The organism is Curtobacterium sp. PhB142, assembly GCF_004341255.1.
Taxonomy (GTDB): domain Bacteria; phylum Actinomycetota; class Actinomycetes; order Actinomycetales; family Microbacteriaceae; genus Curtobacterium.
The window spans coordinates 113,412-344,097 of sequence record NZ_SLUT01000002.1 but is presented as its reverse complement, the minus strand read 5'-3'; the positions used below and the strand labels follow the sequence as shown (position 1 = coordinate 344,097).

Sequence of the window (230,686 nt, the reverse complement as noted above, 5' to 3'; positions counted from 1 at the left end):
ACATCGACGTCGCGTCGATCAACACCGGCCAGGAGCAGCGCGACCAGCACCTGAAGACGAGCGACTTCTTCCTCACCGAGGAGCACCCGCAGCTCACCTTCCGCTCGACGAGCATCGAGGCCAAGGGCGACGACCTGCACATCGCTGGCGACCTGACCCTGCGCGGCGTCACCAAGCCCGTCGTCCTCAAGGCCGAGCTCGGTGGCTTCACGACCGACGGCTACGGCCAGGTCAAGTTCGGCGCCGAGGCGACCACGAAGATCGACCGCACCGAGTTCGGCGTGAACTGGAACGCAGCGCTCGAGGCCGGTGGCTTCACCCTCGGCAACGACGTGACGATCAACCTCGACGTCCAGTTCGTGCTCCAGGCGGCCTGAGTCCCTTCGGACTCGCTGCCTGACTGAAGGCACCGAACAGCACCACCCGAACCCGAGACACGCGCCCCGGCTCCCCACGGAGCCGGGGCGTTCGTCGTCCCCGCGGTGCTTCGGGGGTGCGTCCGTGCCCGCCGCCCGCCGCCCGCCGCCCGCCGCTGCGACCCGAGCGGGTGCTCCATCGCGAGCGCAACCGGGCGAACGGGCGAGATACCGGCCTCATCTCGAATTCGACCCCGGCATTTCGCCCGCTCGCCCAGGGACCACGCGCTGGCACGCTCCTCCGGTGTCAGCGAGTGCAGTGCGCACCGACCCCGCACGGGCGTGAACGGGCGGAAACGTCCGGTGGCTACGCGCACGACCGCGGCATTTCGCCCGCTCGGCCGGGCTCCTCGGCGTAGCGTTGGGCAGCGGACAGGGGCACGCCCGCACGCGCGGGAATCCGCACACCGGCCCCCGAGTTACAACGACACACGCACGACATGCACCACACGCACGACACGCACCACCCGCACCACGCACCACCCGCACGAAGCACCGCACGCCAGCCCGACGAACAGGAGCACCACCATGGCCACCGACTGGATCGCGATGCAGGCCCTCGCGGCAGCCGAGTTCGGCCGCCGCGTCGCCGCCGTGACGGACTGGGACGCCGCCACCCCCGACTCCGAGTGGACCACCCGCGACCTCGTGACCCACGTGGTCGACGAGCAGCGCTGGATCCCGAAGCTCCTCACCGGGTGTGACTACGCCCAGGCCGAGGCCGACCTCGAGTTCATCGGCGACGACCTCGTGTCCGAGTGGCAGCGCTTCGCGACCGCGGCGACCGATGCCTGGCGGAACGCCCCGCAGGACACCCCCGTCCACCTCAGCACCGACGTCGTGCCAGCTGGCCAGTACCTCACCGAGCAGACCAGCGACATCACCATCCACACGTGGGACCTGGCGCGGGCGACCGGCACGGACGAGTCCCTGCCGGACGAGCTCGTGCAGGCGGTGTGGGAGTACTTCGAACCGCAGATCGAGGACCTCGCGGCCACCGGCTTGTACGCCGCCCCGGTCGACGTCGACCAGGACGCCCCACTCCAGGTCCGCCTGCTCGCCGTCACAGGCCGCGATGCCAAGGTGAGCGCATGACCAACGCAGCACCGAGCAACGCCGCACCAGGCAACGCAGCGACGAGCACCGCAGTACCAGGCAACGCAGCACCGAGCACCGCAGCGACGACCGACACCACCCGCCTCGGCGCCTCCGGCCTCGAGATCAGCACCGTGATCCTCGGCATGATGTCCTACGGCGCCCCCGACCGCGGCTCGCACGCGTGGAGCGTCGGCATCGACGAGGCCCGCCCCTTCGTCCGTCGCGCGTTCGACGCCGGCATCACCACCTTCGACACGGCGAACGCGTACTCCGACGGCTCCAGCGAGGAGATCACCGGCACGCTCCTCAAGGAACTCGCTCCGCGTGAGGACGTCCAGGTCCTCACCAAGGTGTTCAACCGGATGCGCCCCGGTCGGAACGGCGCAGGGCTCTCCCGCGCCGCGATCATGCACGAGATCGACGCCTCGCTGACCCGTCTCGGCACCGACTACGTCGACCTGTACCAAATCCACCGCTTCGACCCGGTGACCCCGATCGAGGAGACGATGGAGGCACTGCACGACGTCGTCAAGGCCGGCAAGGCCCGCTACCTCGGCGCGAGCAGCATGTGGACGTGGCAGTTCGCGCAGATGCAGCACGTCGCCGACCTGCACGGTTGGACCCGCTTCGTCAGCATGCAGGACCAGTACAACCTGCTCGAACGCGAGGAAGAACGCGAGATGCACCCCTTCGCGCACGCGACGGGCGTCGGCGTGATCCCGTGGAGCCCCCTCGCCCGCGGCAAGGTCACCCGGCCGTGGGACGCCGACGGCTCCGGGTCGCGCGCGAGCACCGACGAGTTCGGCAAGACGCTCTACCGCCAAGACGAGGACGCGAACCGCGCGATCGTGGGCGCCGTCGAGTCCATCGCGACTGAACGCGGCGTGAGCATGGCGCAGATCGCCCTCGCCTGGGTTGCGGGCAAGCCCGCGGTGAGCGCGCCGATCGTCGGTGCGACGAAGGAGCACCACATCGACGACGCGGTCGCGGCCGCCGCGATCACGCTGACCGACGACGAGGTGACGCGACTCGAGTCCGCGTACACGCCCCGGGTGCCGTCCGGTTTCTGACGCCCCCACCAGGCGGACGGGAGGCCCGTGGCCAGCTGGTCACGGGCCTCCCGTCCGCTTGTGGTCGCGTCTCATGCACGTGACACGCCGTCGGGTCAGGCGACGGCGCCGCGCTCGCGTTCGAGGCGCGCGATGCGCACGAGCGCAGCGCGCTCGGTGCCCGTCTGGTTGCCGAGCACCCCGCCGATCCCGTCGAGCACGAGTCCGGTCGCCCGGCCGACGGGCAGTTCGACGGGGCCGATCGCGGGCGCCCGCAGGCCGAGCATCGAGCGGTGGCGGGGGTCGAGCGTCGAGACGGCCCCCTGGAACAGCGCCTGGTAGCCGGGCCGCAGCATCAGCGCGAGCGGCGGGTTCTTGATGAACTTGACGACGTCGCGGGTGCGGGCCGTGACCGCGAGTTCGCCGCGGTCGAGGTACCCGTCCATCTGGGCGCGGAGCTCGGCCTCGGACTCCGGGGCGTCCTCGACGCGCATGAGCCGGCCGGCGGTCGCCCACTCGCGGACGTAGGCGTCGGCGCCGCCGGGGATCGGGCCGCCCCAGCGCTGCGCGGCCCGGAGGAACGCGTCGGTGAAGGCGAGGTGCACCCAGCGGGCCAGGTCGGGGTCGTTCGCCGCGTAGTCGCGTGCGATGCCGTGGCCGTCGACGTACTGGCCGCGAACCCGCTCGTGCAGGCGCAGCACCCACTCGCTCGCACCACGGGCGGTCGCGGTGTCGCCGTGCGAGACCGTGTAGATCCACCGGATGGTGCCGGCGAGTCGGCCGAACGGGTCCTCGCGGTAGCGGGAGTGGTCGGCGACGCCGGCGAGGGCTCCCGGGTGCAGCGCCTGGACGAGGAGTGCGCGGACGCCGGCGACGATCGTCTGCTTGCCGCCGTGCACCGCCCACGTCGCGGAACCGGGGCCGAAGAAGCCAGCGTCGGTGCCGTCCTCGAGTTCGTCGATCCACTCCGGCTTGCTCGTCGCCCCACCGGTGAACGTGTCGTTGAGGCGGGAGCGGAAGGCATCGGAGACGGAGGGCATGGCGTCATCGTCCGTCCGTCCCCTGGGAGCGCGCTCGGCTTCGTGCACCCCGGTGGCGCCCGATGCCGCCCGGTGCTTCCCAGCGGGCGCCGGGGTGGCCCGCTAGGTTGAGACGCGTGAGCATCGACACGCCTCGTCCCTGGCTTGCCTCGTACGCCCCGGGGGTCCCGCACGACATCGAGGAACAGCACGGTTCCCTGATCGACCTGGTCGAGGAATCGGCGCGACGGTTCCCGGGCAGGGTCGCGCTCGAGTTCTTCACGCGGACGACCAGCTACGCCGACCTGCAGGAGCAGATCCTCCGCGCGGCGAACGGCCTCCGCAAGCTCGGCGTCGGTGCCGGCGACCGGGTCGCGATCGTGCTGCCGAACTGCCCGCAGCACATCGTGGCGTTCTACGCGGTCCTGCGCCTCGGCGCGATCGTGGTCGAGCACAACCCGCTGTACACGCCGCGCGAGCTCCGCCACCAGTTCGAGGACCACGGCGCCAAGGTCGCGATCGCCTGGGACAAGTCCGTCGCGACGCTGCAGGACTTCCCTGCCGACGTGAAGCTCGACGCGATCGTGTCGGTCGACCTGACCCGAGCGATGCCCCGCAGCACCCGGCTCGCCCTGGCCCTGCCGGTGGCGAAGGCCCGCGAGTCCCGCGCGAAGCTCACCACCTCGGTGCGCGGCACGACGAAGTGGGACGACCTGGTCGGCACCCGCAAGCTGTCGAAGCGCCACCCGCGGCCGTCGACGGACGACATCGCCCTGATCCAGTACACCTCGGGCACCACCGGCACGCCGAAGGGCGCGGTCCTCACGCACCGGAACCTGCTGGCCAACGCCGCGCAGGCCCGCGCCTGGGTGCCGCAGATCCGTCGGGGCGACAACGTCGTGTACGCGGTGCTGCCGATGTTCCACGCCTACGGCCTCACGCTGTGCCTGACCTTCGCGATGAGCATGGCCTCGCGGCTCGTGCTGTTCCCGACGTTCGACCCGGCCCTCGTGCTCACCGCGATCAAGAAGCACCCGCCGACGTTCCTGCCGGCCGTCCCGCCGATCTACGCCCGACTGCAGCACGCCGCCGACTCGGCGAAGGTCTCGCTCGAGGGCATCGAGATCGGCATCTCGGGCGCCATGCCGCTGTCGCAGGACATCGTCGAACCGTGGGAAGCCCGGACCGGCGGGTACCTGGTCGAGGGCTACGGGCTGTCCGAGTGCTCCCCCGTGCTGATGGCGAACCCGGTGTCCCCGGAGCGTCGCCTCGGCTCCATCGGTCTGCCGTTGTCCTCCACCGAGGCCCGCGTGGTCGACCCCGACGACAGCACGAAGGTGCTCGGCGTCGACGAGCCCGGTGAACTGCAGGTCCGCGGGCCGCAGGTGTTCCGCGGCTACTGGGGCAAGGCCGAGGCCACGGACGAGGTCTTCACCCCCGACGGCTGGTTCCGCACCGGCGACATCGTGGCAATCGGCGCCGACGGCTACGTCCGGATCGTCGACCGTCTGAAGGAGCTCATCATCACGGGCGGCTTCAACGTGTCGCCGTCCGAGGTCGAGGACGCCCTGCTCAAGCACCCGAGCGTCAAGGAGGTCGCGGTCGTCGGCATCACGCAGGGCGGCAACGAGCAGGTCGTCGCCGCCGTCGTGCCGAAGGACCCGTCCTCGTTCGACGCCGCGGCGCTGCGGGCGTGGGCGCGCGACCAGCTGGCGGCGTACAAGGTGCCGCGTCGGGTCGTCGTGGTCGAGGACCTGCCGCGCTCGATGATCGGCAAGGTGCTGCGGCGGAAGGTGCGGGACCAGATCCTCGCCGACGACTGACGACTGACGACTGACGACTGACGGCTGGCGACTGACGTCGTCAGTGCCCGACGCGCGTCAGCGCAGGCGTCGCCCCGGCACCGCGAGCACGGCGAGCCCGGCCACCACGAGCGCGATGCCGACCCACCCTGTCGCGCCGAGGTGCTCCCCGACGACGAGCACGGCGAGCACCGCTGCGACCACGGGCTCGAGCAACGACACCAGGGTCGCGACCGAGGCACCGACGGACCGCAACCCCACGGCGTACAGCGAGTGCCCGAGCACCGTCGGCACCAGGGCCAGGTACAGGAACACCGGCCAGTTGTCGCCCTCGCCGACGTACGGTGCGCCGCCGAGGGCCACCAGCACGACGAGCGGCACGGCAGCGATGCCGAACACGGCGCCGACGAGCCCGCGGCCGTTCGGCAGCCCCGCCGCGACGGCTTCGACCCCGGGCCCGCCGGGTACCGACACCGCCCCGGCCGCCGCGTGCAGTCCCCTCGCCACCGCCCACGAGTACAGCGCGTACGTGAGTCCGGCGAGCAGTGCACTGGCGATCCCGAGCGCGAGCGCACCACCGCCGCCGTCGCGCTCCGACCGCGCCAGGGTCACGACGACCATGCCGGCCACGCTCACCAGCGTGGCGACGATCCACCTGCCGGTGACGGGCCTCCTGTCCGACACCCACTCGACGAGCCCGGCGAACACGGGTGACGACCCGATCGCGATGGTGGTGCCGAGGGCGACGCCCGCGTCGGCGAGGGCTGCGTAGAAGGCGACCGCGTAGACGACGAGCGCCCCTGCGCCGAGGAGCGCCCACCCCCGTGTGCGGCGTTCGGCGACGGCGCGGAGCGTGCCGCGTCCGGCGACGGCGGCGAGCACGAGTCCACCGATCCCGAAGGTGACGGCGCCGAAGACGAAGGCGGGGACGCCCGGGGCGAAGTGCGTCGCGGTGCCGGTGGTCCCCCAGACCGCGGCGGCGACGACCACCGCGGCGAGCCCGCCGGCGGGCGTCGGGACCCGGCGCGCGCTGGCGGGACCCGTCACGAGACGTGGATGGACGGGCGGCGGTGGACGTCGGGTTCGGCTTCGCGCAGGACCTCGCGCGTGACGGGTGCGACGTCGCCGGCCCCGGTGAACACGAACCGCAGGGCGTTCCGGATCGGGCTGCCCTCGTTCCACTCGAAGTAGATGCTCGGGACGACCCCGGCGGTGTCCCGGATCGCGAGCAGGGTCGAGGCGATGGTGTTCGGCACGTTGCCGGACCGGACCCGGAGCACACGGTGTCCGTGCACGACGTGCCCCTCGACCAGCAGATCCTCTTCGAAGTCGGACGAGTCGGCGGGCAGCACCTCGAGGAACATCGTCGGGACGCGCGCCGGGATGCCGGAGTCGCGCCGTTCCTCGCGCCCCTTCGCCCGGTACGCCTCGGCGGTGCCCGCACCCGGCTCGTTCGCGATGATGCAGACCGCGCTGAACTGGTCGGCGTCGGCCTCGACGAACTGCCGCGCCGTGGCGTCCAGCTCGATCGACGACGCGCGGAGCTCGAACGACCGGCGCACTCGCGAGACGAGCGACACCACGACGATGGCGATGATGAAGATCGCCGCGATCCGGACGCCGTCGGGCCGCTCGATGACGTTCGCGACCGTCGTGTAGACGAACACGACCGAGATGACGCCGAACGCGATGGTGCGCTTCTTCTGCTGCCGGCGACGAGCCGACAGGGTGACCGCGACCGCGGCGCTCGTGATCAGGACGAGCACGCCGGTGGCGTAGGCCCCGCCCTGGGCGTCGACGTTCGCGCGGAACACGATCGTGATCAGGAAGGCGATGAGCGTGAAGATGATGACGAGCGGCCGGGTCGCCCGTGCCCACTGCGGCGCCATGCCGTAACGGGGCAGGAACCGCGGCACCAGGTTGAGCAGGCCGGCCATCGCGCTCGCGCCGGCGAACCACAGGATCGCGACGGTCGAGAAGTCGTAGATCGATCCGAACACCCCACCGAGGTACTGGTGCGCCAGGAAGGCCAGGGCCCGCCCGTTCGCACCGCCGCCCGGCTGGAACTCGTGCTGCGGGATGAGGAACGTCGTCGCGATCGACGAGGTGATCAGGAACGAGCTCATGATCACGGCCGCGACGGTCAGGAGCCGCTTCGTGCCGCGGATCCGACCCTCGGGCCGGGCACTCGTGTCGTCCGACGCGTCACCGCGCACCTGCGGCATCACCGCGACGCCGGTCTCGAACCCGGACAGGCCGAGCGCGAGCTTCGGGAACACGACGAGCGCGATGCCGACCATGACGAGGGGGTTGCTGTGCTGCGCGGTGAGCCCCGACCACCAGTCGCTGGCGACCATCGGGTGCTCGAAGACGTGCCAGAGCGCGACCACCACGACGACGGCGTTCAGCGCGAGGAACACCGCGACGAGTCCGACCGCGATGCCGATCGCCTCCTTGAAGCCGCGGAGGAACACCACGCCGAGCAACAGCAGCAGCGCGAGGGTGAGCGGGACGGGGATCTCGGTGAACCAGTGCGGCGTGTACGGGTTCTCGGCGATGTGCGCCGTGGCGTCCGCTGCCGACAGCGTCATCGTGATCATGAAGTCGGTGACGGCGAACCCGAGCAGGACGAGCACCAGGAGCTTGCCGGCCCACCACGGCAGGAGCTTCTCGAGCATCATGATCGACCCGGCACCGCGGAAGCTGTCGCTCGCGACCCGGCGGTACACCGGCAGCGCCCCGAACAGGGTGACGAGCACGAGCACGATCGTGGCGATCGGCGACAGCAGACCGGCGGCGAGCGCCGCGATCGCCGGCTGGTACCCGAGGGTCGAGAAGTAGTCGACGCCGGTCAGGCACATGACCCGCCACCACGGGTGGGTCTTCTCGACCTCGACCTGGTGCGGACCCTGGTGGGATGCCCCTTGGTGGGCGCCCTGCAGCATCCAGCGACGCAGTCGGGCGCTGCGGTCGAGGGGTGGCTCCGTGGCGTCGCGCTGGGCGGCCCGCTCGGCGTCTGTCGCGGTCACGTGGACGATGCTAAGCCGTCCGGGTGACGCACGCGCGCACCCGGACGGCCCCTGTGGACGACTGCTACTTCGCGCTGATGCGGGTGTACTTGTTCACGGCCCACGGCACGAACACGACGAGCATCACGGCGATCCCGATCAGCACCGTCACGATCGGGTGCTGCATCGTCCAGATGTCCGGCACCGGCGCCGACCCGACGTTGCCGAACAGCTCACGCGCCGCCTGCACGAGCGACGACACCGGGTTCCACTCCGCGAACACCCGCAGCACCAGGGGCAGCGTGTCGCTCGGCACGAAGGCGTTCGAGATGAAGGTCAGCGGGAACAGGATCATGAACGAGGCGTTGTTGATGACCTCCGGCGTCTTGACGCTCATCCCGAGCAGCGCCATCACCCAGCTGAACGCGTAGCTGAACAGCAGCAGCAAGGCGATGCCGGCCAGGAACTCGAGCGGCGACGAGTTCACCCGCCACCCGACGGCCAGCCCGGTGAGCATCATGATCGCCATCGAGATCGAGTTGAGCACGAGGTCGGAGTTGGTCCGGCCGACGAGCACCGCGGACGCCGACATCGGCAGCGTGCGGAACCGGTCGATCAGGCCTTCCTTCAGGTCCTGCGCCATTGCCGAGCCCGAGAACGTGGCCCCGAAGACGACGGTCTGCGCGAAGATCCCCGCCATCAGGAACTGCGTGTAGTCGGTGCCCTCGACCGCGATCGCGCCGCCGTAGACCTGGCTGAAGAGCAGGACGAACATGATGGGCTGCAGCACCGCGAACACGAGCATGTCCGGCGACCGCTTGATCTTGATGAGGTTCCGCTTGGTGACGGTCCAGCCGTCCTCGAACCAGATGGCGACCGGCGAGGTGACGACGACGGGCAGTTGCCGACCCGGCGCGATGGTGGTGGCGGTCATCGGGCCGCCTCCTTCTGCTTGGTGGCGGCGGCTTCGTCGGCCTCGTCCTCCGTCGCGGCGTGGCCGGTGAGCCGCAGGAACACGTCGTCGAGGGTCGGTCGGCGCATGCCCGCGTCGTGCAGCTCGATGCCGGCGTCGCCGAGGTCGGCGAGCACCCGTTGCAGCGCGGTGGGGCCGGCCTCGACCGCGATGGCGTGGGTGCGGCCGTCACCAGAGGCCTCGACGTCGCCGACGCCGTAGCGCCGCAGGACGGTCGTCACGGCGTCACCGTCGGTCTCGTCCACCAGGGTCACGACGACCCGGTGGCCGCCGACCTGCGCCTTGAGGTGGTCAGCGGTGCCCTCGGCGATGACCCGGCCGTCGTCGATGACCGCGATGTCGTCGGCGAGCCGGTCGGCTTCTTCGAGGTACTGCGTGGTGAGCAGGACCGTGGCGCCCTGGGCCACCAGGTCCTCGATGATGCCCCAGAGCGCCAGCCGGCTGCGCGGGTCGAGGCCCGTGGTCGGCTCGTCGAGGAACAGCACGCGCGGGTTCATCACGAGGGCCCCGGCGAGGTCGATCCGTCGCCGCATGCCACCGGAGAAGCCCTTCACCGGGCGGTCCCCGGCCTCGGCCAGGTCGAACACGTCGATGAGCTCACGGGCACGCTCCCGCGACGTCTTCCGGCCCAGGTGGTAGAGCCGCCCGATCATCTCGAGGTTCTCGAAGCCGGTCAGGTTCTCGTCGACCGCGGCGTACTGCCCGGACACCCCGATGGACCGCCGGGTGGCCTGCGGATCGGCGATCACGTCGATGCCGTCGATCGTGGCCGTCCCGGAGTCCGGGGTGATGAGGGTGGTCAGCACCTTCACGGTCGTGGTCTTGCCCGCGCCGTTCGGCCCGAGCAGCGCCTTCACGGTGCCCTGGGGCACGGACAGGTCGAGTCCGGCCAGTGCGTGCACCGGTCCGGACTTCGACCGGTAGGTCTTGGTCAGCCCGGAGGCTTCGATGATGGCCATGTCGCTCCTTCGTCGGACACGGTGGGTACCGGGGTCCGGTGGGGCGACGGCCGTCACTCAGATGCCGAAGTCACCACCGAAGTCACTGGAGCCACCGCCGAAGTCGGATCCGCTGTCGCCCCAGCCCGCACTCTCGAACCCGCCGCCGTCGGACGCGCCACCATCGGACGCACCGCCGTCACCGGAGTCGGCTCCAGTGTCCTCCGAACCACCGTCACCCGCAGCGTCAGTACCGCCATCGAACGATCCGGGGTCCGGCAGGAAGGCGCTCATGATCGCCGACCCGATGACGTAGCCGGCCACGGTGCCGAGGATCGAGGCACCGATCATGCTGCCGAACGACGGTCCGCCGCGCTGCCCACCGAAGCGGCCACCACCACCGACGCCACCGAGCGAGCGCTCCATGAAGCCCGGCTGGCGGATCTCGGACCGCGTCGCCGACTGCGCGAGCGAGCGGGGGTCGTCGCCGCGAGGGGCCTCACCGGGAGGCGCCGTGCGGGTGAACTCGTCGTAGACCATGCGGCGCTGTTCGTCGGTCAGCTTCGCGAACGCCTCGGCGTGGACCTCTTCGATGCGCTCGGGCGGCGCCGTGCGGAGCAGGTAGCGGTACCGCTCCACCGCGCGCTCGTCGTCGGTCGTCGCGCTCTGCCGCTGCGCGGGTGCACCGCCCCACTGCGGCACGCCGTACTGGCCGCCCTGCTGCTGCCCGGCCGGCACCCCCGTCGGCGCGGGCTGGTGGTACGACTGCTGGCCGTACCGGTAGCCCTGCTGCTGCGGTTGCTGCGGCTGCCCCCACTGGTTCTGCTGCGCGTCGTCCTGCCGCGCGTCACCGGTGCGGTCGCGGTCCGGACGTCCGAGCAGGCGGTCGAGGAATCCCATGGTCGATGCTCCTTCGGGTGCACGGGTGATCCGGTCGGACCGCCCGTGGCCTGCCACCCTATGGAGCACGGTCGGCCGCTGACTGAGCGCCCGCTCAGAGTCAGCCGTGCGCCGCCGCGCCCGCGGGCGCACCGTGCGCACCTGCACGACCCGTGCCGGGTTGGCAGCACCGTGCGCGCCTACAGCACCGCACCCAGCGGCCGACCCCGCACCAGAACGCGGACCCCGCACCGTGCGCACCACCCACCCGACGGGAGGCCCGTACCCGACCCGACCCGCGCCTCCAGTCCGCACCGTGCGCACCTGCACGACCCGTGCCGGGTTGGCAGCACCGTGCGCGCCTACAGCACCGCACCCAGCGGCCAACCCCGCACCAGAACGCGGACCCCGCACCGTGCGCCGGCCACCCCTGCCGCGCGCACGCGCCGGCTCAGCCCGCCGCCGCGCCCACGGCGAGCGCGGCCGTCCACACCCCGTGCAGCTCGTCGGCGGCCCCGGGGTGCGCCACCAGGAACGGCTCGCCCACGGGCGGGAAGCCCTCGACCGGGCCGGAGCGGGTCAGCACGATCCCGCCGGCCTCGTGCACGAGCAGCACGGCGGCCCCGTGGTCGACCGGGTTGAACGCCGACACGCACCCGCCGATCCCCCGGCCGGCCGCCACCTGCGCGATGGTCAGCGTGCCGGAGCCCTGCACCCGCAGCGTGCACGACCGGTCGGCCAGGGCGTCGAGGAACGCACCGAACCCGGGCCACGGCCGGTGCCCGTCGAGCTCGGTGCCGACGACCGCACCGGCGAGCGGCCGCGGGGTGTCGTCCAGCTGGAGCGGACGGTCGCGCAGGGTGGCACCGCGTCCGCGCCGCGCCTCGAGGACCTCGCCCCGCCACGGGTCGGCCACGACGCCGACGAGCGGCCGGCCACCGCGGGTCAGGCAGAGCGACATCGACGTCCAGGGCACGCCGTTCGCCAGGTTCGTGGTGCCGTCGACGGGGTCCAGGTACCAGCGGTGCCGGTCGCCGGGTGCGTCGCCGTACTCCTCGCCGGTGAAGCCGTGCGTCGGGAACGCCATCCGGACGCGGGACCGGACGTGCTGTTCGACCAGTCGGTCCACGTCGGTGACGAGGTCCGCCGGGTTCGCCTTGGTCCGCACCTCGCTGACGGGGTGCTCGCGGGTGAAGGCGATGACCTCGTGCGCGATGCGGTGTGCCAGGGCCTGGGCGCGCGAGGCGACCTCGGTCTCGGTCGGCTCGCGGTCCCGTTCCGGCCAGCCGTCCCGCTCCGCCGACGACAGCGCGGCGCCGATCGCACCGACGTCGTTCGTGGTGATCGAGTCGACGCCGAGCCGTGCCGCCCAGAGCGCCGGTTCGGCCTCGTCGACGGTCCAGACGGCGACCCGCAGCCCCAGGGCGTGCGCAGCCTCGATCGTGCGCGGGGTGAGGAACGCGATGTCGAGGTTCAGGGTGGACGGGGTCAACGCCTCGAGGTCTGCCGGAGCGGGCGGGTCGAGCGACTCCCACGCGAGCCAGACGTCGGCGTCGGGCAGCACCGAGCGGACCGCGGCCATCGCCGCCGGCGCTCCGCACCACGCCACGGTGGTGGACGCGGTGGACCCCGCGACGGTGCGGGCAGCGACGAGTCCGTCGGCCGCGTCCGTCAGGTCGATCAGCAGCACCGAGTGGCAGCCGTCGAGCCGTTCGAGTGCGGCGTCGAGCCGCGGGATCCGGTCGAGGCCGTTGCCGAGCCGGGCGACGTCGCACCAGGCGACGTCGGACACTCGTCGGGCGTCGCCCCACATCCGGCCGAGGGTCTCGTCGTGCAGCAGGACGGCGACGTCGTCGGCCGTGCGACGGACGTCGACCTCGATGACCTCGGCGCCGAGCGCCTCGGCGACCGCGATGGCGGGCAGGGTGTTCTCGCGCCGGACGCGCGGCGCACCGCGGTGGGCGACGAGCCGTGGCGGACGCACGCCGTGCCTCCCGGTCGGGCTGGTGGCGACCACCTGGTCGGCGGGCGCCGACACCGGGGCGCTCACCGGGAGCCCCCGAGCAGGGCGCCGTCGCGGTACACGAGCACCTCGCCGAGGCGAACGCCGGTCTCGGTGCCGACCGTCGGGGGTGCTCCGGTGACGAACGCGCGGAGCTCGGCGCCGTCGGCGGCCAGCACGACCTCGGCGAAGTGCCCGCGCATCAGCACGCGGGCGACGGTCGCACGGATCGGCGAGTCGTCGGTGAGCACCACCTGCTCGGGTCGGATCAGGACCGTGTCCGCCACGGTCGGGCTGACCGACGTGCCGGCCAGGAACCGGCCGGCGACGGGGCTCGTCGACCCGATGAACGACGCGACGAACCCGGTGGCGGGGCGGGCGTACAGCTCGGTGGGCGTCGCGATCTGCTCGATGCGGCCGTCGTGCATGACCGCGATCCGGTCCGAGATGCTGAGCGCCTCGTCCTGGTCGTGCGTCACGATGACGGTCGTGATGCCGAGACGCTGCTGGATGCGCCGGATCTCGTCGCGGACGCTCACCCGGAGCTTCGCGTCGAGGTTCGACAGCGGCTCGTCGAGGAGCAGCACGTCGGGCTCCTGCACGATCGCCCGCGCCAGGGCGACCCGCTGCTGCTCACCGCCCGAGATCGCGGTCGGTTTCGACCCGGCGTGGTGGCTCAGACCGACGAGGTCGAGCGCCTCCCGCACCCGCTCCGCCACCCGCTGCTTCGGCACGCGTCTGGTCCGCAGCGGGAACGCCACGTTCTGCGTCACCGTCATGTGCGGCCACAGTGCGTAGTTCTGGAACACCATCGCGCTCGGACGACGCTCCGGACCGATCGACGTGACGTCGCGGTCCCCCATCGTCACGACGCCGCCGTCGGCGGGCAGGAACCCCGCCACCATCCGGAGCGTCGTCGTCTTGCCGCACCCGGACGGGCCGAGCAGCGAGACGAGCTCGCCCTTCGCGACGTCGAGGTCGATGCCCGCGACCACGTCGCGTCCGCCGAGCGTCTTGCGCAGTCCGCGGATGGTGAGTCCGCCGGTGCGGGACCGGTCGGTCGTGCTGCCGTCGGCCTGGAGGCCCGGTGCGCGTTCCGCGACGAGCGTTGCGTCCGTCATCTGGTCGCCTTTCGTGCTGGTGGTGGTCATCGGTGTCGGTCCGGGTGTCAGCTCGGTCGGTTGCGGCCGCGTCATCGGATCTGGAAGCCGTCCGCCAGGCGGCCGCCCATGATGTGCTTCCGGGCGAGGAGCAGCAGGACCACGGACGGGATGCTCAACGCGATCGCGAACACCGCGGAGACCTGGCGTGGGGAGTTCAGGACGAGCGAGTACATCGCCGTCGGCATCGTCATGTAGGTCGGCGCGCCGACCAAGTACGTGCCCTGCGCCTCGTCGAACGACGCGAGGAACGACATCACCATCGCGACGAGGATCCCCGGCCACGCGATCGGGAACGTCACCCGCCAGAAGGTCCGCCAGCGGCTCGCTCCGGCGTCGCGTGCTGCCTCCTCGAGGGACCGCGGCACGGCCGAGAACGCGGCGGCGGGCAGCCACGTCATGAACACCACGCACCCGAGGACGTGCACGATGAGGATGCCCGTGACCGTGTTCATGAGGTTCAGCGCGGTGAACATGGCCGACATCGTGACGAAGAGGCCCATCTTCGGGAACGCGTTCGTGGCGAACAGCCCGACCAGGACGAGCCGTCGCCCGGGGAACTCGATGCGGCTGATCGCCCACGCGGCCGGCAGGCAGACCACCGCGGCGATGAGGACCGTCAGCGGGGCGAGGACGAGCGAGTTCTGGACGGCGACCGCAAGGCTCCGGTCCTCGAACACGGTGCCCCACCACTGCAGCGTCCAGCCGTCGGGCAACAGGTTCGGGTACGTCCACGTCGTGGCGAAGGCACGAGCCGCCAGCCAGAGGAGCGGACCGAGCACGAAGACGGCCAGCACGACGGCGGTCGCCCAGACCAGGGTGTTCCCGGTGAGTCGCTTGATCACGGCTGCTCCTGCTTCTGCTGCTGCTTCCGCAGCTCGCCGGCGTTCGCCCGGACCGTCGAGCGCAGGTAGAACACGCTCGCGGCCGCGGCGAAGGCGAACACGATGAACGCCATCGCCGTCGACTGCTGCGGGCGGTTGTAGGCCTGGAAGTACTTCGAGATGTCGACACCGAGCATCGTCGGGGCGTTCGGACCGGTGAAGTACGGCACCGTGAACGACCCGAGGACCCCGATGACGGTGAACGTCGTCGCGATGACGAGCGGGGTCGCCGCCATCGGCAGGAGCACCTGCCAGACCACCCGCCAGGTGCTCGCGCCGGCGTCCTTCGCAGCTTCGACCAGGGCGTCCGGGGTGCCCTGCAGCGCGCCGGCGATCATCAGCACCGCGAACGGCAGGCTCGTCCAGACGCTGCCGAACACCACGGCAACGAGGGTGTACCCCCACACCGGGACGTCGAGGCCGAACTGGGCACCGAGGCTGCGGAGGAAGCCCTGCGCATCGGTGAACGTCAGGACCGACCAACTCGCGATGACCACCGGCACGAAGAGCGGGACCACGGCCAGGACGCTGAGGCTCTTGCCGAGGAAACCACCGCGGAGCCGGAGGATCACCGCCACCGCCACGGCGAGCGCCACGGTCAGGCCGGTCGACAACGCGGTGACCCCGAGCGTCGCGACGAGGTCGCGCAGGAACGTGGCGTTGCCGAGCAGGGTGCCGTACACCGCGAACGAGAAGCCGCGCACGGTGTCGCCGCCGATGTCTGCGAGTGCCTGGTTCAGGCCGCCGGTGAACCCGAGGCTGAACAGGGCGGCGTTCACGACGGGCACGCCGACGAACAGGACCACGACGAGGACGGGCGCCGCGACGAGGGCGAGGCCCTGCCACCGCCGACGGCGGTCGAGCCGCTCCTGGACGGACAGCCGACCTGCGGTGTCCGCCGTGCCGTGGGCGGGCGACGGGACGGGCGGGAGGCCCGTGGCGGAGTCGCCACGGGCCTCCCGGTCGGTCGCCGGGCCGTCCTGGACGGTCTGGGTCACTGCGGGACCTTCGCGTCCCACGCCGCGTTCATGTCGGCGGCGAAGTCGCTCTGGAACCCGAGGCGGAGCTGCGAGGGGTTCGCGTCGGCGAACTGCTCCGCGACCGACGCCGGCAGGCTGTCGAGCGGGATGACCGGGTAGCCGGAGACGGCGCTCGCGACGAGCTGCTGCCCCTTGGAGCTCAGCACGAAGTCGGCGAGCTGCTCGGCGGCGGCCTTCTTGGCCTTCGGCTCGGTCTTCGGGATGCCGAGGAAGCTCGCGCTGCCGGTGAACGACGGGTCGGTGATCTGGATCGCCTTGACGGTCTTCGGGATCACGCCGGTCTTCTGCGAGGTGATGAACTGGTCGCTCCACACCGGCGCCATCGCGATCTGGCCGCTGCCGAGCAGCTGCACGACCTGGTCGTTGCCGTTCGGGTAGACCCCCTTCTGGTACGTCGAGGGGCCGAGGTCCTTGAGCGCTGCGAAACCCTTGTCCCACTTCGACTCGAGCGACTTGTCGTACGTCGTCTGCATCGTCGCCTGCTCATCCGCGGTCAGGTACTTCGCGAGCACCGTGGCCACGAACGAGCCGCCGGAGCCGCCGGACGACGGGGAGTTGTACGCGAACTGACCGGGGTTGGCCGTGATCCAGGCGAGGAGGTCGTCGAGGCTCTCCGGCGGGTCCGTCACCTTGCTCGAGTCGTAGGCGAGCAGGACGCTCGAGGCGCGGTACGGGATCGCGCTGTCGCCGCCCTGCTGCTTCGTGGCCTCGGGCACGTCCTTCAGGTTCGGGATCGTGCTGTCGCTGACCGTGCTGAGCAGTCCGGCCTTGCCCGCGGTGCTGACGAAGCCGGCGTCGACCAGGTCGTACGCGACGGACTTGCCGGCCTTGACCGCGGTGGCCAGGTTCGCCTGGGTCTGCGCGTCGTGCTCGCCGTGCAGGTCGATGCTCGTGCTGACGTGGATCTTCGGGTTCGCCTTCTCGAAGGCGGGGATGAGCGACTTGTCCCAGAGGTCCTGGACGTTCGTGTCGCCGCTGATGAACACGGTGAGGTTCGTGGTGCCGCCGCTCGTGTCCGCGGCGTTCGAGGCGTTGGCGCTCTGGACGCAGCCGGACAGTGCGACGGTCGCGGCCGCCGCGATGGCGAGGCCGGCGAGGACTCGGGTCTTCACGTGGGTTCTCCCTGTTCCGTGGGGTGGGGGTCGTGCGGGGTGGGGGTAGTGCTGGCCGCGTGGGAACGTTCCCGCGCCGAGGTCGAGTGTGGCGCTGCCGGGTGAACGCCGGGTGCCGCGGGCGTCGCCGCCGGGTGAACTCCGGGGGCGGGGTGCGGGGTCGGGGCTCGGGGCTCGGGGCTCGGGGCTCGGGCTCGGCCGTGTCGGCGGCGACGGCGTCACGCCCGCACCGTGCCGACTTCGCCAACTGGTGCGAGGTTGCCCGCTCCGTGCCCGCCTACAAGTTCGCACCAAGCGGGCAACGCACCCCCGACCGACGAAAGGCGCACGGTGCGAAGTCGGTCGGACCCACCGATGACCTCGCACCGAGCTGACTTCCTGCCGCCGACCGCGCGACTTCGCACCGTGCGCCGCCTGCAGGGCCGGAACAAAGTCGCACGGTGCGCGGTCGAGCGGTCTCAGCGCGACATCCGCACGCCAGCCTGACGGAGCTTCGCCCGCAGGGTCCACTCGTTCCGCAGGTCGGACCAGGTCAGCCGGAGCACGATCCGGACCTCGGGGAACGCGCGGAGACGGTCCTCTCGGATCTTCTCGTCGAGTAGTGCTTCCTCAGGGGTACGCCCGCGCAGGTACTCACGGCGCTGGTACTTGACGGCACCGTCGAACTCCACCACCACCCCGGACTCCGGGAACCAGAAGTCCACGACGATGTCCGGCTCGCCCGCCGTCCGGAACCGGTGTTGGAGGACGGGGGTCGGCGTACCGAACTGGTCGAACCGGGCGCGTGCGTAGGACTCCCCGGGTGAGTCCGACGCGGCGTCGGCGAAGTCGACGGCCCGCAGTGCTCGCCGCCGGCCCTTCTGTCCCCGCCGCTCCACGGCCGACCGGACCAGGTCTCGCTCCACCGCACGGCGGAGGAGCGAGTCAAGGGCGACGATCGCATCGGTGAAGGGCAGCGTGAGCGCCAGATCCGTCGCCAGCCGCTCCAGCCCGCACAGCACCAGCCCATCCGGTGTCGTCACTGCTCGTCGGTTCCGCTCGGGTCGAGGTCCGCGTGCACGATGAAGGTCGCGTTGGTGGTCCGCCGGTCGCCGCCGCTCGAGGTCACGTGGATCCGCGTCGGTGGCGGGGTCAGGAGCGGCACGCCGAAGACCACCGCCGCGGACACGTGGGACACCAGGTCTCCTGGCCGAATGCGGTCGGCGAACGAGCGCACGCGGACGTGGTGCTGCTCGGTGGTCCGGAGTGCTGCCCATCCAGCGGCCTCCGCGTACAGACCGCGTGCGACCCGGATGAGCTCTCCTGCCGCCGCCCGTCGTCTGATGACGTCGGACTCGTCAGGCCGCTGCGCTGATGTTCGGTAGGTGAGGACTTCGGGGACTGGTGCGAGCTTGAGGTTCATCGACATGCCCCGATGGTCGGGAACCCGGTGGACGAACGCAGCGCCGGACACGAGCCCTGTGGACGGATCATCGCCCGCAGGCCGTGTGGAGGAATGAGTCCCACCACCGGAGGCTGCGAGACTGTCCGGGTGAACACACGCACCTGGGGTTGGCTCGCAGCCGTCATCGACGTCGTCCTCATCGTCGTCTTCGCGCTCATCGGCCGTTCCTCCCACGGCGAGGGCAACACCGCACTGGGGATCTGGACCACCGTCTACCCGTTCATGGCGGGCTGGGCGATCGGGTACGTGACGAGTGGAGCCTGGGCCCGCCCGCTGCGCTTCTGGCCGACCGGCGTCGTCGTCTGGATCCTCACGGTGTTCGTCGGCATGGCGATCCGCGTCGCCACGGGTCAGGGCGACGTCGACGGCAACCCGCTGCCGATCTCCTTCGTCATCGTCGCCACCGTCGTGCTCGGGGTGTTCCTGCTCGGTTGGCGCGCGATCGCCCGCGGGGTGCTGCGCTTCACCGCGTCGCGGTCCCGGCAGGACGCCGCCGCGACCGAGGCGTGAACGGCAGCCGCGTGAACGGTGGCCGCGGGTCCCAGCCGACCATCCTCGACGTCGCCGCACGAGCAGGCGTCTCGAAGTCGGCGGTGAGCCGTGTCCTGTCCGGCACCGGACGGTTCTCCGACGAGACCCGTGAGCGGGTCGAGCGCGCCGCAGCCGAGCTCGGGTACGTCGCCAACGCCATGGCACGCGGGCTCGTCAGCGGTCGGACGCACACCATCGGGATGCTCGTCCGCGATGCGTCGTCGATGGTCTACACCGCACTGCACGCCGTGATGGAGCGCCGCGCGTCCGAGCTGGGCTACCGCGTCGTCACCACCACAGGTGTCGGCCGTGTCGAGGACGAGAAGTCCGCACTCGCCGCACTCGTGTCGATGCGGGTGGACGGCCTCGTGGTCTGCAGCGGCTTGATGCCGTCGGCCGACATCGCCGAGTTCGCCCCGCGGATCGCCACCGTGGTCGCCGGTCGGCCCGAACTCCACCCGGCACTGTCCAGCGTGTACTGCGACGAGGTGGACGGTGGCGCGACCATCGCCGACACCGTCGCCGACGCCGGCCACAGCACGGTCGCCGTACTCACCGTCCCACTCGACAACGCGATCACGCAGCACGCCCGCTCGACGGCGATGGTCGAACGGCTCCGAGCGCGTGGTGTCCGGGTCATCGACATCGACGCCAGCTTCGTGCGGCCGCCCGACGACCTCGCCGCTGACCTGGTCGACGCGATGCACGAGTCGGACGTGACCGCGGTGATGTGCCCGACGGACCGGCTCATGCTCGACGTGTGCGAGGCGCTCGCCCGCCGCGGTGTCTGGGTCCCGCACGATCTGTCGGTCACCGGGTTCGACGGCGTGTACCCCCTCGCGAGCGACTGGATCGGGTTCACGACACTCGAGCAGCCGATCGAACGCATCGGCCGCGAGGCGATCGACCTCGTCATCGGCCGGATCGACGACCCGACGCGTGCCGTCGAGCACCGCTCGCTCCGGGGCACGGTCGTGCCCGGTCGCACGCTGCTCCCCCGCTGACCTCGCCGACCTCGCCGACCTCGCCGACCTCGCACCGTGCGAGGAGCATGCGCGAACGGTGCGAGGTTCCGTACTCGGTGCACCATGCTGCGCCTCGCACGGACGCCGGAACCTCGCACCAGACGCACGACGCACAGCCCTCAGAACAGCCCGCTGCGCGGCCCCTCGTCCGGGCCGTCGAACCCGCGGAACATGTCGGACACGAGCGCCTCGATCTGCGGTTCGACCAGGCGCTCCACCGCCTCGGCGATGCGCGGCCGATGGTCGATGAGCGCCAGGCACACCGCCGTCCCGGTCGAGCGAGCGCACTCGTCGGACAGCTCGATCTCGTGCCGGAGCGCCGCCTTCGCCTCGTCGGACAGCGGCTCGCGTGGTGCCTGCTCCCCCGCGCCCGTCCCCGCCAGCTCCCCGAGCGTGAAGAGGAACGGCGAACCCGGCGAGGGCTCGGGATCGACGTCGAGGCCCTGGAACTCGGGCGACAGCCCCTCGGCCGGCTGGTACCCGGCGTGCCGCTTCCGCGCCGCGGCCCGCTCGAGCTCCCGCTGCAGCAGCGGCAGGTTCTTGGCGGTGTAGTCGTCGACGGCGTCTTCGACGATGGTCGAGATCCGGCCGATGAGCGCGTGCTGGACGGCGTGCGGGACGTCCTGCCCGAAGCCGGCGGCACTCGCGATCGGGGACCCGGTGCACTTCCGGCAGATGCGGGTGCGCGGGCGGGCGGTGCCGATCTGCCAGCGCGGCAGCCAGCGCAGCCAGACGTCGACAGCGCTGCGTACGCGTCCGTCGATGCCGTCCATGCCCCAACGATACGGAGCGGAGGCGCGGATCACCCGCTCATTCCGCGCGCCTGCCCAGAACGGCCGGGTTCTCAGGCCTTCGGTTCCGTCACGAAGTCGATGAGCTCCTCGACACGGCCGAGCAGCTGCGGCTCGAGGTCGGCGAAGGTGCGCACCTGTCCGAGGATCCGCTGCCACGCCCGGGCGATGTCGGCCTGCTCGGCGTTCGGCCACCCGAGCGCCTGGCAGATGCCCTTCTTCCACTCGATCGACCGCGGGATCGTCGGCCAGGCCTGCAGTCCGACGCGGGCGGGCTTCACGGACTGCCAGACGTCGACGAACGGGTGGCCGACGACGAGCACGTGCGCGCCCCACTTGCCGCGCATCACTGCCTCGGCGAACCGGGACTCCTTCGACCCGGGCACCAGGTGGTCGACGAGCACGCCGACGCGACGGTCTCGCGAGGGCTGGAACTCATCGAGCACAGAAGCCAGGTTGTCGACGCCGGAGAGCTCCTCGACGACGACACCCTCGACGCGCAGGTCGGTTCCCCAGACCTTCTCGACGAGCTCGGCGTCGTGCTTGCCCTCGACCATGATGCGCGAGGGCAGGGCCACCCGGGCACGCTGCGACTCCACCGCGAAGGATCCGGACGCGGTGCGGAGGCGACCACCATCGGACGCCTGCCGCACGGCGGGCGCGGCCCCGGGCCTCCAGTCCGAGTGAACGGAACCCAGCGAACCCGGCGAGCCGGCAGCGGCCGCGGCAGACCGGCCGACCGGCGCCTGCGGGCGGCCCAGCGTGACGAGCTCGCCCTCGAGCAGGAACTGCCCGGTGAAGGGGAAGGAACGGGTGCGGCCCTTCCAGTCCTCGAGCGCGATGTTGCCCGCCTCGAGTCCGACGACGGCACCAGCCCACCCGGAGTCCGGGTCTTCGAGCACCATGTCGCGTTCGAGCGGCACCTGCCGCACCTTCTTCACCCCGCGGGAGCGCCAGTCTCCCGAGAGCACGTCCCCGCCGTACCGGTCGTCGTCCACCCGCACGAGGGTACTGTCGACGTCGGCCCGGACGACGTCGACCGCGCCGACACCCACCATCTCGACGGAAGGCCTCCCGTGCGCGCAGCGATCATCCACGCCCCCAACGACATCCGCGTCGAGGAGCGCGACCGCCCCTCGGTCCTCACCCCGAAGGACGTCGTCGTCAAGGTCGTGGCCGCGTGCGTGTGCGGCTCGGACCTGTGGCCGTACCGCGGCGTCACGAAGACGAAGGAGCCCCGGCCGATCGGGCACGAACTCGTCGGCGAGGTCGTCGCCGTCGGCGACGCGGTCACCGACCTGCACGAGGGCGACTTCGTGATCTCCCCCTTCACCATGAACGACGGCACCTGCCAGGCCTGCCGCCACGGGATGACCAGCGGCTGCGACCACCTGTCCGGCTTCGGCGGGAAGGACGCGTACGGCGACCCGGTCGGCGGCGCGCAGGCCGAGTACGTCCGCATCCCGGATGCGTCCGCGACGCTGGTCGCGGTGCCCGGCCCCGTCGACCCGGCGCTCGTGCCGTCGCTGTTGACCCTGTCCGACGTCTTCTCCACCGGGCACCACGCCGCGGTGTCGGCGGCGGTCGGTCCGGGCAAGACCGTCGTGGTGGTCGGCGACGGCGCGGTCGGCCTGTCCGCCGTGCTCGCGTCGAAGCGACTCGGCGCCGAGCGCATCATCGCCATGAGCCGGCACGCCGATCGCCAGGCGCTGGCACGCGAGTTCGGCGCGACGGACATCGTGTCCGAGCGCGGCGAGGAGGGCGTCGCGGCGATCCGCGAGCTGCTCGGCGGCGACCTGGCCGACTGCGCGGTGGAGGCCGTGGGCACCGAGGAGAGCATGGACCAGGCGCTGCACTCGGTGCGCGCGGGCGGCAACCTCGGCTTCGTCGGGGTCCCGCACGGCGTGCCGACGATCGGGACGCGCTACCTCTTCGACACGAACATCGCCGTCGCGGGCGGGATGGCGCCGGCACGGAAGTACATCCCGGAGCTGCTGCCCGACGTGCTGTCCGGAGCGATCGACCCCGGGCGCGTGTTCGACCTGGAGCTGCCGCTCGACGAGGCCGCCGAGGCCTACCGGGCGATGGACGAGCGCCGGGCGATCAAGGTGCTGCTGCGGCCGTAGGCGCCGGTCGCTCGCCCGCGCCCGGTCGGCGTCCGGCGCGCCTGGGTCGGGGCGGCACGTTTCGCGCAGCAGAACGCGTGTTTCGAATCGGTAAACAAACCTTTCAGTAAAGAAGGTTGTCCGTTACAGTCCTCGACATGACCACACGAGGACGCACCCCCGGCCAGCCCGGTCTGCTGCGCGTCCTGAACGACCGGGCGGCCCTCGAGCTGCTGCTCGACGACGGTCCGCTCACCCGCAACGAGATCGCGCAGCGGACAGGGCTCAGCAAGCCCACCGCCGCCGAGATCATCCGCCGGCTCGAGTCGGCTGCGCTCATCCGCCAGGCCGGCACGGACACGCAGGCCGGGCGCCGCGGGCCGAGCGCCGTCGTGTACGAAGCGATCACCGACCGCGACCTCGGCGTCGCGGTGGACGTCCAGCTCGTCGACGTCCGGTCGACCGTGGTGGACGCCGCCGGTCGCACGTTCCCGGTCGCCACGCACCGGATGTCCGAGGCCGAGGTGCGCTCCCCCGGCGCCGACATCGTCGCCGCAGCGATCTCCCGCGCAGCCGCCGCGGCCGGTGTCGACCCCGAGCTCGTCACCGCCGTCGCGGTGGGTGTGCAGGCGAGTGTCGACCACGCCACCGACACCCTCATCTTCACCGACGGACTGCCCGGCTGGCCTCGTGAGCAGGTCAGCGCGACCCTCTCCGCCGAGCTCGGGGTCCACGTCGTCGTCGAGAACGACGCCAACCTCGCCGCCATCGCCGAACGCAACATGGGCGCCGGTCGGGCTCCCGGGTCCTTCGCGCTCTTCTGGATGGCCGAGGGCCTCGGCATGGCCCTCGACCTGCACGGTCACCTGCACACCGGCGCCTCCGGTGCCGCGGGGGAGATCGGCTACCTCAGCGTGCCCGCCGACGCACGCTCCATCGACCCGACGGCCACGATCGTCGCGGACCTCATCTCCGAGTCCGCGATCATCGCCCTGGCCGCCGAGCACGGGATCACGGCACCGGACGGCACCGCAGCCGACTGGCGCCAGGTGCTCCCGCAACTGCCCGGCCTGCCCGAGCAGCACCCCTTCACCGTCGCCCTCGGCGAGCGCGTCGGGCACAACGTGCTCCCCGCCCTCGCCGTGGCCGATCCCGAGACGGTCGTCCTGCACGGCCCGACCGGGATCGCCGGTGGCCCCGCCCTGGCCGCCGCCGTGACCGCCTGGCTCCGGACCCGCTCGCGCTGGTCCACCGCCGTGGTCGCGCCCGGCGTCCCCGACACCCCTGTCCTGCACGGTGCGCGGCACGTCCTCATCGACGTCGTCCGCACCGCGCTCGCGGACCGGCTCGAGCGCATCAGTGACGATGCCCCGACGCCGGACCCCGTCGAGCGCCCCTGAACGTTCCACCCGCACCACTCGAGGCACCATCACCCAGCCCTGTCACAGGGCTCTTCGTCGCGCCCGGAAACGGGCGGCGCCCGGAAACGGGCGGCGCCCGGAAACGGGCGGCGCCCGGAAACGGACGGCGACGGAGCGAGACCAGAGAGCGAGTACCGCCTTGTCCCTCCCCGAACCGAACGTCCCGCGCCGCCGGGTGTTCCGCCGCATCGCCACCGCCACGGCCCTCGCCGCGGCCGGCGCACTCGTCGTCGCCGGCTGCAGCTCCGGCAGCAGCGCCGACTCGATCGAGAAGAGCGCCCCGAAGGAACTCAAGGGCACCGTGTCCCTGTGGCACTTCTTCACCGGCCGTGAAGCCGGCGTCGTGAAGACCGCCGTCGAGGGCTTCGAGAAGGCCAACCCCGACGTCACCGTCGACATCCACGCCGGCCAGGACGACGAGAAGCTGCAGAAGGCGATCTCGTCCGGCCAGAACATCGACGTGGGTCTGTCGTACTCGACCGCCATCGTCGGCAGCTTCTGCTCCTCGGGTGCCTTCCGCGACCTGTCGCCGTACATCAAGCGCGACAAGGTCGACCTGTCCGACATCCCGAAGGCGGTGCAGTCCTACACGCAGTACAAGGGCACGCGCTGCACCCTGCCGGCCCTCGCCGACGTCAGCGCCCTGATGTACAACAAGCCGCTGCTCGAGAAGGCGGGCATCACGACTCCGCCGAAGACACTGGACGAACTCAAGACCGACGCACTGAAGCTGACGACGTACAACGCCGACGGCTCCATCAAGCAGCTCGGCTTCAACCCGCTCATCGACTTCTACGAGAACTCCCCCGAGCACTGGGCGCCGATGGTCGACGGCTCGTGGCTCGACAAGGACGGCAACAGCGTGATCGGCACGTCCGACGCGTGGAAGAAGCTCATCACCTGGCAGAAGGGCTTCGTCGACGAGATCGGCTACGACAAGCTCAAGGCCTTCACGTCCGGCCTCGGGCAGGAGTTCGCGGCCGACAACGCGTTCCAGACCGGGCAGGTCGCGATGCAGATCGACGGCGAGTACCGCACGGCGTTCCTCAAGGACCAGAAGCCGGACCTCGACTACGGCACGTCCCCGACCCCGGTGATGGACGGCCTCGGCAACTACGGCTCGACGTACATCGCGGGCAACGTCGCGGGCATCGCGAAGGGGTCCAAGAACCCCGAGCTGTCGTGGGCGCTCCTGAAGTACCTGTCCACCAACACCGACGCGCAGGTCACGATGGGCAACGGTCTGAAGAACATCCCGACGCTCACCTCGGCGCTGGAGTCCCCCGACCTCGAGGTCGACGAGAACTACAAGACCTTCGTCGACGTCGCGGGCAACAAGGACACGATGACCTCGCCGGGCACCGCGGACGGTGCCGCCTACATCGGCACCTTCACGAAGTTCTGGCAGGCCTACCAGCAGAACGGCGGCGACCTCGACGCGAAGCTGAAGAAGCTGGACTCCGACATCGACAACGCGAACCAGCTGGCTGGTCCGTGATGAGCCTCACCACCAAGACGACCGGCCGGGAGGCGCGGCTCGCCCGCGCAGCCCGGCCCACGGGCCCGACGGGGTCCGGTCCGGTGCCCCCGACGGCTCCGCGACGTCGGCCCCGTTCCGCAGAGTCCCGGCGCCGCCTCGTCGCCCTGACGATGCTCGCGCCGGCCCTTGCGGGCCTGGTGATCTTCTTCGCCTACCCGCTCGTCGCGTCGATCTTCTACTCGTTCACGCGCTACAACCAGCTGCAGGAGCCCGAGTTCGTCGGGCTGCTGAACTACAAGTTCCTGTTCACCCAGGACCCGCAGATCGGGCCCGCGGTCGTGAACACGCTGTGGTTCGTCGTCATCCTGGTGCCGGTCCGGATCGTGTGCGGGCTCCTGGTGGCCGGGCTGCTCAGCCGGGCCAAGACGGCCACCGGGTTCTGGCGGACGCTGTTCTACCTGCCCGCCCTGGTCCCGCCGGTCGCGAGCGTCGTGGCGTTCGTGTTCCTCTTCAACCCGGGCACCGGGCCGGTGAACCAGATCCTCCGGGTCTTCGGCATCGACGGCCCGCTGTGGTTCAACGACCCGGCGTGGTCGAAGCCCTCGCTGGTGATCCTGGGCGTCTGGGTGATGGGCGACATCATGATCATCTTCCTGGCCTCACTGCTCGACGTGCCGCGCGACCTGTACGAAGCCGCGTCGCTCGACGGTGCGAACGGCGTCCAGCAGGTCCGGCACATCACCCTGCCGACGATCGCTCCGGTGATCGGGTTCGCCGCCGTGACGGGGGTGATCGCCGCGCTGCAGTACTTCACCGAGGCGGCCGTCGCCTCGGGCGTCGCGAGCGGCAAGGCGACGATCGGTGGCGGGACCGCCGCCCAGCTCGGCTATCCGGGCACCTCGCTGCTCACGTACACCGAGCTGCTCTACCAGCACGGGTTCGCGAACTTCCAGTTCGGCTACGCGTCCGCCATGGCCGTGGTCCTGTTCGTGATCACCGCCGTGGTGCTCGTCTTCACGATGCGTCGGATCAGTGTGTTCCGGCCGGAGGAGTCCTGATGACCGCTGTGTCCCAGTCCCCGCTCGCCCGGGCGCCCCGGGGTTCCGCTCCCCGCGCCGGCAGGCCGCGCGGTCGCACGCTCGTGTGGATCGCCGAGCACGCCGCCTTGGTGGCCCTCGGCGTCCTGACCATCGCCCCGATCGTGTTCGTGGTCCTGACCTCGCTGATGTCGAGCAACCAGGCCCTCACGGCGTCGATCGTGCCCCGGCCGTTCGACTTCTCGAACTACGCGCGGGTGTTCACCGAGCTGCCGCTCACGCAGTGGTTCGGCAACTCGTCGATGTACGCCGTCCTCGCCACCGCGTTCATGCTCATCAGCTCGGTGCCGGCGGCCTACGCGCTCGCCCAGATCAAGTTCAGGGGCGCGAACCTGATCTTCACGGTGATCATCGTCGCGATGCTCCTGCCGCCGCAGGTCACCGCGGTGCCGGTCTACGTGATGTGGTCGCACCTGCACCTGACCGGCACCCTGTGGCCGCTCATCCTGCCGAACCTGCTCGGCGACGCGTTCAGCATCTTCCTGCTCCGCCAGTTCTTCATGACCATCCCCAAGGAGTACGGCGACGCCGCCCGCATGGACGGCTGCAGCGAGTGGGGCGTGCTCTGGCGCGTGGTCGTCCCGATGGCCCGCCCGGGCATCGCGTCGGCGGCGATCTTCATGTTCTTCCACTCGTGGAACGACTACTACGGCCCGCTCCTGTACGCGTCCGAGAACCAGGCCGCCTGGCCGGTGGCGTACGGGCTCGCCACGTTCCGCGGGCAGCACGGCACCGACTGGTCGATGACGATGGCGATGACCGTCGTCGTCATGGTCCCCGTCGTCATCATCTTCTTCTTCGCACAGAAGGCATTCGTCGAGGGCATCGCGCTCACCGGCGTGAAGGGATAGCAGCTCCAGTGAAACTCACAGTCGTCGGTGGCGGATCCACCTACACCCCCGAACTCGTGGACGGCTTCGCCCGACTCCGCGACCAGCTCCCCATCGACGAGCTCTGGCTCGTCGACCCCGACCCGGTGCGCCGCGAACTCGTCGGCGGTGTCGCCAAGCGGATGTTCGCGCACGCCGGACACCCCGGCACGATCCACGTCACCGACGACGTGGTTGCCGGGGTCACCGACGCCGATGCCGTCATGTTCCAGCTCCGCATCGGCGGGCAGGCCGCACGGCAGCAGGACGAGACGTGGCCGCACGAAGCGTGCTGCATCGGGCAGGAGACCACCGGTCCGGGCGGCTTCGCGAAGGCGCTCCGCACCGTGCCTGTCGTCCTGGAGTACGCCGAACTCGTCCGGAAGCACGCCAAGCCGGACGCCTGGATCGTCGACTTCACCAACCCCGTCGGCATCGTCACCCGCGCCCTGCTCGAGGCCGGACACCGCGCCGTCGGACTGTGCAACGTCGCGATCGGGTTCCAGCGCCGCTTCGCGAAGGAGTTCGGCGTCGCCCCCGACCACGTCCGGCTCGACCACGTCGGCCTGAACCACCTGACGTGGGAGCGCGGCGTGCACGTCACGGGCGCGGACGGCGTCGAGCGCGACGTCATGGCGGACCTGCTCGCCGAGTCGGACGGAGCCCTCGGCCGGACGGCGGAGAGCGTGCACATGCACCCGGACCTCCTCCGCCTGCAGCACGCGATCCCCTCGTACTACCTGCGGTACTTCTACTCGCACGACATCGTGCTGCAGGAGCAGCTGCACGAACCGACCCGTGCCGAGGCCGTCATGGAGACCGAGCGGGCCCTGCTCGCGAAGTACGCCGACGAGTCCGTCGTGACGAAGCCCGCCGAACTCGAGCAGCGCGGCGGCGCCTACTACTCCGAGGCGGCGATCGACGTGCTGTCCTCGATCCTCGGCGACCGCGGCGACGTGCAGGTCCTGAACGTGCGGAACGACGGCACCTTCCCGTTCCTGCCGGACGACCACGTCATCGAGGTGCCGTCGCGCGTCACCCGCCAGGCGATCACGCCGTTGCCGGTCTCCCCGCTCGACCCGGACATGGTCGGTCTCGTGTCACACGTCGCCGGGTACGAGCGGCTCGCGCTCGACGCCGCGGTGCACGGTGGCCGCGACCGGGTGCTCCGTGCGATGTGGGCGCACCCGCTCGTGGGGCAGGTGGACAAGGCGGAGCAGCTCACCGACCTGCTCCTGGCCGCGAACGCGGAACACATCCCGTGGGCGCGATCGGAGCAGGTGACGTGGGCGGGCTGAGCCGGACCGGCGAGGCGGGCCCGGCCCGAGCCTCCCGTCCGCCCGCGCCGGTCCCACCGGACGCGACCGACGTCGTGCTCGCCGTCGACGGCGGCGGCAGCAAGACCGACGTCGTCGCGATCGCACTCGACGGGACCATCGTCGGGCACGCGCGCGGTCCGGGGTCGAACCCGCAGACGCGTGGCTGGGACCTCGCCGGCCCGATCCTCGACGACGTCCGCGCGCGGGTCGTCAGCGAGCTGGGCGACCGGCGCATCCGGACGACGCACGTGTACCTGGCCGGGCTCGACCTGCACGACGAGCTCGTCGCCGCGACCGCGGCCCTCGCGCACTGGGCCGAGGACGGCGGTGAACCACACGTCCTGGACAACGACCTGTTCGCGCTGCTGCGGGCCGGCACCCTGTCCCCCGACGCCGCGGCCGTGGTGTGCGGCACCGGGATCAACGCCCTCGCGGTGCGGGCCGACGGCACGACCGCACGGTTCCCGGCCATCGGGGACGTCTCCGGCGACTGGGGTGGCGGCGCGTGGCTCGGCAACCGGGCGCTCTGGCACGCGGCGCGGGCCGACGACGGGCGCGGCCCGGCGACGGCGCTGGTCGGCGCGGTGCCGGCGGCGGTGGGCCTGCGCAGCGTCCGCGAGGTCACCGAGGCCATCCACTTCGGCCGCTTGGACCAGCGCGTGTTCAACCGGCTCTGCCCGGTGCTGTTCGACGTGGCCGGAGCCGGCGACGCGGTGGCCCGGGGCGTCGTGGAGCGGCAGGCGGAGGAGATCGTCCTGCTCGCCGCGGTCGCACTCGAGCGCTTGGGCCTCGGTGGTTCGGCGGCCGAGCCGGTGCCCGTCGTGCTCGGCGGCGGGGTGCTCGCTGCTCGGCACCCGTTGCTCGTCGACGGTGTCGTCGACGGGCTCGCTGCCCGGGTCCCCGGAGCGGTGCCGACCTGGGTGACCGATCCCCCGGTGCTCGGCGCGGGGCTGGCGGCGCTGGAGTCGGTCGGTGCCGACGACGCGGCGCTCGAGCGGTACCGCGAGGCCGTGCGCTCCCGTGCCTTCGCGAGCACGACCGCGCTGATCCGCTGACGCGCGCGCGGGCGCGGGCGCGGCGGGCGCGCGGCGCGCCCGCCCGCCCGCCGCGAGATTTCGCGCTCAGCGACAGCTCACGGCCGCCCGGTCCCGTGAACTGTCGCACAGCCCGAAACGTGACCACGACCGGACCGGAGGCGCGGCGCCAGCCCGCGCCGCGCCTCCAGTCCGACCGGCCGCGGCCTACGCCCGCGCCAGCATCCCGAGCGTGTCGACCACGCGGTTCGAGAAGCCCCACTCGTTGTCGTACCAGGCGACGACCTTCACGTGCCGGCCCTCGTCGACGCGGGTGAGCAGCGAGTCGAAGATGCTCGACTCCGGCCGCCCGGTGATGTCCGTCGACACGAGCGGGTCCACCGTGAACGCCAGGACCCCGGCGAGCGGACCGGCAGCCGCGGCGCGGTAGGCCTCGTTCACCTCGTCCACGGTCACGTCCCGCGACACGACGGTGTTCAGCTCGACGATCGACCCGACGGGCACCGGCACGCGGATGGCGTCACCGGACAGCTTGCCCTCCAGGCGGGGCAGCACCAGCCCGATGGCCTTGGCCGCCCCGGTCGTCGTCGGCACGATGTTCACGCCGGCAGCGCGGGCCCGACGCAGATCACGGTGCGGCCCGTCCTGCAGGTTCTGCTCCTGCGTGTACGCGTGCACGGTGGTCATGAACCCGTGCTCGATGCCTGCCAGGTCGTCGAGCACCGACGCCAGGGGTGCGAGCGCGTTGGTCGTGCACGACGCGTTCGAGATCACCGTGTGCACGGCCGGGTCGAACGTGTCCGAGTTCACGCCGTACGCGATGGTGGCATCCGCTCCGGTGGCCGGCGCACTGATGAGGACCCGTCGGGCGCCGGCGGTCAGGTGCCCGGCTGCCGCGTCGCGTGCGGTGAAGCGTCCGGTGGACTCGAGGACGACCTCGACGCCGAGTTCGGCCCAGGGCAGGTCCGCCGGCGACGTCGATGCGAGCACGCGGACGCGGCGGCCGTCGATGACGAGCGTGTCGCCGTCGACCTCGACGGTGCCGTCGAACGGCCCGAGGGCGGAGTCGTAGCGGAACAGGTGCGCGAGTGTGTCGGGGGCGGTCAGGTCGTTCACGGCGACGACCTCGAGGTCGTCACCGCCCCGTGCGAGCAGGGCGCGGAGCGTGTTGCGGCCGATGCGGCCGAAGCCGTTGATGGCGATGCGGGTCATGTGGGGTTCCTTTCGTTCCGTGGTCCATGCTCACGGGCCTGGAGGCACGGCTCCAGTGGCAGGGAAGCCAGCGTCCGAGAGGATGTCGCCACCACCGCCGCGTCGGCGCGGTCAGTCCTGGAACGTCCGGCGGTACTCGGTGGGCGAGGTCCCGAGGATCCGCCGGAAGTGCGTCCGCAGGTTCGCGTCGGAACCGAGGCCCGCGCGCTCGGCCACCTGGTCGACGCCGAGGTCGGACTGCTCCAGGAGCTCCCGCGCGAGGTCGACGCGCGCCCGCAGCACCCACTGCATCGGCGTGTACCCGGTGTCCTCCACGAACCGGCGTGAGAACGTCCGGGTCGACACCGTGGCGTTCCGCGCGAGCGCTTCGAGCGTGAGCGGCTCGGCGAGGTGCCGGAGCGCCCACTCCCGGGTGTCGGCGAACACGTCGCCGAGCGGTTCGGGAACGCTCCGCGGTACGTACTGCGCCTGGCCGCCGCTGCGGTACGGGGCACTGACGAGCCGTCGGGCGACGTGGTTCGACAGTGCCACGCCGTGGTCCTGTCGGACGATGTGCAGGCACAGGTCGATCCCGCTCGCGGCGCCGGCGCTGGTCAGCACCGAGCCCGCGTCGACGAACAGCACGTCCTCGTCGACGTCCACCTCGGGGTACCGCTCACGGAGCACCCGCGTGTAGTGCCAGTGCGTCGTCGCCCGGCGGCCGTCGAGCAGCCCGGCTGCCGCGAGCGCGAACGCCCCGGTGGAGATCGCCGCGATGCGGACGCCGCGCTCGTGGGCCCGCGCGAGTGCCGTGACGACGTCGGCCGGCGGCGCCGAGTCGGACGGGCGGCGGTAGCCGGGCACGAAGACGGTCTCCGCCCAGTCCAGCGCCTCCAGCCCGTGGTCGACCGCGTTGGCCAACCCGTCGCCGCCGGTGATCCGACCGGCCCGGGGGCCGCACACCCGCACCTCGTAGGGCATGCTCGGCCGGTTCGAGAACACCTGCGCGGGGATCCCGACGTCGAGCGGTTTCGCGCCGTCGAGCACCAGGACCGCGACGCGGTGCAGTGGGGTCCGGGCCATACCGGCGACGCTAGCCGAACACGTCACCCTCGCGTTCTCCACAGATCTGTCAGCCCCCTCCCCTAGGATCAGCACACCACGTACGCTCCGTACGTGCCGTACTCACCGGAGGCCCTCGTGCCCATCGCAGCCGACTACCCCACGTACTCGCGCGCCCGCGAGCACTTCAAGGACATGCTCGACGCCACCGCGACCGGCCGCACCGTGACGGTCGCCCGCGACGGCGCCGTCTCCGCGATGCTGCCCGTCGACCGGCTTCGCGACTACTTCTTCCGGACCGTCTCCCCGCGGGTCAGTGTCTTCCGCGAGGCCGGCGCGGTCGTCGCCCTCATGGAGGGGCGCCCGTTCGTCGCCCAGGGAACGGACGTCGACGACGCACTCGACGACCTCGCCCTGTCGCTGCGGGAGTACGCGGTCGACTGGGAAGACCGTCTCCAGCACGCCCCGAACCACCACGACGCGTGGGCGCTCGTCCAGCTGGTCAAGCTGTCCACGGACGCCGAACTGCGCGACTGGTTGGAGCGCGGCGGTGAGTAGCCCGAGGCACCCTGCTCCGAACCGCGAGCACCACGACACGTTCTGCACGACCGAGCGCTGGACACTGGTGCGCGGCGCCACCGGTCAGCCCGTCCGGCACCATCGCACCTACGAGCTCGTGCTCTGGGACGCACGCGTCCTGCGCACCCGGATCTCGAAGCCCGTCGACCGGTCGACCTACGGTGCGCGCATGTGGGCGCACGTCCTGCGCCACCAGCTGCAGGTCGATGCACCGGCCTTCTGGCGCTGCGTCGACGACGGCACGCTGCCGGACCGGGGCAGCCCCGTGCACCCGGCGCCCGCGAACGCCCTCCCGCTGTACCTGGTGCGGGCACTCCACGACCTCGGTGTGCCCGAGTCGGAGATCCTCGACCTCGGACCCGCCGGCGCTGCCGGACTCCACGCCGAGCTCCTGCGCCGGGCGGCCGAGCCGTCCTGATCGTCAGGCGTCGCGGACGGCCAGCACCCGGTGCGGCGATGCCCGTTCCGCTCGCCACCCGGTCGGCAGCGTGTCCCGCAGTTCCGCCAGGGTGAAGGACCGACGGATCGACCGCAGGCCGTCGACCCGGACGAAGGTCCCCGCGGACACCAGCGGCGACGCCAGCGCGTACGCCCGGTAGGCCTCGCGCGACCGACGGATGTCCGAGTGCACGCTGCGACCCGACGCGAGCGCCTCCGAGTCCGCCAGGAACCCGTTCCGCTCGTCGTCGCCCAGGTGGTGCAGGACGTGGTTCGACACCACGACGTCGAACCGCTCGCCCGCCGTGACCAGGTCACCGCTCGACTGCTGCCGGAAGGTGACACCCCGCGGTGCCCGTCGGTTCGCCGCGTCGATCGCCCGCGGGTCCGGGTCGACCCCGACGACCTCGACGTCGAACCCGTCGCTCGCCGCCCACCGAACGACGGCCCGGGCCAGGTCGCCCCCGCCGCACCCGAGGTCGAGGACCCGAGCGCGGCCGTTCACCGGCAGGGCCGGTACGACGTGGGTCCGCCACGCCGAACGCCAGCCGCTCACCAGGGCGTTGACGAGCGCGAAGCGCCGGAAGGTCCGCGCGAGCGCGCGCGGGTCGCAGTCCGGGTCGTCCATGAGTTCGGTCAGGTCGACCGCGCGCGTGCGCAGGTCGAGGACCGGGAGGCCCGTGGAACCGCCGTCGGGACGGCTCACGTGCGCACCATGGTCAGTCGCGCACTCTCGACCGTGAGACCGGGGCCGAAGGCGAGCGCCACGACGGCGGCTCCTTCCGGGATCCCGGCGTCGAGGGCCTCGCGGAGCACGAACAGCACGGTCGCGCTCGACATGTTCCCGTGGTCGCGCAGCACCGTCCGGCTCGCCGCGATCGCCGTGTCCGGCAGGTCGAGCGCCTGCTGCGTGCGGTCGAGGATCGCACGTCCACCGGGGTGCACGGCCCACACCGGCACGTCGGCGGCCGGTCCGTCGAGCAGCGACGCGACGGCCTCGGCGACGCTGCTGCCGACGAGCTTGGGGACCGTGGTGCTCAGGACCATCTCGTAGCCCTCGTCGCCGATGTTCCAGGCCATCTCGCCGGCGCTCTCGGGCACGACGGCGGTGGCGAACGCGTCGAAGCGCAGGCCGGGGCCGTCGGCGGTGACCACGACGGCGGCGGCACCGTCCCCGAAGACGCTGTTCGCGACGATCTGGTCCGGGTCGTCGCTCGCGCGGACGTGCAGGGTGCAGAGCTCGGCGCAGACGACCAACACGACGGCGTCCGGGTCGGCCTCGGCGAACGCGGCCGCGATCCGGAGCGCCGGGAACGCCGCGCAGCACCCCATGAAGCCGATGTGGTGGCGGAAGACGTCACGGCGCAGGCGGAGCTCGGTCACGATGTCCAGGTCCGGGCCGGGCTGCGTGAACCCGGTGCACGACACCGTGACGACGTGCGTGACCGAGGCCGCGTCGACGTCTGCGCGGGCCAACGCGTCACGAGCAGCTTCGACGAAGAGCGGCGGCGCGAGCTCGCGGTAGCGGTCGTTGCGGGTGCCCGTGGAGGGCGAGTGCAGCGCGCCGTCCGTGTCGCGGAACGCGCCCGATGGACGGCTCCGGTCGAGTTCGGCCAGCACGGTGTGCCGGTGCTCGACCGCCGAGGCGTCGAAGGCTGCGGGGACGAGCCGCCGGCCGAGACGACCGAGCTCGGGCTGCGCAGCGAAGAGGTCTCGCACGGCAGCCTGCTCGAGCGTCGTCTCCGGGACGGCGGTTCCGATGGCGCGGATCGTTGCGGACACGACTCATCCTGTCACCGGGTCGCTGACGCGTCCCCAGATTCGACGATCTCGAACGCGACCACGGACGGACGGGAGGCGCGGTGCCAGCTGGCACCGCGCCTCCCGTCCGTCGCCGGAACCCGTCTACGCCTGCTGCGCGCGCTCCAGCACCAGCTCACGGACGCGGGCGGCGTCCGCCTGGCCCTTCATGGCCTTCATGACGGCACCGATGATGGCGCCGGCGGCCTGGACCTTGCCGTCCTTGATCTTCGCGAGCACGTCCGGCTGGCCGGCGAGTGCCTCGTCGACCGCGGCGGTGAGCGCCGAGTCGTCGGACACGACCTTGAGCCCGCGGGCCTCGACGACCTGGGCCGGCGAGCCCTCGCCGGCGATGACGCCCTCGAGCACCTGGCGTGCCAGGCGGTCGGTCAGGTCGCCGGACTCGACGAGCGCGATGACCTCGGCGACGTGCTGCGGCGACACGAGGTCGCCGGGCTCGGCGTCCTGCGCGTTCGCGACACGGCTGATCTCGCCGGTCCACCACTTGCGGGCCGCCTGCGGCGCGGCTCCGGCGGCGACGGTGCCCTCGACCTGGTCGAGCAACCCACCGTTCACGACGTCCTGGAACTCCAGGTCGGCGAAGCCCCAGTCGCCCTTCAGGCGACGGCGGCGAGCCACCGGGGCCTCGGGCAGGGACGCACGGAGCTCCTCGACGACCGCGGGGTCCGGCACGACCGGCAGCAGGTCGGGCTCGGGGAAGTAGCGGTAGTCGTCGGCATCCGACTTCGGACGGCCGGCCGAGGTGCGGCCGGTGTCCTCGTGCCAGTGACGGGTCTCCTGCGTGATCGAGCCGCCGTCGGCCAGGATCGCGGCCTGGCGCTGGATCTCGTAGCGGATCGCACGCTCGACGGCACGGAACGAGTTGACGTTCTTCGTCTCGGTGCGGGTGCCGAGCTTCTCCTGGCCGCGGGGGCGCAGCGAGATGTTGGCGTCGCAGCGCAGGTTGCCGCGCTCCATGCGGGCCTCGGAGACACCGAGTGCGCGCACGAGGTCGCGGATGACCTGCACGTACGCGGCACCGAGCTCGGGGGCACGGTGCTCGGCACCGAAGATCGGCTTCGTGACGATCTCGACGAGCGGCACACCGGCGCGGTTGTAGTCGACGAGCGAGTACTCGGCACCCTGGATGCGGCCGGTGGCACCACCGACGTGCGTCAGCTTGCCGGCGTCCTCTTCCATGTGGGCGCGTTCGATCGGGATGTTGAAGATCGTGCCGTCGGCCAGTTCGACCTCGACCTCGCCCTCGAACGCGATCGGCTCGTCGAACTGCGAGACCTGGTAGTTCTTCGGGTTGTCCGGGTAGAAGTAGTTCTTCCGGGCGAACCGCGACGACTCGGCGATCGAGCAGCCGAGCGCGAGCCCGAGCTGGATCGAGTACCGGACGGCCTGCGCGTTGACGACGGGCAGCGACCCGGGCAGCCCGAGGTCGACCGGCGTCACGTTCGTGTTCGGCTCGCCACCGAAGAAGTTCGGCGCGTCCGAGAACATCTTGGTCTTCGTCGCGAGCTCGACGTGCACCTCGAAGCCGAGCACCGGCTCGTAGCGCTCCAGTGCCTCGTCGAAGTCCATGAGCGCGTCCTTCTGCGCCATCAGATCACACCTTCCTGCGCAGCCGACTGCTGACTCTGGTCGAGGTCCGGGATCCGGTCGATGAGCGGGGCTCCCCACTGCTGTTCGAGCAGACGCTCGAGTGCCGCACCGTAGCGGTACAGGCGGGCGTCCTCGCGCTGCGGGGCCATCAGCTGGACGCCGACGGGCAGGCCGTCCTCGGGTGCGAGGCCGTTCGGGATGCTCATCCCGGGCACGCCCGCCAGGTTCGCCGGGATCGTGGTGAGGTCGTTGAGGTACATCGCGAGCGGGTCGTCGATGCGCTCACCGATCGGGAACGCGGTCGTCGGGGCCGACGGGCTGATGAGCAGGTCGACCTGGTCGAACGCGGCCTGGAAGTCGCGCTGCACGAGCGTGCGGACCTTCTGCGCCGAGCCGTAGTAGGCGTCGTAGTACCCGGCGCTCAGGGCGTAGGTGCCGAGGATGATGCGACGCTTCACCTCGGGACCGAACCCGGCTTCGCGCGTGGCGGCCATGACGTCCTCGACCGTCGCACCGTTGTCCGGCGTGACGCGCAGGCCGAAGCGCACGGAGTCGAACTTCGCCAGGTTCGACGAGGCCTCGGCCGGCAGGATCAGGTAGTAGGCGCTGATCGCGTAGGCGAACGACGGGGCGTCGATCTCGACGACGACCGCACCGGCCGACTCGAGCAGCGCGACGGTCTCCTGGAAGCGCTGCGTGACGCCGGCCTGGAAGCCGTCGCCACCGGCGAGCTCCTTCACCACGCCGACGCGCAGGCCGCGCAGCGTGTCCGCCTGCAGTCCTTCGCGGGCGGCGGCGGCCATCGAGGGCCAGGCGTCGGGGATCGAGGTGGAGTCGCGCGGGTCGTGCCCGCCGATGACGTCGTGCAGGAGCGCGGCGTCGAGGACGGTGCGGGCGACCGGGCCGATCTGGTCGAGGCTGGACGCCAGGGCGATCGCGCCGTAGCGGCTGACCCCGCCGTAGGTCGGCTTCACACCGACGGTGCCGGTGACGGCGCCGGGCTGACGGATCGAGCCACCGGTGTCGGAGCCGAGGGCGATGGGTGCCTCGTGCGCGGCGACGGCAGCGGCCGAGCCACCGCCGGACCCGCCGGGGATGCGGTCGAGGTCCCACGGGTTGTGGGTCGGTCCGTACGCCGAGAACTCGGTGGTCGAGCCCATCGCGAACTCGTCCATGTTGGTCTTGCCGAGCGGCACGAGGCCGGCGGCGCGGAGCTTCGCGACCGGGGTGGCGTCGTACGGCGGCATCCACCCTTCGAGGATCTTCGAGCCCGAGGTGGTCGGCATGTCCTGCGTGCACAGGACGTCCTTGATCGCGATCGGGACACCGGCGAGGGGCCCGAGGTCGTCGCCGGCCGAGCGACGCGAGTCGATCGACTTCGCGACGGCGATGGCGTTCTGGTTGACGTGCAGGAAGGCGTGTACGTCGCCGTCGACGGCGGCGATGCGGTCGAGGTGGGCCTGCGTGGCCTCGACGCTCGAGACGTCGCGCGCCACCAGGGCGTCGGCGAGCGCCGCGGCGCTCATGCGCGTGATGTCGGTCACTGTTCTTCTCCCAGGATGGCGGTCACTCGGAACCGTTCGCCGTCGGAGTCCGGCGCTCCGGAGAGCGCCTGCTCCTGCGTCAGCGTCTGGCCGACGACGTCGGGTCGGGTGACGTTGCCGAGCGGCACGGGGTGGCTCGTCAGCGGGACGTCGTCGGTCGCGACCTCGGCGACCTTGGCGACGCTCTCGACGATGTGCGACAGCTCCCCGGTCAGCTTCTCGATCTCGTCGGGCGTGAGTGCGATACGTGCGAGGTTCGCCAGGTGCGCGACCTGCTCGCTCGTGATGTCAGGCATGGTGCTCCGTCGATCGGTTCGTGGACGTCCGACAGTCTATTGGCTGCGGTCGATCACGCAGGCGCGGCTGTGGACGGCTGCCTGGAGGCCCGTCACCGGTCCGGCGGACCGGTGACGGGCCTCCAGGCGGCGTGGACCCGAGCCGTCACTTCCCGTTCTGGTCACCCGCTGCCGGAGCCGCCGTGGCGGCGGGCGCAGCCGGTTCCGCCGGCGCCGCCGGAGCAGCCGGTGCAGCGGGTGCAGCGGGTGCAGCGGTCTGCGTCGGCGTGGTCGGCGTCGACTGGTCGGCCTGCGACGCACCGGATCCCGACGACGCCGAGGACTGCGACTGCGACGACTGCGACGAGTGGCTCGCCTGCCCGATCATCGCCTGGCTCGGCGTGGGCAGGGCGTCCCCGCCGACCGTCTGGTCCAGGTACGCCATCATCGACTTCCCGACCCCGAACTTCGCGCTGTACCCGGTGGTGCCCTGCAGGAACGGCCAGTTCGCCAGGCTCACGCTCCCCTGCACGTTCCCGATCCAGGTGGCGTTCGTGTACTTCGTCGACGACGCGACGAGCCAGTTCTGCACGTCGCCGTCGGTGGTGCCCGTCTTCGCGAACTTCGGCACGCTGTCGCCGGGGTTCGCGCTGGCGGCGGTGCCGGAGCCGGACAGCACGCCCTGCAGCGCGTAGTCGACGGTGCCGGCGACGTCCGCCGACACGCCCTGCGTGCAGGACGACGGCGTCGGGGTGATCTTCGTGCCGTCCGCCTCGGTGACCGAGTCGATCGCGGTCGGCGTGCAGACGACGCCGCCGTTCGCGAAGCCGGCGTAGGCCTCGGCCAGGTCGATCGGCGACAGCTCGTTGACGCCGAGGATCGACGAGGGGGTCTGCCCGAGGGCGCCACCGTCGGCGCGGTGGATCCCCATCGACTGTGCGAGCTGCGCGATCTTGCAGAGGTCGAGCTGCTTGCCCATCGCGCCGAAGGCGGTGTTGATCGACTCGACGGTGGCGGCCTGCACGGTCATCGACGCCGGCACGGACTCTGCGTTCGCGACCGGCCACGTCCCGCCGCTGACGTTCTGGCAGGAGTTCGTGAACTCCGAGTTCTGGAACGTGTGCTCGGTGGTCGACACCGACTCGGAGAGCGTGTGGCCGGTCGCGAGCCACTCGGCCAAGGTGAACACCTTGTAGGTGGAGCCGGTCTGGAACCCGCCGGAGTTGCCGTAGCCGGAGTCCGCGCTGTAGTCCACCGCGGTCGACCCCGCTGCGGCGTTGTCGCCCTGCGTGTACGACGTGTTCTGCACCATCGACATGATGCGTCCGGTGCCGGGCTCGACGGTGACGTTGGAGCCACCGACGTCGACGCCGGCCATCGTGGCCGGCACGTAGGTCGACAGTGCGGTCTGCGCCTGGCCCTGCAGGTCGAGGTCGAGCGAGGTGTGGATCTGCATGCCCTTGGTGTCGAGCGTCGCGATGCGCGCCGCGGCGGTCTTGCCGAACGCCGGGTCCTGCAGCACCTGGTCGCGGACGTAGTCGCAGAAGTAGCCGGCGTCGTAGTTCGTCGCCGCGGTCGAGCAGCCGTTCGCGGTCTCGGTGATCTTCGGCGTGACCGGGGTCGCGATGGCCTTCGTCATCTCGGCCTTCGTGATCGACCCGTGCGCCTGCATGCGGCGGAGCACGTAGTCGCGTCGCTCCTTGGTGAGCGCGTAGCCGTTCGCCTGCCCGTTCGCCTTGTCACCGGGCACGTCGATGCGCAGGTTCGAGGGGTTGTTGAGGATCGCCACGAGCGTGGCCGACTGCACCAGCGACAGGTCCTTCGCGTGCACGCCGAAGTAGTACTCGGCACCGGCCTCGGCGCCGTACACCCGACCGCCGAGCCCGACGATGTTCAGGTACCCGGTCAGGATGTCGTCCTTCGAGTACTTCTTGTTCACCGCGATCGCGTACCGCATCTCCTGCAGCTTCCGCTGCGGGGTGACGCCGGCTGCGTCCTCGTAGCAGGCCTCCACCTTCTTCGCCGTGGCGGCCTGGTCCTTGCCGGTGAGCTCCTCGCACTGCTGCACGAGGACGTTCTTGACGTACTGCTGCGTGATGCTCGATCCGCCCTGGACGTCGCCGCCGACGACGGTCGCGGCGACTCCGCGCAGCGTGCCGAGGACGTCGATGCCGCCCTCGTCGTAGTAGCGGGGGTCCTCGGTGTCGATGGCGGCCTGCTTGAGCGTGTCCGCCATCTGGTCGGCTGTGACGTTCGTCCGGTTCTCGGCGTAGAACGACGCGATCTTGACCTGCTTGCCGCCCTTCGTCGCGTACACCGACGACACCTGCTGCGGCGTCTGCACGTCGAGGTAGCTCGGCAGGTCCTCGAAGAACGCGACCGCACCCGAGGTGCTCTCGCCCGCGACGGCGACCGCGGGCGTCACCGCGACGGCGACGAGCATGCCGGCGAGCACGGACATCACCACGAACATCAGGAGAGCACCAGGCCATCGCACCACACGCATGCCCCGAACCGTAGGGAGGCGGGCTGTACTGGTTCTGCCGTGGAACCGACTGAGGCTGCGCCGTCGCTCAGGTTGCCGCTCAGGCACCACCTGTCGCGGGTCGCGATCCGCGCGGGGTCGCGGATCCGGCCGGGAGGCCCGATGCGGCCCCGGCACGTCGGCCGCCGGTCACGATCCGGTCACGCCCAGGACCCCACCCTGTCAGTCGCGCGGCTGCAGGTCCTGCGGACGGACCAGGTACATGTCGACCGACGCACCGACGACGCCGTCGTCACCGGTGCTGCCGCGTCGGACCTGCTCGCGGACGAGGTCACCGCGGCCGATCCCGATCAGGGCGACGTCGTGCAGCGATGCGGTCCCCGGCTTGAGGTAGTCGTTGTGCCCGACCGGACGGCGGAACAGGTCGCCGGCGGCCAGCGCGTCGGCACCGCCGGCCAGGTTCATCACGGTGGCGCCGAACGACGAACCACCCGGGTCCGTGCCGTAGTACCCGGACCCCGCGATCGGGTCGCTGTGCGCGACACCGACGAACACCTCGTCCGAGGCGACGTCCAGGTCCGCCGCCGACCGGACGTCACTGCCCGGTGACCCGAGCACGGTGAGGGTGTCGGCGCTCATCCGTCCGGAGGCGAGCGCCATGAGCGCCGTCGTCGACCCGTACGAGTGCGCCACGATGTTCAGCCGGGGCTGGTCGCCGTCGCGGATCTGCCGCAGGCCGTCGACGGTGCGCTCGAGTCGCTGCGCCCCGGAGTCGGCGAGGCTGAGCGACATGATGTTCGACAGGTCGGGCGTGCGGTAGCCCATCCACGCCACGACGGCGACGCCCGTCCCGTCGCCGGAGCCACCGGCCGCCAGCGGCGCGAGGGTCGCTTGTTCGCTCGCCAGGTCGTTGGCGGTGTTCGTGAAGTCGGCCATCTGCCCGGTCACGGTGAAGAACATCCCGGGGACGATGACGGTCACGTCCGCCGCGGTGTCGAGGTCTCCGATGCTGATCGCCGCTCGGCCCGCCGCTCGGGTGTCGAGCGTGATGAGGAACCGCTGCGGGTCACCGGGTTCGCGCCGCAGCGAGTCCCGCACCTGTCCGAGCATCGCGGCGTGCGCGGCTCCGGTGTCGGGGTCGGCGAGTCCGGTGGTCAGGGTCGACCGGTTCGCGCGGTCGCGGACGGCGTACGGCACGCCCTCGAGGTTGCCGATGATCGACGGCGCGTGGACCAGGAGCGTGCCCTGTTCGTCGGCGCCGAGTCCCGCCCACCACTGCGCGACGACGGCCGCTGCGGGCGGGTCGTCCTGCGCGGTCGCCACGACACGGCGGTCGTCGGCGGCGCGGCGCAGGTCACCGGCGTCGAGGACCCCGAGGTCGTCGAGGAACGCCCGACCGTGCGCGTCGGCGACGGTGTCGACGTCGATCTGTCCCCCGGTCATGACCGGCTGGGGCACCGCGTGGCGCTCGGAGACGAGCGCGACCGTCACGGTGGCCGTGGCGGCATGGGTCGGAGGCGCGACGGGGGCCTCGATCACTCCGAGCGAGTGCATCGAGGCGGTGAGCAGAGCCGCGGCGATGAGCAGCAATCGGGTCTCCCCCTGGAAGGCCGTCCCGTCGCCTCCCTGCAGACGACGGGTGATGCTCTGTCGAGTGTAAGGAGAATGCCCGAGGATCGGTCATGCGCGATGCAACTTGTCCCCCGAACTGGGTGCGTCGCACGGCGCGCCGCAGTGTGCGCCCACGTCGACGGCGTGCTCGTCGCCCCGGCTCAGCCCTCGGGCGCGGGCACCTCCGGCTCGGGGAGCGCGCTCGGCCCCTCGGTCACGAGCAGGTGGAACTGCTCGGCATCGATGATCCGGAGCCCCAGCTGCTCGGCCTTCGTGAGCTTCGACCCGGCCCCGGGACCCGCGGCCACGAAGTCGGTCTTCTTGCTGACGCTCGACGCCGCCTTGCCGCCGGCGGTGATGATCGCCTCGAGCGCGCCCTCGCGCGTGTACCCCTCGAGGGACCCGGTCGCCACGACCGCGACACCGCTCAGGACACCGCCCTCGATCGCCGCGCCCCCGGGGCCGGGGTGGTCCGGCGTGGTGAACTGCACGCCCGCCGTCGTCCAGCGGTCGATGATCTCAAGGTGCCAGTCGACCTCGAACCACGCGAGCAGGGCGTCGGCGATGATCCCGCCGACCCCGTCGACCGCCGCGAGTTCCTCGCGCGAGGCGCTGCGGATCCGGTCGAGCGACCCGAAGTGGTTCGCGAGCGCCCGCGCCGCGACTGGTCCGACGTGGCGGATGCTCAGCCCCACCATGATGCGCCAGAGCGGTTTCGTCTTCGCCGCGTCGATGTTCGCGAGCATCTCGAACGCGTTCTTCGACGGGAAGCGGCTCGGCTCGCCGGTGTAGTCCGCACCGCGTGCTTCGGGGTCGAACGGCGGGTCGGTCTTCTTGCGCGCGCGGCTGAACGGGGTCACGCGCTTCGGGGCACCGGCGTCGTCGACCTTCTCCATGCCGGTCTCGGCGTCGCGGACGATCACCTCGATCGGGACGATGTCATGCATCGTCAGGTCGAACAACCCGGCCTCGGTCACGAGCGGCGGGGTCTCCGGGTGCAGCGGCTGCGTGAGCGCTGCGGCTGCGACCTCGCCGAGGCCCTCGATGTCGAGGGAACCGCGCGATGCGATGTGCTCGACACGACCGCGGACCTGCGCGGGGCAGCTCTTCGCGTTCGGGCAGCGGAGGTCGATGTCGCCTTCCTTCGCGGGGGCGAGCTCGGTGCCGCACTCCGGGCAGTGCGTCGGCATCACGAACTCGCGCTCCGTGCCGTCGCGCAGGTCGACGACCGGTCCCAGGACCTCGGGGATGACGTCGCCGGCCTTCCGCAGCACCACGGTGTCGCCGATCAGGACGCCCTTCGCCTTGACCACCTGCTGGTTGTGCAGGGTGGCCTGGCGGACGACCGACCCGGCGACCTCGGCCGGGGCCATCACCGCGAACGGGGTCGCACGCCCGGTCCGCCCGACGCTGACCACGATGTCGACGAGCTTTGTGTGGACTTCTTCCGGCGGGTACTTGTACGCGATCGCCCACCGGGGTGCACGAGACGTCGAGCCGAGTTCCTCGTGCAGGGCGAGGTCGTCGACCTTGATGACGACGCCGTCGATCTGGTGCTCGACCGAGGCACGGCGGTCGCCCGTGGAGCGGACGAAGGCGTTCACCTCGTCGATGGTGTCGAAGACCCGGTAGTGGCTGCTCGTCGGCATGCCCCAGGTCTCGAGCAGCTCGTAGACCTCGGACTGCGAGCGGACGTCGGTCTCCTGTTCGAGCTCGCGCACGGGCCACGCGCCGATGCCGTGCACGAGCATCCGCAAGCGCCGGAGCCGGTCGACCATGAGTGCGCGCTTCGCCTCGGACTTGCCCTCTTCCTTCTGGCGGAGGGACCCGGCGGCGGCGTTGCGCGGGTTGGCGAAGACGCGCTCCCCCGCCTCGCGCTGGTTCGCGTTGAGCTCGTCGAACTCGGCGACCGGGAAGAAGATCTCGCCGCGGACCTCGACCAGCGGCGGGTGGCCCGTCCCCGACAGCCGGTCCGGGATCGTGCCCATCGTCCGGACGTTGCCGGTGACGTCCTCGCCCACGACACCGTCACCACGAGTCGCCGCCGACACCAACCGGCCGTGCTCGTAGCGCAGGTTGATCGCGAGGCCGTCGATCTTCAGCTCGGTCAGGAACCGGACACGCTCGGCACCGGCGTCGCGCTGCACCTTGACGGCCCACTCGGTGAGCTCGTCCGGGCTGAACACGTTGTCGAGCGAGAGCATCCGCTCGGCGTGCTCGACCGGCGCGAACTGCGTGGTCTGCGCCTGCCCGCCGACGGTCTGGGTCGGGCTGTCCTCGGTCAGGAGCTCCGGGAACCGCTGCTCGATCGCGGCGAGCCGTCGGACCAGCACGTCGTAGTCGGCATCGGCTTCCGGTGATCCGTTGTCGCCCTGGTAGTACGCCTGTCGCAGCTCGTTGATGCGGGCCCGCAGCCGGTCGACCTCGCGCCCGGCCTGGGCGGCGTCGAGCCCGTCGGGGTCGATGGTCTCGAACGTGGCGTCGGTCTCGCTCATGCCATCAGTTCTACCGTGTGCCACCGACGGCGCGTGCAGCGGACCCACCGCCCGGGAGCGGCGGTCTCAGGCGTCGACGGGGACGGCGCTGACGGTGCTGTCGATCGTGCACTGTCCGAGCACCCGGGTGCCGACGTAGACCACGGCCGTCTGCCCGGGGGCGACCCCGTGCAGCGGCTCGTCGACGTCGATCACGAGCACGTCGTCCTGCACCCGCGCGGTCGCCGGCACCGGATCGGCGTGCGCCCGGATCTGCACGTCGCACGCGAACGGCGTCTGCGGGTCGGCCGGTGCGGTGCCGGCCCACGTGAAGCGGGAGCCCGACATCGACGTCACGGCCAGGGCCTCCTTCGGACCGACCACGACGGTGTTGTCCTTCGGGCGGATCTCGAGCACGAACCGGGGCTTGCCGTCGGCGGCGGGGCGCCCGAGCGACAGTCCGCGGCGCTGCCCGACCGTGTAGCCGTGCGCGCCGTCGTGCGAACCGACGACGGTGCCGTCGCGCTCGACGACGTCACCGGTCTCGCTGCCGACACGGTCGGCGAGCCAGCCGCGGGTGTCGCCGTCGGGGATGAAGCAGATGTCGTAGGAGTCGGGCTTCTGCGCGACCGTCAGCCCACGCTCGGCGGCCTCGGCACGGACCGCGTCCTTCGACGGGGTCGCCCCGAGCGGGAACATCGCGTGCTGCAGCTGCTCGGCGGTCAGGACCCCGAGCACGTAGGACTGGTCCTTCGCCCACGCGGCCGACCGGTGGAGTTCGCGGGAGCCGTCCGGGCCGGTGACGATCGAGGCGTAGTGCCCGGTCGCGACGGCGTCGAAGCCCAGGGCCAGCGCCTTCTCGAGCAGCGCCGCGAACTTGATCCGCTCGTTGCACCGCATGCAGGGGTTCGGGGTGCGGCCGGCCTGGTACTCGGCGACGAAGTCGTCGACGACGTCCTCCTTGAACCGGGCCGAGAAGTCCCACACGTAGTAGGGGATGCCGAGGGCGGACGCGGCGCGCTGGGCGTCCATCGAGTCCTCGATCGTGCAGCACCCGCGACTGCCGGTGCGGAGCGTGCCCGGCATCCGGCTCAACGCCAGGTGCACGCCGACCACGTCGTGCCCGGCGTCGACCGCCCGGGCAGCAGCCACCGCCGAGTCGACCCCACCGCTCATCGCCGCCAGAACACGCATGCCTCCAGGGTAACCCGCCGACGAACCCGTACCGCTGGCGTACCGTTGGTCGAGCGATGGCCACGACGGGGAACGACTCATTCGACTTCCGGTCCGTCCTGTTGTCCGGGTTCCTGCCCGCGGCACTGTTCGCCATCGGCGAGGGCGCGATCATCCCGATCATCCCGATCGCCGCGGACTCCCTCGGCGCGACCCTGGCGTTCGCGGGCTTCGTCGCGTCGCTCATCCTGGTCGGCGAACTCATCGGCGACGTGCCGTCGGGCATCGTCGTCGCGCGGATCGGCGAGCGGAACGCGATGATCGGCGCCGCCCTGGTGTCGGTCGGCGGCCTGGTCGTCTGCACGACCGCGGCGAACGCGTGGGTGCTCGCGCTCGGGGTGTTCCTGGTCGGCGTCTCGACCGCGGTGTTCGCCCTGGCACGGCACGCCTACATGACCACCGCGATCCCCGTCCGCATCCGTGCCCGGGCACTGTCGAGCCTGGGCGGGGTCTTCCGCTTCGGGTACTTCGTCGGGCCGTTCCTCGCCGCCGGCGTGATCCACCTGACCGGCACCACCGCGAGCGCCTTCTGGATCCACGTCGTGTGCTGCCTGGCGGCGGCGACCGTGCTCCTGGTGCTGCGCGACCCGGCGACGGGCGCACGCGGTCTGCGGTTGCCGCCACGGGCCTCCCGGTCGGGGTCGGACGCGACCGGCGTGACGGAGCCGTCCACCGACACCGGAGCGGTCTTCGTCGGCAAGGAGGCGCACGGCCTCTTCCGGACCCTGCGCACGAACCGGGCCGTGCTGCTGCGGCTCGGCAGCGGCGCCGCGCTCATCGGCGCGATGCGCGCCGGACGCCAGGTGATCCTGCCGCTGTGGGCGGTCAGTGTCGGGCTGAACGACTCGACGGCCGCGTTGATCATCGGCATCGCCGGTGCCGTCGACTTCGCGCTGTTCTACACGAGCGGCCAGATCATGGACCGCTGGGGGCGGTTGGCGAGCGCACTCCCCTGCATGCTCGGGCTGAGCATCAGCTACTTCCTGCTCGCCTGGAGCGGGCACCTCGACGCGCGGGTCGGCTGGTTCGTGGGGATCGCGATGGGGATGTCGCTCGCCAACGGCGTCGGCTCCGGCATCCTCATGACGCTCGGCGCCGACCTCGCCCCGCGCGACGACCCGGCGCCGTTCCTCGGGGCCTGGCGGTTCACCGGCGACTTCGGGTCGGCAGCGGCACCGCTCGTGATCTCCGGGGTGACGGCCGTCGCGACGATCGCGGTGGCCAGCGGCGTGATGGGCGTGCTCGGCCTGATCGGTGCCGGAGTGCTGCTGCGGTACGTGCCGCGGTACCTGCCGCGCCAGCTCCGCTGACGCGCGCGGGGCGTTGCGTGCTGCGTGCTGCGCGGGCGGCGCACGGCGCGCTGCGCGCTGCGTGCTGCGCGGCCGGCGCACGGTGCGCGTCCCGCCGATCCGTGCGAGGTTCCCCGCTCCGTGCGCACCTGCTGCGGCGCACGAAGCGGCCAAACCCGCACCAGGTGACGGCCGGCGCACCGTGCGCACGTGCGCGCCACCACCGCCCGGGAGGCCCGGCGCACCCCCGCCACGAACACCGCACCGTGTCGACACGGTCACCCACAACGCCGCTGGCCGCTCCGTGCGCACCTGCTGCGGCGCACGAAGCGGCCAAGCCCGCACCAAGTGGCGTCCGGCGCACCGTGCGCACGTGCGCGCCACCAACGCCCGGGAGGCCCGGCGCACCCCCGCCACGAACACCGCACCGTGTCGACACGGTCACCCTCAACGCCGCTGGCCGCTCCGCGCGCACCTGCTGCGCGCACGAAGCGGCCAAACCCGCACCAGGTGACGTCCGGCGCACCGTGCGCACGCACCGACGTCCGCCGACCAGAGACCGCTCGGTAGACTGCCGCTGCTCGCGGGAGTGGTGGAATCGGTAGACACGCAGGATTTAGGTTCCTGTGCCCCAGGCGTGAGGGTTCGAGTCCCTCCTTCCGCACCGACCGTTGCGTGCTCGCGCATCTCATACCACCGAGGGACGTTCCGGTCACGCGCGGACGGTACCCTCGTCGTGCGGGTGCCCCTCCCGTCACCGCATCTGCACGACCGGAAGAGACATGCACTCCGTCGCACTCGCCCTGATCCCATGGCTGGATCCGCAGTACATCCTCGACCACTTCGGGGCGGTCGCCGTGCTCGTCGTCTGTGCGATCGTCTTCGCCGAGACCGGTCTGCTGATCGGCTTCATCTTCCCGGGCGACAGCCTGCTCGTCATCACCGGCCTGTTCGCGTTCGACCGCGGCGGCGAGATCGGCGGCATCCCGATCTGGGTCGCTGCCCTGATGATCGGCGCTGCGGCGTTCCTCGGTGGGGAGCTCGGCTACTACATCGGCAAGAAGGCCGGCCCGCCGATCTTCGAGCGCAAGGAGAGCGGTCTGTTCTCCAAGGCGAACGTCGAGCGGACCAACGCGTTCTTCCACCGGTTCGGCCCGCTCGCGGTGATCCTGGCGCGCTTCGTGCCGGTCGTCCGCACCTTCGCGCCGATCGCCGCCGGCGTCGGCCGCATGGACTACAAGAAGTACTCGCTCTACAACGCGATCGGCGCCGTCGTCTGGGGTGTCGGCGTGACGTTCCTCGGGTACTTCATCGGGCACATCCCCTTCGTCGCCCACATCGTGCGCGAGTACATCGACATCATCCTGCTCGCCGCCGTCCTGGTCACGGTCGTGCCGATGGCGCTGACGTACATCCGGAACGCCCGCAAGGCGAAGAAGCGCGAGCACCAGGCCGAGTCGACGGCCGTCGACCCGCAGCTGTAGCGGTACGCCGGACCGGACGACGACAGGCCCCCACCGTTCGGTGTGGGCCTGTCGTCGTCGCAGGTGGGCAGTTCAGAGCCCGAAGTGCTCCCGCACGACCGGCGCGATGCCCCGGAACGCCTTGCTGCGGTGCGACAGCGCGTTCTTCTCCTCGCGGGTGAGCTCGGCCGACGAGCGGTCGGCGTCGTCCGGCCGGAACACCGGGTCGTAGCCGTGTCCGCCGTCGCCGACCGGCGCGGTCAGCACCTCGCCGTTCCACACCGCCTCGACCACGTGCTCGAACCCGTCGGGCGTGACGAACGCGGCCGCACACACGAAGGCGGCGGTCCGCTCCACGACGCCGTCGAGGTTCTGCAGCAGCAGCGCGATGTTGTCGGCGTCCGACCGGGTGCCCGCGTACCGCGCCGAGTGGATGCCCGGGGCACCGTCGAGCGCGTCGACCGCGATGCCGGAGTCGTCGGCGAGCGCCGGCAGCCCGGTGTGGGCGACCGCGGCGCGGGCCTTGATCAGGGCGTTCGCGGCGTAGGTGTCGCCGTCCTCGACCGGCTCGGGGCCGTCGTAGCCGACCAGCTCGACGCCCTCGCCCAGCGCCGACCCGAGGATCTCGCGCAGTTCCACGACCTTGCCCTGGTTGTGGGTGGCCAGGACGACGGTGCCGGTCACGCCAGCCCCAGCACGGACTTCTGGATCGCCGCGAGCGACTGGTTGCCGGCCAGGCCCAGGTCGAGCAGGACGTTCAGCTCGTCGCGGTCGAAGGGCGCGTGCTCGGCGGTCCCCTGCACCTCGATGAACTTGCCCGACCCGGTCGTGACGATGTTCATGTCGGTGTCGGCGGCGGAGTCCTCGGTGTACGCCAGGTCGAGCATCGGCTCGCCCGTGACGATGCCGACCGAGATCGCCTGCACGCTGTCGGTGAGCGGGGTGGCCTTCTTGCCGATGAAGCCCTTGCCGCGGCCCCACTCGATCGCGTCGACCATCGCCACGTAGGCGCCGGTGATCGACGCCGTGCGGGTGCCGCCGTCGGCCTGCAGCACGTCGCAGTCGATGACCAGGGTGTTCTCGCCGAGGGCCTTCGTGTCGACCACGGCGCGGAGCGAACGCCCGATCAGCCGGGAGATCTCGTGGGTGCGGCCGCCGACCTTGCCCTTGATCGACTCGCGCTGCATGCGCTCGTTCGTCGACCGCGGCAGCATCGAGTACTCGGCGGTGACCCAGCCGGCGCCCTTGCCGGCGAGCCAACGGGGCACGCCGTTCGTGAACGAGGCGGTGCAGAGCACCTTGGTGTTGCCGAACGAGATGAGCGCGCTGCCCTCGGCCTGCGTGCTCCACCCCCGCTCGATGGTGACGGGACGGTGTTCCTCGGCCTGGCGGCCGTCGATGCGGGTGGTCATGGTGTCCTTTCGGTCCGGCCTGGAGGCGCGGTGCGGGTCATCGGGGCGGGCGGCGGCTGGCGGCTGGTCGCCGCTCAGGCCCGCCCACGGGGCAGCGTGATGGCGCCGGTCTCGAGGTGGCCGACGCGGACGATCTCGGGGCCGAGGAACCGGCGGGCGAGCCGCAGGAACCCGTCCTCGTCGTCGCCGGTCGACTCGAACGAGTACGTCGGGGCGGTGGTGGAGGTGCGTTCGAGGCCGTGCTCGACGAGCCGGCGGTACACGTCGCTCGCGGTCTCCTCGGCACTCGACACCAGGGTGACGTCCGGGCCCATCACGTACTGGATGGCGGCGGACATCAGCGGGTAGTGGGTGCAGCCGAGCACGAGGGTGTCGACGTCGGCGGCGCGGATCGGGTCGAGGTAGCCGGCGGCGACCTCGCGCAGCTCCGGTGACGAGGTGTCCCCCGCCTCGACGAACTCGACGAACCGCGGGCACGCCGCCAGGGTCAGGCTGACGTCGGAGGCCACCGCGAAGGCGTCCTCGTAGGCGCGCGAGGTGATGGTGCCGACCGTGCCGATGACGCCGATGCGCCCGGTCCGGGTCTGCTTCACGGCGGCGCGGGCGGCGGGCTGGATGACCTCGACCACCGGGATGCCGTACGCCTGCTCGTAGCGTTCGCGGGCGTCGCGGAGCACGGCCGACGACGCGGTGTTGCAGGCGATGACGAGGGCCTTGACGCCGAGTTCGACCAGGTCGTCCATGACCTCGAGCGCGTAGCGGCGGACGTCGGCGATGGGCTTCGGGCCGTACGGCGAGTGCACGGTGTCCCCGACGTACCGGATGCTCTCGCGCGGCAGTTGGTCGATGATCGCGCGGGCCACCGTGAGCCCGCCGACCCCGCTGTCGAAGACTCCGATCGGTGCATCCGTCACGGTGACCAGCGTACCGACGCGCGCTGCGGACGTCGGGACCGACCGCCTGCGCGCCGCGGGCCGCACGCCCGAGGCGATCCGGGCCTCCCGGAGGTCACGACACTAGTGTCGACACCGTGACCAGCGCGCTCCTGACGGACCAGTACGAACTCACCATGGTCGACGCGGCCCTGAAGGACGGCACCGCCCACCGGCGCTGCGTCTTCGAGGTGTTCGCCCGGCGACTCCCCGACGGTCGTCGCTACGGCGTCGCGGCCGGCCTCGGCCGGTTCCTGACCGCCCTCGGCGACTTCCGCTTCGGCGACGACGAGATCGGGTTCCTGCGCGACCGCGGGGTCATCGACGAGGGCACCGCAGCCTTCCTCGCCGACTACCGGTTCACCGGGGACGTCCGGGCGTACCGCGAGGGCGAGGTGTACTTCCCCAACTCCCCGATCCTGCAGGTCGAGGGCACGTTCGCCGAGGCCGTCGTGCTCGAGACGCTCGCCCTGTCGGTCTTCAATGCCGACTCCGCCATCGCCTCGGCCGCCGCGCGCATGGTCTCCGCCGCCGACGGGCGTCCGCTCGCCGAGATGGGCTCCCGCCGCACCGGCGAGTGGAACGCCGTCGCCGCAGCACGGGCCGCGTACATCGCCGGGTTCGGCGCGACGAGCAACCTCGAGGCCGGCCGCACCTGGGGCATCCCGACGATGGGCACCGCGGCGCACGCCTTCACCCTGCTGCACGACTCCGAGGAAGCGGCATTCCGGTCGCAGCTCGACGCCCTCGGCAACGGCACGACGCTGCTCGTCGACACCTACGACATCGAGCAGGCCGTCGAGACCGCCGTCCGGCTGACCGACGGCAAGCTCGGCGGTGTCCGCATCGACAGCGGCGACCTGCCCTCGGTCGTCGCGGCCGTCCGGGCGCAGCTCGACCGGCTCGGCGCGACCGACACGAAGATCACGGTCACGAACGACCTGGACGAGTACACGATCGCGGCCCTCCGTGCGGCCCCGGTCGACTCGTACGGCGTCGGCACCTCGGTGGTCTCCGGCTCGGGGCACCCGGCCGCCGGCATGGTCTTCAAGCTCGTGGCGCACCAGTCCGCCGACGGCGACGACTGGGTCGCCGTGGCGAAGAAGTCAGCGGACAAGGCCTCGATCGGCGGGCGCAAGGAAGCCGGCCGACGCCTGCGCAACGGTGTCGCCACGGCCGAGGTCGTGCTCACCGCCGGACAGGTCGGCCCCGACGAGCGCCCGCTGCTCGTGCCCGTGGTCACCGGCGGCGTGGTCGATCCGGCGTTCCTCGGAGCACAGGGCGTCGAGGCCGCGCGGGCGCACCACAAGCGGGCGAAGGCCGAGCTGCCGGCGGACGCCGCGCGCATCGGTCGCGGCGACCCCGCGATCCCCACCCTGGTGATCTGAGCGCGCCGCTGCGCGCCGCTTGGTGAGCAGAAATGGTCGGGTCCCCGAAGGCGACCCGACCATTTCTGCTCACGATGCGCAGGCTGCGTCTACTCGGACTTCATCTTCTCGTAGATGGCCTTGCAGTCCGGGCACACCGGGAACTTCTCCGGGTCGCGGCCCGGGATCCACTTCTTGCCGCACAGCGCCTTGACCGGCTTGCCGGACAGGGCGGACTGCAGGATCTTGTCCTTCTTGACGTAGTGCGAGAACCGCTCGTGGTCGCCGGGTTCGATCGCTTCGTCTTCGAGGAGCTTCTCGAGCTCCCGGTCCATCACGTCGAGGCCGCCGCCTGGTTCCGTCATGCTCATGGGTCCAGGGTACGACGGTCTGCGCACGTTGGTCTGCGCACCTTGCGCTCGTTCCGGAACGCTAGTTGCGCTGCGCCGCTGCCAGCAGGTCCGGGCCGCGCCGGTCGAACAGCCGCCCGCCCGCGAAGATCCCGATGACGAGCACGACCACGCCGATCCCGATGCCCACCGCGAGCGTCAGCATCGACCACGGCTCAGCGCCTCGGACGAAGGCCAGCACCGCGAGCCACGCCGCCGGGACGGTGCAGACCACGATGCCGATCACCATCATCGACTGCGCGACCGTCGCCGTCACACCCGCGGCCTGCGGCTGCTGGAACGGGTGGTCCCCCGGCCGCACGGTCGGGTAGGGCAGCAGCACGGACACGACGCTCGACAGCCCGAGTCCGGACAGCAGGGCGCTGGCGCTCACGCCGATCAGCAGCGGGAACACCGTCCAGTCGTCGAACAACCAGGCGGACACCGCCGAGCCGGCCACGATCGCCGGCGCACCGACGACGAGCACCGGGACGACACGGCCGAGACGGTCGCTCCACCCGGGAGCCCCGGAGGCGACGTGCAGCCACACCGCGGTGTTGTCGTACGAGACGTCGTTGTGCGGCAGGAACCCGGCGATCAGCGCCATGAGCGGCAACGGCACGAGCGCGGTCCAGTGCCACGGCACCCCGGCGACCCCGAGCGGGATGACGACGAGCGGGACGAACAGGATGATCAGGTACGAGGTGCGGTACCGCGGGTCGCGCACCCAGTAGGTCAGGGCGCGGGCGGCGACGGCGGCGACCGGTGTCGAGCCGAGCCGGTCGAACCAGCCGAGCCCCTGGTAGCGCCGGGTCCGGGTGCGACCGTCGACGGTGTCGAGCGCCCGACCGACGAGCGCCCACCACGCCCAGGTGAGCAGGGCGACGACGGCGATCGCGACGAGCAGCTTGAGGAACCCGGTGCCGACGTGGCCGCTGGCGACCTCGGCGGGCACGGCCCAGGCGGCACCCCACGGTGTCCACCCCGCGACGTCCGCGACGCGTTGCATCTCGGCGCCCTCGGGGTCGAGCCAGTCGACGCGCAGCAGCAGCGAGACCGTCGGGATCGCGAGCACGATGATCACGAGCGCGACGAGCCACCCGGCGTCGCGGGACCGGTGCGGACCGATCAGCCGCGAGCCGACGGTGCAGCACACGCGGACCAGGAGCGCGCAGGTGGCGATCGCGAGCAAGCCGCCGATGACCGCGAGCACACCGGTGCCGGCGTCACGCGCCCAGGCGATCGACTGGGCGGCGGCCACGACGACGACCCCGATCACCGGGACGCCGATCAGCCCGGCGACGACGAGGCCGATCGCGAGCCCGCGACGGCCGATGCCGAACACCGCGAAGCGCCGCGGGTCGAGCTGGTCGCTCCGTCCGACGACGAGCGGGACGACGGTGAACGCGAACGCGATGAGCGTGCCGACCGGCACGGTGACCGCGCGGGCCGTGTCGGGGTCGGCGGACCGCAGCGCGACCGTCTGCGTCGCGACGAACACGGCGGCGAGGAGCCCGACGAGGCTGCCGAGCACGACGAGCACGGACCGGCGGGCGCTGCCGCGGACCTCGCCCGCGAGCAGGTCGGCCCTCAGCCGGAGAAGCTGTGCAACCATTCCATGCTCTCTGCCACGACGCGGCCGCCCGCGAGTTCGACGAACTTGTCCTCGAGGCTCTTGCGACCGCGCACCTGGGCCATGGTCCCCGAGGCGAGGACCCTGCCGCCGACGATGATGGCGACGGAGTCGCAGGTGCGCTGCACGAGCTCCATGGAGTGGCTGGAGAGCACGACGGTGCCGCCACCGCGCGTGTAGCGGCGCAGGATGTCGGTGATGGTCGCAGCGCTCACGGGGTCGACCGACTCGAACGGTTCGTCGAGCACGAGGACCCGCGGCGAGTGGATGAGCGTGGCGGCCAGGGCGATCTTCTTCGCCATGCCCACCGAGTAGTCGGCGACCTGGCGACCGAGCGCCTCGCCGAGCCCGAACGCCTCGGCCAGGTCGGTGCTGCGCTCACGAGCCGTGGCACCGTCGAGACCGCGCAGGGTGGCCGAGTAGTAGAGCAGCTGCGCACCGGTGAGGCGGTCGAACAGCCGCAGGCGGTCCGGCAGCACGCCGAGGCTGCGCTTGGCGGCCGTGGGGTCGGCCCAGACGTCGTGGTCCAGGACCGTCACGGACCCGGCGTCGGGACGCAGCAGACCGGTGATCATCGACAGGGTGGTCGTCTTGCCGGCGCCGTTCGGGCCGACCACGCCGAAGATCGAGCCCTGGCGGATCTCGAGGTCGACCTCGTCGACGGCGAGGGTCTGCCCGTACCGCTTGACGAGGCCGTCGGCGCCGAGCACGACGGGCTGCAGCTTCTGCGGGGCCTTGGGCGCGGTGGCCCGGGGAGCACGCTTCTTCGCGGCGGGGCTCGTCGCGGCGTCCGCCTCCGGTGCGTCCGTCTCCGGTGCGCCCTGCGCTGCGTGCACGGTCGCGTCCGTCGCGGACGTCGCGTCGCTCGACGCGGGGCCGGGAGGCACGGTGCCGGTCGTGCCGGCGCCCTTCGCCGGTCGCTTGGTGCGTTGCTTCGTGGTGCGCGCCTTGGCGGGTCGGGCGCCGGTGGTCGTCGTCGGGGCCGCTGCCGCGGCACGGGCCGCGGGACCGGGCGCTGCGGTGCCGGGCACTGCGTCCGACTGCGGCTCGGTGACCGGATCGGTGTCGGCGGCCGTGGTGTCGGCAGCCGTGGTCTCGTCGGTCATCTCGTCATCAACGGAGGCGTCGCGCGCATCCGGTTCCCCCATGTCGTCGTCGTCGGCGTCGTCCCCCGCCGCGGCGTCCACCCGGTCGGCGGCACGCTCGTCGGCGTCCTGCTCGTCGGTGTCACTCGCTTCGGTCATCCAAGCAGCGTCGGTCGTGGCGTACACGTCCTCGTTCTCTGCTCTGGCGGCCATCGCCCAACCGTACCAACGCTCTCCGGACAGCGGGGAACCGCCCGCTCCAGTGTCACGAAATGAGTACGAAGCGCGGCGGACCTACCCCTTGAGCGGGTGTTTCCGTATCATTCACCAGGGCACGAAGAAGTGTTCACCACTTGGAAACCTGCTCCGGCGGGCTCTCCGACACCGTGCAGCGGCCGCCCTCGTGGCCCGCGGCGTCCGGTTCTCGGCGAACTCGGACGTTCCGCGAGCAGACTCGACGAGGCCCGCCCGTGCCCCAGGGCGCGCGGGCGGACACCAGAAGGGACCAGCATGACCACGCAGATCGTGATCCTCGCAGCGGGGATGGGCAGCCGGCTCGGCCGCAGCCTGCCGAAGCCGCTCACGGAGCTCAGTGACGGCCGCACCATCATGCAGCAGCAGTTCGACAACATCCGCGCCGCGTTCGGTTCGAGCGCCCGCGTGACGATCGTCGTCGGCTACAAGTCGGAGCACATCGTCGAGGCCTTCCCCGACGCGTCCTTCGTCTACAACGAGTCCTACGACTCCACCAACACCTCGAAGAGCCTGCTGCGCGCCCTCAAGGCGACCGGCAAGAGCGGTGTCCTCTGGATGAACGGCGACGTGGTCTTCGACCCGATGGCGCTCGTCCGTGCGGCCGACATGATCGACGAGGACCACTCGTTCGTCAGCGTCAACACCGACAAGGTCTCCGACGAAGAGGTCAAGTACACCGTCGACGCCGAGGGCTTCATCCACAAGCTCTCGAAGCAGGTCGTCGGCGGGCTCGGCGAAGCCGTCGGCATCAACTACGTGTCGGCGAACGACAAGCAGGCCCTCATCCGCCAGCTCGGTCGCGTCGACGACCAGGAGTACTTCGAGGGCGGCATCGAGGCTGCCATCGCCGAGGACGGGCTACGCTGGTCCCCGATCGACATCTCCGACCTGTACGCGGTCGAGATCGACTTCGCCGAGGACCTCGAGCGCGCGAACAACCTGTTCGCCTGAACCTCCGTCAGGACCCCTTCGGCGGTTCCGCCCGAAGGGAAACCGTGACCACAGCGAGCGCGCCGACCGTGCCCGCGGCTGCCGCACCAGCGGCGACCCGGAGCGCCGGTCGGCGCTATCGTCATGCCCTCTGGCTGCTGACCGTCCGCGACCTCCGGGTCCGGTACTCGACGTCGGCGCTCGGGTACGTCTGGTCGATCCTCGACCCGCTCGTGATGTCGGCGATCTACTGGTTCGTCTTCACCCAGGTGTTCCACCGCGGCTCGGTCGGTGAAGACCCGTACATCGTCTTCCTGCTCTCCGCGCTGCTGCCGTGGATGTGGTTCACCGGGGGCGTCTCGGACTCCACGCGGGCGTTCATCAAGGAGTCGAAGCTCATCCGCTCGACGACGATCCCCCGCACCATCTGGGTCGCGCGGATCGACGCGTCGAAGGGCATCGAGTTCCTGCTGAGCCTGCCGGTGCTGGCGGCGTTCGCGATCGCGACGGGTGCGCACCTGCACTGGCAGGTCGTCTTCTTCCCGCTGGCGATCGTGCTGCAGTGCGCGCTGGTGTACGGCCTCGGCCTGATCGTCGCGCCGCTCGTCGTCTTCTTCCGCGACCTCGAGCGGGCGACCAAGCTCGTCCTGCGCTTCCTGTTCTACGCATCGCCGATCATCTACGGCACGCACGCGCTGCCCGACGCCCTGCGCCCCATCGCCGCGGTCAACCCGCTCACCGGCATCTTCGGGATGTACCGCGCCGCGTTCTTCCCGAGCCAGCTCGACTGGCTCGAGGTCGGGGCGTCGGTGGTCATCACGGGCATCGTCCTGGTCATCGGCTTCGCGGTGTTCCGACGCAGCGAGCACCGCGTGCTGAAGGAGCTGTGATGACCGCCACCGACCAGACCCGACGCACCGAGACCGTCGCGCCGGTGATCTCCGTGCGCGACGCCGGCATCTGCTTCAAGCGCAACCGACGGGCGAGCCGCAACTTCAAGGACCTCTTCGCCGGACGCGGCCGCCGCAAGCGTGCCGACGAGTTCTGGGCGCTCCGCAACGTGTCGTTCGACGTCCGTCCGGGCGAGGCGATCGGCGTCGTCGGTCGGAACGGTCAGGGCAAGTCCACGCTCCTGAAGCTCGTGGCGCAGGTGATGCTGCCGGACGAGGGCCGGATCGACGTCGGGGCCGGCGTCGCGCCGCTCATCGAGATCACCGGTGGGTTCGTCGGCGACCTGTCCGTCCGCGACAACGTCTACCTGACCGCCGGCCTGCACGGCATGTCGCGCGCCGAGATCCGTGCCGCCTTCGACGAGATCATCGACTTCGCCGAGATCGCGGACTTCGTCGACACCCCGTACAAGCACCTGTCGAGCGGCATGAAGGTGCGCATCGCGTTCGCGGTGATCTCGCGGCTCGACGAGCCCGTCATCCTGGTGGACGAGGTCCTCGCCGTCGGCGACAAGGCCTTCCGCGAGAAGTGCTACAGGCGGATCGAGGAGCTCCTCGCCGGCGGTCGGACGCTCTTCTTCGTGTCCCACAGCGACAAGGACCTGCGCCGGTTCTGCGACCGCGGTCTGTACCTCGACAAGGGCCGACTGCAGCTCGACGGCACCATCGAGGAAGCGCTGGCGCAGTACTCCGCCGACTACGGCGTCTGACCGGTCGGGTACTCCCCCTCCACAACCAGGGCACCACGGTGCCCCCTCCACAGCGACGGGTTCCCGGGTGCTGCGCCGGGGCCCCACCGTCGGACCCTCCCCCTAACGTTCCCCCCATGCACCACCCAGCACCCGCGTACGCCGTCCCGTTCACCATCGACCGCTCGCAGGCCCCGCGCCGGTACGACCTCGTCAACACCGGGGACGAACCGGTCGACGGCCTGACCCTCACCCACCTCGGCAACGGCTACAGCCCGCCGCTGGCGGTGCACCGGCTCGAACCGGGTCGACGTCTGTCCGTCGCCGTGTTCGGCGCGGATCCGCAGGACACCGGCGTCGTGATCGTCCGCTGGCGCCGTCCGGACCGCTCCGAGTACGTGTGGCGGATGTCACTGGTCGGTCAGGGGCTGCACCCGTGACCGTGTCCGGACGGGGCTCAGCGTTCGCCGCGCTCGGCAGCGACGGTGCGCCAGCGCTCCAGCAGCCACTCGACGGCGGCGTGGAACCGGGCCGTTGCGGCACCGGGCGTGGTGTCGCCGAAGTAGCGCGCCACCCACTGCTGCAGCTTGGCGAGCTCGGCGGCGTCCCCCACTGCGGCGTCGATCCGCGCGAGCACCGACGGCGCGTCGGCCGCGGTCAGCCAGTTGGCGTCGCTCAGGTAGCCGCGTTCGTCCACATCGGCCTCCGGCGACTCCGGGCGGGTCACGATCAGGGGCTTCCCGACCGCCAGGCGGTCGTAGATCATCGCGCTGATGTCGGTGATCGCCACGTCGGCGTCGGCCAGCTGCCAGCCGAGCTCGCCGCCCTCGTCGTGGACGTGGTGCGCGGTGGGGTCGGCCGCGTTCGCCGCCGTGATCGCCGCGACGATCCGCTCGTGTGCCGTTCGGTACGCCGGGTCGAGCACACCGCTCCGCGGGTGCGGGCGGTACACCAGGCGGTGGCGGGGCGACGCGAGCACCTGCTCGGCGATGGTGGTGCCGTGGGACGCGATCGAGCCGTACGCTGCGGCGCCGCGGTCGCCCTCCCACGTCGGTGCGTACAGCACGACGGTCCGGTCGTCGGCGGGGTACGGTGCAGCGCCGGCGAAGTGGTCGGCCTGCGGGCGGCCGATCGCGATGGTCCTGGCGTCGAGGTCGTAGTCCCACAGCGCCTCGGCGAGCCGGCCACGCGCGGCGTCCCCGGCGATCAACGCGTAGTCGTACGCCTTGAACTGGTTCGTCGTCATGTACATCTTGTCGCTCTCGCCGTGGTTGACGAAGACGTGCCACATGCGCCCGTACCGCATCATCTGGAAGTTGCGGGCGTTCTGGTTGACGTACAGCACTACCTTCGGCGCCTGGGTCTCGACGAACTGCTCCAGGTCGACGACCTGACGGGCGTACACGGCGGGGACCGGCGACTCGTCGATGAGCGTGGTCATCGTGCCCGGACTGCGCGCGATGATCGCGACCGGGTGCGTCTTCGCCAGTTCGGCCAGCGGCGCGTACCACTGGCGCACCTGGTACATGTTCACGGGGCCGTCGGCGAAGTAGACCGCGATCTCGATCGTGCCGGGCGCCGGCGCCGCGACCGACGGCAGGCGACGGGCGAGCTCCCGGCGGCTCCGGCGCGAGGCGAGCAGGCGCTGGGCCAGGCGCACGGCGGTCCGCACGTCACTGGTGATCGGCATGGACTGTCTCCCGTTCTGCGGTGGCGGTGGGGTTCGGGGTGGTCAGACGACGGGCGGGCGCCCGGCGAGCGTCATCCGGGCGACGGTCAGCCAGCTCATCGGTCGGGTCGGCCCGCAGTCGGTGGTCCGTCCTTCGCGGATGCCGGCGAACCACGTCGTCAGGCGTCGCGGGTGTCGCCACCAGCGTGCGACCTGGATCGCGGCCCACGAGCCGACGTAGAGCGGCCGGAGCGGTGCCGGCAGGTTTCGTCGGGCCAGCCAGACGCGGTTGCGGGCGTTCAGGCGGTAGTACTCCGTGTGCCGGGCCGGGTCGATGGCCGGGTGGTGTGCGACCAGGTCGCCGGCGTACCAGGCACGTCGACCGGCGTCCCACACGCGCCACGCGAGTTCGATGCCCTCGTGCGCGTAGAAGTACTCCGCTCCCCAGCCCCCGACGACCCGGTACACGTCCATCGGCAGCACGACGGCACCCTCCCACACCGAGAACACCGGCGACGAGTGGTCCGGCTCGCCCTTGCGGATGCGTGGGACCCAGCGCCGCGGGTTGGCGGCGCCGGTCGGGTCGACCACGCGGGGCTGGAGCAGTCCGAGCGAGGGGTCGCGTTCGAAGCGGCCGACGGCGTCCTGCAGGAACGTCACCGAGGGGATCGAGGCGTCGTCGTCCAGGAAGAACACGTAGTCCCCCTCGACGACCTCGGCACCGGCGTTGCGGCCGGCCGGGATCCCTAGGTTCTCCGGCAGCGCGAGCGTCCGCACCCCGTCCGGCAGGCCGGTCGGCTCCCAGCCGTTGCCGACGCAGACCACGTCGAGTTCGACGCCCTGCTGTGCGAGCACGCTGTCGAGCCCGCGGCGCAGGTCGTCGGGCCGCGTGCCCTGGGACAGGCTCACGACGGCGACGCGGGGTCGCTGCGGGTGCGCGACCGCGTGGCGACGAACGGTGCTCGGGGTCACCGCGTCATCGGCCGCCGCGTCGTCGGTGACCGCGTCGTCGGGCACCGCGTCGTCGGTCACGCCTTGACCCGCTTGGACGCGATGATCGCCAGGAAGTGTCCGACGGTCGCCAGCACGGCCAGCGGCAGCAGCGCCCCGACCAGGATCCGGCTGGCGAGCGTGTCGCCGATCGCCAGTCCGATGAGCGCGAACAGGAACGCGAGCATGCTCAGCTCGACCGAGTGGTACAGGCGGTGGAACGGCAGGAAGCGGGCCAGGCGGCGGAGCGAGGCGAGCTTCCGGCCGGACGGCGCGGTCGAGGCGTCGCGTCGGTCGACGAGCTTGTCGAGCCCCGCGTTCGCCCGGGCGACGTGCACCATGTCGTTGAGGGCCTTGTTCAGCACGATGACCAGACCGAGCGCGCAGCCGATCGTGGTCCACATCCAGTCGGCGCCGTGGATCGGCCAGGTGGCGGCTCGGATGCCCAGCGCGACCGGGATCAGTCCCTCGGTCGTGTAGTGCCCGACCTTGTCCAGGAACACCCCGGCGGGCGAGCGGGTGCCACGCCACCGTGCGACCTCGCCGTCGCAGCAGTCCACGAGCATCTGCAGCTGTCCGAGCACCAGGGCGAGCGCTGCGCCCCAGATGCCGGGGATGAGCAGGGCCGCGGCGATGCTCCACCCGACCAGGATCATCAGGCCGGTCACCTGGTTGGCGCTGACGCGGGTCTTCAGCAGCACCCAGGTCAGGTACGGCGAGACGTCGCGCAGGTACAGCGACGCCGTCCAGTGCTCGGCGTTGGCGCGGGCGCGGACCTCGTCCGGCTGGGCGACGGCCCGCAGCTCGGCGATCGACGTCGGGCGTGCTGATCCGCGGCCGTGGGTGGCGGGGTCGGTCATGGGGTCACCGTCCGGTGTGGGTGGTCAGCTCGGAGGTACGGGTGAGGAACCCGATGATGAAACCGAGCCCCCATCCCACGTGGATGCAGGGCAGCACCACGAGCAACCAAAGGAAGGTCGCCACCCCGGACCGGCGCGCGACGGCGACCGACCCGAGGACGACGAAGAGCAGGTACACGGCGGGCACGGCGAACCCGAGGAGCGCCCAGGCGACCGGGCTGCCGAGGGCCGCGCCGACGACACCGACGACGCCGGCGAGGATCCCGACGGCCATGGCGGCGACCATCGCGGGCGGCACGAAGTACCGCAGGCCGTTGTTCGCGGGGAACCGACGGGCGAGCTCGCCCCGCCACAACCCGGTGGCGACGAACTGCCGCACCAGGCGCTTCAGGCTCGGCCGCGGGCGGTACGTGACGACCAGCTCGGGCGTGAACCACACCGTGCCGCCGGTCTGGCGCAGGCGTCGGTTGAGTTCCCAGTCCTGGCCGCGCTTGATGCCCTCGTCGAACAGGCCGACCTCGAACAGGCGGTCGCGGCGGAAGACGCCGAGGTACGCGGTCTCGGCGGGGCCGGCGGTCCCGCCGACGTGGTGCGGGGTGCCGCCGAGGCCGACGCGGCTGCCGTACGCCAACGCGACGGCCCGCTCGAACGGGCTGCGGCCCTCGGCGCGCATGATGCCGCCGACGTTGTCCGCTCCGGACTCGAGCAGGGTGCGGACGGCGATGCGCGTGTAGTCCGGTGGCAGCACCGAGTGCGCGTCGACGCGGACCACCACGGGGTGCACCGACGCCGTGATCGCGACGTTCAGGCCGGCCGGCGTGGACCCGACCGGGTTGTCGATCGCCCGGATGCGCGGGTCGGCCGCGCTCATCTCGGCCACGAGTTCGTTCGTGCCGTCGATCGAGGGGCCGAGCGCGAGGATGACCTCGAACACGCCGGTGTAGTCCTGGTCGAGCAGGCTGGCGACCGCAGCGCGGACCTCGGTGACCTCGTTGAGCACGGGCATCACGTACGAGACGCCCGGCAGGGGCTGTCCGTCTGTCTGCATGCGTACCTCGGGGTGCTGGCTGGGTGCACGGGACGCACCGGGGCGGTGCCGCCCCGCAGAGCGACCATGAGCCTATCAAGACCCGAACCCGGAACCTGCGGGGCGCCCGCGACGCGACCCGCAGACGGACGGGAGGCCCGGCGCACGTCGTGCACCGGGCCTCCCGTCCTGTCCGTGGTGGCGTCAGCCCTTGCTGTCGTACGTGCCCAGGGTCACGTCCGCCTCGCGGGACTGCCCGTTCCGGAGGTAGCTGATCGTCGTCGACGCGCCGCCCGCGAAGTAGCGGACCTGCGCCGTCAGGTCGGTGGCGTCCGAGACGGTCGCCGAACCGATCTTCGTGACGACGTCACCCTTCTGCAGACCGGCCTTCGCCGCCGCACCGCCGGACGAGACCGACTTGATGAGCGCACCCATCTGGGTCGCGCTCGCGTTCTCCGAGGCGTCGCCGACCGTGGCACCGAGCAGGCCGTGCGTGGCCGAGCCCTTGTCCTTGATCTCGTTCGCGACGCGCTTCACCAGGTTCGACGGGATCGAGAAGCCCACGCCGATGCTGCCGGCCGCCGAGTCCGACGACGACGAGCTGCCGGCCGAGGCGATGGCCACGTTGATGCCGATCAGCTTGCCCTTCGCGTCGAGCAGGGCACCACCGGAGTTGCCCGGGTTGATCGACGCGTCGGTCTGGATGACGGGCAACGAGACCGTGGTGTTCGCGGACGAGCTGCTGCCGTTGTCGCCGTTGCCCCAGAAGTCGAACGGGCCGCTGCCGCCGTTGCCGCCCTCGTTCGAGTCGCCGCCCTCGCTGGGAGCGCTCGACGTGACCTGGATGCTGCGGTTCAGGGTCGAGACGATGCCGTCCGTGACCGTGTTCGACAGGCCCAGGGGCGCACCGATCGCGACCGCGGTGTCACCGACGTTGAGCTTCGTGGAATCGGCGAACTCCATCGGCTTGAGGTCGGTCGCGTCGATCTTGATGACCGCGAGGTCGACCGTCGGGTCGGTGCCGATGAGCTTGCCCTCGTAGATCTTGCCGTTCGAGGTCGTCACGGTGATCGAACCGTTCGAGCTGTCACCGTCGAGCGTCACCACGTGGGTGTTCGTGACGATGTAGCCGTCCTTGCTCATCACGACGCCCGAACCGGTGCCGGCCTCGTTGCTGGACGACACGTTGATCGTCACGACCGACGGCGTCGCCTGAGCAGCGACCGCGGTGACGACGGTCGCGGAGTCGTAGTCGTTGACCGTGAGGTTGCCGCCCTGCGACGAACCGGAGGACGACGTGACGGTGCCGCCCTGCGACGACCCGGCGAGCCACCCGGCGCCGCCGCCGACCAGACCCGCGACGACCAGTCCGGCGATGATCGGCAGGACGAGCTTGCTGCGGCCCGAGCGGGTGGTGGTCGTGGTGGCCGCTGCACCCGCGGTTCCGTCAGCGAAGTAGTGGCCGTTGCGCTGGTTCGCGCCGTCCACGTCGCCGAAGGCGCTCGTGGCGGACTGCGGTGCCTGCGCCGACGCCGTCGCGTACTCCGACGAGGACGCGGGGGCAGCGGCGGAGGCCGGCTGGGCGTACTCGCCGTACCGCGGCTGGCCCGCGGTCGCCTGCTGGCCGTACGGCGGCTGCTGGGCCTGGCCGTACTGGCCCTGCTGGCCGTACTGCGACTGCTGACCGTACTGGGACTGCTGGTTCGGCTGGTTTTGACCGTACTGGGACTGCTGGCTCTGGCCGTACTGGGACTGCTGGCCCTGGCCGTACTGCGACTGCTGGCCGTACGGGCTCTGCTGGGCCTGCCCGTACTGCGGCTGCTGGTTCTGCCCGTACTGGCTCTGCTGGGCCTGCCCGTACTGGCTCGTCTGGTCTGCGGCGGGCTGCTGGCCGTACTGGGACGCCTGCCCGTACGGGGAGGTCTGCTGGCCGTACCCGGCCGGCTGCTGGCCGGCATCGCGCTGCTGGTCGCCCGAGAGCGTCGGGTACGGGGCCGTGTAGCGGTCCGTGGGGTGGTCGGTCGCCGACGGGATCACGTCGGTGTGGTCGGCGCTCGTGGCGTCGTCGGACGGAGCCGCGTGCTGCGCGGCGTCGTCGGACCGCTCGGCGTTCTCGGGCTGCTCGGCGTCGTTGAACTGCTCGGAGTCGTTCGGCATCGACGTGTTCCCCTTCGTGGCCGCTGCGGCGGCGTCCTCACTGGCGGCAGGCGATGCCGCATCGTCCGGACGGCGGTCGTCGCCCTGCCCGTTGGGCGTGGTGTCGGTCATGCTGGACGTGCTCCTTTCAAGCTCGTGCAGTCTGTCGCAACCACCTGAGCGGTGCTTCTGGCGACGCTGGAAGCATCCTCTGCCGATCTTATGCGTGGGCTGTGGGTCCGTCCCCGGATCGCCGTCGGACGGCCAGCTAGGTTGGGGTCCGTTCAGCGCGACACGTCGTCGCCGTCACCGGAGGGAACCACATGCGGCAGGCAGGACCCTGGTTGCGAGCAGCCGAGGGAGCGATGCTCCTGGGACCCGACGGCGTCCCCGCGCCCACCGTCTTCGCCGAGATGAGCGCCCTCGCCGCGAGCACCGGCGCGATCAACCTCGGGCAGGGCTTCCCCGACCAGGACGGCCCCGCCGAGGTGCTCGAAGCCGCGGTCCGCGCCGTCCGGGACGGCGTCAACCAGTACCCGCCCGGACGCGGGACGGTCGACCTCCGCACCGCCGTGGCCGAACACCAGCAGCGGTGGTACGGCCTCGAGGTCGATCCTGACCGGCAGGTCCTGGTCACCGCCGGCGCCACCGAAGCCCTCGCCGCGACGCTCCTCGCCCTGGTCGAACCGGGCGACGAGGTCATCACGTTCGAACCGTTCTACGACGCCTACGGTGCGCTCGTCCGGCTCGCGGGCGGCACCCACGTCACCGTGCCCCTCACCGCTCCGGACTTCCTGCCGGACGAGGACACGCTGCGCGCCGCGTTCACCGACCGCACCCGCGTCGTGCTCGTCAACACGCCGCACAACCCGACCGGCCGGGTCCTGCCCGACGAGGTCCTGCGCACGATCGTGGAACTCGCGACGCGGTACGACGCCCTCATCGTCACCGACGAGGTCTACGAGCACCTGACGTTCACCGTCCCGCACACGCCGATCGCGACACTGCCCGGAGCCGCCGAGCGGACGGTCTCGATCTCGAGCGCCGGCAAGACCTTCAGCACCACCGGTTGGAAGATCGGTTGGCTCACCGCTCCCCCGACGCTCGTCGACGCGATCACGACGGTGAAGCAGTACCTGACCTTCGTCAACGGCGCACCGTTCCAGCCGGCCGTCGCCGTCGGACTGCGGTTGCCCGACGCCGTCTTCACCGGGATCGCCGCCGAACTCGCCGCCAAGCACGAACTGCTCGCCTCGGGGCTCCGGTCAGCGGGCTTCGACGTCATGCGGCCGGACGGCGGGTACTTCGTGATCGCCGACACCGCGCCGCTCGGGTACGACGACGCACGGGCCTTCTGCCTCGAGCTGCCCGCCCTGGCCGGGGTCGTCGGCGTGCCGGTGTCGGCCTTCGTCCGGCCGGAGCACGCCGCGGGCTACCGGTCCCTCGTGCGCTTCGCGTTCTGCAAGCGGCGTTCCGTCCTCGAGGACGCCGCCGGCCGCCTGGCACGCCTCCACGCACCCTCCTGAGCCCGATCCCGCCACCGGCGCAGTCGCGACCACGGTTCGGACGGGACCTGCCGGTCAGGGGCGAGCCGCGCCTCCTGGCTGGGCGCGCAGCGCGACGTCGTACCGGCGGAGTGCCAGCGACGGGTTGACCTGCCGGACCGCCTCGGTCACAGCGGTGTCGACGGTCGCGACGAGCGTGCCGGGCGTGAAGCCGGCCGACGCCACGGCGACACCGGAGGGGTCGAGCACCACCGAGGCGCCGATGCCGATCGGCGGCGTCTGGCCGACACCGACGACCCAGACGGTGTTCTCGATCGCCCGCGCGGTGAGCAGGGTCCGCCAGTGGTGCTCCTTGCCGGGGCCGCGCACCCACTCGGCCGGCAGCACGACGACGTCGGCCGCACCGTGCTCGGGCGCTGCCAGCCGCCGGGTGACCTCGGGGAAGCGCAGGTCGTAACAGGTCTCGAGCCCGATCCGGAGCCCCTCGAGCTCGAAGACCGGCAGCTGCTCCGGGTCGCCGGACTCGATGCGGTCGGACTCCCGCGACCCGAAGGCGTCGTAGAGGTGCACCTTCCGGTACGTCGCGGCGAGCTCGCCGGTGGGGAGCACCGCCACCAGGGTGTTGCGGAAGCGCGTGGGTTCGTCCGCGGTCGCTGCGTCGGTCGTCGCGGCTTCCGTCGTCTCGGCGTCGGTCCTCTCGGCGTCGGTCGTCTCGGCGATCCCGACGATCAGTGCGACACCGGTGTCGCGGGCGATGTCGCGCAGCCCTGACACGAAGGGGCCGTCGAGCGGCTGCGCTGCGGCGACGAACCGGTCGTCGATGTCAGCGGTGAAGTACGACGAGTACTCCGGCGTGACGAGCAGGGCCGCTCCCCGCGCCCCTGCGTCGGCTGCCGCGGTCCGGACGGTCTCGAGGTTGGCCACCGGGTCGTCCACGGGAGCGAACTGCGCGGCGGCGATCGTGAGGGTGCCCATCCGCCGAGCGTACCGGCGCACTGCGGAGCGTTCCGGCTTGGAGGAGCCCGGGAACGAGGAAAGCCCCGGTCCTTTCGGACCGGGGCTTTCGTGTGACGCTTGGTTGCGGGGGCAGGATTTGAACCTACGACCTCTGGGTTATGAGCCCAGCGAGCTACCGAACTGCTCCACCCCGCGGCACATTGAATAGCCTACACACGGTCGTGGCGGGGCACAAATCGTGTGCCCCGCCACGGCGTGTCAGCTGCCGTCTTCGGCTGCGGTCGCGGCCTCGATCGCCTCTTGCAGGCGCTTGTCGGCCTCGGCTGCAGCGACCAGGTCGTTGTCGGCGTAGGCCTGCTGACGGTCCTGCAGGGCGTCGTTCGCGTCGGACAGCGCCTGCTGCAGTGCGTCGTTGTCCGTGGTGCCCGAGCCGGTCGAGCCGCCGGTCGACCCGGAGCCCGAGTCGGAACCGGAGTCGGACGAGCCCGACCCGGACGAGCCGGAGTCGCTCCCCGAACCACTGGCATCGGAGTCTCCGGCAGCAGCACCCGAGTCACCGCCGAACAGCGAGTTGAGTGCCTCGTCGAGGGTGTCCTCGAACGCGATCTTGTCGCCGAACGCGACGAGCACCTTCTGCAGCAGCGGGTACGAACCGCTCGACGTGGACTGCACGTACACGGGCTGCACGTACAGGAAGCCGCCGCCGACCGGCAGGGTGAGCAGGTTGCCCTGCTTCACCGTCGAGTTGCCGCGCTTCAGGATGTTCAGCTCCTGCGACACCGTGGTGTCCGAGTTGAACAGGTTCTGCACCTGTGCCGGGCCCGGGATGTTGTCGGTCTTCGGCATCGTCAACAACGTGAGCTTGCCGTAGCCCGACGCCTTCTTGCCCTTGCCTGCACCTCCCGCGTCGGAGTCGGCGGCCAGGTAGCCGGTCAGCACGTTGCGGTTGTTCGCGCCGGCGGACTGCTGGGGGATGTAGGTCGTGTACAGGTTGTACGCGGTCTCCTGCCCCGGCACCTTCATCGTCAGGTAGTACGGATCCTGCAGGTTCGCCTTGCTCGCGGTCGTCGTCGTCTGCGCGCCCAGGGCGTTGGTGGTCGTCGACGTGTCGGCGGCGCTCGCATCCGTGTCGGTCGACCCCGTGGTGGTGGGCTCCTGTGGTGTGTTCCACGCGTCGTCACCCGAGTAGAACGAGTTCGCGTTCGTGACGTGGTAGGTGCCGAGGATCGACCGTTGCACCTTGAACAGGTCCGTCGGGTACCGGACGTGGTCCAGCAGCTCGGCGCTCATGCTCGACACCGACTTGACCGACGTCGGGAAGATCTTCTCCCACGTCTTCAGCACCGGGTCCTTGGTGTCCCACGCGTAGAGGGTCACCTTGCCCGTGTAGGCGTCGACCGTGGCCTTCACCGAGTTGCGGATGTAGTTGACCTGGTCGGTGCGGTACGCCGAGGACTCTGAACCGGCGATGCTGTCCGACAGGCTCTGGCTCTGCGAGTACGGGTAGGCGTCGCTCGTCGTGTAGCCGTCGACGACCCACTGGATGCGGTGGTCGACGATCGCCGGGTAGGCGTCGCTGTCGACCGTCAGGTACGGCGCGACCTTCTGGACACGCGTGATCGGGTCGCGGTCGTAGAGGATCTGCGAGTCCTTGTTGACCGCGTCCGACAGCAGGACCTGCTCCGACTGGAACTTCGCCGCGTAGACGAGTCGGTTGAAGAAGTTGCCCACACTCGGTCCGCCGTCGCCGGAGTACGTCGTGGTGGCGTTGCCGCCGTTGTCGTCGTCGGATCCGGACGGGTAGTCGAGCTCGACGTCCTTCGAACCCTTCGGCGCCCCCACGATCGAGTACGCCGGCGAGGTCTCGCCGAAGTACACGCGCTGCTGGAAGTCACCCAGCGCACCGTTCGAGGGGATGCCCGACTCGAGGAACACCGGCTTGCCGTCGCTCGCGCGCTGGTTGCCGAAGGCCGCGGTCACGCCGTAGCCGTGGGTGTACACGAACGCCCGGTTGTACTGGGTGTTCGCGGCCGAGCTCAGGCCGTCGAGGTCGATGTCGCGCACCGCGATGACGGTGTCCTCGGTCTCGCCCTTGACGTCGTACCGGTCGACGTCGAGCTCGTCCGGGAACTGGTAGTACTGCCGGTACTGCTGCAGCTGGCTGAAGGTGTCGGAGACGATCTTCGGGTCGATGAGGCGGATGTTCGCCGTCGTCTGGGCGTCCTGCGCGAGGGCGCCGGAGCTGGCCTCGGTGGTGGCGTCGTAGTTCTGTTCCTTGACGTCGGAGACACCGTAGGCGTCACGCGTTGCCTTGATGTTCCGCTCGATGTACGCGGACTCGTAGGTACGCTCCGAGGGCTTGACCTGCAGGCGCTGGACGATCCAGGGGTAGATGCCCCCGATGACGATCGCGGCGACGAGCAGCAGGCCGGTGCCGACGATCGAGATGCGCCAGCGGCCGATGACCGCGGTGACGATGAACAAGATCGCGACGATCGCCGCGATGCCCGCCATGATCTCGCGACCCGGGATGACCGCGTTGACCTCGGTGTACTGGGCACCGGTGATGAGCGAGTTCGACTTGGTGAGCGCCGCGTACTGGTCGAGCCACAGGCTGACGGCCTGCAGCGCGATGTAGAGCGCAGCGGTGACGGCGAGCTGGATGCGCGCGGCACGGGAGATCCGGACTTCACGTCCCCCGAAGCGCAGCGCGCCGTACAGGTAGCAGGCGGCGAGGGCGGCGAGCCCCGCGATCAGCACCACGGCCGACGAGTACGCCACGATCGAGCGCCAGAACGGCAGCTCGAAGACGTAGAAGCCGATGTCCAGGCCGAACTGCGGGTCCGTCTTGCCGAACGGGGTCCGGTTGAAGTACTCGAGCACCATGCTCCAGCGCCCCGAGGTCGACAGCCCGGCGAAGATGCCGAGCACCACCGGGATGCCGATCATGACGGCGCGGCGCAGCGGTTCGATGACCTGCTGGTACCGGTCCAGCTGCGAGTTGAGCTTCGCGTAGACCGGGCGGTACCGGAAGGCCAGTCCGATGCTCAGGAAGACCGGGATCGCCATTCCCAGGAAGCCCGCGAGGAACATCAGGGTCCCTGCGATCCACCGCGTCGTGAGGACCTGCTGGAACCCGAGCTGCGCGAACCACGCGTAGTCGGTGTACAGGCTGGCGAAGATGAAGAAGCCGATCACCAGTGCGGCCAGCACGATGATCGTGACCACGATCGGGACCCGCGGCGAACGCCGCCCCGAGGTGGACGAGGTTGTCGTCACTTGATGTGCTCCAGACGTGTCGGACCGGCGGGCCCGGCTCGCGGCGGGCCGTCAGTGCACTGATCCTATTGGACCGAGCGGACAGTGAAACTGTGCGAGGACTCAGGAACCCGGTCAGGAACCGCAGCGGGCGAGCTTCGCGGTGCTCTTCCCGTCGGCGATGGTCTGCAGGTCGGTGACGGCCTGGTCGAGCGTCGACACCTTGTAGACGTCGAGCCCGTCCGGCACGTGCCCGACGACCTCGCCGCAGTTGTCGGCCGGGGCGAGGAACACCGTCGCCCCCGCTTCCCGCGCTCCGTAGAGCTTCTGCCGGATGCCGCCGATGGCTCCGACCTCGCCGTCGGCGGTGATCGTGCCCGTCCCCGCGACGTGCTTGCCGCCGTTGAGCTTGCCGGGCGTGATCTCGTCGATGATCCCGAGCGCGAACATCATGCCGGCCGAGGGGCCACCGACGTCCTGCAGCTTGATCGAGACGTCGAACGGGAAGTCGTACTTCTCCGTGACGCCGACGCCCAGGAGCGCGGTGCCCTGCTCGTCGCGCGGGGTCACCCGGACGTCCTTCGTCGCACCGTCGCGCTCGATGGTGACGGTGGCCGGGGTCGACGTGCCGTGCTTCGCGACGAGCTCGCGCAGCGAGGTGGCGTCGGCGTTCGTCGTGAGCGGGGTGCCGTCGAAGGCCGTGATGACGTCGCCCTTCTCGATCGGACCGTCGGCAGCCGAGCCGGGCTGCACGGTTCCGACCTCGAGTTCGGTCGGCAGGTCGTTCCCCTGCTGGATCAGTGCTGCGGCCACCGCGGACTGCTGCGACGCCTGCATGTCGGCGGAGTCCTGCTGGTTCACCTGCTCGGTCGTGGTGCCGGTCGGGTAGATCGCCTCGACCGGGATCACGGCCTCGGACTTCGTGAAGATCGCCCGGACGACGCTGGTCCACGACGGACGGTTCGTCGCGTCGCCCTGGATGCCGACCGTCAGCATGTCGAGCGCACCGGCGGTGGGGTAGGTCTCGTGCCCGGAGACCTGGATCAGCTTGACGTCCTTCGCGTCCTTGCCCGTCCCCTGCTTCTGGGTCCCGATGGTGTTGTAGACCGGTCCGGGGACCTCGATCAGGTACGGGCTCGGCAGCACGCTCGCCAGGATCCCCAGCACGACGGCACCGATCACGAACGCCCACCCGACGGTCCTGGCACGCGAACGACGACGGGGCGCGGGGGTGAAGAGGGTCACGCGGGGTCCTTCCAGGGGCGGTCGCCGGGCCTGACGGCGGGGCGGTCGTCCGCGCCGTGCGGCGGGACTGTTCGCCCTCGGCGCAGCGGTTCGGGCGTTCCCACGGGGGCATCCCAGGTGCGGCCCCGTGAGCAGCGATTAGCGTAGTCGGCATGCCTGATGAACCACAGCCGGGGCCGGACGACGACTTCCAGGAGATGCTGCGCAAGCTGCTCTCGGGCGAGGGCCAGATCGACCCGTCGCAGCTCGCCGGTGCAGCCGGCCTGCCGAACGACCCGGCCTTCGTCGCGAACCTGATGAGCCAGCTGCAGCGTGCCGCGCAGTCCGGCGGCGACGGCATCGACTTCTCCGCGACCGCCGAGCGCGCCACCGCGATCGCCCGCGAGGGCGGCCACGCCGTCGACCCGGTGGCCTCGCAGGCGGCCGACCAGGCGTTCCAGGTCGCCGCCCTCTGGTTGGACGAGGTCACGACCGTGGCCGAGCTCACCGCGACCCCGAGCCTGTACACGCGGGAGCAGTGGGCGAAGGCGACGGTTCCGGTGTGGACCCAGATCGCCGAGCCCGTCGCGTTCAGCATCGCCGATGCGCTGACCGAGGCCATCGACCAGCGTGCTCCCGAAGAACTCAAGGCGATGCTCGGTGACGTCTCGAAGGCGATGCGCGGCGTCGGCGGTGCCCTCTTCGCCATCCAGCTCGGCCAGGTCGTCGGCCAGCTGTCGAAGGAGGTCGTGTCCGGCGGCGACGTGGGTGTCCCGCTGCTGGACGAGCAGGTGGCCGCACTCCTGCCGCAGAACGTGGCCGAGTTCGCCGAGGGCCTCGACGTCTCCGAGGACGAGGTCCGCATCTACCTGGCGGTCCGCGAACTCGCCCACGCACGGCTCTTCCGCTCGGCGCGGTGGCTGCGACTGCACATCATCTCGTCGATCACGGACTACGCACGGGGCATCCACATCCCCTTCGACCGCGTCGAGGAGCTCGCCGCGGACATCGACCCGACCAACCAGGAGCAGCTGCGGGACGCGCTCGCCTCCGGTGCGCTCATCCCGCCGCGCACGCCCGAGCAGGATGCTGCGCTGGCACGACTCGAGACCATGCTCGCGCTCGTCGAGGGCTGGGTCGACACGGTGACCGCCGCCGCCACCGTCCGGCTGCCGAAGAGCGGTGCCATCGCCGAGATGGTCCGTCGTCGCCGTGCAGCCGGAGGACCCGCCGAGTCCGCGTTCGCGACGCTCGTCGGCCTCGAACTGCGACCCCGCCGTCTGCGCGAGGCCGCCGCGATGTGGCAGCGGGTGACGGACGAGCTCGGTGCCGAGCAGCGTGACGCACTCTGGTCGCACTTCGACCTGGTCCCCACGTCCGACGACGTCGACGCACCGGACGCCCTGGTCGCCCGTCTGCGGAACCCCGCGCAGACCGAGGAGGACGACGCGTTCGACAAGGCGCTCGAGGACCTGCTCAACGACGCCACCGGCGCCCGTCCGCACGAGGACGAGTCCGGCCGGATCGACGACGGCGCCCCGGGCACCGACGGAACGGGCACCGGCAAGACGGCCACCGACGGAACGGGCACCGACGAGACAGGCACCGACGAGGACCACCCCGGCGACCAGCCCCGCTGAGTCCGGCACCGCCGAGTTCTCCACAGATCCACCACCCGGCCCCACGCGTGCCCCCGACTCGGGCACCGTGGGGTCATGGGCATCCGCATCGATCCGACTCTCGAGTTCGTCTGGCGCGACCCGACGACGGTGCAGCTCGGGGTCGATCCGCCTCGTGCCGTCGTCGACGTCCCGACCACGGGCGAGGAACGGTTCCTCAGTGCCCTGCGGCGTGAGACGGGGCGCGAAGCGCTGAGCGGCCTCGCCGTCACCTCGGGCTGCCCACCGGACGTCGCCGCGCGCGTGCTCGGTGCGGCGTCCCCCGCGGTGATCGACGTCCTGCCCGAACCGCTCGAACGGGTCGAGGTGCACGGGGCCGGCGGGTTGGCGGACACGATCGCGGCGCACCTGTCCGGCGAGGGCGTGACCGTCGCGCGGACCTCGTCCCCGCGGGGCGGCCCCGTCGAGCTGCCGGAGCACGAACCCCGGCTCGCCGTGGTGGTCGCCGACCACGTCGTCGACCCGGCGCTCCGCGCCGCCTGGACCCGCAGGGGCGTGCCGCACCTGGCGGTCGTGGTGGGCGACGGCCGCATCCGGCTCGGGCCGTTCGTGGTCCCGGGGGGCGGCCCGTGCCTCCAGTGCGCGGAGTTCGCACGCGTGGACGACGACCCGGCGTGGCCCGCGATCGCGTCGCAGCTGTGGGGACGACCACCGGCGCCGCTGTCACCGTGGCGGTCCGCCGCGGTGGCCGCGGCCACCACCCGGCTGCTCGTGCAGCGCCTGCCGCTCCGGTCGCAACGTGCCGACCCGGACCAGGTGGTGTTCGACCGCGACGACCTGGCCGTCAGCCGGTGGTCGGTGCCGCCCCATCCGCGGTGCGCGTGCCGAGCACTGCCAGGAACCGACTCGGAGCGCGGGCTCCCCCACGCGTGGAACCCTGTCTCGACCACGTGATCGTCACGGTCCGCCGGGCGCGGGTCAGGCCGACGTAGAACAGGCGACGTTCCTCGTCCACCTCGGTGTCGGTGGTGGCGTGTGAGATCGGCAGGAGTCCCTCGGCGGCACCGGCGATGACCACGTTCGGCCACTCGAGCCCCTTGGACGAGTGCAGGGTCGCCAGGGTCACGGCGTCGACCTCGGGCTCGTGGTGGGTCGCGGCACGGTCCACCAGGTCCTGGGTGAACTGCTGCATGGTCGTGCCGGCGGGGGCGTCCTCGGCCAGGCCCATGATCGCCTGCAGGGCTTCCCACTGCTCGCGGACGGCGCCGGTGCCCTCGGGGGCGGTCGACGTCCACCCACTGACCTGCAGCACGAGGCGGACACGGCGGGTCAGTTCGTCGTCGGTCTGCCGGATCGCCTCGCCGCGCATGTGGTGCACCGCGAGCTTGACCTCGGGCCGGTTGAAGAAGCGCGTGCCGCCCTGCACCCGGTAGGGGATGCCGTTGCGGCCGAGCGCGGACTCGAGGGCCGCGGACTGAGCGCCGACGCGGAACAGCACTGCGCAGTCGCCGTACGACGCTCCGCCAGCCACGAGTTCCGCAATCCGTCGGGCGATGGTCTGCGCCTCGTCGCCGTCGTGCACGCACGGCACCACGACGGGGTCGGGCCCGGGCTCGTCCGTCTGGGCGACCAGGTCGAGCGCGCCCGGTTGCCCGCGCATCAGGGCGTTGGCGGCGTGCACGACTTCACGGGTGGAGCGGTAGTTCCGCTCGAGTCGGACGACCGAGCCGCGGGGGAACTCCGAGCCGAAGCCGAGCAGGTAGTCGCTCGACGCACCGGCGAACGAGTAGATCGTCTGGCTGGCGTCGCCGACGACGCACAGGTCGTCGCGGCCGCCGAGCCAGGCCCGCAGCAGATCGTGCTGCACGGGCGAGACGTCCTGGTACTCGTCGACGACGAAGAACCGGTACTGCTGCCGCACGTAGGACGCCACGCGCGGCTCCGACTCGACCATGCCGAGCGTGGCGAGCAGGACGTCCTCGAAGTCGAGCTGTCGGCGGTCGTCCTTCAGGCGCTCGTAGGCCTTCATCAGGTCGATCACCCGGCGGGGCGAGGTGTCGCGCGGCATCACGCGTTCGGCGGCGGCGGCCTCGTACTCCTCGAGCGAGAGCATCTGCACCTTGCGCCACTCGACCTCGGCGGCCAGGTCGCGCAGCACCGGGGTGTCGACCGACATCCCGACGGTGTCCGCGGCGTGCGCGATCATCCGGCCCTTGGACTCGACGATCTTCGGCGCGTGCCCGCCGACGGTGTCCGGCCAGAAGTAGCTGAGCTGCGCCATCGCCGCAGCGTGGAAGGTCCGCGCCTGCACCGTGCCGGCGCCGAGCGAGCGGAGTCGCGACCGCAGCTCCCCGGCGGCGCGGGTGGTGAACGTCAGCGCGAGGACGTGGTTCGGTGCGTAGGTGCCGGTCGCGACGCCGTAGGCGATGCGGTGGGTGATCGCACGGGTCTTGCCGGTGCCGGCGCCCGCCAGGACCGCGACGGGGCCGAGCAGGGTCCGGGCGACGGTGCGCTGCTCGGTGTCGAGAGCGGCGAGGAGTTCATCGGGCGACGGCGGACGGACCTCGGCCGAACCGGCCGAACCGGCCGAACCGCCCGAACCGGCCGAACCGGCCGACCCGCCTGCACCGCCCGGACCAGCGCCAGCCGGCACCGGCCTACCACCAGCACTGCTCACGGCAGGTCCAGCGGCCCGCCGTACCACTCCTCGATGATGGCGCGGGCGATCGAGGTCCGACCGGGCAGCAGCAGGGTGTCCCCCGCGCGCTCCCGGATGTCCTCGCGCGAGAACCAGCGCACGTCGAGGATCTCGACGCCGTCGGGCCGGGCAGTGGACGGGTCGCCGTCCACTGCGCGGGCACGGAAGCCGACCATCAGCGACGCGGGGAACGGCCACGGCTGCGAGCCGAGGTACTCGGGCTCCTCGACGTGCACGCCGGACTCCTCGAAGACCTCGCGGCGGACGGCGTCCTCGAGCGACTCCCCCGGTTCGACGAACCCGGCGAGCAGCGAGTAGCGGTCGGCGTCCCACGCGGCGTTCGAGCCGAGCAGGATGCGGTCGTCGGCGTCGACGACACCGACGATGATCGCGGCGTCGGTACGCGGGAAGTGCTCGTGTCCTTCAGGGTCGCGGCGCACCCACCCGCCGGTGACGACGTCGGTCGCGGACCCGGTGCGGGGCGAGAAGCCGTGGACGGCGTGCCAGTTCGCCATCGCCACGGCCTCGACCGCCAGGCCCTGGTCGCGCGGGGACAGCTCGGTGCCGAACATGCGCAGGCTCTCCCACGCGTCGTCGGACGGTTCGATGGCCGACGCGGTGGCGTCGTCGACGAGGGCCGCGACGAAGCGGGTGCCGGCGGGGGCGTCGGCAGCGTCGGACACGGCGCGGCCGAGGTACAGCGTCACGGTGCCGTCCGGCACGTCGGCCGCGGTCACGAACCGCAGGGTTCCGTCGGCGTTCCGGAGCATCTCCGAGCCGTGCACCGGCAGGTACCTGGTCGCGGAGTCGTCGCGCAGGACCCGGTCGAGGTCCGGCGTCGTGCGGAACTCGGCGTCGCGGTCGAGTTCGTTGCGGGACAGCGGGAGCCGGGAGGCGAACTCGACGGTCACGGCAGAGGGCTCCTCGGTTCAGGTGCAGGCGAGGCCTGCGGGCGGGGCGTGCGGCAAGGCGTACTGGGAAGGCTTCGGGAACAGCGTGGCGTGCACCGGTGCAGGCGTCACGCACCTACCCTGAGGGGCATGGCGGGATCCCAGTTCACTCTAGCCGCGTTGGCGACGACGGCCGTGCCCGGTCTCGTCGTCACGGGCACGCGCACGCTCGGCTCGGCCGCGGCCGGCGACTACGAGTCGGCTCTCCTCCGCGACGCCGACGGCGCCCTGACGGTCATCCGACGTCCCCGGAACCAGCGGGCGGAAGCACGGCAGTCGGCCGACCTCGTCGCGATCCGTGCGCTGAGCGCCGGGATCCGCACGCGCCTCCCGTTCGGTGTGGCCGAGTACCGCGGTCAGGCGCCGATCGGATCGACCCGCGCCATCGTCACCACCCGGCTGCCGGGCGCGCACCCGACGCTCGCGTCGTTCGCCGAGCGCCCCGAGCTCGCCACGAGCGTCGGCCGCGCCCTCGCCGCGATCCACCAGCTGCCGACGAGCTTCGTCTCGGACGCCGGCCTGCCGTCGCTCACCCCGTTCGAGGTGCTGCGCTCCGCCGTGTCCGTGATGGACCGCGCCGTCGCCACCAAGCTCGTGCCCGCCGCCCTGGTCGAACGGTGGGAGGGTGCCGCGCGCGACCAGCAGCTGTGGCAGTTCACGCCCACCGTCGTGCACGGATCGATCGGCACCGGCGTGCTGCTCGTCGACGGCGACGCCGTCAGCGGGATCCTCGACTGGGGCGAGCTCCGACTCGGCGACCCGGCGAAGGACCTCGCCTGGGTGCTCGCCGGCCGACGCGACGCCTTCGACACCGTCCTGAGCGCCTACGAGGCGAACGGCGGCGGACGCGACCGTCAGCTCGCGCAGCGCGCCCGGGTGCACCACGAACTCGAGACGGCGCACTGGCTGCTGCACGGCGTCCAGGCGAAGAGCACCGAGGTCGTCGACGACGCGGTCGCGATGATGCACCGGCTGGTCGACGCGGTGCACGCGCCGAGCGCGGAGCCGCTGCAGTCGGTGTCCCCCGAGACGATGGAGATCGGCGAGGTCGAGCAGTTGCTGTCGTCGACCGAACGCCGACACGGCTGACCTCCGCTCCGACGTTCCGGCTCGTGCGCCGCGCTCACCGCTGCCGAGCGGTCACACAACGTCGTCCGCCCCGCGTTCGAGCGACCGTCCACGACCAGTCCGCATCCGCCGACGGGCTGTCGTGACCAGTGGCGGTCGCGCTGGGCGTTGGGCGCGACTGCCGGGAGGCCCGGTGCCGGTCCGCGAGACCGGCACCGGGCCTCCCGGGTGGCGGGCTGGGCGCGGCGCGCTCCCCGCCCGCGTCCGGCACCGAGCGGTCACGACTCCCCGCCCTCCGAGCACCGACCGGCCACGAACCGTCGGCCGTCGAGCCTCGCACTGACGGCCTGTGACCGGTCGCCGTGCACGCCGCGGGATGTCGCGACCCCTCGTCGGTCAGCCGATCGCGGCCGTCCAGGCGCGCTCGAGTCCGGCACGGTCCAGCAGCTCGGTCGGACGCACCTCGAGGTCGTCCGCGACGAAGTAGAACACGGCGTCGACCTGGTCGAGCGGTCGACCGGTGAACTCGGCGTAGGCCACCCGGTACAGGGCGAGCTGCAGCGTCCGTCGGGCCAGGTCGTCGGCACCGGACGGCGCCTTGCCCGTCTTCCAGTCGACGACCTCGGCACGCCCGTCGATCTCGTAGACGGCGTCGAGCTTGCAGACGACGCTGTGCCCGAGGAACGGGATGTGGATCTCGCGCTCGACCTCGACCGGCGTGCGGCCGGCCCACCGTGAGCGGGCGAAGGTGGCCTGGAAGTCGGCCAGCCGTCGGGCGTCGTCGTCCGTGACCACGGCGTCCGGCGAGGCGTCGACCAGGTCGTCGGCGTCGAGGTCGAGCTCGTCGCCCCACACGTCGAGGGTCTCGAGCGAACCGCCCGTGCGGGCACGCTGCTCCACCCACTGGTGGAAGAGCGTGCCGAGCCGGGTCGCTCGGTACGGGCGCTCCGGCATCGGCCGCCGCAGGCGTTCGGCCACCTTGTCCGGCTCGGTGAGGTAGTCCTTGAAGCCGGAGGCCGGCACGCGGTGCGGGACCACGACCGCGTGCTTCGCGTTCCGGGTCGCGCGTCGTTCGGCGAGGAGCAGGTCGATGTCGGCCGCGTACCGGCCGGAGGCACCGGGGTTGGCGTTCCGGACCCGCTCGGCCGCCGCCAGCACCCGGGGCGCCCGCTGCCCGAACGGCACGTGCGGCCAGAGCTGCTGGGCGCCGTCCTCGCCGAGGGGGTTCTCGTCGTGCACGGTGGTCTCCGGGATCGCGGTGCCGTCGACGACCCCGGCCTCGACCAGGTCGTGCAGGTACCGGCTCGGCTCGGTGGGGCGCACGCCGCCGGCCCAGAACGAACCGGACACGAGCAGGTCGTGGCGGGCACGGGTCAGCGCGACGTACGTGAGTCGGCGTTCCTCGTCCTCGTTGCGGGCCTTCACCTGCTCCTTGAAGGCGTCGATCGCGGTCGTGACGTCCTTCTGGGTCTCCTGCCCGCGCCACGCCAGGCTCGGCAGCTCGGCGCCGTCCCCCCGGAACTCGTACGGCAACCGGCCGAAGCCGAGCCACCCGGACGAGCCCTCCTGCGGCCGCGCGGGCAGGCCGCCCTCGACCATGCGCGGCACCGCGACGGCGTCCCACTCGAGGCCCTTCGACCCGTGGATCGTCAGGATCTGGACCGTGCCGGCTTCGGGTTCCTCGGAGCGCGGGCCCATGTCGTCACGGCGGGCGGCGGCGTCGATCCACCCCAGGAAGGAGCCGAGGTCGGCACGGTCGTCGGTGGACACGAACCCGGCGAGCTCGTCGATGAAGGCGTCGAGGTACGCCCCGCTGCCCTGCTCGTGCGCCGCGACCTCGATGTCGAGCCGCATCTCCTGCACCACGAGCGTCACGAAGTCGACCAGGTCGCTGCCGGCCCGCGACCGCAGCATCGCGAGCTGCGTGCCGAGCGCCCGCATCCGGCTGCGGCCGGCGGGCGTGATGCCCTCGAGCGCGCCGTGCTCGTCCGGTGCGGTCGCCACGAAGTCCAGGGCGTCGACGATCGAACCGTGCTCCCCCGCAGCCACCGAGGCGCGGAACGCCGCCGTCAGCTCGTCGTCGAGCCGCTGCTGCGTGTGGTCGCGCTGGAACAGCCACCGCGCGAGGTGGTGCAGGGCGACGACGTCCGCCGCGCCCACCCGCCACCGGGCACCCGCGAGCAACCGGATGAGGTCGTTGCCGGCAGCCGGGTCGTGCAGCACCCGCAGGCACGCGACCAGGTCCACGATCTCGGGGCGCTGCAGCAGGCCGCCGGTACCGAGCACGTGGAAGGGCACCGCGCGCGCTCCGAGCGCCGCGGTGAACGACGCCAGGTCCTTGCGGGCACGGAGCAGCAGGGCCATCGACCCGGTCGGGTTCCGCTTCCGGTGGCCCTGGAACCACGCGGCGACCTCGTCGGCTTCTTCCGGCAGGGTCTCCGGGAACACCGCCCGCACCGTCCCGGCGTCCGCACCGGGTCGCGGTGACAGGCGCTCGACGTCGACCTCGGACGCCTCGGACAGCGGCGCCACGATCGCGTTCGCCCCCGCGAGGACGTCGACCGGGTTCCGCCAGCTCGTCGACAGCGCGAACGTCACGGGCCGGACCGCGTCCGGCTCGGTGCCGCCGAAGTCGTGCGGGAAGCGTGCGAGGTTCGCGGCGCTCGCACCGCGGAACCCGTAGATCGACTGGTGCGGGTCACCCACGGCCATCACCGAGTGCCCGCGGAACAGCCGGGCGAGGAACCGGGTCTGCACCACCGAGGTGTCCTGGTACTCGTCGAGCAGCACGACGCCGAACCGCTGCCGCAGGTCCGTGACCACCCGCGGCGCGGACTCGGCCGCGGCGAGCGCCAGGGCGATCTGGTCGGAGAACTCGACGAAGCCGTGGTCGACCTTCTGCCGTCGGAACTCCGCGACCAGGTCGGCGAGGGGCTCCAGCGCACCGATCGCCGCGACGGCGTCGGTGATCGCCTTGTACGGCTTGCCACGGTTGCCGGGCAGTTCGAGCAGGTCGGAGAACTCGACGGCGAACCGGCGGAGGTCCTCGGGTTCGACGAGGTGCTCGGACGTGGCCCCGGCGAGCGCCACGACGGCCGCCGTGAGGGTGTCGACGTCGCGGTCGAGTCCGGCCAGTCGGTCGTCACGCGCGGCCACCACGACGCGGCGGGCCAGCTGCCAGGCGGACGGTTCGGTCAGGACCTGGGACTCGCCGTCGCGGCCGACGAGCAGGGCGTTCTCGCGGAAGACGGCGTTCGCGAACGCGTTGTAGGTCGACACCGTGGGCGCCTCGAAGGCGTCGCCCGGGGTGATCAGGCCGACGTCCTCGAGCGCACGGATGCGGTCGTTGATGCGCACCGAGAGCTCGCCGGCGGCTTTGCGGGTGAAGGTCAGACCGAGGACCTCGTCGGGGCGGACCATGCCGTTCGCGAGCAGCCAGACCACCCGCGACGCCATCGTCTCGGTCTTGCCGCTGCCGGCTCCGGCGACGACCAGGGCGGGGGTGAGGGGGGACTCGATGACGGCGCGCTGCTGTGCGGTCGGGCGCGGGCGGCCGAGGGCGTCGGCGATGGCGTCGGCGCCGTGCTGGACCACAGGCGCAACGAGGACGTCCGTCGTGCCCGTCGAGCCCGTCGCGTCGGTCGTGTCGGTCGTGTCGGTCGTGTCGGTCACCAGGTCACCTCCGAGACCACGTGGATGCGGCACTCGACGCCGGTCCGGGCCTTCTCGCAGTGGTCGTCCACGTTCGCCAGGAAGGTCCGTCCGGCCATGCCGCGCGCGACCCCGTGCAGGCGCTCCCGGTAGGCGTCGCGCGCCTCGGCGTCGAACGCGTGCTGGGTGCGCTCCGAGTAGGCCTGCCCGCCGCGGGGGTTCTGCACGAACACGAGTCGGGCGTCCGTCATGGGCGAGCCGGCCGGAACGCCCTCGACCGCGCCGTCCTCGATCGCCAGCTGGTACGCGCCGAGCTGCGGGTGCTCCGGCATGTCGTTCTTCTCGCTCGGCATCGACCGTCCGGTCTTCAGGTCCACGACGCTGACGCGGCCCTCGGGGTCGACCTCGATGCGGTCGATGCTGCCGCGCATCCGGGCGGGGCCGGTGACCAGGGCGAACGAGGTCTCGGCGCCGAGCAACCGGCGGCCAGCGCCCGCGAAGGTCCGCAGGTAGTCGCTGAGCCCCTCGATCATGCGGCGGGTGCGCGCGCGTTCCCGATCGGCCACCCACGGCGACTCGAAGGTCAGTTCGTCCCACCGGGCCTCGACCCGCTCCCACAGCGACTCGACGTCGATCTCGGTCGCGTGCTCCATCGCCTCGTGGACGATCGTGCCGATCCCCATCGCCGGACTCGGCGCACCGCCGCCGAAGGTCTGCACGAACCAGTGCACCGGGCACTCCTCGAACGTGCCGATGCGCGACGGTGAGACGGACACGGTCGGTGCGACGGGCTCGCCGCCCTCGACGTCGGGCACCGGCTCGGCCTCGAGGTCGACCAGCGGCTCGTCGGTGGTGGGCTCGGCGAGGCCGTACCAGTCGTCCGGTGCAGCCCCGGGGACCTCGGCCTCGGCCAACCGGGCCAGCGCCGAGGCGGCCTCGTGGTCGCCCGACAGGACGACCCGACGTCGCAGGGACCCAGCCAGTCCGCGCAGGGACAGCGGGTGCACGGTCGGCTGCCGGTCCGGCGGCACCGGCACCAGGCGGACGAACGGCGACGGGGACTCGTCGTCGTTGGCGACGGTGCCGATCACGACCTGCGTGGTCGCGCGGGAGACGGCGCGGGCGAACAAGCGGAGTTCATCGGCGACCACCGCGGCGCGGTCGTCGATCGGCGAACGCTCGGCCCCCGACGCCGCACGGACCAGCCCGTCCGGGTCGAGCAGACTGCCGCGCACCCGGGTGTTCGGCCACACGCCGTCCTGCAGTCCGAGCACCACGACGACGTCGCACTCGAGTCCGATCGTCGCCGAGGGGGTGAGCACCCGGACCCGGCCGGCGGTGCGGTCGGGGCCGATGGAGTCCTCGGGCAGGTCGGCGCCGAGCAGGTCGTCGACGAACACCCGGGCCGGGGCGTCCGGGGTGCGTTCGACGAACCGCTTGGCGGCGGTGAACAGGCCGACGACGGCGTCGAGGTGCCGGTCCGCTTCGCCGGCTCCGACCCCGCCGGCTGCGGACTGCCCGCCCCACGACTTCGCGAGGCCGCTGCGCTCCCACAGGCCCCAGAGGATCTCCTCGATGCTCGACCCGGCCTCGGCGTCGGCGTGTGCCTGCACCAGGCTGCGCGCGAGTCGTGTCGCCCGTCTGGCGAAGCCGGCGTCGACCGTGGCCAGACGCTCCGGGGCACCGAGCGCGTCGATCAGGAGTTCATCGGCCGTGCGGGTGCCGTCGCCGGCGAGCTCTTCGCGCCGCAGGGCGAGCCGCAGCCGGCGCATCGCCAGGGTGTCGAGTCCGCCGAGCGGCCCGGTGGCGAACGCGGTGGCCAGGGCGGCGTCGAGGGGCAGGACCCCGAGGGCGACCGCCGCGGCGTCGAGCAGTGCCCGCGCCGCCGAGTCGTCACGGGGGCGGACGGGCGCGGCACCGGCGGTCGCGGGGACCTCGGCCACCGAGAGCGCACGCACGAGCTCGGGGATCGCGGCGCCGCTGCGGGTGACGACGGCCATCCGGTGCCACGGCACGCCGTCGAGCAGACGGTGCTCGCGGAGCCGTCGGGCGACGGCGACGAGCAGCGCCGACCGGCTCGCCGCCTCGAGGTGCACGACGGCGTCGGCTCGGGCGTCCTCGTCACTCGCCGTCGCCGCGCGCTGCCGACCGGCCGCTGCCGTGCCGATGCGCCCCGTGATCCCGGAGACCAACGACCGGATCGGCGCGGGGTACCGATGCACGGTGCCGAGGAAGAGTTCGTCGACCCGGTCCACGCCGAGCCGCACGGCCAGGCGCCCGAGCACGTCCGGTTCGGCCCCGCGGAACGCCGAGGCGGCGATGTCCGGGTCGCCGAACGCGACGACCTGCACGTCGGACCGGGCGAGCGCACCGAGCAGTGCCACCTCGCCCTCGACGAGTTCCTGGGTGTCGTCGACCACGATGAGTCCGAGGGCGGCGATGCTCGCCGGGAGTTCCCCGCGCAGCACAGCCGCGGTGGCGAACGCGACGAGCTCACCGGAGTCGAGGCTGGTCGCACGGAACGCGGTGACCGAGGCCCGGTACTCGTCGACGAAGTCACCGACGGCCCGCCACTCGGGTCGACCGCCCTCGTCGCCGAGCTCGCGCATGTCCTCGGGCTCGACGCCCGCCGCGACCGCACGCATCATGACGTCGCGCAGCGCGGTCCGGAACCCGGCGCGCTCCCGCACCACCGCGGTGATGGGTTCGGGCCAGTCCGGACCGGTGCCGTCGAGCTCGTGACCGGCGAGCAGGTCGGCGATGATGCGGTCCTGCTCGCCACCGGTCAGCAGCGTGGGCGCTTCCTGCCCCTGGACCGCGGCGGCGTGCGCGACGATCTGGAAGGCCAAGGAGTTCACGGTCCGGGCGAGGGCTCCGGGCACCACGCGGTCGACGGCGGCGGCGAGGCGGTCACGCAGGGCGGTGGCCGCGGTCCGCGACGAGGTCAGCGCGAGCACGGTGGCGTGCCCGTCGGGGCTGATCGCGTCCGGTCGGCGCAACCGGTCGGCGACGAGCCGGGCGAGCGTGGTCGTCTTGCCGGTACCGGGAGCGCCGATGACCGCTGCGTGTCGGCCGTCGGGCAGCGCGAGCACGGCGGTCTGGGACGGGTCGTCGACCAGGGCGCGTGCGACGCCGACGTCTGCGGGGGCTGGCGTCAGCGTGGTCTGCGGCACGCTCGTACGGTACCCACGACCGCCGACACCACCCGGCCCGACGCGGGCGCGGCGCGCACCCGAGCTGCCGAGTGCGCCCGCGGCGAACGTCCGATGTCCTCCGGGACCGCTCGGATACGCTGTGCTCGTGGACATCAAGATCGGCATCATCAACAGCCCGCGCGAGATCGCGTTCGAGACCGCCCAGACCGCCGACGAGATCGAGAAGGCCGTGTCTGAGGCCCTCGCGTCGAAGGCGACGCACCTGTCGCTCCAGGACGAGAAGGGCCGTCGCTTCATCGTTCCGGTCGCCGCCCTGGCGTACGTCGAGGTCGGCGCGGAAGAGGCACGCCGCATCGGCTTCGTCGCCTGACGACGTGGAACTGCTCTTCGCCGTCCTCGGCGGCCTGATCATCGGCGGGATCGCGCACGTGGTCCTGCCGTGGCGCGCCAGTCGTGGCGTCCTGATCGGGCCCGCCGTGGGCGGCATCGCCGCTGCCGTGCTGTGGGAGGCGCTGACCTGGGCCGGATGGCGGTACGACGCCACCTGGATCTGGGTCGTGGCCCTGGTCGGTGCGGGCGTCGTCGCCCTCGTCGTCGAGTGGCTGCTCGGGACGCGCCGCGACAAGAGCGACGTCGAGTACTACGAACGGCTCAAGGCCCGCGGGGCCTAGGCCGTCAGGCCGAGGGCGTCCATCCGTCGGGTGTGCGCGGCGATCAGTTCGGTCCAGACCGGCTCGAGCCGCTCCTGGTCCTCGCGAGCGTGCGACGCCAGCGCCGACCGCGCCACGAGCAGGGTGTCGCCGACCAGACGCCGGCCCCACATCGCCAAGCGCGAACCGACCTCGGGGTCGTCCTCGATGCGGGCGGTCAGTTCCTCGACGACCGCGGGTTCCTCACGCGCGTCGAACACGGAGCGCAACCGCTGCCGCACGTCGTTCGGCAGCGACCGAAGCAGGTTGCCGAACAGGTCGTTCAGGATGCCGGCCGTGACGTAGCCGGTCAGCATCGACTCGTACCAGTCGGCGCCGCTCGTGCGCTCGAGGAACCGGTCGATCGCCTCGCGGTGCGGCGCCATCAGTTCCGCCGGGTCCGAACCGTTCCGTTCGATCTCGGCGACGATCGTGCGGTGCCGGTCGAGCGCCGTCGTCGCGAGCACACCGGTCACCAGGCGACCGGACAGCGTCGGCGCCGAGGCACCGGCACGACCCATCGTCTCGTAGACGGAGAGCTGCAGGTACGCGGCCTGGCCCAGGTAGACGTCGAGCTCGGGGGTGACGTCGTCGAGCGCCAGACGCTTGACCTGGCTTGCGTTGCGCGGGTTCCGCGACGCGAGCCACGCTGCTGCGAGCTGCGCCGCGCGCTTCCGGTTCCACCACGACACCACCCGGAGAGCATAGCGGGAACCGCCTCGCGCCCCGCTCCACCCGCCCATCGGTAGACTGGCCCGGACTTCCACCAGAACTAAGGTGATTCTTTGACTTTCGCAGACCTCTCCATCGAGCAGGACATCGTCGACGCGCTCGCGGGCAAGGGCATCCTCGAGCCCTTCCCGATCCAGCAGCAGACGATCCCGCTCGCCCTCACCGGCCAGGACATCATCGGCCAGGCCAAGACCGGTACCGGCAAGACCTTCGGGTTCGGCCTCCCCCTCATCCAGCGCCTCGGCGCCGACCCGGCGCCCGGCGTCAAGGCCCTCGTCGTCGTCCCGACCCGCGAACTCGCGGTCCAGGTGACCGAGGACCTCGAGGTCGCCACCTCGAACCGCCCGACCACCGTCGCGGCGATCTACGGCGGCAAGGCGTACGAGGGCCAGATCGAGCAGCTCAAGGCCGGCGCCCAGATCGTCGTCGGCACGCCCGGGCGCCTCATCGACCTGCAGCGCCAGCGACTCCTCGACCTGTCCCACGTGCAGGAAGTCGTCCTCGACGAGGCCGACCGCATGCTCGACCTGGGCTTCCTGTCGGACATCGAGCGCATCTTCCAGGCCATCCCCGAGGTGCGGCACACGATGCTGTTCTCGGCCACGATGCCCGCGCCGATCGTCGCCCTCGCCCGCCGGTTCATGAGCCGTCCGGTGCACATCCGGGCGACCGACCCGGACGAGGGCCTCATGCAGGCCAACATCAAGCACCTCATCTACCGCGCGCACTCCCTGGACAAGGACGAGGTCATCGCCCGCATCCTCCAGGCCGAGGGCCGCGGCAAGACCGTGATCTTCACCCGCACCAAGCGTGCGGCGGCGAAGCTCGTCGAGGAGCTCAAGGACCGCGGGTTCAACGCCGCAGCGGTGCACGGTGACCTCAACCAGGAGCAGCGCGAGCGCGCGATGGCCGCCTTCAAGGCCGGCAAGCGTGATGTGCTCATCGCCACCGACGTCGCCGCCCGCGGCATCGACGTGGACGACGTCACGCACGTCATCAACCACACGATCCCGGACGACCCGGACACCTACCTGCACCGCGCCGGTCGTACCGGCCGTGCCGGCAAGACCGGCATCGCGGTCACGTTCGTCGACTGGGACGACCTGCACAAGTGGACGCTGATCGACAAGGCCCTCGAGTTCGGCATCCCCGAGCCCGTCGAGACCTACTCGTCGTCGCCGCACCTGTTCGAGGAACTCGACATCCCGAAGGGTACGAAGGGCCGTCTGCCCGGTGCCTCGTCGCACGCCGCGTCGGCCGGTGCCCCCGCCGAGAAGCGCAGCAGCGACCGTCCGGCCTCCGGTCCGCGTGACGCGTCGCGTTCGCGGTCGCGCAGCCGCACCCGGTCAGGAGGCTCGGAGCAGCCCGCCTCGCAGGCTCCCGCCACCGAGTCCGCGGCTCCGACCTCCGCGCCCACCGACGACACGTCGGCCACCGAGGGCGGGACCACCGACGGCGCCGCGAAGCGTCGGCGCCGTCGTCGCCGTCGCGGAGCTGGCACCGGCGATGCCTCGGCGACCGCCTCGGCACCGCAGGGTTCGTCGGACGGCGAGTAGCGCCTCCAGACCGAAGGGTCCGTCGCTGACGCGACGGGCCCTTCGTCGTCTCCACCCGCCGACTGCCCCCGCGAAAGCGACAGATTGCCGCGAACTGTCGGCGGGAATCTGTCGCTTTCGCGGAGGGGTCAGGCCGCGCCGAGCGAGAACTGTCGCTTCGGTGGGGACGAGCCTCGGGTCAGGACAGGCGCGAGCCGGGGCCGACCACGGGCGCGCTCCCGGTGGCCTCGGACAGGATGGCGTCGAACGCGACCCGCGCCGTCCGGTGCTCGCCGAGCCGGTTCGGCTTGCCCGTGCCGTGGTAGTCGCTCGAACCGGTGACGAACAGGCCGTAGCGCGACGCCCAGTCGAGCAGGGTGCGCTTGCCGTGCGCCAGGTTCTCGCGGTGGTCGACCTCGAGCCCGCCGAGCCCAGCGTCGACGAGGTCGCGGAGCATCGGCTCGTCGATGACGATCCCCCGCGACGAGGCTGCCGGGTGCGCGATGACCGGCACACCGCCCGCCCGTCGGATGAGTTCGACGCCGCGCAGGGGCGACGGAGCCTCGTGCGGTTCGTAGTAGCCGGACGCCGGGTGCAGGATGCCGCGGAACGCCGCGCTCCGGTCGGACTCGAGGCCCCGCGCGACGAGCGCATCGGCGATGTGCGGGCGACCGATGGTGGCCCCGGGACTCGCCTGCGCCAGGACGTCGGCCCAGGTGATCGGGTGGTCCTCGCCGATGCGGTCGACCATGCGGTGCGCGCGGGAGAGGCGGCCGGAGCGGATGCGGTCCGTCTCCTCGACCAGGCCCGGGTCGTGTGGATCGACCAGGTAGCCGAGGACGTGCACGCTGCGGAAGCCGATGCGGGTGCTGAGCTCGAGACCCGGCAGGAGCGTCAGCGGCAGCTCGCGTGCGGACACGGAGGCGTCGGCCCAGCCGGCGGTCGTGTCGTGGTCGGTCAGCGCGACGGCGTCCAGGCCGGCGGCTGCGGCCGCTCGGACGAGCTCCGCGGGTCGCTCGGTGCCGTCGGAGACACTCGAGTGCGCGTGCAGGTCGATGAACGGGTCGGGCACGTCGACAATGCTATCCACAGGTGAGGGGCCGCACAGGACGCCGGTGCAGCGCGGTGCGATGATGGGGGCATGGCCGACACGACTCCCCGCGCGACGAGCAACCGATCCACGACCCCCGGGTCCTCGACCTTCAAGGACTTCATCGGGTCGCAGTGGGCCGACCGCGAGCAGACGATCCCCGAGCCCCGCGAGCAGGCCGCCTTCGCTGCCGAGCGTCGGGCCCGCATCTCCGAGCTGCACCCGGGCCGCACGATCGTCGTCCCCGCCGGACAGGCCAAGGTCCGCTCGAACGACTGCGACTACCCCTTCCGCCCGCACTCCACGTTCGCGCACCTGACCGGGTGGGGCACCGACACCGTCGTCGGCTCCGTCCTCGTGATGACGCCGAACGGCTCCGGGCACGACGCCACGCTCTACTTCCGTGCCACGGCCGGTCGTGAGTCAGAAGAGTTCTACGCGAACCCCGAGATCGGCGAGTTCTGGGTCGGCCCGCGTCCCTCGCTCGACGCCGTCGCCGCCGACCTCAGGCTGGCTACGGCCGACCTCGGTGCCTTCTCGGACGTCGCCGACGGGCTCGACGCCTCGGCGCTGCTCGTGCGCGAGGCCGACGACGACCTGACCCGCACCCTCGACGCACGACTCGGCAGCGCCGTCGGCGGCGCGCCGGAGACCGACGACGCACCGGCGACCGACGACGTCCTCGCCCGCGACCTGTCCGAGCAGCGCCTGGTGAAGGACGCGTACGAGGTGGGCGAGCTCCGCAAGGCCGTCGACGCGACGAAGCACGGCTTCGACGACGTGATCGCCGACTTCGACGCCGTCCTGGCACACCAGCGGGGCGAGCGCATCGTCGAGGGCACCTTCAACCGCCGGGCTCGTGCAGACGGCAACACGGTCGGCTACGACACGATCGCCGCCTCGGGCCACCACGCCTGCATCCTGCACTGGACCCGGAACGACGGCGCCGTGCAGCCGGGTGACCTGATCCTCATCGACGCCGGGGTCGAGGTCGACTCGTTCTACACGGCCGACATCACCCGCACGCTGCCGGTCAGCGGCACGTTCTCCCCCGTGCAGCGCATGGTCTACGACGCCGTGCTCGAGGCAGCAGACGCCGCGTTCGCCATCGTCAAGCCGGGCATCACGTTCCGCCAGGTGCACGCCACCGCGATGGAGGTCATCGCCCGCAAGACCGCCGAGTGGGGCTTCCTGCCCGTCTCGGCGGAAGAGTCGCTCGAGCCGGACAACCAGTTCCACCGCCGCTACATGGTGCACGGCACGAGCCACCACCTCGGCCTCGACGTGCACGACTGCGCGAAGGCCCGTCGCGAGATGTACATCGACGGCGTCGTGCAGCCCGGCATGGTGTTCACGATCGAGCCCGGTCTGTACTTCCAGCAGGACGACCTGACCGTGCCCGAGGAGTTCCGCGGCATCGGCGTCCGGATCGAGGACGACATCCTGGTCACCGAGGACGGGGCCGAGAACCTGTCGATCGGCATCCCCCGGACCCCCTCGGAAGTGGAGGGGTGGATCGCCCGCTCCGGCCGCTAGCCTGAGCGGGTGACGACGCCCGACGCCTCCTCCGACACCCGCACGCCGCAGTTCTCGATCGAGGTCGAGCACTTCGACTCCCCCGACGCGCAGCGACTCCGAGCCGCGCAGCGCCTGGAGATCGACCGTGCCTACGGCGGCGACACCGAACCCGGCGAGAAGCCGACGGCGGACTCCATCGCGGTGTTCTTCCTGGCGCGCGACGAGGCCGGCACTCCGCTGGCGTGCGGCGGACTGCGGGTCGTCGACGACGGCATCACCGAGATCAAGCGCATGTACGTCCGGCCGGAGTCCCGCGGTTCGGGTGTGGCGGCCGCGCTGCTGCGTCGGCTCGAAGAGGCCGCGCTCGACCTCGGGTCACCGGCGCTCGTGCTCGAGACGGGGAACGAGCAGAAGCGCGCCGTCGGGTTCTACGAGCGCGAGGGCTTCACGCGGATCGCCAACTTCGGCCCGTACGTCGGCGCCCCGCTGTCGATCTGCTACTCGAAGGTGCTGTAACCCGAACACACCGGCCCCGAGCAGCAGGCGTCAGGGGCGCTCGTCGCCCTTCGGGGACGACGGCGACGACGGGGTCGACGAAGACGACGGTGCCGGCGGAGTCGCGCCGGGCACCCGCTCGCCGTACTGCGGCGGGTCCTGCGGACGACGCTCGGGGATCGCCGGCCCACCCGAGGTGGGTCGGTCGGCGGGGGCGGCAGCGGACGGGTCGGCGTTCTCGCCGTACCGGGGCCCGTCGTTCGTGCCGTACCGCGGCGCGCTCGACGCACCCGACGCCGTGGGCGCATCCGTCTGACCGTCGGGAGCCGACGTGCCGGGCTGCTGCGGGCCTCCTGGCTGCTGGTGGGGTGTGGCGTGTCCGCCGTACGGCGACTGCTGCTGCGGCGGGGCGGGACGCCACGGCTGCTGTCCCTGCACCGGTGCGCCGGGAGCGCCCTGCTGGGGCTGCTCGTTCCAGTGCGTGGACGGCGTCGCACCGTGCTCACCCAGAATCCGCTGCGCCTGACCGGTCAGCTGCGGGTTGACGACGATCTGGTAGTTCGTGGCGAGCACCTGGTGGACGCTCGTGAAGTCGCGCTGTCGCTTGGTGATCGCGAACGAGACGATGCCGTAGAGCATGCCGAACGCGGCGCCGATGATCGCGGCGGCGAGGATCAGGCCACCGGAGCTCGGCGAGAAAAGGGTGAGCACGATGCCGAAGAAGATGCCGAGCCAGAGACCGGACAGGGCTCCGGCGATCGCCGCACGGCCGTAGGTCATCTTGCCGGTGACGCGCTCGACGGTCTTCAGGTCGTTGCCCACGATCGAGAGCTGGTTGACCGGGAAGTCGGCGTCGGCGAGCTTCGCCACGACGCGCTGCGCATCGGGGTAGCTGTCGTACGTGCCGAGGACGTCGCCCTTGGGCAGCGTCGGGAAGGCCTGGGCGGTCCTGCCGGCGAAGGGACTCTGATTGCTCACACAGCCATCATTCACCGCGCACCTTGCAATCGCACGTGCACCACCGGGGAAGCGCCAGCACGCAACCGACTACGCTGGGTCGGGTGAGCGCCACGAAGGTCTTCGTCGCCCGCCTCGCCGGGTGCTCCGTCTTCGACCCCGCGGGCGACCGCGTGGGCAAGGTCCGGGACGTCCTGGTGGTCTACCGCCGGGCCGATCCCCCGCACGTCGTGGGGTTGATCGTCGAGGTGCCGGGCAAGCGCCGCATCTTCGTCAGCGTCGGCCGCATCACCTCGATCGGTGCCGGCCAGGTCATCACCACCGGGCTCGTCAACATGCGCCGCTTCGAGCAGCGCGGCGGCGAGGTCCGGGTGATCGCCGAGATGCTCGGTCGCAAGGTGCTCATCAAGAACCAGCGCATCCGCGCCACCATCGAGGACGTCGCGATCGAGGACCGCGGGCAGGGCGACTGGGAGGTCGCGCAGCTCTTCCTCCGCAAGCCGAAGACCACGCCGTCGCCATTCGGCAAGGGCCCGACGACGTTCGCGACGTGGAACGAGGTCACCGAGGACGAGCTCCCCGGTGAGGCCCAGTCCGCCGAGCACGTCATCGCGGCCTACTCCGACCTGGTGCCCGCCGACCTGGCGAGCACGCTGCTCGACCTGCCGGAGGAACGCCGGTTCGAGGTCGCCGAAGAGCTCCCAGACGACCGGCTCGCCGACGTGCTCGAGGAGATGCCCGACCAGGAGCGCGTCGAGATCCTGTCGCGGCTCGAGGACTCCCGTGCGGCCGACGTCCTCGACCAGATGCAGCCGGACGACGCGGCCGACGTCCTCGCGCAGTTCTCCGACGAACGGAGCGAGGCACTCCTGCAGCTCATGGAGCCGGAGGAGGCGCAGGACGTCCGCATGCTCCTGGAGTACGAGCCGGACACCGCCGGTGGTCTGATGACCACCGAGCCCGTCATCGTCTCCGCCGACGCGACCGTCGCCGAGGGGCTCGCACTCGTCCGCCGACACGACCTCGCCCCGGTGCTCGGTGCCGCGGTGTGCGTCACGCTGCCGCCGTACGAGCCGCCGACCGGTCGGTTCCTCGGGCTGGTGCACTTCCAGCGCATGCTCCGCTACCCGCCGAACGAACGGCTCGGCACGCTCATCGACCAGCAGACCGAGCCGGTCCGGGTCGACGCGAGTGCCGCCGAGGTCACCCGCGTGATGGCGACCTACAACCTGCTGTCCGTCCCCGTGGTCGACGACGCCCACCGCCTCGTCGGGGTGGTGACGATCGACGATGTCCTCGACCACGTCCTGCCGGACGACTGGCGAAGTCAGGGCGAGGGGGAACCCTCACCGCTTCCACGCCAACGCCCGCGCAAGACACCCGTGACGACGGGAAGGAGGACCACCCGTGGCCCGAACGGATGAGAACCGTCGTGATCGCGAGCGCTCCGACGTCCGCCTCGACTCCCCCAAGGGCATGCGCACGCGCGTGCTCCCGACCCGCCGTCGTGGCGGACGCGGTGACACGTTCGGTCGCGCGACCGAGGGCATCGCACGGGGCATGGGCACGCCGTGGTTCCTCATCGGCCTCACCCTGTTCTGTGTGGTCTGGATGGGTTACAACACCCTCGCGCCGAAGCCGTGGCAGTTCGACTCCGCCGCGATCGGCTTCACCGCGCTGACCCTGGTGCTGTCGCTGCAGGCCTCGTACGCCGCCCCGCTCATCCTGCTCGCGCAGAACCGGCAGGACGACCGCGACCGCGTGCAGTTCGAGCAGGACCGGCAGCGTGCGGAGCGGAACCTGGCGGACACCGAGTACCTGGCGCGCGAGGTCGTCGCGCTCCGGCTGGCGATGCGCGACATGGCGTCGAAGGACTTCATCCGTGCCGAGCTCCGCTCGCTGCTCGAGGAACTCGACCGGCGCGACGCCGACGACGCCGGCTACGCGAACGAGCCCGGCAGCTCCACCCGTGGCTGACGCGGCTCCCGCCGACGAGCAGCTGGGCACGGCGGTCCTCGCTGCGCTCGGCCGCGTGATCGACCCCGAGATCCGTCGGCCCGTCACGGAGCTCGACATGATCCGTGGTGTCGACGTGCAGCCAGGAGGCGCGGTGCGCGTCGACCTGCAGCTCACGATCGTGGGGTGCCCCGCCGCCGACACCATCGAGCGCGACGTGCGCGTCGCCGCCGGTTCCGTGGACGGGGTGTCCTCGGTCGACGTCGACGTGTCGGTGATGGCCCCCGCGACGCGTGCCGCGCTGACCGAACGGCTGCGGGCCGGCCGGCCGAACGGCATCCAGTTCACCGCGGACTCGCTCACCCGGGTGATCGCCGTCACGAGCGGCAAGGGCGGCGTCGGCAAGTCGACGGTCACCGCCAACCTCGCCGTCGCGCTCGCCCGCCGGGGCCTGCGCGTCGGGATCGTCGACGTCGACGTGCACGGCTTCAGCATCCCCGGGCTGATGGGTCTGACCGACGAGCACGGCGTCGCCCCGCGGCCGACCCGGGTGGACAGCATGATCCTGCCGCCCGTCGCCCATGACGTGAAGGTCGTGTCGATCGGGATGTTCGTCGACGACGCCTCCACCGCGGTGTCCTGGCGTGGCCCGATGCTGCACCGCACCGTGAACCAGTTCCTGACCGACGTGTTCTTCGGCGACCTGGACGTGCTCCTGCTCGACCTGCCGCCCGGTACCGGCGACGTCGCGATCTCGGTCGGCCAGCTCCTCCCCCACGCCGAGGTCCTCGTCGTCACCACACCCCAGGCCGCCGCGGCCGACGTCGCCGAGCGCAGCGGGATCGTCGCACGGCAGACGGGCCAGCGGGTGATCGGGGTCATCGAGAACATGGCCGGGCTCGTGCAGCCCGACGGCTCGGTCCTGCACCTGTTCGGCAAGGGCGGTGGCGCCGAGACCGCCGCACGGCTGTCCCGCGGGCAGGACGCCCCCGTGCCGGTGCTCGGCAGCGTGCCGCTGTCCGTGCCGCTCCGCGAGGGCGGGGACACCGGCCTGCCGGTGGTCCTCGGCGCGCCGGAGGACCCCGCAGCCGTCGCCCTCGCCGCGATCGCCGACGGCATCACGACGATGGGGCGCGGACTGGCCGGACGGAAGCTGGGCCTGTCGCTGTCCTAGGCTCGTCAGCATGAGCATGGATCACGTCAGCGTCGACTGGGACCGCGCCCGCGACACGAACCGGGCGAACTGGGACGACCGGGTGCCGATCCACGAGGGCGCCTACGCCGTCGACGAGCTGTCCGACCCGGCGCACCGCTCGGACGTCGTGCGCGACGACCTGCCGGCCCTGACGCCGTGGCTGCCGAACGGCTCGCTCGCCGGCCTCGACGTCTGCCACCTGCAGTGCCACATCGGCACCGACACCGTTTCGCTCGCCCGCGAGGGAGCCCGGCTCACCGGCGTCGACTTCTCCCCCGCGGCGCTCGCCTCCGCCGCCGGCCTCGCGACGCGGCTCGGCCTCGACGTCACCTGGGTGGAGACCGACGTACTCGACGCCTGCGCTGCCGTCTCCGGCGACTTCGACGTCGTTTACACGAGCATCGGCACGATCTGCTGGCTCCCCGACCTGGACCGCTGGGCAGCGCAGGTCGCCGGCTTGCTGCGCCCGGGCGGGGTGTTCTTCATCCGCGACGGCCACCCCGCGCTCTACGCCCTCGACGAGACCGCCGACGAACTCGTCACCCGGTACCGGTACTTCCCGGACGGCACCGCGCAGCAGTGGGACGACGCCGGCACCTACGCCGGCGACGGCACCGTGGCGAACACCCGCACGTTCGAGTGGCCGCACCCGCTGTCCGAGATCGTGAACGCCCTGCTCGGCGCCGGACTCCGACTCCGCCGCCTGGACGAGGGGCGCACACTGCCCTGGCGCTTCAGTCCTCGCATGGAGGACACCGGCGACGGCTCGTGGGCGTGGCCCGACGCTGACCGCGACCGGGTTCCCCTGACGTACACGATCGTCGCCACCCGCGACTGACGACGGGCGCCTGCCATCCGCTCGGCGCGCGCCTGTACGTTCGTTCATGGACAGGTCGTTCCACCCCGGAGCATTATGCAAGGGCATTGCACAATGCCCTTGCGGAATGTGACCGCCTGGGCTCCACCCGCCGGACGACGACGTCCGGCCGAGGACAGGAGAACCGTGTGAACCAGAACACCCGAGTACGGATCGGCCTCGTGGCCACCGTCGCCGCAGTGATCGCCGGCGGATCACTCGCCGCAGCACCGGCCATCGCCGCGACACCGTCGTGCGCGACCGCGTGGACCACCGGCACCGCGTACTCCGGCGGTGCCACCGTCAGCGAGAACGGATCGAACTACACCGCGAACTGGTGGACGCAGGGCGACGACCCCGCGACACACGCCGGGGCAACGGGCAGCGGCCAGCCATGGACGTCGACCGGCGCCTGCTCCGGCACGGGCGGCGGGACCACTCCTCCCGGTGGGGGGACGACGACCCCGGGCACGGGCGGGAGCGGCGGCACGGCCAGCGGACTGGTGTTCAGCCCGTACAAGGACATCACCGTGAACCTCGACTGGAACACGAACGTCATGAACACCGCGGTCACCGGGACGCGGATCCCGGTGGTCGGCTCGAGCAACAGCCTGGTGTCGACCCGGGAGCCCGGCCTCAAGGCGATCACCCTCGCCTTCGCGACCGGCACGTGCGGCAGCGAGAACTGGGGCGGCGTCGCGGCGGATGCCTTCGCGAACGCCAACATCCCGAAGCTCGACGCCGCCGGGGTGAACTACATCGTGAGCACCGGTGGAGCCGCCGGTTCGTTCAAGTGCTCGGGCGCCGCACTGCAGTCGTTCATCGCCCGGTACGCGACCCCGCACATGATCGGCGTCGATTTCGACATCGAGAGCGGTCAGTCCGCCGCCGACGTGCAGAACCTGGTGAGCGCCGCGGCCCTCGCCCAGGCGAAGTACCCGGGCATGCGGTTCTCGTTCACGCTCGCGACCCTGGCCGCCAGCGACGGCTCGTACGGCGGGCTGAACAGCACCGGCGACGCCACCGTGAAGGCGATCAAGGCGTCGACCCTGACGAACTACACGATCAACCTCATGACGATGGACTTCGGCCGCGCGACCACCGCGAACTGCGTGCTCTCCGGCTCCACCTGCCAGATGGGCAAGTCCTCGATCCAGGCCGTCACGAACCTGCAGCACACGTACGGCATCGCGTCGTCGAAGATCGAGGTCACCCCGATGATCGGCGTCAACGACACCACCGACGAGGTCTTCACCCTCGCCGACGTCGACACCCTGTCCGCCTACGCGAAGGCGAACGGCCTCGCTGGGATCCACTACTGGTCGCTCGACCGGGACACGCCCTGCGCCTCGACGACGGCGTCGTCCACCTGCAGCTCCGTCCCGAGCGCAGCGGCACTCGCCTGGACAGATCGTTTCCTCGCCGACCTGAAGTAGTCGACCTGAAGTAGTCGTCACCACACCGAACACGGGAGGCCCGGTGCCAGCTGGCACCGGGCCTCCCGTCCGTCAGGTGGTCACGTGACGGGCGTCAGGTCGCTTCCGCGTCGAACGGTGGCGCTTCTCTCGCGGCCAGCGGCACGACGGGAGCCGTCGCGCGCACCTTGGAGGCGGTCACCTGCGCGGTCTGGACCGCGGCGGCGCTGCTGGCGCCGCCGGAGTCGAGGAGCGCATCGCGGATGATCCGGCGGGGGTCGTACTGTCGCGGGTCGAGCTTCTGCCACTCGATGTCGTCGAACTCGGGGCCCATCTCGTCGCGCATCCGCTCCTTCGCGGTGTCGGCGAACCGGCGGACGGCCTTCACGAACTCGGCCAACTTCTGGGCGTACATCGGCAGGCGCTGCGGCCCGAGCAAGAGCACGGCAATGATCCCGATGATCAGGATCTTGTCGAGCGGGATGTTCACGTGAGCGAGCCTAACCCGTTCGGCTCCGATGCACCCCTAGAGTTGTCAACCGAACGGAGTGTGCGTGTCAGAGAAAGAGTCGAACTGGAAGTTCGCCGAGGACATCGTCTCGGAGTCCGAGGCGATCGCCCGCGCTCGTGAGCACTCCCTGGAGCTCGGTGTCGAGGCGATCTCGCCCGCGATCGGCGCGCAGATCGGCGTCATCGCCGCAGCCTCCCGAGCCACGAGCATCATCGAGATCGGGACGGGCCTGGGAGTCTCCGGGCTGTACCTGCTCGGCGGCGCGCCGGACGCGACCCTGACCACGATCGACGTCGAGGTCGACCACCAGCAGTTCGCCCGCGACGCCTACATCAGCGCCGGAACCGCCCCCGCCCGGATCCGGCTCATCCCGGGCCGCGCGAACCAGGTGCTCCCCCGGATGAACGAGGCGTCGTACGACGTCGTCCTGGTCGATGCCGACCCCGAGCACGTCATCGAGTACGTCGAGCACGGGCTGCGGCTCGCACGCCTCGGCGGGACCGTCCTGGTGCCACACGCACTGTGGCGCGGACGCGTCGCCGACCCGGTCAAGCGCGACCGAGCGACGACCGACTTCCGGCTGCTGCTCACCGAGGTGTCGACGTCGGGGGCGGTGCGCAGTGCGCTCTCGCCGGCTGGTGACGGGCTGCTGCAGCTGACGAAGGTCACCGCGTAGCGCACGCTGCGTCACCCTCGCCGTCGGTCACTCGAGGTGCCGGAGGTACCGCTCGGGTGACTCGAGGAACGAGCGCTGGTTGCGCACCAGGTCGAGGTCCTCCCACTCGGTGCGCCGGAACCCCCACTCGCCGACCTCGTGGATCGTCGCGCCGGGGAACGCCGCCAGGACCGGTGAGTGCGTCGAGAGCACGACCTGCCCGACCCCGCTGTCGACGATCGACCGCAGCAGCGCGATGAGCGTCAGACACCCGGAGAAGGACAGCGCCGACTCCGGTTCGTCGAGGATCCAGAGCCCCGGCCACTGCGCGCGGTCGATGACGAAGTCGAGGAACGACTCACCGTGGCTGCGCTCGTGGAACACCGGCTCGGGGCGGGAGTGGTTGGGGTGGTCCTCGAGGTAGCTGAAGAAGCCGTGCATGGTCTCTGCGCGCAGGAAGAACCCGCCGCGGGGCGCACCGAAGTCACGGCGGAGGACGATGTGCTGCCACAGCGACGACTCGGACGGACGCGTCGAGTGGTTCGCCAGGGTGGAGCCGCCCTCGGGTGACATGCCGAACCGGAGCGCGATCGCCTCGATCAGGGTGGACTTGCCGACACCGTTGTCGCCGACGAACACCGTCACCGGGTCGAGGTCGAGTCCCTCGTCGAGCAGCTGCCGCACCGGGGGCAGCGTCGCCGGCCAGACGTCTCGCGGCATCGGGTCCGGGTCGCGGTACTCCTCGACGCGGCGGATCGGCATGTGGGTCCTCGGCACGAGGCCATCCTGCCGGACGCGACCGACAGCGCGACGGGCGCGCACGCCGACGGCGCGGCGCCCCGGACGCAGACGACGGGCCCGGCGCGTACACGCTCCGGACCCGTCGTTCTGGTGCTTTCGACTACGAGGCCGAGACGACCTCAGCGAGTGCGTCATGGAGTTCCTTGGCCTCGGCATCGTTGACCGAGACGACCAGGCGGCCTCCTCCTTCGAGCGGAACCCGCACGATGATGAGTCGACCCTCCTTAACAGCCTCCATCGGCCCGTCACCGGTCCTCGGCTTCATGGCTGCCATCAGATGTCCCCTTTCGTGCAGTACATGCCCGCTCATTATCTCGTATTGATGGGGCAACTGCGAAACCGCCCAGGTTGGGGGTGTCGGATCGGCGGTTCTTCGCGGGTTCCGTTCGTAACCTTGGCGGATGCCGAACATCCGCTCCATGCGCCGTCAGTCCCCCAACGGACGTCCCGAGCGGGCCGGGCGGACCGGACCGGCCGAGCGGACCGGTCCGGCCAGACGATCCGCGCGGTCCGACGACGCAGTGCCCGCCGGCCTGCGGATCGGCGCGGCGTTCACCTGGCGCATCCTCGTCGTGGGTGCCGGCCTCGCCGTCCTGGTGGCGCTGGTCGTGCTGCTGCAGGACATCGTGGTGCCGTTCCTCATCGCGCTGTTGGTCTGCGCGCTCCTCATGCCGATGTCGTCGTTCCTGCAGCGGCACCGGTGGCCGAAGTGGACGGCGGTGCTGTCGAGCCTGGTGGCCCTGGTGCTGGCGCTCGGCGGGCTGGCGCTGCTCGTCACCGAGCAGGTGCGGTCCGACCTGCCGTCGCTCGAACGCCGGCTCCACCACAGCGTGCAGTCCCTGCGGACCCTGCTCGACAGCGAGCCGTTCGGGATCACAGCGAAGGACGTCGACTCGTGGGTGTCGAACGGCTTCGACTACCTGCAGGCGCACGCCTCGACGATCCTGTCCGGGTTCCAGGCCGCCGGCACCGGCGCCGTGCACGTGCTCGAGGGGCTGTTCATCATCGTGTTCACGACGCTGTTCGTGCTCATCGACGGCCCGCGCATCTGGGGGTGGGTCGTCCGGCTCTTCCCGCGCCGGGCACGTGCTCGCATCGACGTCGCGGGGCACGCCGGGTGGAAGACCCTGACGAGCTTCATCCGCGTCCAGCTCGTGGTCGCCGTCACCGACGCCCTCGGCGTGACCATCGGCGCGCTCGCCCTGCAGATCCCGCTGGCGATCCCGATCGGCGTCATCGTGTTCTTCGGCGCGTTCGTCCCCGTCGTCGGGGCGATCGTCGCCGGTGCGGTCGCGGTGCTCATCGCACTCGTGTTCAACGGCTGGGTGCCGGCGCTCGTGATGCTCGGCATCGTGGTGGTCGTGCAGCAGCTCGAGAGCCACGTCCTGCACCCGTTCCTGACCGGCACGGCCGTCAAGGTCCACCCGCTCGGCGTCGTCCTCGGGGTGACCGCGGGCACGACGATCGCGGGTGTCGTCGGCGCGTTCTTCGCGGTGCCGTTCATCGCCACCGTCAACGCGATGGTCGTGGCGGCGGCGAACTGGCGGCCGGGGGACCCGGAGCCGATGTCAGCGACGGTGCCGAAGCGCGAGCGGAGCGGTCCCGCCGCACGGCTCCTGGCCCGCGCCCAGGCCCGTGAACGCCGTGCCGATCACGGCGGGGTCCAGTCGTAGCCGTCGATCCACCAGCAGTAGTACAGCCAGACCCACTGCAGCCCGACGAACGCCACCACGACGGCCACCCGGTACACGCGGGACCGCGGCAGCGCCACGATGCCGAGCAGCGGCGCGATCGGCACCAGGATCCGCCAGGTGCTCGACTGCGGGAAGAACACGGCGAGCAGGTACACCACGTAGGCGATGCCCCAGAGGCGCAGCTCGATCCCGATCACCCGGGCTGCGGGCATGCAGACGAACGCCACGAAGCCGACGACCACGACGGCCAGCAGGACCCCGCCGGCCGGCTGGTGGAACCACCACCCGAAGCCCTGGATCCACGGCGCGAACGGCACGAGCTCCTGCCACCCGACGTAGGACGACCGCCAGGCGAGCTCGGTGTCGGTGTACGCCTTGGGCACCCCGGTGACGGCCCAGGCGATCGCCGGCCACGCCAGGCCGACCAGTCCGGACACGACCGCCACCACGGCGGGCGGCACGAGGCGGCGCAGGGTGAGCGGCTCCGACGACCGCACCCACGCGGGCCGGATCGCCCAGGCGCCGACGAACAGCACGACGAGCAGCGCGAACGCGAGCCCGGTCGGCCGGGTCATGCCGAGCAGGAGCACGACGGGCAGCATCGTCCACCACCGCCGGTCGACCATGAGCAGCAGCGCGACGAGCAGCAGGAACAGCCCCATCGACTCGGCGTACGCCACCTGGAACATCGCCGACACGGGCGCGACGCAGAACAGCACCGTGGCGAAGGTCGCCCGCGCCGGGTCGAGGAAGCGCCCCATCAGGCGACGGAACACGAGCGCAGCGCCGAGTCCGGCGAGCAGCGAGACCGCCACCGCGACGAACTCGAACGACGCGCCGGTGAGCAGCATCAGGCCGCGCACCAGGAACGGGTACGCGGGCATGAACGCCCACGCGTTCTCGGTCACGTGCCCTGCTGCGTCCACGGGCAGGGTCGACGGGTAGCCGCCGGTCGCGATCACGCGGTACCAGGCGCCGTCCCAGATGGACGCGAACGACAGGTACGCCGGATGCTGGACGGTGAACGAGTTCGCCGCCTGCACACTCGCGAAGGCCTGCATCATCAGTCCGGTGACGAACCGGGCGAGCACGTAGACGACCGTGATGCGAACCCACCACGGCACCACCCGGTAGCGGGCGCGCCAACGGGTGCGTGCAGGGGTCGGCCGGGAGACCCCGGCCGTCGTCAGGCCGTCAGCCACCGACGGAGGCCGGCCTCGACCGCGGTGATCTGCGCGACCGGGACCTGCTCGTCGTCGTGGTGGGCGAAGACCGGTTCACCGGGTCCGTAGTTGACCGCGGGCACCCCGAGCGCCGAGAAGCGGGCGACGTCGGTCCAGCCGTACTTCGGGCGGGGCTCCGGGCCACCGACCGCCGACACGAAGTCCTGCGCGAGCGGGGCATCGAGGCCGGGGCGGGCACCGGCAGCGAGGTCGACGATGGTCACGTCGTAGCCGTCGAAGAGTTCGCGGATGTGCGCCACGGCCTCGTCGGCCGAACGCGACGGCGCGAAGCGGTAGTTCACGTGCACCATCGCCTCGTCCGGGATGATGTTGCCCGCGATGCCGCCGCTGATCCCGACGGCGTTGAGGCCCTCGCGGTACTCGAGCCCGTCGACCGTGACCGTGCGGGGCTCGTAGGCGGCCAGCGTGGCGAGGATCGGTGCCGTCTTGTGGATCGCGTTGTCGCCGATCCAGCTGCGGGCGCTGTGCGAGCGCTTGCCGAACGTGCGGATCTCGGCGCGGAGGTTGCCGTTGCAGCCACCCTCGATCTGCGCGCCGGACGGCTCCCCCAGGATGGCGAAGTCGGCGGCCAGCAGTTCCGGACGGGTCCGGGCGAGACGACCGAGGCCGTTCAGCAGGTCGCTGACCTCTTCGTGGTCGTACCAGACCCACGTGACGTCGACCGAGGGCTCGACCAGGTCGTACGCGAGCTTGAGCTGCACTGCACAGCCGGCCTTCATGTCGACGGTGCCGCGACCCCACAGGATCTCGGTGCCGTCCTCGGCGGTGCGGAACTCGGTCGGCAGGTTGTCGTTGAGCGGCACGGTGTCGATGTGCCCGGCGATCACGACGCGGCGGTCGCGGCCGAGGTTCGTGCGGGCGACGATCGCGTCGCCGTCCCGGATCACCTCGAGGTGCGGCAGCGGTGCGAGCACCGCCTCGATCGCGTCAGCGAGGGCCTGCTCGTTCCCCGACACCGATTCGATGTCGCAGATGGCACGGGTGATGTCGATGGACGAGGCGGTGAGGTCGAGCTGCTCCGGCATGCGGTCACCTTATCTGCCGTCGCTCCCGTCGCGCTGGCCCACGGCACGGCGGCCGGGAGGCACGGTGCGGTTCCGCAGCGTCCGTCCGGTCGGTCCGGTGCTCCCGTCCAGTGCGTCGGTACCCTGGTGCGGTGACCGACACGACCGCTGCCACCGACCCGACCGCCACCGCCGACCGCCCGACGCACGCCTGGGGCCACGGCCTCGCGACGATCGCCGCCGACGGCACGACGCTCGACACCTGGTACCCGGAGACCCACCTCGGCCCGCTACCCGCTGACGCGGTGTTCCCCGCCGAACTGCAGGCGCACGTCGGCGACGACCCCCGCCGCGAGGTCCGGATCGAGGCCGTCACCACCGAGGTCACCATCGACGCCGCCCCGACCAGCACCGAGGACGCGTACCTGCGTCTGCACCTGCTGAGCCACCTGCACGTGCGCCCGAACACCATCAACCTCGACGGTGTCTTCGGGTACCTCCCGATCGTCGCGTGGACGAACGCGGGGCCGGTCCACCCGGAGTCCCTGACCCGCCTGCGCCCGTCGCTGCAGCGCGTGGGCATCGCCGTGCACGCCATCGACAAGTTCCCCCGTCTGGTCGACTACGTCGTGCCGGACCGCGTCCGCATCGGTGACGCCAACCGCGTCCGTCTCGGGGCGCACCTGGCGCCGGGCACGACCGTCATGCACGAGGGCTTCGTGAACTTCAACGCCGGCACCCTCGGCGACGCCATGATCGAGGGCCGTGTCTCGCAGGGCGTCGTCGTCGGCAACGGCACCGACATCGGCGGCGGGGCGTCCATCATGGGCACGCTCTCCGGCGGCGGCACGCACCGGGTCTCCCTGGGCGAGCGCGCGCTGCTCGGTGCGAACGCGGGTCTCGGCATCTCCCTCGGCGACGACTCCGTCATCGAGGCCGGCCTGTACGTCACGGCGGGAACGAAGGTCGTCCTGGTCGGCGCCGCACCGAACCCGGACGGCACGCCGAAGACCGTCAAGGCCGCCGAGCTGTCCGGCACCCCGAACGTCCTGTTCCGGCGCAACAGCGTCAGCGGCGCCGTCGAGGCGCTGCAGCGCAAGGGCGAGGGCATCCAGCTCAACACCGCGCTCCACGCGTAGGCCTGGCCCTGCGAAAGCGACAGAGTCCCGCGAACTGTTCGCGGGACTCTGTCGCTTTCGCGGGTAAGAACGCGCGTCAGCGTGCGGGGAGGTCCCGCTTCGGCGCACCCACGTAGAGCTGCTGCGGGCGACCGATCTTGTTGAGCGGGTCGTTGTTCAGCTCGCGCCACTGCGCGATCCAGCCGGGCAGGCGGCCGATCGCGAACAGCACCGTGAACATCCGCGGCGGGAACCCCATCGCCTTGTAGATGATGCCGGTGTAGAAGTCGACGTTCGGGTACAGCTTGCGGTCGATGAAGTACTGGTCGCTCAGCGCGATCTGCTCGAGCTCCTTCGCGATGTCGAGCAGGTCGTCCTGCACGCCGAGGGACTCGAGCACCTCGTCCGCCGACTCCTTGACGAGCTTCGCGCGGGGATCGTAGTTCTTGTAGACGCGGTGTCCGAAGCCCATGAGCTTCACGCCGCGCTCCTTGTTCTTCACCCGCTCGACGAAGCGCTGCACGGGCTCTCCGGAGTCCTTGATCTGCTGCAGCATCTCGAGCACGGCTTCGTTCGCGCCACCGTGCAGCGGCCCGTACAGGGCGTTGATGCCGGCCGAGATCGAGGCGAACATGTTCGCCTTCGTCGAGCCGACCAGGCGGACCGTCGCGGTGGAGGCGTTCTGCTCGTGGTCCTCGTGCAGGATGAGGAGCCGGTCGAGGGCCTTCGACAGCACCGGGTTCGGCTGGTAGGTCTCGGCCATGGTGCCGAAGTTCAGGCGCAGGAAGTTGTCGACGAACGACAGCCCGTTGTCCGGGTACAGGAACGCCTGCCCGATGGACTTCTTGTGCGCGTAGGCGGCGATCACCGGCAGCTTGGCGAGCAGCCGCACGGTCTGCAGCTCGACCTTCTCCGGGTCGTCGACGTCCATGTCGTCCTCGTAGTACGTCGACAGGGCGCTGACGGCACTGGACAGCACGGACATCGGGTGCGCGGAGTGCGGGAGCGCGTCGAACAAGCGCCGGAGGTCCTCGTGCAGCAGGGTGTGCCGACGGATGCGGGCGTCGAAGTCGGCGAGTTCGGACTCGTCGGGCAGCTCGCCGTAGATCAGGAGCCACGCGACCTCGAGGAAGGTGCAGTTCGACGCAACCTGGTCGATCGGGTACCCGCGGTACCGCAGGATGCCCTCGTCGCCGTCGATGTAGGTGATCGCGCTCTTGGTCGACCCGGTGTTCACGAACCCGTAGTCGAGCGTGTTCATCCCGGTCTGCTTCTTGAACGTCGAGATGTCCATCGTGGACGCGCCGTCGACGCTCGGCAGGATCGGGAACTCCGCGCTGCCGCCCGGGTACGTCAGCGTTGCGGTCTCGCCCGTCTGTTCGGCGGCGGGACTCACGGGCACGGGCGTCGTGGGCGGTGTGGCCGTCTTCTGAGCGTCGTTGGCAGTGTCAGTCACGATGACAGCCTAATCGCGGCGTCTGTCGCTCGTGCACACATCGATGGTCACGACTTGGTGGGAACCCCCGGTTGCGCTCCGGGCGGAATGCACGATCCGGCCGGTCGCGGGGTCCGTCCCCGCGCTACGCGGTGCCGAGCCGACGGCTGCTGGCCAGCCGCTGGGCCGCCGCGGCGATGCGCTCGTCGGTCGCGGTGAGGGCCACCCGGACGTGCTCCCCGCCCGCCGTGCCGTAGAACGTGCCCGGTGCGACGAGGATCCCGCGGTCGGCCAACCAAGACACCGTGTCGAGCGCGGGCTCACCGCGGGTCGCCCAGAGGTACAGGCCGGCCTCGCTGTGGTCGATGCGGAAGCCGGCGTCCTCGAGTGCCCGTCGGAGCATGTTCCGGCGCGCCCGGTAGCGGGCCTTCTGCTGCTGCACGTGGGTCTGGTCCGCGAGTGCGACGATCATCGCTTCCTGCACCGGCAGTGGCGGCATGAGCCCCGCGTGCTTCCGGACCGCGAGCACGTCGGCGAGGATCCGGGCGTCACCGGCGACGAACGCCGCACGGTACCCAGCGAGGTTCGACTGCTTCGACAGCGAGTACACGCTGAGCACGCCGTCGACCGAGTCGCCGACGACGCGGGGGTCGAGGATCGTGGGGGTCGGGGTGGTCGCGTACTGCGGGTCCCAGCCGAGCTCGGCGTAGCACTCGTCACCGACGATGACGGCACCGAGTTCGCGGGCGCGGTCGACCGCGACGCGCAGGTCGTCGATCGAGAGCACGCGGCCGTCGGGGTTGCCGGGCGAGTTCAGCCACACCAGCTTCGTCGTCGCCGGCCACGCCGCCGGGTCGTCCGAGGCGTGGGCGTCCGCACCGACCAGGGCCGCGCCGAGCTCGTAGGTGGGGTACGCAGCGGCGGGGAACACCACGGTGTCGCCGGCGCCGATGCCGAGCCAGAGCGCCAGGCCGGCGATGAACTCCTTCGACCCGATCGTCGGCAGCGTGTGCGCCTCGGTCAGCTGCACCCCGTGCCGGCGGCCGTACCAGTCGGCGATGGCCTGCCGCAGCGCCGGGGTGCCGGCGACCTGCGGGTAGGCGTGCGCGTCGGTGGCGTCGGCGAGGGCGCGTCGGACGACCTCGGGGGTCGGGTCGACGGGCGAACCGACGCTCAGGTCGACGATGCCGCCCTCGTACCCGGCCGCGCGCTGCTTGAACGGGACGAGCTGGTCCCAGGGGAAGTCGGGCAGGTCGAGCGCCACGTGCGTGTCCGGCTCAGCCGCGGGGCGGTTCGGCCGTGACGACGGGGTGGTCCTTGTGGATCACACCGACCTTCGCGGCGCCACCGGGCGAGCCGACTTCCTGGAAGAACTCGACGTTGGCCTTGTAGTAGTCGGCCCACTCGTCGGGCAGGTCGTCCTCGTAGTAGATGGCCTCGACCGGGCACACCGGCTCGCACGCACCGCAGTCGACGCACTCGTCGGGGTGGATGTACAGCGAGCGGTCGCCCTCGTAGATGCAGTCGACGGGGCATTCGTCGATGCAGGCACGGTCCTTGACGTCGACACAGGGCTGGGCGATCACGTAGGTCACGGTTCGGGTGCTCCCTTCGACGAGCGGGTTCGAGTCTACTCGCGGCCCGGGGCCGTCCGGGACCGCAGCCCCGACAGGTCCGGCCACGCGAGCACCAGGGCGGCGATGACGGCGGGGGCGAACGTCCACACGTACCCGGCCGCGTTCGCCAGCACGAGCGGCGAGCCCTGGCCGCCGACGGAGACGAGCACCTGCGTGGCGACGAGGATGCCGATGCCGATCGCGGCGACCATCGCCCGCGACCGGTACAGCAGCCGGATGCCCACGGTCAGCCCGATCACGAGCAGCGTGGTGATCACCATGCCGATCGGGAACGCGGCGGCGCCGACGGTCTGCTGGTGCGTCACCGTGCCCAGTCCGCCGGTGACGAGCCCGAGCACGAGCGCGACGGCGACCGCGGCGACCTTGCCCTGGCCGGACATCTCGGCGTAGGTCTGCGGTGCCGGGGGCTGCGGGTCGGCGTCGTGCCGGAAGGCCTCGACGGCGGGGGCGTGCTCGCGGACGCCGTGCGGCATCACCCACGACAGCGCGGTCGGGTCGGCGGGGTCGACCGGGTCGACGGTGACCTGCGAGCGGTACTGCTCGACGGCGGCACGCACCTTCGCCCGCACCGGCAGGACGTCGACGGTGACGTCGGCGTCCCCGGTCTCCGGGGCGACGATCATCGAGAACGCCACTTCCTCTGCCCGGGCCGCGTACCGAGCCGCGTGGTGCACACGCACGTGGTCGGGGTGGCCGTACCCGCCGTCGTCGGCGTAGCTCACGACCGCGTCCGCCCCGGTGGAGCGGATCGCGGCACGGACGTCGTCGACGACCTCGCCCAGGTCGGCGGCGGTCAGCGAGTCGGCGGGGGCGTCGTCGGCGGCGGTCGCCCGCCCGTCGGGCCCCCACTGCATGCCGGAGTCGCCGTACCGGCGTTCCGGCAGGTCGGTGGGCCGGGCACCGCGACCGCCGAGCCACAGGTGCGCCGGGCCGCCGAGGGCCGCGAGTGCCGCGTCGATCTCGGTCTCGCGGTGCGCGGCGACGCGTTGTGCGTCTCCGGCCAGGGGCGCGAGCCGCTCGGTGAGCATCTCGCCGCGCTCACCGCGGGTCGCCGTCAACACGGTGACTTCGGCGCCGAGCTCGAGCAGGGTCGCGATCGTCCCACCGGACGACAGGGTCTCGTCGTCGGGGTGGGCGTGCACGAACAGGACGCGCTCGGGGCGCGTGACGGAGGCCTTCGACATCGCCCCCAAGGGTACGGGACTAGCGGGCCGTGACGATGTAGGTCGCGGTGACGCCGTCGTCGCCGTCCGAGAACGTGAGCACGACGCGGTACCCGTCGCTGCGGAACATCCCGAACGCACTCGACGAGTCGGCGCGCTTCGCCGACTCGGTGTAACCGGCGTCGGCGAGCTGCTGCGCGGCGGAGGCGAAGTCGTCGACCGACCCAGCGCGCACCTGCACGACCCACCCGGAGCCGTTCGGTCCCGCTCCCCCGCCGAGCACCGTGCCGTCGACGAGCGGCACGTCGGACGACGGGAACCCGTCGGGGACCTTGCCGTCAGAGGTGACGTTCGCGCCCTTGAGCGCCGTGTCGAGCGCCCCGTCGATGCCGCCTGCGACCGAGGACATGCCGTCCTGGATCGCCTTGCCGTCGATGCCCGCGACGCCGTCCGCGACCGTCGAGGCCACCGAGGACCCGAGGTCCGTCGCCTGCTTCACGGAGTCGGACGAGCAGCCGGTGAGTCCGGCCAGGGCGATGCCGGCGGCGACGGCGGCGATCAGCGGGGTACGGAGGGAACGCATGCGCCGACGGTAACGGGTGAGCCGGGAGGCACGGCGCGAGTTGGCTGTGAACGTCCTGTCCCCGGGACGGTCACTCGCGCGGCGGGGCCGCCCCGCGCCTCCCGTCCGCCCGTCGCGCCTGTCGCGCCCGTCCGGCGTACCTGGCCGAAACGGGCGTACCTGGTCCTTCGTTCCGACCAGGTACGCCCGTTCCCGCTTCCCACCGCCCGCGCGATGGGAAGGAAACGTCAGGCGACGTAGGCGCGCGTCGCAGCCACCAGGGCGTCGACGCCCACCGGGATCGCGGTCTCGGCCTGCGGCGCGTAGAACGGCGAGTGGTTGCTCGGGATGTCCTCGCCACGGCGGAACAGCTCCGGGTCGGTGATCCCCGTGAACCAGTACACGAGCGGGACGCCCGCTGCCGTCGCGAGCTGCCCGACGTCCTCCGACGCCATCGCCAGCCCGATCTCGAGCTCGCGCGCACCCGGCACGGCGGCGCTGACGGCCGCGAGCACCCGGGCAGCGGACTCCGCGTCGTTCACGGTCACCTCGGCACCGGGCGACCGCACGATCGTCGGCTCCGGCAGCCCGCCGGCGTCGCTCTCGGCACGGACGATCCGCTCGATCGACGCGATGATGCGCGCACGGGTCTCCTCGTTGCGGGCTCGCGTCGAGATCTCGATGACGGCCTGGTCGGGGATGATGTTCGCGCGGGTGCCGGCGTGGAAGCTGCCGACGGTGACGACACCGGCGTCGCTCGGCGAGACCTCGCGCGAGACGACGGTCTGCAGCCGGACGACGGCGGACGCGGCGGTGACGACCGGGTCGAGGGACGCTTGCGGTGCGGACCCGTGCGCCCCGCGACCATTGAAGGTCACCGTGAGCCGGTCGCTCGAGGCCATCACCGGGCCGGAGCCGATCGCGACGATGCCGACCGGGGCCGGAGCCGAGTGCTGGCCGAGCACGACGTCGGGCTTCGGGAACCGGTGGACCAGGCCATCCTCGACCATGGCGCGGGCGCCGGAGATGACCTCCTCCGCCGGCTGGAAGACGCCGACGACCGTGCCGCTCCACTGGTCCCGGGTGGCGACGAGGCGCTCGAGCGTGCCGAGCAGCCAGGTGACGTGGATGTCGTGGCCGCACGCGTGCATCGTCGGGACGTCGTTGCCGTCCTCGTCGGTGCCGCGGTGCTGGCTGGCGTAGGACAGCCCCGTGCGCTCCTGGACCGGCAGGCCGTCCATGTCGGCGCGGAGCCACACGACCGGGCCCTCGCCGTTCGACAGGACGCCGACGACACCGGTGCCACCGACGCCGGTGGTCACCTCGATGTCACCGAGCTCGGCGAGCCGGTCGGCCACGATGCCCGCAGTGCGGTGCTCCTGGAAACCGAGCTCGGGGTGGGCGTGCAGGTCCTGGTACAGCGAGAGGAGGTCGAGGGTCACGGCATCCACCGTAACCCCCGACCTCCTCAGGTCGTGCTCTTGCTGACGCGACGCGTCGCTTGCTGCTTACGCGTCCTGACGCTTCAGGCGGGCGTACGAGCGCTGGCGGGCCTGCGCGTCGAGCTCGACCTTGCGGATGCGGACGACGGCCGGGGTGACCTCGACGCACTCGTCCTCGCGCGCGAACTCCAGGCACTCCTCGAGGGAGAGCTGGCGCGACGGCGTCATCGACTCGAAGGAGTCGGCGTTCGCCGAACGCATGTTCGTGAGCTTCTTCTCCTTCGTGATGTTGACGTCCATGTCGTCGGCGCGCGAGTTCTCGCCGATGACCATGCCCTCGTAGACCTCTTCGGTGGGGTTGACGAAGAACGTCATCCGCTCCTGCAGGTTCGTGATGGCGAACGGCGTGACGACACCCGAACGGTCGGAGACGATCGAGCCGTTGATGCGGGTCTGGATCGGGCCGGCCCACTCGTCGTAGCCGTGCGAGATCGCGTTGGCGATGCCGGTGCCGCGGGTCTCGGTCAGGAACGACGTACGGAAGCCGATCAGGCCGCGCGACGGGACGATGAACTCCATGCGCACCCAGCCGGTGCCGTGGTTCGTCATGTTCTCCATGCGGCCCTTGCGAGCGGCCATGAGCTGCGTGATCGCGCCGAGGTACTCCTCCGGCGTGTCGATCGTCATGTGCTCGTACGGCTCCTGCAGCTTGCCGTTCTCGTCACGCTTCGTGACGACCTGCGGCTTGCCGACGGTGAGCTCGAAGCCCTCGCGACGCATCTGCTCGACCAGGATGGCGAGCGCGAGCTCACCACGGCCCTGGACCTCCCACGCATCGGGACGACCGATGTCGAGGACCTTGAGCGAGACGTTGCCGATGAGCTCGCGGTCGAGGCGCTCCTTGACCATGCGGGCGGTCAGCTTGTGACCCTTGACCTTGCCGACGAGCGGGCTGGTGTTCGTGCCGATCGTCATCGAGATCGCCGGGTCGTCGACCGTGATGGTCGGCAGCGGACGGACGTCCTCGGGGTCGGACAGGGTCTCGCCGATGGTGATCGTGTCGAAACCGGCGACGGCGACGATGTCACCGGGGCCCGCCGACTCGGCCGGGTAGCGCTCGAGCGCCTTGGTGATGAGGAGCTCGGTGATGCGGGCGTTGACGACGGTGCCGTCGTGCTTGACCCACGCGACCGTCTGGCCCTTCTTCATCGTGCCGTGGAAGATGCGCAGCAGCGCGAGGCGACCGAGGAACGGCGACGCGTCGAGGTTGGTGACGTGGGCCTGCAGCGGGTGCTGGTCGTCGTACTTCGGCGCGGGGACGTGCTGGAGGATCGCTTCGAACAGCGGCTCGAGGTCGTCGTTGTCGGGCAGTTCGCCGTCGTTCGGCTTGTTGCGCGACGCGGCACCGTTACGGCCGGAGGCGTAGACCACCGGCACGTCGAGGATCGCGTCGAGGTCGAGGTCGTCGACCTCGTCCGACAGGTCGGACGCCAGGCCGAGGAGCAGGTCCTGCGACTCGGAGACGACCTCGTCGATGCGGGAGTCGGGGCGGTCCGTCTTGTTGACGAGCAGGATCACCGGGAGCTTGGCCGCGAGCGCCTTGCGGAGCACGAAGCGCGTCTGGGGCAGCGGGCCCTCGGACGCGTCGACCAGCAGCACGACGCCGTCGACCATGGACAGGCCGCGCTCGACCTCGCCACCGAAGTCGGCGTGACCCGGGGTGTCGATCACGTTGATGGTGATGGGGCCGTCCGCGCCGAACTCGGTCGCGTGCTTGCCGTTGTAGAGCACCGACGTGTTCTTCGCGAGGATCGTGATGCCCTTCTCGCGCTCGAGGTCGTTCGAGTCCATCATGCGGTCTTCGCCCTCGAAGTGGGCGTCGAACGAGTTGGTCTGCGTGAGCATCGCGTCGACGAGGGTGGTCTTGCCGTGGTCGACGTGTGCCACGATGGCGACGTTGCGCAGGTCGGACCGGGTGGCGAGCGCCATACAGGACATCCTTCAATTTCTGGGAGAGTGTCGGGCCAGTGATTTGTCGGCACCGCACCCGCGGGCAGAACGCCCGACACGCCAGTCTACCGGTAGTTCGCAACCGTCAGGAGTACAGCAGATGAGCCGACGGCGAACGTGGGTCGAGATCACCATCGTCCTGCTGCTCTCACTGGGGGCCAGCGCGCTGTACTCGATCCTCCAGATCATCGACGACCTGTCGCAGACGACCCCGCTCGGCGAGCAGTCCACGGCGCTGAACACGTCGTCGACGACGGTGCAGTACGTCGACCTCGCGCGGCAGCTGCTCGGCATCGCCGTCGACCTGGCGCCGGTCGCGCTCGTCTGCTTCCTGCTGTGGAACACGACGCGTCCACACCTGTCCCGGCTCGGCATCGACCGCTTCCGGGTGAAGCCCGACCTCGGCGGTCCGGCGCTCATCGCGCTGTGCATCGGGATCCCCGGGCTCGCCCTGTACTTCGCCGGGCGCGCCCTCGGCATCACGGTGAACGTCGACCCGGCCGCCCTGAACTCGTACTGGTGGACGGTGCCGGTCCTGCTGCTGTCCGCGATCCGCTCCGGCCTGCAAGAAGAGGTGATCGTGATCGGGTACCTCTACGCCCGACTCGGCGACCTCGGGTGGGGGCGGTGGCAGGTGATCCTGTCGACGGCGCTGCTGCGCGGGAGCTACCACCTGTACCAGGGCTTCGGCGCGTTCGTCGGCAACGCCGTGATGGGCATCGTGTTCGGCTGGATCTACACGAAGTGGGCCCGCCTGATGCCCCTGATCATCACGCACTGCCTGCTCGACGCCGCCGTGTTCGTGGGCTACCCCTGGGTCGCGAACGCGTTCCCCCGGTTGTTCTCCTGAGCCACGGAGCGCATCCACAGGACGCGTCCAGCGCGCCGAGGGGCAACCCACTGCCCCGCACCCCTAGCGTGAGCGCATGAGCATCCCCGCGGTCGGCGAGTCCGCCCCGACGTTCACCCTGCCGGGCATGATCGTCCGCCAGGGCGTCCGCACCGACGACGAGTACGACCTGTCCTCGGAGATCGGCCGGACCGTGGTGCTCGCCTTCTACCCCGGCGACGCGACGGCCGTCTGCACCGCCCAGCTCTGCAGCTACCAGGCCGAGCTCGACGGCTTCGACGACCTCGGCGCCGTCGTCTGGGGCATCAGCCCGCAGGCGCTCGACTCGCACGAGACCTTCGCCCGTGGTTCGTCCCTCACGTTCCCGCTGCTGAGCGACACCGCCGGCTCGGTCGTCCGCGACTACGGCGTGCGCGCCCCGGGCCTCGGTCTCCGCCGGTCGGTGTTCGTGATCGGGCCGGACGGCATCGTGCGCTGGCGGCACGTCGGCCTGGTCGGGCTGCGGTTCCCGACGGCGGAGACGATCCGGGCGCAGATCGAGCTCCTGGTCGCCTGACTCCGGTTCGCGCGTCACCGGCGTGGGGATTTCCTGAATCCGGCGTGTCGGGGTATTGACACCCGAACTGGGGGCGGGGACCATTGTCGCCACGAGAGGTCCATGAAGGATCTGCCTCCCCGGGGAATCGGGTCGTCCGGAGATACGCGCTGGTGTGTCACACCCGCTCCCCGGGCGTCTCCGGGGAGGCATCTCGTAACCTCGTCCGGTGCACACCACCATCGTCACCCCGGGCCTCCGCCGCCTCGCCATCGTCCTCTGGGTCGTCGCGGTGGCGCTCGTCCCCCTCGCACTGCTCGATGGCAGCACCCCCTGGCTCGTGCCGATACCGAGCATCTGCGTCGCCTTCGTCGCGTGGGCCGCCTTGTGGCGCCCGCGGATCGAGCTGACGCCGGAGCACCTGCGCATCGTCGACGTCCGGCGCACCAGCACGTACACGTGGTCGCGGGTCACCGAGGTGCGCACCAAGTACGGCATCGAGGTGGTCACGAGCGAGGGTGTCCGCCGCGTCTGGATCGCGACCCGCCCGACCGCGCGGCTCACCGCGCAGGTCCAGGGCCGACCGGGAGGCCCGGATCACCTCGACGTCGACGCTGCGGCCGCGCAGATGCTGGCCCGGGTGCCCGTCCCGGCGCAGCAGGACGGCCCGCCCCCGGCGACCGTGACGGCAGCGCCGATCACCCACCGGGTGCACGGCTGGACGGTGCTGGCGTTCGTCGTGCTCGGGATCGCGGCGTCGCTCGCGGCGGCCCGGATGTAGCGTCCGACGCGGCACAGGCGACGGAGGGCGGTGCGCCGCCACTGGCGACACCCCGCCCCGGGTCGAGGTCGTTCAGTTCTTCCATTTGAACGGTGCGCCGGCTGACGCATGCGTCGGCGCACCGTCGGCGTGCACCGCTGCTGCGGCGCCGAGCCCGAGCGTCGCCGCGACGAGCAGCGTCGCCGCGAGCGCGAATGACTTCTTCATGGTGTTTGCCTGCATTGTGACTTCCCCTGGTTCTCGAGCACCGTCCGGAGCGTGACGGCGTTCATCATCGACCCACGCATTGACCACAAGAGCGTCGTGCGCCACCCCGGGCTCGATGTCAACGGTAGCAATTGACGTCATTTTTGTGAAGAGGCGCCGTGAAGACCGGTCCGGCCGACGACGACGCCGATCACTCGTTCGAACGAAATCACGCCGAAGTTGCGTGAATCAATGCTCGCCGCACGATTGTCACCCAAGACTTCGAAGACGATTCCACCGTTTTCCACCCGGATGTCCACAACTCGTTTGACAGCTGTGCCGCTGAACTCCTTCGGAAAACACTGAGAGCCGCTTTCGCAATCCACGTAAGGCAATCCGTCACCGTCGAAGACGACCAGCTGGCCGACGGCGATTCCCCTCGTCTTCTTCCGGACCAGAACAGCCTGACCATTGTCGAGGGCGGGCAGCATGCTGATTCCGTACACGCGGTACACCCGGTACCGCGCAAGAGCAAGGACCGCGAACGCGACAGCGGCTGCGCCGAAGCAGCCGACCCCGATGATCAGCGTCACGCGTTCGCCTGCGACGTCGCGCCGACCGCCGCATCCTCTCGGTAGCCGCGGGATTGTGCTTCGAACAACTCCCAGTAGAGTCCGCGTTCCCGAAGCTGTTCAGCATGGGTACCGGAAGAGATGACCGCACCTTCGTCGAGGACGATGATCTCATCGGCATCCCGGACGGTGTTCAGCCGGTGCGAGATCAGCAGGGATGCCCGTCCACGACGGACTCGGCGCTGTGTCGCGTGCAGTTCCGTCTCGCCGAACGCATCGAGACCCGAGCTCGGCTCATCGAGGATCATGACGTCTCGATCTGCGCGCATCATGGCGCGGGCGAAGGCGAGCCGCTGACCTTGACCTCCGGAGAGGATCACCCCCGTCTCCGGGTCGTCCCTGTCTGCCGAGTCCGTGAACATCCGCGTGAGGAACGTGTCGAGTCCGTACGGAAGCGTCTCGACGATCTTCGTCGCCCCGGCACGATCGACAGCGAGACGAACGCTGGCTTCTGGGTCTGCAGCATCGACATCGCCGAACGCGACGTTGTCACGAACGCTCGCCTCGTACTCCGAGTAGTCCTGGAAGACCGCACCGATCCGCTGCCGGAGCTCATCGACGGGCAGGGACCTGATGTCGATCCCGTCCCACAGGATCTCGCCGTGGTCTGGTTCGTACAGTCGACAGAGCAATCGCACGATCGTCGACTTCCCGGCACCGTTCTGACCGACCAGTGCGACCGCCTTCCCGTGCGGCACCGAGAACGACACACCTCGGAGGACCCACGGCAGGTCGGCCGCGTACCGGAACCAGACGTCGCGGAACTCGATCCGGTCACGGAGTACGGGGACCCTCGCCCCGCGTTCGGGCGTCGGCAGGTCCGGCTGCACCGTGACGACCGCGACGTACTCGCTGACGGCGTGCAGGGTCTTCGCGAGCGAAGTCCAAACCGAGGACTGAGCGGTGATCGTCGATTGCACACCCCCGACGCCGGCGAGTACGAGCGTGAGCCCTCCGACGGACATACGGCCACTCGCGACCTCGACGGCCGCCCACGCGAGTGCGCACAACGACAGCAGTACCGTGAGGCACGTGGTGGCCAGCCGCATCCGGAGCGTCGTACCGTCCACCTTCGCTTCCGCTCGGGCCGAGTCGCGCAGCTCCGCGTCCATTCGCCGCCGCAGGAGGGCCCCGAGTCCGAGGAGTCTGATCTCCTTTCCCGCCTCGGGCGAAAGCAGGAGCATCGAGTAGAAGGTGAGGCGACGCTCCGCACTGTTGACGCGGTGCATGGCTGGACCCCACCGGCGGGTCAACCCCAGCTCGGTCACGACGACGGGCACTGCGGCGAGCAGTGCGAAGACCAGGATCATCGGTGCCACGCCGGCCAACGCGATCCCGAAGCCGGTCAGCAGGATCGCAGCCCGGACCGTGCTGACCATGTCGCGGACCAGTTGGTTCGGGCCGGTGTACACGGCCTGCTGGGCGAGCCGGACCCGGTCCTGGAACGCCGGCGACTCGAGCAATGTGAGTCCCTTGAGTCGCTCGTGCAGCGCCGAGAAGAGTCGGGTCTGCGCCTCGATGCGCACCGCTCGTGAAAGAGCCGAATCGCACGCCGCCGACACAGGTATCAGCACGGCGATCACGACCGTCCCGATCCCGAACCCGATGGCCGGGGCGGCGAACGACGCCGACGAGACCAGGGCGTCGATGACGCTCTGGAACGAACGCGCTACCCAGACGGGAGCAATGCCCTCGACAAGAGCGATCAGCAACGTGCTCGTGAAGAGGAACGGACCGGCACGGAATGCGAGCGCACCGGCCGTCGCGATCAACGAGAGCCGGCCCGCGCGTGTTCCGTGATCAGACACGCGCAGAGCTCGGGACGATCCGATCACGCACGTTGTCGACCACGACGCCGTCCTTGAGCTGCACCACGGCAGGGAAACCCTGAACGTCGAACGCGGCGGCCATAGTGTGGTACCCCGGCTGCCCGGGGACGACGGAATCCTCCGCGACGACGTCCGCCGATCCCGCGAGCAGGGGGCCGTACGTCTCAGCCGCGCCGTCTCCGACGACGACCGCCACGACCGTCTCACCAGCGGCCCGTCGCCGTCGCGCCTCGGCGGCGAAGTCCGGGATGAGTTCTCTGCACGGAGCACAACCCTTCAGGAAGAACCCCACCACGGCGTCCCCGCTGATCGTGTCTTGGTCGACGCGCTTCCCGTCCATCGACGTCGCCACGAACTCGTGTGGTTCCCCGCTCGACATGACCAGACTCAGCGGAGTCGATTCGACCGATCCTTCGTGCCCGTGCGCACGCAATCGCCGGATCACCGCCACCAGGAGGACGAAGTTCACGAGGCCGATCGCGAAGACGACGAAGAACATCAACCAGACTGCGAACATCATTTCCCCCTGTGGTTTCCTGCGACGAACAGTTCTCGGATGGAGGTCATCTCGACCAGCAGGAAGGCCGGTACGACAGCGCCACACAGCAGCACGACGACGGCACCGACCTCCGGCGGCCGCGTCTCGACGCCGGCCAACGCCGCCAGGGCAGCGGCGATCGCGATCAGCACACCGTTGCGGACGACATCCCAGACGCTCACGTCAGGACCGTCTGCGCCGAAGCACGCGCACTGCGCGTCCTCCGGAGCCAGGATCGACGCGATCAACCCGGCGGTGAACGAGATGAGCAACAGTGCGGCCAGGACGGCGCCAACGACCCACCACGGCGTCACGACGAGTACCAGCACAAGCCATTGCGCCACGAGAGCAGCGCGTCCCAGGTGGTCCATCGTGGAGTCCGAGAGCCCCGGGCGCAGCGCGCCCAACATTGCTCGCGCAGATTCCAGGAGATGTCGCCGATCTTTGCTGCGGATTTTCGTGCTGACCGACGCAGCAAAGACGAGGAAGATGACCGCCCGTCCAACTACCTCAACGTAGATCATGTCCACCCCCATCATGTGCCCCAACATCACCCAACCACATGCACCAAGTCGTTCGCAAGACATTGACAAGACGGTGTCCGTCGGAGTGGAATGCGCTCAGGGGGAGCGTCGAGTTCTCCTGTTCAATCGAAACCAGGAGGTCGAAGTGCGGACTACTCTCGAACGCGTGGCCACGGCCGGGGACCGTTTCCTCAGCATCTTCGCGCCACCCCCGGTGAAAGCCGCGGGCTGCTCGAAGTGCTCAGCCTTCGCCCGGGTCTGCCCGCTGGGTGCACACCAGGACTGTCATTACCTGTACGCGCAAGCAGGATGTGGCTCGTGCGGCTTCACCTGTGGCGCGTGCGTGGTCGGCCCGGTGGGATGAGGGCAAGCGACTGATCGACCCGAATGCGGCTGCGACTCCTCCGAAGGGGGGCACAGCCGCATTCTCTTTCCCATCTGGGATGGGACACCGATCTGGGAATGCTGACAGCGGCGAGACGGTTCGAATGCAATACGCACCGCTCTCGACGGTCGGGATCACATGAGCAACGCCGGAACGCGGTGCACGAAGGGCTCCACCTCGGGTCGAGGTGGAGCCCTTCGGTGGCGGGACTACTTGGTGTAGCCCACGTCCTGCCACTTGACCGACGACTGCTGGAACTGCGCGGGCCCGTAGTTCACGAGGTCCTTGCGCACCCCCCAGGCGTACGGCTCGGCGAACAGCGGGATCGTGCCCGCGACGGCGACGATCTTCTTGTCGATCGCCTGCGCGTCCTTGACGCGGGCGTCGGCGTCGAGCTCGGCGTTCGCCTTGTCCCATGCCGCGCCGAGCGAGTCGTCCGTCACACCGGTGTAGTTCTGGCCGGCGTCGGCGGGGTAGTAGATCGACTTGAGCGACGAGATCGGGAACGGCGTGCCCTGCCACGCGAAGTACGTGGCGTCGAAGTCACGGCCGTCGGTGGTGATGTACTTCGTGAAGAAGTCGTCCGAGGGCACGGTGTCGATCGTGACCTTGAAACCGGCGAGCTTCGTCTGCTGCTGCACGAGCTGCGCGACGTTCGCCGAGTTCGGGTTGTCCGACGGGATCACGAAGCGGACGTCGAGCTCCTTGCCGCCCTTGGTCGCGTAGCCGTCCGAGCCGACCTTCCAGCCGGCGTCCTCGAGCTTCGACTTCGCCTTGTCGGTGCTGTAGCCGTAGACCGACGACACGTCGTCCTGGTAGCCCTCCTGACCGGGCAGGTACGTCAGGTTGTTGAGCACGTCACCGGGGCTCTTCACCGGCGACAGGATCGCCTGGGCGAGGACCTTGCGGTTGATGGCCTGCGCGAACGCCTGGCGCACGTCTTGGTCCTTGAAGACGTCCGAGGTGCCGTTGAGCGTGATCTGCCGCTGCGTGGTGCCGAGCGAGCGCTCGATCTTCGAGTCGGAGCGCGAGTTCGCCGTCTTGAGGTTGTCGGCGCTGCCGTTCAGGTTGAACGCGTCGAGTTCCTTGTTGCCGTACGCCTGGGCGACACCGTCGCGCGAGACCGTCTTGAAGACGATGGTGTCGAGTTTGCCCTCGTCGCCCCACCACTTCGGGTTCTTCTCGAAGGTCACGACGCCGCCGTTGGCGTCGAAGGACTTCAGGATGTACGGGCCACCTGAGACGTAGGTCTTGCCGTCGGCGGCGTACGGGCCCTTGGCCCAGGCCGTGTTGAAGTGGTCGGGGGTGTCGACGGCCCAGTACGGGTAGATGGCGCCGAGGACGCTCGCCCAGTCGGCGTTCGTCTTCGAGAACGTCATGATGACGTCGCGCTCGTCCGAGCCCTGCTTGACCGAGTCGACGTCCTCCCACACGTTGGTTGCGAGGGGCGCGAATGCCTTGTTCGTGCCGTTCAGCGCCTTCCAGTTGGCGATGACGTCCTTCGCGCTGATCGGGGTGCCGTCAGACCACACGGCCTTCGGGTTGATCTTGATCTCGACGGTCTGGGGCGAGTCCTTGGTCAACTCGACCGAGGTCGCGTAGTCCTTGTTCGCCTCCCACTCGCCGTTCTCCTTGAACTGGATGAAGCCCGGCAGGTAGGTCTGCGAGATCGTGGTGTCGTCCACCGTCCCGGAGTCCAGGTTGGCGAGCTGCCAGTTGGCCGGTGCGGTGTCGATCGGCAGGGTGATCGACCCGCCGTCCTTGACGTCCGCGCGGTCCGCGACGGTCCAGCCGGTCGACTTCAGCGTCGACTCGGCGACTGCGGAGCTGCTGTTGCCCGCCTGTCCACCGCCGGAGCAGCCGGCCAGCACGACGGCCGCAGCCGCAGCGGTGGCCAGCACGGCGATGCCCTTGATCCTCTTTCGCATGGCGAGGATTCCCTTTCGTTGTGGTTCGCGCAGTTCGCGCTGGAACGCGACGACCCCCGCCGCCACGCCTGTTGGTTGAGAACCCTAGTCACATCCGAAGGCTCCACAAGGGGTGATGCGCGGAATCGAAACATGCTCGTAACGAATGTTGCATAGCGTCACAACAGAAGTCCCACCCCTCCGTCGCGAACGGCTAACCTGTCGCCACCGACAACGCCGTCCGGACGGACGGCCGCACCCCACGAGGTCCCAGTACATGCTTGCCTTCATCGCAAAGCGGATCGTCAACTACATCGTCCTGACGATCGTCGCGACGACCCTCGGTTACATCCTCGCCAGCAGCACCCTGAACCCGGCTGCCCGGTTCCTGGGCCGCAACCCGGCCGTGCCGCAGGGCACGATCGACGAGTCCCTGCGGAAGCTCGGTGCCGATCCGGGCACCCCGCTCATCGTCCGGACCTGGACCTGGTGGTCGAACCTGATCACGCACGGATCGCTCGGCATGAGCACGCGCGGCACCGAGGTGACGGCCGACATCGTCGCCCGCTCCGGCACGAGTCTGCGCTTGCTGGTCATCGGCACCCTGCTCGGCGCGATCCTCGGGGTGCTGCTCGGCGTGTGGAACGCCGTCCGCCAGTACCGCACGTCGGACCAGGTCTCGACGTACCTGTCGTTCGCGGTGCTCGCCACCCCGACCTTCGTCATCGCGGTCGTCCTGATGATCCTGGCGACGGCGATGAACCAGGGACTCGGCACCCAGGTGATCCGGTTCACGGGTGAGTACACGCCGGGGGTGAACGGGTTCTTCCCCGTGCTCGGCGACCGACTGATCCACCTGTTGTTACCCACGATCTCGCTGACGGTCGGCGCCGTCGCCACGTACTCGCGGTACCAGCGCTCCGCGATGCTCGACGTGCTGTCGAACGACTTCATCCGCACCGCGCGGTCGAAGGGCCGGACGCGCGGATCGGCCATCATGCGCCACGGCGTCCGCGTCGCCCTCATCCCGATGTCGACGTTCTTCGCGTACTCGTTCGGGCTGATCCTGACCGGTGCGAGCATCACCGAGCTGGTCTTCAGCTGGCACGGCATGGGCGAGTACTTCGTCCAGGGCATCACCAACAACGACATCAACGCGGCCTCGGGCACGATCCTCTTCACGGCGATCCTCGTGCTCATCGCAGGAACCCTCGCGGACCTGCTCTACGCCGCGCTCGACCCGCGAGTGAGGGTGTGACCCGTGTCTGTTCTCGACCCCACGACCACGACCACCGCCGGCGACCCCGGTGACGGCAACGCCGGCACCCCGGCGCACGTCATCGAGGTCAAGGGCGGCCGCACGCCGCTCTGGCGCAAGGTGTTCGGCACCTGGCGTGCCCGCATCGGTGGCGGCGCCCTGCTGCTCATCCTGCTGTGGGCCTTCGTCGGCCCGCACCTGTACCACTGGAACGCCGTCGACTCCGACGGTCTGGCGTTCGGCATGCCGCCGAGCGCCGCGCACTGGTTCGGCACGAACGACATCGGCCAGGACATCTACGCGCAGACGCTCGTCGGCCTGCAGAAGTCGCTGCTCATCGGCCTCATCGCTGGTCCGGCCGCCACGCTGATCGCCGGCATCGTCGGTGCGATCGCGGGCTACTTCGGCGGCACCGTGGACCGCGTGCTCGTGTGGGTCATCGACCTGCTGCTCGTGATCCCCTCGTTCTACGCGCTCGTGCTCCTCAGCCCGGTGTTCAAGAACCTGACGTGGGTGGCGCTCATCGTCGGCCTCGCGGTGTTCAGCTGGATGGTGATGGCCCGCGTCATCCGCGGCCAGACGATGTCCCTGCGCGAACGCGACTACGTCAAGGCCGCCCGCTTCATGGGCGTCCCCTCGTTCACGATCATCCGACGGCACATCCTGCCGAACGTGGCGTCCCTGCTCATCATCGACGCGACGCTCGGCGTCGGGGCCGCGATCCTGGCGGAGAGCTCGCTGAGCTTCTTCGGCTTCGGCATCCAGATCCCCGACGTCTCGCTCGGCACCCTGCTCGCCGCCGGCAGCCAGTCCGCCGTCACCCGCCCGTGGCTGTTCGTCCTGCCCGCCGCGACCCTCGTCGCGACCGTGCTCTCGACCAGCCTGCTCGGCGACGCCCTGCGCGACGCCATCGACCCCACCTCCGGAGCCAACCGTGACTGAGCCGCTGCTGACCGTGTCCGACCTGTCGGTCACGTTCAACCCGAAGACCAAGCCCGTCTACGCCGTCCGCGGGGTCGACTACACGGTGGCCCCCGGCGAGTTCCTCGGGATCGTCGGCGAGTCCGGCTCCGGCAAGTCGGTGTCCTCGATGGCCGTGATGGGTCTGCTCCCGTCGTCCGCCCACGTCGAGGGCAGCATCCGCTTCGATGGCCAAGAGCTCCTCGGCAAGAACGACCGCGAGATGTCCCGCCTGCGCGGCGGCGACATCGCGATGGTGTTCCAGGACCCGCTGTCCGCCCTGACACCCGTGTACACGATCGGCCAGCAGATCATCGAGGGGCTGCGACTGCACGACCGCTCCCTCACCCAGCACGCCGCCCGCACCCGCGCAGAGGAGCTGCTGCGCGTCGTCGGCATCCCGAACCCCGCTCGGCGGCTCGACGCGTTCCCGCACGAGTTCTCCGGCGGTATGCGGCAGCGCGCGATGATCGCCATCGCCATCGCGAACGACCCGAAGCTGATCATCGCCGACGAGCCGACCACCGCGCTCGACGTCACGATCCAGGCGCAGATCCTCGACGTGCTGCAGACGGCGAAGGACATGACCGGCGCCGCCGTGGTCCTCATCACGCACGACCTCGGAGTCGTGGCCGGCAACGCGGACCGCGTCGCCGTCATGTACGCGGGCCGCATCGTCGAGACGGCTCCGGTCGAGCCGCTCTTCCGCGAGCCCGTCATGCCGTACACGATCGGGCTCCTCCGCTCGATGCCGAACATGACCGCGGCCCGCACCGAACGGCTCGTCCCGCTCGAGGGCCGCCCGCCCCTGCTCACGCAGAAGCCGACCGGCTGCCCGTTCGCCGATCGCTGCCCGGCGGTCATCGACGCCTGCCGCGACGGCGAGCCCGCGCTGGTCGAGCCGACCGTCCCGCAGAGCGGCGACAACCCGGTCCTGACCGGGACCGTCCCGACGATCGGCAACGGCACGCTGCTCGACGACCACACCGCAGCGTGCATCCGTCGCGACGAGATCGCGGCGGGCACCCTCGAGCGGTCGGAGATCTTCCCCCGCCCCGAGGACATCCCCGAAGCGGCGGTCGACCACGGCGACGACGTCGTCCTCGAGCTCACCGACGTCGTCAAGACGTTCCCGCTCACCAAGGGCGCGCTCTTCCGCCGGCAGATCGGCGAGGTGCACGCAGTCGACGGCATCTCCCTGACGCTCAAGCGCGGGCAGGTGCTCGGCCTGGTCGGTGAGTCCGGCTGCGGCAAGACCACCACGATCATGGAGATCCTCGAGCTCGCCGGCGCCCAGCAGGGCACCATCCGGGTGAACGGCGTCGACACCGCGTCGCTGTCGAAGAAGGACCGCCTGGCGATCCGCCGTGACATCCAGGTCGTGTTCCAGGACCCGATGGCGTCGATCGACCCACGGCTCGACATCGGTTCGGTGATCGGTGAACCGCTCACGGTGCACGGCGTCGCGAAGGACGAGATCCGCCGCCGGGTCCGCGAGGTCCTCGAACTCGTCGGGCTCGAGCCGAGCTACATCGACCGGTACCCGCACGAGTTCTCCGGCGGCCAGCGGCAGCGCATCGGCATCGCCCGCGCGCTCATCGTCGAACCGAAGATCCTCGTTCTCGACGAGCCCGTCTCGGCGCTCGACGTCTCGGTGCAGGCCGGCGTGATCAACCTGCTCGAGGACCTGAAGCACCGCCTCGGCCTGTCGTACCTGTTCGTCGCGCACGACCTGTCCGTCGTCCGGCACATCGCCGACGACGTCGCGGTCATGTACCTCGGCCGCATCGTCGAGTACGGCGACGGCGACAAGGTGTTCTCCGACCCGCAGCACCCCTACACGCGGGCGCTGCTGTCGGCCGTGCCGGTGCCGGACCCGACCGCCGAGGCCGCCCGCGGGCGGATCCTGCTCGACGGCGACCTGCCCTCCCCCACGGAGCGCATCGACGGCTGCCGGTTCCGCACCCGCTGCCCGCTCTACCAGCTCCTCGACGAGGGCCGGCAGGAACAGTGCCGCACCGTCGACCCACGCCTGCAGGACGTGCACGGCCGTGGTGTCGCGTGCATCCAGACCGACCAGGAGCACCTGCTCACCGAGCGCGTCGGCGCGGTCGTCTGACCACGCGGGTCACGTGGTGGACGTGACCAGCTGACGGACGGGAGGCCCGGTACCAGCTGGTACCGGGCCTCCCGTCCGTCTCGTGGTCGCGATCGTGAGCCGCGTCAGCCGCCCAGCCACAGGCCCAGCAGCGAGGCGGCGAGCAGCGCCAGCGCCGCTGCGCCGACCGCCAGGGCCGGCACGTCCCAGCCGCGCACGGCGTCGCCGTCACCGGCGACGGCACGCTGCTCAGCCCACCGGTCGAGCAGCACGGTCATCTCGTCCGGCTGGCGCAGCACGGCACGCTCGCCGCGCCGGGCCGGCTTCGGCCGGGGCAGCGACGGGCCGCCCCAGCACTGCACGCGACGACCGGCGACCGTCTCGATGACGATCTGCCAGCGGAGCTTGACGTCGGCGACCGCGTGCCACGGCACCACGGTGCGGCGGAGCGGGTTGACGACGGTGACGGCCGTGTCGTCGATGCGGATGCACGGGCGGTACGTGAGCACCCACAGGACCCAGACCAGCACGGCGATCGGTCCGACGGCGTCGAGCACCACGATCCAGCTGCCGCGCACCGCCGCGTCGACCAGCAGGAAGAGGCCCAGGACGGCGACGAGGCCGGCCGCCACGGCGCCTCCGCGACCAGCGCGGAGGACGACGGGACGTCCGGCCTCGTTCGTGTCCAGCAGGATCAGCGTCCGAACTCGAACCCGGCGCCGGGGATGGCGGCCAGGAGGTCCTTCGTGTACTGCTCCTTCGGGGCGGCGAAGACCTCGTCGGTCGTCGCCTTCTCGACGATCTTGCCCTGGCGCATGACGCACACGTTGTCCGCGACCAGGCGGACGACCGCCAGGTCGTGCGTGATGAACAGGTAGGTCAGGCCGAGTTCGGTCTGCAGCTCCGTCAGCAGGTCGAGGATCTGCCCCTGCACGAGCACGTCGAGCGCGGAGACGGCCTCGTCGAGGACGATGACCTCCGGCTTGAGCGCGAGCGCGCGGGCGACGGCGATGCGCTGCCGCTGCCCACCCGAGAGCTCGTTCGGGTAGCGGTTGACCATCGACTTCGGCAGCGCGACCTGGTCGAGCAGCTCGAGCACGCGGGCACGGCGCGACGCCTTGTCGCCCACCTTGTGCGTGGCGAGCGGCTCCGCGATCGTGTTCCCGACGTTGTACATCGGGTCCAGGGAGCCGTACGGGTCCTGGAACACCGGCTGCACGCGGCGGCGGAAGTCGAAGAGGTCCTTGCCCTTCAGCGCGCCGATGTCGATGCCGTCGAACTGCACGGTACCGCTCGAGATGCTCTCGAGCTGCAGCACCAGCTTGGCGACGGTCGACTTGCCCGAACCGGACTCGCCGACGAGCGCCGTGGTGGTGCCCTTCGGGATCGCGAACGACACGTCGTCGACGGCCTTGAGCTCGCGGGTGGCGAGGCTCTTGCCGCGCAGCTTGTAGATCTTCTCGAGGTTCTTCACCACGATGAGGTCCTCGGCGGGGCGGTGCTCGCGCTCCTGCGCCCGGGCGATGAGCTCGGCGTCGTCGCTGCCGGTGTCGGCGATCTCGATGCGCTCGTGCTGCACCTTCGACTGGATGCGGCGGCTCGCGAGCGAGGGCGCCGCGGCGACCAGGCGCTGCGTGTACGGGTGCTGCGGGTTCGCCAGGATCTCCTTCGAGGGACCTGCCTCGACGACCTGGCCCTTGTACATCACGACGAGCTTCTCGGCGCGCTCGGCGGCGAGGCCGAGGTCGTGCGTGATGAACAGCACCGACGTGCCGAAGTCGCGGGTCAGGCTCTCGAGGTGGTCGAGGATGACGCGCTGGACGGTGACGTCGAGCGCGCTCGTCGGCTCGTCGGCGATGAGCAGCTGCGGGCGGCTCGACAGACCGATGCCGATGAGCACGCGCTGCCGCATGCCGCCGGAGAACTCGTGCGGGTACTGCTTGAGACGGTTCGAGGCGTCGCCGAGGCCCGCCTCCTTCAGGACCTCGATCGCACGGTCGCGGACGGCCTTCTTGCCGGTGGCCATGCCGTTCGCACGGATCGCCTCCTCGACCTGGAAGCCGATCGACCACAGCGGGTTGAGGTTCGACATCGGGTCCTGCGGGACGTAGCCGATCTCCTTCCCGCGGATCTCGGACATCTCCTTGTCGCTCAGCCCGACGAGCTCACGCCCGTTGAACTTGATCGATCCGCCGGTGACCTGGCCGGTGCCGGGCAGCAGCTTGATGATCGCCTGGGCGCTCGTCGACTTGCCGGAGCCCGACTCGCCGACGATCGCGAGGCGCTCGCCCTGCTCGAGGGTGAGGTCCACGCTCCGCACGGCCTGCACGAGACCGGACTGCGTCTTGAACCCGACCTGCAGGTCGCGGATCTCGAGCAGCGGGGCACCGCCGGCGTTGGTGCGTCGGCCGGTGGGGTTGGTCAGCGTCTCGCTCATCGGCGGGCCCTCGCCTTCGGGTCGAGCGCGTCGCGCACCACGTCACCGAGGAGCAGGAACGCGAGCACGGTGATGGACAGCGCGGCCGACGGCCAGAAGATCGTCGACGGGTTGGTGCGGATCGACGTCTGCGCCGTTCCGATGTCGAGACCCCAGCTGAGGGCCGACGGCGGCAGTCCGATGCCGAGGAACGACAGGGTCGCCTCCGCCACGATGAACGTGCCGAGCGACACGGTCGCGACCACGATGACCGGGGCCAGCGAGTTCGGGATGACGTGGCGCACGAGCGTCTTGAACCGGCTGACGCCGAGGGCCGCCGACGCCATGACGTAGTCGGCCTGCTTGGCGCTCAGCACGGCGCCACGCATGATGCGGGCGATCTGCGGCCATGCGAACGCCGCGAGCACGAGCGCGACGGTGATCGCGTTCCGCGCGGGGATGACCGACATGATCACGATCGCACCGAGCACCGTGGGGATCGAGAAGAAGATGTCACCGATGCGGGACACGATCGTGTCGAGCCAGCCGCCGTAGAAGCCGGCCAGCGCGCCGATCACGATGCCGACGAGCGACACCAGGACCGTCGCGACGATGCCGACGATGAGCGAGTTCTGGGCGCCCCAGATCACGCGGGCGTAGACGTCGGAGCCCTGACGCGTGAAGCCGAGGATGTGCCCGGCCTCGGGTCCGCCGTCGCTGTTGTCGAGGTTCGACGCACGCGGGTCGACGTGGGCGAAGAGGCCCGGGAAGACCGCGACGACGATGATCAGCAGGATCAGGATCGAGGAGATCCAGAACGTCGGGCGGGTCCGCATGGACTCCCAGGCGTCGGTCCAGAGCGAACGGGTCTTCTCGTCCTCGTTGACCTGGTCGATCGCCTGCAGGGGCGTTTCCTCGAGCGGGGCGACGAAGTGCGTCGCCGAGCGCGGTGCGGCGTTACTTGGCATAGCGGATCCTCGGGTCCAGGACGGCGTAGAGCAGGTCCACCAGGAGGTTGGCGAGCATGAAGATGATGACCATCACGGCGACGAAGGAGACCACCGTCGGGCCCTCGCCGAGCTTGACGGCGCGGAACACCGTGCCGCCGACACCGTTGATGTTGAAGATGCCCTCGGTCACGATCGCGCCGACCATCAGGTTGCCGATGTCGACACCCAGGTAGGTCACCACGGGGATGAGCGAGTTCCGGAAGATGTGCACGCCGACGACACGACGACGGGGCAGGCCCTTCGCGGTCGCGGTGCGCACGAAGTCCGCCGTGGTGTTCTCGGCCACGCTCGCACGGGTGAGCCGCACGATGTAGGCGAAGGACACCGACGCGAGCACGATCGCCGGCAGGACGAGCTCGTCCCACGGCGCTTGTCCGGACACCGTGACCCGGAACAACCCGAGCTTGATGCCGAACACGTACTGCAGCACGAACCCGACGACGAACGTCGGCACCGAGATGAGCAGCAGCGACACGACGAGCGCGGTGGCGTCGAACAGCTTGCCCTTGCGCAGACCCGCGATGACGCCGACGACGATGCCGGCGACGGCCTCGAACACGAGCGCGAGGATCGCCAGGCGCGCGGTGATCGGGAACGCCGAGGCGAGCTGCTGGCTGACCGGCAGGCCCGAGTAGGTCACGCCGAGGTCGCCGCGGAACACGCCGCCGATCCAGAGCAGGTACTGGACGATGAACGGCTTGTCCAGGTTGTACTGCTGGCGCAGGGTCTCGATGACCTGCGGCGACGGCTGGCGGTCGCCGAACAGCGCTGCGATGGGGTCGCCGGGCAGCGAGAACACCATGAAGTAGATGAGGAACGTGGCCCCGAAGAACACGGGGATGAGTTGCAGGAGGCGCTTGCCGAGGTACCAGAGCATCAGATCCCTGCCCGGTCCGGAGCGATGTCGATCAGGTTCATTGTGGTGAGGGGTGGACGTTCCGAGGGTCGGCACGGATGTCCGGCACGGGCGGCGGCGCCCGATGTGGTGGGGGAAGGTGTTGCCGCCGAGGTACGGGGGTTCGGGGACCTGTGCGGTCCCCGAACCCCCGTCCGGTGGTCGCGAGGCAGGATACCTGCTCGCGCCTTGGTCTCTGGGAGACCTAGATCAGTTCTTGACCTCGATGTCGTAGTACAGCGGCACCGAGTTCCAACCGAACTTCACGTTGGACACGTTGTCCGCGTTCCAGACACCGGTGACGTTCGCGTACCAGAGCGGGATCTCCGGGAGGTCCTTGAACAGGAGCTCCTGGGCCTGGTCGAAGGCCTTGTTGCCCTCTTCGACCGTGGCGGCCGAACGGCCCTCGGCGAGCAGCTCGTTGTACTCCTTGGAGTCGTACCGCGAGTAGTTGTTCGACGAGCCCTCACCCATGGTCGGGCCGAGGAAGTTGTACAGCGACGGGTAGTCGGCCTGCCAACCGGTGCGGCTGCCGCCCGTGAGCTTGTCGTTCGTCTGGAGGTCCAGGGCTTCCTGGAACGTCGGGATCGCGTTGCCCTCGGCCTTGATGCCGAGCGTGTTCGAGATCGAGTTCGTGACCGCGGTCACCCACGCCTCGTGCCCACCGTCGGCGTTGTACGTGATGGTGAGGGTGTCGTCGTACTTCGAGATCTTGTCGGCCTCGGCCCAGAGCTTCTTGGCCTCGGACTCGTTGTAGTCCAGGACGTCGGAGCCGTCGAGGTCGTCGTTCCAGCCCGCGATGACCGGCGACGTGAAGTCCTTCGCCGGGGTACGCGTGCCGTCGAAGATCTTGTCGGTGATCTGCTTGCGGTTGATGGCCATCGAGACGGCCTCACGACGCAGCGTGCCTTCCTCGCCCTTCCAGTGGTCGAGGTAGTACGGCAGGTAGATCGCCTGGAAGATGGCGGCCGGCTGGTTGACGTTCGAGTCCGGGAAGTCGGACTTGTAGGTCTTGAAGGCACTGTCCGGCACGGCGTCGAGGACGTCGAGGTTGCCGCCCTGCGCGTCGGAGTACGCGGTGTCCTGCGAGGCGTAGAACGTGATCGTCAGACCACCGTTCTTCGGCTTGCGCTTGCCCTCGTAGTCCTTGTTGGTGACGAGCTTGATGGACTGGTTGTGCGTCCAGGCCTTCTTGCCGTCGAGCTTGTACGGACCGTTGCCGATCGGGTTCTCACCGAACGCCTTGGTGTCGTCGTAGAACGAGGACGGCAGCGGCACGAACGCCGAGTAGCCGAGCGACAGCGGGAAGTCCGACTGGGCCGACTTCAGCGTGACGGTGAACTCGTCGTCGTCGACGACCTTGAGGCCCGTGAGCTCCGAGTCCTTGTCGGCGTTGTAGCCCTCGATGTTCTCGAAGAAGTAGCTGGCGCCCTGGGCGTTCGACTTCTGCGCGGCCCAGTTCCAGGCCTTGGTGAAGGACTCCGCGGTGACCTTCTCGCCGTTCGTGAACGTGTAGTTCGTGTTCAGCTTGATGTCGAAGGTCTTCGAGTCATCGGTGTCGATGCTCTTCGCGACCTCGTTGACGGACTTGCCGTCGGCGTCGTAGGACACGAGGCCCTCGAAGAGCGAGTCGATGATCTTGCCGCCACCGGTCTCGGTGGTGTTTGACGGGATCAGCGGGTTCTGCGGCTCGCTGCCGTTGGTCGTGACGATGCCTGAGGCGTTGGACGAGCCCGAGCCACCCCCACTGTTGCTGTTGCTGGAGCAGGCGGTCAGGGCGAGTGCTGTGGCCCCGAGCACGGCGAGGGCTGTGAGCCCGGCGCGCTTCTTGATCAAGGTTCCTCCTGGTGCATGGGACGCGCAAGGGCACAGCGGTGTCACCCGGGCGCGTTTGACATCTGCACTGTAGGCAAGGTGGACAGCAGCCTCCAAACCCTGGAGCGAACGGTTACAAGCCGGTAACCAACTTGCACGATCCTTGCGAGAAGATGCAAGATTCGCGCGCTTGCTGAACGCCCTCGCGCTTTTGTTGCATCTGCATGAAACTTGTTGCACTGCGACACAGTTCTGTGCAAGGAAGACCTGTTCCGAGTCCCCCTCAGGACCCGGGCATCCGCGCCGCACCAGCCGTACCGTGAACACGTGCTCGCGAACGACATCCCCCATCTCCACGTCCCCTCCTCCCCCACCGTCAGCGGTGATCCCGGGGACGGCGGAGCGGCCTTCGTCGCCGTCTCGCGTCCGGACCTCGAACAGGACGCGTACCGCAGCACCATCGAGCGCGTGACCGCCGAGGGCGTGGTCCGCTGGACGTCCGGTGACCGCGACTCCTCGCCGGCCCTGTCCCCCGACGGTCGCTCGCTCGCCTTCCTCCGGTCCGTCCAGGACGACCACGGCGTCGCACACCCGCAGCTCGCCGTCGCACCGGTGCACGGTGGCGAGGCCCGCGTCGTCACCGCGCTCCCCCTCGGTGCCGGCGACCCCGTTTGGTCCCCCGACTCGACACGCGTCGCCGTGACCGCACGCTTCCCCGAACCCGGACGCTACGGCTCCGCAGTCCCCGGCGGCGACCGTCGCCCGGCAGCGGCCGCCGAGGCGCCGCGGCTCGTGTCCCGGCTCGACTTCCACGTCGACGGCACGGGGTACCTGCTCGACAAGCCGCAGCAGATCGTGGTCGTCGACGTCACCGACCCGGCAGCGGCACCGGTGGACTCCCCGCTCACGAGTGCGCCCTGCTCGGTCTCCGCACCGGCCTGGTACCCGGACGGCGGCGCGCTCCTCGTCGTCGCCCCGCGAGACCTCGGTGTGCGTGAGAGCCACGACGACGACCTGTACCGCGTCGACGCGTCCGACGGCACGATGGCGCTGGCGGTCCGGACCGAGGGCTCTGTGAGCTCGATCGCGATCGCCCCGGACCGTACCGTCCACTACGTCGGGGCGTCGCACCGCGACGGGCGACTGGTCGGCGAACCCGAAGGGCTGTGGGTCGCGGCGCACGACTCCGAACCGGTCCGACTGACCGCCCGCGAGACGGTCGACGTCGCAGGGATGCCGGTGTTCCACCGCGACGACGTCCTCGTGCAGGTGCTCGACCGCGGCACCGTCACCGTCCGTCGTGTCCCGGCCGGCACGACGGCTCCGCTCCGGCTGGACCAGCTGGGGGTCGTCCTCGGCGGCCGCCTGGTCGTCTCGGGCTTCGACGTCGACGGGGACGTCCTGGTCGCCACGGCTGCCACGACGGACTCGCCCGGCGAGGTGCACGTGGTCGACCTGACCGCGTCCGACGATGCCGTCCCGACGGCGCTCACCGACTACGCCGCCCCGCTCCGGTCCGAGGCATCGGCCCCCGGTGTCCGCCGCATCGAGGAGCTCACCGGCACAGCTCCAGACGGCACCCCGGTGCACGGCTGGGTCGTCCTGCCCGAGGGCGAGGGGCCGCACCCCGTCCTCCGGGTGGTGCACGGCGGACCGTTCGGCCAGGACACCTGGGCGTTCTTCGACGAGGCGCAGGTCTACGCCAGTGCCGGGTACGCCGTCGTCATCGGCAACCCGCGAGGATCCGGTGGCTACGGACTCGACCACGGCCGCGCGGTCATCGGGGCGATGGGCACCGTCGACGTCGACGACGTGCTCGCCCTGCTCGACGCAGCGCTCGAGCGCCCCGACCTCGACGCGGCACGCGTCGGCATCATGGGCGGCTCGTACGGCGGGTTCATGACGAGCTGGGTCGCCGCCCACCACGGCGAGCGGTTCGTCGCCGCGTGGAGCGAGCGCGCCGTGAACGCGTGGGACTCGTTCGCGGGCAGCTCCGACATCGGTTGGTACTTCGCCGACGCGTACGTCGGCGCCGACCCGGAAGAGCAGCGTCGCCGCAGCCCGCTGACGTACGCCGCGCAGGTCACCATCCCGTTCATGGTCGCGCACTCGGAAGCCGACTGGCGCTGCCCGATCGAGCAGGGGCAGCGCCAGTTCGTGGCCCTCCGGCGCGCAGGAGTCGACGCGTCGTTCCTCGTGTTCCCCGGCGAGGGCCACGAGCTCTCCCGCTCCGGCACGCCGTGGCACCGCGTGCAGCGGTTCGAGCACGTCCTCGCCTGGTGGGCCGAGCACCTGCCCGTCACGCCGGTGGACGCGGGTCGCTAGGCGAACGCCTCCACCGGCGGGCACGCGCACACCAGGTTGCGGTCGCCGTACGCCTGGTCGATCCGGCGCACCGGCGGCCAGTACTTGCGGCCGCTGATGCCCGGCAGCGGGTAGACGGCCTGTTCGCGGGTGTAGGCGTGCGCCCACTCCCCCGAGATCACCGACGATGCCGTGTGCGGGGCGTGCACGAGCGGGTTGTCGTCCGCCGGCCACTCCCCACGCTCCACCGCCGAGGCCTCGGCACGGATGGCGAGCATCGCGTCGACGAACCGGTCGAGCTCCGCCAGGTCCTCGCTCTCGGTCGGCTCCACCATCAGGGTGCCGGCGACCGGGAACGACATGGTCGGGGCGTGGAAGCCGTAGTCGACCAGGCGCTTCGCGACGTCGTCGACGGTGATGCCGGTGGAGTCGCGCAGTGGCCGCAGGTCGAGGATGCACTCGTGCGCCACGAGGCCGTCCTCGCCCGTGTAGAGCACCGGGAACGCGTCGCGCAGTCGGGCCGCGATGTAGTTCGCTCCGAGCACGGCTGCCTCGGTCGCACGGGTGAGGCCCTCGAGCCCCATCATCCGGACGTAGGTCCACGTGATGGGCAGGATGCTCGGGCTGCCGTACGGCGCCGCGCTGACCAGGCCGCCGGCGTGCGCCAGGCGGTCGTCGGCCTCGGCCTCGGTCGAACCGGGCCGTCGGTCGGCCTGCTGCGCGAACGGGTGCCCCGGCAGGTACGGCGCCAGGTGTGCCTTCGCCGCGACCGGACCGACACCGGGCCCGCCGCCGCCGTGCGGGATGCAGAAGGTCTTGTGCAGGTTGAGGTGCGAGACGTCGCCGCCGAAGTCGCCGAAGCGGGCGTGGCCGAGCAGCGCGTTGAGGTTCGCGCCGTCGACGTAGACCTGGCCGCCGGCGTCGTGCACGGCGTCGCAGATCTCGCGGATGTCGTGCTCGTACACGCCGTGGGTCGACGGGTACGTGATCATCAGCGCAGCGAGGGTGCCGGCGTGCTGTTCCGTCTTCGCGCGGAGGTCGGCGAGGTCGACGTTGCCGTTCTCGTCGCAGGCGACCACGACGACCTTCATGCCGGCGAGCACCGCGGACGCGGCGTTCGTACCGTGCGCGCTCGACGGGATGAGGCAGACGGTGCGCTCGGTGTCGCCGTTCGCCAGGTGGTACCCGCGGATCGCGAGGAGTCCGGCGAGCTCACCCTGGCTGCCGGCGTTCGGCTGCAGGGAAACGGTGTCGTACCCGGTGACCTCGGCCAGCCAGGACTCCAGGTCACCGATCATGTCGAGGTAGCCCTCGACGTCGCCGCGCGGCGCGAACGGGTGGATGTTCGCGAACTCCGGCCACGTCACCGCGGCCATCTCGGTCGCCGCGTTGAGCTTCATCGTGCAGCTGCCGAGCGGGATCATGCCCCGGTCGAGCGCGTAGTCCTTGTCCGCCAGGTGCTTCAGGTACCGCATCATGCGGGTCTCGCTGCGGTGTGCGCTGAAGACGGGGTGCGTCAGGTACTCGCTCTCGCGCAGCAGACCGGCCGGGAGGCCCGTGGCCGCGTCCCGCACGGTCGCCTCGGTCGCGGGGACGGTCACGTCCACCGCCCCGAACACGCCCGCCAGTCGGGCGACGTCGTCGGGCGTGGTCGTCTCGTCGACGGAGAGCTGGAAGACGTCCTCGTCCACCTGGTGCAGCAGGAAGTCGGCGTCCTGCGCTGCGGCGACGACCGCCCCGGCGCGACCGGTGGCCCGCAGGGTGAGCGTGTCGAAGAACGCGTCGTGCACCACCTGGAGGCCGGCGTCGCGGGCGACCGCGGCGAGCGCCGACGTCGTCCGGGCGACCCGGTCCGCGATGAAGCGCAGCCCCTCGGGCCCGTGGTAGACGGCGTACATCGAGGCCATCACGGCGAGCAGGACCTGCGCGGTGCAGATGTTGCTCGTCGCCTTCTCGCGGCGGATGTGCTGCTCGCGGGTCTGCAGGCTGAGGCGGTAGGCCATCGCACCGTCGGCGTCGAAGGACACCCCGACCAGGCGGCCGGGCAGCTGGCGTTCGAGACCGGCGCGGACGGCGAGGTAGCCGGCGTGCGGGCCGCCGAAGCCGAGCGGGACGCCGAAGCGCTGGCTCGTCCCGACGGCGACGTCGGCACCCAGGTCACCGGGGCTGGCGAGCAGGGTCATGGCGAGCAGGTCGGCCGCGACGACGGCGATGCCGCCACCGGCGTGGACACGCTCGATGATCGGCGACGGGTCGACGATCCGACCGGAGGCACCGGGGTACTGCACGATCACGCCGAAGGCGCCGTCGAGCTGCGCGTCGGTCGGCCCGACGACGGGGTCGAACGCACGCAGTGTGATGCCGACGGCGTCGGCGCGGTGGTCGAGCAGCGCGCGGGTCTGCGGCAGCAGGTCGTCGTCGACCAGGAACGCGTCGCCCTTCACCTTGGAGGCGCGGCGGGCGAGGAGCATGCCCTCGACCACGGCGGTGCCCTCGTCGAGCATCGAGGCGCCGGCGGTGGCCATGCCCGTCAGGTCGGAGACCATCGTCTGGAAGTTGATGAGCGCTTCGAGCCGGCCCTGCGAGATCTCCGGCTGGTACGGCGTGTAGGCCGTGTACCAGCTCGGGTTCTCGAGCACGTTCCGCTGGATCACGGCGGGCGTGTGGGTGCCGTGGTAGCCGAGGCCGATCATGGCGCGGCGGACGGTGTTGCGTCCGGCCTTGGCGCGGAGTTCGGCGAGCGCCTCGGTTTCGCCGACGGCGGCGGGGATCACCGATTCGGTGAGGGGTGCTGCGTGGATCGACTCCGGGATCGCGGCGCGGACCAGGGCGTCGAGCGACGGCCGGCCGACGGTGTCGAGCATCGTCTGCTGGTCGGCCGGGGTGGTGCCGATGTGGCGGTCGGCGAACGAGGTCTGCAGGTTCTGGAACCCCTGCTGGTCGTCGGGGCCGGTCATGCGATGGACGCCCGGTACGTGTCGTGGTCCATCAGGTCCTCGGGGAACGAGGTGCCGTCGACCTTGATCTTGACGAGCCAGCCGGTGCCGAACGGGTCCTGGTTGACGGTGTCGGGGGCGTCGACCACGGCGTCGTTGACCGCGACGACCTCGCCCTCGATCGGCGCGAAGAGTTCACCGACGCTCTTGGTGGACTCGATCTCGCCGATCTGCTCGCCCGCGGTGGTGGCGGTGCCGACGGCGGGGAGCTCGACGTAGACGACGTCACCGAGCTGCTCGGCGGCGTGGTCGGTGATGCCGACGGTGACGGTGTCGCCCTCGACGAGGAGCCACTCGTGGTCGGCGGTGTACTGGAGTGCGGTCTGGTCGCTCACGGGATCAGCCTTTCTGAGGACGGCGGTAGAAGGGGAACGCGGTGACGGTGCTGGGGATGGCCGTCCCGCGGACGTCGATGTGCAGGACTTGTCCCTCGGTGGCGAGCGCCGGGTCGACGAAGGCCATCGCGACGGGGTGGCCGAGGGTCGGCGAGAGGGCACCCGAGGTGACGGTGCCGACGACCGCACCGTCGTGCACGACGTCGTACCCGGCACGCGGGGCACGGCGGCCCTCGGTGACGAGCCCGACGAGGACGCGGGCGTCGTCCGACGGCGCGACACCGGCAGCGCCGACGAAGTCACCGCTCTTGGCGACCACGCGGCCGAGGCCTGCCTGGGCGGGGCGCACGTCGGTGCCGAGCTCGTGCCCGTACAGGGGCATGCCGGCCTCGAGCCGCAGGGTGTCGCGTGCCGCTAGCCCGGCGGGGACGACACCGCGGTCGGCGCCGGCCTCGAGCAGCGCGTCCCAGATCGCCGGGGCGACCTCGGGTGCGCTGTACAGCTCGAAGCCGTCCTCGCCGGTGTACCCGGTGCGGGCGACGAGCACCTCGGAGCCGTCGAACACGGCGTGCAGGGCGCGGTAGTAGCCGAGGTCGTCGAGGGGGCTCTCCGGCTGCAGGCGGTCGGCGACGACGAGGGCGTCGAGCGTGCCGGCGGCCGCGGGGCCCTGGATCGCGACGAGTGCGGTGCTGTCCGAGTCGTCCGACACCGCGACGTCGAAGCCGTCGGTGCGCGCGGACAGTGCGGCGACGGCGACCTCGCGGTTCGAGGCGTTCGCGACGACGAGGAACACGTCGTCGTCGGTGCGGTACACGACGAGGTCGTCGAGGATCCCGCCGTCCTCGGCGAGCAGCAACGAGTACTTCGCGCGGCCGAGCGGCATCGCGCCGAAGGAGCCGGCGAGCGCGTGGTCGAGGAACACGACGGCGTCCGGACCGGTGACGCCGATCTCGGCCATGTGCGACAGGTCGAAGACCCCGGCCGACTGGCGCACGGCGTGGTGCTCGGCGAGATCGGACGAGTAGCGCACGGGCATGCGGTACCCGGCGAAGTCGGTGAAGGTCGCACCGGCGGCTTCGTGCGCGGGTTCGAGCGGGGACGAACGCAGTGGCGTCGGACTCATGGCGGAGTTCTCCTGGCATCAGCAGGGCCCGGCGACGATCGCCGGGTGGAACTCCCCCTCTGTCATGGGCCTGAGAGTTTCACCGCGGCCCGTGAGGTCCGGCGGCTTTCACCGTGGGCGAGACGACTGAGCGTCTGCTTTTCAGAGTGGCCTGTCCGCTGCGGTGTGGGACCTGAGAGATTGACGGGGGGATTGCTCCTTCGGTGCCGTGCGTGCGCCCGAGGGCACGATGTGCCCGTGGGCACGATGTACCCGTTGGCACTGCACGGCGTCTCCCGCGACGGATGAGCGGCCGGTGTGTTCAGTTGTCCGCGCCGAGCATACCGAGACCGCGTTACGAACGTGTGTCGCGTGCCGGCCTTCGACATCTCGTAGAATGCGGGGATGGCCGGACAGCGATCACGCCCCAGGGGGCAGCTCGAGCAAGCGGTGCTCGACGCGCTCCGCTCCGTGACCGACGGTCTGACCGCCCGCCAGGTGCTCGACGCCTTCCCGGAGCCCCGTCCGGCACTGACCACGGTGCTCACCGTCCTCGACCGGCTCGGCCGCAAGGGCCAGGTGGAGCGGCAGGAGCACAACGACGCCCCGCTGAGCTTCCGCGCCGTGCACAGTCGCGACGAGCAGACCGCGTCCCTCATGTCGAGTGCGCTCGCCGCCTCGGCCGACCGTGAAGCAGCGTTGCTGCAGTTCACCGGCTCGCTCGCCTCCGACGACCTCGAGGCCCTGCGCCGCGCCCTCGACGCCCGCGCACGTTCCTGACCGGGGTCGCTCCGTGGTCGTCGCCGGCATCGCGCTCATCGTCCTCGCCCTGCTGGTGGTCGTGTTCGCACCGCGGGTGCTGACCCGCTCCGCCTGGACCATCGACCGCCCGCGCACCGCCCTGGTGTGCTGGTCGCTCGCGGTGCTGCTCGGCGTCGTCGGGTTCGTCGCCGGCATCGCCCTCGTCGTGCTCGCCGACCGCCCGCTCACCGAGCTCCTCGGCGGTGACGGCTCCCCCACGCACGGCTTCAACGTCGGCGTCGCACTGCTCGCGGTCATCGCGTTCGTCGTCGCCGTCCGCGTCCGGCCCGGGCCCGAGCACGAGGCCGTCCGCCAGGCCATGCGCGCAGGCGTCGCGCCGCACCGCGAGATCGACGGCACCCCGGTGGCCGTCGTCGACGCGGACCACGCCCTGGCCTGCGCCGTGCCCGGGCGGAGCGGCGGTGTGCTGGTCAGCACCGGCTTGGCAGACCGGTTGCGGACGGACGAACTGGAGGCCGTGGTCGCCCACGAGCGCGCCCACCTGACCCAGCACCACGCGGCGGCCGTCGCGGTCGCCGAATCGATCGAGCGTGCGGTCCCGTGGGTGCCCGGTGCGCGCGCCATGGCGCGTTCGACGCGCGTCCTCGTGGAGTTCGCCGCCGACGACGCCGCGGCCCGACGCGTCGGACGCGACGCCCTGCGCCGGGCCGTCCTGGTGGCGGACGAGAGCAGCGCGCTCGGCGCGATCCGGGCCTCCAGGCTTTCCTGAGCGAGCACGTGTCGGAGGCGAGGCATATGGTGATCGGACCGTGAAGCCACTGACCGAAGCCGACATCCGATCCTCGTTCGTCAACGCCACCCCCGACGAGCTCGAGCAGCTGCCGATCCCGGGCCTGCACGAGATGCTCTGGGACGAGCGCGAGTTCCTGGGCTGGCGCGACCCGCAGGCCGCCCGCCGCGGGTACATCGTGTCCTGGATCGACGACCGCCCCGTGGGCATCATCGTCCGGTCCGCGGGCGGGTCCCTGCGCGCCGGCATCGCCGCGATGTGCTCGTTCTGCCACTCCCCCCAGCCGGCGACGCAGGTGCGGCTGTTCTCGGCACCTCGCGCGGGCGAGGCCGGGCGCAACGGCAACACGATCGGCACCTACATCTGCGAGGACCTCGGGTGCTCCATGCTCATCCGTACCGCTCCTCCGCACCTCAACCCGCCGGCGACGATCGCGATGCGCGGTGCCTCGCTGCTGCAGCGCGTGCAGAACTTCACCGCGGACATCATGAAGTCGGCGTGAGCCGCTTCGGCACCGCCCGCTGGGCAGTGGTCGAGGAACTCGGCGACGGCCGTTGGCGCCTCACCCTGCGCGACGAGGCCGACGACGAACTCGGTGCGTTCGGCCTCGGGGTCGAGGGGCCGTGGGACCCGGACGTCGAACCCCACGTCGGATTCGTGCTCGTGCAGCTCGGGCTGACCCTGCGCGGTGCACGGCCGTGGCACGTCGACGAGCTCGGCGACCACCGGGCGCCCGTGCTCGCGCTCGGCTGAGCGAAGCGCTTCCAGCCGGGCGTCGCTCAGTCGGCGTCGCTCAGTCGGCTTCGACGAAGTTCCGCAGGATCTCGCGGTCGTCGTCGGCGCGCATCGCCCACGACAGCTCGCTGCGGTGATCGCTGTCGGTCAGCGGCAGCAGCACGACGGTGTCCGGTGCGGCGAGCGCGGCACTCTCCGGAGCGACGGTCACGCCGAGTCCCGCGCCCACCAGGTGCAGGACGGTGGCCCAGGTCGTGGCCTCCTGCACGACCACGGGCCGTCGGCCACCGGCGGTGACCGGTGCGAGGTTCCGCTCGGTCGCGAGCGAACCGGCCACGGCGGGGAAGAACACGAACGGCTCGTCCACGAGCTCAGTGCCGCGGATGGACGCACGGCCCGCGAGCCGGTGTCCGCGTGGGACCGCCGCGACGAACGCCTCGGTCCGGAACGGCAGCAGCCGCACGGCGGGGTCCGGATCCGGGTCGCGCACGACGGCCAGGTCCAGCTCGCCCCGCACGATCCGGGCGAGGAGCGTCGACGAGTAGCCCTCGGTCAGGTCCACACGGACCAGCGGGTACCGCGCACGGAACGCCTGCACGCGCTCGATCGGCCCGAGGGGCAGCGCGGAGACGACGAACCCGACGTCGAGCCGGCCGGCCTCGCCCCGCCCGACCCGGACCGTCTCGTCGAGATCGCGGCGCACCTGCCCGAGCAACGACCGCGCGCGCCCCTGCAGCACCTGGCCAGCGGCGGTGAGGGCGACGCTGCGGCTCGTCCGGACGAACAGGTCGACGCCGAGTTCGCGCTCGGTGCGGCGGATCTGCTGGGACAGCGCCGGCTGCGCGATGCGGAGGCGTTCGGCAGCGCGCCCGAAGTGCAGTTCGTCGGCCACGGCCAGGAACGCCCGGAGCTGGCGGAGGTCGACGTCGGGATCCCGATCCATGCACGCAGCCTATCGATCGAAGCGAACGAGTATTGGACGTGACCCCATCCGGATCGCAGGATGGAGCCATGCCCGAAGCGACCTCCACCGTCACCATCGCCGACCTCGCCACCCCCGCCGACGCCGAGGCGTTCCGCGTCCTCAACGAGGCCTGGATCACGCAGTTCTTCGCACTCGAAGACGAGGACCGCAAGTTCCTCGGCGACCCCGTCGGTCACGTCGTCGAGCCCGGCGGCGCCGTCTTCGTCGCGCGACTCGACGACCAGGTGATCGGGTGCATCGGCATCGTGCCGACGACCCCGGGGGTGTTCGAGCTCGTGAAGATGGCCGTCGCGCCCGGTCACCAGGGGCACGGCACCGGTCGGAAGCTCATCGCCGCCGCACTCGACCGCGCCCGGGAGCTCGGCGCGCACCGCATCGACCTCGAGAGCAACGCGCAGTTGGCCAGCGCCGTGCACCTGTACGAGGCGTTCGGCTTCCGCCACCTGCGCGCTGACGAGCTCGTGCCGAGCCCCTACGTCCGCGCCGACGTGCACATGACGCTCGAACTTCGCTGAAGACAGCGCCGCTTCGGTACGCTCGCGGCATGGCGACGTACGAGGTGCAGGCGGTCCGTGAGCGCGGCGCGTGGCAGGTGTTCATCGACGGCTTCATGGTGACCGAGGTGGACCGCTGGCCAGCCGTCGGCTTCGTCGCCCGCGAGATCCTGGCGATGGACCGCACCGACGACCTGCAGATCCGCGTCGTCGGGCGCAACCAGTACATCGACTGACCCGGTCAGCGAGCGGCGGCGACCAACTGCTGTGCTCGCTGGTGCGACACGTGGAGCAGCGGTCCGATCTCACGCACCGTGAGCCCGGACTCGTGCAGCACCAGCGCCGCGGCGGCCGTCTCCTTCGCCGCTTCGATGCGCGCTCGCTCGGATTCCTCGCGGAGCGTCACCGCGCGGTCCAGGTGCGCCTGTGCCGCTTCGGGCATCGACACCTCGACGACGAGCTCGAAGGACTCCGGATCGCGGTCGTCGTTCATCAACGAGAGCCAGTCACGGGCCATGAGCTCGATCTCACGCTCGCGCTTCGCCTGGGTCCGGATGACCCCGTCGATCCAGATCACCCAGTACTTCTTGCCGCGCTCAGCTCGCACCGTGTGTCGGCTCATCGTCGCCCATCTCCTTCTCGGTCGCAGTCACGGAGGATGCCGCGCGCCGTCATCTCCTCCACCTCTCGGTGCCTCGGGACGACGATCGTGTTCCGACCGAAGCGGAACAGGTCGTGACTCCCGCCGTGACGGTGGAACACGAACGCGACATCGTTCTCGTCAGCCTTCCGAGCGAGCCGGCGAAGCAACTCCGTGCGCTTCACCGTAGTTCGCCAACCAGGACTAGGCAAGTCTGCCTATCGCGGCTGGACAAGGACGGCTCGTATGTCTGCATCCACCGACCGTGGCGGCCCGCGGAGTGCGATCCGGGAGCGCCGTGGTGATCTGTGGACAGGCTGCAGCCGGGGCATGCTGTGGAGGAACAGCGGTTGGCACTCGCACCGGCGAGACGCCACCATGGACGGCATGCGCACCACGTTCGACGACCTGATCGCGATCGGCGAAGCCGCCGACGTCACCGGCTGGGACTTCTCGTGGCTCGACGGCCGTGCCACCGAGGAACGCCCGCCGTGGGGCTACGCGAAGATGCTCGGCGAGCGACTCGGTCGCCTCGCCGGGGTCTCCGGCACCGCGAGCCTCGACGTGCAGACCGGCGGTGGCGAGGTCCTCGCCGAGGCGCCGGCGTTCCCGGCCACCGCGGTGGCGACGGAGTCCTGGGCACCGAACATCGCCACCGCCACACGACTCCTGCACCCACGCGGCGTGGTCGTCGTCGCCGATCCGGACGAGCCGCCGCTGCCTTTCGCCGACGGCGCCTTCGACCTCGTGACGAGCCGGCACCCCGCTGCGATCCACTGGGACGAGATCGCCCGGGTCCTTGCTCCCGGCGGCACGTACTTCGCCCAGCACGTCGGCCCGGCGAGCGTCTTCGAGCTGATCGAGTTCTTCCTCGGCCCGAAGCCCGTCGAGCGGCGCGGACGGCACCACGACGACGAGGCCGACGCAGCACGCGCCGCCGGACTCGAGGTCGTCGAGCTGCGGACGGCGCGGACCCGGATCGAGATCCACGACGTCGCCGCGGTCGTCTACCTGCTCCGGAAGGTGATCTGGTGGGTGCCGGACTTCACCGTCGAGCGGTACCGCGACCGCCTGCTCGACCTGCACGAGCTGATCCAGCGGGACGGACCGTTCGTGGCGCACTCGACGCGCCACCTCATCGAGGCGCGCCGTCCCGCCTGAGCCGACCCGGGCCTCCTGGACGCATCACCGTCACGCGCTCACGCGACGTGCCAGACCAGCCCCTCCTGCGCACTTGACGGGTACGCCGAGGCGATCCGGAACACGGCCTCGCGCAGCGTCTCCGGTGAGCACGCCAGGTTGAGGCGGACGAACCCACGCCCCTCGCTCCCGAACCCGAGCCCGGAGTTCAGCGCAACGTAGGCGTTCTCACGCAGCGGCACGGCCGGGTCGTCGCCGAGCCCGATCCCGCGGAAGTCGAGCCAGGCCAGGTACCCGGCGCGCGGCCGCGTGTAGACGACACCGGGCAGGTGCTCGGCGAGGAGCTTCGCGAGCAGCCGGTCGTTGGCCACGATCCGGGACACCACGTCGTCGAGCCAGGTGGTCCCGACGGTGAACGCGGCGAGGTTCGCGTGCAGCCCGAGGATGCTCGTGCGGCAGGCGACCTCTTCCCACAGGGTGTCGAGGAGCGCGGCGGTGCGGTCGTCACCGGCGACGATGATCGAGCACTTCACGCCCGCGAGGTTCCAGCCCTTGCTCGCCGAGGTCACGCAGACGCTGCGGGCTCCGACGGACTCGGCGACGGCTGCGAACGGGGTGAACTGCACGCCCGGGTGCGTGAGGGGTGCGTGGATCTCGTCGCTGATGACGAGGACGTCGTACTTCGCCGCGAGCTCGGCGATCTCGAGCAGGTCGGCGCGGTCGTGCACGAGGCCGACGGGGTTGTGCGGGTTGCAGAGCAGGAAGACGCCGACCCCGCTCGCGAAGGCCCGTTCGAGTCCCTCGAGGTCGAGTCGGTACTGGCCCCACTGCTCGAGCAGCGGGACCTCTTCCACCTGACATCGGGCCTCGTCGACGAGCTCGAAGAACGGCGGGTACACCGGCGGCGTGATCGCGACGCGACCGCCGTCGGGCAGCGCGAGCCGCAGCGACTCGACGATGCCGACGCTGACGTCGGTGGCCAGGTGGATGCGGGACGGGTCGATCTCCCAGCCCCAGCGGTCGAGCGCGAACTGCGCGAACGCGGGCGCGAGTGGCCCGGGCCCGTCGAGGTAGCCGAGGTCGGACTGCGACACGCGCTCGATCAGGGCCTGGCGGATCTCCGGCGCGACGTCGTGGTCCATCTCGGCGACGAACAGGGGCAGCACGTCGGGCGCGTACCGCGTCCACTTGATGCTCGTACGGACCCCGCGGAGCGTGCCGACCGGGTCCTGCTCGTCGCTCGCCATGCGTCCCAGCATGCACCGACCGGGAGGCCCGGCGCGAGCCCGCCTGTCATCCAGCGTCGTCTTCCGCGCACCCTGGGACGCGGGGCGTCGCCCCGCCTACTGTCGGTCCCATGAGCACGAGCACCGCCGACAAGGCCACCACCCTCAAGCAGCTGCACGAAGCCCCGGAGATCCTCCGCGTCGTGAACGTGTGGGACGCGATCACCGCGAAGGTCGTCAGCGACCTGCCCGGCACGAAGGCGATCGCCACCGCCGGGCACTCGATCGCCGCGTCGTACGGGTACGAGGACGGTGGGATGCCCCTCGACCTCGCGCTGTCGGGCGCCGCGATCGTGGCCGCCGCGACCGACCTGCCGGTCACCGCTGACCTCGACGACGGTTACGAGGACCCCGCCGAGACCATCCGACGCGCGATCGGCTCGGGCATCGTCGGCGCCAACGTCGAGGACCGCCTGCGTCCCTTCGACGAGGCCGTCGCGCGGGTCGCCGCGATCACGGCCGCTGCCCAGGCCGAGGGCGTCGACTTCCAGTTGAACGCCCGCACCGACGCGATCGCCCGCGGCGGCGACCGTCCGATCGACGAGAGCATCGCGGACGCCATCGCACGCGGCAAGGCCTTCCTCGACAACGGTGCCGCGCTCGTCTTCGTGCCCGGCGCGATCCAGCGCGACGTCGTGGAGCAGCTCGTCGCAGGCCTCGGCCGCGGCAAGCTGTCGGTCATCGGCCTGCCGGGAGCCCTGCCCGCCGCCGAGTACGAGGCCCTCGGCGTCGCCCGCATCTCGTACGGTCCGCTCACGCAGCGCGTCGCGCTGCGGGCGCTCCGCGACCTGGCGACCGACCTGTACGCCGACGGCGTCGTGCCGGAGGACACCCCGACCCTGAACTGACGGAACAGGCGGACGGGAGGCCCGTGGCGGTGTCGCCCCCTCCCTCGCAGGCTCGGTCGGCGCGCCCCGCGCAACGCTTCGCGTTGCCGCTGAGCGGGGCGCGCCCGTCCGCCCTGCGGTCGCGATCGCGACCCGCTCAGCTCAGCCGAGCGCCGGGTACAGCGCGGGCGTGGTGCGCGCCTTCGTCTCCTGCTCGAAGGCGTAGCCGAGGCCGATCAGCGTGCTCTCGTCGAACGAACGACCGAGGAACTCGAGGTTCACGCCGGCGCCAGTGATCGTGCCGTCGGCCGCGGTCGCCTGCCCCATCGGGACGGTGATCGCCGGCATGCCGGTGTTCGGACTCAGACGCATGTTCGTCGACTGCGTGCCGTAGGGCGTGCCCGACGGGTAGATGAGCGAATCGAGGTCCTGGTCGTCGAGCATCTGCGTGACGAGCTGCTTGCCGGTGGCGAGCTGCGTCGTGTGCGACCCCGTCGGCCCGGCCCACGCCTGGTACTGCGCGTCGGTGATCAGGTCGCGGGACTCGTAGGTCGACTTGCGGCTCGGCACGTACTCGCCCGAGGCCAGGATGCCCTGCAGCGACCGGGCGGTCACGTCGGGGTCGAGGTGCTTCGCGACGTACTCGTCCAGGTCGTGCTTGAACTCGTTCGTGCTGCCGCTGCCCTCGGACAGGACCCGGTTGAACGCCGTCGTCGCGGTGATCGGGACGACGGTCGCGCCGGCGGCCTCGAGCTTCGCGACGGACGCGTCGAACAGCCGCTTGGCCGTGGCGTTCGTGCCGACCATGCTCGTGACGTAGCCGATGCGAGCACCCTCGAGCGAGTCCGCGTCGAGTGACGACGTGTACGAGGTCGGCACCTTGCCGGACTGCGCGCTCGTGACGGGGTCGGCCGCGTCCACGCCGGTCACGGCGTCGAGCGCGACGGCTGCGTCGGTCACCGACCGGGCGATGGGCCCGCCGGTGTCCTGCGACAGTGCGAGCGGGATGATGCCGTCGCGGCTGGCCAGACCGACCGTCGGGCGGATGCCGACGAGCTGGTTGTACGTCGACGGGATGCGGATCGAGCCACCGGTGTCGGTGCCGAACCCGATGCCGGCGAGGTTCGCCGCGATCGCCGCACCGGTACCACCGCTGGAGCCACCGGCGGTCTGCGCCGTGTTGTACGGGCTGGCGACCAGGAGCGACGAGCCGGCGGGCTGGTTCGAGGAGAACTCCGAGACGAAGCCGTAGGCGAACTCGTCGAGGCTGGCCTTGGCGAGGATCACCGCTCCGGCACCGCGCAGGCCGGCGACCATCGTGGCGTCGGTGTCGGTCTGGTTGTCGTCCCAGCAGCCGCAGCCGCCCGTGGTCGGCATGTCCTTCGTGTCGTAGTTGTCCTTCACGGCGATCGGTACGCCCAGCAGCATGCTCGTCATGCCGTGCTCGGCCCGCTCGGCGTCCGCCGTCTTCGCCGCGGCGAGTGCCTCGGCGTTCGTCGTGACGATCGAGTTGAGCGCACGGCCGGTCGACGCGGTGTCGACCTTGGTGCGGTCGTACGCGGCGATGCGGTCGAGGTAGTCCTGCGTGATGGCGACCGAGGTGGTGACCCCGGCGTTCATCGCAGCCTGCATGTCGATGGTGGACGCCTCGACGAGCGTGAACGGGCCGTCGTCGTAGATCATCCGCTGGGACAGCGCCGCGAGGTCCGCGACGGTGATCGTGCCGTCGGCGTCGGTGTCCGCGGTGCTGACCGTCGCCCAGTCACCGCTGGCGCTCGTCGCACCGAGGTGGTCGGTGAGCACCGCGAGGTCGGCCTTCGTGACCTGGTCGTCGCCGGTCAGGTCGAGGTCCGTGTAGTACGGCGCGAGCATCGCGGCGGGGCTGGTGTCGACGGCTGCCGGAGCGGCTGCGGCCGTGATCGCGGGGGTCGCGGCGAGGACGGTGCCGACGAGGGCGATGAGCGAGGCGCCGGCGACGGCCGTGCGCTTCCGGCTGGTGGCGGTCATTCGGCTGCTCCGGTGCGCTCGCGGCGGGCGCGGCGCGCACGCAGGGTGATCAGGGTCCCGCCAGCGGCGAGGAGGGCCAGCGACGCGGCGATCCACGGGGCGACGTCGGCGCCGGTCCAGGCGAGTTCGCCGCCGGTCGGACGGTCACCACCGCCTGCGGCCACGGCGGTGGCGCCGCTGGTCGGGCCGGACGGGTCGGTCGGGTCGGTCGGGCCGACGGTGGTCGTCGGGTCGGGGTCGCCCGCACCGGCACCCGGGTCGGCCGTGGCGGTGGCGCCCGGGGTGGGCGTGGCCGTCGGGGAGGGCGTCGGGGTGGCCGTCGCCGCTGCAGCGATCGAGATCGAGGTGCTCGCCGGGTCGGTGAGCGTCGTCGAGGTGCCGTCGGAGCCGACGAGCGTGATGCTCGTGACCGCCAGGTCGACGCTGCCCGGTGCGGTCGGCGTCAGGCCGATCGAGGCAGCGAGGTCGCCGTCGAGCGCCGGGGACGTCCCGAGCTGGGTGTGCACGATCGTCAGAGCGTCGCCGTCCTGCTCGACGCTGTCGAAGCCGCCGTCGGGACCGGTGACGCTGTCGTCCACGTACGACACGGAGTCCGCGTCGGCGTCGAGGGTGATCTCGTAGGCGTAGACGTCGGTCGTCGCCGGGATCGTCAGGTCGACGTCGAAGGCGGTGCCGACGGTCGCGGTGGTGGGGGCGTCGATGGTGGCGGTCGTCGCGGTCGGTGCTGCCTGGGCCGGCGAGGCGGTCAGGGCGGCGAGGCCGATCGCCCCGGCGGCGACGAGTGTCGAGGACACGATCGTCGCGCGGGGGCGCAGCCGGAGGCGGTGCTGCATGGGTGCAGGTCCTTCGGGAGGAGGTCGGGTGCTGAGCGGGTACTCAGTGATCCGAAAGCTAACGGTGCGCTGTTTCCGGCTCGGGCCCGGCACGTTTCCGCGCCGTTACGGCTCCGTCGCACCACTACTGTCGTGCCATGTCGCTCGACGTCGAAGCCCTGCTCACCCCGCCCTCCCCCGTCGCCGCACGGGCGTGGGACGTCATCCGCATCTGGTCCTCCCCTGCCCTGGTGAACCACTGCCTGCGCTCGTGGGCGTGGGCGGTCCTGCTCGCCCCGACCGTCGACCTCGAGCCCGACCCCGAGCTGCTGTTCGTCGCGACGATGCTGCACGACCTCGGCGTCACACCGTCGTTCGACGCCCACGCCGTGCCGTTCGAAGACGCCGGCGGTGCCGTCGGCTCCGTCTTCGCCCTCGGCGCCGGGTGGGACGCAGCGCGCGCTCGACGCGTCGGCGAGGTCATCGAGCGGCACATGTGGACCTCCGTCGACCCCGCGGTCGACGTGGAGGGGCACCTGCTTGAGGTCGCCACCTCGCTCGACGTCTCCGGTGCCGGGTTCTCACGGTGGTCCACCGACGACCTGCACGCCGTCGCCACAGCACTGCCCCGCCTCGGGTTCTCCGGCTCGTTCGACGAGCTCATCCACGCGCAGGCTTCGCGCAAGCCGACCTCGGCCGCTGCTCGGCTCGACGGCTCCGGCAACGTGGCTGCAGGTGGCTCGCGATGGGACGCGTTCCTGGCGTCCTGAACCGTCTTCCTGGTCTGCGCTGGACTTCTGCGCCTCGGGTGCGTATAGTTCTTGGTTGGTGCACTGCAGCGAACCCATCTGACTCGCGCACACCAACGTCTCGAGACCGACTCACCCGAGTCGCATTCCAACCGAGACCACCGCTCGATCCGAACGGATCAGCAGCACGTTGAAACTCGACGTGCGCGCCCCGCACTCGATGCGTCGCGCCGGACTGAGACGTCCGCCGACACCGAGTCGCCCTGGCGCCGAATGACCAGGAAGTACAGCACCATGACCAGCAACGAACGAATCACCGTGTTCGGGACCGCACTCGCGGCCCCGACGATCACCCCCGACCGCATCGCCGAGTTCCCCGTGCGTGACGACCGCTCGCAGCGCGAGTACCTCGTCCGCATCGCGGCCGACGACCTGCAGACCTTCGTCACCCGCGGTACCCGTCTGGACGCCGTCGGCGAGGCCGGCTGGACCGTCCCGGGCCGCTCCTGGGCCGGCGAGGCCAGCCGAACCCTGCTGCAGGCACAGTCCGTGCAGGCGGGCGAAATGGCCCTCGCGGCCTAGGCTCCACCAGTACGAACGCGAAGCGCCGCCGGGCTCCCCGGCGGCGCTTCGTCGTGCGTGGGCTGCTCCGCCGTGGTCGACGCCGCTGTGCCGCGCTCGCCCGGCGCATCCTGACTCGCTGCGGCCCGTTTCTCGTTGAGCAGCAATCGCATTGCCCGCGCCCGGGAGCGGTCCCCCGTCAACCCGACGTACAGGCCGTGCATCACCGCAGTCTTCACCAGAGTCGCCGTCATGGTGACCAGGGTCGATCAGTGTTGGCCGCCAGCCCAAACATTCCATATGCCCGGGAATCTCACGACGTCAGTACTCCCCCTTCACGACGAAGAACGAGCCGCGGATCGTGCCGGCGAGCTTCGACTTCTGCCGTGCGAACTTGAACTTGTCGGCGAGGTCCTCGGGCACGTCCATCCCGTCGGAGAGTTTGAAGCCGACCGCACGCTTGCCGCCCGCTTCGAGCGTGTAGAGCACGTTGATCGCCAAGCCGGACTCGTAGAACACGTACGTCCAGCGCACGCCGTCGACGAGCGCTTCCGTCGCCTCGAGCGGTGGCGACGCGATGACCAGCCCGCGTTCCTCTTCGAGGACCCGCCGCACGTAGGCGACCAGGTCCGGCACGTCAGCTGCGGCGTGCGTGGTGAACACGTGGTCGTACTTGTTCGCGAAGTACCGTGCCTCGTTGGCCCGGAGCCCGGCGAGTGCGTCGGCGACCGGCGAGGACTCCAGACCCACCGTGGACACGTGCACGAAGTCGACGACGTACGACATGGGGCCTCCTCGGGCACTCGGACGAGCCGAACCTAGTCCACTGCTTACGCCTCAGACCAGTGCAACCGAAGCGTCAACCCACGGAGATGTCGCAGCAGCTCGAACCCGCTCTCGTTTCCAAGGAAGGAGTCGACTTCGCAACGCGTTCTCCGCACGTCATCGAGAGCTATCCCATTCCTCGAGGACCGAGCGCGACACTCCGCTCCGGTCGTTTGAGCATGGCGCTAATCGACGTATTCTCACCTGTCTGGGAGACATTGCCTGTCTCACCTCCAGCCGAGCGACGGTGCACGGCCGGTTCACCATCTCGGAATGGACAAGATGAGCACGACCGATTTCTCCGGACGCGCGAGCGCTCCAGCCTGGCTGACCCCGTCTCGCTCCACCAACGCTGAGCGACTGGAGATCGCAAGGCGCTGGCAGGGAGACACCGACAGGCGCTTCACCGTGTCGGTCGCACAGCTCCGTCAGCTGATCGGAGAGGGATTCCGCGCCACGCCGAGGTTCCAATTCAAACTCGTCGGCCTCCCCGGTGGCGACACCGAGTTCAACGCCTGGTGTCGAAAGCTCGGGCGAGAAGCGCACCAGATCATTGCGGCCAGCGTGTCAGCTGAGGTTGGGGAGGAGCTCGAGACCTACTCCCGTGAGGTCGGCTCCGTCACAAACTGGACCGACGGATTCAGCTCGCTCTTCGAATACCTGAGTGTAGTGAACGAGCGAACCACCATCGACGTCGACGCACTGCAGGTCGTGGGTCGACCAGGCGCGGCTCTACAAGCGCAAGCACGAGGCCTCCCGGACGAAGCCGAAGTCGCCGAACGCTCCGCCCATGACGCCGCCAGTAGCGTCGTTCTTCAGGTGCACGAAATGCTCGGGAACGAGAAAAACGTCATCGTCGAAGGAGTCGCCGGATCGGGTAAATCGCATCTCCTTGAAGCGCTCCGCGGACTGTACGAAGACATCGACGTCATCGTCTTCCATCCGTCGACGAGCTACGAAGAATTCGTTTCCGGCCTGCGCCCGACAGCGGATGGACGTTTCACGGGCGTACCGGGCGTGTTCGTACGTGCCTGCCAGCGTGCCGCCGAACAACCACACACCGAGCATCTCCTGTTCATAGACGAGATCAATCGCGCGAACACTGCAAAGGTCTTCGGCGATCTGCTGCTGCCGATGGAGAAGAGCAAGCGATGCGATCCTCGAGCACTCGGAGGACACGCCGTCATGCCCAATGCTCCGGAAGGAGTCGTGGGCGTCACCCTGCAAACCGCCCTCGGCTCACACGAGCGTTCCGTACTCGTGGTGCCCGACAATCTGCACATCCTCGGCACGATGAACTCGACAGACCGCTCAGTCGGGTCACTCGACCTCGCGCTGCGCCGTCGGTTCGCCTGGCTAACGATGGAGCCCCTCAGCGCCACCGCCCTTCGGATAGACCTCAACTACACCGGGAAAATCGATACAGGAGATGCTGCCACCCGAGCAGACTGGGACCAGGTGGTCGAGTGGTACGACGAGACCAACGAAACACTGCTGAACGAGGTTGGACCCGACGCCCGGCTCGGCCACGCGTACATTTACAGCGCCTCGACACCCCGCGCTGCTGCGCAAGGACTCCTTGGTCAGCTGGCTGAGATCGCCTTCACGTTCAACCTGGCCCCGGAGCGCCTGGACGACATTCCGGCGATCGAGCTGTCCGGCATGGGCGTCAGCATGAATGCATCCTATCGCGGGAAAGGCCTCGGACGCCGGCCGTCTGTGTCCGTCCAACAACTCGTCCGTCATGCCGACGGTCGGGCCGTTGATTCCGTCCGATGATGGCAGACACGAGCACCGACCAAGGACTAACACTTCGGGCAAGCACGAACGGCAACGGCGTCGGCCTCACCGTCCTCGCGCCTCCGGACTCCGATGCTGTGCTGGTCGTGCACGTGCTCCCGAAAGTCTGGCGTCCGACTTCCACAGGATCCGTCGTCGACACTCCCGACGGCGGCGGGGCCATTCAAATTTTCGAAGGAGACTACGTCCGCTTCACCCGAGCATGGCAGGACGTTGCCGCGCAGAGGCTCGCGCCGACGCCGACGCTCTCCAGCACCGCGGAAGCTTCTGCATCTGACGACAGCGTTGCAGGCGGCGCGTTGGACGCTCTTTGGTCACGAGAGCCGGTGAGGAGGAACGTCTTGAGAGGGCGAGGCGAGGTCGAACGAGGTCATGTCACAGCGATGTGGGGTTTGCTCCTCAGCTGCGGGCAAAAGCCAGTCCCGGTCAAGGGCACCAGGCCACCGTCAGCGAGCGGAATGGAAGTTATCGCCGACATCCCAGAGCTCAAGGCATTCGCCATCGCAACCTTCGTCCACGCTGCAACACGGCTCGTTCCGCGGCGGAAGCCGGCGTACAGGTCTCGCATCGACAGCGCGACAACGGTGAGAGGGCGTTTGGTTCCAGGCGCGCTCATTGCGCGCTCCGTTCGGAACGACGTCAGGGTCACCTGCGAGTACGACGAGCTCACCGGTGATCACCGGCTGTGGCAGGTCGTCCGAACAGCCCTGGAGCGGTGCTGGGACGCTCCTGGTCAGCGCGAGTTTGTGATGGGCGGTCTCGCGCAGCTGCGAGACGTCGCGACTTTGACGGTGCGTGAGGCCATATTCCACGGCAACACGTTGGTTCCGTCGATACGAGATCCAGCGCACCTCGGCATCCTCCGACTCGCGTTGAGCGTCCTCCAGGAGAAGCACAAGCCAGCTATCGAGCGCGGCGATGGTGATGCGGTCATCGCCAACCTCAAGTACGCGACGAGTTCTCTGTGGGAGAAGCTCCTCGAGCGCGCATTCCGCGATGCCGGGTGCGTCGTCGCACCGCAATCGAAGCTTCCGATGCTCTTCGAGCCGACAGCTGAGGGCTGGAAGCCAAGACCGGAGAAACTCCCGGATCTCATGGTGACGTCACCTTCGGGCGACCGCTTCTTCATCGATGCGAAGTACATGACCACTGAGAGTTTCGACGCGGCCGCGAAGGGTGATCAGTACCAAGCCATCGCCTACACGCAACGGTCCGGATTTCCTACCCTGCTCGCCTTCGCTACGAATCCGATAGAGGGGGGACAGACTCAACCAGCGGAAGTGCTGTTCCGGGCGATACCTCCTTCGGGATGGTCCGCCCCGACCCGAAGACCTTTCAGGGCTGACGACAGCTGGTTGCTCGTCGGGTCGACGACGTTTGCTTTCCCCACGCCAGCGGACGAGTCACCCGACGCCGGAGGGACGACATCGGCCCCGACCAGCAAGCAGGCGTTGTCCCGCGCAGCGGCCCACGTGACGAGCAGCATCCGCCAACAACTCGAAGCCATGTGAACGCTTTGGCACCGCAGAAGCTTCGCCCGAAACGAGCACCCGCGCCGAGGTCGGTTGTTGAACCGGAACGTCCGCGTACTCGCCGATCACAAACGACCACCCATGTCTCCCGCATAACTGTGGGAATCCGCGTTTGGGCGAGCACCGGCCACAGACGCCCGAACCCGACTGTCCTGACGAACGACTGACGAACGAGACTGGGGTGATAAACGATTGGATGACGGCCCGTGAGGCCGCCGAGTACGCCCGATGCCACTGGCGCACGATCACAGACGCTTGCCGTGCCGGCGAGTTCCCCGGTGTTCAGCGGGCCAGGAACGCGACGTGGCGGGTTCTGCGCGACAACGTCGACGTGTGGCTCGGCGCCAACCCGCCCGTGCGGCGGGAGGGGCTCCGGGCTTTCTAGAGCAAGTCGAGGTCCCACTGAACCTGCTCGAGCCGCGTGAACCAGCCGATCGCCGCGTTCAACGGACCCGGGAGCTCGCGCCCTTCGAGATGTGCACGGTAGACGGCGTCCTGCTGCGGCACGGACTTGTTCTGGTGCCGGTCGCCGATCCAATCGGCGAGCAGCGTGCCGAGTGGGCCGTAGATCGACGTCCCCCAGTCCAGCGGGAACGTGAGTGGCCAGCTCAACCCAGCCGGCCGGACGGCGATCACCGCCCCGTGAGTGATCCCGTTCCGGACCAGGCGGATCCCGGGCAGCACCCGCCCTTGTTCGTCGGCATCGCGCACGGCGTCGTAGTCGGCGCCGAAGCTGCGCATGAGCTGCTCGTCGAGGGACGCCGCCCAGAACGCGGCGGTGCCCAGCGCGACGTACTCGTTCCCTGGGTCGCCCTCGACGACATGAGTAGCTTCCTCGAGTCCTCGTAGGGCGAGTCCTCGCACCGGAGTCCACAGTGGCAGCGTCATGCGGTCATCCAATCTGCACCGGTGGCGTTGCCCCGCGGAGTCCCGCCGGCGTGCGTTCGGCGACGGCGTCCCACGTCCTCTCGTCGACGTACTCGACGCCGACCGCGTTCAGGTGCTCACGCCACGTGAGGATCCGCAGCGCACTCTCGTCGCCGGCGACAGCGGCCCGCATCACGAGTTCCACGACCAGGTGCGCACCGACGTCGTCGACGGGTCGGAGCTGCTCGGCGAGCTCCCGGTACGCCTTCCGCTTGAGCGCAGCGCCGCACCGGCGGTCTCGATAGTCCTGCTCTCGTGCTCGCTTCGCGGCCGTCTGCGGTTTGTTCCTGCGGTGAGCGCGACCCATGTCGGCAGTCTGCCCTACGCTCCGCTGTGGGGGCAGCGGGGCACGTCCCCGACCCGATCGGAAGGACGACCATGACCGACAGTGACACCGCGATCGCTCTGCACCGGCTCGTGCTAAGCAGCAACCTCGTCTGGCCGAATGCCAACGTCTTCGACCGTTCGCCGACCCTCAAAGCGAACATTGCGTCGCTGCTCGCCCATGCAATAGGGCACGCGGACGTCGAGTTCATGCATGCCGCCATCGAAGACCCCGACCTACCCGTCTCCCCTGTGCACGTGGTCGCGTTCACAGAGCGGACCGTCGTCGTGATCGATGGAGCAGGGCTGATGGCGAGCGCAACGATCCTGCGGCGGAATGCGCTCCGGTCAGCAACTCTCGTCCGGGTCCCGAACCTCGTCAGTGGCGACTGGAGCGCGGCGAGCACTCTTCGGGTCGAACTCGACTACGGCCCCGCTCTCGACCACGCCGTGCTGCTCGGACACGACCTGCAGACTCCCAAGAACGTCACGGAGCTCGTCGCGTTCTGGCCCGAGCTGCAGGCCGACCTCGTCTAACGTCGAACGCCCCGCACATGGCTACGAGAGCGTGTGCGGGGCGTTCGTGGGGCGATCAGGTGCGGCGACCGTGATCGAGTCGATCGCGTTGCCGGCGTCCGTGATTCGCATGCCGTGCTTCGTCGCCGTCTGGTCGAACGAGTCGGTCACGGCGAGCACCTGCCCGCCGTTGAGGAACACCCGGATCTGTGGAACGGCTTCGGCAATGGAACGCACGAGCACAAGTCGCAGCAGTCGTTGAGTGTTTTGACGATCCGCAGCATAAGCTTTGGTCGGCTACGTACGAATCGCTCACCCTTTGGAGCCACGGTTTTACACCCCTGAACTTGGTTTCCCACTCGGCACCAGGCAAAGAAGAGCCGGGCGGTCTGCCGTCTCAACGGACACTTATCAGTCTCAGAGCAACTACGCCAAGCTCGTCAGCCCGCTCTACGACTCATTTCCCGCTCCTTGGCTGACTGATTAAATGGCAACCGTCTAGTGATTACGGGTACCCATATCAACTAAGGGGTGACACGAAACGCTCGTAGTTGACATCGAGACAAGCGGCCTAGTGCGTGGATGGCGTCGTGCGGTAACCTTCAACGAAAGCCCGAGGATCGAGCGGAGATCTCATGCCGAACAACGCAAACGACGACCGCGCGGCGAACGAGGGCCCGCTGGGCAGCGAGGCGGAGGTGCAGCGCGCCATCGGCAGTGACTCCCTGATCGGTCTGACGCCTGAGCAGCTGACGCGCTTCGTCGAAGTGCTTCCGCGTCTTGACCCCGAAACACTCAAGATGATCTTGGCACAATATCCAGAGCTGAAGGCGCAGGTCATCGAGGGGCTAGGCGTAGTCCGGAACGCCTACGAAGCGACGCTCGCCTCGAATGACAAGAGCCAGCAAGGCGTCTACCGGGCAATCGACCGCACGATGGACATGTTACAGGGGGAGCTTGACAAGGACGGTAACTCCGAGGACGACCGCCGCTTCTTGATCGACAGCTTCCTGCGCACCACGCAGATGGCCGCAGACCAGGATGCGAAGAACAAGAAGTTCCTCGAAACGACCTTCGGCAAGACCGTCCTGGCCACCGCGGTCGGCGTCGGTCTTGGTGCTGCCGTTCTCGCGCCGAAGCTGCTGAAGAGCGTTGGGTCAGCAGGCGGCGGGTTGCGCGCCTGACCGCCCCGCGTCTAATGCAGGCAGCGAGCCATCGAGGGCTAGACGAGGCGGAGTGACGGGACCCAGAATGCCTCAAATCACGCCATCAGCCGTTGCTCTCCTGAAGCGAGTGCGAAAGCGCTACCTCGACTCCCGTGAGTTCAACGGGCTGCATCTTCACGGCGCTGTGGTCGACGAGGCGCGAAGTCCTGGGATCGAGCTGGTGCGAGCCGGGATGGTCCAGGTCGTTGCCGGAGCGGACTACATGAACATCCACATCCGGCCGTGGCCGTCAAGGCGATCGCAGGAGGAGCAGGAACAGGACCTCGAGTCGCTGACAGCAGACGACTACGGCGTCTGCCTGTACCCGACCGTCGACGGGATGAAAGGCGTCAGGCTGCCTACCCGTCTGACTGGCCGTCCCTACGGCCGCGCCATGGCGAGAGGCAAGGGCACGCTGGAACTGGCGTACTTCGAGTTCGCCGTCCTTGAGCAGTACCGCAACGACGGGCGGTTCCGATTCGACTTCGGGGACGCCAGAGCAAGCATGGGCCTCACTGATGAGGCCTTCGACGGCGACGATGTTTTCGAGAGAGACCATGTTGGGCTTAGCCACATCGGTTTCGCCTACGACCTCTCGGGCTACGATTCCAACGACCACGACTCGCCTATCGAGCGGCGGGTTGCTGTGTTCTACTGTGACCTGATCACACTCACCCCGGAGCACCAGCGACGGTGGGAGACCTACCAGGTGCCCGACGATGGTCTGGAACCACATCCGATCTGGTGGGGGTCACAAATGGGCCGATGGCCGGACGCGGTCGGACCCTTCGCTCACCTGTTCATCGAGCTACAGAATCTCAATCAGCTGGCCCAGCTCGCCTTCGGCGAGCACATGTTCCGGATCGAGGAGCGTCCTGCCGACTTCGGTTGGTTGCTCCGGCCGTCTCAGCGAGAGTGGGATGAGTTCGTCCTTCAGCTCGATAAGTTGCTGTCGGAGAACCTGAGCGGCCGGTTCCTCGATCGCCTCGGCACCCCCACGACGGACGACCGCAATCAGCGGATCGGAAGTCTGAATCGTTTCCAGACCTTCATGCTCGATCACGGAGTAAGCGAGGCTGACGCAAAGAAGGTTCTTGCGCCGCTGAAGAGCGTTCGGCAGGCGCGTCAGAAGCCCGCCCACTCGCTCCGCGCGAACCTGAACGATCACAGCTTCATCCACAAGCAAATCAACCTCATGCAGGAGACCATCGGTGCCCTCACCGGGATCCGAGGATGGCTGTCGTCCCATCCCGCCTGTTCGGAATGGAAGAACGACTACGCCGACCTAGGCACCTACCCGCTCTGACTCTCTCGTGAACAGGACAGGGCCACGATCCGAAGTTGGATCATGGCCCCAGCCGTGGTGGCGCACAGTCCTCGACCTGGCTCACGACCTCGACGACGTTGGTGACGCCTGCCGGAATCTTGTCCTCGTCGTAGACGTCAGCGACCGCAACCTCATCGGCACCGAGCGTCTGGCTCGAAATGGCAACAGCAAGATCCGTCATGGATCCCTCGTAAAGCTGTAGATCGCTCACGAGCCTGCCAGAGAGGACTCACGGGGAACAACCCGCCCGTCTGGGGGCCATGGCTACGCTGCAGGAGCGATTTCGCGTCGGGGTCACAGCATGTGCACCCGGAGGCAGATCATGCCTGAGACGGGCTACAGCCTGAATCGTGGAGGCGATCAGCCTCCGGATGATTGACACAAACGGGACACAGCGGGCAAAACCGTGGCGAAGCTGTGTGGGATTTCGAGGCTAGATCCGCACCAGATTAACGATCTAGTTGTTGAAGCGGAACTCCACCACGTCGCCGTCCTGCATGACGTAGTCCTTGCCCTCGATGCGGGCCTTGCCGGCAGCTCGCGCCTCGGCGATGGAGCCGGTCTCGACCAGGTCACCGAACGAGATGACCTCGGCCTTGATGAAGCCCTTCTCGAAGTCGGTGTGGATGACGCCGGCAGCCTGGGGTGCCTTCCACCCCTTGCCGATCGTCCACGCACGGGCTTCCTTCGGACCGGCCGTCAGGTAGGTCTGCAGCCCGAGGGTGTCGAAGCCGATCCGTGCGAGCTGGTCGAGTCCGGACTCGGTCTGTCCGGTGGACTCGAGCAGTTCGGCGGCGTCGGCCGGGTCGAGGTCGATGAGCTCCGACTCGACCTGGGCGTCGAGGAAGACGGCCTGGGCGGGGGCGACGAGCGCGGCCAGCTCAGCCTTGCGGGCGTCGTCCGTCAGGATCGCCTCGTCGACGTTGAACACGAAGATGAAGGGCTTGGCCGACAGGAGTCCGAGCTCGGCGATCGGCGCGAGGTCGATCTTCGTCGCGGACAGCAGGGTGCCCTGCTCGAGCGCGGCACGGGCCTCGCGAGCGGTCTCGAGCACGATCGGCTCGGCCTGCTTGAGCTTCACGGTCTTCTCGTACCGCGGCAGCGCCTTGTCGATCGTCTCCATGTCGGCGAGGATCAGCTCGGTGTTGATGACCTCGAGGTCGTCCTTCGGGGACACCTTGTTCGCCACGTGCACGACGTCGTCGTCGGTGAAGCCGCGGACGACCTGCGCGATGGCGTCGGCCTCGCGGATGTTCGCGAGGAACTTGTTGCCGAGCCCCTCGCCCTCGCTCGCACCCTTGACGATGCCGGCGATGTCGACGAACGACACCGGCGCGGGCACGGTCTTCTCCGAGTGGAAGAGCTCGGCGAGCTGGTCGAGCCGCGAGTCGGGCAGGTTCACCACCCCGACGTTCGGTTCGATCGTCGCGAACGGGTAGTTCGCGGCGAGGACCTGGTTCTTGGTCAGGGCGTTGAACAGGGTCGACTTGCCGACGTTCGGGAGACCGACGATTCCGATGGTGAGAGCCACGGAAGAACAGCCTACCGGCGGCGGCCCGCCGGAACCGACCCGGGCCTCCAGTCCGTCCGTCAGGACAGCGGACGCGACCCGCTCATCGAGGGCCGCAGGGCAGTGATGCGGCGCTCGACGACGTCGAAGACGTCGGCCTGCAGCCGCTGCGAGCGCCGCCAGTCGCCGGCCACCTGCAGCGAGTGGTCGGCACGGTCGACGGTCAGGAGGCGCGCAGCAGTCCCCGAGACCCGCTCGGGCCGCCACATGGTGTCGTCTCCACCCCCGATCGCGTCGTGCGCGTCGGTGGCGGCGGCGAGCGCCGTGGCCACGTCGTCGTGCGTGAGGACCGGCGTGAGCCAGACCCCGGGGACGTCGTTCCGGATCGCCCAGGGCAGGGCGAAGCACCCGAACGACTTCGCGATGACCAGGTCGGGTAGGCGATCGCCCAGCGCAACCCCGATCGCGGCCTCGACGAACGCCACCGGGTCGACCCCGGCACCGTCGTCGATGGTCCAGGCCGGAGCCACGACCTCGCACCCGGCCGCCGATGCGATGGCCTGTGACCACCACAGCAGCGGCGCCTGCTGACCGTAGCCCGCTCCGGCGAGCACCAGCACGAGCGGCCGATCGTCTCCGTCGTTCCCCATGCCCGCACGCTACCGCGGGGAACGCAGCACAGTCGGTTCTGGCAGCGTGGTCCCCGTCGTCCGGACCGGGCGACGGAACAGGAGGACGTCGATGTGGTTCGAACGCGACGAGCGCGGTGTGCACTCGGTGGGCATGGGGGCGCCGGGGCTCCGGCAGCGCTTCGCCCCGGAGACGCTCGCCGCCCTCGAGCAGGCCTCCCGCGCTGAGCTCGAGCAGCTGCACGACGCGATGGCCGAGCTCGAGGCGGACGTCCTTGTCGTCTACGACCCCGAGGACGACACGATCGACTACGCCGAGGAGGACCGCTTCCGCGGGATCCCGCTCCCCCGCGACTCGGGGTTCCCGGTCGTCACCGGCGACCTGACCGCCGGGCTCACCGAACACGTGGAGAGCCTGCCGCTGCGCTGGCGACTGGACGGCGTCGCGGTGGCGTTCGAGATGGTGGGGACCCTGCTTGCGCCGCACTGGAAGCGCGAACGAGCGCGTCGGACGGCGACCTGGCGCGCGACGGCAAGACGTCGGCGCAGCGGTTCCCGCTCGGCACGACGCCGCTGAGCGTCCGGCCGCAACGCCGAGGCGGCTTCCGGCGATGTCGGCGCCCCGTGCGACGATCGCAACCGTGCCGTTGAACTTCACCGCGATCGACTTCGAGACCGCGAACAGCTCGCCCGCCAGTGCGTGCTCCGTCGGACTGGTCAAGGTCCGCGCGGGCCGGGTCGTCGACCGGGCGTCGTGGTTCATCCGCCCGCCGTTCGGACACGACGCGTTCCTCGAGTGGAACACCCGGATCCACGGGATCGTCGCCGAGGACGTCGTGCGGGCGAAGACATGGGAGCAGCAGTACCCCGACCTCGTGGCCTTCGCCGAGGGTGACGTCCTGGTCGCGCACAACGCCCGGTTCGACATGGGCGTCATCGCCGGTGGGTGCTCGGCAACCGGCATCGACCTCGCCGAGCACCACTCGATGTGCTCGCTCGCGGTGGCCCGCAAGACCTACACGCTCGACTCCTACCGACTGCCGGTCGCAGCGATGGCCGCCGGGTTCGAGGGGTTCCAGCACCACGATGCCGCCGCCGATGCCGAGGCGTGTGCTGCGATCGTCATCCACGCTGCCGGCCACCACGGCACCGACACGGTCGAGGCCCTGGGGGCGGCGACCCGCGTGACGATCGCCCCGGTCCGGGCCCGTGCCGAGAAGCCCAAGGCCTCGACGCCGCAGCCCCGGCTGTCGAACCGTCCGATGGTCTTCGCCGACTGAGCCCAACGCGAGCGTGGGACGGTCTCGAGCCGACACCCGTTGTCCGGTGCTCGGGGCGCCGATACCCCGGTGGTATTGTCACGACATTGCCGTCGGCACCGACGCCGGCACCCAGCACGTGTGAAGGACCGCGATGACCAACGAAGGCCAGCTGCCGTCCGACCTGTTCATGGACCTGGACCGGTCGGGTCCCATGCCCCTCTACTTCCAGGTGGCCTCGCGCATCGAGGAGTCGATCCGCTCCGGCGTGATGCCACCCGGCGCCCGTCTCGAGAACGAGATCGCGCTCGGTGAGCGACTCGGACTGTCCCGCCCGACGATCCGTCGGGCGATCCAGGACCTCGTCGACAAGGGGCTGCTCGTCCGCCGCCGCGGCATCGGCACACAGGTCGTGCACGGCCCGGTGACCCGCAAGGTCGAGCTCACGAGCCTGTACGACGACCTGGCCCAGGGGTCACAGGCACCGGCGACGAAGCTCCTCGAGCGCAACGACGTGCCGGCTCCGGACGACGTCGCAGCCGCGCTGAGCGTCGAGCCCGGCACGACCGTGGCGCACATCCGCCGCGTGCGGTTCGCCGAGGACGTCCCGATGGCGATCCTCGAGAACTACCTGCCGCCGGAGTTCCTCGAGATCACCGACCAGGACCTGCAGGACCACGGGCTCTACCAGCTGCTCCGCGGTCGCGGCGTGACGATGCGGGTGGCGAAGCAGCGGATCGGTGCCCGCGCGGTCACCGACGAAGAGGCCGGTCTGCTCGAGATCGAGGACGGCGACCCCGTGCTCACCATGAGCCGCACCGCGTACGACGCCTCGGGCCGCGCGGTCGAGTACGGCGTGCACTGCTACCGCCCCGACCGCTACTCGTTCGAGGTCACCCTCGTCGACAAGTAGGCAGTTCGCGCTGACCGCGTGACGTCGAGGTTCCACGAACTGCCGTACGCGTGACGCCGAGGTCCCACGGATGGCCGCTGGACGCCTCGAGATGCCGAGATTTCGGAACCTCGGCGGAACCTCGGCGGGGCAGGGGCGCGCGGGACCGGACGGACCCCGCTCAGGCGAGCGAGGGCACGCCGAGCTCGCCCGTCACGTACTGCGCACGTCCGAAGCCGAACGACCAGTCCTGCGGCCCGTTCTCGACATAGCCGATGAAGACGTCCTCGGACGCGACACCGATCGCCGCCAGGGCGTCGTGGATGGCCGCGTACAGCGTCGTCTTCGCGTCGTCGGTGCGCCCGCGCTGCGTGAAGACCTGGATCACGACGACGCCCTCGGTGCGCTCGAACCCCAGGCCGGCGTCCTCGGCGATGATCTGCTGCGCCGGGTGCTCGGTGATCACCTGGAACCGGTCGCGCACGGGGATCGCGTACACGTCGACGATCGCCTGGTGGATGGCGTCGGCGATGGCGCGCACCGCCTGCGGCGTGCGGCCGGTGGCGAGGTCGATACGGACGAGCGGCATGGTGCCTCCTGCAGTTCGGGACTTTGTCCTGACAAACTAACATGTATCGAGACTCAGCAACAGACGGACGGGCGCGCCCCGCTCAGCGGCAATGCGAAGCATTGCGCGGGGCGCGCCGACCGAGCTTGCGAGGGAGGGGTGCCAGCTGGCACCGCGCCTCCCGTCCGTCGTCCGCGACCGTCTAGAGCACGGGGGTCGCCGCCGCGTAGGTGAGCGGTCCGTCGACGCGCGCGACGTCGTGCCACGCACCGTCGGCGAGGGACGCCTCCGCCGCCTCGACGATGGACGCAGCAGCCAGCCCGTCGGCGACCGACGGGGCGAGCTGCTCCCCGCGACGGACGCTCGCGATGAACTGGGCGGCCTCGATCGTCTTCAGGTCGTCGTAGCCCATGGCCGTGCCGGCGCCGGGCTGGAAGCGCGCGAACTCGCCGTCACCCGAGGCGACGTAGTGCGTGGCGTAGCCGTCGACCTCCTGCCCGTCGAGGTACACCTCGAGCTCGTTGAGACGCTGGAAGTCCCACCGCACCGAACCCCTGGTGCCGTAGATCTCGAGCGTGTACTCGGCGTGCGGCCCCCGCATGACACGGCTCGAGTCCATGGTGCCGACCGCTCCGTCCTCGAAGCGGAAGAGCAGGGCGGCGTAGTCCTCGTTCTCGACGCGGCCGAGGTCGCCGGTGGCGGCGGCGCTCCGGTCGACGATGCCCGCGGCTGGCTTCGGGCGCTCCTGGATGAAGGTCTCAGCGAGCGCGCTCACACTGGCGATCCGACCGACGACGTACTGCGCCAGGTCGAGGCCGTGCGACAGCAGGTCGCCGAGCACGCCCGAGCCGGCACGCTCACGCTCGAAGCGCCAGGTCAGCGGCGCCGCGGGGTCGGACGAGTAGTCGGCGAGCAGCGACCCGCGCACGTTCGTGATCCGACCGAGGCGGCCGCTGCGGACGAGTTCGCGCGCCCGCTCAATCGCTGGGGCGTGCCGGTAGTTGAACCCGACGCTCGTGATGACGCCCGCGCGCTGGACGGCCTCGTGGATCTGCCGCGAGTCGCTGGCGTAGCGGCCCATCGGCTTCTCGATCCAGAACGGCTTGCCGGCCTCAGCAGCGGCGACCGCCATCTCGCGGTGCAGGAAGTTCGGCGAGCAGATCGACACGACGTCGACGGCCGGGTCGGCGAGGACCTCGTGGTAGTCGGCGACCGCGCGCTCGTAGCCCAGGCGGGTGACGGCCTGGTCACGTGCGGCCTCGATCGGGTCCGCGGCGACGACGAGCCGGGGCTGCACGCCGAGCTCCGGGAAGTGGTCCGGCAGGGCGCGGTAGGCGCGGGAGTGCAGCCGCCCCATCCAGCCGACCGAGATGAGGCCGACACCGATGCTGTCCATGGGAACTCCTTCGTTCGTGGGCGCCGATTGGAGCGCGCCAACCATCGTACGGGATCGCTTGTGGTTTGTCAGTACAAAGACCGTGAGCAGAAGACGTCGGGTCACCTGGGGCGACCCGACGTCTTCTGCTCACGAAGTGGCTCGGCTCAGTTCGGCGGGAAGATGATGTCCCGCACCAGGGCGTCGAGCTGCGCGTCGGCGTCGAGGAACTGGCGCAGCGTCGTCACCGTGGCACCGAACCGGTCGAACTCGTCGATCGTCATGCCGTCGACGTCGTAGCCGCGCGCGAACTCGGGCGTCGCCGCGCGCAGGGCCGCGATGACGTCGGCCGGCACCTCGTCGTGGATGGCGTCCGGACGGAACGGGAACGCGTTCGCGTTGATGTCCTTCGTCCACTGGAACGGCGGCGAGACGACGAGGTCCCCGCCCTGGAACTCCGACCACTGCAAGGCGTTCCGGAAGGCGGCGACGAGCACGCGCGAACGGAAGCCACGCTCCTGGAACACCCGGTAGGCGTTCTTCACCGCGGCGACGCCGGCCCACTCGAGGATGCCGGGGTCGACCATGACGTGGTCCCGCTTGACGACGGTCTTCAGCCAGTCGTCGAACCGGCCGGCCATCAGCGTGACGACGTGGCCGAACTCCTGGTCGGGCAGCCCGTCGGCGGCACGACGGTCGAGCGCACGCTCGATGGCCTCACCGACGGCGACGACCTGCGGCACCGTGAACGACACCGTCGCGTTGATCGAGACCCCGCGGTAGGCGGCCTCCTCGATCGCGGCGATGCCGACCTTGGTGGCGGGGATCTTCACGATGATGTTCGGGGCGAGCTGCGAGAACCGCACGGCCTGCTCGACCAGGGCGTCGGCGTCGCGGTGGAAGCGCGGGTCGGTCTGCATCGACAGGCGACCGTTGCGGCCGCCGGACGCCTCGAACGCGGGCAGCAGCTGCTCGGCCGCCGCGATGGAGAGCTCCTCGACGGCCTTCCAACCGATCCAGGACTCCCCCGCCGTCGGGTGCTCCGCGGCGATCTCGCGGATGCGCGGCACCCAGGTCTCGGGGTCCTGCTTGATGCAGGTGTACGCGATCACCGGGTTGCAGGTCGCCCCGACGGCGCCGTACTCGTGGATCGCGGTGGACAGTTCGCGCGGGTCGGCGGAGTCGTTCCACAGGGCGGTCACGGTCTGCGACGCGGCCTGCAGTGTGACGGGTCGGACGTCGGCGTCGGTGGTCGCCGGTGACGAGAGGGTGTCGGTCATCGTGTGAGTCCCTTCTTGATCGTGTCGAGCTGGAAGCGCGAGACCTCGTCGGCGTTCTCGTCCTCGGCGAAGACGCTCGACACCGCGACGGTGTCCTCGCGCGCCGTGAAGCCGACCCGGTCGAGGGCGGCCCAGAAGGCGTCGAAGTCGACGTCCGCCTGGCCGACCGGCAGGTGCTGGTGCACGCGGACCGGGTTGCCGGGCGGGTTGGTGATGTAGCGCAGGCCGTGCGACCGGTGGTGGTCGTAGGCGTCGGCGACGTGCACGAGCTGCAGCGAGTCGCCCGCGGCGTCGATGATCTCGTCCATGTTGCCGCCGTAGTGGAACGTGTGGCAGGCGACGTAGACGAAGCCGATGCTCTTCGAGTTCAGCCCGCGGATCACCCGGAGCGCCTCGAGTCCGTCCTCGACGAAGTCGTCGGGGTGCGGGTCGATGAGGACCCGGATGCCGGAGTCCTCGATGATCGGCAGGAGCTCCTCCATCGCCCAGTGGAACTGGTCCTCGGACTCCTCAGCGCGTTCGGGGCGGCCGGAGAACTCCGTGTTGATCGTGTCCACGCCCAGGCGCTTCGTGATCTCGATGACCCGCTTCCACTTCTTGACGGCGGCCTCGCGGGCCTCCTTGTCCGGGCCGGCCCAGCGCAGGACGGGCAGGACCGACGCGACCTGGACCCCGGCCGTCGTGCACGCCGCGGCGAACGCGTCGACGAGGTCGTCGTCGGCCGTGGGGTGCCGGTAGAAGGGGATGAAGTCCTTGTGCGGGGTGAGTTGCAGGTACTCGTAGCCGAGATCGGCCACCTTCTGCGGGAACTCCAGCAGCGACAGGTCGTGGTGGTACGGCGTGGGGTCGAGTGCGATCTTCGGCATCGATCAGGCCGTCTCGTAGAACGCGGGCTTCGCGGTGGCGTACGTGATCGGCTCGAGCGCACCGGACTGCTGCGCACGCACGGCGACCTCGGCGACGACCGAGGCGGTGTACCCGTCCCAGGCGCTCGGGCCGTCGATGCCACCGGTGCGCGCGGCGTCGACCCATCGCTGCACCTCTTCGTCGTACGCGGCACCGAAGCGCTCGACGAACGACGGGGTGACGCCCTGGCCGGAGACGCCCTGCGACACGAGGTTGAGCGAGGTCTCGCGACCGATGTACGCGACCCCGGACTCGAACACCGCGTCGGTCGTGACCTGGTAGCCGAACTGGGCGTTCACGTTGATCTCGACGATCGCCATGGTGCCGGATTCGGTGGTGAACAGCACGAACTGCGGCTCGGGCAGGTCGGCCGGGGCGAGCGAGTTCTTGCGGGGCTTCTTGACCTCGACGCTCGTGATCGCCTCGCCCGTGATGAACGGGATGATGTCGATCTCGTGGATCACCGAGTCGTGGATGAGCATCGACTCGCTGAAGTTCGGCGGCGTGGTCGGGTTGCGGTGCGCGTGGTGCAGCGCGAGCAGGGCGCCGTTGGCCCCGGACTCCCGCAGCGCGCGCAGCTCCTGGTAGCCCTTGTCGAAGCGGCGCATGAAACCGACCTGGATCTTCGGACGGTCGGACGTCGCCTGCTCGAGCTCGACGATCCGCAACGAGTCCTCGGCCGAGGTCGTCAGCGGCTTCTCGCACAGGACGGCGAGACCGCGCTCGATCGCCGGCACCAGGACCGGCTCGTGCAGGAAGCCGGGCGTCGCGACGATGACGGCGTCGATCGGGGTGGCGTCGAGCGCCTCCTCGAACGATGCCGCGGTGATCGCGCCGGGCGCCTTCGCGGCGGCGGCGGTCGCGCGGCCGGTGTCCGGGTCGACGATCGCGACGACGTCGGCGCCGGCGATGGTCGAGGTGATGCGACGGATGTGGTCGCTGCCCATGGCGCCCGCGCCGACGACGGCGACGCGGAGGTTGTCAGTGGTGCTCATGGCGGTGCTCCTGGGGTAGATGACGCTGCGTGGACGGCTGCTGGGGCCGGTCAGGACACGCGGGCGGCGGACGTGGAACCGAAGATGTGCTGGAAGGTGCGCTCGGCGATCGGGCCGGGGGCATCGACCGAGCAGCCGTACATGTCCTGCTCGACGATGCCGAAGACGTCCGGGTTGATCTTCGCGACGGCTTCGATGATCGGGCCGAGCTCCGGGGTGCCGTGCGGCGGCTCGGTCATGATGCCCTGGGACACGGCGGTGGCGAACGGCACGTCGTTCTTCAGCACGTCGAACAGCAGGTCGGTGTCGACCTGCTTGAGGTGCAGGTAGCCGATGCGCTCCGGGTGCGCGGCGATGAGCTTGAGGTTGTCGCCGCCGTAGTACGCGAAGTGCCCGGTGTCGAGGCAGAGGTTCGTGTACGCCGGATCAGTCTCCGACAGGAACCGCACGGTCTCCTTGTAGGTGCCGACGTGGCTGTCCGCGTGGGTGTGGAACTGCTGGTGGACGCCGTACTCCTCGAGCAGCGCCTTGCCGAGCTGGTCGTGCCCCTTGCCGAGGCGGTCCCACTGTTCGTCGGTGAGGGTGCGCGACTCGAGGACCTCTTCCGTGGCGTCCGAGCGCCACAGGTCCGGGATCGTCACGAGGTGCTGGGCGCCGAGCTTCGCCGCCAGACCCGCGACCGCCACGGCCTGGTCCCAGGCACGCTGGAACTGGTCCTCGCCCTTGTGGAACCCGGTGAACACGGTGCCGGCGGAGAGCTTCAGCCCGCGCGACTCGAGCTCGTCGGACAGCTGCGACGGATCGGTCGGCAGGTAGCCGTACGGTCCGAGCTCGATCCACTCGTACCCGGCGGCGGCCGCCTCGTCGAGGAAGCGCTTCCACGGCACCTGGTTCGGGTCGTCGGGGAACCAGACGCCCCACGAGTCGGGGGCGGTGCCGATCCGGATGGCGTCGGTTGCGGTGGCGGTGTCGGTCATGACGTCGTCGTCTGCTCTCTGGGTGTGGTGCGTGTGGTGGACGGTGGTGCTCAGCCGAGCAGCGGGCGCTGGGCGGCGACCTGCTGCTCGTACTCGGCGCGGGCGGTCTGCGTGCTCGACAGCGTCGAGGTCTGCGCGACCGGCACGTCCCACCAGCCGTCGCCCTCGGGGGCGTAGACCAGCGGGTCCGAGTTGATGTGCACGAGGGTGGTGTGGTCGTTCGCCTTCGCCTGACGCACCGCGGCCTTGAGGTCCTCGATGCTGTCCGGGCCGGGCTGGACCTCGATCACGTCGACGCCGTACGACCGCGCGTTCGCCGCGAGGTCGACGGGCAGCGGGTCGCCGTTGTCGAACGACTGCGTCTCGTCCAGGTAGCGGTACTTCGTGCCGTAGCGCTCGGACCCGACGGTCTCGGACAGGTGCCCGATCGACGCGTACCCGTGGTTCTGGATGAGTACCACGATGATCTTGATGCCCTCGGCCACGGCGGTGACGAGCTCGGTGTGCAGCATGAGGTAGCTGCCGTCGCCGACCATGACGATCGCGTCGCGGTCCGGGGCGCCACGGCGGACGCCGATGCCGCCGGCGATCTCGTAGCCCATGCACGAGAACGCGTACTCGACGTGGTAGCCGAGGGCGTCCCGCACGCGCCAGAGCTTGTGCAGGTCACCGGGCAGCGAGCCGGCCGCCTGGATGACGACGTCGCGCGGGTCGGACACCGACTGCACGGCGCCGATGATCTCCGGCTGACCGGGCAGGTCGGCGCCGGACGGCGCGAAGGCGCCGTCGACTGCTGCGTCCCACGCTGCCTTCAGCGACGCGATCTCCGCAGCGTAGGCGGCGTCGACGACGAACGCGGGCTCTGCGGGTGACGACCCGGACGACGCGAGCGCGGCGGTCAACGCGACCAGGGCCTCCCGGGCATCCGCGATCAGCGGCAGCTGCGAACCGTGCTTGTACGCGTCGAACGCGGCCACGTTGACGTTCACGAACGTGACGTCCGGGTTCTGGAACGCGGTCCGCGACGCGGTCGTGAAGTCGCTGTAGCGCGTGCCGATCCCGATCACGACGTCCGCCTGCGCGGCGACCGCGTTCGCGGCGGCCGTGCCGGTCGCGCCGATGCCACCCAGGTACTGCGGGTGGTCCCAGACGAGCGAGCCGCCGCCGGCCTGCGAGGTACCGACCGGGATGCCGGTGGCCTCGACGAAGGCGGCGAGCTCGCGCTCCGCGCCGGAGTACAGCACGCCACCGCCCGCGACGATCACCGGACGCTGCGCGCCCCGGATCGCGGCGACCGCACGCGCCAGCGGCCCGTGCTCGGGCAGCGGCCGACGGATGTGCCACTCGCGCGGCTGCAGGAACGCGACGGGGACGTCGAACTCCTCGGCCTGCACGTCCTCGGGCAGGGCGATCGTCACGGCACCGGTCTCGGCCGGGTCGGTGAGCACGCGCATCGCTGCGAGGGCGATCGAGAACAGCTGCTCGGGGCGCTCGACGCGGTCGAAGTAGCGCGACAGCGGACGGAACGCATCCGTCACCTGGATCGAGGTGTCGTGCGGCAGCTCGATCTGCTGGAGCACCGGGTCGGTGGTCCGCGTCGCGAACGTGTCCGACGGCAGCAGCAGTGCGGGCAGCCGGTTCGTCGTCGCGAGCGCAGCAGCGGTGAGCATGTTCGCGGCACCGGGGCCGACCGACGCCGTCGCGGCGAAGGTCGCACGGCGGCGGTGCATGCGGGCGAAGCCGACGGCCTCGTGCACCATCGCCTGCTCGTTGCGCGCCTGGTGGTACGGCAGCAGGCCGGGCTGTTCGACGTGGAGCTGCTTGATGGCCTGTCCGACGCCGGCGACGTTGCCGTGCCCGAAGATGCCGAAGATCCCCGGGATGGTGCGTTCGCGGACGTCGCCGTCGACGGTCCACTGGTTCGCCAGGAACTCGACGAGCGCCTGGCCGACGGTCATCCGGCGCGTGTTGGTGGTCACGCGTGCTTCCTTTCGTAGGGCAGGCGCGGGTCGAGCTGCTCGCTCGCCCAGGCCTGGCGGACCCAGCCGTGGGCCGGGTCGTCGGTGATGTTCCAGACGCGCTCCGGGTCGGGCCCGGCCATCACGTTGAGGTAGTACATGTCGTAGCCGGGGGCGGCGACGGCGGGACCGTGCCAGCCGTGCGGCACCAGCGCGACGTCGCCGGTGCGCACTTCGCGGAACTCGTCGATCGGACGGTCGTCCGAGGCGTACGTGCGGTGCAGTGCGAACGGGTCGGCGGTGGCCGGAGCGGAAAGTCCGCGTGCGACCGCGGACTCGTAGTAGTAGATCTCCTCGAGGTTCGACTCCTCGCCCGGCACGTTCGTGTCGTGCTTGTGCGGCGGGTACGACGACCAGTTGCCGGCCGGCGTGATCACCTCGCACACGATGAACTTGTCCGCGTCGAGGGCCGCCGGGGTGCCGAAGTTGTGCACCTGGCGGCTCGACTGCCCGGCACCGCGGAGCTCCACCGGCACGTCCTGCCGGGCCACGTACGTGGTCGGCTTGACGGTGTCGGTGGGCGCCTCGGCGACCGCGAACCGGCCTGCGCCGGTGATCGTCGCCGCGGTGCCCGATCCGAGGTACAGGACGTCGGTGGGGCCCTCGAAGACGTTCGCGCGCCCCTGCAGGGCCTGCTCGCCGTCACCGGCGGCGCCCGCGTAGGTCACGTGGAACGACCCGGCGAGCGGCACGACGATGCGCTCCACGGCGTCGGCCGGGAGGCGCAACTCGCGCGTACCGGTCGGGTCACCGTCCGTCAGGGTGCCGGTCCGGAGCCCGGTGTGCGCCCATCCTGCGATGCGGCCGTCGACGACGTCGGTCCAGCCGGCCTCCGGCCGGCTCCCCTTCGGGATGAACCACTGGTCGTGCTCGTGCTGTTCGTTTGCCATGCTGCGGCTCAGTTGTTCGACGGGAAGCCGAGGTTGATGCCGCCGTGCGACGGGTCGAGCCAGCGGCTCGTGATCGCCTTCTGGCGGGTGAAGAAGCTCACGCCGTCGGCACCGTACGCCTTGTGGTCACCGAACAGCGAGTTCTTCCAGCCGCCGAACGAGAAGTACGCGACCGGCACGGGGATCGGGACGTTGATGCCGATCATGCCGACCTGCACGTCGCGCTGGAAGCGACGGGCAGCGCCGCCGTCGTTGGTGAAGATGGCGGTCCCGTTGCCGTACGCACCCGAGTTGATGAGCTCGAGGCCCTCTTCGTAGGTGGCGACGCGGACGACGCTCAGCACCGGGCCGAAGATCTCCTCGGTGTAGACGCGGCTCGTGGTGGGGACCTGGTCGATCAGCGTCGGGCCCAGCCAGAAGCCGTTCTCGTCGCCGTCGGGTCGGACGGTGCGGCCGTCCACCACAACCACCGCACCGTCCTGCTCTGCGACCTCGATGTACGAGGCGACCTTGTCACGGTGCTGCTTCGTGACGAGCGGGCCCATGTCGCATCCGCGACGACCGTCGCCGATGCGCAGGGTGGCCGCGCGGTCCTTGATCTTCTGGATGAGCTCGTCGGCCACCGGCTCGACGGCGACGACGACCGAGATCGCCATGCAGCGCTCACCGGCGGAGCCGAAGCCCGCGTTGATGGCGTTGTCCGCGACCAGGTCGAGGTCGGCGTCCGGCAGCACCAGCATGTGGTTCTTCGCGCCGCCCAGGGCCTGCACGCGCTTGCCGTGCTTCGTGCCGGTCTCGTAGACGTACTGCGCGATCGGCGTCGAACCGACGAACGAGATCGACTCGACGTCGGGGCTCGTGAGCAGGCCGTCGACGCTCAGCTTGTCGCCGTTGAGGACGTTGAAGACACCGTCGGGGAGACCGGCCTCGGAGAACTTCTCGGCGAGCCAGATGGCGGCGCTCGGGTCCTTCTCGGACGGCTTCAGCACGACCGTGTTGCCCGCGGCGATCGCGATCGGCAGGAACCACAGCGGCACCATCGCCGGGAAGTTGAAGGGGCTGATGATGCCCACGACGCCGAGCGGCTGCCGGATCGAGTACACGTCGATGCCGGTCGAGACCTGGTCGGAGAACTCGCCCTTGAGCAGGCTCGGGATGTTCGTCGCGAGCTCCACGACCTCCTGCCCACGGGCGATCTCACCCAGGGCGTCGTCGATGACCTTGCCGTGCTCGCTCGTGATGATCTCGGCGAGCTCGCCCTTGTCGCGGTTCAGGATCTCGCGGAACGAGAACAGGATCTGCTGGCGCTTGGTGAGCGACAGGTTGCTCCACGCCGGGAACGCCGCCTTGGCGCTCGCGATGGCGGCCTGGATCTCGTCTTCGTTCGCCAGAGCGACCTGCTTCGTCGCGACGCCCAGGGCCGGGTCGTACACGGGGGCGCTGTTGCCCGACGCGGACTCGACGTGCTTGCCGCCGATCCAGTGGCCGACGGTGGTGGTGGCGGTCTCCGTGGTGGTCATGCGTTGCTTCCTTCGAGTGTGGTGGCTTGTTCGTGCGTGGTGCCGGCGTTCGCGGTGCCGGCGCTCCCGGTGTGGACGAGGCCGGCGGCCACGTCGACCGCGGTGGCGACGTCGCCATCCGGCGGGTAGAGCAGGGTCCGGCCGACGACCAGGCCGCGCACGCCGGGGAGCGCGAGGGCATCAGCCCACTTGGCGTACGTCTCGAGCGGCTTGCTCGACGGGTCGCCACCGAGCAGGAGCGTCGGCAGCGTCGTCGCCGCCATCACCCGCTCCATGTCGTCGACGACCGGGATCTTGAGCCAGCTGTAGGCGCTGGACTCCCCCAGGCCCGCGGCGATCGCCATCGAGGTGATGACGGCGTCGGCGGTCAGGTCGTTCACGACCCGGCCGTCCTGCCACGAGGACATGAACGGTTCGAGCATGATCGGCAGCTGGAGTGCGGCGGCTTCGCTGACCGCACGGGCCGTGGCCTCGAGCGTCGGGGCCGTGCCCGCGTCCTCGAGCGCGATGCGCACCAGGAGCTTGGCGAAGTCGAGCCCGGAGTCCTTGATGGCCTGCGCCGAGTACGCCGTGTAGCGGTCGTCCATCTCGAACGTCGCGCCGCGCAGCCCGCCGCGGTTCATCGACCCGACGACGACCTTGCCGTCGAGGGCGCCGAGCAGTGCCAGGTCCTCGAGGATGTCGGGCGTCCCGAGCACCCCGTCGACCCCGGGGCGACCGAGCGCCGTGACGAGCCGCTCGAGCAGGTCGTAGCGGTCGGCCATGGCGGACTCGTCGTTCCGGACCGCCAGGGCGCCGCGTGCCGGGTGGTCGGCGGCGACGATGAAGAGCTTGCCGTCGTCGGCGAGCAGGGAGCGCTTGTGCCGAGCGTCGAGCACGGACTGCACCAGTTCGGGCTGTCCGGCGCGGATGTCCCGGAGGCGCTGGAAGTCAGCGGGGCTGATCTCAGGCATGGGTCTTCTCCTCGGTGTTGGTCGCACCCGTGCTCGTGTGGTTCGTGCCGTCGGCGGGGTTGCTGGCGATGAACGACTCGATCTCGTCGCTCGTGGGCATCGCCGTCGAGCACTCGAACCGGGTCGCGACGATGGCGCCGGCGGCGTTGCAGAAGGCGAGGATCCGTTCGAGGCCCCAGCCCTGCAGCAGGCCGTGGGTCAGCGCGCCGCCGAAGCCGTCACCGGAGCCGAGCCCGTTGACGACGTCGATGTGGTGCGGGCGGAACTCGACGAACTCGTCGCGGGTCTTCGCCAGCACGCCCTTGGGGCCCTGCTTGACGATGGCGATCTCGACGCCGCGCTCGAGCAGGGCGTCGGCGGCACGGACCGGATCGGTCTCACCGACGGCGACCTCGCACTCCTCACGGTTGCCGACGGCGACCGTGGCGTGTTCGAGGGCGACGGCGACCTCGCGCGTCGCGGCCTCGGGGCTCGACCAGAACATCGAGCGGTAGTCCAGGTCCAGGACGGTGTGGTTCTTCGTGCTGTTCTGCGCGGCTGTGCGCGCTTCGTACGCGACGTGGTGTGCCTGCCGACTCGGCTCTTCGCTCAGGCCGGTCACCGTGGTCCAGAAGATCTTCGCCCGCTCGATCTCGTGCAGCGGCAGGGACTTCGCCGTGATCATCAGGTCCGGCGCCTTCGGGGCACGGTAGAAGTACAGCGGGAAGTCGTCCGGCGGGAAGATCTCGCAGAACGCGACGGGGGTGTTCAGCCCCTCGACCGTCTCGACGAAGGCGTTCGCGACGCCGAACTCCGGCAGGGTGCGGGCGATGTACCGGCCGAAGGGGTCGTTGCCGGTGCGGGTGATGACCGCGGCGTCGGCACCGTGGCGCGCTGCGGCGATGGCGACGTTGGTCGCGCTGCCGCCGACGGACTTCGAGAACGTCGTGACGTCTTCGAGCGGGCCGGTCTGCTGCGGGTAGATGTCGACGCTGACGCGTCCCATCGTGATCACGTCGTAGGCGTGGGGAGCGGGGTTCGTCATGCGACGTGGTGGACCTTCCGTGCGGCTTCATCGGCGGACGTTCACGACTGTACACCGTGTTTGCCCTAATGTCATGACATGGTTTTCGGGGCTGGTCCCGCCGGGCGCGTGGCCGGGTCGGTGTGCCGGGAGGCCCGCTGTCGGTGGGTCCTGCCAAGGTCACGACATGCAGATCCTCGCCCTGGTCATCGGTCTCGTGATCGGCATCGCCGTCGGTGCGGTCGTCGCCTGGTCGCTCGCGCGGTCGCGCGCGGGCATCGACGCCGCGTCGTCCCGTGCGACGGCTGAGGCGCTCCGCGGCCAGCTCGAGGGTGCCCGCCGCGACGCCGAGGAACGCCTCGACGCCCAGGACACGCAGTACCGCCGCCAGGTCGACTCGCTCGAACGGCGCTCCGCCGAGCTCGAGCACCTGGTGCAGCGCATGCACGGCGTCGACGCGGCACGGAACCAGAACGAGTCCAAGGTGCTCTCCGCGCTCAGCCCCGTGGCGCAGACGCTCGACGTGATGCGCACGAAGATCGCCGAGCTCGAGCAGTCGCGGAGCGAGCAGTACGGCGCGCTCTCGGCGCAGCTCCGGTCGGCCGCAGAGTCAGAGGAACGCCTGCGCGCCACGGCCGACACCCTGGCCAGCGCCCTGTCGTCGAACAGCACCCGCGGCGTGTGGGGCGAGACGCAGCTGCGCAACGTGGTCGAGGCCGCCGGGTTGCTCGAACGGGTCGACTTCGACGTGCAGTCCTCGGTCACCACCTCGGCCGGCACCGCCCGGCCCGACATGGTCGTGCACCTGCCCGGCGGCAAGACCATCGCCGTCGACGCCAAGGTGCCGTTCAGCGCCTACCTGCAGGCCGCCGAGATCCCGGCGACCGCCACCGGCGCCGAGGGGGCTCGGCGCGACGCCCTCATCGGACAGCACGTCAAGGCGCTCCGAGCGCACGTCGACGCCCTCGCCGCACGGGAATACTGGACCGGGTACGACGCCTCCCCCGAGCTCACCGTCGCCTTCATCCCGTCCGAGTCGCTCATCTCGAGCGCCCTCGCCGCCGACCCCGGCCTGCTCGACCACGCCTTCCGCAAGCGCATCGCGCTCGCTTCACCCGTGACCCTGTGGTCCGTGCTCAAGACCGTGGCGTTCTCGTGGCAGCAGGACGTCGTCTCGCAAGAGGCCCACGAGCTCTTCAAGGTCTCCCGCGAGCTCTACGGCCGGCTGTCCACGATGGCCGGGCACGTCGACAAGCTCGGCCGCTCGATCCGGGGCTCCGTCGTCGACTACAACCGGTTCGTCGGGTCCCTCGAGCGCCAGGTGCTGCCGAGCGCCCGTCGGCTGTCGCTGCTCGACGAGTCGAAGGTCATCGCCGACCCGTCGTCGATCGAGGACGAGCCACGGCTGCTCACGGCGCCGGAGCTCGTCGGCGCCGTCGACGAGGACTGAGCCGCTCGCTACGATCGATCGTCATGGGGGAAGCACTGCAGAACCATCCCGGCGACCGCGAGTTCCCGGTCCGTCCACGCTGGCGGCACCGGGCGATGGTCGCCAAGGCGCGGAAGCAGACCGGGCGACGACGGGACCGCGCCGCAGCGTGGATCATCATGGCGATCGCGATCGTCGCGTTCTTCGTCGCCCTCGTCGCCGCCACAGCCGGTCCGTACGACGTCCGGGCGCACTTCGGGTACGGCATCCAGGCGGTGTGGCGCTGCTTCCTGATCGCCGTCGTCGTGTGGTTCGTGCTGACCTTCATCACCTCGCTCCGTGACATCGGGCTGCCGGTGCGGGAACAGCGGCGGTACCGGGAGCGCACCGGTGCCCGCGAGCTGCCCGTCCGCCGACTGCAGCAGCTGGCCCTCGCCTCGTTCGGCGACTTCCACGACGGATGGTGGCCGGCGTCGCTCGCCCCGTACGGTTCGCGGGTGGAGCTCGGCGGCGAGTACCTGCAGGACACCACGCCGTCGCCCTTCGTGACCATACCCCTGCCCCCGCTGACGTTCCTGCGCCGCGAACTCGACGAGACCTACAAGATCGCAAGCGGGCGGGACGCACAGGCCTTCGCCGTCGACCTGCTCGGCCCGAAGAGCGTGTCGTGGCAGTTCCTCGCGTTGAGCCGATCCGCCGAGGGTGAGACCCGGCTCACCCGGCTGTCCTCACTGCTCGGCACCGACCCGTGGGCAGGGTCGAGCCTGCTCGAACGCCGAGCGGACCGCCCGCCGAAACTGCTCTGGTCGATGGACGTCAAGAACGCGGTCACCGCCGTCAGAGGTGCGTACGCCGCCGGGCTCCTGAGCGAGGACGATGCCTGGTCGTCGATCGACCTGGTCTCCGATGCCGCCTTCACCCTGTTCGACTCGTGGGAAGACTACTTCGACAACCTGCGGGCCGCGTACGCCCTGGTCTACGACGAGCTCAAGACGGTGCAGGAGTTCGATGCCGGGCGGCGCGAGCTCTTCGCCTCGAACTGGCCAGTCACGCGGTTGCCGTGGCCTGCGTCGCCGGGAGCGCCACTGCCCCGGACGGTCAGCGACCCGCTGTGGGCGGACGAGGACGACGCGTCGGTCTCCTGAACGCGACAGGATCACCGTCGGGGCGGCGGCTCATGAGTCGGAGGACCCGGGGAGCGCGCGGACGGCCTCGGCGTTGCGGTCCCACACGTGTTCTTTCGCGACGAGAAGGCCATCGGTCATTCTGCCTGGTCAGCTGATCAATCAGATGAGGGGGTTACCCTCGAGGACCTTCTTCGACAACGCTTCCCAATCACCAAAATCCGGCGTGTTCGCCCAGTTCGGCTCGACGTCGACTCCGTGGAACTGCTCCAAGTCTTTTGTCTGTTTGGAGTGGTCGATCCGCGTGCGCTGCCCCTCACCGTTCGGAGACAGGTGCAATTGATTGGAGAACAGGGGCTTGTTGGCCAGTGCACGCTCCTTCGGCCTGAAGTCATCAGGTTCGGGGAAGATCTTGTAGATCACTTCGCTGAGGAACAGCTGTCCGCCCCACCGGTTCGAATACGTGCCAAGGGTCACGTTGCGATTGTTTGCGTCCCAAACGAACACTTGGAAAGCTGGCCCGTCAACGGCAATACCGCCCCGAGGCGTGACCTCCATGGTCCAGGACGGCACAGCAGATGAGGGATCGATTGCAAAGCCGCCATCGTCCCGCCTGACGAAGGTGCCGACGCTCGGTTCGGCGGGGACCACAGTGAACCAGTCCATCTGGTCATCCTGATGCTGGCGCCAACGCCCGCGACAGTCTTGCTCGCTCAGGAATCCTCTCGGATCCGGTGTTCGGGTGAAGTGATTCCACTTCTGCATGTAGAGGTATCCGTGCTCGATCACGGGTTCTTCGATCGTCCTCGAGTTCTCGGCTCTACCGAATCTGAACATCAATCACCCCCGGCATTGAAAGAAGCACCGCGCCAACGTGCGTCAGCCAGTGCGGGGGGAAAGTTTCTGGGCACATATCGAGCGCCGACGCGATCCACGCTCTCGTCGAGCCGTACTTCAGTCAATTGAATGCCTCTAGATCATTCACGCCGTCTGCCTCCGCTCGAGCTTAGCCGCACGATCGAGCACCTTGATCAACGGCTTCGGCGCCAGGAACGCTCGTGCCAGCCCTTGAGCGGTGAAGCCGTCTGCACCGACCAATCTGGCCTTCGCTCCAGCACTCAGCATTGCACTGGCGCCAGCCACCGCGTCGTCCACGGAGACCGGATGTGGGTTCGATCGATTCGGTCGCACGGGGAGAGAACGTCGCACGAGCAGTCGGAGCGGAGTCTCTCCAGCCACGGCAGAGTTGAGCAGAGCCGCATCGGCACGAATTGCTGACTGGATGTCGATGAGGGACCCATGCGTAGCGGCCTCGAACACGACCGATACGCCCGCCTCATCATCCTCGAACACCCGATCCTGCTGCAGCATGGTGATGAGCCCGGCGGGTGCGTCCCCCAAGATTCGGGCATAGCTCAGTGGGGTCGCACCAAGGTCGTTGACATGGCACGGATCAGCGCCGACGTCGAGCAAGACGGCGACCGGATCAAGTCCGCCGTCGCCTGAGTTCGTCACTGCGAGCTGCAGCGGCGTCGTCCCCCAATGGTCCGGCGAGTCCACCTCCACCCCGAGGTCCAGGAGTGCTCGCATCGCATGCACCGCACCGGTCTGAGCCGCGAAGTGGAGGGGCGTGAGGGCGTCGGCATTGGCGCGTGATGCTGAGGACACTTCGAAGCCTTCCGACGCGATCCTCGTGATCGCCTGCGGATCGTCCGCGACGATCGCATCCCAGAACGCAGAACTGTCCATCGCCGTGCTCATCGGATGATGCTATCCAGGACGTCCACGCCAGCCGACTGCAAGCCCAGCTGGTCGGATCTGCGATTCTTCCGAGCAGTCTCACGTCTGATGAGACGAGACTGCTGTCGCCCCCCTCGCACTCGGGGGAGACTGAGAGATCGATCCGTTCGACGGGTGACCGTCTCGAGCGCATCGCCCCAGCAATGCAGGAGCCCCGCTACTCGCGCGGCTGAGTCAGGCGCGTCATTCCGCCGAGATGTACCGCGCGGGAACGAGCAAGGCGAGGGTCACCCGGTCGTGGCCCTCCGAGAACTCCACGCCCTCCAGGTGCGCTCGAGCTGCATCGATTCGCAACAGGACGGGAGCGGTGGACTTGCGCCGCCCCGCCTGTATCGCCAGCTCGCGATCGGTCGTCAGATGCGCGTACTGGCGCCCCATCGGCAAGAGCCCGTCGCGCAGGATCGACTCAGCCGCAGCGGGGGAAGTTGCGTGCCAGAGCACCGGCTGCGGAACGATCGACGGCTTCACGATGCGCTCGTCCGTCGAGTGCCCGTACTGAGCACGGATCCGGTCGCCTTCGACGGCGAAGCGCTGCTTATCGGACTCGGCGACCACTCGGCGCAGATCTTCCAACGATGCCTGAATGCCCGACCGCTCCAAAGCGTCGGCAAGATCTGCGAGCGGGACGCTCCCGTCGGCACCGAGTTCCAGCCCGTACGCACCCGGTTCGTGCCGCAACGCGTGCGACATCGCCTTGCTGATCGACGTGTCCCTACGAGGCATGTCTCAGTCCTCTTCCTGCTCCGCGAGCCACGCTGCTCGATACTCCTCCATCTCCTCCCACCAGACGTCGAAGGACGTCCACTGCCCCCGGTACTCCGTCCCAGGCGAAGCAAACGTATGGATGATCAGCACGGGAGGGTCGCCCGAATGGTCGCCACCGTCAAAGCAGAACACATCGTCAGTGTCCTGGTGCTTTGCGAAGGGTACGAGGGAACGGGCCGGATACTGCTCGCCAACGATGTCAACCCAGTTCTTTGTCTGGTTCTCGTACTCAGACGTCCACATGAAGGGATCAATGTCGGGAAGCGGGTCTTGTGCAAGGGCGCGTTGGAAGCGCTCGGGGTACTGAAATCCCTCGGGCGCAATCAAGCGCGCCTCGACTTGCCGTTCCTCGACGGTTGTTAGTCGATGTTCCCTCACTGTGGTCCTCCGGTGAGCTTCGGGGGTCGTGAGACCCATCTGGATTCGCTTTCAACCAATTCGCGCCTTGCGACTTTATCCGACCCTCAGCGCCCCCAGCGTTCTGGGCTCGGCGTGGCCACGCCTCGTGAAGCATTCAACCTCTTTTGCCGTCAACGATTGATGCGGTTCGTGTACTCGGCCCCTGCACCGGAAAATCAGTGTGAGACTTGGCAGATCGTCGGATCAATTCAGATTGGCGCTTGATCAGTTCCCGCCTTGCCCTGCTACCCGACCAGCGGTCAACGGAATCCGGAGCAATCGCAAAGAGTTCCAGCTAGAAAGGCTACGGGTACGACCCTCGACCGTCACCTCGTTCTTCTACACTCGAGCCGAACTGGCTTCATCGAGACCGACTGATGACCCGCTGACCCCGTTCCTCTATTTGTGATTCAACCGATGTGTTCGTTTGAAGAGCAAAACAGGCAATGCCGTCTTTTGGTACAACAAAGGGGGCATTCCCAGCTAGGCTGACCAATGGGTTTTGTGTCTCGTAATACTCTCGGCTGTTGTACAGAACGATCCACCAATCGTCGGTCTCGATCCATCCCCTATCCCAAATAAGGTCTTCGTCAGCGCGCACTCCCTTCGCAAATTCGTCCTGAGCATCCTTCAGAGTTCGCATGCAAAATCACCGTGTCTTGAGTAGGAAGAGTTGATCGAAGTTCTCCAACTTGGCAAACGTTCCTGACTGTCCGTCGAGAAACGCAACGCCATTCCGATCATGCTGGCCGACTGGATCGGTACCCGCCCTGGTCCCAAAGACAACGCCACGAGCCCCCTCACCAGAGGAGTTCCACTTCCACTCGTGTAGCTGGGGCAGGCACGTCATTCTGCGCTGTCGCACTGTCCGGCCTCGAGCAACCCACCGCACGCCAGAGCAAAGCGCAGCACACGGTCAGTGACGCGTCGGTGAACGGCGGCATCTAGCGATGACGCCACCGGCGTCGAGCCGTCTGGTAGGCCATTTCAGATGTGGTCCGGAGGGTCCCTCCTCTTACAGGAGATCGAGCGGCAGGAAGGGCGATTTCATCTCAACGAGGTGCATGTCGGTCGCTTTCGCGATCGCCGGCAGTTCCAGCGCCCAATACCCGACGAATCCCGCACCGTAGCTGTCGCCCGGGGCGACTGCTTCCAGCGACCCCATCCAATCCATCGGTTTCATCCGTGATGGCCAGTCTGCGAGATACGTCTCGATGGCATGGCTGGCTTCGACTGGCTGCTCGAGCGCCGTGAGCAGGGGCCGCGCGAACCTCGGCGTCGAATGCTTGTTCTGATCCCAGGAGTGCTGAAGTCCGGTCGCAGACGCAAGCGCCGAGAACAGCGGGTCCGCCCCCTGCCGAACCACCGTCTCGAGGACCGTCCGCGCATGAGTCGTCCGGCCACAGCCCATCGTGATGCCGAGAAGCCGCAGCACACTGATGTAGTACTCGTTTCCGTCGCCGAGGCTGGGCGACGGCTTCTGGTCGGAGGACGCTAGGTCGACCCACGTGCAGTACGCATCCGCCACCGATTCAGCGACATCTCCGATGACGTCCAGGCCGACGCCCGCGGAGTACTGCGCGGCCAGGTAGCGGAGGCCCATGTGCCACTCGCCACGAACGGCGCTCAAGCGCTTCGTGGGATCGGTTGCTCGCTGCGCGGCAGCCTTGCGTCCTTCCCAATTGGTCGAGGTCACCTCGATGGCGCTCTGCCAGTATCGCGCATCGAACTCGGCGGCCCGCTGCCGGAGGGCAGTCTTGCGCCGGAAAAGCGGCATCAGGGGATCACCTTTCCACCCGTATCGACCATGAATCGTGTTGAACCTCCATCATGTCCGACGACGACGACACTTCGGGGGAGCTTCCCCTCGTCGAGCAGCTTCTGGACCGCGTCGAAGTGGCGCTCGTCCACGGCTCGTTCCAAACGAGTCAAGGCATCCCGCCCTGCTGGAGAGTCGATCCACTGATCACTCAGCTGACGCCCGCTCAGTTTCGTGTTCTTCAACAGGCTGTTCGGAGCAGCATCATCGTGCTTCGAGAACTTCGCCTCGCCGATCTCGTACTCGCCGGTCTTCTTGTTGAAGTAGACACCGTCGAGCCCGTTGGCACTGGTGCTGCCCTTCGTGTCGATCCGGTCGAAGCCGGAGCGAGCGTAGAGGTCGTGCATCTGCTGCTCTCCGAAGGCAGCCTTCTCGTCCTTGGTCGCGGTCCGTGCCAGGGTCCGCCCGTTCGGGTTGACCCTGACGTCGAGGGGCAGTTCGACCCGACGCCCGAACGGAACGGCAGACTTGGCCTTCCCGATGACCGATCTTCCCGCGGCGAGGACCCGGCCGCCTGCGCGAGAGATCCCACCCATGCCTCTCGCGTACTTGCCCAAACTCGCCAACCGCCCCAGTGCGCCGGCTGCGGGGACGCAGTCGAGCAGGGAGAACGCGAGGTCCCACCCGTCGGCTTCGCCCTTGCTCATCTTGTACAACGTGTCCGCCAACACCACGAGCGCGATCGCCGCGATGATCAACGTCCACGGCCCCGGGATGATCATCGCGATGATCCCACCCACCGCCACGACGACCTTCGCCACCGACACGATGGTCTCCCACGCCTCGGACCCGAAGATCTTGTCCCACGTGGACTGCTTCCCCAGCCCCGCGTCCGCAGCTTCGCCGATCTTCGTCGCGGTCCGCTGCTCCGCGTCCTGCCAGTCACCCTTCGCATCCGCCACGAGCCGCTTCGCCGCGTCGATCCGCGACTGCGCCGCCGCGATGTCGCCCTGCGCGGACGACACGGACCCCTGCGCGACGGACGCGTTGTCGGACGCTGCCCGCAACTGCGCCAGCGAGGGAACATTCACCCCGTCCGGCACGTCGGAACCTGCCGGGTACTCGTCCGCGACCTTCGACAGGTCCTTCAACGTCGACTCGTAGTGCGACAACGTCGACTGCGCATCCGCCAACCGGTCCTGCGCCGCGGCGAGGTCCCCGGTGGCGTCCTTCGCATCCGCCAACGCACCATCGGCCCGGTACTGGGTGTCATCGACCGTGTCAGCCCACCCCGACAACGCCGTCGCGGCGAGCTCGTACGAATCGACGAGCTTGGTCAAGTCCGACGGGGTGTCCTCGATCGCGTCGACGAACACATCAGCGGCCTCACCCTCCCAGTCGGTCAGCCACCCAGACCCCTTCACCGACTGCAACCGCGTCGAGGCGTCATCGGCCGCGTCGGAGATGCGCTCGTACTCCCGCGACATCATCCGCAACGTCGACGGATCCCCCTTGACCGGATCATCACCCTGATCGACAACGTCCCACCCCGACGGTCGCCCCATCATTCCTCCCCAGGTCCGATCTCTCGCGCCGTTGTCCACAAGCGCGCGAGTGTGACCATATCAGGGGGCAGCGACGGGGACGAGTGCCACCGACGCGGCCGCGTCAGAGGGCTGCGCGGATGGCATCGAGGTCGGGGAACCCTCGGAGCCGGTACCGGGCGGGGCGGACGTCGAGCTCGTCGATCAGGTCGGTCGCCAACTCCCGGAGCCGACCGAAGGGCACGGGCTGCGTCTGGCCGTCGAGTGTGACGAGCACCACGGTGTCGACCGCGGCGACGATCGTCTCGACGTCCTGGGTCCACGACGAGTACGAGAAGGCCGGGGAGTCCTCGGCGAGCCGCGCAACCGACACCGCAGCGACGTGCACTTCCTCGCCCCGGCGATCGAACGACGCCTGGAGGTCGTCCTGCTGCAGGTTCGCGACCGTCGACGTCCACAGCGCTCGGATCGTCCGCAGTTCCCCGTCGAGCGACGGGTGCTCGAACCGCACCCACCCGTCACCGCGCAGCACCATGGGCGGTCCGCTCAGGACCTCGCCCTCGTCGTCGGCCAGGATCTGCTGGGCGACACCGGCCGCGACCTGGAGCCCGTCCTCGTCCTGGTCGCCGGTGACGATGAACGTCGTCGGCGCGACCGGGAAGACCACTGCGCTGCCGCGGAACTCGATGCCCTGGAACGCCTGCGGTGCGAGTACGAGCACCACGGCGAGGTCGGGGTCCTGGATGACGATCGTTCCGGGCTGGATCACCGCGACGTCGCCTCCGGCCTGCTCCTGCGCGGCGGCGACGGCTGCACGCAGGACGTCGTCGTCCGCCCAGCCCATCTCGGCGAGCGCCGGCGCGGTGAGGATCGCACCGTCCTCGTCCGCCAGGATCACGCCGAGGTCGGGCGCCACCGGCACGACGTGCGGCAGCCGGTCGGCCGTGCCGTCCGCCTCCGCGTGCAGCGTGCGGATGCCCGCGGTGTCCAGTCCGACGATCCGTGCCGTTGTCGCAGTCATGCGTCGAGCCTACGCAAGGGCTCGTACAACGGGGCGCCGCCGGAAGACCGGCGACGCCCCGAAGCGGCGGACGATCGTCCGGCCTAGAACCACTTCTCCGCACGGTGGTCCGCCTGGATGCGGCGGATGGTGTTCGAGCGCGACCGCAGCACGAGCGAGTCGGTGTGGATGACACCGCGCGAGCGACGGACACCGTCGACCAGGACGCCGTCGGTGACGCCGGTGGCGACGAAGAACGTGTTGTCACCCGTGACCAGGTCGTCCTGGTCGAGGACCTTGTCCAGGTCGTGGCCGGCGGCGATGGCGCGCTCGCGCTCCTCGTCGTCCTTGGGCTGGAGCTTGCCGAGGATCACGCCGCCGAGCGCCTTGATCGCGCACGCCGTGATGATGCCCTCGGGGGTGCCACCGACGCCGACGCACATGTCGATCGTCGAGCCGGGCAGCGCGGCGGCGATGCCACCGGCGACGTCACCGTCGAGCAGCAGTCGCGTGCCTGCACCGGTCGCACGGATCGCGCGGATCAGCTCGTCGTGACGGGGACGGTCGAGCACGGCCACGACCATGTCCTCGAGGTCCTTGCCCTTGGCCTTCGCCAGCGCGCGGATGTTCTCGCCGATCGGCTTCTCGAGGTCCAGGACCCCGCGGCCCTCGGGGCCGGCGGCGATCTTGTCCATGTAGAACACGGCGGAGGGGTCGTACATCGAACCGCGGTCCGAGACGGCCATGACGGAGATGGCGTTCTGACGGCCGGCGGCGGTGAGCGAGGTGCCGTCGATCGGGTCGACCGCGATGTCGCAGGCCGGGCCGTGGCCGTTGCCGACGTGCTCGCCGTTGTAGAGCATCGGGGCGTTGTCCTTCTCGCCCTCACCGATGACGACGACGCCGTCGAAGTTCACCGTGCCGAGGAACTTGCGCATCGCGTCGACGGCCGCACCGTCGGCGAGGTTCTTCTCACCACGCCCGACCCACGGCTGCGCACGGATCGCGGCGGCCTCCGTCGCACGCACGAGCTCGAGGGCCAGGTTGCGGTCGGGCTGGAGGAACAGGGAGCCGGTTTCCGTAGAGGGAGTCACGACCCGAGCCTACCGACCGGCGGCCGACCGGCGGTCCGGACACCGGGCCCGTGCACGCATGTGCATGGCGGACGCGGGCCGACCGCGTAACCCGCACCGCGCCTCCAGAGCTTCTGACTACGATCGGCGGGGACATCACCGAAGTCGAAGGAGATCCACGTGCCCATCGCAACGCCGGAACAGTACGCCGAGATGATCGAACGCGCGAAGGCGGGCAAGTTCGCGTACCCCGCGGTCAACGTGTCCTCGTCGCAGACCATCAACGCGGTCCTCCAGGGCCTGCAGGAGTCCGGCTCGGACGGCATCCTCCAGGTCACGACGGGCGGTGCCGACTACTTCGCCGGCCAGACGATCAAGAACCGTGCCGCCGGTGCCCTCGCGATGGCGAAGTTCGCCCACGAGGTCGCGAAGAACTACGACATCACCGTCGCCCTGCACACCGACCACTGCCCGAAGGACGCCCTCGACGGCTTCGTCCTGCCGCTCATCGCGGCGAGCGAGGAAGAGGTCCGTGCCGGCCGCAACCCGATCTTCCAGTCGCACATGTGGGACGGCTCGGCCGTGCCGCTCGACGAGAACATCGAGATCGCGAAGACCATGCTCGAGAAGACGCGGAACATCAACGCGATCCTCGAGGTCGAGATCGGTGTCGTCGGCGGCGAAGAGGACGGCGTCGAGCACGAGGGCACGAACGACGCCCTCTACACGACCCCGAACGACGTCGAGAAGGTCGTCGATGCACTCGGTCTGGGCGACAAGGGCCGCTGGATCGCCGCGCTGACCTTCGGCAACGTGCACGGCGTCTACAAGCCGGGCAACGTCAAGCTCCGCCCCGAGCTCCTCGGCGAGATCCAGGCCTCGGTCGCGGCCAAGCACGGCACCGGCGAGAACCCCCTCGACCTCGTCTTCCACGGCGGCTCCGGCTCGACCGACGACGAGATCCACGAGGCCGTCCGCAACGGCGTCATCAAGATGAACATCGACACGGACACGCAGTACGCGTTCACCCGATCGATCGCGGACTCGATGTTCCGGAACTACGAGGGTGTCCTGAAGATCGACGGCGAGGTCGGCAACAAGAAGCAGTACGACCCCCGCGCCTGGGGCAAGGTCGCCGAGTCCGCCATGGCGGCTCGCGTGGGCGAGGCCGCGAAGGTGCTCGGCTCCGCCGGTCACACCAAGGGCTGACACCGGGAGCAACTGCCAGGAGGAACGGGGCGCGTCCGACGGACGTGCCCCGTTCTGCGTCCGGCCGCCTCCACCGCATGCCACGATGGGCAGGTGACCGTCGACGCCATCGCCTCCGAGTTCGCCCAGTTCGTCACCGAGTCGCCCACCGCGTTCCACGCGGCAGCGGCCGCCCGTGACCGCCTCGTCGCAGCCGGGTTCACCGAGCTGTCCGAGCTCGACGCGTGGCCGACCGAACCCGGCGCGTACGTCGTGGTCCGCGACGGTGCGGTCATCGCGTGGCGCCTGCCGGAGGGTGCACCGGCGACGACCCCGTTCCGGATCCTCGGCGCACACACCGACTCCCCCGGGTTCCGGATCAAGCCGAACCCCGGAGTCCGCACCGGCGGGTGGGAGCAGCTGAACGTCGAGGTGTACGGCGGCGCGCTCCTGTCGACGTGGTTCGACCGCGACCTGCGCATCGCCGGCCGGGTCGTCGACGCCGACGGCAGCGTGCGGCTCGTCAGCACCGACGCCGTCGCCCGCATCCCGAACCTCGCGATCCACCTCGACCGCGGGGTGAACGACGGCAAGGAGATCGACCGCCAACGCCACACGCTGCCGATCGTCGGCGTGGACGGCGACGCCGGAGGGACCTCGGTCGTGGAGTGGCTGCGCGCTCGCCTCGGAGACGATGCAGTGTCGTGGGACCTCTTCCTCGCCGACACCCAGGCCCCCGCCCGCATCGGCATCGAGCGCGAGTTCCTGGCGTCGGGCCGGATGGACAACCTGACGAGCGTGCACGCCGGGCTCCGCGGCATCGTGGACGCCCCGGTCGACGGCGACCACATCCCCGTGTTCGCGGCGTTCGACCACGAAGAGATCGGTTCCTCGACCCCGTCCGGTGCCGGTGGCCCGTTCCTCGAGGACGTCCTCGGCCGCGTGCAGGAGGGTCTCGGTGCCAGCCGCTCCGAGGCCGCCCGGGCGTTCCGCGCCTCGTGGCTGCTGTCGAGCGACGCCGGGCACCTGGTGCACCCGAACCAGCCGGAGAAGCACGACCCGACGAACCGTCCGCGCCCCGGCGCCGGTCCGCTGCTGAAGATCAGCGCGAACCAGCGCTACATGACCGAGGCCAAGGGCGAGGCCGTCTGGGCCGCCGCGTGCGACACCGCCGGGGTGCCGTGGCAGCCGTTCGTCAACGTCAACACGATCCCCGGTGGCTCGACCATCGGCCCGATCGCGGCGACCCGGCTCGGGATCCCGACGATCGACATCGGCGTCGGGCTGCTGTCGATGCACTCGATCCGCGAGCTCGTGCACGTCGAGGACCTGGCGTCACTGCACGGCGCCGTCGCGGCGTTCCTGGCAGGCTGAGCCCTGGCCGGCTGAGCCCTGCCCGGCGTCCGCGGGCCGGGGTGGTCGCGACTCCCCGCGCGCGCAGGACCGAGTGGTCACGAACTGTCGGGGGCCCCGGCGCCCGACGACACTTCGTGACCGCTCGACGGCGGGCGCGCGGCGTGTTGCGACCACTCGACGCGCGGATGCCAGCGCCGCGAGCAGCCTGGCGGTCAGGCGGTCCGAGGGTCAGGCGCCGGCCTGGCGCATCATGAACTCGACGAACTGCGGGTCTTGGAACACCACGACGACGAACGCGATCGTGCTCACGAAGGTGGCCACGACCGCACCGACGATCGGCACCCAGAACGTGCGCTTGCGTGCCCGGAGCCGACGGATCGACCACCACGCCACGAGCGCGAAGACCACGACGTTCGTGATCGCCCCGATGATCGCGGCACCGCTCAGTGCACTCGGGTCGTTCAGCGCCGTGTACTGCGTCTCGAGGGTCCGACGCACCGTCGACGCGACGTTGGTCACCGCGAGGGACTGCACCACGGAGATGAGTCCGAAGGCGAGCAGCCCGACCGTCAGGACGAAGTCGGCGGGCGTGCGTCCGAACCGGCTCGTCGACGCGGACCGCTGCGACCCGCCCGTGGTCGGGTCGCCGGCTGCGCCGGGTCGGCCTGGAGGCACGGTGCCGGTCGGCGCACCGGCACCCGACCGGTACGCGGTCGCGCCGTCCTGCCCGGCCTGGCTCGCCGCCTGCTGGCGGCGGTCGCGCTCCTGCTGCTCGCGCTCCTGACGTTCCTGTTCGGCCAGGACCGGGTTGACCCATCCCTCGGGCGCGTACTCGCCGTACGCGGGGGCGGGGCGGCCGTGGACCCGGCCGCTGACGGCACCGGCGGCCGTCGTCGGGGACGTGCCCTGGGCCTCCTGGCCGGCTGCCGCCGTGTCGTCGACGTGACCCGGCTCGCGCTGCGGCACCGAGCCCCAGCCGTCCGCGCCGCTCATGCCCGACGCCCGCCGAGCGCGCGCGTCGGGTTGCCCGACGCGTCGGTGCGGAGCTCCTTGGGGAGCGAGAACATCAGGTCTTCGTGTGCGGTCACGACTTCTTCCACGGCGCCGTACCCGGCGTCGGCGAGTTGCTCGAGGACCTCGGCGACGAGCTCTTCGGGGACAGACGCGCCGCTCGTGACGCCGACGGTGGCGACGCCGTCGAGCCACTCCTGGCGGATCTCCTCCGCGTAGTCGACGCGGTGCGCGGCCTTCGCCCCGTGCTCCAGGGCGACCTCGACCAGACGCACGCTGTTCGACGAGTTCGCGGAGCCGACGACGATCACCAGGTCGGTGCCCGGGGCGACCTTCTTGATCGCGACCTGGCGGTTCTGGGTGGCGTAGCAGATGTCGTCGGACGGCGGATCCTGGATGGTCGGGTACTTCTCGCGCAGCAGGCGGACGGTCTCCATCGTCTCGTCGACGCTCAGCGTGGTCTGCGACAACCAGACGAGGTTGTCGGGGTCGGGGACGTCGAGCGCGGCGACGTCGTCCGGGCCGTTGACCAGGATCGTGCGCTCGGGGGCGTGGCCCATCGTGCCCTCGACCTCTTCGTGGCCGGTGTGCCCGATCAGGATGATGGTCCGCTCGGCCTTGGCGAACCGGGTGGCCTCGCGGTGGACCTTGGTGACCAGGGGGCAGGTGGCGTCGATGGCGTGCAGGTCGCGGTCGGCGGCACCGGCCACGACGGCGGGTGAGACGCCGTGGGCGCTGAACACCACGTGCGAACCGCGCGGGACCTCGGCGACGTCGTCGACGAACACCGCACCGCGCTGCTCGAGGGTCGACACGACGTGGACGTTGTGGACGATCTGCTTGCGGACGTAGACGGGCTCGCCGTACTGCTCGAGCGCCTTCTCGACCGCCACCACCGCCCGGTCGACCCCGGCGCAGTAGCCGCGGGGTGCCGCGAGCAGCACCTTCTTCGGACCGGCGACCGGCTCGTCACGCAGTCGCCCACGCGCCGCGTGCACACGCGGAGGGGCGAGCGGGACCGTGTGGCCGTTGGTGATCGTCACGTCCCCGATGATAGGTGAGCGGGACGCACGCGACCTGGGCGCGGGGGCCGGCTGTGGAGAACCCGCCGCTCGCCCGCTGTCACCGGTGTCGGGCACGATGGACGTCCCGCACGAGAAGGAGCGACATGGCGATCGAACAAGGCCCGCCGACGGCCGACAACCCGTGGCCGGTCGCGCTCCTCGGCGCGAAGCTCCGCGACTGGATCGACCGGCTCGGCACCGCGTGGATCGAGGGCGAGATCACGCAGTGGAACGTCGCCGGCGGCAACGTCTACGGCAAGCTCAAGGACGTCGAGGTCGATGCGACGGTGTCGTTCTCGATCTGGTCGAGCGTGCGGTCCCGGGTGCCGGCGGACATCAAGCAGGGCGACCGGGTCGTCGCAGCGGTCAAGCCGAACTACTGGGTCAAGGGCGGCTCGCTGACCATGCAGGTCGTCGAGATGAAGCACGTCGGTCTCGGTGACCTGCTCGAACGGCTCGAACGCCTGCGCCGGACCCTGGGCGAAGAGGGGCTGTTCGATCCCGCACGCAAGAAGCGCCTGCCGTTCCTGCCGCACCGCATCGGCCTGATCACCGGCAAGGACTCCGACGCCGAGAAGGACGTCAAGCGCAACGCGCAGCTCCGGTGGCCGCAGGTCGAGTTCCGCACCGTCCACACCGCGGTGCAGGGCGAGCGGACCGTGGGCGAGGTCACGGCGGCGATCCTCGAGCTCGATGCCGACCCGACGGTGGACGTCATCATCATCGCCCGTGGTGGCGGCGACTTCCAGAACCTGCTCGGCTTCAGCGACGAAGGACTCGTCCGCGCAGCAGCAGCGGCGAGCACACCGATCGTGTCGGCCATCGGGCACGAGGCCGACCGTCCTATCCTCGACGAGGTCGCGGACCTCCGTGCCTCCACCCCCACCGACGCCGCCAAGCGCGTCGTGCCCGACGTCGCGGAGGAGCTCGCGAACGTCCGGCAGGCCCGCGCCCGCATCGGCCTGCGGTTGTCGCAGACCCTCGCGGTCGAGGCCGACCGGATCGCAGCGCTCCGGTCACGCCCGGCGCTCGCGTCGACGGCGTGGCTCGTCGACACCCGTGCGGAGGAAGTGGCCCGCGACCTCTCCCGGTCGCGGGAGCTGCTCGACCGTCGGCTCGAGCGGGGCCACTCCGAGGTCGGGCACCTGACCGCCAGGCTCCGTGCGCTGTCGCCGCGCGACACCCTGCGCCGCGGCTACGCGATCGTGCAGCGGGCCGACGGCGGCGTGGTGCGGTCGTCCGACGACCTGACCGGGCAGACGCCGGTGCACGTCACGCTCGGCGCGGGGACGGCGACCGGAACGCTCGAGCCGGACGGGCCGGGTCCGGACGGGTCGGGTCCGGCTGCCTGACGCGTCGGGGTCGCCGACGGCCTGGTCACCAGCCGCGGTCGCGCAGCCAGGTCGTCGCCAGCGTGCTCCACGCCTCGGCCGGCCCGAGGCCGTCGGCGAGCCCGATGCCGTGCACCCCGCGCTCGAACACGTGCAGGTCGAACGGCACCCCGTGCCGCGCCAGCGCGTGTGCGTAGGACAGCGAGTGCGTCACCGGCACGTGCTCGTCCTCGGCCGTGTGCCACAGGAAGGTCGGCGGGGTCCGGTCGTCGACGAGCAGGTCGGCGTCCACCGCGGACCGCTCGCGGACGCTCGCGCCCGGTCCGAGCAGGTTGTCGGCGCTGCCGACGTGCGGGTGGTCCGTCATCGACGTCACCGGGTAGCAGAGCACCGTCAGGTCGGGCCGGTCGTCGACGTCCGACACGGCGCGCTCGGCCGGCGTTGGTGCGTTCGACACGAGGGCCGCCAGGTGCCCGCCTGCCGACGAACCGATCACGACGATCCGCGGATCGGACGGGAGGCCCGCCCAGCGTCCGGCACGCAGGTCACGGACGAGCGCTCGGGTCGCCACCACGGCGTCCGGGTGGCGGTGCGGGGCGAGCGGGTACGCGAACACGACCGCGTCGATGCCGATCCCGTTCAGCCAGCGGGCGTACCCCTCCCCCTCGTGCGGGGCGTGCATGCCGTACCCACCCCCGGGCAGGACGACCGCGAGCGAGGGGCGGCCCGGCAGCCCGTCGCGCCCAGCGCTCGGTCCGTCCGGTGCCGGGTACCAGTCCACGCCCTCGGGGAGATCTGTCATGGCGCGACCCTACCGGCCGGTGTTCTCCCCAGGCGCAGCGGGCACGTCGGTCAGTCGGTGGACCCTCGGTAGGATCGAGTCGTGCCATCCCAGCAGGAACCCGAGCAGACCGACGTCCAGTCGCTGAGCTACGAAGCAGCCCGCGACGAACTCGTGCGTGTCGTGAGCGAGCTCGAACAGGGCTCCGCGACCCTCGAGCGCTCGCTGTCGCTCTGGGAGCGCGGCGAGGCCCTGGCCGCCCGCTGCGAAGAGTGGCTCGTCGGCGCTCGCGCCCGGCTCGACGCGGCCCGCGCGGCCAGCAGCGCCGAGGACGGCTCCGCCCGATGACCGACGCGAACGGTCGCCCGATCGTCGCCGAGCTCGGCCGACCCGAGACGGCAGAGGAGACCTGGGCACGCAAGGACGCTGCACGGACCGCTCGCCGCCAGCACCAGACGGCCTTCAACCTCGTGATCGCGCTCATCGCGTCGCTCGGCATCGTGCTGTTCCTCGTCGCCGTGGTCGTGCGGCCGAACACCACGGTCGACCGCACCGTCGACTACCAGCAGATCGCGGCCGATGCCCACGTCGGCGACATCACCCTCGCCGCCCCCGACCTGCCGAGCGGCTTCACGTCGAACCGGGCCGACTTCTCCGACAAGACCTCGGACGACGTCGACGTCTGGACCGTCGGGTTCGTGACGCCGGACAAGCAGTACCTCAGCCTGCAGCAGGGTGTGGACGCGAACGGCTCGTGGGTCTCGAACCAACTCGACCAGCGACCGTCGACCGGCACCCGCGTCATCGACGGCACGAAGTGGACCGTGTACGACCGACGGGCCGAGGGCTCGGATGCCGGCAACCACGCGTACTCGCTCGTGTCCACGTTCGGCACCAACACGATCGTGCTCTCCGGCACCGCCGACGACTCGTCGTACCGCACCGTGGCCACGGCCGTGACGAAGCAGTTCTCCCAGTAGCGACCGCCGGACGAATCCTGCCGGACACCCCGCAGCCCGACCACTCGACCTGATCCGACCCGATCCGAGGAGCCCCATGCCCGACCGCGCCGCCTCCACCCCGTCCGACGCCCTGCGCCTGCTCGTCGACGGCAACGCCCGCTTCGCCGCCGACAAGCGCCGCATGGGCCGCACGGACCCCGACCGCCGCACCGAGCTCCAGGGGTCGCAGGCGCCGTTCGCGACCGTCCTCGGCTGCTCCGACTCGCGCGTGCCGTTCGAGCACGTGTTCGACGCGGGCATCGGTGACCTCTTCGCCATCCGCAACGCCGGGCAGATCGTCGACGACGTCGTGCTCGGGTCGATCGAGTTCGCGGTCGTCGCGCTCGGCACCCCGCTCGTCGTCGTCCTGCGCCACACCCGGTGCGGTGCCGTCGCCGCGGCCCGCTCGGGTGAGCCGGTCCCCGCGCCGCACCTGCAGGCCCTGGTCGACGCCATCGCCCCGAGCGTCGAGAAGGTCCGCGCCACCGACGCCGAGCTCCCGCAGGAAGCGATCGGCGCCGCCCACCTCGAGGCCACGCTCCGCCAGGTGCTCGAGCGCTCCGGTGCCGTCTCCGACGCGATCGCCGAGGGCCGGCTGGCCGTCGTCGGCGCGACCTACGACCTCGGCACGGGCGAGGTCACGATCGACACGGTGGTCGGCAACGCCTGACGGCCCCTCGGCGCCGCACCCGCACGTCCCACATCCGTCGCACCGGTACAGTCGAACGAGACGCCCGGCGCCGGTTCCGTGACCCACGGAGACCTCGTGCGCCGGCGCAGTCCCCCGACGCGACCGCGTCCGGCGAGCACCCCAGGAAGGACCACGACGACGTGACCGACACCACCGAGACCGAGTTCCGCATCGAGCACGACACCATGGGCGAGGTGCGAGTGCCGAAGTCGGCGTTGTACCGCGCCCAGACCCAGCGCGCTGTCGAGAACTTCCCCATCTCGGGCACCGGGCTCGAGTCGGCCCAGATCGTGGCGCTCGCCCGCATCAAGCGCGCTGCGGCCATCGTGAACGGCGAGCTCGGCATCGTCGAGCCGGCCGTCGCCGACGCCATCGCGGGCGCGGCGGACCTGATCATCGGTGGGCAGCACCACGACCAGTTCCCCGTCGACGTGTACCAGACCGGCAGCGGCACCTCGTCGAACATGAACATGAACGAGGTCCTGGCCACGCTGGCGTCGGACATCGGCGGCACCGCGGTGCACCCGAACGACCACGTCAACGCCTCGCAGTCGTCGAACGACGTGTTCCCGACCTCGGTGCACGTCGCCGTGACCGAAGCCCTGCTGCGCGCGCTCGTCCCGGCGCTCGAGCACCTCGCCGAGTCGCTCGAGGCCAAGGCGACGCTGTGGGCCGACGCCGTGAAGTCCGGCCGCACGCACCTGATGGACGCCACCCCGGTCACCCTCGGCCAGGAGTTCGGCGGCTACGCACGCCAGATCCGCCTGGGCATCGAGCGGGTCACCGCGACGCTCCCCCGCGTCGCCGAGGTCCCGCTCGGCGGCACCGCCGTCGGCACCGGCATCAACACCCCGAAGGGCTTCCCGCAGCGGGTGATCGCCCAGCTCGCGAGCGACACCGACCTGCCGATCACCGAGGCCGTCGACCACTTCGAGGCCCAGGGCGCGCGCGACGCCCTGGTCGAGGCCTCCGGGGCACTCAAGGTGCTCGCTGTCAGCCTGACGAAGATCAACAACGACCTGCGCTGGATGGGGTCCGGCCCGAACACCGGGCTCGGCGAACTGCACATCCCCGACCTGCAGCCGGGCTCGTCGATCATGCCCGGCAAGGTCAACCCGGTCATCCCCGAGGCCACCCTGATGGTGGGCGCGCGGGTCATCGGCAACGACGCCACCATCGCCTGGGCGGGTGCGTCCGGCGCGTTCGAGCTCAACGTCGCGATCCCCGTGATGGGGACGGCGCTGCTCGAGTCGATCCGTCTGCTGGCGAACAGCTCGCGGGTGCTGGCCGACAAGACCATCGACGGGCTGCAGGCGAACCTCGAGCGGGCCCGGGCGTTCGCCGAGTCGTCGCCGTCGATCGTCACCCCGCTCAACCGGGTCATCGGCTACGAGGCCGCGGCCAAGGTCGCGAAGTACGCCGTCGCCGAGGGCATCACCGTCCGCCAGGCCGTCGTGGCACTCGGACACGTCGAGCGTGGCGAGGTCACCGAGGAGCAGCTCGACGCGGCACTGGACGTCCTGTCCATGACCCACCCGAACTGAGCTCCTGCCGCGCGACCCCTCCGCGCTGACCCCTCCGCCAAAGCGACAGATCTCCGCGAACTGTTCGCGGAGATCTGTCGCTTTCGCATGTGGGGAACAGCCGAGCGCTACACCAGGTCGGGCGAGTCCAGCAGGTCCGTCACGAGGGCGGCGATCGCGGAGCGCTCCGACCGCGTCAGCGTGACGTGGGCGAACAGCGGGTGGCCCTTGAGCCGCTCGATGACGCTCGCGATGCCGTCGTGCCGTCCGACCCGCAGGTTGTCGCGCTGCGCGACGTCGTGGGTGAGCACCACGCGGGAGTTCTGCCCGATGCGGGAGAGCATGGTGAGCAGCACGTTCCGTTCGAGTGACTGGGCCTCGTCCACGATCACGAACGCGTCGTGCAGGGACCGACCGCGGATGTGTGTGAGGGGCAACACCTCGATCAGGCCGCGCTCGATCACCTCGTCGAGGACGTTGTCGGACACCACCGACCCGAGGGTGTCGTAGACCGCCTGCGCCCACGGGTTCATCTTCTCGCCAGCGTCGCCGGGCAGGAACCCGAGGTCCTGGCCACCCACGGCGTACAGCGGCCGGAACACCATGATCTTCTTGTGCTGCTGCCGCTCGAGGACCGCTTCGAGCCCGGCGCAGAGGGCCAACGCGGACTTGCCCGTGCCGGCGCTGCCGCCCAGGGACACGATGCCGATCTCGGAGTCGAGCAGGGCGTCGATCGCGAGCCGCTGCTCGGCGGACCGGCCGCGCAGCCCGAACACCTCGCGGTCGCCGCGCACCAGCGCCACGGACCCGGCGGTGTGCACGCGGCCGAGGGCCGACCCGCGCTCGGAGTGGATGACGACACCGGTGTTGACTGGCACACCGTCGAGCTGGACGGAGCGGATCTCCTCCTTCTCGTACAGGTCGGCCATCTGCTCGCCGGACACCTGCAGGTCGGCGATGCCGGTGTAGCCGGAGTCGACCGCGAGCTCGGCGCGGTACTCCTCTGCCGCCATGCCGATCGACGACGCCTTGACGCGCAGGGGCAGGTCCTTCGAGACGACGACGACGTCGAGCCCGTCGTTCTGCAGGTTCGAGGCGACGGCGAGGATGCGTGAGTCGTTGTCGCCGAGCTGCAGCCCGGACGGCAGCACGGACTGGTTGGAGTGGTTCAGCTCGACGCGGAACGAACCGCCGTCACCGAGCGCGATCGGGAAGTCGAGCCGTTCGTGTTCGATGCGCATCTCGTCGAGCAGCCGCAGGGCCTGCCGCGCGAAGTACCCGATCTCCGGGTCGTTCCGCTTCGACTCGAGTTCGCTGACGACCACCACGGGCAGGACCACCGCGTGCTCAGCGAAGCGGAACAACGCCCGTGGATCGCTGAGGAGCACCGATGTGTCGAGCACGTACGTGCGCTGGGCGACCGACGTGGACGCGTCCGCGGTGTGCTGGTGCTGGGTTCCGCGAGAGACGTTCTGAGAGGTCACGACCACTCCATCCCCGGGCCGCGAGCAGCCCGGTCCATGTCCTCGAACGCGGCCGTGGAGCGGGTCCCGAAGCACCGACTGTGGCCGCTTCGATCGGGCGCGGTGCCCGATGGGGACAACGTACGTCCGCCCTCCGACCCCCCGCCAGCGACACGCGGTTTCCGGCGTTACGGTCACGTGAACAACGTGACACCGGCAGTCGACGTGGCCGACCACCGGACGGGAGGCCCGTGGCGGCGCCGCCCCGCGCCTCCCGTCCGCCCTTCCGCACGTCCAGATCCGCGAAAGCGACAGATCTCCGCGAACCGTTCCCGGAGATCTGTCGCTTTCGCGGAACCGCGCTACTGCAGCGTGGCGTACGAGACGCAGGCGTCCCGGAACATGTCGAGCGTCTCGTCCGTCGTCGAGGCGAACACCGACACCCGCGCGACGCCGAGCCGCGTCGTCGCGGTCACGCCGTGGTTGTGCAGCGCCGCGGACAGCGCGGTCAGGCGCCCCTCGGCCGCCCGCAGCACGACGATGCCGGCGCGCTCGCTCGGGTCGCGGCTGGACTCGACCTCGAGCCCGAACTCGTCTGCGATCGCGAACACGCGCTCGACGCGCTCGGTGACGCGCTCCTGCACGGCGGCTACACCGACGGCGGTCAGCCGGTCCAGCGACACCGCGAGGCGGGCCTGCGCGATGGGGTCGATGCGGGTCATCTGGTAGCCGGCGGCACCCGGGCGCACGGCGGGGACGTCCACGGGCCAGCCGGTGGTGCCGTGCGGGCCGGACAGCGCCGGACGCAGGCGGTTCAGGGCACGGTCGCTGAAGGCGGTGAAGCCCGTGCCCCAGCCGGCGTGCAGCCACTTCTGGCCGCCGGTGGCGACGACGTCCGCGATCTCGTACGGGGCGTCGACGACTCCGAAGCCCTGGATCGCGTCGAGGATCAGCAGGCGGTCGCCGATGACCTCGCGGATGCCGGCGAGGTCGGCCAGGTAGCCGGTGCGCCAGTCGACCAGCGACACCGCCACGGCCGTCACGTCGTCGGTCAGGCGCTCCTGGATGAGCGAGGGCGTCATCCACCCGGCACCGGACTCGATGACGACGGGCTGGACGCGGCCGCCGGTCGCCGAGGCGGCGCTCGCCAGCGCGAGCGGCAGCGAGGGGTACTCGTCGGCCGACACCAACACGCCGCCGGTCAGGCCGAAGGCCGTGTGCAGCAGGCCGGGCGTCGTCGCGGTCTGCGAGACGACCTGGTCCTCGCGGCGACCGACCAAGCGGGCGGCGACCGTGCGGACTCGGGCGTCCTGCTCGTCGAGGGTCTCCATGGCGCCGAAGCGCATGTGCTCCTGGATCGTGCCGAGCACGCGCTGCTCCTCGAGCACGGCGGTCTGCACGGGGCCGAACGCAGCGTGGTCGAGGTAGCCGGGGTCCTCGGAGAAGCCGGCGGCGTACTCGTCGATGTTCACAGGTGCAACCTTCCGTGGGACGAAAACCCTGTGAGTCTACTGGGATCACTGAACGTCAGCGAACCCAGGCCGATCCGCGCAGTAGCGAGGAAGCGTCAGCCGCCGAAGCGTCGCGACCGCAGCCCGAAGTCGCGGACGGCGCGGAGGAAGTCGACCTCGCGCAGGTCGGGGTAGAGCGCCTCGACGAAGTAGAACTCGCTGTGCGCGCTCTGCCACAGCATGAAATCGGACAGCCGCTGCTCGCCCGAGGTCCGGATCACCAGGTCGGGGTCGGGCTGGCCCTGCGTGTACAGGTGGTCGCCGATGAGCTCGGGCGTCAGGACCTCGGCCAGGGTGTCGATCGTGCCGCCACCCGCGCCGTGCGACTCCACGATGCTGCGCATGGCGTCGGCGATCTCGCGGCGCCCGCCGTACCCGACGGCCAGGTTGATGTGGAGTCCGGTCCGGCCGGCGGTGCGCTCCTCGGCCTGCGCGAGCGCGGACACGAGCGAGTCGGGCAGCCCCTCGTTCGACCCGACGTGCTGCACCCGCCAGTCCGTGGTGTCGGCGAGCACCCCGGCCAGGTCTCCGATGATGCCGACGAGCTCACTGAGTTCCGCTCCGGCACGTCCGGTCAGGTTGTCGGCGGAGAGCAGGTAGAGCGTCACGACCTCGATGCCGAGCTCGTCGCACCAGGTCAGGAACTCCGGGATCTTCGCGGCGCCGGCGCGGTGGCCGTGCGCGGCGGACTCGAGCCCGAGCTGCTTCGCCCACCGCCGGTTGCCGTCGACGATCATGGCGACGTGCTTCGGCTTCGCGCTGCCCTCGATCTGGCGGCGGATGCGGCTCTGGTAGGCGCGGTAGAGGATCCCTCGTCCTGCCCATCCCACCCTGCCGGTCACGCACCGAGCGTAGTGCACCGTCGGTCGGAGCGTCCCGAGTGCGGCTCCCCCAGAACTCGTGGCATCCGTTCGGGCACGGGGCTTACAGTCGGCACATGCAGGACGAGCACGAGACCGCCACCCTCCCCCACGTCCCGTTCACCGAAGAGGCCGCGACGACCACGGAGGACACCCGCCCCGCCTGGCGCGGGTGGATCCACCTCGGTGCGTTCCCGTTCGCCATCGCGATGGGCATCGTCCTCATCGCCCTGGCCGACAGCACCGCGGCGAAGGTCGGCAGCGCGGTCTTCATGGCCACGTCACTGGCCATGTTCGGGGTCTCCGCGACGTACCACCGGTTCCCGTGGGGGCCGACCGTCAAGGCGGTGCTCAAGCGCATCGACCACACGAACATCCTGCTGCTCATCGCCGGCACCTACACGCCGATCGCGATCTGCGCCCTGCCGCACACCCTGATGGTGGTCGTGCTCTGGGTGATGTGGTCCGGCGCCGCCCTCGGCATCGCCTTCCGGGTGCTGTGGATCAACGCGCCCCGGTGGCTGTACGTGCCGATCTACCTGGTGCTCGGCTGCGCGGCGCTCGGGCTGCTGCCGCAGTTCTTCGCGGCGAGCGTCCCGATGACCGTGCTCATCCTGTCCGGCGGTGTCGCGTACATCATCGGCGCGCTGGTCTACGGCTTCAAGCGGCCGAACCCGGTGCCCACCCAGTTCGGCTTCCACGAGGTGTTCCACGCCCTGACGGTCGTGGCCTTCGGCGCGCAGTGGGTCGGCGTGCTCATCGTCGCCCTGGACCCGGTGCGCTGACGGTCGCACGTTCCTTCCCAGAACGCGCGCGATGCCTGGTCGTTCCGGGCGTACTCACCCGAAACTTTCGACCAAGTATGCCCGATCCGCCCAGGTACGCCCGGTTCCGTCAGGCGCTAGCGCGTCAACCGCGCTCGGTGTCGTCCCCGACGTCGGCTCGGCCGTCCTCGGCCGCACGCCGCTCCGACTCGTCCGTCGCCGGACCGTCGACCGCGGTGCCGTTCGCTTCCGCCTCGAGACGCTCGCGGATCTCCGACCGGTAGCGCGTCCGTCGGATGCGCCGGGTCATGTCCACCACCAGCACGATCGTCGCGACGGCCACGAGCGCGATGGCGATGAACCCGACGACACCGGGGGTGACGTTCACGTCCGGCACGACGCTGGGGCTGGGACTGGGGGTGGCGGCGAGTGCCGCCGCGATGGAGCTCACGGGGTCGGTTCCTTGTCGGCAGGGATCCCGGCGAACAGATCGGTCTCCGGGAGCTCGGTCGGCACGCGGGCCTCCACGAGCTGGTAGTCCTCGGTCGGCCACACCGTGGCCAGGAGGTCGTTCGGCCAGTAGAAGAACGCACTGTCCGGCGCCACCTGGCTGGCGTGGGCACGGAGCGCGGCGTCGCGCTGGTCGAAGTACTCGTGCACGTCGACGTGCGTGGTGGCGAGGTCGGGCCGGTCGGCGAACCGCTCCACCCACTCGCGCAGCTGCTCGATCGCGGGGCTGTCCGGGTCGCGGTCCTGCAGTGCCTCGAAGATCGTCCGGAAGCGGCGCGGGTTCATCGTGCGCTCGTAGTAGAGCTTCGCGATCGACCACGGTTCGCCGGCCGCGGGGTACGCAGCGGGGTCGGCCGCAGCTGCCCAGGCGGCGACGGACACCTCGTGCGTGCGGATGTGGTCGGGGTGCGGGTAGCCGCCGTTCTCGTCGTAGGTGACGAGCACGTGCGGGCGGAACCGGCGGATCACCCGGACGAGCGCCTCGGTGCTGTACTCGAGCGGCACGGTCGAGAACGTGCCGGGTCTGACGGTCTCGCCCTTCTCGGCGTCGGGCAGTCCGGAGTCGTGGTAGCCGAGCCACAGGTGGTCGATGCCGAGGGCTGCCTGCGCGGCGGCCATCTCACCACGGCGGTACCCGGCCATGTCGCGGTGCGCACGGCTCGTCGCGGGCTCGCCGAGCTGGTCGTTGAGGATGTCGCCGGCCTCACCCCCGGTGCAGGAGACGACCAGCACCTCGTGCCCCTCGGCCACGTACTTCGCCGCGGTCGCCGCCCCCTTGCTCGACTCGTCGTCGGGGTGGGCGTGGACGGCCAGCAAGCGGTACGGCACGGGACTTCCTCACGTGGGGTGAGCGGGGGACGAGCACGGTGGGCGGACCCGGGTGGTCCGTGTGGGACGCGGGCAGCACACAGCGACGCGTGAACTACCCTGGGATCAGGATAATCACCCCGGGAGCCCCGAACTGTCCGAACAGCACCACACCGCCACCCTCGACGACCGCTACGGCCGCACCCCGGCCCAAGCGCGCCGCAGCAAGGCCGTCGCGATCACCGCCGCCATCGCCGTGGTCGTGGTCTTCGCCGCCTGGGTGATCTGGGCGGGTCTCGACCAGTCCGACCGCGGCCTCACCGACGACGTCGTGGGGTACGAGGTCCTCTCCCAGCACAGCACGGTCGTGCACTCGCAGGTCTCCGTCGACCCGGGTGTCCGGGCGAAGTGCGCCGTCCAGGTCCTCGACAAGAGCTACTCGATCGTGGGCTGGAAGGAGATCACCCTCGCCCCGTCCGAGCAGCGCACCCGCAGTGTCAGCACCGAGGTGACGACCACGACCCGTGGCGTCACCGGCTTGATCCACGACTGCTGGATTCCCTAGACTGTCCTGATTCGCCTCTCGAGACCGACCACTCGGCCGGTCTCGTTTTTTCATGGTCGAAGGGACAGAAGATGAGCAACGACACGCAGGTCACCTGGCTGACCCAGGAGGCGCACGACCGTCTCCAGGCGGAGCTCGACGAGCTGAGCGGCGAGGGCCGTGCCGAGATCGCGCGCCGCATCGAGGCCGCTCGCGAAGAGGGCGACCTCAAGGAGAACGGCGGCTACCACGCCGCCAAGGACGAGCAGGGCAAGATCGAGGCGCGCATCCGCGTCCTCACGAACCTCCTCAAGCACGCGACCGTCAGCGAAGCGGTCTTCGACGGCACGGTCGAGCCCGGCACCGTCGTCACCGCGGTCATCGCAGGCGACGAGTCGACGTTCCTGGTCGGCAGCCGCGAGATCGTCGCCGAGGGCTCCGACCTGACGGTCTACAGCCCGGTCAGCCCCGTCGGCGCGGCGATCGTCGGCCTCAAGGCCGGCGACAAGGCCACCTACACGGCGCCGAACGGCAAGGAGATCGCGGTCGAGGTCGTCAAGATCGAGCGCTACGAGCCGTAGGCAGCACCACAGACGGACAGGAGGCCCGGGGCGACACCGCCACGGGCCTCCCGTCCGTCCGATGGTCGCGTCCACGGCCCCGCCCGCCGGGGCGCACCACGGATCCGACAGGACACGCGTCGAACGACCCGTGGATCGTCGCAGGGCTAGTGCTCGAGGAGCTCCGGGCGGAAGCCGACCTCGTGCAGGCGCTGGATGACCTCCTGCGCGTGCTCGGGGCCACGCGCCTCGATCGACAGGTCGAGGGCCACCTCGTTGATGACCAGGCCCTGTCCGTGGCGGGTGTGCAGGACCTCGACCACGTTCGCGCCGGCGTCCGAGATCACCTGGGCCACCCGGGCGAGCTGGCCGGGACGGTCCGGCAGCATGATACGGATGCCGATGTAGCGCGACGCGGCGACGAGACCCCGGGTGATCACGCGCTCCATCATGAGCGGGTCGATGTTGCCGCCGCTCAGCAGCACGACGGTGCGCCCGGTGTCGCGGACCGCGCCGGACATGATCGCGGCGACACCGACGGCTCCGGCGGCCTCGACCACGAGCTTCGCACGCTCGAGCAGCACGAGCAGGGCGCGGGCAGTGTCGTCGTCGGAGACCGTGACGATGTCGTCGACCAGGTCGCGGATGATCGGGAAGTTCAGGTCGCCGGGGCGGGCGACCGCGATGCCGTCGGCGATCGTCGGTGTCGTCGTGATGGTGACGGGCTCGCCGGCGCGGATCGACGACGGGTAGGCAGCGGCGTTCTCGGCCTGCACCCCGATGACCTTGATCGGTCGTCCGAGCCGCTCGGCCATGCCCTTGACCGCGAGGGCGATGCCGGAGATGACCCCGCCGCCGCCGATCGGCACGACGACGGTGTCCACGTCGGGCACCTGGTCGATGATCTCGAGGCCGAGCGTTCCCTGGCCGGCGATGACGGCGGGGTGGTCGAACGGCGGGATGAAGACCGCGCCGGTGTGCGCGGCGAAGTCCTTGGCGGCGCTCAGGGCTTCCTCCACCGAGTGGCCGCGCAGGACGACCTCGGCGCCGTAGTGGCGGGTGGCCTGCAGCTTCGGCAGCGCGACGCCGACCGGGGTGAAGATCGTCGCCGGGATGCCGAGCTCGCGGGCGGCGAGGGCGACGCCCTGGGCGTGGTTGCCGGCGCTGGCCGCGACGACGCCCTTGGCGCGCTGTTCCTCGGACAGGGTCGACAGGCGGTTGTAGGCGCCGCGGACCTTGTACGCGCCGGTGCGCTGCAGGTTCTCGCACTTCAGGTGCACGGGCGACCCGAGCAGCTCAGCCAGGAACTGCGAGGTCTCCATCGGGGTGACGCGCGCGACGCCCGAGATGGTCTCCCGCGCCGTCTCGATGTCCGCGAGGGTGGGGATCGCGGCGAGCGTGTGCTGGGAGGCGCTGGTGTCGGTCACTCCCCCATCATCGTCGTTCCGGGCGTCCGCGGCGAACCCGTGACACGAGGGATCGTTCAGCGTCAGCCTGCCGTCCCCTTGACCGCGGTCGGCTGCTCGTCGGTGCCCGGCTTCGGGACGTCGCCACGCCGCTTGCGCAGCTTGAGGATCTTGCGCCGGCGCTTGGTACGGACGTTCTCGTCGTGCGCCTCCTGCTTGGCTTCGAGCACGTGGTCGGAGTCCATCGTCTTCCAGCGTCCGCTCGAGATGGTCGTGACCATGGAGTTGACGGTGGCGATGAGCGGGACGGCGAAGAACGCGCCCGCGATGCCCGCGAGACCCGACGCCGCGGTGACCCCGAGGACGACGGCGAGCGGGTGCACCTTGACGGCGCTGCCCATGACGAGCGGCTGCAGGATGTGTCCCTCGACCTGCTGCACGACCAGGATCACACCGAGCATGATCACCGCCGCCACCGGTCCGTTGAAGACCAGGGCGACGAACACCGCCAGGAACCCGGTGACGATCGCGCCGACGACCGGGATGAACGACCCGAGGAACACGAAGACCGCGATCGGCACGACGAGCGGCAGCTGCAGGAAGAACGCACCGAGGCCGATGCCGACGGCGTCGACGAACGCGACGAAGATCTGCACCCGGATGAAGCTCGTCAACGTCGTCCAGCCGGCGACGCCAGCGCCGTCGATCGCGCTGCGGGCGTTCTTCGGGAAGAGCCGGACCGTCCAGCGCCAGACGTTCTTGCCGTCGATGAGCAGGAAGATCACCGTGAAGATGACGATGAACAGGCCGGTGAGGATGTGCGTCAGCGACGACCCCGCACTGGCCACTCCGGACAGGATCGAGCCGGAGTTGCTCTGCAGCCAGTCGGTCGCCTGGTTGAGGTAGGAGTTCAGGTCCTTCTGGCTGATCCCGAGCCCGGAGCTGAGCACGAAGTCGCGGATGTTGTCGTACTGCGACAGGGTTCGGTCGCGGAGCGACGGGTAGGCGGCGGCGATCTGGTCGACGACGAGCCAGATGAGCGCCCCGACGGCGGCGAGCCCACCGACCAGGCTGACGATGACGGCGAGCCACTTCGGCACGTGGTGGCGCTGCATCCAGTTCGACAGCGGGACCAGGAGCGCGGCGACGACGATGCCGATGAGGAACGGGATGAGGATCTCGCTGAACAGCGTGACCAGGTAGATGACCACCGCGACGACGCCGACCACGACGAGGATCCGCCACGACCACGCACCGGCGATCCGCATGCCGGGCGGCACCGCGTCATCGACGACGACGGGATCCGCGTGCGGTGTCTTTTTTCCCCAGGCCATGGGCCGATCCTAGCGATCCACACGTCCTCACGTTCCAGATACGGCATACGTTCCGACGCCGCGCTGTCGGCGGGGTTCGGTAGCGTCGGCGCATGGTCAGGTCCTCGCTCTCCGCCGCCGAAGCCCGCCGCGTCGCACTCGCCGCGCAGGGGTTCGGTCGACCACCGGCGACGGCGGTCTCGACGCGTGCGGTGAACGCTGCGTTCGCCCGACTCGGGCTGCTGCAGATCGACTCGGTGAACGTGTTCGAGCGCAGCCACTACCTGCCGCTCTTCGCACGGTTGGGGGCGTACGACCGGTCCACGCTCGACCGACTGACCCTCGGCCGGTCCGGGCCCTACACCGAGTACTGGGCGCACGAGGCAGCCCTCATTCCGCGCGACGACCTGCGGCTGTTCCGCTGGCGGATGGACGCTCTTCGGGAGCGCGACGCCGGTCCGACCCGGATCGACGGCGTCACCCGCACCGCCGGGGTCCGACGCGAGCTGCACGCGCTCCTGCGTGCCGAGGGGCCGATGCGGGCCAGTGCGGTCGAGCACGAGTCGAACGTCCGCCGTGGTCCGTGGTGGGGCTGGAGCGACGTGAAACTCGGGCTCGAGCAGATGTTCCGCTGGGGCGAGGCCGTGAGCGCCGGACGGTCGGGCTTCGAGCGCGTGTACGCCCTGCCCGAGCAGGTCCTGCCGGCCGGGTTCCTCGAGACGGCCCCGCCGCGCGCTGCAGCCGTGCTCGAACTCGTCCGGCACGCCACCCGCGCCCTCGGCGTCGGCACCCGAGCGGACATCGCCGACTACTACCGACTGCGGTCGGACGACACCGCCGCCGCCATCGCGGAGCTCACCGCCGCCGGCGAGCTCCTGCCCGTGCGGGTCGAGGGCTGGGGTGAGCGGGCCTGGCTCCACCCCGATGCCCGGGTGCCCCGGCAACTGACCGCCGACGCGGTGCTCAGCCCGTTCGACCCGGTCGTGTGGTTCCGCCGACGGGCGGAGCGGATGTACGGGTTCCACTACCGGATCGAGATCTACACACCGGCGCCGAAGCGGGTGTTCGGGTACTACGTGCTGCCCGTGCTGCAGGACGACCGCCTCGTCGGCCGGGTCGACCTGAAGAGCGACCGGCAGCGTGGCGTGCTGCGGGTCCGGACCGCGTGGCAGGAGCCCGGCGAGCACCTCGATGCCGAGCGGCTGGCCGAGACCCTCCGACGCACCGCCGCGTGGCAGGGACTCGACGAGGTCGAGGTCACCGATCGGGGCACGGCTGCGACCGCGGTCGCCGGGGCGCTCGGCGTCCCGCTGGTCCCGCACGAAGCCGTCGACGACGCCGATGCCCCCGAACCCACGGAGCAGCTCGACGCCGTCGAGGCCTGACCGGCGTCAGAAGCGGTCGGCGTTCGCCCGCAACCGTGCGATGCGGTCCGGCAGCGGCGGGTGCGTCGAGAACAGCCGGTCCATCACACCGGGGCGCATCGGGTCGGCGATCCACAGGTGCGCCATCGACGAGTTCTGCGTCTGCATCGGACGGCCGTACGCGCCGAGCTTCTCGAGCGCCCGGGCGAGGCCCTCAGGGTGACGGGTCGTCATCGCACCGGTGGCGTCGGCGAGGTACTCGCGCTGCCGGGACACCGCGGCCTGCACGCCCGCCGCGGCGATCGGTGCCACGACGACGGCCACGATGCCGGCGATGAGCAGCACCGGGTTCGCGCCACCGCCGTTGTCCGAGTTGCGGTTCCGGCCGCCGGACAGGCCGCTGAAGATCGAGATGCGCAGGAGCACGTCGGCGATCAGGCCGACGGCGACCACCAGCCCGAACACCATCGTCGAGACCCGGATGTCGTAGTTGCGGACGTGCCCGAGTTCGTGGGCCATCACACCCTGGAGCTCCTGGTCGTCCATGATCTGGAGCAGCCCGGTCGTCGCCGCGACCACGGCGTGCTCCGGGTCGCGCCCGGTGGCGAAGGCGTTCGGCGACGGGTCCTGGATGACGTAGACGCTGGGCATCGGCATGCCAGTCGAGATCGCCAGGTTCTCGACCGTCCGCCAGAGCCGTGGTTCGGTGGTGCGGTCGATCTCGATGCCACCGGCGATGGCGGTCGCCTGCCGAGCGGCGAAGAAGTACTGCAGCACCGCGTAGCCCAGGGCGACGGCGAGCACGATGACGCCGATCGACACGTTGCCCGCCAGGTAGCCACCCAGGAACCCGAGTGCGCCGATGACCAGCAGGAAGACCAGGACGATGACGACGGTGTTGCGCTTGTTCCGCGCGATGGCGCTGTACACGGCAGCTGCGAGGCTGGGGTCAGAACTGGACGCGCGGCGGCTCGGCGATGGCTGCCGGCTCGGCGGTCTCGAAGAACGTCGCCTCGGCGAAGCCCCGCCGCTTGGCGAACGTGGAGTTCGGGAAGACCCGGATCTTCGTGTTGAGCTCGCGCACGCCACCGTTGTAGAAGCGCCGGGCGGACTGGATCTTGTCCTCGGTGTCGACGAGCTCGGTCTGCAGCTGCAGGAAGTTCTGGCTCGACTGCAGCTGCGGGTACCCCTCGGCGACCGCGAACACGCTCTTCAGCGCCTTCTGCATGTGCCCCTCGGCGGCGGAGGCCGTTCCGGCGTCACCGGCCGTCAGGGTCTCGGAGCGCGCCTTGGTGACGTCGTCGAAGACGGCCTTCTCGTGGGTGGCGTACCCCTTGACCGAGTCGACGATGGTCGGGATCAGGTCGGCGCGCCGCTTGAGCTGCACCGAGATGTCACTCCAGGCCTCGTCCACACGCACCTTGAGCGTGACGAGCGAGTTGTACGTCACCCAGAGGTAGATCCCGATGATGACCAGGATCACCACCACCACTCCGACGACGATCAGCGTCGTGACGAGTCCGGTGTCCATGCGTGGGTGCTCCTTCTCGCGTTCGGATCCGCGGTGCTGCGTGGCCTGAACGGCCGTCGTGAAGTCTACCGACGCGTCCGCGGTGCTCACGTCGACCGCCAGGGTTCACGGGCGATTCCCGAGTCACGCACACCGGGCGTTCGGGCTGCGGGGCCAACACGACCGGATGCGGGACATCATCCGCGAGGTGTATTGACCCAGCGGCCCACATCACGTGGGATGGAGCCGGTGAGCACGCGAGGGGACAACGTGGACGACCGGGCCGTCGGGGGCGACGGCCCTCGTCGTCGTGCCCGGTTCGTCGCGCTCGCCTCGGCCACCGCCGTTCTCGCCGCGGCGCTCCTGGCGGTGGCAGCAGCCCCCGCGTTCGCCGGCGCAGCGGCCCACGATCGAGCGACCACCGAACCCGTCCGCGCCGCGAGCACCGCGACCCCTGCCCCGGGCGAACTCGTGGGCCCGCCGAGCAGTGGGCGCCCCGGCACCCCCACGCCCCCGCCCGCGTCCACCGGGCGACCGCCCGTCGCACCGACCATCGCCGACCCGGGGGACGTGACGAGCAGCACCGCCCGGTTCCACGGCACCGGGACCCCGGCGCACGTCGTCCGCGTCGCGGGCCCCGCGTCGACCGGTTCGACCGGGTGCTCGGCCCAGGTGCAGGCGAACGGTTCGTGGTCGTGCCTCGGTACGGTGCGGTCGGGTCCGCAGCAGGTCTTCACGGTGCGGGACGTCACCGCGCCGAGCGAGCCGCCCGCGAGCGCCCCGGCCTCCGACGTCATCGTGCCGCCGACCATCGCGTCCGACCACCCGACCAGCGGCGCGCTCTCCGGCACGGGCTTCCCCGGTTCCACCGTGGTGCTGTCGGTCTCCGGATCGTCGACGCAGCAGACCGCCCCGGTCGGCCCGGACGGTCGGTGGGTGACCTCGCTCGCGCTGCGGCCCGACGCGACCGTCACCGTGACCGCCTCGCAGACCGCCAGCACGGCGCGCGGTTACCGCTCCGACCTGCGCAGTGCGTCTTCGGCCCCGGTGCGGATCACGGTCGACCGCACAGCACCGGCTGCTCCGCGGATCACCGCACCCGATGACGGCGACCGCGTCGGGTCGCGCGCCACGGTCGTCCGCGGCACCGGCGAACCCGGCGCCGACGTGACCGTCTACGTCGACCGCGCACCCGTCTGCCGGGCCGAGGTCGCTGCGAACGGTTCGTGGTCCTGCTCCACCGCGGGGTCGCAGCTGCGGGCCGGCGGACACGACCTCACCGCGACGCAGCACGACGCAGCCGGCAACTACTCGCGGTCGTCCGCTGCCGTGCAGGTCACCGTGTGGTCGACCTCGGGCACCCCGAACGGCACCCCCGGCACCTCCGGAACCGGCGGGGACGCACCGACCAACGGCACCGGCACCGGCACCGGCAACGGCAACGGCAACGGCAACGGCACCGGAGCCGGAACCGGCACCACGACCGCACCGGGTGACGGCCAGACCCCCGGCGACGCGGGGACCCCGGCCGGCACCGGAACCGGGAACGCCGGCGGCACCGGCGACGACGGCCCCGGATCGGCGGCAGCGCCCGGTGACGGCACCGACCCGACCGGCACGAGCACCCCCGGGGCCGCAGGCTCCGGCGGCCACACCGACTGGTCGGGCCCCGCGGGCGACTGGACCGCCGCCACCGCCTACGACCGCACCGTGCCGACGATCCAGGCCGCGTTCTCCTGGCGGACCGTCCTGATCGCCACGGCCGTCGCCGCCGGGTTCCTCCTGCTCATCGCCGCACCCCTCGCGCTCGTCGCCGCCGCTGCCCGCGGGCGCATCCGCTCGCCCTTCGCCGGACTGCTCGGGCGGAACCGCTCGCGCTCGGACCGCTCCGGGTCCGACGACGTGCTGCCGACCTGGGTGTCGATCACGGTCGCGGTGGCCGTCGCCGTCCTGTGCACGCTGCTCGGCGTGGGCGTCTCGCTCGAGGCCCGCTACGTCCGCCTCGCCATCGCCGTGCTGCTCGGCACCGCGGTGCTCACGGCAGCCGTGGTGCTCGTGACCCGGTGGGCGGCCGGGCCCGACCACCGTGCGGTGGGCTTCCGGGTGTCCCCGTGGCTGGTGCTCGCGGCGCTCGTGGCGTGCGGGATCACGCGGGCCGCGGACCTCTCCCCCGCCCTGATCGTCGGGATGGTGCTCGTGCCGTCGGGACGCCCCGACCTGGACACCGCCGCACTGCGCCTCGGCTCCGGGATCGCCGCCGGTGCCCGGAGCGCGACCTGGCGGACGATCGCGCTGCTCGGGCTCGCGACCGCGGGGTGGGTGCTCCACAGCCTGACCGCGGGCGGGGGCTTCTGGTCCGCGTTGACGTCGGAGTTCGCCATCACCCTGTGCGTCGGCGGGGTCGGTGCCGTCGTCGCGACGCTGCTGCCGTTCGCGGGTTCCGCCGGCAGTGCGGTCCTGATGGCCTCGCGTGCACGGTACGTGGCACTGGCGGTCGTCGCGGTCGCGCTCACCGCCGCGGTCTACTCGGGTCCCGCGGGGACCCACGCGTCGCCGGTGCTGCTCGGCGCGGTCGGCGCGGCCTGCGTGGCGGGCGCGATCGGGGCCTGGTTCTGGGCGCGCACCGCGCGACCGGACGCGGCCGCCTGACCCGCACCGGGCCTCCCGTCCGCCGTCCCCGCGCGGCGGATACAGTGACGATCGGTGCGTGACGCGCCGTTCGACCGCCCCAGGGAGCGATGATGACCGAGACCCGATCCGACTACGACCCGACGCGGTTCCGCGAGGTGTTCGAGGGCAGCTACTCGTACGCGAACGGCTTCGCGCGGAACACCCACCGCTTCGCGGACCGGCCCGCGCTGCGCGACCCGGACACGGGTCGGTCGTGGACCTACGCGGAACTCGGGGACGTCGTCGACCACATCGGCGGGTGGCTCGTCCGGCACGGTGCCGGTCGCGGTTCGGTCGTGATGGTCGAGCTGTTCAACTCACCCGAGTTCGCGATGCTCTACCTGGCGTGCCACCGCATCGGCGCGGTGTTCTCGCCGACGAACTTCCGGCTCGCCCCCGACGAGGTCGCCTTCATCATCGAGGACTCCGCGCCCGTGGTGCTGGTGCACGACGCGGTACGCGGCGACGACATCGCCCGAGCGCTCGAGACCGCGCCGCACCGTCCGGACCACATCGTCGTCGTCGGTGGCGACGACCACGCAGCGCACCACGACGACCATGCCGCGCACGCCACACACGACGACGACCACGCCGCACACGACGCGCGCGTCGCGTTCACCGCCCTCCTCGCCGCCGACCCCGTCACGCCCGCCGAACTCGCCGCGACCGAGCCCCGCAGCACCTACGACGAGACCACCCGGCTCTACACCTCCGGCACCACCGGGCGACCGAAGCCGGTGCCCCTGCCGAGCCTGGTCGAGGTGCTCAGCGCCCACGACGTCGTCATGCACTTCCCGCTCGGCCCCTTCGACAAGACGCTCAACATGTCGCCGCTGTTCCACCGTGGCGGCCTGTACTCGGGCGGCCCGAACCCGGTGTTCTACGTCGGCGCCGAGCTCACCACCCTGCGGCACTTCACGCCGAGCGGGTGCTCGACCTGGTCGAGTCCGAGCGGCTGACGTTCCTGATCGGTGCGCCGCCGAACCTGGTGCAGCTCGCGAACGCGCAAGAGGCCCGGCCCCGCGACCTGTCGTCCCTGCACGGCATCGTCACGATGGGTGCCCCGCTCGACCGCGCCGCCGCACTCCGCTACCAGGAGCTCCTGTCCCCGCGGATCTTCAACGGCTACGGGACGACCGAGACCTTCTGGAACACGTTCCTGCGTCCTGAGGACTTCCCCGACGGTGCCGGCTCCACCGGACGAGCATCGACGGACGACGACGTCGCCGTGGTGCGCGTGTACGAGGACCGCCTGGCCGACCCGAGCGACACCGTGCCGAAGGACGGCTCCGAGATCGGCGAGTTCGCGGTCCGGACCGTGAAGTCCGGCTACTCGTACCGCAACCCGGGGCTCGAGGCGGAGAAGTTCGCGAACGGCTGGTTCTACCCCGGCGACCTCGCCACGTGGGACGAGCACGAACGGGTGACGATCGTCGGCCGCAAGGACGACATGATCATCTCCGGCGGCGAGAACGTCCACCCCGTCCAGGTCGAGGCCGCACTGCAGGAGCACCCGGGCGTCGCCGACTCGATCGTCGTCGGGATCCCGGACGAGCGTTGGGGCGAGGTCGTCACGGCGTACGTGGTCCGTGCAGCGGGACGGCTACCGGACGACGACGTCGCGGCCGCCGCCGAGCTCGAGGAGTGGACGGGCTCGCACCCCGGGCTCGCCCGCTACAAGCGGCCGCGGCGGTACCGCTTCGTCGACGAGCTGCCCTACAACGCGACGGGCAAGAAGGTGCACTACCTCGCCAAGGCGACGGCAGCGGAGGACCAGGCGGCGGGCCGACTGCTCGAGCCGTAGCGCGCTCTGCACGTGCGTGGCGCCGGACGGGAGGCCCGTGGCGGCCCCGCCCCGCGCCTCCCGTCCGTCAGCCGGTCGCGTCCACGGCCGTGCCTGCGTGCGTTCCTTCCCATGCCGCGTGCGGTGCTCCGCAGGATCGGGCGTACCTGGTCGAAACTTCCGACCAGGTACGCCCGATCCCGCCAGGAACGCCCACGTACCCCCGGGCGGCGCTACGTGTGGCTCGGCGCGTTCCGGGCGAACAGACCCGGCAGCAACCCACCGATCTTCGTCCCGATGCACAGGCTGACGAAGGTCGCCAGAGGTGTCGCGAGGGACTCGGGGTCGAACGTGGCCACCGCCACCAGCCCGACGGTCCCGGGGACGAGCAGCAGGAACGCCGGGAAGAACGACACCGTCGCCGGGATCGCCGGCACGAGCCGCTCGAGCAACCGCGTCGCGACGAACAACAGGGCCGCCGTCGCCCCGGTCGCGACGACGCTCCCCCACACCGGCGTCGTCCCGCTCACCAGGGCGTAGGCGGTGACCATGACGGCCACCGACACGAGCGTCAGCCGCCAGCCCGACCGGAACACCAGGCCGAGGCCGACCGCCAGGACCACCACGGCGACCCACGACACCCAGTAGGACGGCACGGACTCCCACCCGGCCAGGTCCGTGCCGACGCCGGCGACCTCGCCGACGAGCGCCGCCGAGGACGGGTCGACGTGCAGCCCGGTCAGCGCACTGCCCGAGGCGATGCCGGCCGCCATGAAGCCGAGCATGATGAGCCCCTGGACCAGCCGCGAGGACCCGGTCACGATGTCCGCGGCGGTCAGTTCGAGCAGGGCGTTGGTGATGAGGGCACCGGGGACGAACACCGCCACCGGAGCGCACACGGCGAACAGCGGGACCTGCTCGAACCCGGCACCCGCGGCGACGAGTCCGACGATGGCCGTCGACACGAAGGCCGCCAGGAACGGGATGATCGCGACGGCCTCGCGGAAGCGCCGGAGCAGCAGTCCGATGACCCCGACGAGCGCACCGACCAGGAGCGCGAGCAGGATCGCCCACCACGGGCACCGGAACACGACGGCGAGCCCGGCGGAGGTCAGTGCGTTGCCGAGGATCCACGGCAACGCGGGCGGCGGCACGGTGCCGGCACGGATGGCCCGGACCCGCGCGGGGATCTCGGCGAGGGCGATGGAGCCGCTCTCCAACCCGAGCACGACCCGGTTCGCCCGTGCGGCCTGTCGCGACGACAGCTCGACGCCCTCGGCGTTCACGATCGTCGCCGCACCGGTCGAGACCTCGCTCACCATCACGAGCGCCGGCAGCACCCCGATCGCCAGGGTCGGACCGACCCCGGCGGCGTCGCGGGCCTTCTCGAGCGCCGAGCGGACGTCGGTGACGGAGCTGCCCGCGTCGAGCAGCAGCGCACCGAGTGTGCCGAGGAGCATGCCGACGGGGACGGTCTCGCCGTCGACGACCTCGACGTGGGCCTCGGGCCGACGGAGGGCGTTCTGCAGGTTCGCGAGTGCGCTTCCGAGTCCGACCACGCAGGCGATGTTAGCGATCGAGCGTGGCCTCGATGACCACGTTGTCGACCGAGGCGGAACCGTCCGGCCGCTGCAGGCACGTGATGAGCAGGAGCCGGCCGGGCTCGTCCGCCCACACGTCGGCATCGGCGGCCACGGTCGCCTTCGTGATCCGCTCGGAACCGGTCACCGTCCACCGCGCGTCGCCGACCCGGACGCTGCTGCCGACCACGACCTCGGAGCGTTGCCCGTCGACGTCGATGAGCAGGTTACCCGGTCCGATCGCACCGTTCCGCAGCGAGTGCATGACGACGAACACGGTGCCGTCCGCGCGGTCCGCCAGCGGGACCCCCAGGTTGCGGACCCGGTAGGCCTCACTGAACCCCGGCGGCGTGATCTGCCCGTCGACGGCGTCCAGTTCGCCGAGCGGCACCTCGAGCCCGACCGACGGCACCACGAGCTGCGCACCGGTGTCGGCGACCGCGTTCGACGCAGACGCCGCCGTCCCCGACTCGCCCGGGTCGAGCGTGACCTGCTTGCCGTCGAGCGACGTGCCGGTGATCGCCGTCGGCGAGGCCGCTCCGGTGGTCGCGGTGACCACACCGACCACGCCGACGACGAGGGACGCCGCGGCGAGCACGGCGGTCGTCCAGAGCAGCGCGGTGCGCGGTCGGGTGCGTGGGGCGGTCATCTTCCGTTCCGGGGTGGTGACGGACGTGTCGGACGGGAGGCGCGCCTCCCGTCCGACACTTGGGTGCCGGGATCCGCGTGGCGGGGTCGACCGCCCCGCGGATCCCGGTGCGTCAGTCCTGCTGGGTGACGCGGCGGCGGTACGCGATGAACGCGACCGAGCCGAGGGCGACGACGCCGAAGGCCGACAGCCCGATCCACGGCAGGGCCGAGGTGCCGGAGACGGTGCCTCCGGTGTTCACGGCTGCGCCGGTGGTGACGGCCGTGGTGGTGTCGATCGGGTCGACGACGACGGTGCCGTCCGCGGTGACCGTGATGGCGAGCGAGACCACGGCGGTGCCGTCCGAGGACTCCACCGCGATGGTGTGCGCTCCGGCCGGGGTTCCCGTGGGGATCACGACCGAGGTCGCGAAGGCCCCGTCGGCGTCCGTGGTCACGGTGCCGAGGACGACGGGGTCGCTGTGCATGACGATTGAGTACTCCGACGCTGCCGGCAGGCCCTCGGCGCGCAGCGGCACCGAGTCGCCGACCGTGAAGGTGGTGGTGCCACCGGTGCTGATCGACGGGGCCGGGGTCGTCGGCGCGGTGGTGGGCTCCGTGGTCGGGCCGGTGGTCGGGCCGGTCGTCGGGCCGTTCGTGGGGTCCGGGGTGCCGGGCTCGCTCGGCTCGGTCGTGGGCTCCGGCGTGCCGGGCTCGCTCGGCTCGGTCGGCTCGGGCGTGGGTGCCTCGGCCGCCGTGTAGGCGATCGAGATCGGCTGCGGCTTCTTGGCCGCGGCGTCGTTCGCGCCGGACGTGTACCAGTACGAGCTCTGACCGGTCTCGTTCTGGAAGTCGACGAAGTCCGCCGGCCACGAACCCCAGTCGGCGTTCGTCTTGTTCAGGCTCGTCGCCGACGCGGGCTCGACGCCCTGCCAGTCCGGGCTCACGGTGATGCCCGAGCTCGTGACGTCGACGTCGGTGAGGGTCGCGAGGTGCACGGTGCGCGGCGTCAGCGGCGCCCAGCTGCCCCCGTCGCGCGAGGCCGCGTAGCCCGAGACCGTCGCCGTGAGCTCACCCGTGCCGTCCGCTGCGACGTGCAGCTCCGGGTCCTCGGCGGACCAGTAGGTCAGGCCGCCGTAGAACGCGACCGTGAAGCCGCCGTCCCACGCGATGTCCGCGGTGCCGGCTGCGGCGTCCACGGTGCCCGTACCCGCGGCGAGCGTCAGGACGCCGGCGGTCGTGGTGCCCGGGCGGACCGTGGTCCCGTCGCCGGTCTGGCACTTCGTGGCGAAGGTCGGGGTCGAGGTGCCGCCCGCGGCCTTCGGGTAGGCGATCGAGACGTTGCCGGCCGACGCGGCGTAGCCGGGCGACGGGTTGGTCGTGGTCCACGGAGCCGAGGAGCCCGAGTTGCCGGCGACCCCGGCGGACAGGAAGTTGCAGCCGCCGAAGTAGGCGCCGGCGTTGGCCTCGTTGCTGAGGCTCCAGGACAGCGACGCGTCGGTGACGTCGGCGGAGGCGGCGTTCGCGGGGGCAGCGCCGAGCGCGGCGGCCGCGGCGATCGTCGCGCCGAGGGCGACGGCGGTCGCGCCGGCGGCCAGACGCCGAGCGCGAGGAGAGGACAGGTACATTCGGGTGGTCTCCAAGTTTGGGTAGCCTTACCTAACTCCCTGAGCATAGGGACAGGAGTTAGGTTAGGCAACCCTAAGTTGGATTGGCCGGACATGTTCGTGCGCGGACCTGGTTCGCGCGCGTCAAAGCGACAGTTGTCCGCACGGACGCGCCGTCCTGCCCACGAAAGCGACGTCGTGCCGCGAACGGTTGGCGGCACGACGTCGCTTTCGCGGGACGCACGCGTGTAACGGACGGGAGGCGCGGTGCGGGCGCGCCACGGGCCTCCCGGCCGGGCTGGGGCCGGTTCACACCCGCCGAAGCGACAGATGCACCCGCGGTCGCGCCGTCTTGCCCGCCAGGGCGACAGTGTGCCGCGAACGGTTGGCGGCAGACTGTCGCTTTCGCGGGACGCGCACTGGTACCCCCGGTGGGACTCGAACCCACAACTCGGCGATTTTAAGTCGCATGCCTCTACCGATTGGGCCACGGGGGCGGGCCGCAACAGCCTACCGATGCGCTCGACGACGAGAGGCGGCCACCCCGAAGGGTGACCGCCTCTGCGTGGTGCTGCTGGTGCTACTTGGCGTCCGCTGCGGCCTCGGCCTTCACGGGCTCGGCCTCGTTCGAGACGTCCTTGGCGGGCTCGCCGTACGCCGGGCCGGCGGCGCCAGCGGGCTTGCCCTCTTCCGGAGCCGGAGCGGCGGCCGGAGCTGCCGGGGCCTCGGCCGCGGGCTTCGGACGGGACGCGAAGGCCTCGAACGCAGCGCGCGGGGTCTCACGGTCGTCGAGCGACGCGATGTCGCGGCCCAGGAAGAAGCCACCGACCCAGTCGCCGATGACGCGCCACTTGCGCTCCCACGACGGCATCGCCATGCCGTGGTAGCCGCGGTGCGCGCCCCACGCCAGGAAGCCCTTCATGGCGAACTTGCCAGACTGGAACACGCCGATGCCGAGACCGAGGCCCGCGACGGCGCCGAGGTTCTCGTGCTTGTAGTCGGTCGTGGCCTCGCCACGGATGGTCGCGACCAGGTTCTTCGCGAGCTGCTTCGCCTGACGGACGGCGTGCTGGGCGTTCGGCACGCAGAAGCCGCCGACGCCACCACCGGTGAGGTCCGGCACGGCTGCGACGTCGCCACAGGCCCATGCGTCCGCGATCACGCCGTTGTCGTCGACGACGCGCAGGTCGGGCTGCACGCGGATGCGACCGCGCTGCTCGAGCGGGAAGTCGGTGCCCTTGACCATCGGGTTCGCCATGACACCGGCGGTCCAGATGATGAGGTCGGACTCGATCTTCTCGATCGCGCCGTCGCTCGTCTTGAGCTCGCAGACGCCACCGACGGCCGAGGCCAGCTGGGTCTCGAGGTGCACGTTCGCACCGCGCTGCGCGAGGTTCTTGAGCACCCAGTGCGAGGTCTCGAGCGAGACCTCGGGCATGATGCGGCCCATCGCCTCGACCAGGTGGAAGCGCGTCTCGTCGAAGGAGAGCTGCGGGTAGCTCTTCAGCAGGTCGGTGACGAAGGAGCGGAGCTCGGCGAAGACCTCGATGCCGGCGAAGCCACCACCGACGACGACGACGGTCAGCAGGCGGTCACGCTCGGGACCGGCCGGCAGGTTCGCCGCCTTGTGGAAGTTCGTGAGGATCTTGTCGCGGATCGCCGCGGCTTCCTCGATCGTCTTGAGGCCGATGGCCTCGTCCGCGACACCCGGGATCGGGAACGTGCGAGACACCGCGCCGGCGGTCATGACGATCTGGTCGTAGGACTCCTCCCACGCCTCGCCCTCGGTCGGCGTGATCGTGGCGGTCTTCGTCGCGTGGTCGACCTTGGTGACCTTCGCGGTGACGACGCGGGTGTTCTTGAGGTGGCGGCGGTGCGAGACGACCGCGTGACGCGGCTCGATCGAACCGGCAGCGACCTCGGGCAGGAACGGCTGGTACGTCATGTACGGCAGCGGGTCCACCATGACGACCTCGGCTTCGCCCTGGCGAAGGTGCTTCTCGAGCTTCCATGCGGTGTAGAAACCGGCGTAACCGCCGCCGACGACGAGGATCTTGGGCACGGGGGATGATCTCCTTGGATGGGGGTTTCGGAGTCGAGTCAGACTTCGCCGCCACCCGCCCCGACTCCAGCGTCTGCACCGTCATCATACGCCCGGCACTCACACCGGGAGGGCGACCAGTCCGCGCGCTCGAGCGCGAGGTCACCGATGGGGTTGACGCCGGGTCCGGCGGCGAGGGCGTGACCGACGAGGGCGTGCAGGCACTTCACACGGGTGGGCATGCCACCGGCGCTGATGCCGACGATCTCGTCGACGTGCTCGATCGACTCGCGATCGGCCAGGTAGGACTCGTGGGCCGCGAGGTACGCGGCCGCGGTGGAGTCGTCCTCGAGCAGTGCTGCCAGCTCCGGCATCACCTGGTTGGCCTCGAGGGTGCTGACCGCGGCGGTGGCCGCGGGGTGGCACAGGTAGTAGAACGTCGGGAACGGGGTGCCGTTCGACAGTCGGGGCTTCGTGGAGACGACCGTGGGGTTGCCACAGACGCACCGTGCTGCGATCCCGATGACGTCGCGTGCCGGTCGGCCGAGCTGCGCCGACACGACCTGGACGTCGCGGTCGGAGGGCGGGTCGAAGGGAGGGGTCGTCACGGGAACGTGAGCCTACCGGAGACCCGGTACCCCGCGCACCGTCGCGCCGGACGGGTCCGGTTCGGTGCTACTTGCTCTCGCCGGTGCCCGAGACGTCCGGGGCCACGAGGTCGGCAGCGGTCTCGTCGGTGAGCCCCGACTGCAGCACCGAGGACAGCATCGCCTGCACCCAGTCCACCTTCGGCGTCTGGACCTTCGTGCTGACGGGCGTGCCGGAGTCCGTCGTCGGCGTGGTCTCGGCCTTCCGGTCCTCGGCGCCCATCACGAGGTAGCTCTCCTCGCCCGGGTACACGTAGAGCAGGCGGTCGCGCGCCTGCGCCTCGATGTACGCGGGGTCGTCCCAGCGGGCGACGTCCTTCTTCTTCTGCGTGACGTCGGCCTTCTGGCTCGCGACCTCACGCTGCTGCTGGGCGATCTGCTCCTGCTGCTGGATGAGCGTGCGGAGGGACGGCGCGAGCACCACGACGAAGAGCACGATGATCGCGAGCATCAGCAGGCTGAACCCGGAGAAGTGGATCGAGCGGTACCAGGGCTGCGCCGACGTGCTGCCGTCGGGCATCGCCACGGGGACGCGGCGGACACGGGGCTTCTGGCTGGGCACGTCCCGACGATAACCCGACCGACGCGGTGGGAACGCCCGGCACGCGGCCGTTCGGTGGCCTCTCAGCGACTCGCGTCGTCCGATCGATGCTGCCGGGAGGCGCGGGTGCGGTCCGCCCGTCCATCCCGTACCCGGAGTGGTCACCACACACCGCCCGGCGCACGTCCGGCGGTCACGTCCCGTCGGATGGCTCCGGGTCGGCCGACGTCTTGCGACCGATCGAGGTCCGCACACGACGAGACGCCGTCCTCTCGGGAGAGGACGGCGTCTCGGTGGTGCCGGTGCTGCTGGCCGAGCTGCTTACAGTGACTTGGCGCGCGGGAAGGCCGAGCGACCGGCGTACACCGCGGCGTCGCCGAGCTCTTCCTCGATGCGGAGCAGCTGGTTGTACTTCGCGACGCGGTCCGAACGAGCCGGTGCACCGGTCTTGATCTGACCACCGTCGACCGCGACCGCGATGTCCGCGATCGTGGTGTCCTCGGTCTCGCCGGAGCGGTGGGACAGGATCGAGGTGAGGCCGTGACGGTGCGCGAGCGAGACCGCGTCGAGGGTCTCGGTGAGCGTGCCGATCTGGTTGACCTTCACCAGGATCGAGTTCGCGGCCTTCTCGTCGATGCCCCGCTGCAGACGCTTCGGGTTGGTGACGAACAGGTCGTCGCCGACGATCTGGACCTTGTCGCCGAGCTCGGCGGTCAGGTGCGACCAGCCTTCCCAGTCGTCCTCGGCCAGCGGGTCCTCGATCGTGACGAGCGGGTAGTTCGCGACGAGGTCGGCGAAGTACGCGGTGAACTCCTGGCTCGAGAGCTGCTTGCCCTCGAACGAGTACTTGCCGTCGTGGAAGAACTCGGTGGACGCGACGTCGAGGCCGACGGCGATGTCCTTGCCCGGGGTGTAGCCGGCCTTCTCGATCGCGGTCAGCAGGAAGTCGAGCGCCGCACGGTTCGACGCGAGCTCCGGCGCGAAGCCGCCCTCGTCGCCGAGGCCGGTCGCGAGGCCCTGCTTCTTCAGCTCGCCCTTGAGGGCGTGGTAGGTCTCGACGCCCCAACGGAGCGCCTCGGAGAACGACTCGGCGCCGTAGGGCACGAGGAAGAACTCCTGGATGTCGACGTTGGTGTCCGCGTGGGCACCGCCGTTGACGACGTTCATCAGCGGAACGGGCAGCGTGTGCGCGTTCGGGCCGCCGAGGTAGCGGAACAGCGGCAGGTCAGCCGAGTCGGCAGCGGCACGGGCCACGGCGAGCGAGGCCCCGAGGATCGAGTTCGCGCCGAGGCGGGACTTGTTCTCGGTTCCGTCGAGCTCGATGAGCGCGGCGTCGACGAGGCGCTGGTCGGTGGCGTCGAAGCCCTCGAGCGCCGGGCCGATCTCGTCGAGGACGGCGTCGACGGCCTTGAGCACGCCCTTGCCGCCGTAGCGCGAGGCATCGCCGTCGCGGAGTTCGTACGCCTCGAACGCGCCGGTGGAGGCACCGGAGGGGACGAGCGCGCGGGACACGACGCCGTCGTCGAGGAGGACCTCGACCTCGACCGTCGGGTTGCCTCGGGAATCGAGGACTTCGCGTGCGCCTACGGCATCGATCAGGGCCACGGGGTACTCCCTACACATTGGTTGTGGTGTTTGCGGGACCGATCCTAGCGAGCCGAGGTGAACACGACGTCGACCGTGACGCCCGGTGTGGACAACTCAGTCGAGCGGGCGGAACTCCACACCCTCGAGCGACGTCGTGTCGGCGCCGACGGTCGCGAAGGCGGAGAACCCCTGCGCGGCCAGACCGGCGAGCAGGTTCTTCGTGTTCTTGGTGCGCCGTTCGAGCCGCACGCGCCGGTGCGATGCGAGCGCCTCGGTCTTGAGGGCCGCGAGCCGGACCGGGTCGACGTCCTTGTCGTAGACGAGCACCACGGCGTCCGACTCGGCGGACTCCGGGAGTGTCACGAGGTCGACCAGGCGCTCGAAGCCCAGCGAGAAGCCGACCGCGGGGACGTCCTGCCCGAGGAACCGACCGATCATGCCGTCGTACCGACCGCCGCCGCCCAGGCTGTAGCCGAAGTCGGGGTGCGCGACCTCGAAGATCGTGCCGGTGTAGTAGCCCATGCCGCGCACGAGCGTCGGGTCGAAGCGCAGGTCGACACCGGGCAGCGCTTCCCGCAGGCGCAGCAGGTCGGCGAACGCCTCGGCGTCGAGCCACGCAGCACCCTCGACCGAGGTCCAGTCCGCTGCCTCGAGCGCACGGATGGTGTCCTCGAGCCCCGGCAGCTCCTGTCCGACGGTGCTGCGGAGCTCGGCGGCGACGCCGTCCGGGCCGATCTTGTCGAGCTTGTCGACCGTGATGAGTGCGCGGTCGGCGGCAGCGGGGTCCGCGATGCCCCACGACGCCAGCAGGGTCAGCAGGATCCGCCGGTCGTTGATGCGGATCGTGGTGCCGGTCACCCCGAGCGCGTCGAGCGCTGCGGTCGTGGCGCGGATGAGCTCGATCTCGGCCAGCTGCCCGGGCTCCCCCAGGATGTCGATGTCGCACTGCACGAACTGGCGGTAGCGCCCCTTCTGCGGACGCTCGGCGCGCCAGACCGGCGCGATCTGCACCGATCGGAACACCGAGGGCAGCTCGGCGCGGTGCGAGGCGTAGAACCGGGCGAGCGGCACGGTCAGGTCGAACCGGAGCCCGAGGTCAGCGAGGTCGAGCGGCGCCTGGGCAGCCTGCAGGTCCTCGGTGCTCAGCCCGCGCTTCATGACCGCGAACGCCAGCTTCTCGTTGTCGCCGCCGAGCCCGGAGTGCAGCCGCGCGGCGTCCTCGACCACGGGGGTCTCGATCTCGTCGAACCCGTGCCGCGAGTAGACGTCGCGGACGACACCGAGCACGTGCTCGCGTCGAGCCTTGTCCGCCGGGAGGAAGTCGCGCATGCCACGGGGTGCCGTCACGGTCGTCGCCATGGCGTCAAGTCTGGCAGATTCGCATCGACGAGTTGCGCGGCATGCGCCCTACTGGCATACTGCATTCAGTACCTCGGTTCGGAGCGTGCCTGATCCACTCTCCGGACCGATCGCGTGGGCACCGTGCTGCAGTGTGCCCCGCGACCCGAGCGGGTTCTGCGTGCACACCTCTCCCTGGGGGTGTGCCCACCCGCTCACGGGCGCCCTCCTTTTTCGGGTTAGGAGGGCGCCCTTCTCTTTTCCCGCGCACACACCCTGCGGCTCCCCGCGCACACACTCCGCGGCTCCCCGCGCACTCACTCCGCCGCGCGGCCGGCTTCCTCGAGCGCAGCGACCGCAGCACGGAGACTCGCGACCGGGTCGATCCCGTCCCGCACCGCTCCGGCGACCTCCTCGAGCATCGCGATCCCCCACGCCGGGTCGACCGCCCCCGCACCGTCGGCCGGCGTCGGAGACTGGACCGATGCCCGAGTCGTCCCCGCTCCGGGTGCCGCAGCCGATGCTGCGGACGTGTCACGGGCCTCCCGGTCGGCGGCCACGACCGACGCGACGGCCGTGTCGGCCGCACGGTGCTCCTCCAGGCGCTCCAGCAGCTTGACGGCCCGCTCCAGCGGCGGCATCGCGCGCGGGACGCCGTCGAGGGCGCTCGTCCGGGCCGACTTCTCCGCCGCCTTCGCCGCGCGCCACAACCGGACCACGTCGTCGACCGTGTCCGCGGTCTCGTCGCCGAACACGTGCGGGTGTCGACGGACCATCTTGTCGCGGACCCCGGCGGCGACGTCCTCCAGGGTGAACTCCCCCGCGCGTTCGGCGATCCCGGCGTGCAGTACGACTTGGTACAGGACGTCGCCGAGCTCCTCGCGGACGTCGTCCGGGTCGCCGCCGTCGATGGCGTCGACGAGTTCGTAGGACTCCTCGACCGCGTAGCGCGCGAGCGTGGCATGGGTCTGCGCCCGGTTCCAGACGCAGCCCCCGTCCTCGGCGAGCAGGCGGTCGACGACGGTCACGAGGTCCGGTACGGCGGTCATCGCGCCATCGTCTCACCGACGTATGCTGGTCGTGGTGTGTCGGGAAGTCTGGTCGACGGACTACCACCCGACCCCTCGAGACGGAGATCCATGTCGTCCCTCGTCCGCTCCCCCCGCTTCAGCGCCATCGCGCTCCTGACCGCCGCCGTGCTCGGCCTGGTCGTCGCGAACTCACCCGTCGGCCCCGGCCTCGAACGGCTGCTCGACGCACACCTGCCACTCGGTGCCCTCGGTCTCGACCTGTCGATCGCGCACTGGATCAGCGACGGCCTGCTGGCGGTGTTCTTCCTGCTCGTCGCGATCGAGCTGAAGCAGGAGCTCGTCGACGGCGAGCTGTCGAACCCCAAGACCGCGATCATCCCCGCCATCGCGGCGGTCGGCGGCGTCCTCGTCCCGGCGGGCATCTACCTGCTCGTCACCGCGGGCACGCAGTACACGCACGGCTGGCCGATCCCGACAGCGACCGACATCGCGTTCGCCCTCGGTGTCCTGGCGATGTTCGGTCGCGGGCTGCCGAGCGGCATCCGGGTGTTCTTGCTCGCACTCGCGGTGCTCGACGACCTCATCGCGATCATCATCATCGCCGTCGTGTTCGCACATGACACCGACTTCCTGGCCCTCGCCGGTGCCGTCGTCACGCTCGCGGTGTTCTGGCTGCTCGGCCGGATGCTCCGTCCGGGGCGCAACGGGCAGACGCTGCTCATCGTCGCGATGGTCGTGGTCGGACTCCTGACGTGGTGGCTCGTCTACCACTCCGGCGTGCACGCCACGATCGCCGGCGTCGCGCTCGGGCTCGTGCTCCCCCGCCGTCCGGGCCACACCCTGCACGAGAACGTCGAGCCGTGGTCGAACGCGATCGTGCTGCCGGTGTTCGCGTTCGCGTCGGCCGCGGTGGTCATCCCCGCCGTCGGCATCGGCGAGCTCTCGCCCACGTTCTGGGCCGTCGTCATCGCGCTGCCGGTCGGCAAGGTCATCGGGATCACGCTGTTCGGCGCGGTCGCCACGCGGATCTTCCGCTCACCAGGGCGGTCGTCGTTGTCGTTCTTCTCGATCATCACCGTCGGGGTGCTCGGTGGGATCGGGTTCACGGTCTCGCTGCTCATGAACGAGCTCGCGTTCGCCCGGAACGAGGAGATCCTCGACGAGGGCGTGCTCGCCGTGCTCGTCGGCTCGGGCATCGCGATCGTCGCGTCGGCGGTCGTGGTCACGCTGCGGGCCCGGACGTACCGCGGGCGGCGCGAGCTGTCCGAGGCCGAGGCGACCGAGTAGCGGGGCGCGGTTCCGGGCGCGCACCACGTTTGCGACGATCCACGCGTCGATCGACGCGTGGATCGTCGCGAACAGCGTGTTCGCGGTGGACGCGCCCACGAGCGGACGGGAGGCACGGTGCCAGCCCGCACCGTGCCTCCCGTCCGTCGCCGCTCGCGACCACTGCACCGCTTACGCGGCCGGCGCCTCCGCCGGCGTCGTCGCGCCGTACACGGCGGTGAGGATGCTCTCCACCCACTGGATCAGGGCGTCGTCCGGCAGCGCCTGGTCGTGCGGCCGCGGCATCGGGATGCTCGCCGCGTTCTGCTGCGGGAACCACTTCGCGCCCGGGAACATCCGCTTGAGCCGCACCTGCGACGAGTCGGCGAGCTCCTTGCCCGCCACGCGCAGGTTCGAGCCCATGACCACCACGTCGGACAGGCCGACCTGCTGCGCCATCCGACGCAGGCGGGATACCTCGACCAGCGTCTGCACGGCCTGCGGCGGCTGCCCGTAGCGGTCGGTGAGCTCGTCGAGCACCATGTCGATGGCGTCCCGCTGGGCCGTCGGAGCCGAGGCCGCTGACAGCTTCTGGTACGCCTCGAGCCGGAGCCGCTCGGACTCGACGTAGTCCTCGGGGATGTGCGCGTCCACCGGGATCTCGAGCCTCAGCTCGGTCTGCCCCTCGGCCACGTCACCGCGGAACTGCGAGACGGCCTCGCCGATCATCCGGAGGTACAGGTCGAACCCGACGCCTGCGATGTGCCCGGACTGCTCGCCGCCGAGCAGGTTGCCGGCGCCGCGGATCTCGAGGTCCTTCATGGCGACCTGCATGCCCGCGCCGAGCTCGTTGTTCGCCGCGATGGTCTCGAGGCGGTCCTGTGCGGTCTCGGACAGGGGCTTCTCGGAGTCGTACAGGAAGTACGCGTACCCGCGCTCGCGCCCTCGGCCGACACGACCACGCAGCTGGTGGAGCTGCGACAGCCCGTACTTGTCGGCCTTGTCGATGATGAGCGTGTTCGCGTTCGCGATGTCGAGGCCGGTCTCGATGATCGTCGTCGACACGAGGACGTCGAACCGGCGCTCCCAGAAGTCGACCATGACCTGCTCGAGGGTGCTCTCGGACATCTGCCCGTGTGCCACGGCGATGCGGGCGTCCGGCACGATCTCGGCCAGGTGCGCGGCGACGCCCTGGATGTCCCGCACGCGGTTGTGCACGTAGAACACCTGGCCCTCGCGCAGCAGCTCGCGGCGGATCGCTGCGGCCACCTGCAGGTCGGACTGCGGCCCGACGAAGGTCAGGATGGGGTGGCGGTCCTCGGGTGGGGTCGCGAGGGTCGACATCTCGCGGATTCCGGTGACCGCCATCTCGAGTGACCGTGGGATCGGGGTCGCCGACATCGCCAGGACGTCGACGTTCGTCTTGAACTTCTTCAGCTGGTCCTTGTGCTCGACGCCGAACCGCTGTTCCTCGTCGATGATGACGAGCCCGACGTCCTTGAAGGTGATGCCCTGCGACAGGATCCGGTGGGTCGCGATGACGATGTCGACGGTGCCGTCGGCGAGCCCGGCGATGGTCTCCTTCGACTCCTTCTCGGACTGGAACCGGCTCAGGGCGCGCAGGTGCACGGGGAACCCGGCGAAGCGCTCCTGGAACGTCTCCATGTGCTGACGGACGAGCAGGGTCGTCGGCACGAGCATGACGACCTGCTTGCCGTCCTGCACCGCCTTGAACGCGGCGCGGATCGCGACCTCGGTCTTGCCGTAGCCGACGTCGCCCGACAGCAGGCGGTCCATCGGGATCGGCCGCTCCATGTCGCGCTTGATCTCGTCGATGGTGGTGAGCTGGTCGGCGGTCTCGGCGAACGGGAACGCCTCTTCCAGCTCGCGCTGCCACGGGGTGTCCGGGCCGAACGCGTGCCCCTTCGACGCCATCCGCGCCGAGTACAGCTTCACCAGGTCGACGGCGATGTCGCGGACGGCCTTGCGGGCCTTCGACTTGGCGGCGGACCAGTCCGAGCCGCCCATCTTCGACAGGGTCGGGGACTCGCCGCCGACGTACCGCGACAGCTGGTCGAGCTGGTCGGTGGGCACGAAGAGCTTGTCGCCGGGGTAGTTCCGCTTCGACGGCGCGTACTCGAGGACGAGGTACTCGCGCTGCGTCTTCACCGCGTTGCGGCCGCCGGAGCTGACCTCGCGGCTGACGAGTTCGACGAACTTGCCGATGCCGTGCGTCGCGTGCACGACGACGTCGCCCGGCTTGAGCTGCAGCGGGTCGACCACGTTCTTGCGACGGCTCGCGAGCTTCTTGACGGTGCGCGCACCCTGCTGGACGCTCCGGCCGTAGAACTCCGCTTCGCTGAGCACGACGATGCGCGGATCCGGGATGGCGAAGCCGTGCTCGACGGTGGCCGTCGTGACGATGGCGACACCCGGTTCGGGAGGCGCGGGCAGGGCTTCGGCACGGGCTGCGACCCCGGCGTCGGCGAGGACCTGCACCGCCCGCTCGACCAGACCCTGGCCCTGGGCGGTCACCACGACCGCCCACCCGTCATCGGTGAGCGCCTTGACGTGCGCGATCGCGCCGTCGGCACTGCCCGCGAAGCTCGGTACTGCCTCGGCTCGGACGCGGATGTACTCCCCCGCCTCGGCTGCTGCTTCGGCGTCGGTGAGCACGCGCGCGGTGTCGCCTTCGTCGAGACCGGAGTCGAACGGCGACACCGTCCACCAGGTGCGCTGACCGCGGGTGTTCTTGAGCTGCTGCACGGTCAGGAAGTTGCCGGCGTCGAGGTCGATCGGCGCCTGGGCCCCGGCGACCGCGGCGCTCCACGCGGCCTGCAGGAACTCGGTGTTCGTCTCGGCCAGGCTGTTCGCGCGACCGTTCACCCGCTCGGGCGAGAACACCGCGATGGTGGCGTCCTCGGGCAGGTACGAGGTCATCGGGACGAGGTCCTGCACGAGCGCGGGGGCGAGGGACTCCATGCCCTCGACCGGGATCCCCTCGGCGATCTTCGCGAGCATCTGGGACAGGTTCGGGAACTCGTGGAGCATCTCGCGCGCCCGCTGCCGGACGTCGTCGCTGAGCAGGAGTTCGCGCGAGGCGGTGAGTTCGACCGAGCCGAGGTCGTCCTCGGTCGTGCGCTGGTCGGCGACCGAGAACGCCTTGACGGCCTCGATCTCGTCGCCGAAGAAGTCCACGCGGACGGGGTGGTCCGCGGTGGGCGGGAAGACGTCGAGGATGCCGCCGCGCACCGCGAACTCACCGCGCCGCGTGACGAGGTCGACGCGGGCGTAGGCCATGTCGACCAGCTTCGCGGCGATGGCGGCCAGGTCGTTGCCGCGCGAGTCGGTTCGCAGCACGACGGGTGCGAGCGAGGTCAGGTTGGCGGCGATCGGCTGCAGCGCTGCGCGGACGCTCGCCACGACGATGGTGGTGCGGCGGTCGGCAGCGTCGGCAGCGGACCAGGACGCGAGCCTGCGGAGCGTCGCGATGCGGGTGCCGACGGTCTGGGCACTCGGGCTGAGCCGTTCGTGCGGCAGGGTCTCCCACGCCGGGAACTCGAGGACGTCGGCGTCGGGGACGTAGCTGCCGAGGGCGTCGCGGACCGCTTCGGCTTCACGCCCCGTCGCCGTGATGACGAGCACGCACTGCGGCCCGTTCCGCTCGGCGAGCAGCGCCCCGAGCAGTGGGACCCGCAGGCCGTCGACGACCGAGAAGTCGGCGTCACGAGGCGCGGCGCGGAGCACGCGATCGAACGCGGAGGCGCGCGAGAGCGCAGGGATGATGCCCGAGATCGTCACTCAGGAGATGGTACCGGCCCCCACCGACACCGCCCGCGTGGTGCGCGACGGGCGAACACGGCCGGGATCGACCAGCGCGGTCAGGACGGCGCGTGCACCCGCTGCTGCGCGGCGACGAGTCCGACCTCGGCGATCGCCTCGACCGCGTCCGCGGCGTCGGCCAGCAGGATGGGCAGCGACTTCTTCTCGGCTGCGGAGAAGTCACGCAGCACGTAGTCGGCGGGGTCCTGACGACCGGGGGGACGACCGATGCCGACCCGCACGCGCGTGAACTCGTTCGTGCCGGTGGCCTTGATGATGTCGCGCAGCCCGTTGTGCCCGCCGTGACCCCCGCTGCCCTTCAGGCGGACGGTGTCGAACGGCAGGTCGAGCTCGTCGTGCACGACGACGAGGTCGGCCGGGGTGGCGCTGTAGAACCCGAGGACCGACGAGACCGGTCCGCCGGAGGTGTTCATGAACGAGCCGGGCTTCGCGAGCACCAGGCGCGGTCCGCCGGGCACCAGGCGCCCCTCGGCGACCTGGTTCGGCGTCTTATGCTTCTTGAACCGCGCTCCCATGCGGGCGGCGAGTTCGTCGAGGACCATCTGGCCGACGTTGTGCCGGTTGCCGGCGTAGTCGGGCCCGGGGTTCCCGAGTCCGACCACGACCAGCGTTCGATCCGCCACAG

The 230,686-nt window shown here is 70.5% G+C and carries 207 protein-coding genes, 3 tRNA genes, 1 pseudogene and 1 riboswitch (1 of these 212 running past the window's edge); of the genes and pseudogenes, 82 read left to right on the top strand and 129 right to left on the bottom strand.

From position 1 onward, the window contains the following. The 3 genes from EDF31_RS05010 to EDF31_RS05000 all read left to right on the top strand — a co-directional run. A protein-coding gene (locus tag EDF31_RS05010) for a YceI family protein (protein ID WP_111086826.1) crosses the window boundary here: on the top strand, positions 1-377 show its 3' portion. It extends 184 nt beyond the left edge of the window; only the last 377 of its 561 coding nucleotides appear in the window; the start codon falls outside the window, past its left edge; its stop codon occupies positions 375-377. Between the two features lie 567 nt (positions 378-944). Continuing rightward, positions 945-1,511 carry a TIGR03086 family metal-binding protein gene (locus EDF31_RS05005; RefSeq protein ID WP_131845388.1) on the top strand — a complete coding sequence of 189 codons (567 nt, stop codon included), beginning with the start codon at positions 945-947 and terminating at the stop codon, positions 1,509-1,511. 146 nt (positions 1,512-1,657) lie between these two features. Further along, positions 1,658-2,584, top strand: a complete 927-nt coding sequence (locus tag EDF31_RS05000) for an aldo/keto reductase (RefSeq protein WP_243649899.1) — start codon at positions 1,658-1,660, stop codon at positions 2,582-2,584. 95 nt (positions 2,585-2,679) lie between these two features. Here the strand turns inward: EDF31_RS05000 and EDF31_RS04995 are convergent, their stop codons facing one another. Further along, positions 2,680-3,603 carry an oxygenase MpaB family protein gene (locus tag EDF31_RS04995; RefSeq protein ID WP_123673206.1) on the bottom strand — a complete coding sequence of 308 codons (924 nt, stop codon included), beginning with the start codon at positions 3,601-3,603 and terminating at the stop codon, positions 2,680-2,682. Between the two features lie 116 nt (positions 3,604-3,719). On the opposite strand from EDF31_RS04995, the gene EDF31_RS04990 reads away from it, so the two are divergent. Then, positions 3,720-5,405 carry a long-chain-fatty-acid--CoA ligase gene (locus EDF31_RS04990; protein WP_131845386.1) on the top strand — a complete coding sequence of 562 codons (1,686 nt, stop codon included), beginning with the start codon at positions 3,720-3,722 and terminating at the stop codon, positions 5,403-5,405. A 57-nt stretch (positions 5,406-5,462) separates the two neighbouring features. On the opposite strand, the gene EDF31_RS04985 is transcribed toward EDF31_RS04990, so the two are convergent. The 12 genes from EDF31_RS04985 to EDF31_RS04930 all read right to left on the bottom strand — a co-directional run bounded on the left by EDF31_RS04985 (position 5,463) and on the right by EDF31_RS04930 (position 18,788). After that, positions 5,463-6,431, bottom strand: coding sequence for an EamA family transporter (locus EDF31_RS04985; RefSeq protein WP_131845385.1), 969 nt, complete (start codon positions 6,429-6,431; stop codon positions 5,463-5,465). Beyond that, positions 6,428-8,329 (bottom strand): amino acid transporter, encoded by a 1,902-nt coding sequence (locus EDF31_RS04980; protein ID WP_243648898.1) that lies wholly within the window; start codon positions 8,327-8,329, stop codon positions 6,428-6,430. The genes EDF31_RS04985 and EDF31_RS04980 overlap by 4 nt, the downstream gene beginning before the upstream one ends. A 148-nt stretch (positions 8,330-8,477) precedes the next feature. Continuing rightward, positions 8,478-9,326: an ABC transporter permease gene (locus EDF31_RS04975; RefSeq protein WP_123294045.1), complete on the bottom strand. Its 849-nt coding sequence runs from the start codon at positions 9,324-9,326 to the stop codon at positions 8,478-8,480. Then, on the bottom strand, positions 9,323-10,324 hold the full coding sequence (locus EDF31_RS04970) for an ATP-binding cassette domain-containing protein (protein ID WP_131845383.1): 1,002 nt from the start codon (positions 10,322-10,324) through the stop codon (positions 9,323-9,325). The genes EDF31_RS04975 and EDF31_RS04970 overlap by 4 nt, the downstream gene beginning before the upstream one ends. A gap of 57 nt (positions 10,325-10,381) precedes the next feature. Then, complete coding sequence (locus EDF31_RS04965) at positions 10,382-11,203, bottom strand: hypothetical protein (RefSeq protein WP_243649867.1); 822 nt, start codon at positions 11,201-11,203, stop codon at positions 10,382-10,384. Positions 11,204-11,633: 430 nt separating this feature from the next. Beyond that, positions 11,634-13,232, bottom strand: coding sequence for an inositol monophosphatase family protein (locus EDF31_RS04960; RefSeq protein ID WP_131845382.1), 1,599 nt, complete (start codon positions 13,230-13,232; stop codon positions 11,634-11,636). Continuing rightward, entirely contained in the window at positions 13,229-14,305 is a 1,077-nt protein-coding gene (locus EDF31_RS04955) for an ABC transporter ATP-binding protein (protein WP_243649866.1), read from the bottom strand. Before EDF31_RS04955 ends, EDF31_RS04960 begins: the two co-directional genes overlap by 4 nt. Before the next feature lie 71 nt (positions 14,306-14,376). After that, positions 14,377-15,189, bottom strand: a complete 813-nt coding sequence (locus EDF31_RS04950) for an ABC transporter permease subunit (RefSeq protein ID WP_123340755.1) — start codon at positions 15,187-15,189, stop codon at positions 14,377-14,379. After that, positions 15,186-16,226 carry an ABC transporter permease subunit gene (locus tag EDF31_RS04945; protein ID WP_131845380.1) on the bottom strand — a complete coding sequence of 347 codons (1,041 nt, stop codon included), beginning with the start codon at positions 16,224-16,226 and terminating at the stop codon, positions 15,186-15,188. Before EDF31_RS04945 ends, EDF31_RS04950 begins: the two co-directional genes overlap by 4 nt. Then, positions 16,223-17,380, bottom strand: coding sequence for an extracellular solute-binding protein (locus EDF31_RS04940; protein WP_131845379.1), 1,158 nt, complete (start codon positions 17,378-17,380; stop codon positions 16,223-16,225). The genes EDF31_RS04945 and EDF31_RS04940 overlap by 4 nt, the downstream gene beginning before the upstream one ends. Before the next feature lie 458 nt (positions 17,381-17,838). After that, positions 17,839-18,402: a hypothetical protein gene (locus tag EDF31_RS04935; protein ID WP_131845378.1), complete on the bottom strand. Its 564-nt coding sequence runs from the start codon at positions 18,400-18,402 to the stop codon at positions 17,839-17,841. Continuing rightward, on the bottom strand, positions 18,399-18,788 hold the full coding sequence (locus EDF31_RS04930; protein WP_131845377.1) for a hypothetical protein: 390 nt from the start codon (positions 18,786-18,788) through the stop codon (positions 18,399-18,401). The genes EDF31_RS04935 and EDF31_RS04930 overlap by 4 nt, the downstream gene beginning before the upstream one ends. Positions 18,789-18,911: 123 nt before the next feature. On the opposite strand from EDF31_RS04930, the gene EDF31_RS04925 reads away from it, so the two are divergent. Beyond that, a complete protein-coding gene (locus EDF31_RS04925) occupies positions 18,912-19,334 on the top strand; it encodes a DUF3054 domain-containing protein (protein ID WP_243649864.1) in 423 nt (140 codons plus the stop codon). Continuing rightward, a complete protein-coding gene (locus EDF31_RS04920; RefSeq protein ID WP_243649862.1) occupies positions 19,331-20,359 on the top strand; it encodes a LacI family DNA-binding transcriptional regulator in 1,029 nt (342 codons plus the stop codon). Before EDF31_RS04925 ends, EDF31_RS04920 begins: the two co-directional genes overlap by 4 nt. Positions 20,360-20,499: 140 nt before the next feature. On the opposite strand, the gene EDF31_RS04915 is transcribed toward EDF31_RS04920, so the two are convergent. Both EDF31_RS04915 and EDF31_RS04910 read right to left on the bottom strand, forming a co-directional pair. Next, the gene (locus EDF31_RS04915) at positions 20,500-21,153 is read right to left on the bottom strand and encodes a spermidine/putrescine ABC transporter substrate-binding protein (RefSeq protein WP_131845375.1); all 654 of its coding nucleotides are present in this window, start codon (positions 21,151-21,153) and stop codon (positions 20,500-20,502) included. Between the two features lie 71 nt (positions 21,154-21,224). Beyond that, positions 21,225-22,169, bottom strand: a complete 945-nt coding sequence (locus EDF31_RS04910; RefSeq protein WP_123340804.1) for a DUF3097 domain-containing protein — start codon at positions 22,167-22,169, stop codon at positions 21,225-21,227. A gap of 78 nt (positions 22,170-22,247) precedes the next feature. Here EDF31_RS04910 and EDF31_RS04905 point away from each other — a divergent pair, with 78 nt between their 5' ends. From EDF31_RS04905 to EDF31_RS04875, 7 genes are all read left to right on the top strand, one after another. Continuing rightward, the gene (locus EDF31_RS04905; RefSeq protein ID WP_123673174.1) at positions 22,248-23,297 is read left to right on the top strand and encodes an alcohol dehydrogenase catalytic domain-containing protein; all 1,050 of its coding nucleotides are present in this window, start codon (positions 22,248-22,250) and stop codon (positions 23,295-23,297) included. Positions 23,298-23,434: 137 nt separating this feature from the next. Further along, a complete protein-coding gene (locus tag EDF31_RS04900) occupies positions 23,435-24,676 on the top strand; it encodes an ROK family transcriptional regulator (RefSeq protein ID WP_123294056.1) in 1,242 nt (413 codons plus the stop codon). A gap of 160 nt (positions 24,677-24,836) precedes the next feature. After that, positions 24,837-26,195 (top strand): extracellular solute-binding protein, encoded by a 1,359-nt coding sequence (locus tag EDF31_RS04895; RefSeq protein WP_243649860.1) that lies wholly within the window; start codon positions 24,837-24,839, stop codon positions 26,193-26,195. Further along, on the top strand, positions 26,195-27,235 hold the full coding sequence (locus EDF31_RS04890) for a sugar ABC transporter permease (RefSeq protein ID WP_200849231.1): 1,041 nt from the start codon (positions 26,195-26,197) through the stop codon (positions 27,233-27,235). The genes EDF31_RS04895 and EDF31_RS04890 overlap by 1 nt, the downstream gene beginning before the upstream one ends. Continuing rightward, positions 27,235-28,125 carry a carbohydrate ABC transporter permease gene (locus tag EDF31_RS04885; protein WP_131845374.1) on the top strand — a complete coding sequence of 297 codons (891 nt, stop codon included), beginning with the start codon at positions 27,235-27,237 and terminating at the stop codon, positions 28,123-28,125. The genes EDF31_RS04890 and EDF31_RS04885 overlap by 1 nt, the downstream gene beginning before the upstream one ends. An 8-nt stretch (positions 28,126-28,133) precedes the next feature. Next, entirely contained in the window at positions 28,134-29,441 is a 1,308-nt protein-coding gene (locus EDF31_RS04880; protein WP_123340745.1) for a 6-phospho-beta-glucosidase, read from the top strand. Further along, the gene (locus tag EDF31_RS04875) at positions 29,429-30,517 is read left to right on the top strand and encodes a BadF/BadG/BcrA/BcrD ATPase family protein (protein ID WP_243649858.1); all 1,089 of its coding nucleotides are present in this window, start codon (positions 29,429-29,431) and stop codon (positions 30,515-30,517) included. The genes EDF31_RS04880 and EDF31_RS04875 overlap by 13 nt, the downstream gene beginning before the upstream one ends. 186 nt (positions 30,518-30,703) lie before the next feature. Here EDF31_RS04875 and gap read toward each other — a convergent pair whose 3' ends face one another. Both gap and EDF31_RS04865 read right to left on the bottom strand, forming a co-directional pair. After that, entirely contained in the window at positions 30,704-31,708 is a 1,005-nt protein-coding gene (gap, locus tag EDF31_RS04870) for a type I glyceraldehyde-3-phosphate dehydrogenase (protein WP_123294060.1), read from the bottom strand. A 111-nt stretch (positions 31,709-31,819) separates the two neighbouring features. Continuing rightward, positions 31,820-32,770, bottom strand: coding sequence for a helix-turn-helix domain-containing protein (locus tag EDF31_RS04865; RefSeq protein ID WP_131845373.1), 951 nt, complete (start codon positions 32,768-32,770; stop codon positions 31,820-31,822). Positions 32,771-32,863: 93 nt separating this feature from the next. Between EDF31_RS04865 and EDF31_RS04860 the strand changes: the two genes are divergently transcribed. Together EDF31_RS04860 and EDF31_RS04855 are read left to right on the top strand one after the other, a co-directional pair. Further along, a complete protein-coding gene (locus EDF31_RS04860; RefSeq protein WP_123294062.1) occupies positions 32,864-33,307 on the top strand; it encodes a prevent-host-death protein in 444 nt (147 codons plus the stop codon). After that, positions 33,300-33,746, top strand: coding sequence for a cytotoxic translational repressor of toxin-antitoxin stability system (locus tag EDF31_RS04855; RefSeq protein WP_185021045.1), 447 nt, complete (start codon positions 33,300-33,302; stop codon positions 33,744-33,746). The genes EDF31_RS04860 and EDF31_RS04855 overlap by 8 nt, the downstream gene beginning before the upstream one ends. 3 nt (positions 33,747-33,749) lie before the next feature. On the opposite strand, the gene EDF31_RS04850 is transcribed toward EDF31_RS04855, so the two are convergent. The 9 genes from EDF31_RS04850 to mnmA all read right to left on the bottom strand — a co-directional run bounded on the left by EDF31_RS04850 (position 33,750) and on the right by mnmA (position 46,760). Continuing rightward, positions 33,750-34,472, bottom strand: a complete 723-nt coding sequence (locus EDF31_RS04850; RefSeq protein ID WP_123340740.1) for a methyltransferase domain-containing protein — start codon at positions 34,470-34,472, stop codon at positions 33,750-33,752. Then, on the bottom strand, positions 34,469-35,548 hold the full coding sequence (locus EDF31_RS04845; protein WP_131845372.1) for a type III polyketide synthase: 1,080 nt from the start codon (positions 35,546-35,548) through the stop codon (positions 34,469-34,471). Before EDF31_RS04845 ends, EDF31_RS04850 begins: the two co-directional genes overlap by 4 nt. Before the next feature lie 123 nt (positions 35,549-35,671). Beyond that, entirely contained in the window at positions 35,672-37,177 is a 1,506-nt protein-coding gene (gene gatB / locus EDF31_RS04840; RefSeq protein WP_123340738.1) for an Asp-tRNA(Asn)/Glu-tRNA(Gln) amidotransferase subunit GatB, read from the bottom strand. Further along, complete coding sequence (gene gatA, locus EDF31_RS04835; RefSeq protein WP_131845371.1) at positions 37,177-38,721, bottom strand: Asp-tRNA(Asn)/Glu-tRNA(Gln) amidotransferase subunit GatA; 1,545 nt, start codon at positions 38,719-38,721, stop codon at positions 37,177-37,179. Before gatA ends, gatB begins: the two co-directional genes overlap by 1 nt. Next, positions 38,718-39,017, bottom strand: a complete 300-nt coding sequence (gatC, locus tag EDF31_RS04830; protein ID WP_111085021.1) for an Asp-tRNA(Asn)/Glu-tRNA(Gln) amidotransferase subunit GatC — start codon at positions 39,015-39,017, stop codon at positions 38,718-38,720. Before gatC ends, gatA begins: the two co-directional genes overlap by 4 nt. 145 nt (positions 39,018-39,162) lie before the next feature. Beyond that, the gene (locus EDF31_RS04825) at positions 39,163-41,502 is read right to left on the bottom strand and encodes a transglycosylase domain-containing protein (RefSeq protein WP_131845370.1); all 2,340 of its coding nucleotides are present in this window, start codon (positions 41,500-41,502) and stop codon (positions 39,163-39,165) included. A 201-nt stretch (positions 41,503-41,703) separates the two neighbouring features. Further along, positions 41,704-43,071 (bottom strand): alpha/beta hydrolase, encoded by a 1,368-nt coding sequence (locus tag EDF31_RS04820; RefSeq protein WP_131845369.1) that lies wholly within the window; start codon positions 43,069-43,071, stop codon positions 41,704-41,706. Positions 43,072-43,253: 182 nt separating this feature from the next. Next, on the bottom strand, positions 43,254-45,587 hold the full coding sequence (ligA, locus tag EDF31_RS04815; RefSeq protein ID WP_131845368.1) for an NAD-dependent DNA ligase LigA: 2,334 nt from the start codon (positions 45,585-45,587) through the stop codon (positions 43,254-43,256). Between the two features lie 66 nt (positions 45,588-45,653). Next, a complete protein-coding gene (gene mnmA / locus EDF31_RS04810) occupies positions 45,654-46,760 on the bottom strand; it encodes a tRNA 2-thiouridine(34) synthase MnmA (RefSeq protein WP_131845367.1) in 1,107 nt (368 codons plus the stop codon). A gap of 56 nt (positions 46,761-46,816) precedes the next feature. Between mnmA and EDF31_RS04805 the strand changes: the two genes are divergently transcribed. The 3 genes from EDF31_RS04805 to EDF31_RS04795 all read left to right on the top strand — a co-directional run bounded on the left by EDF31_RS04805 (position 46,817) and on the right by EDF31_RS04795 (position 49,572). Beyond that, positions 46,817-48,109 (top strand): MFS transporter, encoded by a 1,293-nt coding sequence (locus tag EDF31_RS04805; RefSeq protein ID WP_123294070.1) that lies wholly within the window; start codon positions 46,817-46,819, stop codon positions 48,107-48,109. A 562-nt stretch (positions 48,110-48,671) separates the two neighbouring features. Further along, positions 48,672-48,752 (top strand) — tRNA-Leu (locus EDF31_RS04800). A gap of 118 nt (positions 48,753-48,870) precedes the next feature. After that, positions 48,871-49,572, top strand: a complete 702-nt coding sequence (locus EDF31_RS04795; protein WP_123294071.1) for a DedA family protein — start codon at positions 48,871-48,873, stop codon at positions 49,570-49,572. A gap of 72 nt (positions 49,573-49,644) precedes the next feature. On the opposite strand, the gene rdgB is transcribed toward EDF31_RS04795, so the two are convergent. The 3 genes from rdgB to murI all read right to left on the bottom strand — a co-directional run bounded on the left by rdgB (position 49,645) and on the right by murI (position 51,877). Continuing rightward, on the bottom strand, positions 49,645-50,235 hold the full coding sequence (gene rdgB, locus EDF31_RS04790; protein WP_123294072.1) for an RdgB/HAM1 family non-canonical purine NTP pyrophosphatase: 591 nt from the start codon (positions 50,233-50,235) through the stop codon (positions 49,645-49,647). Continuing rightward, on the bottom strand, positions 50,232-50,963 hold the full coding sequence (gene rph / locus EDF31_RS04785; protein ID WP_131845366.1) for a ribonuclease PH: 732 nt from the start codon (positions 50,961-50,963) through the stop codon (positions 50,232-50,234). Before rph ends, rdgB begins: the two co-directional genes overlap by 4 nt. A gap of 74 nt (positions 50,964-51,037) precedes the next feature. Beyond that, on the bottom strand, positions 51,038-51,877 hold the full coding sequence (gene murI, locus EDF31_RS04780; protein WP_123340801.1) for a glutamate racemase: 840 nt from the start codon (positions 51,875-51,877) through the stop codon (positions 51,038-51,040). A gap of 116 nt (positions 51,878-51,993) precedes the next feature. Here murI and EDF31_RS04775 point away from each other — a divergent pair, with 116 nt between their 5' ends. Continuing rightward, entirely contained in the window at positions 51,994-53,283 is a 1,290-nt protein-coding gene (locus tag EDF31_RS04775) for a nicotinate phosphoribosyltransferase (RefSeq protein ID WP_131845365.1), read from the top strand. An 89-nt stretch (positions 53,284-53,372) separates the two neighbouring features. On the opposite strand, the gene EDF31_RS04770 is transcribed toward EDF31_RS04775, so the two are convergent. The 3 genes from EDF31_RS04770 to EDF31_RS04760 all read right to left on the bottom strand — a co-directional run bounded on the left by EDF31_RS04770 (position 53,373) and on the right by EDF31_RS04760 (position 56,582). Continuing rightward, positions 53,373-53,633: a DUF3039 domain-containing protein gene (locus tag EDF31_RS04770; protein WP_111033217.1), complete on the bottom strand. Its 261-nt coding sequence runs from the start codon at positions 53,631-53,633 to the stop codon at positions 53,373-53,375. A gap of 61 nt (positions 53,634-53,694) precedes the next feature. After that, positions 53,695-55,266 carry an ABC transporter permease gene (locus tag EDF31_RS04765; RefSeq protein ID WP_131845364.1) on the bottom strand — a complete coding sequence of 524 codons (1,572 nt, stop codon included), beginning with the start codon at positions 55,264-55,266 and terminating at the stop codon, positions 53,695-53,697. Further along, entirely contained in the window at positions 55,242-56,582 is a 1,341-nt protein-coding gene (locus EDF31_RS04760) for an ABC transporter ATP-binding protein (RefSeq protein ID WP_243649856.1), read from the bottom strand. Before EDF31_RS04760 ends, EDF31_RS04765 begins: the two co-directional genes overlap by 25 nt. A 297-nt stretch (positions 56,583-56,879) precedes the next feature. Here EDF31_RS04760 and EDF31_RS04755 point away from each other — a divergent pair, with 297 nt between their 5' ends. The 4 genes from EDF31_RS04755 (at position 56,880) to EDF31_RS04740 (ending at position 59,633) form a co-directional block, all read left to right on the top strand. Then, positions 56,880-57,575 (top strand): phosphocholine cytidylyltransferase family protein, encoded by a 696-nt coding sequence (locus EDF31_RS04755; RefSeq protein WP_111085011.1) that lies wholly within the window; start codon positions 56,880-56,882, stop codon positions 57,573-57,575. A 68-nt stretch (positions 57,576-57,643) separates the two neighbouring features. Continuing rightward, on the top strand, positions 57,644-58,444 hold the full coding sequence (locus tag EDF31_RS04750; protein ID WP_123939022.1) for an ABC transporter permease: 801 nt from the start codon (positions 57,644-57,646) through the stop codon (positions 58,442-58,444). Continuing rightward, positions 58,444-59,214 carry an ABC transporter ATP-binding protein gene (locus EDF31_RS04745; protein ID WP_123938938.1) on the top strand — a complete coding sequence of 257 codons (771 nt, stop codon included), beginning with the start codon at positions 58,444-58,446 and terminating at the stop codon, positions 59,212-59,214. Before EDF31_RS04750 ends, EDF31_RS04745 begins: the two co-directional genes overlap by 1 nt. Before the next feature lie 116 nt (positions 59,215-59,330). Beyond that, on the top strand, positions 59,331-59,633 hold the full coding sequence (locus tag EDF31_RS04740; RefSeq protein ID WP_111085009.1) for a hypothetical protein: 303 nt from the start codon (positions 59,331-59,333) through the stop codon (positions 59,631-59,633). A 17-nt stretch (positions 59,634-59,650) separates the two neighbouring features. Here EDF31_RS04740 and EDF31_RS04735 read toward each other — a convergent pair whose 3' ends face one another. The 5 genes from EDF31_RS04735 to EDF31_RS04715 form a co-directional block, all read right to left on the bottom strand. Then, a complete protein-coding gene (locus EDF31_RS04735) occupies positions 59,651-60,883 on the bottom strand; it encodes a CDP-glycerol glycerophosphotransferase family protein (RefSeq protein ID WP_131845363.1) in 1,233 nt (410 codons plus the stop codon). Positions 60,884-60,925: 42 nt separating this feature from the next. Beyond that, positions 60,926-61,834, bottom strand: coding sequence for a glycosyltransferase (locus EDF31_RS04730; RefSeq protein WP_123939023.1), 909 nt, complete (start codon positions 61,832-61,834; stop codon positions 60,926-60,928). A gap of 56 nt (positions 61,835-61,890) precedes the next feature. Then, positions 61,891-62,712 (bottom strand): CDP-alcohol phosphatidyltransferase family protein, encoded by an 822-nt coding sequence (locus EDF31_RS04725; RefSeq protein ID WP_123294078.1) that lies wholly within the window; start codon positions 62,710-62,712, stop codon positions 61,891-61,893. 4 nt (positions 62,713-62,716) lie between these two features. Next, positions 62,717-63,760: a glycosyltransferase family 2 protein gene (locus EDF31_RS04720; protein ID WP_123294079.1), complete on the bottom strand. Its 1,044-nt coding sequence runs from the start codon at positions 63,758-63,760 to the stop codon at positions 62,717-62,719. A gap of 183 nt (positions 63,761-63,943) precedes the next feature. Beyond that, on the bottom strand, positions 63,944-66,007 hold the full coding sequence (locus EDF31_RS04715) for a trypsin-like peptidase domain-containing protein (RefSeq protein ID WP_243649854.1): 2,064 nt from the start codon (positions 66,005-66,007) through the stop codon (positions 63,944-63,946). A 191-nt stretch (positions 66,008-66,198) separates the two neighbouring features. Here EDF31_RS04715 and EDF31_RS04710 point away from each other — a divergent pair, with 191 nt between their 5' ends. After that, complete coding sequence (locus EDF31_RS04710) at positions 66,199-67,401, top strand: aminotransferase class I/II-fold pyridoxal phosphate-dependent enzyme (protein ID WP_131845362.1); 1,203 nt, start codon at positions 66,199-66,201, stop codon at positions 67,399-67,401. A gap of 54 nt (positions 67,402-67,455) precedes the next feature. Here EDF31_RS04710 and EDF31_RS04705 read toward each other — a convergent pair whose 3' ends face one another. From EDF31_RS04705 to EDF31_RS04690, 4 genes are all read right to left on the bottom strand, one after another. Continuing rightward, positions 67,456-68,355: a carbon-nitrogen hydrolase family protein gene (locus tag EDF31_RS04705; protein WP_131845361.1), complete on the bottom strand. Its 900-nt coding sequence runs from the start codon at positions 68,353-68,355 to the stop codon at positions 67,456-67,458. Positions 68,356-68,455: 100 nt separating this feature from the next. Further along, positions 68,456-68,532 (bottom strand) — tRNA-Met (locus tag EDF31_RS04700). A gap of 63 nt (positions 68,533-68,595) precedes the next feature. Continuing rightward, positions 68,596-71,565, bottom strand: coding sequence for a UPF0182 family protein (locus EDF31_RS04695; protein WP_173169512.1), 2,970 nt, complete (start codon positions 71,563-71,565; stop codon positions 68,596-68,598). Positions 71,566-71,730: 165 nt separating this feature from the next. Beyond that, a complete protein-coding gene (locus EDF31_RS04690; RefSeq protein ID WP_243649853.1) occupies positions 71,731-72,840 on the bottom strand; it encodes a S16 family serine protease in 1,110 nt (369 codons plus the stop codon). A gap of 152 nt (positions 72,841-72,992) precedes the next feature. Here EDF31_RS04690 and EDF31_RS04685 point away from each other — a divergent pair, with 152 nt between their 5' ends. Continuing rightward, the gene (locus tag EDF31_RS04685; RefSeq protein WP_243649851.1) at positions 72,993-74,459 is read left to right on the top strand and encodes a zinc-dependent metalloprotease; all 1,467 of its coding nucleotides are present in this window, start codon (positions 72,993-72,995) and stop codon (positions 74,457-74,459) included. Positions 74,460-74,534: 75 nt separating this feature from the next. Then, positions 74,535-75,392, top strand: coding sequence for a TOMM precursor leader peptide-binding protein (locus EDF31_RS04680; protein WP_131845359.1), 858 nt, complete (start codon positions 74,535-74,537; stop codon positions 75,390-75,392). Here the strand turns inward: EDF31_RS04680 and EDF31_RS04675 are convergent. After that, positions 75,283-77,091 (bottom strand): ATP-dependent helicase, encoded by a 1,809-nt coding sequence (locus tag EDF31_RS04675; protein ID WP_131845358.1) that lies wholly within the window; start codon positions 77,089-77,091, stop codon positions 75,283-75,285. The two genes, EDF31_RS04680 and EDF31_RS04675, sit on opposite strands and share 110 nt — an antisense overlap. A gap of 20 nt (positions 77,092-77,111) precedes the next feature. After that, positions 77,112-78,047, bottom strand: a complete 936-nt coding sequence (gene nudC / locus EDF31_RS04670; protein WP_131845357.1) for an NAD(+) diphosphatase — start codon at positions 78,045-78,047, stop codon at positions 77,112-77,114. A 129-nt stretch (positions 78,048-78,176) separates the two neighbouring features. On the opposite strand from nudC, the gene EDF31_RS04665 reads away from it, so the two are divergent. Continuing rightward, positions 78,177-79,175 carry a phosphotransferase gene (locus tag EDF31_RS04665; protein ID WP_123294087.1) on the top strand — a complete coding sequence of 333 codons (999 nt, stop codon included), beginning with the start codon at positions 78,177-78,179 and terminating at the stop codon, positions 79,173-79,175. Positions 79,176-79,550: 375 nt separating this feature from the next. Here EDF31_RS04665 and EDF31_RS04660 read toward each other — a convergent pair whose 3' ends face one another. Beyond that, on the bottom strand, positions 79,551-82,826 hold the full coding sequence (locus tag EDF31_RS04660) for an ATP-dependent DNA helicase (protein ID WP_243649849.1): 3,276 nt from the start codon (positions 82,824-82,826) through the stop codon (positions 79,551-79,553). Next, positions 82,823-85,978 (bottom strand): UrvD/REP family ATP-dependent DNA helicase, encoded by a 3,156-nt coding sequence (locus EDF31_RS04655; RefSeq protein WP_165901327.1) that lies wholly within the window; start codon positions 85,976-85,978, stop codon positions 82,823-82,825. Before EDF31_RS04655 ends, EDF31_RS04660 begins: the two co-directional genes overlap by 4 nt. A gap of 127 nt (positions 85,979-86,105) precedes the next feature. Here EDF31_RS04655 and EDF31_RS04650 point away from each other — a divergent pair, with 127 nt between their 5' ends. Both EDF31_RS04650 and EDF31_RS04645 read left to right on the top strand, forming a co-directional pair. After that, positions 86,106-86,330 (top strand): DUF3107 domain-containing protein, encoded by a 225-nt coding sequence (locus tag EDF31_RS04650; protein ID WP_111084998.1) that lies wholly within the window; start codon positions 86,106-86,108, stop codon positions 86,328-86,330. 4 nt (positions 86,331-86,334) lie between these two features. Further along, positions 86,335-86,631: a hypothetical protein gene (locus EDF31_RS04645; RefSeq protein ID WP_123294090.1), complete on the top strand. Its 297-nt coding sequence runs from the start codon at positions 86,335-86,337 to the stop codon at positions 86,629-86,631. On the opposite strand, the gene EDF31_RS04640 is transcribed toward EDF31_RS04645, so the two are convergent. Continuing rightward, positions 86,628-87,344, bottom strand: coding sequence for a ferritin-like fold-containing protein (locus EDF31_RS04640; protein ID WP_235035842.1), 717 nt, complete (start codon positions 87,342-87,344; stop codon positions 86,628-86,630). The two genes, EDF31_RS04645 and EDF31_RS04640, sit on opposite strands and share 4 nt — an antisense overlap. A 90-nt stretch (positions 87,345-87,434) precedes the next feature. Here EDF31_RS04640 and EDF31_RS04635 point away from each other — a divergent pair, with 90 nt between their 5' ends. Continuing rightward, complete coding sequence (locus EDF31_RS04635; protein WP_123294092.1) at positions 87,435-88,937, top strand: DEAD/DEAH box helicase; 1,503 nt, start codon at positions 87,435-87,437, stop codon at positions 88,935-88,937. 178 nt (positions 88,938-89,115) lie between these two features. On the opposite strand, the gene EDF31_RS04630 is transcribed toward EDF31_RS04635, so the two are convergent. Further along, positions 89,116-89,988 (bottom strand): PHP domain-containing protein, encoded by an 873-nt coding sequence (locus tag EDF31_RS04630; RefSeq protein ID WP_131845355.1) that lies wholly within the window; start codon positions 89,986-89,988, stop codon positions 89,116-89,118. Between the two features lie 69 nt (positions 89,989-90,057). On the opposite strand from EDF31_RS04630, the gene EDF31_RS04625 reads away from it, so the two are divergent. Together EDF31_RS04625 and EDF31_RS04620 are read left to right on the top strand one after the other, a co-directional pair. Further along, on the top strand, positions 90,058-91,542 hold the full coding sequence (locus tag EDF31_RS04625) for an aminopeptidase P family protein (RefSeq protein ID WP_131845354.1): 1,485 nt from the start codon (positions 90,058-90,060) through the stop codon (positions 91,540-91,542). Positions 91,543-91,551: 9 nt separating this feature from the next. Next, positions 91,552-92,040, top strand: a complete 489-nt coding sequence (locus EDF31_RS04620; RefSeq protein ID WP_131845353.1) for a GNAT family N-acetyltransferase — start codon at positions 91,552-91,554, stop codon at positions 92,038-92,040. Between the two features lie 30 nt (positions 92,041-92,070). Here EDF31_RS04620 and EDF31_RS04615 read toward each other — a convergent pair whose 3' ends face one another. Next, positions 92,071-92,997, bottom strand: a complete 927-nt coding sequence (locus EDF31_RS04615; protein WP_131845352.1) for a general stress protein — start codon at positions 92,995-92,997, stop codon at positions 92,071-92,073. 83 nt (positions 92,998-93,080) lie between these two features. Here EDF31_RS04615 and EDF31_RS04610 point away from each other — a divergent pair, with 83 nt between their 5' ends. The 5 genes from EDF31_RS04610 to EDF31_RS04590 all read left to right on the top strand — a co-directional run bounded on the left by EDF31_RS04610 (position 93,081) and on the right by EDF31_RS04590 (position 98,419). Continuing rightward, a complete protein-coding gene (locus tag EDF31_RS04610) occupies positions 93,081-94,400 on the top strand; it encodes a CBS domain-containing protein (RefSeq protein ID WP_111084991.1) in 1,320 nt (439 codons plus the stop codon). Between the two features lie 52 nt (positions 94,401-94,452). Further along, positions 94,453-94,953: a DUF1003 domain-containing protein gene (locus EDF31_RS04605; protein ID WP_111085044.1), complete on the top strand. Its 501-nt coding sequence runs from the start codon at positions 94,453-94,455 to the stop codon at positions 94,951-94,953. Next, positions 94,946-96,106: an Mrp/NBP35 family ATP-binding protein gene (locus EDF31_RS04600; RefSeq protein ID WP_131845351.1), complete on the top strand. Its 1,161-nt coding sequence runs from the start codon at positions 94,946-94,948 to the stop codon at positions 96,104-96,106. The genes EDF31_RS04605 and EDF31_RS04600 overlap by 8 nt, the downstream gene beginning before the upstream one ends. Positions 96,107-96,116: 10 nt before the next feature. Further along, a complete protein-coding gene (locus EDF31_RS04595; RefSeq protein ID WP_131845350.1) occupies positions 96,117-96,965 on the top strand; it encodes a methyltransferase in 849 nt (282 codons plus the stop codon). Between the two features lie 167 nt (positions 96,966-97,132). After that, on the top strand, positions 97,133-98,419 hold the full coding sequence (locus tag EDF31_RS04590; RefSeq protein WP_165901326.1) for a carbohydrate-binding protein: 1,287 nt from the start codon (positions 97,133-97,135) through the stop codon (positions 98,417-98,419). 94 nt (positions 98,420-98,513) lie between these two features. Here EDF31_RS04590 and EDF31_RS04585 read toward each other — a convergent pair whose 3' ends face one another. Further along, positions 98,514-98,888, bottom strand: coding sequence for a twin-arginine translocase TatA/TatE family subunit (locus EDF31_RS04585; protein ID WP_131845348.1), 375 nt, complete (start codon positions 98,886-98,888; stop codon positions 98,514-98,516). Between the two features lie 64 nt (positions 98,889-98,952). Between EDF31_RS04585 and EDF31_RS04580 the strand changes: the two genes are divergently transcribed. Continuing rightward, positions 98,953-99,585 (top strand): class I SAM-dependent methyltransferase, encoded by a 633-nt coding sequence (locus tag EDF31_RS04580; RefSeq protein ID WP_123294100.1) that lies wholly within the window; start codon positions 98,953-98,955, stop codon positions 99,583-99,585. A 27-nt stretch (positions 99,586-99,612) separates the two neighbouring features. On the opposite strand, the gene EDF31_RS04575 is transcribed toward EDF31_RS04580, so the two are convergent. Both EDF31_RS04575 and EDF31_RS04570 read right to left on the bottom strand, forming a co-directional pair. Further along, positions 99,613-100,341, bottom strand: coding sequence for an AAA family ATPase (locus tag EDF31_RS04575; protein ID WP_131845347.1), 729 nt, complete (start codon positions 100,339-100,341; stop codon positions 99,613-99,615). Between the two features lie 124 nt (positions 100,342-100,465). Further along, positions 100,466-100,639 carry a DUF3117 domain-containing protein gene (locus EDF31_RS04570; RefSeq protein ID WP_123673120.1) on the bottom strand — a complete coding sequence of 58 codons (174 nt, stop codon included), beginning with the start codon at positions 100,637-100,639 and terminating at the stop codon, positions 100,466-100,468. Positions 100,640-100,766: 127 nt separating this feature from the next. On the opposite strand from EDF31_RS04570, the gene EDF31_RS04565 reads away from it, so the two are divergent. Beyond that, complete coding sequence (locus EDF31_RS04565) at positions 100,767-102,038, top strand: AI-2E family transporter (protein ID WP_243649848.1); 1,272 nt, start codon at positions 100,767-100,769, stop codon at positions 102,036-102,038. On the opposite strand, the gene EDF31_RS04560 is transcribed toward EDF31_RS04565, so the two are convergent. After that, entirely contained in the window at positions 102,017-103,261 is a 1,245-nt protein-coding gene (locus EDF31_RS04560; RefSeq protein ID WP_131845346.1) for a hypothetical protein, read from the bottom strand. The genes EDF31_RS04565 and EDF31_RS04560 overlap by 22 nt on opposite strands. Next, a complete protein-coding gene (dapE, locus tag EDF31_RS04555) occupies positions 103,246-104,328 on the bottom strand; it encodes a succinyl-diaminopimelate desuccinylase (RefSeq protein WP_123294103.1) in 1,083 nt (360 codons plus the stop codon). The genes EDF31_RS04560 and dapE overlap by 16 nt, the downstream gene beginning before the upstream one ends. A 131-nt stretch (positions 104,329-104,459) precedes the next feature. On the opposite strand from dapE, the gene dapD reads away from it, so the two are divergent. Further along, positions 104,460-105,446: a 2,3,4,5-tetrahydropyridine-2,6-dicarboxylate N-succinyltransferase gene (dapD, locus tag EDF31_RS04550; protein WP_131845345.1), complete on the top strand. Its 987-nt coding sequence runs from the start codon at positions 104,460-104,462 to the stop codon at positions 105,444-105,446. 76 nt (positions 105,447-105,522) lie between these two features. Here the strand turns inward: dapD and EDF31_RS04545 are convergent, their stop codons facing one another. The 7 genes from EDF31_RS04545 to typA all read right to left on the bottom strand — a co-directional run bounded on the left by EDF31_RS04545 (position 105,523) and on the right by typA (position 113,653). After that, the gene (locus tag EDF31_RS04545; protein ID WP_123340789.1) at positions 105,523-106,821 is read right to left on the bottom strand and encodes a citrate synthase; all 1,299 of its coding nucleotides are present in this window, start codon (positions 106,819-106,821) and stop codon (positions 105,523-105,525) included. Between the two features lie 184 nt (positions 106,822-107,005). Continuing rightward, positions 107,006-108,124, bottom strand: a complete 1,119-nt coding sequence (dapC, locus tag EDF31_RS04540) for a succinyldiaminopimelate transaminase (RefSeq protein ID WP_131845344.1) — start codon at positions 108,122-108,124, stop codon at positions 107,006-107,008. 13 nt (positions 108,125-108,137) lie between these two features. Beyond that, positions 108,138-108,455, bottom strand: coding sequence for a ferredoxin (gene fdxA / locus EDF31_RS04535; protein ID WP_131845343.1), 318 nt, complete (start codon positions 108,453-108,455; stop codon positions 108,138-108,140). 35 nt (positions 108,456-108,490) lie between these two features. After that, entirely contained in the window at positions 108,491-109,681 is a 1,191-nt protein-coding gene (locus EDF31_RS04530) for a PIG-L family deacetylase (RefSeq protein ID WP_131845342.1), read from the bottom strand. A 19-nt stretch (positions 109,682-109,700) separates the two neighbouring features. Then, on the bottom strand, positions 109,701-110,243 hold the full coding sequence (locus EDF31_RS04525) for a hypothetical protein (RefSeq protein WP_123673112.1): 543 nt from the start codon (positions 110,241-110,243) through the stop codon (positions 109,701-109,703). A 227-nt stretch (positions 110,244-110,470) separates the two neighbouring features. Continuing rightward, positions 110,471-111,664, bottom strand: coding sequence for an amidohydrolase (locus EDF31_RS04520; protein ID WP_165901325.1), 1,194 nt, complete (start codon positions 111,662-111,664; stop codon positions 110,471-110,473). Positions 111,665-111,730: 66 nt separating this feature from the next. Beyond that, the gene (typA, locus tag EDF31_RS04515; RefSeq protein WP_131845340.1) at positions 111,731-113,653 is read right to left on the bottom strand and encodes a translational GTPase TypA; all 1,923 of its coding nucleotides are present in this window, start codon (positions 113,651-113,653) and stop codon (positions 111,731-111,733) included. Positions 113,654-113,774: 121 nt separating this feature from the next. Here typA and EDF31_RS04510 point away from each other — a divergent pair, with 121 nt between their 5' ends. The 3 genes from EDF31_RS04510 (at position 113,775) to EDF31_RS04500 (ending at position 115,840) form a co-directional block, all read left to right on the top strand. Further along, positions 113,775-114,524 (top strand): CPBP family intramembrane glutamic endopeptidase, encoded by a 750-nt coding sequence (locus EDF31_RS04510; protein WP_131845339.1) that lies wholly within the window; start codon positions 113,775-113,777, stop codon positions 114,522-114,524. Positions 114,525-114,600: 76 nt separating this feature from the next. Then, positions 114,601-115,080, top strand: a complete 480-nt coding sequence (locus EDF31_RS04505; protein ID WP_131845338.1) for a peroxiredoxin — start codon at positions 114,601-114,603, stop codon at positions 115,078-115,080. Positions 115,081-115,288: 208 nt separating this feature from the next. Then, entirely contained in the window at positions 115,289-115,840 is a 552-nt protein-coding gene (locus EDF31_RS04500; RefSeq protein WP_131845337.1) for a PH domain-containing protein, read from the top strand. A gap of 72 nt (positions 115,841-115,912) precedes the next feature. Here EDF31_RS04500 and EDF31_RS20470 read toward each other — a convergent pair whose 3' ends face one another. From EDF31_RS20470 to EDF31_RS04475, 6 genes are all read right to left on the bottom strand, one after another. Then, positions 115,913-116,047, bottom strand: a complete 135-nt coding sequence (locus EDF31_RS20470) for a hypothetical protein (RefSeq protein WP_279387357.1) — start codon at positions 116,045-116,047, stop codon at positions 115,913-115,915. 137 nt (positions 116,048-116,184) lie between these two features. After that, a complete protein-coding gene (locus EDF31_RS04495; protein ID WP_131845336.1) occupies positions 116,185-116,619 on the bottom strand; it encodes a S26 family signal peptidase in 435 nt (144 codons plus the stop codon). Then, positions 116,616-118,466: an ABC transporter ATP-binding protein gene (locus EDF31_RS04490; RefSeq protein ID WP_131845335.1), complete on the bottom strand. Its 1,851-nt coding sequence runs from the start codon at positions 118,464-118,466 to the stop codon at positions 116,616-116,618. The genes EDF31_RS04495 and EDF31_RS04490 overlap by 4 nt, the downstream gene beginning before the upstream one ends. Further along, the gene (locus EDF31_RS04485) at positions 118,459-119,004 is read right to left on the bottom strand and encodes a hypothetical protein (RefSeq protein WP_131845334.1); all 546 of its coding nucleotides are present in this window, start codon (positions 119,002-119,004) and stop codon (positions 118,459-118,461) included. Before EDF31_RS04485 ends, EDF31_RS04490 begins: the two co-directional genes overlap by 8 nt. Next, positions 119,004-119,549, bottom strand: coding sequence for a MauE/DoxX family redox-associated membrane protein (locus EDF31_RS04480; RefSeq protein WP_131845333.1), 546 nt, complete (start codon positions 119,547-119,549; stop codon positions 119,004-119,006). The genes EDF31_RS04485 and EDF31_RS04480 overlap by 1 nt, the downstream gene beginning before the upstream one ends. Positions 119,550-120,143: 594 nt before the next feature. Further along, a complete protein-coding gene (locus EDF31_RS04475; RefSeq protein ID WP_131845332.1) occupies positions 120,144-121,862 on the bottom strand; it encodes an ABC transporter family substrate-binding protein in 1,719 nt (572 codons plus the stop codon). A gap of 256 nt (positions 121,863-122,118) precedes the next feature. Here EDF31_RS04475 and EDF31_RS04470 point away from each other — a divergent pair, with 256 nt between their 5' ends. The 3 genes from EDF31_RS04470 to EDF31_RS04460 are packed head-to-tail and all read left to right on the top strand — an operon-like array spanning position 122,119 to position 126,178. Next, positions 122,119-123,099: an ABC transporter permease gene (locus tag EDF31_RS04470; protein ID WP_123294112.1), complete on the top strand. Its 981-nt coding sequence runs from the start codon at positions 122,119-122,121 to the stop codon at positions 123,097-123,099. 3 nt (positions 123,100-123,102) lie between these two features. Then, a complete protein-coding gene (locus tag EDF31_RS04465) occupies positions 123,103-124,041 on the top strand; it encodes an ABC transporter permease (protein ID WP_123294113.1) in 939 nt (312 codons plus the stop codon). Then, positions 124,034-126,178 carry a dipeptide ABC transporter ATP-binding protein gene (locus tag EDF31_RS04460; protein WP_123938966.1) on the top strand — a complete coding sequence of 715 codons (2,145 nt, stop codon included), beginning with the start codon at positions 124,034-124,036 and terminating at the stop codon, positions 126,176-126,178. Before EDF31_RS04465 ends, EDF31_RS04460 begins: the two co-directional genes overlap by 8 nt. A 104-nt stretch (positions 126,179-126,282) precedes the next feature. On the opposite strand, the gene EDF31_RS04455 is transcribed toward EDF31_RS04460, so the two are convergent. From EDF31_RS04455 to EDF31_RS04435, 5 genes are all read right to left on the bottom strand, one after another. Next, positions 126,283-126,789: a PH domain-containing protein gene (locus EDF31_RS04455; RefSeq protein ID WP_123938967.1), complete on the bottom strand. Its 507-nt coding sequence runs from the start codon at positions 126,787-126,789 to the stop codon at positions 126,283-126,285. A gap of 62 nt (positions 126,790-126,851) precedes the next feature. Further along, positions 126,852-128,594 (bottom strand): ABC transporter ATP-binding protein, encoded by a 1,743-nt coding sequence (locus EDF31_RS04450; protein WP_131845331.1) that lies wholly within the window; start codon positions 128,592-128,594, stop codon positions 126,852-126,854. After that, positions 128,591-129,541: an ABC transporter permease gene (locus tag EDF31_RS04445; protein ID WP_111084969.1), complete on the bottom strand. Its 951-nt coding sequence runs from the start codon at positions 129,539-129,541 to the stop codon at positions 128,591-128,593. Before EDF31_RS04445 ends, EDF31_RS04450 begins: the two co-directional genes overlap by 4 nt. After that, entirely contained in the window at positions 129,531-130,460 is a 930-nt protein-coding gene (locus tag EDF31_RS04440; protein WP_123313322.1) for an ABC transporter permease, read from the bottom strand. Before EDF31_RS04440 ends, EDF31_RS04445 begins: the two co-directional genes overlap by 11 nt. A gap of 228 nt (positions 130,461-130,688) precedes the next feature. Then, complete coding sequence (locus tag EDF31_RS04435; protein ID WP_131845330.1) at positions 130,689-132,314, bottom strand: ABC transporter substrate-binding protein; 1,626 nt, start codon at positions 132,312-132,314, stop codon at positions 130,689-130,691. A 306-nt stretch (positions 132,315-132,620) separates the two neighbouring features. On the opposite strand from EDF31_RS04435, the gene EDF31_RS04430 reads away from it, so the two are divergent. Further along, positions 132,621-134,618 carry a S9 family peptidase gene (locus EDF31_RS04430; protein WP_131845329.1) on the top strand — a complete coding sequence of 666 codons (1,998 nt, stop codon included), beginning with the start codon at positions 132,621-132,623 and terminating at the stop codon, positions 134,616-134,618. Here the strand turns inward: EDF31_RS04430 and gcvP are convergent. The 3 genes from gcvP to gcvT are packed head-to-tail and all read right to left on the bottom strand — an operon-like array spanning position 134,615 to position 139,051. Then, entirely contained in the window at positions 134,615-137,554 is a 2,940-nt protein-coding gene (gene gcvP / locus EDF31_RS04425) for an aminomethyl-transferring glycine dehydrogenase (protein WP_131845328.1), read from the bottom strand. The genes EDF31_RS04430 and gcvP overlap by 4 nt on opposite strands. Continuing rightward, entirely contained in the window at positions 137,551-137,928 is a 378-nt protein-coding gene (gene gcvH, locus EDF31_RS04420; protein WP_123938974.1) for a glycine cleavage system protein GcvH, read from the bottom strand. Before gcvH ends, gcvP begins: the two co-directional genes overlap by 4 nt. 4 nt (positions 137,929-137,932) lie before the next feature. Then, on the bottom strand, positions 137,933-139,051 hold the full coding sequence (gene gcvT / locus EDF31_RS04415) for a glycine cleavage system aminomethyltransferase GcvT (RefSeq protein WP_131845327.1): 1,119 nt from the start codon (positions 139,049-139,051) through the stop codon (positions 137,933-137,935). A gap of 49 nt (positions 139,052-139,100) precedes the next feature. Beyond that, positions 139,101-139,206, bottom strand: a riboswitch (glycine riboswitch). A gap of 229 nt (positions 139,207-139,435) precedes the next feature. Here gcvT and EDF31_RS04410 point away from each other — a divergent pair. The 4 genes from EDF31_RS04410 to EDF31_RS04395 are packed head-to-tail and all read left to right on the top strand — an operon-like array spanning position 139,436 to position 141,335. Continuing rightward, a complete protein-coding gene (locus tag EDF31_RS04410) occupies positions 139,436-139,810 on the top strand; it encodes a BlaI/MecI/CopY family transcriptional regulator (RefSeq protein WP_131845326.1) in 375 nt (124 codons plus the stop codon). Positions 139,811-139,823: 13 nt separating this feature from the next. Further along, positions 139,824-140,561 carry a M48 family metalloprotease gene (locus EDF31_RS04405; protein WP_131845325.1) on the top strand — a complete coding sequence of 246 codons (738 nt, stop codon included), beginning with the start codon at positions 139,824-139,826 and terminating at the stop codon, positions 140,559-140,561. Between the two features lie 40 nt (positions 140,562-140,601). After that, entirely contained in the window at positions 140,602-141,084 is a 483-nt protein-coding gene (locus tag EDF31_RS04400; protein ID WP_123673093.1) for an FBP domain-containing protein, read from the top strand. Next, positions 141,081-141,335 (top strand): hypothetical protein, encoded by a 255-nt coding sequence (locus tag EDF31_RS04395; RefSeq protein ID WP_111084959.1) that lies wholly within the window; start codon positions 141,081-141,083, stop codon positions 141,333-141,335. Before EDF31_RS04400 ends, EDF31_RS04395 begins: the two co-directional genes overlap by 4 nt. A gap of 40 nt (positions 141,336-141,375) precedes the next feature. Here the strand turns inward: EDF31_RS04395 and EDF31_RS04390 are convergent, their stop codons facing one another. After that, positions 141,376-142,260, bottom strand: coding sequence for a LysR substrate-binding domain-containing protein (locus EDF31_RS04390; RefSeq protein ID WP_131845323.1), 885 nt, complete (start codon positions 142,258-142,260; stop codon positions 141,376-141,378). A gap of 68 nt (positions 142,261-142,328) precedes the next feature. Between EDF31_RS04390 and EDF31_RS04385 the strand changes: the two genes are divergently transcribed. Both EDF31_RS04385 and EDF31_RS04380 read left to right on the top strand, forming a co-directional pair. Next, positions 142,329-142,817 (top strand): GNAT family N-acetyltransferase, encoded by a 489-nt coding sequence (locus EDF31_RS04385; RefSeq protein ID WP_131845322.1) that lies wholly within the window; start codon positions 142,329-142,331, stop codon positions 142,815-142,817. Between the two features lie 29 nt (positions 142,818-142,846). Next, positions 142,847-143,032 carry a hypothetical protein gene (locus EDF31_RS04380; protein WP_123313312.1) on the top strand — a complete coding sequence of 62 codons (186 nt, stop codon included), beginning with the start codon at positions 142,847-142,849 and terminating at the stop codon, positions 143,030-143,032. A 5-nt stretch (positions 143,033-143,037) separates the two neighbouring features. Here the strand turns inward: EDF31_RS04380 and EDF31_RS04375 are convergent, their stop codons facing one another. After that, positions 143,038-143,418, bottom strand: a complete 381-nt coding sequence (locus tag EDF31_RS04375; protein WP_131845321.1) for a hypothetical protein — start codon at positions 143,416-143,418, stop codon at positions 143,038-143,040. A 405-nt stretch (positions 143,419-143,823) separates the two neighbouring features. On the opposite strand from EDF31_RS04375, the gene EDF31_RS04365 reads away from it, so the two are divergent. Beyond that, positions 143,824-144,597 carry a class I SAM-dependent methyltransferase gene (locus EDF31_RS04365; RefSeq protein WP_131845320.1) on the top strand — a complete coding sequence of 258 codons (774 nt, stop codon included), beginning with the start codon at positions 143,824-143,826 and terminating at the stop codon, positions 144,595-144,597. Between the two features lie 38 nt (positions 144,598-144,635). Here EDF31_RS04365 and EDF31_RS04360 read toward each other — a convergent pair whose 3' ends face one another. After that, complete coding sequence (locus tag EDF31_RS04360) at positions 144,636-145,823, bottom strand: aminotransferase class I/II-fold pyridoxal phosphate-dependent enzyme (protein ID WP_243649846.1); 1,188 nt, start codon at positions 145,821-145,823, stop codon at positions 144,636-144,638. A 110-nt stretch (positions 145,824-145,933) separates the two neighbouring features. Between EDF31_RS04360 and EDF31_RS04355 the strand changes: the two genes are divergently transcribed. Beyond that, positions 145,934-146,710 (top strand): isocitrate lyase/phosphoenolpyruvate mutase family protein, encoded by a 777-nt coding sequence (locus EDF31_RS04355; protein ID WP_123294130.1) that lies wholly within the window; start codon positions 145,934-145,936, stop codon positions 146,708-146,710. 141 nt (positions 146,711-146,851) lie between these two features. Here EDF31_RS04355 and EDF31_RS04350 read toward each other — a convergent pair whose 3' ends face one another. Further along, a complete protein-coding gene (locus tag EDF31_RS04350; RefSeq protein WP_131845318.1) occupies positions 146,852-148,696 on the bottom strand; it encodes an amidase family protein in 1,845 nt (614 codons plus the stop codon). Further along, a complete protein-coding gene (locus tag EDF31_RS04345) occupies positions 148,693-149,529 on the bottom strand; it encodes a hypothetical protein (RefSeq protein ID WP_131845317.1) in 837 nt (278 codons plus the stop codon). The genes EDF31_RS04350 and EDF31_RS04345 overlap by 4 nt, the downstream gene beginning before the upstream one ends. Before the next feature lie 137 nt (positions 149,530-149,666). Here EDF31_RS04345 and EDF31_RS04340 point away from each other — a divergent pair, with 137 nt between their 5' ends. After that, positions 149,667-150,278: an HD domain-containing protein gene (locus EDF31_RS04340; RefSeq protein ID WP_131845316.1), complete on the top strand. Its 612-nt coding sequence runs from the start codon at positions 149,667-149,669 to the stop codon at positions 150,276-150,278. Positions 150,279-150,551: 273 nt separating this feature from the next. Continuing rightward, complete coding sequence (locus EDF31_RS04335; RefSeq protein WP_131845315.1) at positions 150,552-150,839, top strand: hypothetical protein; 288 nt, start codon at positions 150,552-150,554, stop codon at positions 150,837-150,839. A 300-nt stretch (positions 150,840-151,139) separates the two neighbouring features. On the opposite strand, the gene EDF31_RS04330 is transcribed toward EDF31_RS04335, so the two are convergent. Further along, entirely contained in the window at positions 151,140-151,604 is a 465-nt protein-coding gene (locus EDF31_RS04330) for a phage tail protein (RefSeq protein WP_131845314.1), read from the bottom strand. Positions 151,605-151,916: 312 nt separating this feature from the next. Here EDF31_RS04330 and EDF31_RS04325 point away from each other — a divergent pair, with 312 nt between their 5' ends. Both EDF31_RS04325 and EDF31_RS04320 read left to right on the top strand, forming a co-directional pair. Next, positions 151,917-153,422, top strand: coding sequence for an AAA family ATPase (locus EDF31_RS04325; RefSeq protein WP_111092466.1), 1,506 nt, complete (start codon positions 151,917-151,919; stop codon positions 153,420-153,422). Then, positions 153,422-154,954, top strand: coding sequence for a hypothetical protein (locus EDF31_RS04320; protein WP_165901324.1), 1,533 nt, complete (start codon positions 153,422-153,424; stop codon positions 154,952-154,954). Before EDF31_RS04325 ends, EDF31_RS04320 begins: the two co-directional genes overlap by 1 nt. A 402-nt stretch (positions 154,955-155,356) precedes the next feature. Here EDF31_RS04320 and EDF31_RS04310 read toward each other — a convergent pair whose 3' ends face one another. Together EDF31_RS04310 and EDF31_RS04305 are read right to left on the bottom strand one after the other, a co-directional pair. Beyond that, positions 155,357-155,863: a hypothetical protein gene (locus EDF31_RS04310; RefSeq protein WP_131845312.1), complete on the bottom strand. Its 507-nt coding sequence runs from the start codon at positions 155,861-155,863 to the stop codon at positions 155,357-155,359. Positions 155,864-155,867: 4 nt separating this feature from the next. Beyond that, complete coding sequence (locus EDF31_RS04305; protein ID WP_111092469.1) at positions 155,868-156,209, bottom strand: hypothetical protein; 342 nt, start codon at positions 156,207-156,209, stop codon at positions 155,868-155,870. A gap of 71 nt (positions 156,210-156,280) precedes the next feature. Here EDF31_RS04305 and EDF31_RS04300 point away from each other — a divergent pair, with 71 nt between their 5' ends. Further along, complete coding sequence (locus tag EDF31_RS04300) at positions 156,281-156,763, top strand: hypothetical protein (RefSeq protein ID WP_131845311.1); 483 nt, start codon at positions 156,281-156,283, stop codon at positions 156,761-156,763. Positions 156,764-156,784: 21 nt separating this feature from the next. Here the strand turns inward: EDF31_RS04300 and EDF31_RS04295 are convergent, their stop codons facing one another. Further along, the gene (locus EDF31_RS04295) at positions 156,785-156,979 is read right to left on the bottom strand and encodes a hypothetical protein (RefSeq protein ID WP_131845310.1); all 195 of its coding nucleotides are present in this window, start codon (positions 156,977-156,979) and stop codon (positions 156,785-156,787) included. Between the two features lie 398 nt (positions 156,980-157,377). Between EDF31_RS04295 and EDF31_RS04290 the strand changes: the two genes are divergently transcribed. Continuing rightward, on the top strand, positions 157,378-157,926 hold the full coding sequence (locus EDF31_RS04290; protein ID WP_131845309.1) for a hypothetical protein: 549 nt from the start codon (positions 157,378-157,380) through the stop codon (positions 157,924-157,926). 67 nt (positions 157,927-157,993) lie between these two features. After that, complete coding sequence (locus tag EDF31_RS04285) at positions 157,994-159,253, top strand: hypothetical protein (protein WP_243649844.1); 1,260 nt, start codon at positions 157,994-157,996, stop codon at positions 159,251-159,253. Between the two features lie 40 nt (positions 159,254-159,293). Here EDF31_RS04285 and EDF31_RS19860 read toward each other — a convergent pair whose 3' ends face one another. From EDF31_RS19860 to EDF31_RS04275, 3 genes are all read right to left on the bottom strand, one after another. Continuing rightward, positions 159,294-159,455 carry a hypothetical protein gene (locus EDF31_RS19860; protein WP_165901323.1) on the bottom strand — a complete coding sequence of 54 codons (162 nt, stop codon included), beginning with the start codon at positions 159,453-159,455 and terminating at the stop codon, positions 159,294-159,296. A 276-nt stretch (positions 159,456-159,731) separates the two neighbouring features. Next, the gene (gene ychF, locus EDF31_RS04280) at positions 159,732-160,805 is read right to left on the bottom strand and encodes a redox-regulated ATPase YchF (RefSeq protein ID WP_131845308.1); all 1,074 of its coding nucleotides are present in this window, start codon (positions 160,803-160,805) and stop codon (positions 159,732-159,734) included. 59 nt (positions 160,806-160,864) lie between these two features. Further along, positions 160,865-161,434, bottom strand: coding sequence for a hypothetical protein (locus EDF31_RS04275; RefSeq protein WP_131845307.1), 570 nt, complete (start codon positions 161,432-161,434; stop codon positions 160,865-160,867). Positions 161,435-161,525: 91 nt separating this feature from the next. On the opposite strand from EDF31_RS04275, the gene EDF31_RS04270 reads away from it, so the two are divergent. The 3 genes from EDF31_RS04270 (at position 161,526) to EDF31_RS04260 (ending at position 163,585) form a co-directional block, all read left to right on the top strand. Continuing rightward, a complete protein-coding gene (locus EDF31_RS04270; protein ID WP_131845306.1) occupies positions 161,526-161,990 on the top strand; it encodes a hypothetical protein in 465 nt (154 codons plus the stop codon). 64 nt (positions 161,991-162,054) lie between these two features. Further along, the gene (locus EDF31_RS04265) at positions 162,055-162,693 is read left to right on the top strand and encodes an exonuclease domain-containing protein (RefSeq protein WP_123294211.1); all 639 of its coding nucleotides are present in this window, start codon (positions 162,055-162,057) and stop codon (positions 162,691-162,693) included. Between the two features lie 133 nt (positions 162,694-162,826). Further along, the gene (locus EDF31_RS04260) at positions 162,827-163,585 is read left to right on the top strand and encodes a GntR family transcriptional regulator (RefSeq protein WP_123313299.1); all 759 of its coding nucleotides are present in this window, start codon (positions 162,827-162,829) and stop codon (positions 163,583-163,585) included. Positions 163,586-163,745: 160 nt separating this feature from the next. Here the strand turns inward: EDF31_RS04260 and EDF31_RS04255 are convergent, their stop codons facing one another. The 11 genes from EDF31_RS04255 to iolC all read right to left on the bottom strand — a co-directional run bounded on the left by EDF31_RS04255 (position 163,746) and on the right by iolC (position 176,070). Further along, positions 163,746-164,153, bottom strand: a complete 408-nt coding sequence (locus tag EDF31_RS04255) for a tautomerase family protein (RefSeq protein ID WP_131845305.1) — start codon at positions 164,151-164,153, stop codon at positions 163,746-163,748. 181 nt (positions 164,154-164,334) lie between these two features. After that, positions 164,335-165,528: a Gfo/Idh/MocA family oxidoreductase gene (locus EDF31_RS04250; protein WP_123938992.1), complete on the bottom strand. Its 1,194-nt coding sequence runs from the start codon at positions 165,526-165,528 to the stop codon at positions 164,335-164,337. A gap of 146 nt (positions 165,529-165,674) precedes the next feature. After that, the gene (locus EDF31_RS04245; RefSeq protein ID WP_123340670.1) at positions 165,675-166,787 is read right to left on the bottom strand and encodes a transaldolase family protein; all 1,113 of its coding nucleotides are present in this window, start codon (positions 166,785-166,787) and stop codon (positions 165,675-165,677) included. Continuing rightward, the gene (locus EDF31_RS04240) at positions 166,784-167,653 is read right to left on the bottom strand and encodes a sugar phosphate isomerase/epimerase family protein (protein ID WP_123938993.1); all 870 of its coding nucleotides are present in this window, start codon (positions 167,651-167,653) and stop codon (positions 166,784-166,786) included. Before EDF31_RS04240 ends, EDF31_RS04245 begins: the two co-directional genes overlap by 4 nt. A gap of 3 nt (positions 167,654-167,656) precedes the next feature. Next, the gene (locus EDF31_RS04235; RefSeq protein ID WP_123294146.1) at positions 167,657-168,688 is read right to left on the bottom strand and encodes a Gfo/Idh/MocA family oxidoreductase; all 1,032 of its coding nucleotides are present in this window, start codon (positions 168,686-168,688) and stop codon (positions 167,657-167,659) included. 50 nt (positions 168,689-168,738) lie between these two features. Then, positions 168,739-169,665 carry a sugar phosphate isomerase/epimerase gene (locus EDF31_RS04230; protein ID WP_123938994.1) on the bottom strand — a complete coding sequence of 309 codons (927 nt, stop codon included), beginning with the start codon at positions 169,663-169,665 and terminating at the stop codon, positions 168,739-168,741. Between the two features lie 50 nt (positions 169,666-169,715). Beyond that, complete coding sequence (gene iolD / locus EDF31_RS04225; RefSeq protein ID WP_131845538.1) at positions 169,716-171,623, bottom strand: 3D-(3,5/4)-trihydroxycyclohexane-1,2-dione acylhydrolase (decyclizing); 1,908 nt, start codon at positions 171,621-171,623, stop codon at positions 169,716-169,718. 17 nt (positions 171,624-171,640) lie between these two features. Beyond that, positions 171,641-172,573, bottom strand: a complete 933-nt coding sequence (gene iolB, locus EDF31_RS04220; RefSeq protein ID WP_131845304.1) for a 5-deoxy-glucuronate isomerase — start codon at positions 172,571-172,573, stop codon at positions 171,641-171,643. 8 nt (positions 172,574-172,581) lie between these two features. Beyond that, complete coding sequence (locus EDF31_RS04215; RefSeq protein WP_173169470.1) at positions 172,582-174,093, bottom strand: CoA-acylating methylmalonate-semialdehyde dehydrogenase; 1,512 nt, start codon at positions 174,091-174,093, stop codon at positions 172,582-172,584. Beyond that, positions 174,090-175,046: a deoxyribose-phosphate aldolase gene (locus tag EDF31_RS04210; protein ID WP_207896055.1), complete on the bottom strand. Its 957-nt coding sequence runs from the start codon at positions 175,044-175,046 to the stop codon at positions 174,090-174,092. Before EDF31_RS04210 ends, EDF31_RS04215 begins: the two co-directional genes overlap by 4 nt. Further along, the gene (gene iolC / locus EDF31_RS04205) at positions 175,039-176,070 is read right to left on the bottom strand and encodes a 5-dehydro-2-deoxygluconokinase (RefSeq protein ID WP_123294149.1); all 1,032 of its coding nucleotides are present in this window, start codon (positions 176,068-176,070) and stop codon (positions 175,039-175,041) included. Before iolC ends, EDF31_RS04210 begins: the two co-directional genes overlap by 8 nt. Positions 176,071-176,236: 166 nt before the next feature. Here iolC and rmuC point away from each other — a divergent pair, with 166 nt between their 5' ends. Next, positions 176,237-177,499 carry a DNA recombination protein RmuC gene (gene rmuC / locus EDF31_RS04200; protein WP_131845303.1) on the top strand — a complete coding sequence of 421 codons (1,263 nt, stop codon included), beginning with the start codon at positions 176,237-176,239 and terminating at the stop codon, positions 177,497-177,499. A gap of 23 nt (positions 177,500-177,522) precedes the next feature. Beyond that, entirely contained in the window at positions 177,523-178,623 is a 1,101-nt protein-coding gene (locus tag EDF31_RS19855; RefSeq protein ID WP_165901321.1) for a DUF1266 domain-containing protein, read from the top strand. A gap of 141 nt (positions 178,624-178,764) precedes the next feature. Here EDF31_RS19855 and EDF31_RS04185 read toward each other — a convergent pair whose 3' ends face one another. From EDF31_RS04185 to glpX, 8 genes are all read right to left on the bottom strand, one after another. Then, positions 178,765-179,391: a hypothetical protein gene (locus EDF31_RS04185; RefSeq protein WP_123294153.1), complete on the bottom strand. Its 627-nt coding sequence runs from the start codon at positions 179,389-179,391 to the stop codon at positions 178,765-178,767. 192 nt (positions 179,392-179,583) lie between these two features. Beyond that, positions 179,584-180,363, bottom strand: a complete 780-nt coding sequence (locus EDF31_RS04180) for an ankyrin repeat domain-containing protein (protein WP_131845301.1) — start codon at positions 180,361-180,363, stop codon at positions 179,584-179,586. A gap of 222 nt (positions 180,364-180,585) precedes the next feature. Further along, positions 180,586-181,125 (bottom strand): RNA 2'-phosphotransferase, encoded by a 540-nt coding sequence (locus EDF31_RS04175; RefSeq protein WP_123294155.1) that lies wholly within the window; start codon positions 181,123-181,125, stop codon positions 180,586-180,588. A gap of 3 nt (positions 181,126-181,128) precedes the next feature. Then, the gene (locus EDF31_RS04170) at positions 181,129-181,584 is read right to left on the bottom strand and encodes an SMI1/KNR4 family protein (RefSeq protein WP_131845300.1); all 456 of its coding nucleotides are present in this window, start codon (positions 181,582-181,584) and stop codon (positions 181,129-181,131) included. 997 nt (positions 181,585-182,581) lie between these two features. After that, positions 182,582-183,343, bottom strand: coding sequence for a PoNe immunity protein domain-containing protein (locus tag EDF31_RS04160; RefSeq protein WP_123294158.1), 762 nt, complete (start codon positions 183,341-183,343; stop codon positions 182,582-182,584). Beyond that, positions 183,343-184,890: a putative T7SS-secreted protein gene (locus EDF31_RS04155; protein ID WP_347812750.1), complete on the bottom strand. Its 1,548-nt coding sequence runs from the start codon at positions 184,888-184,890 to the stop codon at positions 183,343-183,345. Before EDF31_RS04155 ends, EDF31_RS04160 begins: the two co-directional genes overlap by 1 nt. A 103-nt stretch (positions 184,891-184,993) precedes the next feature. Continuing rightward, complete coding sequence (locus tag EDF31_RS04150; protein ID WP_123294160.1) at positions 184,994-185,890, bottom strand: hypothetical protein; 897 nt, start codon at positions 185,888-185,890, stop codon at positions 184,994-184,996. A gap of 83 nt (positions 185,891-185,973) precedes the next feature. Continuing rightward, on the bottom strand, positions 185,974-186,963 hold the full coding sequence (glpX, locus tag EDF31_RS04145; RefSeq protein WP_111084799.1) for a class II fructose-bisphosphatase: 990 nt from the start codon (positions 186,961-186,963) through the stop codon (positions 185,974-185,976). Between the two features lie 159 nt (positions 186,964-187,122). Between glpX and fbaA the strand changes: the two genes are divergently transcribed. Beyond that, entirely contained in the window at positions 187,123-188,151 is a 1,029-nt protein-coding gene (gene fbaA, locus EDF31_RS04140; protein WP_123294161.1) for a class II fructose-bisphosphate aldolase, read from the top strand. Between the two features lie 93 nt (positions 188,152-188,244). After that, positions 188,245-189,504: a M18 family aminopeptidase gene (locus EDF31_RS04135; RefSeq protein WP_131845298.1), complete on the top strand. Its 1,260-nt coding sequence runs from the start codon at positions 188,245-188,247 to the stop codon at positions 189,502-189,504. Positions 189,505-189,714: 210 nt separating this feature from the next. Here the strand turns inward: EDF31_RS04135 and EDF31_RS04130 are convergent, their stop codons facing one another. Beyond that, positions 189,715-190,479, bottom strand: a complete 765-nt coding sequence (locus tag EDF31_RS04130; RefSeq protein ID WP_131845297.1) for a DUF6264 family protein — start codon at positions 190,477-190,479, stop codon at positions 189,715-189,717. Further along, positions 190,476-191,534 carry a 4-hydroxy-3-methylbut-2-enyl diphosphate reductase gene (locus EDF31_RS04125; protein ID WP_131845537.1) on the bottom strand — a complete coding sequence of 353 codons (1,059 nt, stop codon included), beginning with the start codon at positions 191,532-191,534 and terminating at the stop codon, positions 190,476-190,478. Before EDF31_RS04125 ends, EDF31_RS04130 begins: the two co-directional genes overlap by 4 nt. A gap of 131 nt (positions 191,535-191,665) precedes the next feature. Between EDF31_RS04125 and xseA the strand changes: the two genes are divergently transcribed. After that, a complete protein-coding gene (gene xseA / locus EDF31_RS04120; protein WP_131845296.1) occupies positions 191,666-192,913 on the top strand; it encodes an exodeoxyribonuclease VII large subunit in 1,248 nt (415 codons plus the stop codon). 25 nt (positions 192,914-192,938) lie between these two features. Here the strand turns inward: xseA and EDF31_RS04115 are convergent, their stop codons facing one another. Next, positions 192,939-193,694: an alpha/beta hydrolase gene (locus EDF31_RS04115; protein ID WP_131845295.1), complete on the bottom strand. Its 756-nt coding sequence runs from the start codon at positions 193,692-193,694 to the stop codon at positions 192,939-192,941. Between the two features lie 81 nt (positions 193,695-193,775). Between EDF31_RS04115 and EDF31_RS04110 the strand changes: the two genes are divergently transcribed. From EDF31_RS04110 to EDF31_RS04095, 4 genes are all read left to right on the top strand, one after another. After that, positions 193,776-194,021, top strand: coding sequence for an exodeoxyribonuclease VII small subunit (locus EDF31_RS04110; RefSeq protein WP_111084805.1), 246 nt, complete (start codon positions 193,776-193,778; stop codon positions 194,019-194,021). Beyond that, on the top strand, positions 194,018-194,653 hold the full coding sequence (locus EDF31_RS04105) for a DUF4245 domain-containing protein (RefSeq protein ID WP_123340653.1): 636 nt from the start codon (positions 194,018-194,020) through the stop codon (positions 194,651-194,653). Before EDF31_RS04110 ends, EDF31_RS04105 begins: the two co-directional genes overlap by 4 nt. A 76-nt stretch (positions 194,654-194,729) precedes the next feature. Beyond that, positions 194,730-195,344 carry a carbonic anhydrase gene (locus tag EDF31_RS04100; RefSeq protein ID WP_111084807.1) on the top strand — a complete coding sequence of 205 codons (615 nt, stop codon included), beginning with the start codon at positions 194,730-194,732 and terminating at the stop codon, positions 195,342-195,344. A 161-nt stretch (positions 195,345-195,505) separates the two neighbouring features. Continuing rightward, positions 195,506-196,909 (top strand): class II fumarate hydratase, encoded by a 1,404-nt coding sequence (locus tag EDF31_RS04095; RefSeq protein WP_131845294.1) that lies wholly within the window; start codon positions 195,506-195,508, stop codon positions 196,907-196,909. A 107-nt stretch (positions 196,910-197,016) separates the two neighbouring features. Here EDF31_RS04095 and EDF31_RS04090 read toward each other — a convergent pair whose 3' ends face one another. From EDF31_RS04090 to EDF31_RS04080, 3 genes are all read right to left on the bottom strand, one after another. Next, positions 197,017-198,378 (bottom strand): PhoH family protein, encoded by a 1,362-nt coding sequence (locus EDF31_RS04090; RefSeq protein ID WP_243649843.1) that lies wholly within the window; start codon positions 198,376-198,378, stop codon positions 197,017-197,019. Between the two features lie 335 nt (positions 198,379-198,713). Further along, entirely contained in the window at positions 198,714-199,823 is a 1,110-nt protein-coding gene (locus tag EDF31_RS04085; protein WP_131845293.1) for an aminotransferase class V-fold PLP-dependent enzyme, read from the bottom strand. A 95-nt stretch (positions 199,824-199,918) separates the two neighbouring features. Then, positions 199,919-200,704 (bottom strand): isoprenyl transferase, encoded by a 786-nt coding sequence (locus EDF31_RS04080; RefSeq protein ID WP_173170760.1) that lies wholly within the window; start codon positions 200,702-200,704, stop codon positions 199,919-199,921. Between the two features lie 95 nt (positions 200,705-200,799). On the opposite strand from EDF31_RS04080, the gene EDF31_RS04075 reads away from it, so the two are divergent. Continuing rightward, complete coding sequence (locus EDF31_RS04075) at positions 200,800-201,507, top strand: hemolysin III family protein (protein ID WP_123294746.1); 708 nt, start codon at positions 200,800-200,802, stop codon at positions 201,505-201,507. A 124-nt stretch (positions 201,508-201,631) separates the two neighbouring features. Here the strand turns inward: EDF31_RS04075 and EDF31_RS04070 are convergent, their stop codons facing one another. Continuing rightward, on the bottom strand, positions 201,632-201,937 hold the full coding sequence (locus EDF31_RS04070) for a hypothetical protein (protein WP_111084812.1): 306 nt from the start codon (positions 201,935-201,937) through the stop codon (positions 201,632-201,634). Then, the gene (gene mca, locus EDF31_RS04065; RefSeq protein ID WP_123294744.1) at positions 201,934-202,824 is read right to left on the bottom strand and encodes a mycothiol conjugate amidase Mca; all 891 of its coding nucleotides are present in this window, start codon (positions 202,822-202,824) and stop codon (positions 201,934-201,936) included. The genes EDF31_RS04070 and mca overlap by 4 nt, the downstream gene beginning before the upstream one ends. A gap of 52 nt (positions 202,825-202,876) precedes the next feature. Here mca and EDF31_RS04060 point away from each other — a divergent pair, with 52 nt between their 5' ends. Next, the gene (locus tag EDF31_RS04060) at positions 202,877-203,368 is read left to right on the top strand and encodes a DUF4307 domain-containing protein (RefSeq protein ID WP_131845292.1); all 492 of its coding nucleotides are present in this window, start codon (positions 202,877-202,879) and stop codon (positions 203,366-203,368) included. A 71-nt stretch (positions 203,369-203,439) separates the two neighbouring features. After that, positions 203,440-203,928, top strand: coding sequence for a transcription elongation factor GreA (gene greA, locus EDF31_RS04055; RefSeq protein WP_111084815.1), 489 nt, complete (start codon positions 203,440-203,442; stop codon positions 203,926-203,928). A gap of 146 nt (positions 203,929-204,074) precedes the next feature. Here the strand turns inward: greA and ilvA are convergent, their stop codons facing one another. Together ilvA and EDF31_RS04045 are read right to left on the bottom strand one after the other, a co-directional pair. Next, positions 204,075-205,334, bottom strand: coding sequence for a threonine ammonia-lyase (gene ilvA / locus EDF31_RS04050; protein ID WP_131845291.1), 1,260 nt, complete (start codon positions 205,332-205,334; stop codon positions 204,075-204,077). A 62-nt stretch (positions 205,335-205,396) separates the two neighbouring features. After that, on the bottom strand, positions 205,397-206,647 hold the full coding sequence (locus EDF31_RS04045) for an AI-2E family transporter (RefSeq protein ID WP_131845290.1): 1,251 nt from the start codon (positions 206,645-206,647) through the stop codon (positions 205,397-205,399). Positions 206,648-206,739: 92 nt separating this feature from the next. Here EDF31_RS04045 and EDF31_RS04040 point away from each other — a divergent pair, with 92 nt between their 5' ends. Beyond that, positions 206,740-208,011, top strand: coding sequence for a crosslink repair DNA glycosylase YcaQ family protein (locus EDF31_RS04040; protein ID WP_131845289.1), 1,272 nt, complete (start codon positions 206,740-206,742; stop codon positions 208,009-208,011). Between the two features lie 6 nt (positions 208,012-208,017). Here EDF31_RS04040 and EDF31_RS04035 read toward each other — a convergent pair whose 3' ends face one another. Further along, a complete protein-coding gene (locus EDF31_RS04035) occupies positions 208,018-208,920 on the bottom strand; it encodes a M48 family metallopeptidase (protein ID WP_131845288.1) in 903 nt (300 codons plus the stop codon). A 19-nt stretch (positions 208,921-208,939) separates the two neighbouring features. Then, positions 208,940-209,521, bottom strand: coding sequence for a LemA family protein (locus EDF31_RS04030; protein ID WP_131845287.1), 582 nt, complete (start codon positions 209,519-209,521; stop codon positions 208,940-208,942). A 228-nt stretch (positions 209,522-209,749) separates the two neighbouring features. On the opposite strand from EDF31_RS04030, the gene EDF31_RS04025 reads away from it, so the two are divergent. From EDF31_RS04025 to EDF31_RS20285, 3 genes and pseudogenes are all read left to right on the top strand, one after another. After that, positions 209,750-212,149, top strand: coding sequence for an Ig-like domain-containing protein (locus EDF31_RS04025; protein WP_131845286.1), 2,400 nt, complete (start codon positions 209,750-209,752; stop codon positions 212,147-212,149). 89 nt (positions 212,150-212,238) lie between these two features. Further along, positions 212,239-213,362, top strand: a pseudogene (locus tag EDF31_RS04020) (AMP-binding protein); the annotation flags it as partial. 258 nt (positions 213,363-213,620) lie between these two features. Then, complete coding sequence (locus EDF31_RS20285) at positions 213,621-213,974, top strand: hypothetical protein (protein ID WP_243649894.1); 354 nt, start codon at positions 213,621-213,623, stop codon at positions 213,972-213,974. Between the two features lie 212 nt (positions 213,975-214,186). On the opposite strand, the gene EDF31_RS04015 is transcribed toward EDF31_RS20285, so the two are convergent. The 10 genes from EDF31_RS04015 to EDF31_RS03970 form a co-directional block, all read right to left on the bottom strand. Continuing rightward, positions 214,187-215,512: a threonine/serine exporter family protein gene (locus EDF31_RS04015; protein WP_123294738.1), complete on the bottom strand. Its 1,326-nt coding sequence runs from the start codon at positions 215,510-215,512 to the stop codon at positions 214,187-214,189. Positions 215,513-215,522: 10 nt separating this feature from the next. Then, complete coding sequence (locus tag EDF31_RS04010) at positions 215,523-216,182, bottom strand: class F sortase (protein ID WP_131845285.1); 660 nt, start codon at positions 216,180-216,182, stop codon at positions 215,523-215,525. A gap of 112 nt (positions 216,183-216,294) precedes the next feature. Further along, positions 216,295-217,803 (bottom strand): hypothetical protein, encoded by a 1,509-nt coding sequence (locus tag EDF31_RS04005; RefSeq protein WP_131845284.1) that lies wholly within the window; start codon positions 217,801-217,803, stop codon positions 216,295-216,297. A gap of 384 nt (positions 217,804-218,187) precedes the next feature. Beyond that, positions 218,188-218,264: transfer RNA gene (locus EDF31_RS04000), tRNA-Leu, on the bottom strand. 83 nt (positions 218,265-218,347) lie between these two features. Continuing rightward, the gene (locus tag EDF31_RS03995) at positions 218,348-219,829 is read right to left on the bottom strand and encodes an FAD-dependent oxidoreductase (RefSeq protein WP_131845283.1); all 1,482 of its coding nucleotides are present in this window, start codon (positions 219,827-219,829) and stop codon (positions 218,348-218,350) included. Positions 219,830-219,867: 38 nt separating this feature from the next. Further along, positions 219,868-220,416, bottom strand: coding sequence for a DUF501 domain-containing protein (locus EDF31_RS03990; RefSeq protein ID WP_131845282.1), 549 nt, complete (start codon positions 220,414-220,416; stop codon positions 219,868-219,870). A gap of 67 nt (positions 220,417-220,483) precedes the next feature. Beyond that, the gene (locus EDF31_RS03985; RefSeq protein WP_111084824.1) at positions 220,484-221,017 is read right to left on the bottom strand and encodes a septum formation initiator family protein; all 534 of its coding nucleotides are present in this window, start codon (positions 221,015-221,017) and stop codon (positions 220,484-220,486) included. Positions 221,018-221,317: 300 nt separating this feature from the next. After that, positions 221,318-222,601 (bottom strand): phosphopyruvate hydratase, encoded by a 1,284-nt coding sequence (gene eno / locus EDF31_RS03980; RefSeq protein WP_131845281.1) that lies wholly within the window; start codon positions 222,599-222,601, stop codon positions 221,318-221,320. 96 nt (positions 222,602-222,697) lie between these two features. After that, the gene (gene hisS / locus EDF31_RS03975) at positions 222,698-223,942 is read right to left on the bottom strand and encodes a histidine--tRNA ligase (RefSeq protein ID WP_123294733.1); all 1,245 of its coding nucleotides are present in this window, start codon (positions 223,940-223,942) and stop codon (positions 222,698-222,700) included. A 296-nt stretch (positions 223,943-224,238) separates the two neighbouring features. Continuing rightward, positions 224,239-224,970 carry a MazG family protein gene (locus EDF31_RS03970; protein WP_131845280.1) on the bottom strand — a complete coding sequence of 244 codons (732 nt, stop codon included), beginning with the start codon at positions 224,968-224,970 and terminating at the stop codon, positions 224,239-224,241. Positions 224,971-225,060: 90 nt separating this feature from the next. Between EDF31_RS03970 and nhaA the strand changes: the two genes are divergently transcribed. Next, on the top strand, positions 225,061-226,239 hold the full coding sequence (gene nhaA / locus EDF31_RS03965) for a Na+/H+ antiporter NhaA (protein ID WP_131845279.1): 1,179 nt from the start codon (positions 225,061-225,063) through the stop codon (positions 226,237-226,239). A gap of 171 nt (positions 226,240-226,410) precedes the next feature. On the opposite strand, the gene mfd is transcribed toward nhaA, so the two are convergent. After that, the gene (mfd, locus tag EDF31_RS03960) at positions 226,411-230,019 is read right to left on the bottom strand and encodes a transcription-repair coupling factor (protein WP_131845278.1); all 3,609 of its coding nucleotides are present in this window, start codon (positions 230,017-230,019) and stop codon (positions 226,411-226,413) included. An 80-nt stretch (positions 230,020-230,099) separates the two neighbouring features. Continuing rightward, entirely contained in the window at positions 230,100-230,684 is a 585-nt protein-coding gene (gene pth, locus EDF31_RS03955) for an aminoacyl-tRNA hydrolase (protein WP_131845277.1), read from the bottom strand. Positions 230,685-230,686 lie beyond the last annotated feature (2 nt).

What these genes read in the sequence shown, in the direction of transcription:
- EDF31_RS04970 (WP_131845383.1), bottom strand. Translation starts at nt 10,324, where the DNA reads ATGGCCATCATCGAAGCCTCCGGGCTGACCAAGACCTACCGGTCGAAG.
- gap (WP_123294060.1), bottom strand. Translation starts at nt 31,708, where the DNA reads ATGACCCGCATCGCCATCAACGGCTTCGGCCGCATCGGCCGCAACACG.
- xseA (WP_131845296.1), top strand. Translation starts at nt 191,666, where the DNA reads ATGGCGATCGAACAAGGCCCGCCGACGGCCGACAACCCGTGGCCGGTC.
- EDF31_RS05000 (WP_243649899.1), top strand. Translation starts at nt 1,658, where the DNA reads ATGATGTCCTACGGCGCCCCCGACCGCGGCTCGCACGCGTGGAGCGTC.
- typA (WP_131845340.1), bottom strand. Translation starts at nt 113,653, where the DNA reads ATGGCGCTCGCCACCCGGTCCGACCTGCGCAACGTCGCCATCGTGGCA.
- EDF31_RS04445 (WP_111084969.1), bottom strand. Translation starts at nt 129,541, where the DNA reads ATGCCAAGTAACGCCGCACCGCGCTCGGCGACGCACTTCGTCGCCCCG.
- EDF31_RS04340 (WP_131845316.1), top strand. Translation starts at nt 149,667, where the DNA reads ATGTCGCTCGACGTCGAAGCCCTGCTCACCCCGCCCTCCCCCGTCGCC.
- EDF31_RS04030 (WP_131845287.1), bottom strand. Translation starts at nt 209,521, where the DNA reads ATGGACACCGGACTCGTCACGACGCTGATCGTCGTCGGAGTGGTGGTG.
- EDF31_RS04330 (WP_131845314.1), bottom strand. Translation starts at nt 151,604, where the DNA reads ATGTCGTACGTCGTCGACTTCGTGCACGTGTCCACGGTGGGTCTGGAG.
- EDF31_RS04240 (WP_123938993.1), bottom strand. Translation starts at nt 167,653, where the DNA reads ATGCCGAAGATCGCACTCGACCCCACGCCGTACCACCACGACCTGTCG.
- EDF31_RS04745 (WP_123938938.1), top strand. Translation starts at nt 58,444, where the DNA reads ATGACCGCCACCGACCAGACCCGACGCACCGAGACCGTCGCGCCGGTG.
- EDF31_RS04505 (WP_131845338.1), top strand. Translation starts at nt 114,601, where the DNA reads ATGAGCATCCCCGCGGTCGGCGAGTCCGCCCCGACGTTCACCCTGCCG.
- EDF31_RS04930 (WP_131845377.1), bottom strand. Translation starts at nt 18,788, where the DNA reads ATGTCGATGAACCTCAAGCTCGCACCAGTCCCCGAAGTCCTCACCTAC.
- EDF31_RS04890 (WP_200849231.1), top strand. Translation starts at nt 26,195, where the DNA reads ATGAGCCTCACCACCAAGACGACCGGCCGGGAGGCGCGGCTCGCCCGC.
- EDF31_RS04440 (WP_123313322.1), bottom strand. Translation starts at nt 130,460, where the DNA reads ATGCTCTGGTACCTCGGCAAGCGCCTCCTGCAACTCATCCCCGTGTTC.
- EDF31_RS04865 (WP_131845373.1), bottom strand. Translation starts at nt 32,770, where the DNA reads ATGGCCCGGACCCCACTGCACCGCGTCGCGGTCCTGGTGCTCGACGGC.
- EDF31_RS04480 (WP_131845333.1), bottom strand. Translation starts at nt 119,549, where the DNA reads ATGATCTACGTTGAGGTAGTTGGACGGGCGGTCATCTTCCTCGTCTTT.
- gatC (WP_111085021.1), bottom strand. Translation starts at nt 39,017, where the DNA reads ATGCCTGACATCACGAGCGAGCAGGTCGCGCACCTGGCGAACCTCGCA.
- EDF31_RS04410 (WP_131845326.1), top strand. Translation starts at nt 139,436, where the DNA reads ATGGCCGGACAGCGATCACGCCCCAGGGGGCAGCTCGAGCAAGCGGTG.
- EDF31_RS04075 (WP_123294746.1), top strand. Translation starts at nt 200,800, where the DNA reads ATGCAGGACGAGCACGAGACCGCCACCCTCCCCCACGTCCCGTTCACC.
- gcvP (WP_131845328.1), bottom strand. Translation starts at nt 137,554, where the DNA reads ATGACCGGCCCCGACGACCAGCAGGGGTTCCAGAACCTGCAGACCTCG.
- EDF31_RS04180 (WP_131845301.1), bottom strand. Translation starts at nt 180,363, where the DNA reads ATGAGCACGGCGATGGACAGTTCTGCGTTCTGGGATGCGATCGTCGCG.
- EDF31_RS04565 (WP_243649848.1), top strand. Translation starts at nt 100,767, where the DNA reads ATGCCGAACATCCGCTCCATGCGCCGTCAGTCCCCCAACGGACGTCCC.
- EDF31_RS04720 (WP_123294079.1), bottom strand. Translation starts at nt 63,760, where the DNA reads ATGCAGACAGACGGACAGCCCCTGCCGGGCGTCTCGTACGTGATGCCC.
- EDF31_RS04470 (WP_123294112.1), top strand. Translation starts at nt 122,119, where the DNA reads ATGCTTGCCTTCATCGCAAAGCGGATCGTCAACTACATCGTCCTGACG.
- EDF31_RS04305 (WP_111092469.1), bottom strand. Translation starts at nt 156,209, where the DNA reads ATGGGTCGCGCTCACCGCAGGAACAAACCGCAGACGGCCGCGAAGCGA.
- EDF31_RS19855 (WP_165901321.1), top strand. Translation starts at nt 177,523, where the DNA reads ATGGGGGAAGCACTGCAGAACCATCCCGGCGACCGCGAGTTCCCGGTC.
- EDF31_RS04270 (WP_131845306.1), top strand. Translation starts at nt 161,526, where the DNA reads ATGTGGTTCGAACGCGACGAGCGCGGTGTGCACTCGGTGGGCATGGGG.
- EDF31_RS04355 (WP_123294130.1), top strand. Translation starts at nt 145,934, where the DNA reads ATGAGCACGAGCACCGCCGACAAGGCCACCACCCTCAAGCAGCTGCAC.
- gatB (WP_123340738.1), bottom strand. Translation starts at nt 37,177, where the DNA reads ATGGCGCAGAAGGACGCGCTCATGGACTTCGACGAGGCACTGGAGCGC.
- EDF31_RS04300 (WP_131845311.1), top strand. Translation starts at nt 156,281, where the DNA reads ATGACCGACAGTGACACCGCGATCGCTCTGCACCGGCTCGTGCTAAGC.
- EDF31_RS04705 (WP_131845361.1), bottom strand. Translation starts at nt 68,355, where the DNA reads ATGGGCACCCTCACGATCGCCGCCGCGCAGTTCGCTCCCGTGGACGAC.
- EDF31_RS04105 (WP_123340653.1), top strand. Translation starts at nt 194,018, where the DNA reads ATGACCGACGCGAACGGTCGCCCGATCGTCGCCGAGCTCGGCCGACCC.
- EDF31_RS04955 (WP_243649866.1), bottom strand. Translation starts at nt 14,305, where the DNA reads ATGACGGACGCAACGCTCGTCGCGGAACGCGCACCGGGCCTCCAGGCC.
- EDF31_RS04115 (WP_131845295.1), bottom strand. Translation starts at nt 193,694, where the DNA reads ATGACAGATCTCCCCGAGGGCGTGGACTGGTACCCGGCACCGGACGGA.
- nhaA (WP_131845279.1), top strand. Translation starts at nt 225,061, where the DNA reads ATGTCGTCCCTCGTCCGCTCCCCCCGCTTCAGCGCCATCGCGCTCCTG.
- EDF31_RS04665 (WP_123294087.1), top strand. Translation starts at nt 78,177, where the DNA reads ATGGCGGGATCCCAGTTCACTCTAGCCGCGTTGGCGACGACGGCCGTG.
- EDF31_RS04885 (WP_131845374.1), top strand. Translation starts at nt 27,235, where the DNA reads ATGACCGCTGTGTCCCAGTCCCCGCTCGCCCGGGCGCCCCGGGGTTCC.
- EDF31_RS04155 (WP_347812750.1), bottom strand. Translation starts at nt 184,890, where the DNA reads ATGGGGCGACCGTCGGGGTGGGACGTTGTCGATCAGGGTGATGATCCG.
- EDF31_RS04770 (WP_111033217.1), bottom strand. Translation starts at nt 53,633, where the DNA reads ATGAGCATGACGGAACCAGGCGGCGGCCTCGACGTGATGGACCGGGAG.
- rmuC (WP_131845303.1), top strand. Translation starts at nt 176,237, where the DNA reads ATGCAGATCCTCGCCCTGGTCATCGGTCTCGTGATCGGCATCGCCGTC.
- iolC (WP_123294149.1), bottom strand. Translation starts at nt 176,070, where the DNA reads ATGACGAACCCCGCTCCCCACGCCTACGACGTGATCACGATGGGACGC.
- iolB (WP_131845304.1), bottom strand. Translation starts at nt 172,573, where the DNA reads ATGGCAAACGAACAGCACGAGCACGACCAGTGGTTCATCCCGAAGGGG.
- EDF31_RS20285 (WP_243649894.1), top strand. Translation starts at nt 213,621, where the DNA reads ATGATCATCTCCGGCGGCGAGAACGTCCACCCCGTCCAGGTCGAGGCC.
- EDF31_RS04275 (WP_131845307.1), bottom strand. Translation starts at nt 161,434, where the DNA reads ATGGGGAACGACGGAGACGATCGGCCGCTCGTGCTGGTGCTCGCCGGA.
- EDF31_RS04040 (WP_131845289.1), top strand. Translation starts at nt 206,740, where the DNA reads ATGGTCAGGTCCTCGCTCTCCGCCGCCGAAGCCCGCCGCGTCGCACTC.
- EDF31_RS04230 (WP_123938994.1), bottom strand. Translation starts at nt 169,665, where the DNA reads ATGACCGACACCGCCACCGCAACCGACGCCATCCGGATCGGCACCGCC.
- EDF31_RS04900 (WP_123294056.1), top strand. Translation starts at nt 23,435, where the DNA reads ATGACCACACGAGGACGCACCCCCGGCCAGCCCGGTCTGCTGCGCGTC.
- EDF31_RS04795 (WP_123294071.1), top strand. Translation starts at nt 48,871, where the DNA reads ATGCACTCCGTCGCACTCGCCCTGATCCCATGGCTGGATCCGCAGTAC.
- EDF31_RS04995 (WP_123673206.1), bottom strand. Translation starts at nt 3,603, where the DNA reads ATGCCCTCCGTCTCCGATGCCTTCCGCTCCCGCCTCAACGACACGTTC.
- EDF31_RS04755 (WP_111085011.1), top strand. Translation starts at nt 56,880, where the DNA reads ATGACCACGCAGATCGTGATCCTCGCAGCGGGGATGGGCAGCCGGCTC.
- EDF31_RS04735 (WP_131845363.1), bottom strand. Translation starts at nt 60,883, where the DNA reads ATGCCGATCACCAGTGACGTGCGGACCGCCGTGCGCCTGGCCCAGCGC.
- EDF31_RS04310 (WP_131845312.1), bottom strand. Translation starts at nt 155,863, where the DNA reads ATGACGCTGCCACTGTGGACTCCGGTGCGAGGACTCGCCCTACGAGGA.
- EDF31_RS04215 (WP_173169470.1), bottom strand. Translation starts at nt 174,093, where the DNA reads ATGACCACCACGGAGACCGCCACCACCACCGTCGGCCACTGGATCGGC.
- gcvT (WP_131845327.1), bottom strand. Translation starts at nt 139,051, where the DNA reads ATGAGTCCGACGCCACTGCGTTCGTCCCCGCTCGAACCCGCGCACGAA.
- EDF31_RS04475 (WP_131845332.1), bottom strand. Translation starts at nt 121,862, where the DNA reads ATGCGAAAGAGGATCAAGGGCATCGCCGTGCTGGCCACCGCTGCGGCT.
- EDF31_RS19860 (WP_165901323.1), bottom strand. Translation starts at nt 159,455, where the DNA reads ATGACGGATCTTGCTGTTGCCATTTCGAGCCAGACGCTCGGTGCCGAT.
- EDF31_RS04710 (WP_131845362.1), top strand. Translation starts at nt 66,199, where the DNA reads ATGCGGCAGGCAGGACCCTGGTTGCGAGCAGCCGAGGGAGCGATGCTC.
- EDF31_RS04375 (WP_131845321.1), bottom strand. Translation starts at nt 143,418, where the DNA reads ATGAGCCGACACACGGTGCGAGCTGAGCGCGGCAAGAAGTACTGGGTG.
- EDF31_RS04725 (WP_123294078.1), bottom strand. Translation starts at nt 62,712, where the DNA reads ATGACCGACCCCGCCACCCACGGCCGCGGATCAGCACGCCCGACGTCG.
- EDF31_RS04980 (WP_243648898.1), bottom strand. Translation starts at nt 8,329, where the DNA reads ATGCTGCAGGGCGCCCACCAAGGGGCATCCCACCAGGGTCCGCACCAG.
- EDF31_RS04245 (WP_123340670.1), bottom strand. Translation starts at nt 166,787, where the DNA reads ATGACCGACACCCTCTCGTCACCGGCGACCACCGACGCCGACGTCCGA.
- EDF31_RS04130 (WP_131845297.1), bottom strand. Translation starts at nt 190,479, where the DNA reads ATGAGCGGCGCGGACGGCTGGGGCTCGGTGCCGCAGCGCGAGCCGGGT.
- EDF31_RS04175 (WP_123294155.1), bottom strand. Translation starts at nt 181,125, where the DNA reads ATGCCTCGTAGGGACACGTCGATCAGCAAGGCGATGTCGCACGCGTTG.
- EDF31_RS04450 (WP_131845331.1), bottom strand. Translation starts at nt 128,594, where the DNA reads ATGAGCGAGACGCTGACCAACCCCACCGGCCGACGCACCAACGCCGGC.
- EDF31_RS05005 (WP_131845388.1), top strand. Translation starts at nt 945, where the DNA reads ATGGCCACCGACTGGATCGCGATGCAGGCCCTCGCGGCAGCCGAGTTC.
- EDF31_RS04160 (WP_123294158.1), bottom strand. Translation starts at nt 183,343, where the DNA reads ATGCCGCTTTTCCGGCGCAAGACTGCCCTCCGGCAGCGGGCCGCCGAG.
- EDF31_RS04965 (WP_243649867.1), bottom strand. Translation starts at nt 11,203, where the DNA reads ATGGGATTCCTCGACCGCCTGCTCGGACGTCCGGACCGCGACCGCACC.
- EDF31_RS04485 (WP_131845334.1), bottom strand. Translation starts at nt 119,004, where the DNA reads ATGTTCGCAGTCTGGTTGATGTTCTTCGTCGTCTTCGCGATCGGCCTC.
- iolD (WP_131845538.1), bottom strand. Translation starts at nt 171,623, where the DNA reads ATGACCGTCGGCCAGGCGCTCGTCGAGTTCCTGGCGAACCAGTGGACC.
- EDF31_RS04335 (WP_131845315.1), top strand. Translation starts at nt 150,552, where the DNA reads ATGACCAGCAACGAACGAATCACCGTGTTCGGGACCGCACTCGCGGCC.
- EDF31_RS04210 (WP_207896055.1), bottom strand. Translation starts at nt 175,046, where the DNA reads ATGCCTGAGATCAGCCCCGCTGACTTCCAGCGCCTCCGGGACATCCGC.
- EDF31_RS04260 (WP_123313299.1), top strand. Translation starts at nt 162,827, where the DNA reads ATGACCAACGAAGGCCAGCTGCCGTCCGACCTGTTCATGGACCTGGAC.
- EDF31_RS04170 (WP_131845300.1), bottom strand. Translation starts at nt 181,584, where the DNA reads ATGGGTCTCACGACCCCCGAAGCTCACCGGAGGACCACAGTGAGGGAA.
- EDF31_RS04320 (WP_165901324.1), top strand. Translation starts at nt 153,422, where the DNA reads ATGGCAGACACGAGCACCGACCAAGGACTAACACTTCGGGCAAGCACG.
- mnmA (WP_131845367.1), bottom strand. Translation starts at nt 46,760, where the DNA reads ATGCGTGTTCTGGCGGCGATGAGCGGTGGGGTCGACTCGGCGGTGGCT.
- EDF31_RS04975 (WP_123294045.1), bottom strand. Translation starts at nt 9,326, where the DNA reads ATGACCGCCACCACCATCGCGCCGGGTCGGCAACTGCCCGTCGTCGTC.
- EDF31_RS04045 (WP_131845290.1), bottom strand. Translation starts at nt 206,647, where the DNA reads ATGGCCTGGGGAAAAAAGACACCGCACGCGGATCCCGTCGTCGTCGAT.
- EDF31_RS04360 (WP_243649846.1), bottom strand. Translation starts at nt 145,823, where the DNA reads ATGGCGAGCGACGAGCAGGACCCGGTCGGCACGCTCCGCGGGGTCCGT.
- EDF31_RS04365 (WP_131845320.1), top strand. Translation starts at nt 143,824, where the DNA reads ATGCGCACCACGTTCGACGACCTGATCGCGATCGGCGAAGCCGCCGAC.
- ligA (WP_131845368.1), bottom strand. Translation starts at nt 45,587, where the DNA reads ATGAGCGAGACCGACGCCACGTTCGAGACCATCGACCCCGACGGGCTC.
- EDF31_RS04685 (WP_243649851.1), top strand. Translation starts at nt 72,993, where the DNA reads ATGCCTGATGAACCACAGCCGGGGCCGGACGACGACTTCCAGGAGATG.
- EDF31_RS04530 (WP_131845342.1), bottom strand. Translation starts at nt 109,681, where the DNA reads ATGTCGAAGGCCTCCGTCACGCGCCCCGAGCGCGTCCTGTTCGTGCAC.
- EDF31_RS04385 (WP_131845322.1), top strand. Translation starts at nt 142,329, where the DNA reads ATGCCCGAAGCGACCTCCACCGTCACCATCGCCGACCTCGCCACCCCC.
- EDF31_RS04760 (WP_243649856.1), bottom strand. Translation starts at nt 56,582, where the DNA reads ATGGCCGCCAGAGCAGAGAACGAGGACGTGTACGCCACGACCGACGCT.
- EDF31_RS04570 (WP_123673120.1), bottom strand. Translation starts at nt 100,639, where the DNA reads ATGGCAGCCATGAAGCCGAGGACCGGTGACGGGCCGATGGAGGCTGTT.
- EDF31_RS04285 (WP_243649844.1), top strand. Translation starts at nt 157,994, where the DNA reads ATGCCTCAAATCACGCCATCAGCCGTTGCTCTCCTGAAGCGAGTGCGA.
- EDF31_RS04625 (WP_131845354.1), top strand. Translation starts at nt 90,058, where the DNA reads ATGGCCGACACGACTCCCCGCGCGACGAGCAACCGATCCACGACCCCC.
- EDF31_RS04765 (WP_131845364.1), bottom strand. Translation starts at nt 55,266, where the DNA reads ATGGTTGCACAGCTTCTCCGGCTGAGGGCCGACCTGCTCGCGGGCGAG.
- EDF31_RS04290 (WP_131845309.1), top strand. Translation starts at nt 157,378, where the DNA reads ATGCCGAACAACGCAAACGACGACCGCGCGGCGAACGAGGGCCCGCTG.
- EDF31_RS04250 (WP_123938992.1), bottom strand. Translation starts at nt 165,528, where the DNA reads ATGGACAGCATCGGTGTCGGCCTCATCTCGGTCGGCTGGATGGGGCGG.
- EDF31_RS04605 (WP_111085044.1), top strand. Translation starts at nt 94,453, where the DNA reads ATGCGCACGCGCGTGCTCCCGACCCGCCGTCGTGGCGGACGCGGTGAC.
- hisS (WP_123294733.1), bottom strand. Translation starts at nt 223,942, where the DNA reads ATGGCGACGACCGTGACGGCACCCCGTGGCATGCGCGACTTCCTCCCG.
- EDF31_RS04805 (WP_123294070.1), top strand. Translation starts at nt 46,817, where the DNA reads ATGGCCACGACGGGGAACGACTCATTCGACTTCCGGTCCGTCCTGTTG.
- EDF31_RS04740 (WP_111085009.1), top strand. Translation starts at nt 59,331, where the DNA reads ATGCACCACCCAGCACCCGCGTACGCCGTCCCGTTCACCATCGACCGC.
- EDF31_RS04345 (WP_131845317.1), bottom strand. Translation starts at nt 149,529, where the DNA reads ATGCAGCACCGCCTCCGGCTGCGCCCCCGCGCGACGATCGTGTCCTCG.
- greA (WP_111084815.1), top strand. Translation starts at nt 203,440, where the DNA reads ATGAGCAACGACACGCAGGTCACCTGGCTGACCCAGGAGGCGCACGAC.
- EDF31_RS04525 (WP_123673112.1), bottom strand. Translation starts at nt 110,243, where the DNA reads ATGCGTTCCCTCCGTACCCCGCTGATCGCCGCCGTCGCCGCCGGCATC.
- EDF31_RS04235 (WP_123294146.1), bottom strand. Translation starts at nt 168,688, where the DNA reads ATGAGCACCACTGACAACCTCCGCGTCGCCGTCGTCGGCGCGGGCGCC.
- EDF31_RS04010 (WP_131845285.1), bottom strand. Translation starts at nt 216,182, where the DNA reads ATGACCGCCCCACGCACCCGACCGCGCACCGCGCTGCTCTGGACGACC.
- EDF31_RS04680 (WP_131845359.1), top strand. Translation starts at nt 74,535, where the DNA reads ATGGGCATCCGCATCGATCCGACTCTCGAGTTCGTCTGGCGCGACCCG.
- EDF31_RS20470 (WP_279387357.1), bottom strand. Translation starts at nt 116,047, where the DNA reads ATGAAGAAGTCATTCGCGCTCGCGGCGACGCTGCTCGTCGCGGCGACG.
- EDF31_RS04915 (WP_131845375.1), bottom strand. Translation starts at nt 21,153, where the DNA reads ATGGACGGCATCGACGGACGCGTACGCAGCGCTGTCGACGTCTGGCTG.
- EDF31_RS04100 (WP_111084807.1), top strand. Translation starts at nt 194,730, where the DNA reads ATGCCCGACCGCGCCGCCTCCACCCCGTCCGACGCCCTGCGCCTGCTC.
- dapE (WP_123294103.1), bottom strand. Translation starts at nt 104,328, where the DNA reads ATGCCGGAGCAGCTCGACCTCACCGCCTCGTCCATCGACATCACCCGT.
- EDF31_RS04595 (WP_131845350.1), top strand. Translation starts at nt 96,117, where the DNA reads ATGAGCATGGATCACGTCAGCGTCGACTGGGACCGCGCCCGCGACACG.
- EDF31_RS04510 (WP_131845339.1), top strand. Translation starts at nt 113,775, where the DNA reads ATGAGCCGACGGCGAACGTGGGTCGAGATCACCATCGTCCTGCTGCTC.
- EDF31_RS04380 (WP_123313312.1), top strand. Translation starts at nt 142,847, where the DNA reads ATGGCGACGTACGAGGTGCAGGCGGTCCGTGAGCGCGGCGCGTGGCAG.
- EDF31_RS04715 (WP_243649854.1), bottom strand. Translation starts at nt 66,007, where the DNA reads ATGACCGACACCACGCCCAACGGGCAGGGCGACGACCGCCGTCCGGAC.
- EDF31_RS04390 (WP_131845323.1), bottom strand. Translation starts at nt 142,260, where the DNA reads ATGGATCGGGATCCCGACGTCGACCTCCGCCAGCTCCGGGCGTTCCTG.
- EDF31_RS04325 (WP_111092466.1), top strand. Translation starts at nt 151,917, where the DNA reads ATGGACAAGATGAGCACGACCGATTTCTCCGGACGCGCGAGCGCTCCA.
- EDF31_RS04350 (WP_131845318.1), bottom strand. Translation starts at nt 148,696, where the DNA reads ATGACCGCCACCAGCCGGAAGCGCACGGCCGTCGCCGGCGCCTCGCTC.
- EDF31_RS04825 (WP_131845370.1), bottom strand. Translation starts at nt 41,502, where the DNA reads ATGCGTGTGGTGCGATGGCCTGGTGCTCTCCTGATGTTCGTGGTGATG.
- EDF31_RS03970 (WP_131845280.1), bottom strand. Translation starts at nt 224,970, where the DNA reads ATGACCGCCGTACCGGACCTCGTGACCGTCGTCGACCGCCTGCTCGCC.
- EDF31_RS04150 (WP_123294160.1), bottom strand. Translation starts at nt 185,890, where the DNA reads ATGACTGCGACAACGGCACGGATCGTCGGACTGGACACCGCGGGCATC.
- rph (WP_131845366.1), bottom strand. Translation starts at nt 50,963, where the DNA reads ATGACCACCCGCATCGACGGCCGCCAGGCCGAGGAACACCGTCCCGTC.
- EDF31_RS04255 (WP_131845305.1), bottom strand. Translation starts at nt 164,153, where the DNA reads ATGCCGCTCGTCCGTATCGACCTCGCCACCGGCCGCACGCCGCAGGCG.